At 68.3% G+C, this 226,094-nt stretch carries 212 protein-coding genes, 1 tRNA gene, 1 other RNA gene and 1 riboswitch (2 of these 215 running past the window's edge); of the genes, 112 read left to right on the forward strand and 102 right to left on the reverse strand.

Annotated elements, in window-relative coordinates; all coding sequences use genetic code 11:
- From CDO81_RS00510 to CDO81_RS00525, 4 genes are all read left to right on the forward strand, one after another.
- Positions 1-190: the 3' end of an NRDE family protein gene (locus tag CDO81_RS00510; protein WP_088481220.1), read on the forward strand. Its footprint begins 611 nt before the window's first position; 190 of the gene's 801 nt are visible here — the last part of the coding sequence; its start codon lies beyond the left edge, outside the window; its stop codon occupies positions 188-190.
- Positions 191-226: 36 nt separating this feature from the next.
- Positions 227-1,114 carry a polysaccharide deacetylase family protein gene (locus CDO81_RS00515; RefSeq protein WP_158218124.1) on the forward strand — a complete coding sequence of 296 codons (888 nt, stop codon included), beginning with the start codon at positions 227-229 and terminating at the stop codon, positions 1,112-1,114.
- Positions 1,115-1,195: 81 nt separating this feature from the next.
- Entirely contained in the window at positions 1,196-2,437 is a 1,242-nt protein-coding gene (locus CDO81_RS00520; protein ID WP_088481222.1) for a cyclic di-GMP phosphodiesterase, read from the forward strand.
- Between the two features lie 69 nt (positions 2,438-2,506).
- Positions 2,507-4,033: a hypothetical protein gene (locus tag CDO81_RS00525; protein ID WP_144397100.1), complete on the forward strand. Its 1,527-nt coding sequence runs from the start codon at positions 2,507-2,509 to the stop codon at positions 4,031-4,033.
- A gap of 22 nt (positions 4,034-4,055) precedes the next feature.
- On the opposite strand, the gene CDO81_RS00530 is transcribed toward CDO81_RS00525, so the two are convergent.
- Positions 4,056-4,847 carry a DeoR/GlpR family DNA-binding transcription regulator gene (locus CDO81_RS00530; RefSeq protein WP_088481224.1) on the reverse strand — a complete coding sequence of 264 codons (792 nt, stop codon included), beginning with the start codon at positions 4,845-4,847 and terminating at the stop codon, positions 4,056-4,058.
- 219 nt (positions 4,848-5,066) lie between these two features.
- Between CDO81_RS00530 and CDO81_RS00535 the strand changes: the two genes are divergently transcribed.
- The 7 genes from CDO81_RS00535 to CDO81_RS00565 are packed head-to-tail and all read left to right on the forward strand — an operon-like array spanning position 5,067 to position 12,904.
- Entirely contained in the window at positions 5,067-7,319 is a 2,253-nt protein-coding gene (locus CDO81_RS00535; RefSeq protein WP_088481225.1) for a TonB-dependent receptor, read from the forward strand.
- Complete coding sequence (locus tag CDO81_RS00540; protein ID WP_088481226.1) at positions 7,319-8,461, forward strand: alkaline phosphatase D family protein; 1,143 nt, start codon at positions 7,319-7,321, stop codon at positions 8,459-8,461. The genes CDO81_RS00535 and CDO81_RS00540 overlap by 1 nt, the downstream gene beginning before the upstream one ends.
- Before the next feature lie 7 nt (positions 8,462-8,468).
- On the forward strand, positions 8,469-9,512 hold the full coding sequence (locus tag CDO81_RS00545) for an ABC transporter substrate-binding protein (protein ID WP_088481227.1): 1,044 nt from the start codon (positions 8,469-8,471) through the stop codon (positions 9,510-9,512).
- Positions 9,509-10,297, forward strand: a complete 789-nt coding sequence (locus CDO81_RS00550) for an alkaline phosphatase family protein (RefSeq protein WP_088481228.1) — start codon at positions 9,509-9,511, stop codon at positions 10,295-10,297. The genes CDO81_RS00545 and CDO81_RS00550 overlap by 4 nt, the downstream gene beginning before the upstream one ends.
- Positions 10,288-11,115 (forward strand): ABC transporter permease, encoded by an 828-nt coding sequence (locus tag CDO81_RS00555; protein WP_088481229.1) that lies wholly within the window; start codon positions 10,288-10,290, stop codon positions 11,113-11,115. The genes CDO81_RS00550 and CDO81_RS00555 overlap by 10 nt, the downstream gene beginning before the upstream one ends.
- Positions 11,112-11,912, forward strand: coding sequence for an ABC transporter permease (locus CDO81_RS00560; RefSeq protein ID WP_088481230.1), 801 nt, complete (start codon positions 11,112-11,114; stop codon positions 11,910-11,912). Before CDO81_RS00555 ends, CDO81_RS00560 begins: the two co-directional genes overlap by 4 nt.
- Positions 11,891-12,904 carry an ABC transporter ATP-binding protein gene (locus CDO81_RS00565; protein ID WP_088481231.1) on the forward strand — a complete coding sequence of 338 codons (1,014 nt, stop codon included), beginning with the start codon at positions 11,891-11,893 and terminating at the stop codon, positions 12,902-12,904. The genes CDO81_RS00560 and CDO81_RS00565 overlap by 22 nt, the downstream gene beginning before the upstream one ends.
- A 6-nt stretch (positions 12,905-12,910) precedes the next feature.
- On the opposite strand, the gene CDO81_RS00570 is transcribed toward CDO81_RS00565, so the two are convergent.
- Entirely contained in the window at positions 12,911-13,924 is a 1,014-nt protein-coding gene (locus CDO81_RS00570; RefSeq protein WP_088482376.1) for a zinc-binding alcohol dehydrogenase family protein, read from the reverse strand.
- Between the two features lie 102 nt (positions 13,925-14,026).
- Between CDO81_RS00570 and CDO81_RS00575 the strand changes: the two genes are divergently transcribed.
- Complete coding sequence (locus tag CDO81_RS00575) at positions 14,027-14,950, forward strand: LysR family transcriptional regulator (protein ID WP_168928255.1); 924 nt, start codon at positions 14,027-14,029, stop codon at positions 14,948-14,950.
- 14 nt (positions 14,951-14,964) lie between these two features.
- On the opposite strand, the gene CDO81_RS00580 is transcribed toward CDO81_RS00575, so the two are convergent.
- The 6 genes from CDO81_RS00580 to CDO81_RS00605 all read right to left on the reverse strand — a co-directional run bounded on the left by CDO81_RS00580 (position 14,965) and on the right by CDO81_RS00605 (position 21,703).
- Positions 14,965-16,509: a bifunctional hydroxymethylpyrimidine kinase/phosphomethylpyrimidine kinase gene (locus tag CDO81_RS00580; protein ID WP_088481233.1), complete on the reverse strand. Its 1,545-nt coding sequence runs from the start codon at positions 16,507-16,509 to the stop codon at positions 14,965-14,967.
- Positions 16,506-17,294: a thiazole synthase gene (locus CDO81_RS00585; RefSeq protein ID WP_088481234.1), complete on the reverse strand. Its 789-nt coding sequence runs from the start codon at positions 17,292-17,294 to the stop codon at positions 16,506-16,508. The genes CDO81_RS00580 and CDO81_RS00585 overlap by 4 nt, the downstream gene beginning before the upstream one ends.
- Before the next feature lie 29 nt (positions 17,295-17,323).
- Positions 17,324-17,527, reverse strand: a complete 204-nt coding sequence (thiS, locus tag CDO81_RS00590; RefSeq protein WP_144397101.1) for a sulfur carrier protein ThiS — start codon at positions 17,525-17,527, stop codon at positions 17,324-17,326.
- Entirely contained in the window at positions 17,520-18,521 is a 1,002-nt protein-coding gene (locus CDO81_RS00595) for an FAD-dependent oxidoreductase (protein ID WP_088481236.1), read from the reverse strand. Before CDO81_RS00595 ends, thiS begins: the two co-directional genes overlap by 8 nt.
- A complete protein-coding gene (gene thiC / locus CDO81_RS00600) occupies positions 18,518-20,386 on the reverse strand; it encodes a phosphomethylpyrimidine synthase ThiC (RefSeq protein ID WP_277595998.1) in 1,869 nt (622 codons plus the stop codon). The genes CDO81_RS00595 and thiC overlap by 4 nt, the downstream gene beginning before the upstream one ends.
- Before the next feature lie 82 nt (positions 20,387-20,468).
- A riboswitch (TPP riboswitch) is annotated at positions 20,469-20,590 on the reverse strand.
- Positions 20,591-20,641: 51 nt separating this feature from the next.
- On the reverse strand, positions 20,642-21,703 hold the full coding sequence (locus CDO81_RS00605) for an ABC transporter ATP-binding protein (protein WP_088481238.1): 1,062 nt from the start codon (positions 21,701-21,703) through the stop codon (positions 20,642-20,644).
- 34 nt (positions 21,704-21,737) lie between these two features.
- Here CDO81_RS00605 and CDO81_RS00610 point away from each other — a divergent pair, with 34 nt between their 5' ends.
- A complete protein-coding gene (locus tag CDO81_RS00610; RefSeq protein WP_088481239.1) occupies positions 21,738-23,402 on the forward strand; it encodes an ABC transporter permease in 1,665 nt (554 codons plus the stop codon).
- Here CDO81_RS00610 and CDO81_RS00615 read toward each other — a convergent pair whose 3' ends face one another.
- The 5 genes from CDO81_RS00615 to CDO81_RS00635 all read right to left on the reverse strand — a co-directional run bounded on the left by CDO81_RS00615 (position 23,403) and on the right by CDO81_RS00635 (position 30,791).
- Positions 23,403-24,422: a Fe(3+) ABC transporter substrate-binding protein gene (locus CDO81_RS00615; protein WP_088482377.1), complete on the reverse strand. Its 1,020-nt coding sequence runs from the start codon at positions 24,420-24,422 to the stop codon at positions 23,403-23,405.
- A gap of 153 nt (positions 24,423-24,575) precedes the next feature.
- Entirely contained in the window at positions 24,576-27,818 is a 3,243-nt protein-coding gene (locus CDO81_RS00620; protein ID WP_088481240.1) for an efflux RND transporter permease subunit, read from the reverse strand.
- A gap of 10 nt (positions 27,819-27,828) precedes the next feature.
- Positions 27,829-29,001 carry an efflux RND transporter periplasmic adaptor subunit gene (locus tag CDO81_RS00625; RefSeq protein WP_088481241.1) on the reverse strand — a complete coding sequence of 391 codons (1,173 nt, stop codon included), beginning with the start codon at positions 28,999-29,001 and terminating at the stop codon, positions 27,829-27,831.
- Positions 29,002-29,149: 148 nt separating this feature from the next.
- Positions 29,150-30,253, reverse strand: a complete 1,104-nt coding sequence (gene aroC, locus CDO81_RS00630; protein ID WP_088481242.1) for a chorismate synthase — start codon at positions 30,251-30,253, stop codon at positions 29,150-29,152.
- A gap of 70 nt (positions 30,254-30,323) precedes the next feature.
- Positions 30,324-30,791: a CBS domain-containing protein gene (locus CDO81_RS00635; protein ID WP_088481243.1), complete on the reverse strand. Its 468-nt coding sequence runs from the start codon at positions 30,789-30,791 to the stop codon at positions 30,324-30,326.
- Between the two features lie 72 nt (positions 30,792-30,863).
- Here CDO81_RS00635 and CDO81_RS00640 point away from each other — a divergent pair, with 72 nt between their 5' ends.
- From CDO81_RS00640 to CDO81_RS00650, 3 genes are all read left to right on the forward strand, one after another.
- Complete coding sequence (locus CDO81_RS00640; protein WP_088481244.1) at positions 30,864-32,168, forward strand: O-acetylhomoserine aminocarboxypropyltransferase; 1,305 nt, start codon at positions 30,864-30,866, stop codon at positions 32,166-32,168.
- Positions 32,165-32,962, forward strand: a complete 798-nt coding sequence (locus tag CDO81_RS00645) for an alpha/beta fold hydrolase (RefSeq protein WP_088481245.1) — start codon at positions 32,165-32,167, stop codon at positions 32,960-32,962. Before CDO81_RS00640 ends, CDO81_RS00645 begins: the two co-directional genes overlap by 4 nt.
- A 157-nt stretch (positions 32,963-33,119) precedes the next feature.
- Positions 33,120-33,431 carry an Mpo1-like protein gene (locus CDO81_RS00650; RefSeq protein WP_088481246.1) on the forward strand — a complete coding sequence of 104 codons (312 nt, stop codon included), beginning with the start codon at positions 33,120-33,122 and terminating at the stop codon, positions 33,429-33,431.
- Between the two features lie 164 nt (positions 33,432-33,595).
- Here CDO81_RS00650 and CDO81_RS00655 read toward each other — a convergent pair whose 3' ends face one another.
- Together CDO81_RS00655 and CDO81_RS00660 are read right to left on the reverse strand one after the other, a co-directional pair.
- A complete protein-coding gene (locus CDO81_RS00655; protein ID WP_158218125.1) occupies positions 33,596-34,408 on the reverse strand; it encodes a MipA/OmpV family protein in 813 nt (270 codons plus the stop codon).
- A gap of 28 nt (positions 34,409-34,436) precedes the next feature.
- A complete protein-coding gene (locus CDO81_RS00660; RefSeq protein ID WP_088481248.1) occupies positions 34,437-34,922 on the reverse strand; it encodes a response regulator transcription factor in 486 nt (161 codons plus the stop codon).
- A 383-nt stretch (positions 34,923-35,305) separates the two neighbouring features.
- On the opposite strand from CDO81_RS00660, the gene CDO81_RS00665 reads away from it, so the two are divergent.
- Genes CDO81_RS00665 through CDO81_RS00705 form a run of 9 tightly spaced genes read left to right on the forward strand, consistent with a single transcriptional unit; the run spans position 35,306 to position 45,045 of the window.
- On the forward strand, positions 35,306-36,502 hold the full coding sequence (locus CDO81_RS00665; protein WP_088481249.1) for a hypothetical protein: 1,197 nt from the start codon (positions 35,306-35,308) through the stop codon (positions 36,500-36,502).
- A gap of 28 nt (positions 36,503-36,530) precedes the next feature.
- Positions 36,531-37,604 carry a hypothetical protein gene (locus CDO81_RS00670; RefSeq protein ID WP_088481250.1) on the forward strand — a complete coding sequence of 358 codons (1,074 nt, stop codon included), beginning with the start codon at positions 36,531-36,533 and terminating at the stop codon, positions 37,602-37,604.
- Positions 37,605-37,642: 38 nt separating this feature from the next.
- Positions 37,643-38,905 (forward strand): hypothetical protein, encoded by a 1,263-nt coding sequence (locus CDO81_RS00675; RefSeq protein WP_088481251.1) that lies wholly within the window; start codon positions 37,643-37,645, stop codon positions 38,903-38,905.
- A 27-nt stretch (positions 38,906-38,932) separates the two neighbouring features.
- On the forward strand, positions 38,933-40,903 hold the full coding sequence (locus CDO81_RS00680) for a hypothetical protein (protein WP_088481252.1): 1,971 nt from the start codon (positions 38,933-38,935) through the stop codon (positions 40,901-40,903).
- Between the two features lie 25 nt (positions 40,904-40,928).
- Positions 40,929-41,576, forward strand: a complete 648-nt coding sequence (locus CDO81_RS00685) for a hypothetical protein (RefSeq protein WP_088481253.1) — start codon at positions 40,929-40,931, stop codon at positions 41,574-41,576.
- Positions 41,577-41,619: 43 nt separating this feature from the next.
- Positions 41,620-42,708: a hypothetical protein gene (locus tag CDO81_RS00690; protein ID WP_088481254.1), complete on the forward strand. Its 1,089-nt coding sequence runs from the start codon at positions 41,620-41,622 to the stop codon at positions 42,706-42,708.
- A 12-nt stretch (positions 42,709-42,720) separates the two neighbouring features.
- Positions 42,721-43,221 (forward strand): hypothetical protein, encoded by a 501-nt coding sequence (locus tag CDO81_RS00695; protein WP_144397102.1) that lies wholly within the window; start codon positions 42,721-42,723, stop codon positions 43,219-43,221.
- A 2-nt stretch (positions 43,222-43,223) separates the two neighbouring features.
- Positions 43,224-43,988: a hypothetical protein gene (locus CDO81_RS00700; RefSeq protein ID WP_088481256.1), complete on the forward strand. Its 765-nt coding sequence runs from the start codon at positions 43,224-43,226 to the stop codon at positions 43,986-43,988.
- Positions 43,989-44,004: 16 nt separating this feature from the next.
- On the forward strand, positions 44,005-45,045 hold the full coding sequence (locus CDO81_RS00705; RefSeq protein ID WP_088481257.1) for a DUF4438 domain-containing protein: 1,041 nt from the start codon (positions 44,005-44,007) through the stop codon (positions 45,043-45,045).
- On the opposite strand, the gene CDO81_RS00710 is transcribed toward CDO81_RS00705, so the two are convergent.
- Both CDO81_RS00710 and kbl read right to left on the reverse strand, forming a co-directional pair.
- Positions 45,017-45,970 (reverse strand): NAD-dependent epimerase/dehydratase family protein, encoded by a 954-nt coding sequence (locus CDO81_RS00710; protein ID WP_088481258.1) that lies wholly within the window; start codon positions 45,968-45,970, stop codon positions 45,017-45,019. The two genes, CDO81_RS00705 and CDO81_RS00710, sit on opposite strands and share 29 nt — an antisense overlap.
- On the reverse strand, positions 45,967-47,163 hold the full coding sequence (gene kbl, locus CDO81_RS00715) for a glycine C-acetyltransferase (RefSeq protein ID WP_088481259.1): 1,197 nt from the start codon (positions 47,161-47,163) through the stop codon (positions 45,967-45,969). Before kbl ends, CDO81_RS00710 begins: the two co-directional genes overlap by 4 nt.
- 93 nt (positions 47,164-47,256) lie before the next feature.
- Here kbl and CDO81_RS00720 point away from each other — a divergent pair, with 93 nt between their 5' ends.
- Entirely contained in the window at positions 47,257-47,832 is a 576-nt protein-coding gene (locus tag CDO81_RS00720) for a helix-turn-helix domain-containing protein (protein WP_088481260.1), read from the forward strand.
- Positions 47,833-47,862: 30 nt separating this feature from the next.
- Entirely contained in the window at positions 47,863-48,828 is a 966-nt protein-coding gene (locus CDO81_RS00725; RefSeq protein ID WP_088481261.1) for a Bug family tripartite tricarboxylate transporter substrate binding protein, read from the forward strand.
- Here the strand turns inward: CDO81_RS00725 and CDO81_RS00730 are convergent.
- On the reverse strand, positions 48,800-50,101 hold the full coding sequence (locus CDO81_RS00730) for a YihY family inner membrane protein (protein ID WP_088481262.1): 1,302 nt from the start codon (positions 50,099-50,101) through the stop codon (positions 48,800-48,802). The genes CDO81_RS00725 and CDO81_RS00730 overlap by 29 nt on opposite strands.
- A 21-nt stretch (positions 50,102-50,122) precedes the next feature.
- Between CDO81_RS00730 and CDO81_RS00735 the strand changes: the two genes are divergently transcribed.
- Together CDO81_RS00735 and CDO81_RS00740 are read left to right on the forward strand one after the other, a co-directional pair.
- Entirely contained in the window at positions 50,123-50,503 is a 381-nt protein-coding gene (locus CDO81_RS00735) for a DUF2069 domain-containing protein (protein WP_088481263.1), read from the forward strand.
- Positions 50,500-51,903 carry an FAD-binding oxidoreductase gene (locus CDO81_RS00740; RefSeq protein ID WP_088481264.1) on the forward strand — a complete coding sequence of 468 codons (1,404 nt, stop codon included), beginning with the start codon at positions 50,500-50,502 and terminating at the stop codon, positions 51,901-51,903. Before CDO81_RS00735 ends, CDO81_RS00740 begins: the two co-directional genes overlap by 4 nt.
- Here CDO81_RS00740 and CDO81_RS00745 read toward each other — a convergent pair.
- From CDO81_RS00745 to rpsO, 24 genes are all read right to left on the reverse strand, one after another.
- The gene (locus CDO81_RS00745; protein WP_088481265.1) at positions 51,881-55,105 is read right to left on the reverse strand and encodes an efflux RND transporter permease subunit; all 3,225 of its coding nucleotides are present in this window, start codon (positions 55,103-55,105) and stop codon (positions 51,881-51,883) included. The genes CDO81_RS00740 and CDO81_RS00745 overlap by 23 nt on opposite strands.
- A gap of 14 nt (positions 55,106-55,119) precedes the next feature.
- Entirely contained in the window at positions 55,120-56,280 is a 1,161-nt protein-coding gene (locus tag CDO81_RS00750; protein WP_168928249.1) for an efflux RND transporter periplasmic adaptor subunit, read from the reverse strand.
- Between the two features lie 166 nt (positions 56,281-56,446).
- Entirely contained in the window at positions 56,447-57,028 is a 582-nt protein-coding gene (locus tag CDO81_RS00755; protein WP_241516795.1) for an NUDIX domain-containing protein, read from the reverse strand.
- The gene (locus tag CDO81_RS00760; protein WP_088481267.1) at positions 57,015-57,329 is read right to left on the reverse strand and encodes a DUF2818 family protein; all 315 of its coding nucleotides are present in this window, start codon (positions 57,327-57,329) and stop codon (positions 57,015-57,017) included. The genes CDO81_RS00755 and CDO81_RS00760 overlap by 14 nt, the downstream gene beginning before the upstream one ends.
- A complete protein-coding gene (nuoN, locus tag CDO81_RS00765; protein WP_088481268.1) occupies positions 57,329-58,810 on the reverse strand; it encodes an NADH-quinone oxidoreductase subunit NuoN in 1,482 nt (493 codons plus the stop codon). Before nuoN ends, CDO81_RS00760 begins: the two co-directional genes overlap by 1 nt.
- Before the next feature lie 20 nt (positions 58,811-58,830).
- Positions 58,831-60,306, reverse strand: a complete 1,476-nt coding sequence (locus CDO81_RS00770) for an NADH-quinone oxidoreductase subunit M (protein ID WP_088481269.1) — start codon at positions 60,304-60,306, stop codon at positions 58,831-58,833.
- A gap of 20 nt (positions 60,307-60,326) precedes the next feature.
- A complete protein-coding gene (gene nuoL, locus CDO81_RS00775; protein ID WP_088481270.1) occupies positions 60,327-62,366 on the reverse strand; it encodes an NADH-quinone oxidoreductase subunit L in 2,040 nt (679 codons plus the stop codon).
- Between the two features lie 25 nt (positions 62,367-62,391).
- The gene (gene nuoK / locus CDO81_RS00780) at positions 62,392-62,712 is read right to left on the reverse strand and encodes an NADH-quinone oxidoreductase subunit NuoK (protein ID WP_088481271.1); all 321 of its coding nucleotides are present in this window, start codon (positions 62,710-62,712) and stop codon (positions 62,392-62,394) included.
- Positions 62,709-63,350, reverse strand: a complete 642-nt coding sequence (locus CDO81_RS00785; RefSeq protein ID WP_088481272.1) for an NADH-quinone oxidoreductase subunit J — start codon at positions 63,348-63,350, stop codon at positions 62,709-62,711. The genes nuoK and CDO81_RS00785 overlap by 4 nt, the downstream gene beginning before the upstream one ends.
- Before the next feature lie 58 nt (positions 63,351-63,408).
- On the reverse strand, positions 63,409-63,894 hold the full coding sequence (gene nuoI, locus CDO81_RS00790; protein WP_088481273.1) for an NADH-quinone oxidoreductase subunit NuoI: 486 nt from the start codon (positions 63,892-63,894) through the stop codon (positions 63,409-63,411).
- 86 nt (positions 63,895-63,980) lie between these two features.
- Positions 63,981-65,078 carry an NADH-quinone oxidoreductase subunit NuoH gene (gene nuoH / locus CDO81_RS00795; RefSeq protein WP_088481274.1) on the reverse strand — a complete coding sequence of 366 codons (1,098 nt, stop codon included), beginning with the start codon at positions 65,076-65,078 and terminating at the stop codon, positions 63,981-63,983.
- Positions 65,079-65,092: 14 nt separating this feature from the next.
- Positions 65,093-67,399, reverse strand: coding sequence for an NADH-quinone oxidoreductase subunit NuoG (gene nuoG, locus CDO81_RS00800; protein WP_088481275.1), 2,307 nt, complete (start codon positions 67,397-67,399; stop codon positions 65,093-65,095).
- Positions 67,400-67,417: 18 nt separating this feature from the next.
- Positions 67,418-68,758, reverse strand: coding sequence for an NADH-quinone oxidoreductase subunit NuoF (nuoF, locus tag CDO81_RS00805; RefSeq protein WP_088481276.1), 1,341 nt, complete (start codon positions 68,756-68,758; stop codon positions 67,418-67,420).
- A gap of 8 nt (positions 68,759-68,766) precedes the next feature.
- Positions 68,767-69,279: an NADH-quinone oxidoreductase subunit NuoE family protein gene (locus tag CDO81_RS00810; protein ID WP_088481277.1), complete on the reverse strand. Its 513-nt coding sequence runs from the start codon at positions 69,277-69,279 to the stop codon at positions 68,767-68,769.
- A gap of 10 nt (positions 69,280-69,289) precedes the next feature.
- Positions 69,290-70,543: an NADH-quinone oxidoreductase subunit D gene (locus tag CDO81_RS00815; protein ID WP_088481278.1), complete on the reverse strand. Its 1,254-nt coding sequence runs from the start codon at positions 70,541-70,543 to the stop codon at positions 69,290-69,292.
- An 11-nt stretch (positions 70,544-70,554) separates the two neighbouring features.
- The gene (locus CDO81_RS00820) at positions 70,555-71,151 is read right to left on the reverse strand and encodes an NADH-quinone oxidoreductase subunit C (protein ID WP_088481279.1); all 597 of its coding nucleotides are present in this window, start codon (positions 71,149-71,151) and stop codon (positions 70,555-70,557) included.
- 8 nt (positions 71,152-71,159) lie between these two features.
- A complete protein-coding gene (locus CDO81_RS00825; protein WP_046113908.1) occupies positions 71,160-71,636 on the reverse strand; it encodes a NuoB/complex I 20 kDa subunit family protein in 477 nt (158 codons plus the stop codon).
- Positions 71,637-71,666: 30 nt separating this feature from the next.
- Positions 71,667-72,026, reverse strand: a complete 360-nt coding sequence (locus tag CDO81_RS00830) for an NADH-quinone oxidoreductase subunit A (protein WP_088481280.1) — start codon at positions 72,024-72,026, stop codon at positions 71,667-71,669.
- 185 nt (positions 72,027-72,211) lie between these two features.
- Positions 72,212-72,296 (reverse strand) — tRNA-Leu (locus tag CDO81_RS00835).
- A gap of 110 nt (positions 72,297-72,406) precedes the next feature.
- Positions 72,407-72,796, reverse strand: coding sequence for a preprotein translocase subunit SecG (secG, locus tag CDO81_RS00840; RefSeq protein WP_088481281.1), 390 nt, complete (start codon positions 72,794-72,796; stop codon positions 72,407-72,409).
- Positions 72,797-72,856: 60 nt separating this feature from the next.
- Positions 72,857-73,600, reverse strand: coding sequence for a triose-phosphate isomerase (gene tpiA / locus CDO81_RS00845; protein ID WP_088481282.1), 744 nt, complete (start codon positions 73,598-73,600; stop codon positions 72,857-72,859).
- A gap of 10 nt (positions 73,601-73,610) precedes the next feature.
- Positions 73,611-74,597 carry an NAD(P)H-quinone oxidoreductase gene (locus tag CDO81_RS00850; RefSeq protein ID WP_088481283.1) on the reverse strand — a complete coding sequence of 329 codons (987 nt, stop codon included), beginning with the start codon at positions 74,595-74,597 and terminating at the stop codon, positions 73,611-73,613.
- A 10-nt stretch (positions 74,598-74,607) separates the two neighbouring features.
- On the reverse strand, positions 74,608-76,758 hold the full coding sequence (gene pnp / locus CDO81_RS00855; protein ID WP_088482379.1) for a polyribonucleotide nucleotidyltransferase: 2,151 nt from the start codon (positions 76,756-76,758) through the stop codon (positions 74,608-74,610).
- 218 nt (positions 76,759-76,976) lie between these two features.
- Positions 76,977-77,246, reverse strand: a complete 270-nt coding sequence (gene rpsO / locus CDO81_RS00860; protein WP_088481284.1) for a 30S ribosomal protein S15 — start codon at positions 77,244-77,246, stop codon at positions 76,977-76,979.
- A gap of 406 nt (positions 77,247-77,652) precedes the next feature.
- On the opposite strand from rpsO, the gene CDO81_RS00865 reads away from it, so the two are divergent.
- On the forward strand, positions 77,653-78,087 hold the full coding sequence (locus tag CDO81_RS00865) for an Hsp20/alpha crystallin family protein (protein WP_088481285.1): 435 nt from the start codon (positions 77,653-77,655) through the stop codon (positions 78,085-78,087).
- On the opposite strand, the gene tsaD is transcribed toward CDO81_RS00865, so the two are convergent.
- The 9 genes from tsaD to uvrB form a co-directional block, all read right to left on the reverse strand.
- On the reverse strand, positions 78,084-79,127 hold the full coding sequence (gene tsaD / locus CDO81_RS00870) for a tRNA (adenosine(37)-N6)-threonylcarbamoyltransferase complex transferase subunit TsaD (RefSeq protein WP_241516796.1): 1,044 nt from the start codon (positions 79,125-79,127) through the stop codon (positions 78,084-78,086). The genes CDO81_RS00865 and tsaD overlap by 4 nt on opposite strands.
- On the reverse strand, positions 79,124-79,462 hold the full coding sequence (gene fdx / locus CDO81_RS00875) for an ISC system 2Fe-2S type ferredoxin (protein WP_088481286.1): 339 nt from the start codon (positions 79,460-79,462) through the stop codon (positions 79,124-79,126). Before fdx ends, tsaD begins: the two co-directional genes overlap by 4 nt.
- An 11-nt stretch (positions 79,463-79,473) precedes the next feature.
- On the reverse strand, positions 79,474-81,318 hold the full coding sequence (gene hscA, locus CDO81_RS00880) for a Fe-S protein assembly chaperone HscA (RefSeq protein WP_088481287.1): 1,845 nt from the start codon (positions 81,316-81,318) through the stop codon (positions 79,474-79,476).
- A 5-nt stretch (positions 81,319-81,323) separates the two neighbouring features.
- On the reverse strand, positions 81,324-81,842 hold the full coding sequence (gene hscB, locus CDO81_RS00885; RefSeq protein ID WP_088481288.1) for a Fe-S protein assembly co-chaperone HscB: 519 nt from the start codon (positions 81,840-81,842) through the stop codon (positions 81,324-81,326).
- 61 nt (positions 81,843-81,903) lie between these two features.
- On the reverse strand, positions 81,904-82,227 hold the full coding sequence (gene iscA, locus CDO81_RS00890; protein ID WP_088481289.1) for an iron-sulfur cluster assembly protein IscA: 324 nt from the start codon (positions 82,225-82,227) through the stop codon (positions 81,904-81,906).
- A gap of 4 nt (positions 82,228-82,231) precedes the next feature.
- Positions 82,232-82,621 carry a Fe-S cluster assembly scaffold IscU gene (gene iscU / locus CDO81_RS00895; RefSeq protein WP_088481290.1) on the reverse strand — a complete coding sequence of 130 codons (390 nt, stop codon included), beginning with the start codon at positions 82,619-82,621 and terminating at the stop codon, positions 82,232-82,234.
- Between the two features lie 18 nt (positions 82,622-82,639).
- Entirely contained in the window at positions 82,640-83,860 is a 1,221-nt protein-coding gene (locus CDO81_RS00900) for an IscS subfamily cysteine desulfurase (protein WP_088481291.1), read from the reverse strand.
- Positions 83,861-83,880: 20 nt separating this feature from the next.
- Entirely contained in the window at positions 83,881-84,414 is a 534-nt protein-coding gene (iscR, locus tag CDO81_RS00905; protein WP_025563988.1) for a Fe-S cluster assembly transcriptional regulator IscR, read from the reverse strand.
- A 186-nt stretch (positions 84,415-84,600) separates the two neighbouring features.
- The gene (gene uvrB, locus CDO81_RS00910; RefSeq protein ID WP_241516797.1) at positions 84,601-86,730 is read right to left on the reverse strand and encodes an excinuclease ABC subunit UvrB; all 2,130 of its coding nucleotides are present in this window, start codon (positions 86,728-86,730) and stop codon (positions 84,601-84,603) included.
- Between the two features lie 129 nt (positions 86,731-86,859).
- On the opposite strand from uvrB, the gene CDO81_RS00915 reads away from it, so the two are divergent.
- The 6 genes from CDO81_RS00915 to CDO81_RS00940 all read left to right on the forward strand — a co-directional run bounded on the left by CDO81_RS00915 (position 86,860) and on the right by CDO81_RS00940 (position 91,385).
- Positions 86,860-88,050, forward strand: a complete 1,191-nt coding sequence (locus CDO81_RS00915) for an amino acid aminotransferase (RefSeq protein ID WP_088481292.1) — start codon at positions 86,860-86,862, stop codon at positions 88,048-88,050.
- A 129-nt stretch (positions 88,051-88,179) separates the two neighbouring features.
- Positions 88,180-89,526, forward strand: coding sequence for a polyhydroxyalkanoate depolymerase (locus tag CDO81_RS00920; protein WP_088481293.1), 1,347 nt, complete (start codon positions 88,180-88,182; stop codon positions 89,524-89,526).
- A gap of 11 nt (positions 89,527-89,537) precedes the next feature.
- Complete coding sequence (rsxB, locus tag CDO81_RS00925) at positions 89,538-90,185, forward strand: electron transport complex subunit RsxB (RefSeq protein ID WP_088482382.1); 648 nt, start codon at positions 89,538-89,540, stop codon at positions 90,183-90,185.
- 21 nt (positions 90,186-90,206) lie between these two features.
- The gene (gene nth, locus CDO81_RS00930) at positions 90,207-90,851 is read left to right on the forward strand and encodes an endonuclease III (RefSeq protein ID WP_088481294.1); all 645 of its coding nucleotides are present in this window, start codon (positions 90,207-90,209) and stop codon (positions 90,849-90,851) included.
- 13 nt (positions 90,852-90,864) lie between these two features.
- Positions 90,865-91,077, forward strand: coding sequence for a DUF904 domain-containing protein (locus CDO81_RS00935; protein WP_088481295.1), 213 nt, complete (start codon positions 90,865-90,867; stop codon positions 91,075-91,077).
- The gene (locus CDO81_RS00940) at positions 91,074-91,385 is read left to right on the forward strand and encodes a cell division protein ZapA (protein ID WP_088481296.1); all 312 of its coding nucleotides are present in this window, start codon (positions 91,074-91,076) and stop codon (positions 91,383-91,385) included. Before CDO81_RS00935 ends, CDO81_RS00940 begins: the two co-directional genes overlap by 4 nt.
- Before the next feature lie 37 nt (positions 91,386-91,422).
- Here CDO81_RS00940 and CDO81_RS00945 read toward each other — a convergent pair whose 3' ends face one another.
- Positions 91,423-93,285 carry a M48 family metallopeptidase gene (locus CDO81_RS00945; RefSeq protein ID WP_088481297.1) on the reverse strand — a complete coding sequence of 621 codons (1,863 nt, stop codon included), beginning with the start codon at positions 93,283-93,285 and terminating at the stop codon, positions 91,423-91,425.
- Between the two features lie 313 nt (positions 93,286-93,598).
- On the opposite strand from CDO81_RS00945, the gene CDO81_RS00950 reads away from it, so the two are divergent.
- From CDO81_RS00950 to CDO81_RS00960, 3 genes are read left to right on the forward strand one after another with little or no spacing between them, the layout of a single operon-like run.
- Complete coding sequence (locus tag CDO81_RS00950) at positions 93,599-94,057, forward strand: EVE domain-containing protein (protein WP_088481298.1); 459 nt, start codon at positions 93,599-93,601, stop codon at positions 94,055-94,057.
- The gene (locus tag CDO81_RS00955) at positions 94,054-94,866 is read left to right on the forward strand and encodes a sulfite exporter TauE/SafE family protein (protein ID WP_088481299.1); all 813 of its coding nucleotides are present in this window, start codon (positions 94,054-94,056) and stop codon (positions 94,864-94,866) included. The genes CDO81_RS00950 and CDO81_RS00955 overlap by 4 nt, the downstream gene beginning before the upstream one ends.
- Positions 94,867-94,896: 30 nt before the next feature.
- On the forward strand, positions 94,897-95,847 hold the full coding sequence (locus CDO81_RS00960) for a peptidylprolyl isomerase (protein WP_088481300.1): 951 nt from the start codon (positions 94,897-94,899) through the stop codon (positions 95,845-95,847).
- Between the two features lie 3 nt (positions 95,848-95,850).
- Here CDO81_RS00960 and feoB read toward each other — a convergent pair whose 3' ends face one another.
- From feoB to CDO81_RS00985, 5 genes are all read right to left on the reverse strand, one after another.
- Positions 95,851-97,743 carry a ferrous iron transporter B gene (gene feoB, locus CDO81_RS00965; RefSeq protein ID WP_088481301.1) on the reverse strand — a complete coding sequence of 631 codons (1,893 nt, stop codon included), beginning with the start codon at positions 97,741-97,743 and terminating at the stop codon, positions 95,851-95,853.
- Positions 97,736-97,996: a FeoA family protein gene (locus CDO81_RS00970; RefSeq protein WP_088481302.1), complete on the reverse strand. Its 261-nt coding sequence runs from the start codon at positions 97,994-97,996 to the stop codon at positions 97,736-97,738. Before CDO81_RS00970 ends, feoB begins: the two co-directional genes overlap by 8 nt.
- 109 nt (positions 97,997-98,105) lie before the next feature.
- On the reverse strand, positions 98,106-101,903 hold the full coding sequence (locus CDO81_RS00975; RefSeq protein WP_088481303.1) for a response regulator: 3,798 nt from the start codon (positions 101,901-101,903) through the stop codon (positions 98,106-98,108).
- Positions 101,900-103,147: an urea ABC transporter substrate-binding protein gene (locus tag CDO81_RS00980; protein ID WP_088481304.1), complete on the reverse strand. Its 1,248-nt coding sequence runs from the start codon at positions 103,145-103,147 to the stop codon at positions 101,900-101,902. Before CDO81_RS00980 ends, CDO81_RS00975 begins: the two co-directional genes overlap by 4 nt.
- 4 nt (positions 103,148-103,151) lie before the next feature.
- Entirely contained in the window at positions 103,152-104,318 is a 1,167-nt protein-coding gene (locus CDO81_RS00985; protein ID WP_088481305.1) for an ATP-binding protein, read from the reverse strand.
- Positions 104,319-104,486: 168 nt separating this feature from the next.
- Between CDO81_RS00985 and CDO81_RS00990 the strand changes: the two genes are divergently transcribed.
- From CDO81_RS00990 to CDO81_RS01040, 11 genes are read left to right on the forward strand one after another with little or no spacing between them, the layout of a single operon-like run.
- Positions 104,487-106,769, forward strand: a complete 2,283-nt coding sequence (locus tag CDO81_RS00990) for a hybrid sensor histidine kinase/response regulator (RefSeq protein ID WP_158218126.1) — start codon at positions 104,487-104,489, stop codon at positions 106,767-106,769.
- A complete protein-coding gene (locus tag CDO81_RS00995) occupies positions 106,766-108,787 on the forward strand; it encodes an ATP-binding response regulator (protein ID WP_088481307.1) in 2,022 nt (673 codons plus the stop codon). Before CDO81_RS00990 ends, CDO81_RS00995 begins: the two co-directional genes overlap by 4 nt.
- On the forward strand, positions 108,784-109,902 hold the full coding sequence (locus CDO81_RS29045; RefSeq protein WP_088481308.1) for an HD-GYP domain-containing protein: 1,119 nt from the start codon (positions 108,784-108,786) through the stop codon (positions 109,900-109,902). Before CDO81_RS00995 ends, CDO81_RS29045 begins: the two co-directional genes overlap by 4 nt.
- 23 nt (positions 109,903-109,925) lie before the next feature.
- Positions 109,926-110,666, forward strand: coding sequence for a sulfurtransferase (locus CDO81_RS01005; protein ID WP_088481309.1), 741 nt, complete (start codon positions 109,926-109,928; stop codon positions 110,664-110,666).
- Positions 110,663-111,619: an alpha/beta fold hydrolase gene (locus tag CDO81_RS01010; protein WP_241516798.1), complete on the forward strand. Its 957-nt coding sequence runs from the start codon at positions 110,663-110,665 to the stop codon at positions 111,617-111,619. Before CDO81_RS01005 ends, CDO81_RS01010 begins: the two co-directional genes overlap by 4 nt.
- Positions 111,620-111,639: 20 nt before the next feature.
- On the forward strand, positions 111,640-112,425 hold the full coding sequence (locus CDO81_RS01015; protein WP_088481310.1) for an ABC transporter substrate-binding protein: 786 nt from the start codon (positions 111,640-111,642) through the stop codon (positions 112,423-112,425).
- Positions 112,426-112,476: 51 nt separating this feature from the next.
- A complete protein-coding gene (locus CDO81_RS01020; RefSeq protein ID WP_277595995.1) occupies positions 112,477-113,169 on the forward strand; it encodes an ABC transporter permease in 693 nt (230 codons plus the stop codon).
- Between the two features lie 31 nt (positions 113,170-113,200).
- Entirely contained in the window at positions 113,201-113,887 is a 687-nt protein-coding gene (locus tag CDO81_RS01025; protein WP_088481311.1) for an ABC transporter permease, read from the forward strand.
- A gap of 15 nt (positions 113,888-113,902) precedes the next feature.
- Positions 113,903-115,018 (forward strand): succinylglutamate desuccinylase/aspartoacylase family protein, encoded by a 1,116-nt coding sequence (locus CDO81_RS01030; RefSeq protein ID WP_088481312.1) that lies wholly within the window; start codon positions 113,903-113,905, stop codon positions 115,016-115,018.
- Position 115,019: 1 nt separating this feature from the next.
- Positions 115,020-115,787 (forward strand): ABC transporter ATP-binding protein, encoded by a 768-nt coding sequence (locus CDO81_RS01035; protein WP_088481313.1) that lies wholly within the window; start codon positions 115,020-115,022, stop codon positions 115,785-115,787.
- A 12-nt stretch (positions 115,788-115,799) separates the two neighbouring features.
- Positions 115,800-116,156, forward strand: coding sequence for a YbaN family protein (locus tag CDO81_RS01040; protein ID WP_088481314.1), 357 nt, complete (start codon positions 115,800-115,802; stop codon positions 116,154-116,156).
- 11 nt (positions 116,157-116,167) lie between these two features.
- Here CDO81_RS01040 and CDO81_RS01045 read toward each other — a convergent pair whose 3' ends face one another.
- On the reverse strand, positions 116,168-118,207 hold the full coding sequence (locus CDO81_RS01045; protein ID WP_088481315.1) for a M3 family metallopeptidase: 2,040 nt from the start codon (positions 118,205-118,207) through the stop codon (positions 116,168-116,170).
- Between the two features lie 86 nt (positions 118,208-118,293).
- Positions 118,294-118,959 carry a hypothetical protein gene (locus CDO81_RS01050; RefSeq protein ID WP_088481316.1) on the reverse strand — a complete coding sequence of 222 codons (666 nt, stop codon included), beginning with the start codon at positions 118,957-118,959 and terminating at the stop codon, positions 118,294-118,296.
- Between the two features lie 118 nt (positions 118,960-119,077).
- On the opposite strand from CDO81_RS01050, the gene CDO81_RS01055 reads away from it, so the two are divergent.
- Positions 119,078-119,638, forward strand: coding sequence for a YaeQ family protein (locus CDO81_RS01055; protein ID WP_088481317.1), 561 nt, complete (start codon positions 119,078-119,080; stop codon positions 119,636-119,638).
- Positions 119,639-119,663: 25 nt separating this feature from the next.
- On the forward strand, positions 119,664-120,980 hold the full coding sequence (gene argG, locus CDO81_RS01060) for an argininosuccinate synthase (RefSeq protein ID WP_088481318.1): 1,317 nt from the start codon (positions 119,664-119,666) through the stop codon (positions 120,978-120,980).
- A gap of 147 nt (positions 120,981-121,127) precedes the next feature.
- Here argG and CDO81_RS01065 read toward each other — a convergent pair whose 3' ends face one another.
- Complete coding sequence (locus tag CDO81_RS01065; RefSeq protein WP_241516799.1) at positions 121,128-121,883, reverse strand: DNA ligase; 756 nt, start codon at positions 121,881-121,883, stop codon at positions 121,128-121,130.
- A gap of 59 nt (positions 121,884-121,942) precedes the next feature.
- The gene (murB, locus tag CDO81_RS01070) at positions 121,943-123,022 is read right to left on the reverse strand and encodes a UDP-N-acetylmuramate dehydrogenase (RefSeq protein WP_241516800.1); all 1,080 of its coding nucleotides are present in this window, start codon (positions 123,020-123,022) and stop codon (positions 121,943-121,945) included.
- Between the two features lie 73 nt (positions 123,023-123,095).
- Here murB and CDO81_RS01075 point away from each other — a divergent pair, with 73 nt between their 5' ends.
- The 12 genes from CDO81_RS01075 (at position 123,096) to CDO81_RS01130 (ending at position 138,118) form a co-directional block, all read left to right on the forward strand.
- Positions 123,096-123,584: a YajQ family cyclic di-GMP-binding protein gene (locus CDO81_RS01075; RefSeq protein ID WP_088481319.1), complete on the forward strand. Its 489-nt coding sequence runs from the start codon at positions 123,096-123,098 to the stop codon at positions 123,582-123,584.
- Between the two features lie 2 nt (positions 123,585-123,586).
- Positions 123,587-124,234 (forward strand): retropepsin-like aspartic protease family protein, encoded by a 648-nt coding sequence (locus CDO81_RS01080; protein ID WP_241516801.1) that lies wholly within the window; start codon positions 123,587-123,589, stop codon positions 124,232-124,234.
- 63 nt (positions 124,235-124,297) lie between these two features.
- Positions 124,298-127,114, forward strand: a complete 2,817-nt coding sequence (prsT, locus tag CDO81_RS01085; protein ID WP_088481320.1) for an XrtA/PEP-CTERM system TPR-repeat protein PrsT — start codon at positions 124,298-124,300, stop codon at positions 127,112-127,114.
- A 191-nt stretch (positions 127,115-127,305) separates the two neighbouring features.
- Positions 127,306-128,100 (forward strand): exosortase-dependent surface protein XDP1, encoded by a 795-nt coding sequence (gene xdp1 / locus CDO81_RS01090; RefSeq protein ID WP_158218127.1) that lies wholly within the window; start codon positions 127,306-127,308, stop codon positions 128,098-128,100.
- A gap of 161 nt (positions 128,101-128,261) precedes the next feature.
- Positions 128,262-129,461 carry an acyl-CoA dehydrogenase family protein gene (locus CDO81_RS01095; RefSeq protein ID WP_088481322.1) on the forward strand — a complete coding sequence of 400 codons (1,200 nt, stop codon included), beginning with the start codon at positions 128,262-128,264 and terminating at the stop codon, positions 129,459-129,461.
- A gap of 18 nt (positions 129,462-129,479) precedes the next feature.
- Positions 129,480-130,607, forward strand: coding sequence for an acyl-CoA dehydrogenase family protein (locus CDO81_RS01100; RefSeq protein ID WP_088481323.1), 1,128 nt, complete (start codon positions 129,480-129,482; stop codon positions 130,605-130,607).
- A 32-nt stretch (positions 130,608-130,639) separates the two neighbouring features.
- Complete coding sequence (locus CDO81_RS01105; RefSeq protein WP_088481324.1) at positions 130,640-131,371, forward strand: pseudouridine synthase; 732 nt, start codon at positions 130,640-130,642, stop codon at positions 131,369-131,371.
- Between the two features lie 5 nt (positions 131,372-131,376).
- Positions 131,377-132,402, forward strand: coding sequence for a bifunctional riboflavin kinase/FAD synthetase (locus tag CDO81_RS01110; RefSeq protein ID WP_088481325.1), 1,026 nt, complete (start codon positions 131,377-131,379; stop codon positions 132,400-132,402).
- Positions 132,403-132,475: 73 nt separating this feature from the next.
- On the forward strand, positions 132,476-135,298 hold the full coding sequence (gene ileS, locus CDO81_RS01115; protein ID WP_088481326.1) for an isoleucine--tRNA ligase: 2,823 nt from the start codon (positions 132,476-132,478) through the stop codon (positions 135,296-135,298).
- Between the two features lie 2 nt (positions 135,299-135,300).
- Positions 135,301-135,792 carry a signal peptidase II gene (lspA, locus tag CDO81_RS01120; protein ID WP_088481327.1) on the forward strand — a complete coding sequence of 164 codons (492 nt, stop codon included), beginning with the start codon at positions 135,301-135,303 and terminating at the stop codon, positions 135,790-135,792.
- A complete protein-coding gene (locus CDO81_RS01125) occupies positions 135,776-136,588 on the forward strand; it encodes a DUF2189 domain-containing protein (RefSeq protein WP_241516802.1) in 813 nt (270 codons plus the stop codon). Before lspA ends, CDO81_RS01125 begins: the two co-directional genes overlap by 17 nt.
- A gap of 63 nt (positions 136,589-136,651) precedes the next feature.
- A complete protein-coding gene (locus CDO81_RS01130) occupies positions 136,652-138,118 on the forward strand; it encodes a hybrid sensor histidine kinase/response regulator (protein WP_088481329.1) in 1,467 nt (488 codons plus the stop codon).
- Positions 138,119-138,121: 3 nt separating this feature from the next.
- Here the strand turns inward: CDO81_RS01130 and CDO81_RS01135 are convergent, their stop codons facing one another.
- Positions 138,122-139,108 carry a quinone oxidoreductase family protein gene (locus CDO81_RS01135; RefSeq protein WP_088481330.1) on the reverse strand — a complete coding sequence of 329 codons (987 nt, stop codon included), beginning with the start codon at positions 139,106-139,108 and terminating at the stop codon, positions 138,122-138,124.
- 62 nt (positions 139,109-139,170) lie between these two features.
- On the opposite strand from CDO81_RS01135, the gene CDO81_RS01140 reads away from it, so the two are divergent.
- The 4 genes from CDO81_RS01140 to CDO81_RS01155 all read left to right on the forward strand — a co-directional run bounded on the left by CDO81_RS01140 (position 139,171) and on the right by CDO81_RS01155 (position 143,513).
- Positions 139,171-139,782 carry an RluA family pseudouridine synthase gene (locus tag CDO81_RS01140; RefSeq protein ID WP_088482388.1) on the forward strand — a complete coding sequence of 204 codons (612 nt, stop codon included), beginning with the start codon at positions 139,171-139,173 and terminating at the stop codon, positions 139,780-139,782.
- Positions 139,783-140,487, forward strand: a complete 705-nt coding sequence (locus tag CDO81_RS01145; protein ID WP_088481331.1) for an SDR family NAD(P)-dependent oxidoreductase — start codon at positions 139,783-139,785, stop codon at positions 140,485-140,487. It abuts the gene before it with no gap.
- A gap of 57 nt (positions 140,488-140,544) precedes the next feature.
- Positions 140,545-141,429, forward strand: a complete 885-nt coding sequence (locus CDO81_RS01150; RefSeq protein ID WP_241516803.1) for a Tim44 domain-containing protein — start codon at positions 140,545-140,547, stop codon at positions 141,427-141,429.
- 77 nt (positions 141,430-141,506) lie between these two features.
- Positions 141,507-143,513: a S9 family peptidase gene (locus tag CDO81_RS01155; protein ID WP_088481332.1), complete on the forward strand. Its 2,007-nt coding sequence runs from the start codon at positions 141,507-141,509 to the stop codon at positions 143,511-143,513.
- On the opposite strand, the gene CDO81_RS01160 is transcribed toward CDO81_RS01155, so the two are convergent.
- From CDO81_RS01160 to rpsP, 9 genes are all read right to left on the reverse strand, one after another.
- Entirely contained in the window at positions 143,488-144,027 is a 540-nt protein-coding gene (locus tag CDO81_RS01160; protein WP_088481333.1) for a histidine phosphatase family protein, read from the reverse strand. The genes CDO81_RS01155 and CDO81_RS01160 overlap by 26 nt on opposite strands.
- Complete coding sequence (gene cobS / locus CDO81_RS01165) at positions 144,027-144,788, reverse strand: adenosylcobinamide-GDP ribazoletransferase (RefSeq protein ID WP_088481334.1); 762 nt, start codon at positions 144,786-144,788, stop codon at positions 144,027-144,029. Before cobS ends, CDO81_RS01160 begins: the two co-directional genes overlap by 1 nt.
- Positions 144,789-144,792: 4 nt before the next feature.
- Positions 144,793-145,818 carry a nicotinate-nucleotide--dimethylbenzimidazole phosphoribosyltransferase gene (gene cobT / locus CDO81_RS01170; protein ID WP_088481335.1) on the reverse strand — a complete coding sequence of 342 codons (1,026 nt, stop codon included), beginning with the start codon at positions 145,816-145,818 and terminating at the stop codon, positions 144,793-144,795.
- 16 nt (positions 145,819-145,834) lie between these two features.
- On the reverse strand, positions 145,835-146,824 hold the full coding sequence (locus CDO81_RS01175; protein WP_088481336.1) for a CobD/CbiB family protein: 990 nt from the start codon (positions 146,822-146,824) through the stop codon (positions 145,835-145,837).
- Positions 146,825-146,846: 22 nt separating this feature from the next.
- Entirely contained in the window at positions 146,847-147,530 is a 684-nt protein-coding gene (locus tag CDO81_RS01180; RefSeq protein ID WP_088481337.1) for a CoA pyrophosphatase, read from the reverse strand.
- A 66-nt stretch (positions 147,531-147,596) separates the two neighbouring features.
- Positions 147,597-147,950, reverse strand: coding sequence for a 50S ribosomal protein L19 (gene rplS, locus CDO81_RS01185; protein ID WP_088481338.1), 354 nt, complete (start codon positions 147,948-147,950; stop codon positions 147,597-147,599).
- A 123-nt stretch (positions 147,951-148,073) separates the two neighbouring features.
- On the reverse strand, positions 148,074-148,823 hold the full coding sequence (gene trmD / locus CDO81_RS01190) for a tRNA (guanosine(37)-N1)-methyltransferase TrmD (protein ID WP_088481339.1): 750 nt from the start codon (positions 148,821-148,823) through the stop codon (positions 148,074-148,076).
- Position 148,824: 1 nt separating this feature from the next.
- Complete coding sequence (gene rimM, locus CDO81_RS01195) at positions 148,825-149,424, reverse strand: ribosome maturation factor RimM (RefSeq protein ID WP_088481340.1); 600 nt, start codon at positions 149,422-149,424, stop codon at positions 148,825-148,827.
- Positions 149,425-149,430: 6 nt separating this feature from the next.
- Positions 149,431-149,700: a 30S ribosomal protein S16 gene (gene rpsP, locus CDO81_RS01200; RefSeq protein WP_088481341.1), complete on the reverse strand. Its 270-nt coding sequence runs from the start codon at positions 149,698-149,700 to the stop codon at positions 149,431-149,433.
- Positions 149,701-149,882: 182 nt separating this feature from the next.
- Here rpsP and CDO81_RS01205 point away from each other — a divergent pair, with 182 nt between their 5' ends.
- Together CDO81_RS01205 and CDO81_RS01210 are read left to right on the forward strand one after the other, a co-directional pair.
- Positions 149,883-150,437 carry a GNAT family N-acetyltransferase gene (locus CDO81_RS01205; protein ID WP_088481342.1) on the forward strand — a complete coding sequence of 185 codons (555 nt, stop codon included), beginning with the start codon at positions 149,883-149,885 and terminating at the stop codon, positions 150,435-150,437.
- On the forward strand, positions 150,434-150,859 hold the full coding sequence (locus tag CDO81_RS01210) for a TM2 domain-containing protein (RefSeq protein ID WP_088481343.1): 426 nt from the start codon (positions 150,434-150,436) through the stop codon (positions 150,857-150,859). Before CDO81_RS01205 ends, CDO81_RS01210 begins: the two co-directional genes overlap by 4 nt.
- Here the strand turns inward: CDO81_RS01210 and CDO81_RS01215 are convergent.
- The 10 genes from CDO81_RS01215 to murJ form a co-directional block, all read right to left on the reverse strand.
- Positions 150,853-151,863 carry an inorganic phosphate transporter gene (locus tag CDO81_RS01215; protein ID WP_088481344.1) on the reverse strand — a complete coding sequence of 337 codons (1,011 nt, stop codon included), beginning with the start codon at positions 151,861-151,863 and terminating at the stop codon, positions 150,853-150,855. The genes CDO81_RS01210 and CDO81_RS01215 overlap by 7 nt on opposite strands.
- Positions 151,864-151,872: 9 nt before the next feature.
- Positions 151,873-152,520 (reverse strand): DUF47 domain-containing protein, encoded by a 648-nt coding sequence (locus tag CDO81_RS01220; RefSeq protein ID WP_088482390.1) that lies wholly within the window; start codon positions 152,518-152,520, stop codon positions 151,873-151,875.
- A gap of 86 nt (positions 152,521-152,606) precedes the next feature.
- Positions 152,607-153,728 carry an SLC13 family permease gene (locus tag CDO81_RS01225; RefSeq protein WP_088481345.1) on the reverse strand — a complete coding sequence of 374 codons (1,122 nt, stop codon included), beginning with the start codon at positions 153,726-153,728 and terminating at the stop codon, positions 152,607-152,609.
- 19 nt (positions 153,729-153,747) lie between these two features.
- Positions 153,748-154,224 (reverse strand): 2-amino-4-hydroxy-6-hydroxymethyldihydropteridine diphosphokinase, encoded by a 477-nt coding sequence (gene folK / locus CDO81_RS01230; RefSeq protein WP_088481346.1) that lies wholly within the window; start codon positions 154,222-154,224, stop codon positions 153,748-153,750.
- A complete protein-coding gene (gene pcnB, locus CDO81_RS01235; protein ID WP_088481347.1) occupies positions 154,221-155,807 on the reverse strand; it encodes a polynucleotide adenylyltransferase PcnB in 1,587 nt (528 codons plus the stop codon). The genes folK and pcnB overlap by 4 nt, the downstream gene beginning before the upstream one ends.
- The gene (locus tag CDO81_RS01240; protein WP_088481348.1) at positions 155,804-156,472 is read right to left on the reverse strand and encodes a histidinol-phosphatase; all 669 of its coding nucleotides are present in this window, start codon (positions 156,470-156,472) and stop codon (positions 155,804-155,806) included. The genes pcnB and CDO81_RS01240 overlap by 4 nt, the downstream gene beginning before the upstream one ends.
- A complete protein-coding gene (locus CDO81_RS01245) occupies positions 156,469-157,176 on the reverse strand; it encodes an HdaA/DnaA family protein (protein ID WP_088481349.1) in 708 nt (235 codons plus the stop codon). The genes CDO81_RS01240 and CDO81_RS01245 overlap by 4 nt, the downstream gene beginning before the upstream one ends.
- Complete coding sequence (locus CDO81_RS01250; RefSeq protein ID WP_088482391.1) at positions 157,176-158,234, reverse strand: AI-2E family transporter; 1,059 nt, start codon at positions 158,232-158,234, stop codon at positions 157,176-157,178. Before CDO81_RS01250 ends, CDO81_RS01245 begins: the two co-directional genes overlap by 1 nt.
- A gap of 34 nt (positions 158,235-158,268) precedes the next feature.
- Complete coding sequence (locus CDO81_RS01255; RefSeq protein WP_088481350.1) at positions 158,269-159,123, reverse strand: SirB1 family protein; 855 nt, start codon at positions 159,121-159,123, stop codon at positions 158,269-158,271.
- The gene (murJ, locus tag CDO81_RS01260) at positions 159,123-160,685 is read right to left on the reverse strand and encodes a murein biosynthesis integral membrane protein MurJ (RefSeq protein WP_088481351.1); all 1,563 of its coding nucleotides are present in this window, start codon (positions 160,683-160,685) and stop codon (positions 159,123-159,125) included. The genes CDO81_RS01255 and murJ overlap by 1 nt, the downstream gene beginning before the upstream one ends.
- Before the next feature lie 120 nt (positions 160,686-160,805).
- Between murJ and rpsT the strand changes: the two genes are divergently transcribed.
- Positions 160,806-161,102: a 30S ribosomal protein S20 gene (gene rpsT / locus CDO81_RS01265; protein ID WP_088481352.1), complete on the forward strand. Its 297-nt coding sequence runs from the start codon at positions 160,806-160,808 to the stop codon at positions 161,100-161,102.
- 83 nt (positions 161,103-161,185) lie between these two features.
- Here the strand turns inward: rpsT and CDO81_RS01270 are convergent, their stop codons facing one another.
- Both CDO81_RS01270 and CDO81_RS01275 read right to left on the reverse strand, forming a co-directional pair.
- Positions 161,186-162,052: an alpha/beta fold hydrolase gene (locus CDO81_RS01270; protein WP_158218128.1), complete on the reverse strand. Its 867-nt coding sequence runs from the start codon at positions 162,050-162,052 to the stop codon at positions 161,186-161,188.
- A gap of 74 nt (positions 162,053-162,126) precedes the next feature.
- Positions 162,127-162,465 (reverse strand): DUF3579 domain-containing protein, encoded by a 339-nt coding sequence (locus CDO81_RS01275; protein ID WP_088481354.1) that lies wholly within the window; start codon positions 162,463-162,465, stop codon positions 162,127-162,129.
- Between the two features lie 151 nt (positions 162,466-162,616).
- Here CDO81_RS01275 and CDO81_RS01280 point away from each other — a divergent pair, with 151 nt between their 5' ends.
- Both CDO81_RS01280 and argF read left to right on the forward strand, forming a co-directional pair.
- On the forward strand, positions 162,617-163,819 hold the full coding sequence (locus CDO81_RS01280; RefSeq protein ID WP_088481355.1) for an aspartate aminotransferase family protein: 1,203 nt from the start codon (positions 162,617-162,619) through the stop codon (positions 163,817-163,819).
- Positions 163,816-164,778, forward strand: coding sequence for an ornithine carbamoyltransferase (gene argF, locus CDO81_RS01285; protein ID WP_088481356.1), 963 nt, complete (start codon positions 163,816-163,818; stop codon positions 164,776-164,778). The genes CDO81_RS01280 and argF overlap by 4 nt, the downstream gene beginning before the upstream one ends.
- A 77-nt stretch (positions 164,779-164,855) precedes the next feature.
- Here argF and CDO81_RS01290 read toward each other — a convergent pair whose 3' ends face one another.
- Positions 164,856-165,455, reverse strand: a complete 600-nt coding sequence (locus CDO81_RS01290) for a PEP-CTERM sorting domain-containing protein (protein ID WP_158218129.1) — start codon at positions 165,453-165,455, stop codon at positions 164,856-164,858.
- 195 nt (positions 165,456-165,650) lie between these two features.
- Here CDO81_RS01290 and CDO81_RS01295 point away from each other — a divergent pair, with 195 nt between their 5' ends.
- The 8 genes from CDO81_RS01295 to CDO81_RS01330 all read left to right on the forward strand — a co-directional run bounded on the left by CDO81_RS01295 (position 165,651) and on the right by CDO81_RS01330 (position 175,783).
- Positions 165,651-166,094 carry a copper chaperone PCu(A)C gene (locus CDO81_RS01295; protein ID WP_088481358.1) on the forward strand — a complete coding sequence of 148 codons (444 nt, stop codon included), beginning with the start codon at positions 165,651-165,653 and terminating at the stop codon, positions 166,092-166,094.
- A gap of 107 nt (positions 166,095-166,201) precedes the next feature.
- Positions 166,202-168,472 carry a hypothetical protein gene (locus CDO81_RS01300; RefSeq protein ID WP_088481359.1) on the forward strand — a complete coding sequence of 757 codons (2,271 nt, stop codon included), beginning with the start codon at positions 166,202-166,204 and terminating at the stop codon, positions 168,470-168,472.
- Positions 168,473-168,617: 145 nt separating this feature from the next.
- A complete protein-coding gene (locus CDO81_RS01305; RefSeq protein WP_088481360.1) occupies positions 168,618-169,472 on the forward strand; it encodes a peptidyl-prolyl cis-trans isomerase in 855 nt (284 codons plus the stop codon).
- A complete protein-coding gene (locus CDO81_RS01310; RefSeq protein ID WP_088481361.1) occupies positions 169,469-170,431 on the forward strand; it encodes a HupE/UreJ family protein in 963 nt (320 codons plus the stop codon). The genes CDO81_RS01305 and CDO81_RS01310 overlap by 4 nt, the downstream gene beginning before the upstream one ends.
- Before the next feature lie 10 nt (positions 170,432-170,441).
- Positions 170,442-171,068: a putative 2OG-Fe(II) oxygenase gene (locus CDO81_RS01315; RefSeq protein ID WP_088482392.1), complete on the forward strand. Its 627-nt coding sequence runs from the start codon at positions 170,442-170,444 to the stop codon at positions 171,066-171,068.
- 1 nt (position 171,069) lies between these two features.
- Positions 171,070-173,520, forward strand: a complete 2,451-nt coding sequence (locus CDO81_RS01320) for a fused MFS/spermidine synthase (protein ID WP_241516805.1) — start codon at positions 171,070-171,072, stop codon at positions 173,518-173,520.
- 44 nt (positions 173,521-173,564) lie between these two features.
- Positions 173,565-174,341, forward strand: coding sequence for a metallophosphoesterase family protein (locus tag CDO81_RS01325; RefSeq protein WP_088481362.1), 777 nt, complete (start codon positions 173,565-173,567; stop codon positions 174,339-174,341).
- The gene (locus CDO81_RS01330; protein ID WP_338139973.1) at positions 174,338-175,783 is read left to right on the forward strand and encodes a protein kinase domain-containing protein; all 1,446 of its coding nucleotides are present in this window, start codon (positions 174,338-174,340) and stop codon (positions 175,781-175,783) included. The genes CDO81_RS01325 and CDO81_RS01330 overlap by 4 nt, the downstream gene beginning before the upstream one ends.
- Here the strand turns inward: CDO81_RS01330 and CDO81_RS01335 are convergent.
- Complete coding sequence (locus CDO81_RS01335) at positions 175,752-176,549, reverse strand: PEP-CTERM sorting domain-containing protein (protein WP_158218130.1); 798 nt, start codon at positions 176,547-176,549, stop codon at positions 175,752-175,754. The genes CDO81_RS01330 and CDO81_RS01335 overlap by 32 nt on opposite strands.
- 91 nt (positions 176,550-176,640) lie before the next feature.
- Between CDO81_RS01335 and CDO81_RS01340 the strand changes: the two genes are divergently transcribed.
- Genes CDO81_RS01340 through CDO81_RS01365 form a run of 6 tightly spaced genes read left to right on the forward strand, consistent with a single transcriptional unit; the run spans position 176,641 to position 183,958 of the window.
- Positions 176,641-177,963 (forward strand): tetratricopeptide repeat protein, encoded by a 1,323-nt coding sequence (locus CDO81_RS01340; protein WP_158218131.1) that lies wholly within the window; start codon positions 176,641-176,643, stop codon positions 177,961-177,963.
- Positions 177,960-179,165 (forward strand): succinyldiaminopimelate transaminase, encoded by a 1,206-nt coding sequence (dapC, locus tag CDO81_RS01345; RefSeq protein ID WP_088481365.1) that lies wholly within the window; start codon positions 177,960-177,962, stop codon positions 179,163-179,165. Before CDO81_RS01340 ends, dapC begins: the two co-directional genes overlap by 4 nt.
- Positions 179,162-179,986 carry a 2,3,4,5-tetrahydropyridine-2,6-dicarboxylate N-succinyltransferase gene (gene dapD, locus CDO81_RS01350; protein WP_088481366.1) on the forward strand — a complete coding sequence of 275 codons (825 nt, stop codon included), beginning with the start codon at positions 179,162-179,164 and terminating at the stop codon, positions 179,984-179,986. The genes dapC and dapD overlap by 4 nt, the downstream gene beginning before the upstream one ends.
- A gap of 2 nt (positions 179,987-179,988) precedes the next feature.
- The gene (locus CDO81_RS01355; RefSeq protein ID WP_088481367.1) at positions 179,989-181,152 is read left to right on the forward strand and encodes a PilT/PilU family type 4a pilus ATPase; all 1,164 of its coding nucleotides are present in this window, start codon (positions 179,989-179,991) and stop codon (positions 181,150-181,152) included.
- A complete protein-coding gene (prmB, locus tag CDO81_RS01360; RefSeq protein ID WP_088481368.1) occupies positions 181,149-182,021 on the forward strand; it encodes a 50S ribosomal protein L3 N(5)-glutamine methyltransferase in 873 nt (290 codons plus the stop codon). The genes CDO81_RS01355 and prmB overlap by 4 nt, the downstream gene beginning before the upstream one ends.
- The gene (locus CDO81_RS01365) at positions 182,018-183,958 is read left to right on the forward strand and encodes an ATP-binding cassette domain-containing protein (protein ID WP_088481369.1); all 1,941 of its coding nucleotides are present in this window, start codon (positions 182,018-182,020) and stop codon (positions 183,956-183,958) included. Before prmB ends, CDO81_RS01365 begins: the two co-directional genes overlap by 4 nt.
- A 30-nt stretch (positions 183,959-183,988) precedes the next feature.
- On the opposite strand, the gene CDO81_RS01370 is transcribed toward CDO81_RS01365, so the two are convergent.
- The gene (locus tag CDO81_RS01370; protein WP_088481370.1) at positions 183,989-184,348 is read right to left on the reverse strand and encodes a DUF1304 domain-containing protein; all 360 of its coding nucleotides are present in this window, start codon (positions 184,346-184,348) and stop codon (positions 183,989-183,991) included.
- A 118-nt stretch (positions 184,349-184,466) separates the two neighbouring features.
- Between CDO81_RS01370 and CDO81_RS01375 the strand changes: the two genes are divergently transcribed.
- The 3 genes from CDO81_RS01375 to CDO81_RS01385 all read left to right on the forward strand — a co-directional run bounded on the left by CDO81_RS01375 (position 184,467) and on the right by CDO81_RS01385 (position 187,055).
- The gene (locus CDO81_RS01375; protein ID WP_088481371.1) at positions 184,467-184,961 is read left to right on the forward strand and encodes a MarR family winged helix-turn-helix transcriptional regulator; all 495 of its coding nucleotides are present in this window, start codon (positions 184,467-184,469) and stop codon (positions 184,959-184,961) included.
- Between the two features lie 58 nt (positions 184,962-185,019).
- Entirely contained in the window at positions 185,020-185,454 is a 435-nt protein-coding gene (locus CDO81_RS01380) for an organic hydroperoxide resistance protein (RefSeq protein ID WP_088481372.1), read from the forward strand.
- Positions 185,455-185,591: 137 nt separating this feature from the next.
- Positions 185,592-187,055, forward strand: coding sequence for an esterase-like activity of phytase family protein (locus tag CDO81_RS01385; protein ID WP_088481373.1), 1,464 nt, complete (start codon positions 185,592-185,594; stop codon positions 187,053-187,055).
- Here the strand turns inward: CDO81_RS01385 and CDO81_RS01390 are convergent, their stop codons facing one another.
- Positions 187,056-187,991 (reverse strand): asparaginase, encoded by a 936-nt coding sequence (locus tag CDO81_RS01390; protein ID WP_241516806.1) that lies wholly within the window; start codon positions 187,989-187,991, stop codon positions 187,056-187,058.
- 67 nt (positions 187,992-188,058) lie between these two features.
- Here CDO81_RS01390 and lexA point away from each other — a divergent pair, with 67 nt between their 5' ends.
- Positions 188,059-188,730, forward strand: a complete 672-nt coding sequence (gene lexA / locus CDO81_RS01395) for a transcriptional repressor LexA (protein WP_088482395.1) — start codon at positions 188,059-188,061, stop codon at positions 188,728-188,730.
- A gap of 63 nt (positions 188,731-188,793) precedes the next feature.
- Here the strand turns inward: lexA and ssrA are convergent.
- The 4 genes from ssrA to ompA form a co-directional block, all read right to left on the reverse strand.
- Positions 188,794-189,166, reverse strand: a transfer-messenger RNA (tmRNA) gene (gene ssrA / locus CDO81_RS01400).
- A 13-nt stretch (positions 189,167-189,179) separates the two neighbouring features.
- Positions 189,180-189,854: a phosphoglycolate phosphatase gene (gph, locus tag CDO81_RS01405; protein WP_088481375.1), complete on the reverse strand. Its 675-nt coding sequence runs from the start codon at positions 189,852-189,854 to the stop codon at positions 189,180-189,182.
- Between the two features lie 5 nt (positions 189,855-189,859).
- Entirely contained in the window at positions 189,860-190,564 is a 705-nt protein-coding gene (gene ubiG, locus CDO81_RS01410) for a bifunctional 2-polyprenyl-6-hydroxyphenol methylase/3-demethylubiquinol 3-O-methyltransferase UbiG (protein ID WP_088481376.1), read from the reverse strand.
- Between the two features lie 78 nt (positions 190,565-190,642).
- Entirely contained in the window at positions 190,643-191,299 is a 657-nt protein-coding gene (ompA, locus tag CDO81_RS01415; protein WP_088481377.1) for an outer membrane protein OmpA, read from the reverse strand.
- A 266-nt stretch (positions 191,300-191,565) separates the two neighbouring features.
- Between ompA and gyrA the strand changes: the two genes are divergently transcribed.
- The 13 genes from gyrA (at position 191,566) to CDO81_RS01480 (ending at position 206,374) form a co-directional block, all read left to right on the forward strand.
- Positions 191,566-194,217, forward strand: a complete 2,652-nt coding sequence (gene gyrA / locus CDO81_RS01420; RefSeq protein ID WP_088481378.1) for a DNA gyrase subunit A — start codon at positions 191,566-191,568, stop codon at positions 194,215-194,217.
- Position 194,218: 1 nt separating this feature from the next.
- Positions 194,219-194,809, forward strand: coding sequence for a DUF2059 domain-containing protein (locus CDO81_RS01425; protein ID WP_144397105.1), 591 nt, complete (start codon positions 194,219-194,221; stop codon positions 194,807-194,809).
- 7 nt (positions 194,810-194,816) lie between these two features.
- Positions 194,817-195,905, forward strand: coding sequence for a 3-phosphoserine/phosphohydroxythreonine transaminase (gene serC / locus CDO81_RS01430; RefSeq protein ID WP_088481380.1), 1,089 nt, complete (start codon positions 194,817-194,819; stop codon positions 195,903-195,905).
- A complete protein-coding gene (gene pheA / locus CDO81_RS01435; RefSeq protein WP_088481381.1) occupies positions 195,898-196,995 on the forward strand; it encodes a prephenate dehydratase in 1,098 nt (365 codons plus the stop codon). Before serC ends, pheA begins: the two co-directional genes overlap by 8 nt.
- Positions 196,996-197,002: 7 nt before the next feature.
- Complete coding sequence (locus tag CDO81_RS01440) at positions 197,003-197,899, forward strand: prephenate dehydrogenase (RefSeq protein WP_088481382.1); 897 nt, start codon at positions 197,003-197,005, stop codon at positions 197,897-197,899.
- Positions 197,899-199,899, forward strand: a complete 2,001-nt coding sequence (locus CDO81_RS01445; protein ID WP_088481383.1) for a bifunctional 3-phosphoshikimate 1-carboxyvinyltransferase/cytidylate kinase — start codon at positions 197,899-197,901, stop codon at positions 199,897-199,899. Before CDO81_RS01440 ends, CDO81_RS01445 begins: the two co-directional genes overlap by 1 nt.
- Positions 199,900-200,076: 177 nt before the next feature.
- Positions 200,077-201,789 (forward strand): 30S ribosomal protein S1, encoded by a 1,713-nt coding sequence (gene rpsA, locus CDO81_RS01450; protein WP_088481384.1) that lies wholly within the window; start codon positions 200,077-200,079, stop codon positions 201,787-201,789.
- Between the two features lie 194 nt (positions 201,790-201,983).
- Positions 201,984-202,283 carry an integration host factor subunit beta gene (locus CDO81_RS01455; RefSeq protein WP_056202110.1) on the forward strand — a complete coding sequence of 100 codons (300 nt, stop codon included), beginning with the start codon at positions 201,984-201,986 and terminating at the stop codon, positions 202,281-202,283.
- A 16-nt stretch (positions 202,284-202,299) separates the two neighbouring features.
- The gene (locus tag CDO81_RS01460) at positions 202,300-202,599 is read left to right on the forward strand and encodes a LapA family protein (RefSeq protein ID WP_088481385.1); all 300 of its coding nucleotides are present in this window, start codon (positions 202,300-202,302) and stop codon (positions 202,597-202,599) included.
- Positions 202,589-203,731, forward strand: coding sequence for a lipopolysaccharide assembly protein LapB (lapB, locus tag CDO81_RS01465; protein ID WP_088481386.1), 1,143 nt, complete (start codon positions 202,589-202,591; stop codon positions 203,729-203,731). The genes CDO81_RS01460 and lapB overlap by 11 nt, the downstream gene beginning before the upstream one ends.
- A gap of 20 nt (positions 203,732-203,751) precedes the next feature.
- Positions 203,752-204,465 (forward strand): glycosyltransferase, encoded by a 714-nt coding sequence (locus tag CDO81_RS01470; protein ID WP_088481387.1) that lies wholly within the window; start codon positions 203,752-203,754, stop codon positions 204,463-204,465.
- On the forward strand, positions 204,462-205,418 hold the full coding sequence (locus CDO81_RS01475; RefSeq protein WP_088481388.1) for a glycosyltransferase family 32 protein: 957 nt from the start codon (positions 204,462-204,464) through the stop codon (positions 205,416-205,418). The genes CDO81_RS01470 and CDO81_RS01475 overlap by 4 nt, the downstream gene beginning before the upstream one ends.
- Positions 205,415-206,374: a glycosyltransferase family 2 protein gene (locus CDO81_RS01480; RefSeq protein WP_088481389.1), complete on the forward strand. Its 960-nt coding sequence runs from the start codon at positions 205,415-205,417 to the stop codon at positions 206,372-206,374. The genes CDO81_RS01475 and CDO81_RS01480 overlap by 4 nt, the downstream gene beginning before the upstream one ends.
- Here the strand turns inward: CDO81_RS01480 and CDO81_RS01485 are convergent.
- Positions 206,325-207,464: a glycosyltransferase gene (locus CDO81_RS01485; RefSeq protein WP_088481390.1), complete on the reverse strand. Its 1,140-nt coding sequence runs from the start codon at positions 207,462-207,464 to the stop codon at positions 206,325-206,327. The two genes, CDO81_RS01480 and CDO81_RS01485, sit on opposite strands and share 50 nt — an antisense overlap.
- Before the next feature lie 33 nt (positions 207,465-207,497).
- Here CDO81_RS01485 and CDO81_RS01490 point away from each other — a divergent pair, with 33 nt between their 5' ends.
- A complete protein-coding gene (locus CDO81_RS01490) occupies positions 207,498-209,246 on the forward strand; it encodes an ABC transporter transmembrane domain-containing protein (protein WP_088481391.1) in 1,749 nt (582 codons plus the stop codon).
- Positions 209,243-209,524, forward strand: a complete 282-nt coding sequence (locus CDO81_RS01495) for a ComEA family DNA-binding protein (protein ID WP_088481392.1) — start codon at positions 209,243-209,245, stop codon at positions 209,522-209,524. Before CDO81_RS01490 ends, CDO81_RS01495 begins: the two co-directional genes overlap by 4 nt.
- On the opposite strand, the gene CDO81_RS01500 is transcribed toward CDO81_RS01495, so the two are convergent.
- The 3 genes from CDO81_RS01500 to CDO81_RS01510 are packed head-to-tail and all read right to left on the reverse strand — an operon-like array spanning position 209,498 to position 215,422.
- Entirely contained in the window at positions 209,498-210,793 is a 1,296-nt protein-coding gene (locus CDO81_RS01500) for a patatin-like phospholipase family protein (protein ID WP_088481393.1), read from the reverse strand. The two genes, CDO81_RS01495 and CDO81_RS01500, sit on opposite strands and share 27 nt — an antisense overlap.
- 27 nt (positions 210,794-210,820) lie before the next feature.
- Positions 210,821-214,378 carry a DNA polymerase III subunit alpha gene (gene dnaE, locus CDO81_RS01505; RefSeq protein WP_088481394.1) on the reverse strand — a complete coding sequence of 1,186 codons (3,558 nt, stop codon included), beginning with the start codon at positions 214,376-214,378 and terminating at the stop codon, positions 210,821-210,823.
- Positions 214,379-214,414: 36 nt separating this feature from the next.
- Positions 214,415-215,422, reverse strand: a complete 1,008-nt coding sequence (locus CDO81_RS01510) for a GGDEF domain-containing protein (protein ID WP_241516807.1) — start codon at positions 215,420-215,422, stop codon at positions 214,415-214,417.
- A gap of 215 nt (positions 215,423-215,637) precedes the next feature.
- On the opposite strand from CDO81_RS01510, the gene CDO81_RS01515 reads away from it, so the two are divergent.
- The 4 genes from CDO81_RS01515 to CDO81_RS01530 all read left to right on the forward strand — a co-directional run bounded on the left by CDO81_RS01515 (position 215,638) and on the right by CDO81_RS01530 (position 218,163).
- Positions 215,638-216,858 (forward strand): BaiN/RdsA family NAD(P)/FAD-dependent oxidoreductase, encoded by a 1,221-nt coding sequence (locus CDO81_RS01515; RefSeq protein ID WP_088481395.1) that lies wholly within the window; start codon positions 215,638-215,640, stop codon positions 216,856-216,858.
- A 180-nt stretch (positions 216,859-217,038) separates the two neighbouring features.
- Complete coding sequence (rpsU, locus tag CDO81_RS01520; RefSeq protein WP_012346814.1) at positions 217,039-217,251, forward strand: 30S ribosomal protein S21; 213 nt, start codon at positions 217,039-217,041, stop codon at positions 217,249-217,251.
- A gap of 111 nt (positions 217,252-217,362) precedes the next feature.
- A complete protein-coding gene (locus CDO81_RS01525; protein WP_088481396.1) occupies positions 217,363-217,809 on the forward strand; it encodes a GatB/YqeY domain-containing protein in 447 nt (148 codons plus the stop codon).
- 9 nt (positions 217,810-217,818) lie between these two features.
- Positions 217,819-218,163, forward strand: a complete 345-nt coding sequence (locus CDO81_RS01530; protein WP_088481397.1) for a TIGR01244 family sulfur transferase — start codon at positions 217,819-217,821, stop codon at positions 218,161-218,163.
- A 33-nt stretch (positions 218,164-218,196) separates the two neighbouring features.
- On the opposite strand, the gene CDO81_RS01535 is transcribed toward CDO81_RS01530, so the two are convergent.
- The 6 genes from CDO81_RS01535 to pmbA all read right to left on the reverse strand — a co-directional run bounded on the left by CDO81_RS01535 (position 218,197) and on the right by pmbA (position 224,098).
- Positions 218,197-218,913: an ABC transporter ATP-binding protein gene (locus tag CDO81_RS01535; RefSeq protein WP_088481398.1), complete on the reverse strand. Its 717-nt coding sequence runs from the start codon at positions 218,911-218,913 to the stop codon at positions 218,197-218,199.
- Positions 218,910-219,680 carry an ABC transporter ATP-binding protein gene (locus tag CDO81_RS01540; protein WP_088482397.1) on the reverse strand — a complete coding sequence of 257 codons (771 nt, stop codon included), beginning with the start codon at positions 219,678-219,680 and terminating at the stop codon, positions 218,910-218,912. The genes CDO81_RS01535 and CDO81_RS01540 overlap by 4 nt, the downstream gene beginning before the upstream one ends.
- Before the next feature lie 2 nt (positions 219,681-219,682).
- The gene (locus CDO81_RS01545) at positions 219,683-220,540 is read right to left on the reverse strand and encodes a branched-chain amino acid ABC transporter permease (RefSeq protein ID WP_088482398.1); all 858 of its coding nucleotides are present in this window, start codon (positions 220,538-220,540) and stop codon (positions 219,683-219,685) included.
- 8 nt (positions 220,541-220,548) lie between these two features.
- A complete protein-coding gene (locus CDO81_RS01550; protein WP_088482399.1) occupies positions 220,549-221,430 on the reverse strand; it encodes a branched-chain amino acid ABC transporter permease in 882 nt (293 codons plus the stop codon).
- Between the two features lie 62 nt (positions 221,431-221,492).
- Positions 221,493-222,644 (reverse strand): ABC transporter substrate-binding protein, encoded by a 1,152-nt coding sequence (locus CDO81_RS01555; RefSeq protein WP_088481399.1) that lies wholly within the window; start codon positions 222,642-222,644, stop codon positions 221,493-221,495.
- A gap of 86 nt (positions 222,645-222,730) precedes the next feature.
- Entirely contained in the window at positions 222,731-224,098 is a 1,368-nt protein-coding gene (pmbA, locus tag CDO81_RS01560; RefSeq protein ID WP_088481400.1) for a metalloprotease PmbA, read from the reverse strand.
- Between the two features lie 80 nt (positions 224,099-224,178).
- On the opposite strand from pmbA, the gene yjgA reads away from it, so the two are divergent.
- Positions 224,179-224,712 carry a ribosome biogenesis factor YjgA gene (gene yjgA / locus CDO81_RS01565; protein WP_088481401.1) on the forward strand — a complete coding sequence of 178 codons (534 nt, stop codon included), beginning with the start codon at positions 224,179-224,181 and terminating at the stop codon, positions 224,710-224,712.
- Positions 224,705-225,271, forward strand: a complete 567-nt coding sequence (mog, locus tag CDO81_RS01570; protein WP_088481402.1) for a molybdopterin adenylyltransferase — start codon at positions 224,705-224,707, stop codon at positions 225,269-225,271. Before yjgA ends, mog begins: the two co-directional genes overlap by 8 nt.
- A 35-nt stretch (positions 225,272-225,306) precedes the next feature.
- Here the strand turns inward: mog and CDO81_RS01575 are convergent, their stop codons facing one another.
- Positions 225,307-226,094: the 3' end of a ligand-binding sensor domain-containing protein gene (locus CDO81_RS01575; RefSeq protein ID WP_144397106.1), read on the reverse strand. Its footprint extends 2,434 nt past the window's final position; the window shows 788 of its 3,222 coding nt (coding positions 2,435-3,222); the start codon falls outside the window, past its right edge; the stop codon is at positions 225,307-225,309.

Here is a 226,094-nt window from a genome sequence, read left to right on the forward strand (position 1 = left end):
ACGGCTGCTGTCCCCGCGCTTCGTGCGCATCCCCGACCCCGACGCACCCGGCCTGGCCCGCTATGGCACCCGCTGTTCCACGGTGCTGGTGCGGCACGCCGACGGCCGCGTGTTCGTGGCCGAGCGCAGCGTCACGGCCGACGGCAGCTGGCTGCCAGCTGTCGTGCACCGCTTGCCCCCGCAACGCTGACGCCTGGCCCCCGCGGTCATCGCCAGAATGCCGCCCGTGAACAAGAAGATGCACCTGCTCTGCACCGCGGCACTGGCCCTGATGCCCGGCTTGGCCCTGACCCAGTCGCTGCCCGCAGCCCCCGCAGCCCCCGCTACTCCGGCCTCGGCCGCCAGCGCGCCACATGCGCACAGCCATGCCATCGACACCCGAGCCGCCCGGGTCCGGGGCCTCGCCGAGCAAATGAACCGACCGCCGGACGAGCTGAAGCAGAGCTGCCGCTTCGAGAGCGACATCACCACGCCGCCGCCCCGCGGGCTGGTGGGCCTGAGCTTTGACGACGGCCCCGAGCCGGGCGCGACCGAGGCCATCCTCGCGTTGCTGGACAAGCACCAGGTCCCGGCGACCTTCTTCCTGATCGGGGCCAAGGCCGAGCGTCATCCCGAGCTGGCCGCCCGCATCCGGGCGCATCCGCTGGCCCTGGTGGGCAACCATTCCTGGTCTCACCCGAACTTCCATGACATCCCGGCGGCCCGGCAAGCCAGCGAGCTGAGCCGCAGTGACACCACGCTGGCGCCGCTGGAGGCGCCCAAGCTCTTCCGCTACCCCTATGGCAACGCCAGCTGCGAGAGCAACGCGCAGCTGCAGCAGCTGGGCTATCGCATCGTGGGTTGGCATGTGGACAGCTGCGACTGGGCCTTCGACAAGACCGGCAGCATCGACGCGCACGAAGCCAAGATCTGCGGCGTGGACAAGGCCAACCGTGAGCATTTCGTCGACCATGTCGTCTCGGCCGTGCAGGCGCGCCAGGGCGGCATCGTGCTGATGCACGAGATCCATCCCCACACGCTGGCCCAGCTCGACACGCTCATCACCCGGCTACAAGCGGCAGGCTTCGCATTCGCGCCACTGACCCATCCCGGCTTCCAGCCCTCGCTGCGCTGAAGCCGCAGGCCCGGCGCCAATTGCGTCACAGCCGGGCGGCCCCTGCGGGCAGATACTCGGGCCAGGCTTTCGTGACTCACCATGCTGAAGAAGATCTCGACCTCCGAGGTGACGCTCGGGATGTATCTGCAGTCGCTCGACGGGCCGTGGCTGTCCCATCCGTTCTGGAAGACCAAGTTCGTGCTCAACGACCCGGCCGACCTGGCGGCGCTGCAGGCCAGCAGCGTGCCGTCGGTCTGGATCGACGTCAGCAAGGGCAGCGATGTGGCCGTGCCCGCGGCCGCAGCCGAACCTCCGTCGGCGCCTGCATCCCTCGCGCCTGCTGAACCAACGCCCCCTGCGCCGCCCCGTATCGCGCCGGCTTCACCACCGCGCGAGAGCCTGGAATCGGAGATCGAGCGCGCCACCCAGGCGCTGAACCGCTCCAAACAGGCCGTCATGACCCTGTTCGCCGAAGCCCGGCTGGGCAAGACGGTGAACACCGACCTCTGCCACCCCGTGGTGGAAGAAGTCGCCGCATCGCTGGCCCGCAATCCTTCGGCCTTCGTGAGCCTGGCCCGGCTGAAGAGCCGCGACGACTACACCTACATGCACTCGGTGGCGGTGTGCGCACTGATGATCGGCCTGGCCCGGCAGCTCGGTCTGTCGGAGGACGAGGTGCGCGAGGCGGGCCTGGCCGGCCTGCTGCACGACATCGGCAAGATGCAAATGCCGCTGGAGGTGCTGAACAAGCCCGGCTCGCTCACCGACGACGAGTTCCGCGTGATGAAGACCCACCCGGAGCACGGCTACGAGTTGCTCAAGGGCGGTGCGCAGGTGCCTGCCTCGGCACTGGACGTCACGCTGCACCACCACGAGAAGTTCGACGGCACCGGCTACCCCCATCGCCTGGCCGGCGATCAGATCAGCCTGATGGCCCGCATGGGCGCCATCTGCGATGTCTATGACGCCATCACCTCCAGCCGCCCCTACCGCAACGCCTGGGACCCGGCCGGCTCGTTGCAGCGCATGGCCCAATGGAAGGGCCACTTCGACCCCGCCGTCTTCCAGGCCTTTCTGCGCAGCGTGGGCATCTACCCGACCGGCACACTGGTGCGGCTGCAATCGGGGCGGCTGGCCGTGGTGATCGAGCAGAACGAGGTCTCGCTCGTGAAGCCAAGGGTGAAGGTCTTCTATTCGACCAAGTCCAACCTGCCCATCCCGGTGCAGCTGCTGGACCTCGCCCACCCGGCCGAGAAGGACGTGATCATCGGCCGCGAACCGCCCGAGGATTGGGGCTTCACGCAGCTGGACGATCTCTGGAGCTCACCGACGCGCGGCTGACATCCCGCAGCCGCGTCCGGGGAGTCCAGTAACAGACCCGCCGCGGCGCCGGGACACAATCAGGCCGCCGTGCCTGCCGCCCTCGCCCTTCCACGTCGCCCGCCCCCCGACCCGCGTCAGATGCAGCGCGCCTTGCTGCTGGCCGTGCTGCTGCACGTGTGGCTGGTGCTGGTGTTCGGCAACGCCACCGGCACGGCGGCGCCGGGCGAAGGCGTGTGGGGCAGCCTGACCGTCAAGCTGACGGGCCGCAGCGGTGGCGAACCCGGCGCGCCGCCGGGCGAGCCCAACCGGGAATGGCGCGACAACGGCGCCCCCGGCAGCGGCGACCCGCAGCGCCAGGGCGGGCAGGTTCGACCGGAGTCGCCGGCCACGCAGGACACCGGTGCCGCCGCGCTGGGCCGCTGGAACCCGCGGGAAGTCGCGCCCGAGGCGGCCCGCACCGAAGACCTGTCCGACGCGCCCCCCAACACCGCCACGCTCCCGCTGCCGCCCGGCTTCAAGCCCGTCGAGCGTGAGAACCTCGCCACGCCGGCCTCACGCGCATCCCCACTCTCGACGCCCAGCGCTGATCTGCCCGCCGCGGTCGGCCGCCTGGAGTCGCGGCAGGACAGCCCGGCCGCCGCGTTGCCGACCCCGGACAGCCTGCGCCCCTCGGCGCCGCCGCTGCAGGTGCCCAGCTTGCAGGCCGAGCTGCCGGCGCCGGTCAGCCGCCTGGATGCCGCGCCTTCGCCCGAGCGCACGGCCACGCTGCCGCGCCCGAGCGATCTGCGCGCCTTGCCGGCCACGGCACCCGCCACCGCGCCCACCGCTGACCTGCCGGCGACCGTGCAACGCCTGGAGGCTCCCGCCACGCCCAATGCCGCAGCGGCCCTGCCCCGCCCCGCCGAACTGCGAGCCGCCCCCCGCCCGGCGGCCGAGGCCTTGCCGAGCAACACGCCGCTGCCGTCGGCCGTGCAGCGGCTGGACAACGCGGCGGCCCCGGGCGCCGTGACGCCACTGAACCGCGCCAGCGAACTGCGCGCCGCGCCCAACCCCTCATCGGCCACCCCGTCGGCCAGCGCCCTGGGCGGCAGCCAAGACCTGCCCGCGCCGGTGCGGCGCCTGGAGTCAGCCGACAACGCCGGCAGCGTGACCCCGCTGCAGCCAGCGGCCAGCCCGCGCGCCAACCTGGCAACGCCGGCCAGCACGACGCTGCCCGAGTTGTCGACCGCGCTGCCGGGACAGGTCAGCGCCCCCGCCGGGCCCGCGCGAGGTGACCCGACGGCCGATCCGTCGGCGGCCGCGAAGGCGTCGGCTGGATCTCCGGATGCGGGCTCGCGCCTGGGCGCCGATGTCGCGGTGCCGCCGTCCGCCTCAGCCAGCGCCCCGCGCGCGCCGCTGAACCTGTCCCTGCCCCGCAGTGGCGACATCGCCGCCCGCCGCGGCCCCGGCCTCGTCGAGTTGCTGCCCCAGCCCCCCGAGCGCAAGTCCAAGCTGGAGCAGTCTCTCGAAGACGCCGCGAACAAGGACTGCCGCAAGGCCTACGCCAATGCGGGCATCCTGGCGGCCATCCCGCTGGCCGTGGATGCAGCGCGCGGCAAGGGTTGCAAGTGGTGATCCCGGCGCGCCAACGCGACGTTCACGCCGCGGCGACTGCCACGGCCGTGGCCGGCTGAAGGCAGCGCCCCACGCCCGCCGTCTGCAGTGTCGCCAGCAGCGCGGCTGCAGCGCCGGTGTCGGTCACCAGCAGGTCCACCTCGGCGGGCGGGCAGATCTGGATGCGGCTGGCCTGGCCCAGCTTGCTGGCATCAGCCAGCACCACCCGCTGCCGCGCACGCCCAAGCATCGCGCGCGCGACCGTGGCCTCATGCCATTGGTAGTCCATCGCGCCGTTGACGGCATCAAAGCTGACGGGTGACACGAAGGCCCAGTCCACCTGCAGCCGGTTGATCTCGGTCAGCGTCTGCTCGCCGTAGGTGGCGGGCACATCGTCTTCGAGCCGCCCGCCCAGCAGCCGCACCTCGTGCTGGCGTTGGCTGGCCAGTACCCGGCCCGCCTCCAGCGAATTGGTGATGATGACCAGCCCCTCTCGCGCAGCCAGCTCCTTGGCAAGCGCCAGCGTGGTGGAGCCCGCGTCCATGAAGCAAACCTGCCCGGGCTGCATCAAGGCCGCGGCCAGCGTGGCGATCTGGCGCTTTTCGGCCTGGCGCAGTGCGGTGCGCTCGGCATACGCCGGCTCCGGCCCGCCGCCTACCGCGGCGACGGCGCCGCCATGCACGCGCGCCAATTGCCCGCCTCGCTCCAGTTCGATGAGGTCACGGCGCACCGTCTCCCGCGACACGCCGAGCATGTCGGCGAAGCGTTCTGTGGTCAGGCCCTGGTGCGAGCTGAGCAGTTCGAGGATGCGGCGATGGCGTTCAGCAACCCACATGGGCAGGACGGTCCGGCGTGAACAAACGGCGCCGAGTGGAGCAGGCGCTTGTGGCGTTTGTGTGAATGCGTGGACCGTTGTGGAAAGTTGTGGACATCAGGTCACAGACACCGTTGTGTCGTTGAACTGTCGTGGACTTTTGTGACATTGCGGCCCGTTCACCACGCCGCAGCCGATGCATCGCACGCGCTGCCCCGTCACTCCAAGCCTCCACACATCATGCGTACAGCCGTTCACGCCCTGACCCCCGTTGCCACCCTGCTCGCCCTGGCCTTCGCTGCCGCGCCGGCGCTGGCACAGACCACCGACACCCAGGAACTCGAACGCGTCACCGTCACCCTCGGGCGCGGCCAGATCCGCTCGGTGCAGGGTTTGACCAAGGCCGACTTCGAGGCCGCCGCTGCCGCCGGCCAGAGCCCGCTGGCCACGGTCTCGCGCCTGCCGGGCGTGAACTTCCAGTCGGCCGATCCGCTCGGCAACTACGAGTGGTCCACGCGCTTCACGGTGCGTGCCTTCTCGCAGAACCAGCTCGGCTTCACGCTCGACGGCGTGCCGCTTGGCGACATGAGCTACGGCAACCTCAACGGCCTGCACATCAGCCGCGCGATCTCCAGCGAGAACGTGGCCCGGGCCGAGCTGTCGCAGGGCACCGGCGCGCTCGATACGCCGTCCTCCAGCAACCTGGGCGGCACGCTGCAGTTCTTCTCGGCCGACCCCGCCAAGGCTTTCGGCCTGCAGGCTTCGCAGACCCTGGGCAGCGACAGCAACAGCCGCACCTTTCTGCGACTGGACAGCGGCAGCTCCGAGCTGGGCGCCGTCTACCTGAGCTACACCCGCCAGGTGGCCGACAAGTGGCGTGGTGAAGGCCAGCAGCGCCAGGAGCAGGTCAACCTGAAGTACGTGAAGGACTTCGGCGAGAACCGCCTGTCGGCCTTCCTGAACACCTCCAACCGCCGCGAGATCGACTACCAGGACATGTCGCTGGAGATGATCAACCGCCTCGGCTACAACTGGGACAACTTTTACCCGGATTTCGCCGCCGCCGTGAAAGCCGCCAACACGCTGTGCGGCAACAACGGCAGCACCTACGTCGCGCAGTGCGATGACGCCTATTACGCCGGCTCCGGCCTGCGCAAGGACACGCTGGCCGGCGTGACGCTCGACGCCAAGCTGGCCGACAACCTGCGCCTGAAGACCACCGTCTACCACCACAAGAACGACGGCCGCGGCCTGTGGTTCACGCCGTACACCGCCTCGCCTGATGGCACGCCGATCGCCTTGCGCACCACCGAGTACGCGATCAAGCGCAACGGCCTGAGCGCCACGCTCGACTACGACATCGCCGGCCACCAGCTGCGCGCCTCGGTCTGGCATGAGAACAACGACTTCGACCAGGCCCGCCGCTTCTACGCCACGTCGCCCAGCGCCGTGCCCAGCCCCTACGACTTCCCGAGCAACCCGTTCTTCACGCAGTGGCAGTACGCCTTCACGACCAAGACCGACCAGTTCTCGCTGTCGGACACGGTCGCGATTGCGCCTGACCTGACACTGGGGGCCGGCTTCAAGTCGCTGCGCGCCAAGATCGACGCCAACCGCCAGATCGGCACCGGCCCTGCCGGCAGCATCACGGCCAGCAAGGGCTTCCTGCCGCAGGTCGGCCTGAACTACCAGCTCAGCCGTACCGACGAGCTGTTCACCAGCGTCTCCAAGAACATGCGCGCCTACCAAGGTGCGGCCACGGGCACCACGCCATTCGCGACGACGCAGGCGGGCTTTGACGCCATCAAGGGCTCGCTGCGGCCCGAGACGTCCACCAACTTCGAGGCTGGCTGGCGCACCACGTCCAAGCTGTACGAGGCTGCCGTCACCGCCTACCTGGTCAACTTCAAGGACCGACTGCTGGGTGTCACCCAAGGCTCCGGCATCCAGGGCAACCCCACCGTGCTGAGCAACGTGGGCGGCGTGCGCACCAAGGGTCTGGAGGCCGCGCTGTCGCTGCGCCTGATGCCGGGGGTCAGCTGGTACAACAGCCTGAGCCTGAGCCGCTCGACCTACCAGGACAACGTCGTCACCAAGGACGCCAACAACCAGACCACCACCGTCGCCATCGCCGGCAAGCATGTGGTGGACGCGCCGGACCAGATGGTCAAGAGCATCCTCAGCTACGACGACGGCAGCTGGTTCGGCAACCTGGGTGCCGACTACATGTCCAAGCGCTACTACAGCTACCTCAACGACGCGTCGGTGGATGGCCGGGTGCTGTTCAACCTCAGCGGCGGCCTGCGCGCAAAGGGGCTGGGGTTCCTGTCCGAAGGCAGCGTGCAGGTCGGCGTGACCAACCTGACCAACAAGAAGTACATCTCCACGGTCGGCAGCAACGGCTTCATCAACAGCGACCCGACCGGCACCAACCAGACGCTGCTCACCGGCGCCCCGCGCCAGTACTTCATCACGTTCACGGGCAAGCTCTGATGAGCACGGCGCCTGTTCAGCTCGACCGGCGCCAGCTCGTGCTGGCCGCCGGGCTGGCCGCGGCGGGTGTGAATGCACAGGCGGGTTCGCGCCCGCTGTTGCTGACGCCCGCCGCCGACCGCGCGCAGGGCCCGCACCTGCGCATCGCGTTCGGCTCGTGTGCCAAGCAGTCCAAACCCCAGCCCATCTGGGCCACGGTGCGGGCCGCGCGGCCTGACCTCTTCCTCTTCCTCGGCGACAACCTCTACGCCGATGCGCGCGATGCAGACACCCTGCGCCGCCGCTACGAGGAATTCCGCCGGGTCGAGGCGCTGCAGGCCTTCCGCCGCGACGTGCCGCATCTCGCGATCTGGGACGACCATGACTTCGGCGATGACGACGTCGGCGGCGAATACCCGCTCAAGCGCCTGTCGCAGCAGCTGTTCTGCGATGAATGGGCCGAGCCAGCGGACTCTCCCCGGCGCAGCCGCCCCGGCATCTACGAGGCCTGGCGCATCGAGCGCGCGGGCCGCTCGGTGCAGGTGCTGATGCTCGACCTGCGCTTCAACCGCAGCGCGCTGGTGGCCGACCCCGAACTGCGCCAGGGCTATGCCACCATGGTCGCCAAGGCCAAGCTGGGCGGTGGGCCAATGAAGGGCTGGTATGTGCCCAACAACGACCCGGCTGCCACCCTGCTGGGCGAGGCCCAATGGGCGTGGCTGGCCGAGCGTCTGGCGGAGCCAGCCGATGTGCGCCTGCTCGTGTCCAGCGTGCAGCTCGCGGCGGAGGGCACCGGCTGGGAAGGCTGGAACAACTTCCCGCGCGAGCGCCAGCGCCTGCTGGACCTGATCCGCGAGAAGCGCGCCGAAGGGGTGGTCGTCATCAGCGGCGACATGCACTACGCCGACCTGTCACGCTGGGACGTTCCCGGCGGTTACCCGCTGTGGGATCTGACCTCCAGCGGCCTGACCGAGGTCTGGGACATCCCGACCCCGAATGCGCGGCGTATCGGCGCCGTCTATGCCGATGTCAACTTCGGCCTCGTCGACCTGGACTTCTCCCTGCCCGTGCCCAGCGTGCAGCTGAGCATCCGCGACCTGAAGGGCGACACACGGCTGCAGCACCGACTGACCCTCGACCAACTCCGCTTCCCGAAAGCCTGAGACCTGCATGAACCTCTGCCTGCCACGTCGCCGTCTGCTGCTGGCCCTGGGTGCCCTGTCGCCCCTCGCCCGGGCCCAGCCGGCGGGCCTCATCGAAGCAGCCCGTGCCGAAGGCCGCATCGCCAGCGTCGGCATGCCGGACGACTGGGCCAACTGGCGCGCCACCTGGGCCGACCTGCAGCGCCTGTACGGCCTGGCCCATGTCGACACCGACATGAGCAGCGCCGAGCAGATCGCCAAGATGGAAGCTGAGCGTGCGAATGCCAGCGTCGACATCGGTGACGTGGGCTTCGAGTTCGGCGCCATCGCCAAGGCCCGCGGCCTGACCCGGGCCTACAAGCCCAGCACCTGGGCCGAGGTGCCCGACTGGGCCAAGGACGCCGACGGCCACTGGGCGCTGGCCTACACCGGCACCATCGCCTTTGCGGTCAACAAGCGGCTGTTGAAAGACGTCCCCCGCAGCTGGAAGGCGCTCTTCGCCGCGCAGCCGCGCACCATGATCGGCGCGGTGGGTCGCGCGGCTCAGGCCAACGCCGCCGTGCTCGCGGCAGCCCATGCCCTCGGCGGCGGCGAGACGCAGCTCCAGCCCGCCCTGCAGGCCTTCTCGCGCCTGGCCAAGGCGCGCAAGCTGCTGACGACCGACCCCTCGCCCGCGCTGATGGAGCGAGGCGAGGCCGAGGTCTTCCTGCTGTGGGACTTCAATGCGCTGGGCTACCGCGACAAGCTGCCCAATGCCGCGGACTACGAGGTGCTCATCCCCAGCGACGGCTCCATCACCAGCGGCTACACCACGCTGCTCAATGTGCACTCGCGCCGGCCCAATGCCGGCAACCTGGCGCGCGAATACATCTTCAGCGACGCCGGCCAGATCAACCTCGCCCGCGGCAATGCCCGCCCCATCCGCGTCGAGCGCCTGAACCTGCCGGAGGAGGTCAAGCGCAAGCTGCTGCCCAGCGCCCAGTACCAGGCGGCCCGGGCCCTCAAGCCGCAACTCTGGACCGAAGAAGTCAAGAAGCTGCCGCGCGCCTGGCAGCGGGAGGTGCTGGGATGACACGCAAGCTCGTGCTGCTGCTCGTGGATGGCCTGCGGGCCGACACGGCGCGCGACTACCTCGGCTATGTGCAGGCGCTGGACGAGGCGGGGCGCGCTCACTGGCGCATGCTCCGCTGCGAACTGCCGAGCCTGTCCCGCCCGTTGTATGCCACCGTGCTCAACGGCCGCCCACCGCTCGACCACGGCATCCTGGGCAACGGCCAGGCCGGGCAGCGCTGCGGCGACACCTTGTTCGATGACCTCGCCGCGGCCGGCCGCAGCTCCGCCATCGCGGCCTACCACTGGGTCTACGAACTGCTGGCCGGCGAAGTGTTCGACCCCTTGCGTCACCGCGAAGCCGCCCTGCCCTCGCTCGGCGTGCAGGCCGCTCGCTGGTATTGGGAAGACGACTACCCCGACTCTCATCTGCTCGCCGACGCGGAAGCCCTGCGCCGGGCTCACGCGCCGGACTTCCTGCTGGTGCACCCCATGGGCATGGACCTCGCGGGTCATCGCCACGGGGGCGAGTCGACCGGCTACACCTTCGCCGCCCGCCGGCTGGACCAGCTCCTGGCGCAGGCGCTGCCACGCTGGCATGCCGCGGGCTACGACCTGCTCCTGACCAGCGACCATGGCATGCATGCCGACCACTGGCACGGCGGCCCGCTGGCCGTGGAGCGCGAGGTGCCGCTGATCTGGCTGCCGCATCAGGCCGGCGAGGCAGGATGCCCAGTGCCTGCTCACTGGCCCGAGACGCAGCTGGGCATCCGTCAATTCGTGGCGCGGCGACTCGCATGTCCCTGACACCCCGCCGCGCCTGGCTGATGGCCACGCCCATGCTGGCCCTGCTGGCGGCCGGCCTGCTGCTGCCGTTTGGCTGGCGCAGCCTGGACTTGTTGCGCCATTGCCTGGGTGGCGCGGGCTGTGGCCTGCAGGACCTCTGGGCTGATCGGTTCTACCTCGACGCGCTGCTGCGCACGGTGGCGCTGTCGGCGGCGTCCACACTGATCGGGCTGCTCCTGGGCCTGGGTGTGGCCCTGCACCTGGTGGCGCATCCGCGCTGGTCGCGTCTGACCGCCGTGCTGGCGGGCATGGGTGCCAACTTTGCCGGCGTCCCGCTCGCGCTGGCCTTGACGCTGTTGCTGGGCAGCCAGGGTGTGCTGACGCAACTGGCCCGCGGCGCCGGCTTCCTGCAGGACTGGGACCTCACCAGCGATGCCGGCCTGCTGCTGGCCTTCACCGCCTTTCAGGTACCGCTGGCCGTGGTGCTGTTGATGACGCCCGTGCGCCTGCTGGATCCGGCACTTGCCGAAGCCGCAGCCACGCTGGGTGCCTCGCCGGCCCGCTTCTGGCGCCGTGTCGGGCTGCCGATGCTGGCGCCCAGCCTGGTCGAGGCCGGCAGCCTGCTGTTTGCCAATGCAGCCGCCGCCTACGCCACGCCTTTTGCCCTGGCCGGCACCGCCAGCCCGGTGCTGGCGGTGCGCATTGCCGCCTCAGTCAGTGGCGACATCTTTTCGCAGCCCGAACTGGCTACCGCGCTGTCGCTGGTCATGACGGCCCTGCTGCTGGCGGTCATCCTCGGCGGACGGTGGCTGGCGTCACGCTGGCGAGTCGGCGCATGAGGTCCCCCAACCGCCCTTGGCGTCTGCCAGCCCTCGCCTTCTGGGCGGCAGCACTGCTGGTGCTCTTGCCGCCGCTGGCGGTGCTGGCTTATGCCTTCAGCGAGCGCTGGGACCGCCACCTGCTGCCGGAGGGCCCGACGCTCGCCTGGCTCGCCGACGTGGCGGGCGATGCGCGGGTGCGCAGCGCGGCATGGAATTCGGTCTGGGTGTCAGGCGCCGCCGCCGGGCTCGCGGTGCTGCTGGGGGGCGCGGCCAGCCTGGCCGGCCATCTCGGCCCGCGCCGACTGCAAAAGCTGCTCGATGCCCTGGCCCTGCTGCCCTACGCGCTGCCGCCGGTGGTGGTGGCCATCGGGGCGCTGGACGTCTTCGTCGGCCGCTGGGGCGATGTGCTGGACCTGCCGACCGTCTACATCGGCCTGCTGGCTGCCCTGCTCTTCCCACTGGTGCACCAGACGCTGTCGGCCGCCCTGCGGCAGCTGGACGCCCGCCCGCTGATCGATGCCAGCCGCACCCTCGGCGCCCCTGACAGCCTGCTGCTGCGGCGCGTGCTGCTGCCCATGCTGCTGCCCGCCTTCGTCGCGGCCGGCCTGCTGGCCTGGACCACGGCGGCGATGGAGTTCGTCATCGCCAACCTGCTGCTCGCGGGCTCGCTGGAGCTGCTGCAGCCTTTCATCAACGGCCTGCGGGGCGCCAACGGCCATCTGGCGGCGGCCCTCGTCCTCGTGAGCCTGGTGATCACCACCGGGCTGGGCCTGCTCGTGCACCTCATCTCCACATGGCGAATTCCCACGCGCTGAATGTCCACCAGGCCCGGCTCGACCTGGGCGGGCGGCCCATCCTGCAGGGCATCGATGTCGAGCTGGGGCCGGGTCAGGTGCTGGCACTGCTCGGCGCCTCCGGCTGCGGCAAGACGACGCTGTTGCGGGCGATTGCCGGCTTGCAGCCGCTGGACAGCGGTCGCATCGACGTGGCGGGCCGCGACGTCACGCGGCTGCCCACGGCGCAGCGCGGCATCGGCGTCGTGTTCCAGCACTACGCGCTCTTTCCCAACCTCAGCGTGGGCGAGAACATCGCCTTTGGCCTGCAGGCGCGGGGCGATGCGGCGCCCGCACAGCAAGCCCGGGTGCGGGAGCTGCTTGACCTGGTCGGTCTGGGCGAATTGGCGGCCCGGCGCCCGGGCGAGCTGTCAGGTGGCCAGCGGCAGCGCGTGGCCCTGGCTCGGGCACTGGCGCCTGAGCCGGCGCTGCTGCTGCTGGACGAGCCCTTTTCAGCGCTGGATGAATCCTTCCGCGTCCCGCTGCGGCGCGCCTTCCGGCGGCTGCAGCGCGGCCTGGACCAAAGCTGCGTGCTGGTCACGCATGACCGGGATGAAGCCTTTGAGCTGGCCGATCAGGTGGCGGTCATGTTCGACGGTCGCATCGCACAATGTTGCCCGCCAGCCGAGCTGTGGCAGCGGCCCGCCAGCTGGCGGGTGGCGGAGTTCCTGGGCGCCTTCAACCGTCTGGAAGCCCGCAGCGCGCCTGGAGCGTGGCGGCGTGACCGGGGTGGTTGGATCGCTCCGCTGGCCGCGCTGCAGGTGGATGACGGGCAAGCCGCCCGTGAGGACTGGCAACTCAGCGCCACCGTGGCCAGCCTGCATCCCGGGCGGCTCGGCGTGGCGGTCGAGCTGACGCTGACCGACGGCCAGGCCCTGACGCTGAACCTCCCGCCCGACGCACGGCTGCCCGAGCCGGGCTGCCCGATGGCGCTGCGTCTGCCGGCCACTGCCTTGCAATGGCTGCCGGACTGACGTCGCTCAGAACCCGCTCAGCACCAGCTTGCCGCGCATGCGGCCACTCTCCAGTAGGGCGTGCGCCTGGCGCAATTGGGCGGCGTTGATCGGGCTCAGGTGTTCGCTGACGGTGCTGCGCAGGCGCCCCTCGTCCACCAACGCCGCCACGCGGGCCAGCAGCCGGCCCTGCTCGGCCATGTCGGCGGTGCCGAAGAGCGAGCGCGTGAACATCAACTCCCAGTGCAGCGACAACGCCTTGCGCTTGAGTGCCATCACGTCCAGCGGCGTGGCGGGGTCGTCGATCAGGCCGATGCGGCCCTGCGGTGCTGCCACATCCACAAGGGCGGCCCAGTGCTGGTCGGTGTGCGTGAGGCTGGCGATCAGCTCGACTTCGGCAATGCCCGCCGCGGTGAGCTGGGCACGCAGGGGCTGGGTGTGGTCGACGACCGCATGCGCCCCGAGCTGCCGCACCCAGGCCTGGGTCTCGGGGCGGCTGGCCGTGCCCACCACGCGCAACTGCGTCAGCTGGCGCGCCAGCTGCACCAGCATCGAGCCGACGCCGCCCGCGGCGCCGACCACCAGCAGCGTCTGCCCCGCGCCGCCGCCTTCAAGCACGCCCAGGCGGTCGAACAGCAGCTCCCAGGCCGTGATGGCCGTCAGCGGCAGGCCCGCGGCGTCCGCGTCACCGAGGCTCTTCGGGGCGCGGGCGGCGATGCGGTAGTCCACCAGATGCAGCTCCGCATTCGAGCCCGGACGGTTGATGGCGCCGGCGTAGTAGACGCGGTCACCCACGGCGAAGCCCTGCACCTCGGCGCCCAGCGCCTCGACGCGGCCCACGGCGTCCCAGCCCAGCACCTCGGGCTGGCCGGGCTGAGGCGTGCGGCTGCGGCGGACCTTGGTGTCGACCGGGTTGACGGACACCGCCGCCACGCGCACCAGCAGGTCGCGTGGGCCGGGCACCGGCGCGGGCAGCTCCAGGTCGACCAGCGACTCGGGGTGGGTGATGGGCAGGGACTGGTGGTAGCCGACGGCTTTCATGGCGGTATTGGCAGGTGAAATCAGCGAAGCCGTCATGCTGCGCCGATTGATTCACCACATAAAGCCTAGGATTGGCGAATCACTTTCATCATCAACATGAAAATAGATCGTCTCTCCCCGCTTCAACTTTTTCTGGCAACGGCCGATGCCGGCAGTTTCTCGGCGGCCGCCCGCCGCCTGGACATCGGGCCGGTGCAGGCCAGCGCCACCATCGCGCGGCTGGAGCAGGAGCTGGGCGTGCGCCTGTTCGAGCGCTCGACGCGCCGCCTGCGCCTGACCGAAGCCGGCGAGCAGTGGCTGCCGCATGCCCGCCAGCTGGTGGACGCCTGGCTGGCCGGTCAGGCGGCACTGCGAAGCGCGGCCGGGCTGGACACGCCGCTGACCGGCCGCCTGCGGGTCAGCCTGCCCAGCGACCTGGGCCGCCAGCACCTGTGGCGCTGGCTGGAGGACGCCTGCGCCGAGGAAACCGCCAGTGGCCTGCAACTGGAGCTGCGCATGACCGACCGGCTGGCCGATCTTCTGAAGGAGCCGGTCGACCACGCGGTGCGCTATGGCGAGCCGCCCGACTCGTCACTGATCGCCCTGCCTCTGGCGCCGCACAACCGACGGGTGCTGTGCGCCAGCCCCGCCTACCTCGCCCGGCACGGCCACCCCGAGGCGCCTGACGATCTGGCGCGGCACGAGTGCCTGCGCTTCGTGCTCGGGGAGAGCGTGCATGGGCGCTGGCGCTTCACCGCGCCCGATGGCAGCACGCAGGCGGTGGAGGTGCAGGGCAGCCGCGTGGCCGATGACGGCGGGCAGGTGCGCGCCTGGGCGCTGGCCGGGTTTGGCCTGGCGTACAAGAGCCGGCTCGACGTGGCCGATGACCTGGCTGCCGGCCGCTTGGTGGCCGTGCTGCCCGGCTGGCTGGGCGAGCCCGCGCCCTTGCACTGGATGGTGGTGGGCCGGCACCAGCTGACACCGGCGTTGCGCCGGCTGGCCGAGCGCCTCAAGTCGCGCTGCGAAGCCCTTGCGGGCCTTGGCTGAGTGCGCCGGCGGTTTCAGAGACTGGGGCGGGGCCAGGCCGGTGCGCAGGTCGGCTCTGAGCGCGCGTGGCCACGGCGCCAGGCGCGGAGCCAGGTGTCAGCCCCGTGTGGCGAGCCAGGTGCCAGGCCGCGCACCACACAACCGGCCTGCGCTCCCGTGGCGGCCACCTCGGCCAGTTGGTCAGGCGCCAGCACGCCGCCGATGCCCACCACCGGCGCGGGCGCCATCGCCGACCACCAGCCCAGGTTGGCCAGACCTTGTGGCCGCCAGGGCATGACCTTGGTGAGGGTGGGCCAGACCGGGCCGCAGGCCACGTAGTCGGGCGCCCACGCGACGGCGCGGGCCAGCTCCCACAGGCTGTGGGTACTCAGACCCAGGCGCAGGCCCCGGCGGCGTGCCCGGGCCAGATCGGCGCGATCCTGGGGCGACAAGGCCAGCAGGTCCTCCTGGCCGAGGTGCACGACATCGACCGCCAAGGCCAGGGCCTCGCGCCAGTGATCATTGAGCACCAGCGTGGCGCCGGCTGGCCGCTGCGCCGCCAGCACCTGTTCTCGCAACCGTGCTTGCCAATGCGCCTCGGGCTCGGTGGCCTCACGCTTCAGGCGCAACTGAACCGTCGCGATGCCCGCTGCAAACAGCTGGGCCGCATGGCGGCCGTCGTCGGTGATGGCGTAGACACCCGTCACGGGTGGTGGGGCCTGGGGCGCAGGCGGCCACGCGTCGGGCGGCGCCTCGTCGTCGAACAGCGCCGGCAGCAGCGTGCGATCCCGCATGAACCCCAGCGTGGGCCGAACCGGCCCGGCGCCACCTCCGGCGAAGTCGCGCTCGGCGTCCAGGCCACCGGTGGTCAGCATCTTGGCGACGATGGCCGCGTCGGTCGCCACAAAGCCCCGCGCCAGCGCGCCCGCCAGCCCGGTGGCAAAGCAGCAGCCCGTGCCGTGGTTGTGGCCTGTCGGCCTCCGCGGCAGGGCGAGCCAGCCCGAGGCTTGCGGCGTCGCAAGCCAGTCCAGCGACAAGGGGCCGCCCTCATCGCCACCCGTGATGCAGACACTGCCGACACCCAGCGCCTGCAGCGCACGCGCTTGTTGCGGCACTGGCCCGGGCCCGACGAGCCGCTGCGCCTCCCGACGGTTCGGCGTGGCCACGGTCGCACGCGGCAGCAGCTCGTCGCGATAGGCCCGCAACAGGGCTTCATCGGCCAGCGAGGCCCCGGTCGAAGCGCGCAGCACCGGGTCCACCACCAAGGCCACCGGGCGATGCTCGCGCAGGCGGTCCACCACCCGCGTGACGACGGCCAACTGTGCCGCGCTGCCCAGCAGGCCGGTCTTGATGACGGCGGGCGGCAGGTCGGTCGCCAGCGCGTCCAACTGGGCTTGCAACTGCTCGACCGGCACCGGGAACACCGCCTCGACCGCGCGACTGTTCTGCGCCGTCAACGCGGCTGCGACGGGGCAGAGGTGCACGCCTGCCGCATCGGCGGCCCGCTGGTCGGCAGACAGGCCGGCACCGCCGCCACTGTCCAGCCCGGCGATGCTCCACACGACGGGTTCGGCGCTCATGGGATGAGAAAGGGCCGGCCGTCGACCGGCGTGCTGGCCACAGCCATGTCCTGCCGCGCCATCACGCCGGCCTCAAAGCCCAGCCGCCCGGCGGCGATCGCCTGCCCGAAGGCCGCCGCCATGCGCACCGGGTCGCCGGCCTGGGCCACGGCCGAGTTCAGCAGCACGCCGTCAAGGCCGAGCTCCATCGCCTGCGCCGCGTGCGACGGCGCCCCGATGCCGGCGTCCACGATCAAAGGCACGCCCGGCAGGCGCTCGCGCAGCGTGCGCAAGGCGAAGGGGTTGAGCAACCCCTGGCCAGAGCCGATGGGCGCGCCCCAGGGCATGAGCACCTGGCAGCCGGCATCCAGCAGGCGGCGGCAGGTCACGAGGTCGTCGGTGCAGTAGGGGAAGACCTCGAAGCCGTCCTTCACGAGCTGCTCCGCGGCCGCCACCAGTTCCCAGGGGTCGGGCTGCAGGGTGTAGTCGTCACCCACCACCTCGAGCTTGATCCAGCGCGTGTCGAACAGCTCGCGGGCCATGTGCGCCAGGATGATGGCCTCCATGGCCGTGCGACAGCCCGCGGTATTGGGCAGCAGATGCCCACCCGTGGCGGCGAGCGTCTCGCGCAACGCCGCCACGAAGCCGTTGTCGCCCGCGGCCGCATGGGTGCGCCGCAGCCCCACCGTCACCACCTGGGCGCCGCTGGCTTGGACTGCGGCTTGCAACACGGCCGGCGAGGGATAGCCAGCGGAGCCGAGCAGGAAGCGGCTCGTCAGCGTGCGGCCGTCAAGGGTCCAGGTCATGGGTCAACACTCCCGTGAGATCAGGCGGCTCAACCGCCGGCAATCGGTTGGATCAAGGTCAGCACATCTCCGGGTTGGAGCCGCGTCGTCTCGCGCTCGCTGCGCGGCAGGAACCGGCCGTTCAACGCGGTGGCCACCGCAGCAGGGTCATGCCCTTGCTCTGCCACCAGGGCCGACACGCTCAGCCCCTCGCGCCAGGGTTGTGGCTGCTGGTTGAGGAAGAACTCAGGCATGGCGCAGCGCTTCCTCCGCCAGAGCAGGCGCCAGCAGCCAGCCGTGCCGGAACAGCCCGTTGATGCGCAGCAGACCCGGCTCATGCACCCGCAGCGGCAAGTGATCAGGCAAGGCGGGGCGCAGGTTGGTTTCGAGGTGCAGGATGCGTGCCTCGGCCAGCGCTGGCAGCACGCTCTGGGCAGCAGCCATCAGCTCGACCGCCGTGCGTAGGCTCACGGGCGAGCGGTCCTCGGTCTCGATCTCCGAGGCCCCCACCACGATCTGGTCGCCGGGCCGTGGCACGAGGTAGACCCGGTGACGCGGATGCAGCAGCCGCACCGGTCGTCGCAGTTGCACACCGGGTGCATGCAGCCACAAGATCTCGCCACGCACCCCGCGCAGCGCGGGCACCTCCGGGCGTGCGCCGAGGCCGCGGGTGTCGATGACGAGATCGGCGTCCAGACGTTCGCCATCGTCGAGCATGACCGCATGCGGCTGCACATGCCGGGCCGCTCGCCCCCAACACCAGTCGACGTCTCGCGCCTGGGCGACCAGCGCCACGAGCAGCTCGCGCGGCAAGACCTGCCCCTCGCCCGGCAGCCACCAGGCCCGCAACTGGGGCGCCAGCATCGGCTCCAGCATCTGCAGGCATTCGCGGTTCAGGCGCTCGGGTCCCTCACCGAGCCGCGCCAGCACCCGTTCGGCCGCGCCGCGATCCGCCGCATGGGCCAGCAGCAGGCTGCCTTCCGTTCTCACCAGGTCGGGCCGACCCAGGGCTTCGGCAATCGCCGGCCAGAGCTGCAGGGACCGCCAGCCGAGCGCCGCCACCTCGTCGCCGGCCTGCTCGCGCTCGGCGAGCGGGCTGAGCATGCCGGCCGCCGTGAAGGCCGCTGCGCGTGGGTCCGCAGCATCAGCCGCCGGATCGATCACCCGCACCCGGTGCCCGTCGCGCGCCAGCTGCCAGGCCAGCAGTCGGCCCATGACGCCCGCGCCCGCGATGACGATGTCCTTCATGGCTGCGGCTGGATCGGCACATAGAACGCGCCGCCGGCCGCCTTGAACTCGGCTGACTTCTGCGCCATGCCGCGCTCGGCGTACTCGCGCACGTCCTGGGTGATCTTCATCGAGCAGAACTTCGGGCCGCACATCGAGCAGAAGTGAGCCGACTTGGCCGCGTCCTTCGGCAGGGTCTCATCGTGATAGTCGCGCGCGGTGTCGGGGTCCAGGCCGAGGGCGAACTGGTCGTTCCAGCGGAACTCGAAGCGCGCCTTGCTCATGGCGTCGTCCCGCGCGCGGGCGCCGGGGTGGCCTTTGGCGACGTCGGCGGCATGGGCTGCGATCTTGTAGGCCATCAGCCCCTGCTTCACGTCCTCGCGATCGGGCAGGCCGAGGTGCTCCTTGGGCGTGACGTAGCAGAGCATCGAGGTGCCCATCCAGCCGATCATGGCTGCGCCGATGGCGCTGGCGATGTGGTCGTAGCCGGGTGCGATGTCGATGGTGAGCGGGCCGAGCGTGTAGAACGGCGCCTCGTGGCAGTGCTTGAGCTGCTCGGCCATGTTGGCCGCGATGAGGTGCATGGGCACATGGCCCGGGCCTTCGATGAGCGTCTGCACGTCATGCCGCCAGGCAATCTGGGTCAGCTCGCCCAGGGTGCGCAACTCGGCGAACTGGGCCTCGTCATTCGCATCGGCCGCACTGCCGGGCCGCAGCCCGTCGCCCAGCGAGAAGGTCACGTCGTAGGCCTTCATGATGTCGCAGATCTCTTCGAAGTGCGTGTACAGGAAGTTCTCGCGGTGATGCGTGATGCACCACTTGGCCAGGATGGAGCCGCCGCGCGACACGATGCCGGTGCGCCGCCGGGTTGTCATCGGGATGAAGGGCAGACGCAGGCCGGCGTGGATGGTGAAGTAGTCCACCCCCTGCTCGGCTTGCTCGATGAGGGTGTCGCGGAAGAGGGCCCAGGTCAGGTCTTCGGCCACGCCGCCGACCTTCTCCAGCGCCTGGTAGATGGGCACGGTGCCGATGGGCACGGGTGAGTTGCGCAGGATCCAGTCGCGGGTGGTGTGGATGTTGCGCCCGGTGGAGAGGTCCATCACCGTGTCGGCCCCCCAGCGGATGCTCCACACCAGCTTCTCCACCTCCTCCTCGATGCTGGAGGTGACGGCCGAGTTGCCAATGTTGGCGTTGACCTTGACGCGGAAGTTGCGGCCGATGATGGTCGGCTCAAGCTCGGGGTGGTTGATATTGGCCGGGATGACGGCGCGCCCGCGGGCCACTTCCTGGCGCACGAATTCGGGCGTGATGACCTCGGGGATGCTCGCCCCGAGCGAATCGCCGCGCAGGCGCTGCTCACGCTCGGCGTCACCGATGTAGTCGCGCATCCATTCGCGACGGCCGTTCTCGCGCAGCGCGACGAACTCCATCTCGGGCGTGATGATGCCGCGTCGGGCGTAGTGCATCTGGCTGACGTTGGCCCCTGAGACCGCGCGGCGCGGCTGGCGCTGCAGGGCGGCTGCCTCGGTCCTCAAGCGGGCGATGCGCTCGTTGTCGTCTCGCCCGCCGTCGTCCTCCGCCTGGCGCAGGCGCCCGGCATAGGCTTCGGTGTCGGCACGGTCGGCCACCCAGCGGCTGCGCACGTCGGGCAGGCCCTGGCGCACGTCGAGGCTCACCGACGGGTCGGTATAGGGGCCGGAGGTGTCGTGCACGACGACGGTCTCGCCGTTGCTCAGTGCGATCTCGCGCACCGGCACCCGCAGGTCGGGTCGGCTGCCGGCGATGTAGGCCTTGCGCGAGGCGGCAAAGGGGGCGCGCGTCAGCGAGAGGCGCTCGTCGAGCGGCTGGGCTGGGAGATCGGAAAGATGCGTTTCGGGGGCATTCACGGGGCAGGCTCCTGGAGCAGTGACAACAGTGCTCCGTGGCCGCCGGTGGATGCCGGACGCGGGTAGGCCCGCGCCAGCATGCCTGCCTGGCATGCGCTCTCCTTACGCCGGTACTAGCCGGTTCAAGTTCACGGGTTCAGTCAACAGACTGTCTCAGCGTCTGGGCCCGGCTTTCGCCAGACCCGAGCACCCCGGAGCGGGGCGGATTGTGCGCAGGTTCGTGCGGCCGTGGCAAGCCCCGCAAAGGCGCAAGGGCTATCGCACGAACGTGACCACGTGGTCCAGCTCCAGCCGGATACCGATGCGCTCGCCAATGGCGTGGTTGTGATGCGAGGGCACGAGCGACAGCACTGTGGCCCCGCTGGCCAGACGCAGCGTGTAGAGGAACTCGGCGCCTCGGAAGGCCTTGGTGATGACCTCAGCCGTGATCGGGCTTGCGTCATCGTGCACGACGTCGTCTGGCCGCAGCAGCACATCGACCGGCCCCGTGGCCAGCGGCTCGGCGCTGTGCACCTGCCCCAGCTCCAGCTGCAATTCATGCGGCGCGCTGACATGTCCGGTGATGAAAGCGCCCTGCCCGACAAAGTCCGCCACGAAGCGGTTCGCCGGCCGGTGGTAGAGCTGGTAGGCGCTGTCCCATTGCTGAATGCGACCCTCGTGCATGACACCGATCTCGTCGGCGATCGCAAACGCCTCGTGCTGGTCGTGTGTCACCAGCAGCGCGGTCATGTCAGCGTCAGCGAGCAGACCACGCAACTCGGCACCCAGGCGCTCCCGCAACTCGACGTCGAGGTTGGCGAAGGGCTCGTCCAGCAGCAGCAAGCGCGGCTGCGGGGCCAGGGCGCGGGCCAGCGCCACGCGCTGCTGTTGGCCGCCCGACAACTCGTGCGGGTAGCGCGCGGCTGCATGGGCCAAGCCCACCGTCTCCAGCATGCGGTGGATGCGCGTGGAGGCATCGGCCACGCCACGAATCCCGAAGCCGACGTTCTGGGCCACCGTCAGGTGCGGGAAGAGCGCGTGATCCTGGAAGACCATGCCGATGCGGCGGCGCTCGGGAGGCACGCCCTGCCCTGGCTGGCTGACGATGTCGCCATCCAACCGGATCTCGCCGGCTCGCAATGGCTCGAAGCCGGCAACGGCCCGCAGCACCGTCGTCTTGCCACAACCCGAAGGACCCAGCAGACAGCCGATGCGGCCCCGCGGCAAGGCCAGGGACAGGTCTTGCACCACGGTGCGAGCGCCATAGGCGACGGCGATGCGGTCGAGCGTGAGCCAGGTCGTGGGCACAGCGATGGAGGGGGATGCGGAGGTGGTCATGTCGGGGCCGGCATTGTCACGATAATTCCGCGCGATGCAGCGGGCCCTTCCCTTTCTCTCCAACTTTCAGACCCGCCGGGGCGCGCCCCTGCGCACCTGGGCCCTGCTGGCGGCCGGGCTGATGACGGCGCCCTTGCTGGCCGTGGCGCTCAAGGTGCTGACACCGGGCACCGGCGACACCTGGGCACATCTGCTCGACACCGTGCTGCCCGACTACATCCGCACCACGCTGTGGCTGTGCCTGGGCGTGGGCCTGGGTGTCACGGCGCTCGGCGTGGGTGCCGCCTGGCTGGTCACCCGGCACGACTTTCCAGGCCGGTCCACGTTTGAATGGGCGCTGCTGCTGCCCCTGGCCATGCCCGCTTATGTGATGGCCTATGCCTACACCGACCTGCTGCAGTACGTCGGCCCGGTGCAAAGCTGGCTGCGCGAGGCCTTCGGCTGGCGCCGGGCGGACTACTGGTTCCCCGATGTGCGCTCCCTGGGCGGCGCCATCGTGATGTTCTCGCTGGTGCTCTACCCCTACGTCTACATGCTGGCGCGCACGGCCTTCCTGGAGCGCGGTGCCGGCATGATCGAAGCTGGGCGCGTGCTGGGCTTGTCGCCGCTGCAGGCGTTCTGGCGCCTCTCCCTGCCGCTGGCACGGCCGGCCATCGCGGGTGGCGTGGCCCTGGCCTTGATGGAGACCCTGGCGGACTACGGCACGGTGTCGTACTTTGCGGTACAGACCTTCACGACGGGCATCTACCGCGCCTGGTTCTCGCTGGGTGACCGCACCGCGGCGGCACAGTTGGCCATGGTGCTGCTGGCCTTCGTGGTGGTGGTGCTGGTGCTGGAGCGGGTGTCGCGCGGCGGCTCAAGGTTCCACGACAGCTCGCTGCGACGCAGCAGCTCGACGCGAGTTCGCCTGCCTGCGGTGCGCGGCCTGCTGGCCACCCTGGCCTGCCTGATGCCGCTGGTGGCGGGCTTCCTGCTGCCTGCGGGCGTCATGCTGCACATGGCCGTGACCGACGCCGAGTCGCCTTTGAGCCCGCGCTTCTTCACGCTGGCCGGCAACAGCATGCTCGTGGCCGGCTCCACGGCCCTGCTGGCCACAGGCCTGGCGCTGCTGATCGCCTACGCCGCACGGCTTCACCCCGGTGGGGCCATGCGCTGGGCGCACCGTGTAGCGGGCCTGGGCTATGCGCTGCCGGGCTCGGTGATCGCGGTGGGCGTGCTGATCCCGGTCACGCTGCTGGACCACGGCCTCGCGGCCGTGTTGCGCGACAGCTTCGGCTGGCAGGTGGGGCTGCTGCTGACGGGCAGCATCGCCGCCCTCGTGTACGCCTGCGTGGTGCGCTACCTGACCGCAGCACTGCAGGCGGTGGATTCGGGCCTGGCCCGCATCACCCCGCGCATGGAACAGGCCGCTCGCATGCTGGGCCACACGCCCACGCAGACCCTGCGCCGCGTGCACCTGCCGCTGCTGCGCGGTAGCGCCCTGACGGCGGCGCTGCTGGTCTTCATCGACGTCATGAAGGAGCTACCCGCCACGCTGGTGATGCGGCCCTTCAACTTCGACACGCTGGCGACCCAAGCCTACACCCTGGCCTCCGACGAGAGGCTGGCCGAGGCCTCGGCCCCGGCACTGGCCATCGTCGTGGCGGGCTTGCTGCCGTTGCTGGTGTTGAGCCGCCAGATCCTCAAGTCGGCGCGCTGATCACTTCCAGCCGGCGCGGTCGAACACCTTCTGCGCATTGGCCGTGGTCTTGGCCAGGTCGCCGATGGGCAGCGCATCGGGCTTGAAGCTGCCCAGGGCGTCGAGTGCCGGGTTGGCCGCCACGGCCGACTTGATCACCGGCCACTCGTTGTTGCCGTTGGCGAAATAGGCCTGGGCCTCGTCGCTGGCCAGGTACTCCAGGAACTTGACGGCAGCCTGCCGGTTGGGCGCATGCTTGAGCACGCCGGCGCCCGACACGTTGACATGCGTGCCCCAGGTCTTCTGGTTGGGCCAGACGACGCCGAGCGCCTTCACCACCTGCTGGTCTTCCGGTTTGGTCGAGCGCAGCAGGCGCGCGAGGTAGTAGGTGTTGGAGATGGTCACGCCGCATTCACCGGCGGCGACGGCGCGGAGCTGGTCGGTGTCGCCGCCCTTGGGCGCACGCGCGAAGTTGGCCACCAGGCCCTTGGCCCAGGCCTCGGTCTTGGCCTCGCCGTTGTGGGCGATGAGCGCCGCGCCCAGCGACAGGTTGTAGGGGTGCGCGCCGGAGCGCATGCAGACCTGGCCCTTCAGGCGCGGGTCGGCGAGGTCCTCGTAGGTCTGCACCCATTCGGCCTTCACGTCGGCCTTGTTGTGCACGATGACGCGGGCGCGGGTGGAGAAGGCAAACCAGGTCGGCGTGCGCAGGCCGGCAGGCACCCGCGCCTCCAGCACGGCCGACTTCACCGGCTGGAACAGGCCCAGGCTGTCCGCCACCTCCAGCCGGGCGGCGTCAACGGTGATCAGCAGGTCCGCCGGGCTGGCCTTGCCTTCGTTGCGGATGCGCTCCACCAGTTCGTCTTCCTTGCCGTCGAGCCGGTTGATCTTGATGCCCGTCTGCTTGGTGAAGTTGGCGTAGAGCGCCTCATCGGTCTGGTAATGGCGGGCCGAGTAGATGTTCAGCACGGCCTCATTGGCCGCGGCAGCGCCCGAGAGGCCAGCCAGCGTGAGGGAGATGCAGAGAAGTTGACGACGGTGCATGAAGAGGCTGTCTCGCAAAGTTGTATTGCCCAAATGCTAACAAGAGTGATTCTCATTTGTGCAGCAAGCCCTTCTGCGTCGACGGGAATGAAAAAGGGCCGACCGTTTGCACGGCCGGCCCAAGCGCGAACGCGCTCGAGGGGATCGGGGAGATCAGTCCTTGTCGGCCGGCATCAGGCCCGGCATGCCGTGGCTGGGCGCCAGGCCGCCACCGCCCTGCTCTGCCGGCCGGGCTGCCTTCTTCTTGTCGCGGCTCAGGTAGCTGTACAGCACCGGCACGACCACCAGGGTGAGCAAGGTCGAGGTGATGACGCCGCCGATGATGGCCCGGCCCATCGGCGCCTGGATCTCGCCGCCATCGTTCAGCGCAATCGCCATCGGCAGCATGCCGAAGACCATCGCGGCGGTCGTCATGATGATGGGGCGCATCCGAATGAGGCCGGCCTGAAGCAGCGCATCGGCAATCGTGGCGCCGGCCTTGCGCGCATGGTTGGCAAAGTCCACCAGCAGGATGGCGTTCTTGGTCACCAGGCCCATCAGCATCACCAGGCCAATCATCGAGAACACATTCAGCGTGGAGCGCCACAGCAGCAGCGCGAGCATCACGCCGATCAGCGCCAGCGGCAGGCTGGCCATGATGGCGATCGGCTGGATGAAGCTGCCGAACTGGCTGGCCAGCACGATGTAGATGAAGATCACGGCCAGGCCCATGGCCGCCAGCAGGCCATTGAAGGCCTCGGCCTGCTGCTTGCCGGCGCCGTCGACCTTGAAGCTGATGCCGGCGGGCAACTGCGTGCTCTTGATGAGCTTTTGCACCTCCGCGTTCACGTCGCCCGCCGGGCGGCCCTGCACGCCGGCAAACACCGCTTCGCGGCGCTGCAGGTTCTCGCGGCGGATCACCTCGGGGTTGAACACCGGCTCGACGGTGGCCACCTGGTCGAGCGTGATCGGCGCGCCCTCCTTGGAGAACGCCACGGGCAGCTTGCTCATCTGCTCGATGCGCTCGCGCTGTTCACGCGGCAGGCGCAGCAGCACTTCCACCTGGTTGCCGTCGGGCGTGGTCCAGTAGGTGGCGACCTCGCCGTTCACATAGGCCCGCAGCGAGGACGCGATTTGGGGCGCGGTGAGGCCAAGCTCGCGGATGGCCGAATCCTTCAGCCGCACGGCAAAGGCCGGCAGGCCGGGGCGCACGGTGGTGTCCACGTCGACGGCGCCTGGGATCTTCTTCAGCTTTTCGGCGAAGTCGCGCGTTACCTGGGTCAGCACCTCCGGGTCGGTGCCCAGGATGGTCACCCAGATCGGGCGATTGAAGCCCACGCTGACCTCCACGCCGGGGATCTTGGCGATGTCGGCGCGGATGGCGTCTTCGATCTGCTTCTGCGTGCGCTTGCGCTCGCTGCGGTCCACCAGCGAGATGTTCAGCGAAGCCTGGTTGCGGCCGGTGGCCATGCCCTCGCCAGTGCTGCCCACCACGGACGACACCGTCTTGATCTCAGGGTAGTCCTTCAGGATGGCCTCGACCTGCGCGACCTTGGCACTGCCCCGCTCCACGCTGCTGGCCACCGGCATGCGCAGGTTGACCTGGGTGAAGCCGTTGTCGGTCTCAGGCACGAACTCGCTGCCCACCAGCGGTGCCAGCATCAACGCGACGACGAAGCTGGCGAAGGCCCCCCACATCACGAGGCCGCGCGGCGTCAGCGTGGCCAGGCGCAGGCGGCGCTTGGCCGTCTTGATGCGCTGGCCCTCGGCGTCAAAGGGGCGGCCATAGACCGGCACGGGCGGCACCAACACGCGGTAACGGCGGCCCGAGAACGCCCAGCGGATCAGGCGCTCGTAGCCGTTGTGCAGGCGGTCCATGCTCCAGTCGGTCGCGCGGATGGCGTGCCCGATGACCGGCCAGTGGCGGATGCGCGGGTTCACCGGGTCATGCCACACCGAGGACAGCATCGGGTCCAACGTGAAGCTCACGAACAGGCTCACCAGCACCGCCACCGCGACGGTGATGCCGAAGGGGTAGAAGAACTTGCCGATGATGCCGCCCATGAAGGCCACCGGCACGAACACCGCGCAAATGGCAAAGGTGGTCGCCATGACGGCCAGGCCGATCTCGTTGGTGCCGTCGGCCGCCGCGGTGTGATGGTCCTTGCCCATGGCCACGTGGCGCACGATGTTCTCGCGCACGACGATGGCATCGTCAATCAGCAGGCCGATGCACAGCGACAGCGCCATCATCGTCATGAAGTTCAGCGTGAAGCCGAAAGCATGCACCGCGATGAAGCTGGAGATGACGGCGATGGGCAGCGTGAGGCCCGTGATGATGGTCGAGCGCCAGCTGTGCAAGAACAGGAACACGATGGCGACCGTCAGCAACGCGCCTTCGATGAGGGTGTGCTTGAGGCCGTCGAGCGAGCCCTTCACGAAGTCGGAGTTGGCGTAGATCAGGCGCAGTTCCACGTCCTTGGGCAGCACCTTGCGCAGCTCCTCCATCGCTTCCTTGATGGCGTCGCCAGTGGCGACGATGTTGGCATCCTGCTGCTTGAAGATGTTGAAGCTCACCGCCGGCTGGCCGTTGATGCGGGCGATGCTGTCGATCTCACGCTCCCGCTCCACCAAGGTGCCCAGGTCATTGAGCGTCAGCGCCAGGTTGCCGCGGCGCGCCACGACCATCTGCCCGAACTGCTTGGGGTCCTTCACGCGGCCTTCCACGCGCAGGATGGCGTCGGACTGCTGGTCAGACAGCAGGCCGACCGGCTGGTCGCTGTTGGCATCGGCCAGGGCCTTGGCGATCTCGGCCGGCGTGACGCCATAGGCGCGCAAGCGCATCGGGTCGAGGTCGATGCGCACCTCGCGGCTCACCAGCCCGCCCACGTCGACCTTGGCCACGCCTTCGACGCGGCCCAGGCGCTTGGAGACGATCAGGTCGGCCATCATCGACAGCTCGCGCGCGCCGCGGGTCTGGCTCAGCAGTGCCATCACGACCACCGGCTGCGCGTTGTCGTTCTGGAAGCGCGACACCACCGGCGGCTTCACGTCCTTCGGAAACGCGGCCTGCGCGGCGGCCACGCGGTCACGCAGGTCCTGCATGGCGCGGCTCATGTCGGTGTTCAGGCCGAACTCCACGCTCGCCTGCACACGCCCTTCGAAACTGCGCGACTGGATGCGCTCGACACCGGCCACGGAGTTCAGCGCCTCCTCCAGCGGCTTGGCCACTTCACGCTCCACCGCCTCGGGCGAGGCGCCGGGGTAGCGAATGTCGATGCCGGCCCCGGGGAAGTTGATGTCGGGCATCTGTTCGACGCCCAGCTTGCTGTAGGCGAACAGGCCGAGCACGCACAGGGCCACCATCACCATGGTCGCGAAGACCGGGTTCTGGATTGAAACGCGGGTCATCCACATGATGCGGCCCTCACTGCTGGACCGGCGCCGAGCCGGCGGCGGCCGCGCTCGCGACCTTGGACGACTTGCTCGACACGACCTGCGCCTTGTCCCCTTCGCGCAGGTTGTCGAAGCGCGCCGCCAGCACCTGGGCCTCGGGCTTCAACCCGCTGAGGATCTCGATGCGGCCTTCACGGGCGTCGCTGCGCCCGGTGGTGACGATGCGGCGGGCGAGCGCGCCGTTCTCGATCATCCAGACCTGCTCCTGGCCCGAGTTGCGGCTCACGGCCGCCATCGGCACGGTCAGGCGCTGCGTGTCGTCCGGCAGCACCACCTTGGCGGCGGCGTACTGGCCGGCGCGGTACAGCTCCTTGGGGTTGTCCAGCACCAACGTCACGCCGATGGACCGCGTGCCGGGCTCGGCCGCGGGCGCGATGCGGGCGATGCGCGCCTCGACGGGCTCGTCCACGCCTTCAACCTTTACCTGCACCGCCATGCCGGGCTTCAGGCGGCTGACCTCGTGCGTGCCCACCAGGCCGGCCAGTTCCAGCTTGGCCAGATCGACGATGGTCAGGATCTGCTGCTCGGCGGCGAGCTTTTCGCCGGGCACCGCATGGCGCTTGGCCACCACGCCGTTGATGGGTGAGACCAGCGCCGCCTGACGCAGTGTCACCTGGCTGGTGTCGAGCTGGGCCTTGGCCGCCAGCCAATTTGCGCGGGCGGATTCATAGGCGGCACGGGAGTTGTCGAGGGCCGTCTGGGCGATGAAGTTCTTGCTCGCCAGGCCCTCGTTGGCCTTGTGCGCGCGTTCGGCCTGCTCCATCTGGGCACGCATGGCCTCGACGCTGGCGTTGCGCTCGGCAATGCGGTAACGGAGTTCTTCGAGGTCGACCTGGCCCAGGGCCTGGCCCGCCTTCACGCGGCTGCCCTCGCCCACCGCCAGGTTGAGCAGGGTGCCGTTGGACTTGGCCCGCACGACCACCGTGCCCGGCGCCACCAGTGGGCCGCTGAACTCGATCTGGGCCGGCATGGCCACGAGCGTGGGCTTGACGACCTCGCTGGCCACGAACTCCAGCGCCGGCTTGGCCTTGTCCTCACCGGGCTTCTTCGGCGCGTCGCCCTTGCTGGCCATCACCGCCACCCCGGCACCGCCCACCACCACGACCACGGCCGCGATGACACCCATCCTGAAAGACTTCCGCATGGCTCCCCCAAACGCTCTCTGATACAGACCTTTGCAGTCTAGAAATCAGGGCTTGGCGGCGCAGCGCGCGTGAGACGAAACGCGGAAACGGTGGGCTGAGCTGCACCGGCCGGCGATCAGCCCGGCCGGGCGTGCGACGAACTGCAGCTCAGGCGGGACGGGCGCCTGGGATGGGGGCGATGGGCAGGGCCACGTCCCCGCACTGCGCCCTATGACGAAGGGCATGGTCCATCAGCACCAGGGCCAGCATGGCCTCGGCGATGGGTGTGGCGCGGATGCCCACGCAGGGGTCGTGGCGGCCGAAGGTCTCGACCGTGGACGGGTTGCCGGCGCGGTCGATGCTGGCCTTGGGGCTGCGGATGGAACTGGTGGGCTTGATCGCGATCTCGGCCACGATGTCCTGGCCGGTGGAGATGCCGCCGAGCACGCCGCCGGCGTTGTTGCTGGCAAAGCCGTCCGGGGTCAGCTCGTCGCCGTGCTGCGTGCCCTTCTGGGCGACCGACGCGAAGCCGGCGCCGATCTCCACGCCCTTGACGGCATTGATGCCCATCAGCGCGTAGGCAATGTCGGCGTCGAGCTTGTCGAACAGGGGCTCGCCCAGGCCCACCGGCACGCCGGTGGCCTCCACGCGGATGCGGGCGCCGACCGAGTCGCCGGCCTTGCGCAGTGCATCCATGTAGGCCTCGAGCTCGGCGATCTGGCTGGCGTTGGCGGCGAAGAAGGGGTTGTTGCCGACGTGCTGCCAGCCTTCGAACCCAATCGCAACCTCGCCCAACTGCGTCATGCAGCCGCGGAACTCGGTGCCATAGGCCTCGCGCAGCCACTTGCGGGCCACCGCACCGGCACCCACCATGGGCGCGGTCAACCGGGCCGAGGAGCGGCCACCGCCGCGCGGGTCGCGCACGCCGTACTTGCGCCAATAGGTGTAGTCGGCGTGACCCGGGCGGAAGGTGTCGAGGATATTGCCGTAGTCCTTGCTGCGCTGGTCGGTGTTTTCGATCAGCAGGCAGATCGGCGTGCCCGTGGTGACGCCTTCATAGACGCCCGACAGGATGCGCACCGCATCCGGCTCGTTGCGCTGCGTGACGTGCCGGCTGGTGCCGGGGCGGCGCCGGTCCAGTTCGGGCTGGATGTCGGCCTCGCTCAACGCCAGCCCGGGCGGGCAGCCGTCGATGACGCAGCCGATGGCCGGCCCGTGGCTTTCGCCGAAGTTGGTGACGCGGAAGAGTTCGCCGAAGGTGCTGCCTGACATAGGCCTCAAGTTTAGGCGGCCCGCCAATGCAAAAGCGGCCCCGCAAGGCCGCCTTATCAGCTTGCGAATCTCAGAGCTTGGGTTCGGCCTCGGCCGTGTTCTCCTCGACCGGCCAGTCGCGGATGTAGGCCTTGAGCATGCGGTTCTCGAAGTCCTGGCTGTCGACCACCGCCTTGGCGACGTCGTAGAACGAGATGACGCCCATCAGCGTGCGGCCGTTCATGACGGGCATGTAGCGCGCGTGGCGGCCGAGCATCATGCGGCGCACCTCGTCGATCTCGGTCTCGGGCGTGCAGGTCAGCGGCGCGTCGTCCATGACGGTGCGGACGATGGTGGTGCCCACCGCGCCGCCGTTCTTGACCACGGCCTGGATGACCTCGCGGAAGGTCAGCATGCCGACCAGATCGCCGTGCTCCATGACCACCAGGGAGCCGATGTCGCGCTCGGCCATGACGTCCAGGGCTTCCTTCAGTGCCTGGTCCGGCGAGACGGTGAACAGGGTGCCGCCTTTGACACGCAGGATATCGACGACTTTCATGGTTGTCTCCGGGACGAGTTGCCCGGGCAACATAGCACACAATGCCCGCGACTCCACCCCATAGAAAACACCATGCCAGGCTTCGACACCCTCGCCCTGCATGCCGGCGCCACGCCCGACCCGGGCACCGGCGCGCGGGCCACGCCGCTGCACCTCAGCACCTCCTTCGTCTTCGAGAACAGCGAGCATGCCGCGTCGCTGTTCAACATGGAGCGCTCCGGCCACGTCTACAGCCGGCTCTCCAATCCGACGACTGCGGTCTTCGAGGAACGCATGGCCGCGCTGGATGGCGGCATCGGGGCGATCGCCACCGCCTCCGGCCAGGCGGCGTTGCACCTGGCCATCTCCACGTTGATGGGGGCCGGCGGCCACATCGTCGCCAGCACCGCGTTGTACGGCGGCAGCCACAACCTGTTGCACTACACGCTGCGCCGTTTCGGCATCGAGACCACCTTCGTGAACCCGCGCGACCTCGACGCCTGGCGGGCTGCCATCCGGCCCGAAACCCGCCTGCTGTTCGGCGAGAGCTTGGGCAATCCGGGTCTGGACGTGCTGGACATCCCCGCCGTCAGCGCCCTGGCCCATGAAGCCGGCCTGCCACTGCTGGTGGATGCCACGTTCACGACACCCTATCTGCAGCGCCCGGCCGAGCTGGGTGCCGACCTGGTCTACCACTCCGCCACCAAGTTCCTCTGCGGCCACGGCACGGTGGTGGGCGGCGTGCTGGTGGATGCCGGCAGCTTCGACTGGGCTGCAGCGCACGAGCGCAACGGCCGCTTTGCCACGCTGTGCGAGCCCTACGAGGGCTTTCACGGCATGGTGTTTGCCGAAGAGAGCACCGTGGGCGCCTTCCTCCTGCGCGCCCGCCGCGAGGGCCTGCGGGACTTCGGCGCCTGCATGAGCCCGCACACCGCCTGGCTGATGCTGCAGGGGCTGGAGACCCTGCCGCTGCGCATGGCCCGGCACGTGGCCAACGCCCAGGCGGTGGCGGAGTTCCTGGCGGCGCAGCCGCTGGTGGCCAAGGTCAGCTACCCGGGGCTGGCCTCGCACCCCGATCACGCCCTGGCCCAGCGCCTGCTGCCGCGCGGGGCAGGCGCGGTGTTCTCCTTCGACCTCAAGGGCAGCCGCGAGCAAGGGCGTGCCTTCATCGAGTCGCTCAAGCTCTTCTCTCACCTGGCCAACGTGGGTGACGCCAAATCCCTGGTCATCCATCCGGCGAGCACCACCCACTTCCGGATGGACGACGACGCCCTGGCGCGGGCGGGCATCGGCCCGGGCACCATCCGGCTGTCCATCGGCCTGGAAGACCCGGCCGACCTGATCGACGACCTCAAGCGTGCCCTCAAGGTGGCGGCCAAGGCGGGAGGTGCCGCATGAAGCTCGTCGTCGACGGCCACGAGGCCTACGCCTACACCGGCGGCAAGCCCTTCGACCCCGCCCTGCCCTGCGTCGTGTTCATCCACGGCGCACTGAATGACCACAGTGTCTGGACCCTGCTGGCCCGCTGGTGCGCTCACCATGGCTACAGCGTGCTCGCGGTGGACCTGCCCGGCCACGGCCGCAGCGGCGGGCTGCCGCTGACCAGCGTCGAGGCCATCGCCGCCTGGCTGCATCGCCTGCTGGATGCGGCCGACGTGCAGCGCGCCGCGCTGGTGGGCCACAGCATGGGCTCGCTGATCGCGCTGGAGGCCGCGGGCCGCGCCAGCCACCTGGTTATGGTGGGCACGGCCTACCCGATGAAGGTGTCAGATGCCCTGCTGACCACCGCACGCGACCAACCCGAGGCCGCGATGGCCATGGTGACCGCGTTTTCGCATTCCGTGGCCAGCGCCAAGCCCGGCTACCCCGGGCCGGGCGCCTGGCTGCGCGGCGGGTCGATGGCGTTGATGCGCCGTCTGCAGCAGCGGCAGACGGCCGTGAACCTGTTCGAGAACGACTTCCAGGTGTGCGACCGCTACACCGGCGGCGAGGCGGCAGCCGCCCGCGTGACTTGCCCGGTGCATTTCATCCTCGGCGCGCTGGACCAGATGACCAGCCCACGCCAGAACGCCGTGCTCGGCGGCCTGCTCAAGCCGCGCATCCACACTGTGCCCGCGGGCCACGCGCTGATGGCTGAGGCACCGGATGCGGTGCTCGCTGCCCTGCGCGCCGCGCTTCAGGCCAGCACGTAGGCCGCCTCCTCAGGCCGGCTGGCAGCCAGCACCTGCTCCCGGGTGAAGCCTGGCCAGAGCGACCTCGGCAGGGATCGCGCCTGCCGCCTGCATCGGGCGATGGTTGCCAGGGCAAGCCCGCTTGCCGCCCGGGGCCAACCCGCGCTCGAATCGCGGCATGCCGACGACCGATCGCTTCACCAGCTTCGCCGAGTTCTACCCGTTCTACCTGAACGAACACCGCCACCCGGTCTGCCGCCGCCTGCACTTCGTGGGGTCGACGCTGGTGCTGGCCTGCACCTGGCAGCTGGTATGGACCGGTGCACTGGTCTGGGTGCTCTATGGCCTGCTGTGCGGCTACGGCTTTGCCTGGATCGGGCACTTCTTCTTCGAGAAGAACCGACCGGCCACTTTCAGGCATCCGCTCTACAGCTTCATCGGCGACTGGGCGATGTACCGGGACATCTGGCTGGGCCGCATCAAGCTCTGACCTGGTGTGGTGTCCCGCAAATACGTGCCCATGAAATCGCGGCTTCAACCCCACGGCGGCTTTGCAAAGCCTCGCGATACCGCCGGGTATCGCTGTGGTTTGGGCCTTGCCCTGGGCTCGAAGCCATCGATTTCATTTTGTGCACGTATCTGCCGGACACCACACTAGTTGCGCCAGGCCACGCCCACGTTGGCATAGGTGCCGTTGCGCTGCTGGGTCAGCGGGCTGTCGGCGGGCGGTCCGAGCAGTCGGCTGGCGCCGGCGCCGCCGAAGACGAACCAATGCTTGGACAAGGGCCGCGTGAAGCTGACGCCAGCATGCAGGTCGCGCAGGCCCGCACCCGGCTCGTAAGCCGGCTTGCCGGTGGCCGTGACCGCAGACGCCGGCACGCCGAAGTAGCTGCGCATGTTGGTCGCATCGGCGGCCGAAATGCCGATGCCGCTGGCCCACTCCAGGGTGGGACTTCTGTAGAAGCGCCAGCCCAGGTCCACGCCAGCGGTCAACCCGCCCTTGCGGCCCAGGATGTCTTGCGACAGGTTGGCTCCGAGGTTCACGTCCGGCGTCAGGCTGTAGTTGGCAAACAGGCGGGCGCGCAGGGTGCGCTTCACGTCGGGCAGCCCCTGCGTGGTGCTGGCATCGCCGCTGTTGCGACCGCTGTCCACGCGCAGGGCCACGCCCAGTCGCAGCCGGTTGCTGTTGACCAGCAGCGTGCTGGCGCCAGCCCCGGCGGAGTCACGGCCGAAGCCGAGGATGGCGCTGCCGCCCGAGGTGCTGATGCGCCAGCGCCCCCACTGGAAGGCCCACAGCGGTCGCAGCTTGGTCTGGCGCGTGCTCGCGCCGTCGTACTCGGGCCGGCTGGCGAGCGAGGCGCCAAGCAGATAGCGGGCCGGTTGGCTCTCGGGTTCCTGTTCCTGCTGCTGGGCCACGGCCAGGAGTGGCAGACACAGCAGCGCCAAGGGCAAGACGGTGATCCTCATGCAGCCAGCGTAGCAGCAAAGGCCGTGGCTAATGGGCGCCGACTTCGTCCTCCCGGGGCTTGCGTGACAAGGACTGCGCATAGGCATACACCATCGCACCGCGCGAACGCACACCGAGCTTGCAGTAGATGGTCTTGAGGTAGGAGCGCACCGTGAACTCGCTGATGTGCAGCCGCGCGCTCACCTGCTTGGTCTGCAGGCCGCTGCAGATGAGCTGCACGATCTGCAGCTCGCGATTGGTCAGCAGCCGGTGCAGCTCGGCACCCTCCGCAGAGGCGGCCTCGGCCGAGCGGTCCGGCACCAGCGCGTAGCGGTGACCGGCCCACTCGAAGTGCCCGATCTCGTCGGGCAGATAGCACTGACGCAGCCGCGCGCTGCCCGGGCGGCTGCGATGGTCCGGCAGTCGTTCATCCACACACACGACGCGCAAGAGATGACCACCGAGCTCCAGCGTGGTCACCGGCGCGCCAGCCGGCATCTCGGCGTCATCGGGTTCATCACGGGGTGCATTCATGCCATGCCTCCGTCCGCGGTTGGGGGCGCCATCGCTTGCTGGCCATGTCGTGTCTCCCTGTCCTCATCGCTCGGCGGCGGCCGCATCAGAGGCCGGCGCATTGTTTCGAAATCACGCGGCGCCGGCACCTGGGATCTTGGGGGTCTGCAGACGTGAAAAACCACTGGCAACGCGTGTCCGGGATCATGCGCCGGCGCTCGCGCATCGTCCGTCCCTCCTAGCGATGCCCACAAACGAGGGGGCACGGATGCAGGCCCCGCTTTGTGCTGGCGCCCTGCGGCGAGTGCCGATGGGCTCGGCGCAAATCACGTTTTGTCGAAGCCCATCGCGGTGCCTAGAGTGACCTCACCGGTGCAAGCCTGCTCCGGCCTGGAGGCCACGACATGGACCACAACCCCTTCGACAACGACCTGATGGACGAGGCCGACAGCCTCGATGGTGCCGATGCAGGCGACAGCGCCGGCGAGGGTTTCGATGAAGCCGACGGCAGCGACGGCATGGACCTGATGGCGGATGACGCCGACCTCTCCGACGCCGACGGCGCGGGCGATGGCTACGACGGCTTCGACGCTGCCGACTACGGCGACGAGGCCGCCGACGGCAGCGATGCGATGGCCCTGTGGGATGCCTTCGAGGACGAAGTCGCCGACGGCCTGGATGCCGCGGATGAAGACGAATTCCTCGGCCGCATCCTCGGCGGCCTGGGGCGTGCGGGCGGCCTGCTGCGCCGCGGCGTTGGTGGTGCGGCCGGGCTCGCGGGCCGCGTGCAAGGCGTCGCACGGCAGGCCCAGCGGGTGGCCGGCGGCATCGGCCGCGTGGCCGGCCAGGTCTCACCGGCCGCGCAAGCCGCAGCGCGCCTCGCGCAGATGCTCGGGGCCTCCGGCGTGGCCGGCGGGCTGGGCAGCCTCGCCAGTGGCGCCCAGCGCGTGCAAGGCTGGGCCGGCACCGCGGGGCGCCTGGCCGGCGGCGTGGCGCAGACCGCCGGCAGCGCCCAGGGCGTGCTCAGCCAATTGAGCCAGCTCATCGGCAGCGGCGGCAACGAGATGGACGACTTCGACGCGCTCGCCGACGCCTTCGAGGAAGGTGAAGACGAAGCGCTGCCCGCCGTGGTGGCCCTGGCGGCACGGGCTGCGGCGCGTGGCCTGGGCTTTCGCAACATGGCACATCTGGCGCAGGCCGGGCGCCGCGCGCTGGTGCGCGGCACGGCCTCGGCCGCGCGGGAGCTGGTGCGTCACCAGGGCCGTGGCGCCATCCGCGCCCTGCCCCGCCTGGCGGCCTCCGCCGCCCGCGTGGCCACCCGCCAGGCGCCCACGCCGCAACGTGCCGCCCAAGCCGTGCGCCGCGGCCTGCCCGCCACTGCACGACGTGTGGCCCAGCAGCCGCAGACCCTGCGCCGGCTGGCACGGCCGGTGGCGCCGCAAGCCGGCGCGCGCGCCGCTGAGCCGCCCGGCGCCGGGCCTGCCGCCGGCCCGCTCACCCGCGACAACCAGGTCGGCCGCGGCCAACCGAGCCGCCGCATCCGCGGCGCCCGCACCTTCTACATCGATGGCCCCGTCGCCCTGACGGTCACGCCGCGTTAACCCCGGAATCAACCGCAAGGAGATCACCATGGACCGATTCGAAGCCGACGTGATGGACGACCTGATGTCCGACGCCGCCGAGGGCCCTGCCGCACGGCACGGCAATGCCTATGACGAGTTCGACGAGTACGACGAGGGCGATGAATTCGACGGCGCCGACGAGGGCGACGATGAATTCCTCGGCCGACTGCTGGGCGGCATCGGTCGCGTGGCCGGGGGGCTCCTGGGCGGCGGCGGTGGCGATGGGTTTGACGAGGGCGACGAGTTCGACGGCTTCGATGAAGGCGACGAGTTCGATGGCTTCGACGCGGCCGACGAGGACGGCGGCGACGATGCCTTCGAAGCCGCCGTGGCCGATGCGATGGATGCGGGCGACGGCGACGAGTTCTTCCGCCGCCTGGGCCGCATCGCCCGCACGGTCGGCCGCGGCATTGGCAGCGTGGCCCGCGTCGTGGGGCCCATCGCCAGCATGATCCCGATCCCCCAGGCCCAGCTCATCGGCCGCCTGGCCAATGTGGCCGGCCGGCTGATGGCCGATGGTGCCGACGAGTTCGAGGCCTTCGACGAGTTCGTCGACGGGCTGGATGAGGACGGCATCGATGCCGCGGCGCCGGTGCTGGCCGGCATGGTCATCCGCCGCGCACTGCCGGGCGTGGCTCGCGCTGCCGCGCCGGTGCGGCGCGCGGCCGTGCGAGCTGTCAGCCAGGCGGTGCGCACCGCCGTGCGTCGTCAGGGCGCTCCGGCCGCCCGCGCGGTGGCCCGCGCCGTGACCGCCACGCGCCGCGTCGTGCAGCGCCGCAACCTGCCGCCGCGGCAGGCCGTGCAGGCGGTGCGCCGCGTGACCCGCCAGGTCGCCACGCGCCCGCAGGCCGTGCAGCGCCTGTCGCGCCCGCTCGTCGCGCCGGCACGCCGGGCCACACCCCGCGGCCAGGCCGCACAGGTGGTGGCGCGGCAGGTGGCCCCGATTGCGCGCCAGGTCGCTGTCACCACTGGTCGTCCGCTCACGGCGGGGCGCGCGGGCGGTCATGTCTGCACGCAATGCCGGCGCAACCGGCGGCTGCTCGCCCGCGGCCCCGTGGTCATCAACCTGCGCTGCCGCTGAACCCGCCGCACCAACCAGCCCACGAGGAGCACCGAGTCATGGATGTGCGCCGATTCCTGCAGGCCAAGATCACGGGCCTGTCTGCCCGCCTGTCGCGGCTGGCGCGCGTGGACAACGCCTTTGTCGGCCTGCGACCGCAGGACATGCCGTACGCGCCTTCGCCTGAGCACTTCCAGGCGGCCAATGCGCGGCTGTCGGCGGTGGAGCAACGCATCCATGACCGCTTCGAGCAGCTGCGCACCGATGCCGGACGCCGAGCCCCGCAGCGGGTGCTGGTGGACATTGCGCTCGTCGAGCGCGAGTTGGACCGTGCCCGGCGCCTGTTCGGCATGTTCTACGAAGTGTTCGCGCAGCGCGGCACGGCGTTTGGGCCGTCGCTCGCGGCGCATGACAGCATCGCGGCTGACTGCTACACCGCCATCCGCCAGGCCGCGCCGCGCCTGTTCGATGCGCCGCTGCTCAAGCCGGTGTCGTACATGGAGCATGGCTATTCGCCGGCCACCATGCGGCGCGGCGTGGCGCTGTCGCGGCTGCTGGGCGAGGCCAACCCCTTCCCGCTGATCCGCATTCCCTGGGACCGCGACCAACCCTGGCAGAGCGTCTTCCTGCACGAGGTGGCACACAACATCCAGGCCGATGCCGGCATCTGGCAGGAGAACCGCCAGGCCGTGCTGCGCCGCGTGATGGGCCGCGCCGGCAGCCCGATGCTGGCGTCCGTCTACGGGCGCTGGCACAAGGAGATCTTTGCCGACCTGGCCGCCATCCTGCTCGGCGGCCCCGCCGCAGCTTGGGGCATGGCCGACTTCCTGGCTCACCCGCAACCGCGCACCATGACCTTCCGCCCCGGCGGCGCGCACCCCACGGCCTATCTGCGGGTCTACCTGTTGGCCGAGATGCTGCGTCGCATGGGCTTCCAGGCCGATGCCACCCGGCTCCTGCGCGTCTGGCAAGCGCTGTACCGCGCCGATACCGGGCACCGCATCCCCGCCGGACTGATGAGCAGCGCGCCGCGGCTCATTCCGGAGGTGGTGGACGAGATCGCCTTCCAGACCCGGCGCAACCTGGCGCAGCAGGCGTTGGCCGACGTCATTCGCTTCGACGCCGGCGACCAGGACGCGATCCTCGCCGGCGCGCGCCGCCTGCAGGCTGGCAAGCCCGTGGACCTGCCGCCCCGCCATGTCGTCAGCGCGGCTCACTATGCGCTGGAGAGCGGGCGCATTGCGCCGCAGCGCCTGGCCCACGCCGTGACCGACCAGCTCAGCGGCAGCCGCACCCGTGCGCCGCTGCGGCTGGTGGCTTGAAACCGAACCCCACACCGAGGACTCCCCATGGCCCACTCCAACACCCTGCCCATCAGCACCGCGCAAGGCGGCCAGGACCGCCTGGTGCTCGACAACCTGATCCGCCGGGAGCTCAAGGTCGGCGACCCCAGCGACCCCGCGCAAGTGGCCCAGGCGCTGCTGACCCGCTACAGCGCCGACCCCCGCGCCCAGGCCATCGGCCAGGAGTCGCGTGGCCTGCCCTTCCTGCAGGCGGCCAGCTCGGCCCCGCCGGTCGTGCAGATGTTGACCGCTGCCGGCGGCGCCGAATGGCAGCAGGCCCTGGACGACATCAACCAGGACCTGCAGCACCTGAGCACCAGCGCCCTGGTGAAGGACGTGGCGCCCGAGATCCGCGGCTGGGGCCAGGCCATCCGCACGACGCTGTCCGAAGGCTATGACGCCGCCCGCTTTGGCCTGGACCCGCGCAACCGCGACAAGGGCTTCGCGATGCGACGCCAGCTCAACGACTATGCGCGCCTGGCCCGGCTGGTCGGCGCGCACACGCCGGCGATGCTGACGGACTTCCGCAAGCTCGCGCAGAGCCTGGACGAGGCGGCCAACCTGCTGCTGGTGATCATGGGCGAGGCGCTCGCCAATGTGGGTTTTGGCGGCGGCCGCTACATCCCGCAGGTGGCCTATGCCGATCTGCAGACCCGCCGCGACGCCGTCATCTACGCGCTGCGCAACCTGGTCGGCAGCACCCAGCAGGCCTACGGCCCCGACGAATGGCCGCGCGGGCTGGACGCCTACCGCCAGCTCAACGACCTGCTGGAGGCCCAGGGTCAGAACGACCTGCGTTCCCTGCTGATCGAGACCGAGCTGGCCCGCACCATGGACGAGCTGGTGCGCCGCGGCGGCGACAACACCGCCGACGGCCTGCGCTCGGTCGGCTCCACCTCGCTGCTGACGCTGGAGCGCTTCCGCCGACTGGTGGCCGTGAGCCGGCGCGGCATCAGCCCGGAGTCGCCTGCGCTGTACGCCTACCTGGAAGCGCTGCAGCTATTCGCTTCAGCCTTCGACTCCGCTGGCGGCTTCCGGCTGATGAAGATCGCCCGGCCGCCACTGCTGTTCTACGGCCTGTACGGCAGCACGGGGCTGGACGATGCCGACCGCCGCATCGTCGACCTGGCCACCCGGCGCGGCCTGGTGGCGGACGCCATCGACTGCTTTGCCAGCAGCTGCTGCCAGGGCAACCGGACCTGCCTCGTGCTGCTGGACAAGCTGCTGTATGACATCGACCGCGCCATCGACCTATACGGCCTGGGCTTTGCCAACTTCGGCAGCACCGAGCGGCGCGCGTCGGCCTACGCCTTCATGATCGACCAGGTGCTGCTGGCCGCGCCCTGCCGCGCGCCGGGCGCCAACCAGCCCAGCCTGTTGCCGGCCGAGCTGGTGACCCAGCTCAACGCCATCGCCGACGAGCTGCGCCCCGACCTCACGCTGGCCAACGACCCGGTCTTTGCGGATGCCGTGGCCCGTGCCCAGCGCCTGGCCGCGCAGCTCGGCACCCTCATGCAGGCGCGCGGCATCGCCGACCCGGACCAGCTGCGCCTGCGCGGCACCGCAGCGCCGCCGCAGGTCTGGGACATCGAGGACCTGGCCGAGCTGAACACCGCCATCTACCGCGGCAGCGCCGTCGTACCGCCCGGGCTGGTGCCCGACAGCGACCTGCAGCTGGACGCCTACCTCGGCGTCATCGAGCAGGAGCTCTGCCTGCAGCTCGACATGGAGCGCAACTGGAGCCAGCTGGTGCACAGCATGGTGGCCAACTGCGCACAGATCGATGTCTCGCTATCGCAGCTGCAGGCCGTGGTGCAGGCCGCGGTGCGCAGCGTGGCCGGCCATGACTGCCGCTCGGGCGCCGCCATCAACCTGCCGCCGACCCTCGAAACCTCGCTCGATTCGCTGGTGGACAGCGTGGAGCGCACGGGCCTGGGTCGACCGCATCGCACGCTGTCCTGGCAGCGCCGCACCTGAACCGCCACCGCAAGAGGAGCCCACCATGCCAGACGATTTCGATCTCCGGTACACGCCGAAGTTCTACGAGAGCTTCGGGAAAGTCATCCAGCTCGACCTGGGCAGCACGGCGCAGGACGTGGCCACGACACGCGAGCGCGTGACCGAGCTGCCGCAGGCCCTGGGCGACGTGCTCAAGCCCACGGCCGACAGCATTGCCGCGCTGCGCACCAGCTGGTCCCAGGACCTCGCCGCGGCCGTCACGCAGCTGAAGGCCAGCCACGCCGGCGACATCGGCACCGCACGCGACGCGCTGAAGCAGGACCTCCAGGCAGGGATCCAGCAGGTGCTGGCCGCCGTCCACACCACAACGCCGGCGCCGGTGCCCCAGGCGCTGCGGTTGAACGTGCGATCGGCCGACGTGATCCGGCCGCTGACGCAGGTGTTGACGCTGGGCGTGGATGCCGCCCCCGGCCAGCCCGACAAGCAAGCCAAGTCGGAGTGGGGCGAGAACGTCACGCTGAAGAAGCTGGCCGAATCCGTCGCCGCCGAGGCAGCCCTGCTCGACGGCGAGCTGCACAAGCGCTTCCTGGCGGCCTTTCGCGTCTTCAGCAGCAAGTCGACCGAAGAACGCCACCAGCGCTATGCCGAGGTGCATGCGCTGATCGAGGACATCGCAGCCCAGCTGAGCTAGTCCACCGCCTCCACCGAATGCAACGCCACGCCGGAGCGACACCATGAGCTTCCAGACCACCGAAACCATCCAGCGTCTGTGGGAGACCTTCCTGCGTGACCAGTTGGCGGCCATGCCGCCGGCCGAGCGGCAGAAGTTCGAGCAGCCGTTCGAGCAGCGCTTCAGCGAACTGCTCAAGGGCGCCGCCAACGGCGAGAACAGCCGCGACGGCTTTCTCGACCTGGTCGGCCTGGGCGACAACGGCCCGCCGGACTTCGACAAGATCGCCTACCCGCACATCACGCCTGACTTTGACGACGCCGTCGTGCCCAGCCAGCTGCATGCCGCTGCCGAGCTGTACTACATCTACCAACACGAACGCATGAAGATCTTCGAGGTGGTGGACACGCTGCTGCGGCTGTTCCGGCTGGGCAAGATGCGTATCCAGCGCGGCCCGGGGGCCCGAGGCTTGTATCTGCTCGAGAAGTGGCAGCCCCTGCGCTACAAGCGCGCCGACCGCATGGTGGCCTACCGCCGCGCCTTCAACTACGGCACGGCGCAGGCGCCGGCCGGTGCGGTGGTCAACCGCAACTTCCACCGGCAGATGGTGGGCTTCATGGTGTCGCTGGGCCAGTACTTCCGCGACCTGCTGATCGGCGAGGTCATCCGCGGCGGCCAGGTCATCGAGCAACGGCCCTTCGGCAGCGTGGCCACGGTGCAGCGCATCGGGCTGGACCTGCGCTATGCGCTGGACCGCTCCACCTACGGCAACATCTTCTCGCTGGCCATGGAGACGGGTCATCACCTCAAGACCGTGCTGCAACTGCTGGATGCGCCGGACATCAAGAAGGCCTTCGACGCCAACACCAAGTGGGACGTGGTGGAGATCGTCTCCAACCGCTACCTCGGCGGTGTGGCCGAGCCCAGCCAGCGCGCCAAGATGGCCGAGAGCGGGCGGCGCATCCTGCAGTTCGTGGCGGACAACGACTTCAAGACGGCCACCGACCCCATCCTGTTCCAGAGCGTCGTGCGCCCGATGGGCGCGCATGCCGAAGCCTGGGTGGCGGCCTACCGCATGACGCCCGAGGGCCGGGGCTTCCCCGGCGTGACCCCGGCGCTGCAGAGCGTGCTGGGCATCCGCCAGGCCGCCTGACGGGGGATGGCCATGGGCACGAGCTGGGATGCTGCGGTCATCGACGATGCGTTGGCCGGCACCGACGCCGGGATCGATGCGCTCACCCAGCTGCCTCGCCCGCAGCGGGGGTTGTCGCCCAACCTGGCGCACTGGCATGTCATCGGCAGCCTGGTGAACGACCTGCGCCGGTGGTTCCCGGGCACGCAGGTCCGGGTGGACAAGTCCCGTGGCGCGGGCCAGCCCGGCGCGCGCTTGCGGCCCGACGCCAACTTCAACAACCCGCGCCGGGGTGGCGCGCCGACCCACATCGAGGTCGACACCCAGCCGGCCCAGATGCGCCGTCATATCCATGCCCGCAACCGGGCCCTGCGCAATGTCTTTCTGCAGGTGGACCCCGCCAGCGGCGCGCTGCTGCGCAAGCTCGTCTACCCGCCAGGCGCCCCCCGCCCGCAGCTCGACCGGCGCGGCACGCAGACCGCCCCGGTGCGACTGCGGCCGACGGATGTCTTCGATGAATTCGACGGAGGTTGACCATGGGTGCAAGCGACCTGCGCGTGACCGTCGACGGCGTGAAGCTGCGCTGCGTGCTGGACCCGGCCCTGGTGCTGGGCCATGCCTGCGGTCGCCCACTGGCCCTTGGGCTCACCCGGGTGTTCGAGGCCTGGCTGCCTCGCTCCTTCTGGCGGGTGCTGGACGCCAGCGACTTGATCAGCCTCGACACCGAGGCGGCTCCCTGGCTGCATCCGCTCGCATTGAACGACTGGACGGCGCTGCGCGACGGCACCGACGCCGGCTCCTGGCCGCTGCGCTGGGTCGGCGACAACCTGCACGAGTCGCAGCTGCGCAGCAGCGTGGACGACTCGCTGCTGGAGCGCTTCGAGCGCCACGCGGAGGCTCTGCAGGCGCCGGAGCCCACTGACGCTGGCCTGGGCTGGCAGTGCAGCTTCGATGCGGTCAGCAGCGCGCACGATGCGCTGGCGCTGTCGGCGGCCCTGGATGGGGCCTTGCTGCTGTGCCAGGCCCCCGACGGTGAAACGCCCCCGGGGCCAGTGCTGGCCCTCGCTCGCCTGGGGCACCAGCCACTGGAGTTGTCACCGGACGAAAGCCGCAGCCTGATGGCCGCCGAACGGCTGTTCGTGCGGCAGGCCGTGGCGGCGGCCGGGCTCGCGGCTCAGCTGCAGTCGCTCGGCCACCTGTGCATCGTGCACGCCCTGACCTGGCCGGCTGCCAGCGAGGCGGCCAACGACGACGGCCATGACCCCTGGCATCACAGCCAGTCCTGGTGGTACCGCCTCTGAACGCCGGAGCCCGACGATGGATGCTGAGACTCGCTCGCCCCCCCCCGCCGCAGGCGGCCCCCGCGTGAACCGCGATGAACTCGTGGCCGTCACCGTGCAGGGCCAGATCGCTCATCCGGTCGGCCGCGCCACGCCCTACCGCATCGGCTACGACGGCGTGCCCCGCGTGCTGCCGGGCACCGGGGGTATCGTGCTGAACCGGCGCATCGGCGACCTCTGCGTGGGCCTGGCGGGCGACCACATCGAGCCGGGCGTGGCCCTGCACAACAACAGCCGCGAGGTCATCGGCCCGCGCGACGGCCCGAACAACGCGCTCATCACCTATGCCTGCGTGGGCAACCGCGCCACGGTGCTCAGCGGCCTGGCGCGCGGCCAGCAGGGCTGGGTGACCGGCAAGCACGGCGGCGTGAACCATGTGCTGGTGGACTTCCCAACCGCGGTGCTGCAGCGGCTGGCGATCGGCGACCGCATCGGCATCACCTCCATCGGCCAGGGGCTGCGGCTGCCGCAGCACCCGCGCATCGAGCTGATGAACTGCGCGCCAGGCCTGATCGCCCGCTGGGGCATCACCGCGCGCGATGGCCGCCTGTATGTGCCCGTCACCCATGAGGTGCCCGCACGGCTCATGGGCTCCGGCCTGGGCAAGAACACCGCCTGGCGTGGCGACTACGACATCCAGCTGGCCGACCGCGCCGCCCGGGAGCGCTACCGGCTGGGCAGCCTGCGCTTCGGCGACTTCGTGGCCATCACCGACGCCGACACCCGCCGCGGCCCCGTCATGCGCGAGGGCCGGGTGACCATCGGCGTCATCGTGCACGGCGACAGCACCGTGAGTGGCCACGGCCCGGGCGTGACGCCGCTGCTCACCGGGCCCGCCGAGTTGCTGCGTCCGCGGCATGACACGAATGCCAACCTGGCGGCGGTGCTGGGCGTGCGCCAACCGGTGCCGCCGCAGGAGCGCCTGACGCTCGCCGAGCGCGACCGGCGCCTGCGCTGCCGCGTGCGCGAGGCGCCGCCTCACCTGGCCTTCAGGACGTCAGCTGGCGTTGAAGGTTAGCCAGCATGTCATCGACCATGGCGTCCAGGTCGTAACGCAGCTGCCAGCCCCAGTCGGCCTGGGCGTCGCGGTCATCGATGCGCTGCGGCCAGCTCGCGGCGATCGCCTGGCGGAAGTCGGGCACGCAGTCCATCGTGAACGACGGCAGGCGGCGGCGGATGGACGCTGCGATCTGCTCGGGCGTGAAGCTCACGCCGGCGAGGTTGTAGCTGCCGCGCTGGCGGATGGCCTCGGCCGGCGCGTCCATCAGCTCCAGCGTCGCACGCAGCGCGTCGGGCATGTACATCATCGGCAAGGCCTGGCCGGCTTCCAGGAAGCAGGTGTAGCGGCCTTCCTTCAGCGCGGCATGGAAGATCTCGACGGCGTAGTCGGTCGTGCCACCGCCCGGCGGCGTCTTCCAGCTGATCAGGCCCGGGTAGCGCAGGCTGCGCACGTCCACGCCGTGCTTGGCGTGGTACCAGGCACACCAGCGCTCGCCAGCAAGCTTGGAGATGCCGTAGACGGTGGTCGGGTCCATCACCGTGGTCTGGGGTGTGTCCACGGCCGGCGTGTTCGGACCGAAGGCGGCAATGGAACTGGGCCAGAAGATCTTGTCGAGCTTCTCGTGGCGGGCCAGTTCCAGCACGTTGAGCAGCCCCTTCATGTTCAGGTCCCAGGCCCACATCGGGTGCTTCTCACCGTTGGCCGACAGCGCGGCGGCGAGGTGGTAGATCTGGGTGATCTTGTGGCGCTTGACCACCGTGGCCAGGGCGCCAGCGTCTGTCACGTCAAGCGCCTCGTGCTGCAGAGTGCGCACGCGGCCCTGCGGGCTCAGGTCGCTGGTGATGACGGCCTCGTTGCCGTGCCGCAGCGCGAGTTCTGCGGCCAGCTCGGTGCCAATCTGGCCGTTGGCGCCAATGATGAGGATGCGGGTGGGCCGGCTCATTTCACCAACCCCAGCTCGCGTCCTGCTTGCGTGAAGGCCGCGACGGCCTTCTCCAGGTGCTCGCGCTCATGCACCGCCGAGATCTGCACGCGGATGCGCGCCTGGCCCTTGGGCACGACCGGAAAGAAGAAGCCGACCGCGTAGATGCCCAGCTCCAGGATGCGAGCGCTGAGCTTTTGCGCCATGACCGCGTCGTACACCATGATGGGCACGATCGGGTGGGTGCCCGGCTTGATCTCGAAACCAGCGGCCTGGATGGCCTCGCGGAAGTAGGTGGTGTTGGCTTCGAGCTTGTCGCGCAGCGCGGTGGAGCCTTCCAGCAGGTCCAGCACGGCGAGCGACGCGCCCGCGATGCTCGGGGCCAGGGTGTTGCTGAACAGATAGGGGCGCGAACGCTGGCGCAGCAGTTCGACGACCTCCTTGCGGGCCGCCGTGAAGCCACCCGAGGCCCCGCCCAGGGCCTTGCCGAAGGTGCCGGTGATGATGTCGATCTTGCCGAACACGCCGCGGTACTCGGGTGTGCCGCGGCCCGTGGCGCCGAGGAAGCCGCTGGCGTGGCATTCGTCGATGCCGAGCAGCGCGTCGTAGCGGTCGCACAGCGCCCGGATCTTGTCGAGCTGGGCGATGGTGCCGTCCATCGAGAACACGCCGTCGGTGAACACCAGCTTGAAGCGGGCGCCCTTGTCGGTGGCTTCCTTCAGGCAGCGTTCGAGATCGGCCAGGTCGTTGTGCTCGTAGCGCCAGCGCTGGGCCTTGCACAAGCGGATGCCGTCGATGATGGAGGCGTGGTTGAGCGCGTCGCTGATGATGGCGTCCTGCTCGCCGAGCAGGGGCTCGAACAGGCCGCCATTGGCGTCGAAAGCCGCGGCGTACAGGATGGCGTCCTCGCAGCCGACGAAGCGGGCGATGCGCTGCTCCAGGGTCTTGTGCAGGTCCTGCGTGCCGCAGATGAAGCGCACCGACGACAGGCCGAAGCCATGCGTGCGCAGCGCCTCGTGTGCCGCTTCGATCACCTGGGGATGCGAGGACAGGCCCAGGTAGTTGTTGGCGCACAGGTTGATGACCTCGCGGCCATCCGTCGTCTGCACGACGGCACCTTGCGGCGTGGTGATGATGCGTTCGGCCTTGAAGAGGCCTGCCGCACGGATGCCGTCGAGTTCAGCTTGCAGGTGTTGATAGAAGGCTTGGCTCATGGGGCCGCTCCTGGTGCACAATTCGGTAAATTGAACGTGTTCGATATATCGAACGTTTGTGCAGTATCCGGAAATCGTCCATCCCCGTCAAGCATGAACAAGCCCGCCGTCGATCTCGAACCGCCCCGCGTGGGGGCCGCCCTGCAGGCCCTGCGCACCAGCCGCGGGCTGTCGCTGGACGATCTGTCCAAGCGGGCAGGCGTCAGCAAGTCGATGCTGTCGCAGATCGAGCGCAACCAGGCCAACCCGACGGTGGCCGTGGTCTGGCGCCTGGCCAATGCGCTGGGCGTAGAGATGGGCGAACTGCTCGGTGCCGAGCGTGCGGCCACGCCGGCCATCGAGACCGTGCCGGCGCATGCCACACCGGGCCTCACCAGCCCGGACGGCCTGTGCAAGCTGCGCATCCTCGGGCCCATCGAGCTGGCGGGTCAGTTCGAGTGGTACGAGCTGGGCGTGCAGCCGGGCGGCGTGCTCGACAGCCAGGCCCACGAACCCGGCTCGCGGGAGCACCTGAGCGTGCTCACCGGCAGCCTGGAAGTCACCGCGCAAGGTGTCACGAGCAAGCTCAAGCCCGGTGAAACCGCGCGCTATGCCGTGGATGGGCCGCACGCCATCCGCAACACCGGCAAGTCGGCAGCGACCGCCTTGCTGGTGGTACTGCACCCGTAGACTCGGCGGGGTCCCACCAGGAGCCCCGACATGATCCAACGCCGTTCCGCCCTGGCCGCGCTGGCCACCCTCCCCCTGGCTGCGCCCCGGCTCAGCCGCGCCGATGACAAGACCCTGCGGCTGCTGGTGGGCTTCCCGGCCGGCGGCGGGACGGATGCCATCGCGCGGCTGCTGGGCGAGGCCCTGCAGGCGGCCCTCGGCACGACGGTCCTCGTGGACAACCGGCCCGGGGCCGGCGGGCAGATCGCCGCGCAGGCCCTGAAGGCCGCGGCGCCAGACGGCAACACGCTGTTCGTCAGCCACGACCACACCATCTCGATCCTGCCGCTGGTGCTGAAGCACCCGGGCTTCGACCCCGCCAAGGATTTCGTGCCGGTGGCGGGTTTCGCCACCTTTGCCAATGCGCTGGCGCTGTCGGGCGGCACGCCTGCGGCCAGCCTGCCGGAGTACCTGGCCTGGGTGAAGAAGCAAGGCGGCCAGGGCAACGTGGGCGTGCCGGCGCCGGCCTCGGTGCCGGAGTTCCTCGTCAAGCTGCTGGGCGAGAAGCACGGGCTGAACCTGCTGGCCGTGCCCTACCGCGGCAGCGCGCCCATGATCAGCGACATGCTGGGCAACCAGGTCAGCGCCGGCGTGGGCTCGGTGCCCGATCTCATCGTCAACCACCAGCAGAAGAAGCTGCGCATCGTGGCGGTGATGGGTCAGCAGCGCCAGCCAGTGCTGCCGGAAGTGCCGACCTTTGCCGAACTCGGCATCGCGGGCTTCGAGGACCTGCCCTACTACGGCCTGTTCGCACCGGCCGGCACGCCAACCGCGACCCTGGAGCGCCTGTCACAGGCACTGGCGGGCGTCATCGCGCAACCGGCCGTGAAGGCCCGGCTGACCGAGCTGGGCCTCTCCGTCGGCCTGATGACCTCGGCCCAGCTGGCCAGCCGTGAGCGGGCCTATGCTGCGGCCTGGGCGCGGATCATCAAGGCCGGGGGCTTCCAGCCCCAGTGAGGAGCTGGCCTACCGTCAGGCTCGACCAGCCGCCCTGGGCCCACAGATTGGCCAGCAAGCCCTGGCGCTCCGCCAGGAAGGCGGCCAGCAGTGGCTCGGCCGAGGCCGTCTCGGGTGCGCACAGCAGCACGAAGCGCTGGGCGCCCTCTTCCTCCAGGCGGCCGATCCAGTCCAGCGCAAGCAGCTTGTCGACGATGGGGCTGAGCTGCAGCGGGTCCACGCGCAGCGCCACCGCCAACCCCAGGTGTGACAGCCCGCGCTGGCCAGCCTCGCGGGCCTGCCACAGCGCGCGGATGACCTCCAGCGCCAGGCCCAGCGGCTGGCCCGGGGCGTCAGCGCGCAGGTGCAGGCGACCTGTCAAGGCCGGTGTGTTGGCGGCCAGGATCGCCCCCAGCAGCACGATCACCCAGCCGAGGTAGACCCAGATCAGGAAGACCGGCACGGTCGCAAACGCGCCGTACAAGGTCGAATAGGTCGGCACCTGCTTCACATACCAGGCCAGCAGCGACTTGGCCAACGAAAAGCCCAGCGACACGAAGGCCCCGCCGAGCAGCGCATGGCGCCAGCGCACATGGGTGTTGGGCACGTAGTGGAAGAGCCCGGCCACGGCCAGGCCGAGCAGCAGGATGTCAGCCCCACCCAGCAGCGCGGCCAGGTCACCGGGCATCTTGGTGAAAAGCCCCTGGCCCACGCTGACCGCATAGCTCGTCAGCGTGAGGCTGCCGCCGAGCAGCAGCGGGCCGAGGGTGAGCGCCGCCCAATACACCAGCACCCGCTGCGCCATCGGCCGCGGCCGGCGCACGCGCCAGATGGCGTTGAGCGTGCGGTCGATGGTGAGCATCAGGGCCAGGGCCGTGATGCCGAGGAAGACCAGACCCACCGCACCCAGCTTGTTGGCCTTGGCCGCGAACTGGGTCAGCGAGGCCAGCACTGGCTTGGCGATGTTGGGTGGGATGAGGCTCTTCAGGAAGTACTGCTCCAGTGCCGACTGGAAGCTGGAGAACATCGGGAAGGCCGTGAAGATGGCCAGCATCACCGTCAACAGCGGCACCAGCGAGATCAGCGTGGTGAACGTGAGGCTGCCGGCGGTCAGGCCGAGCTTTTCTTCCCGAAATCGCTGGCGGAAGGTCTGCAGCGTCTGCAGCCAGGGCCAGGCCAGGAGCTCGGCGATGAAGCTGCGCACAAACGCCACCGGATTGCGTTCCAGCGGCGCGTCGGGATTGTCGGAGGGCGCCGCGGTGGTGCGCGGCGCGGCATGCGGGGACAGGGACATGGCTTCTATGATGCCGCAGCTATGCCTGCCCCCCTTGAAAGAACCGAACCGCGTCCGAATGAACGCCTGTCGCGCAACCTGGCGGTCGCCAGCACGCTGGCGCTGATCCTGCTGTGCCTGGCGTGGGAGCTGTGGCTCGCGCCCACCGGCCGCGGCACGCTCGCGCTGAAGGCCCTGCCCCTGCTGGCGGCGCCCTTCGGCCTGTGGCGCTACCGCATGTACACCTACCGCTGGCTGGCGCTCGTCATCTGGCTGTATGCACTGGAAGGCCTGGTGCGCGCCACGAGCGAGGGCGGCCTCGGCCAGGTGCTGGCAGGCCTGGAGGTGGTGCTGAGCCTGGTCGTCTTCACGGCCTGCACTGCGCACATCCGGCAGCGACTGGCGGCTGCGAAGGCGGCATGAGCGCATTTCTCGACGCGCTGCGCGCGAGGTTGGGCGAGCCGGGACTGCTGGTGGGCGGCGATCTGTCCGCCTTCGAGACCGACTGGCGCAAGCGCTACCCCGGCCGGGCCTTGGCGGTGGCGCGGCCGGCCACCACCGAGGAGGTGGCGGCGGTGCTGCAGCTCTGCCAGGCACATCGCGTGGCGGTCGTGCCGCAGGGCGGCAACACCGGGCTCGTGGGCGGCTCCACGCCGGACGACAGCGGGCAGCAGCTCGTGCTGAGCCTGAGCCGCATGAAGCGGCTGCGCGAGATCGACGTGGCCAATGCCAGCCTGACCGCCGAAGCCGGCTGCGTGCTGGCCGATGTGCAGGCGGCAGCCGCAGGCGCCGGCATGCTGTTCCCGTTGAGCCTGGCCGCCGAGGGCTCCTGCACCCTGGGCGGCAACCTCGCCACCAATGCAGGCGGCACGCAGGTGCTGCGTTATGGCAATGCCCGGGAGCTGTGCCTCGGCCTGGAGGTGGTGACGGCTGCCGGCGACGTCTGGCAGGGGCTGTCGGGCCTGCGCAAGGACAACACCGGCTACGACCTGCGCGACCTGTTCATCGGCAGCGAAGGCACGCTGGGCATCATCACCGCCGCCACGATGAAGCTCTACCCGGTGCCCAAGGAGCGACTCACCGCGCTGGCGGCCTGCAACTCCCCAGACGATGCCGTGAACCTGCTGCGGCTGGCGCGGGACCGTGCAGGCGACGCGCTGACTGGCTTTGAGGTGATGAACCGCGCCTCGCTCGCATTGGTCGCGCGGGAGCTGCCGCAGCTGGCGCAGCCGCTGGATGCTGCCGCCTGGACGGTGCTGCTGGAGCTGTCAGACGCTGAAAGTGCCGAGCACGCGCGCCAGGTGTTCGAGGGGCTGCTCGAAGCGGCCTTCGAGGCCGGCATCGTGCAGGACGCGGCCATGGCCCAGAGCCTGCAGCAGGCCCGGGACTTCTGGCATCTGCGCGAATCCATCCCGCTGGCCCAGGCCCAGGCGGGGCTGAACATCAAGCACGACATCGCCCTGCCGGTCTCGGCCATTCCGGGCTTCGTTGCCGAGATGGATGCCGCGCTGGCGCGCTACCTGCCCGGCATCGAGGTCATCGACTTCGGGCACCTGGGCGATGGCAACCTGCACTACAACGTGCAGGCCCCGGCAGGTGTGGCGCCTGCGGCCTTCCTGGCTGCGCACGAGGCACCGATCAATGCGATGGTGTACGACGCGGTGCAGCGCCGTGGGGGTTCGATCTCGGCCGAGCACGGCATCGGCCGGCTCAAGCGCGAGGAACTCGCCCAGCGCAAGGACCCCACGGCCCTGGCGCTGATGCAGTCGATCAAGCGGGCACTGGACCCGCTCGGCCTCCTCAACCCTGGACGGCTGGTTTGACCGCCGGGCGGCCGGTGACCAGCCGCACCAGGCGCATCACCATCCGGAACACGAAGCGAACCAGCAGCAGCGTCAACACCGCTTCGAGCAGCGTCAGCACAAACCCGCCGAACACCGTGAACCGCTCCGAGCGCCGATGGAACTTGGCCAGGGCATGGTCACGCGCGATCTCGATGCTGTCGTAGAAGGTCGGCACGATCAGCAGCGTGAGCAGGGTCGAGGTGATGGTGCCGCCGATGATGGCCACGGCCATCGGCCGGTAGAACTCGCCGCCCTCCCCCACGCCGATGGCCACCGGCAGCATGCCGGCGATCAGCGCAAGCGTGGTCATCAGGATGGGCCGGAAGCGCTTGCGGCCGGCGTGCATCAGTGCCTCTTCGCGGTCGATGCCGGCCGCCTCTTCCTGGCGCGTGGCGTCGAGCAGCAGGATGGCGTTCTTGGCCACCAAGCCCATCAGCATGATGACGCCGATCAGGCTCATCAGGTTGAGCGTGCCCCGGGTCAGCAGCAGCGCGACCACCACGCCGATCAGGCTCAGGGGCAGCGACATCATCACGCCAAGCGGTGCGGTGAAGCTGTTGAACTGGATGACGAGCACGAAGTACATCAACGCGATGCCCGACAGCAGCGCGGTGATCATGGCGGTGAACACCTCCTGCTGGTCACGCGCCGCGCCGGCCAGCTCGATGCCGAAGCCCGGCGGGAAGTCGATCTTTTCGGCGAGCTTCTTGGCCTCCGCCGTGATCTCACCCGGCGAGCGGCCCTGGGCGTTGGCGCTGACCGTGATGGTGCGCTTGCCGTCGCCGTGCTGGATCTGGCCCGGGCCCTTGCCCATGGTGACGGTGGCGATCTGGTCCAACGGCACCATGCGGTTCGTGCCTGAGACGGCGATGGGCAGGCGCTCGATGTTGGCGGCGTCCACGCGGTCGCTCGGGTGCAGGCGGATGGACACGTCGCGGGTCTCGCCGGTGGGGTCGACCCAGTCACCGGCTTCCACGCCAGCAAAGGCCACGCGCAGGGCCTGGGCTGCGTCATTCACCGAGATGCCCATCTGGTTGGCGAGGCCGCGGTCGAGTTCGATCTGCAGTTCGTTCTGCGGGTCCTGCTCGGAGTAGCCGATGTCCACGGCGCCCTTGATGCCGGCCATGGTCTTCTGGAAGTCCTGCGTGATCTGCTGGAGCTTGCGGGTATCGGTGCCGAAGAAGCGGATCTGCACCGGCTTCTGCGCGCCATTGTTCAGGTCGTCAAGCACCACGTACTCGGCACCGACGAGGCGCGACACCTTCTCGCGCAGTTCCTTGGCGACCTCGGCCGCGGAGCGCTGGCGCTCGGTGCTCTTGCCGATGTCCACGTAGATGCGGCCACCGCTGGCGTTGGGATAGGCGGTGGTGGCCTTGGTTTCCTTCATCGTCGAGGCCAGCGCAGCGGCGGCATCGAGCTTGAGCTTGGAGTAGTCCAGGCTGCTGGACGCCGGGCTGCGCACCTCGATCGCCAGGAAGCCGGCATCCGCCTGCGGCAGGAAGCTGGAGCCGCCGAACTTGGCCTGCAGGAAGATGGCGCCCACGAAGCTGAGCACGGCGAAGGCCGTCATCCAGCGGCGGTGGTGCAAGGCCCAGGCAATGACATGGCCGTAGCGATCGGCCACGCCATCGAACCAGTGGTTGAAGCGCTGGAACCACTTCTCAAGGCCCCGCTTGGGCTGCTCGTGGTAGCCCGGGGGGTCGCCCCAGTAGGCCGACAGCATCGGGTCGAGCGTGAAGCTGATCAGCAGCGACACGATGACCGAGGCCACGACCGTGAGCGCGAACGGCTTGAACCACTGGCCCGGGCCGTTGCCCATGAAGGCCACCGGCACGAACACCGCGACGATGGCGAAGGTGGTCGCCGCCACGGCCAGGCCGATCTCGGCCGTGCCCTCGCGGGCGGCGGTCACGCGGTCACTGCCGCGCTCCATGTGCCGCACGATGTTCTCCCGCACGACGATGGCGTCGTCGATCAGCACGCCGATGGCCAGGGACAGGCCCAGCAGGCTCATGAAGTTCAGCGAGAAGCCCATCAGCCACACCGCAATGAAGGCGGCCAGCACCGAGGTGGGCAGCGAGAGTGCGGTGATGAGGGTGGAGCGCCAGCTGTTCAGGAAGGCGTAGACCACGAAGATGGTCAGGCCGGCACCGAAGACCAGCGCGTGCGTCACGTTGTGCAGGCTGTTCTCGGCGTCCTTGCCGCCGTCCTGCGTGACCTCCAGCGTCGTGCCGCTGGGCAGCTCCTTCGCGATCTCGGCCACCAGCTTGCGCGCATCGTTGGCCACGCTGACGGTGGACGCGTCTCGCGAGCGGGTGATGGAAATGCCAACGTTCGGGCGGCCGTTGCGCAGGGAGTAGCCGGTCATCTCGGCAAAGCCGTCCTTGACTTCGGCCACCTGGCCCAGGCGCACCACCGTGCCCACGCCATTGACCGTGGTGCGCTTGATGATCATCTGCTCGAACTCGGCCGGCGACTCCAGCCGGCCCAGCAGACGGATGCTCTGGTCCTCCAGGGCGCCACGCACCTTGCCCACCGGCGCGGTGGTGTTCTGCGCCCGCACCGCGTTCAGCACCTCGGTGACCGAGACGCCGAATTCGCGCAGCTTCTCGGCCCGCAACAGGATGGACAGCTCCCGCTTGAGCGAACCGTTCACGTTGACGGTCGACACGCCGGCGATGCCGCGGAAACGCTCGGCCAGCTTGTCTTCGGCCAAGCGGCTGAGCTGGGCATGCGTGAGCGTGGTGCTGGACAGCGACAGCTGCAGGATGGGCTGCGCGCCAGGGTCGGCCCGGGTGATGATGGGCTCGCGCATCTCGATCGGCAGCTTGTAGCGCACCGAAGCGATCGCATTGCGTACTTCGTCCGCCGCCTCGATCATGTTCTTCGAGAAGTCGAAGATCAGCACGATCGTGGCGCCGCCTTCGCGGGACGTGGAGTTGGAGCGGTCGACGCCCGAGATGCTCTGCAGCGCCTTCTCGATGCGGTTGACCACCTCGCGTTCGGCTGTTTCGGGCGACGCGCCGGGATAGGTGATGTTGATGACGAGCACGGGCGGCTCGACCTCGGGGAACTGGTTGACCTTGAGCTTGGACAGGGCCAGCAGGCCGACCAGCATCAGGCCGATCACCATCACGACCGTCGCGACCGGACGGCTGATGCTGAAGTTGGAAAGGAACATCGCAGCGCTCCCGTTTACTTGCTCGCAGCCGCTGCCGCAGCCACCGCCGACGCGGCACCGGCGCCCGCGGCCACGCGCTGCACGGCCGCACCGTCCACCAGCGAGCTGGTGGGCGAGCGCAGCACCACATCGCCCAGAGCCAGGCCCGAGGCGATGACCACCTCACCCCGACGGTCGTCACGGTCACCCAGGGTGACGCTGACTTTCTTCAGCTGGTTGCCGGCCACCTTCCAGACGAAGGCCGCGTCGCCCTGCCGCTGCACCGAGCCTTCCGCCAGCACCAGCGCGCGGCGCTCGGCGCTCTCGACCCGGCCTTCGGCATACAGGCCGGCCACTTGCGGCGCCTTGGCGCGGTCGTCGAACTCGGCGATGACTTCGACCTGGCGGGTGGTGGCATTGGCGGAAGCGTCGATTCGCGCCAGCTTGCCGCGGAACTCGACATCGCCGAAACCATTGATGCGGAAGGCCACCGGCTGGCCCACCTTCAGCTCGCCCAGACGATCGGCCGAGATCTGCCCCTCGAAGCGCATCGAACCTGGGTCGATGACCTTGACCAACTCGCGACCGATCTGCACGGTGTCGCCGACCGAAATCTTGCGCTCGCTGACGACGCCATCGAACGGCGCCCGCACCTCGGTGCGTGTGACCTGCTGACGCGCCGTGACGGCCCGGGCCTTCGCTGCAGCCAGCTCGCTTTGGGCGGCGTTGCGGCGGACTTCGGCGTCTTCCAAGCCCTGCATGGAGATCATGCCTTGCTGGTTGAGCGTGCGCTGGCGGGCCAGCACGCGCTCGGTCTGCTCGAAGCTTTGCTGTGCGGCGCGCACGGCTTCTTCGGCCGAGGTGAGGCTGTCGCGGATGGCGGTCGGGTCCAAGCGGATGATGAGATCGCCGGCACGCACCCGCTCGCCGTTGTCCTTGGCCACCTGCAGGACCACGGCGGCCACTTCAGCGCGCAGGTCGGCCCGGCGGGCCGGCTGGATGGCGCCGGTGATCACCGGCGCGCCGATCAAGCCGCTCTGCCCCACCTGGCGCAGATCCTCCGGGGCCAGCAGCAGCGGCGCGGCAGGCTTGGCGGCGGCCTTGGCATCGTCGGGCTTGCCCCCCTTGCTGCAGGCGGCCAGGGTGAGAACCAGGGCCAGCGACAGGGTGGTGAGGAGCGGCGTTGCACGCATCATGGAGAGACCTTCTTCAGAGGACTGGGTTAGGTGCCTGGAAACGGCGTTTCAGGCGCGCGAGCTTAACGGCCTGGCAACACTTCGCCAGAGGTCATGCAAGATTTGAAACGCGCCGTTGACGCGATGCGAACAGCCCCCCAGCCGCGGATGGCACGCGACGGGCGGGTCAGGCCGGTTGCCAGTCCAGCGACCAGGCGCCCTGCTGCCAGCGCTGCAGCCACAGCAGACCGATCAGCGACTTGGCGTCGGTCAGCTCACCACGGGCTGCCAACTGGTCGAGCTCGGCCGAGGTGTGGGTGACGAGTTCGAGAAACTCGCCGTCATCAAGCTTTTGCGTGCCCTGCGAGAGGCCCCGCGCGAAGAAGATGTGGATGCCTTCGTCGGAATAGGCGATGGCGTTGTGCAGCACGCCGGCGTAGGCCCATTCGGCCGCGGTGTAGCCCGTCTCCTCCAGCAGCTCGCGCTGGCCGCACACGAGCGGTGCTTCGCCGGCATCGAGCTTGCCCGCCGGAAACTCCAGCATGACCCGCCCCATCGGGTACCGGTACTGGCGCTCCATCAGGAGTCGCCCGTCGTCCAGCAAGGGCACCACCATCACGGCGCCCGGGTGGCGGATGAACTCGCGGCTGGCGGTGCCACCATCGGGCAGCGCGACGCGGTCCTTGACGACGCGCAGGAAGTGGCCTTGGTAGACCTCGGCGCTGTCGAGCTGGCGCTCGACGAGGTGGGCGTCGTCAGTCTTCGACACGATGGGCGCCGCGGCGCAGATAGCGCCACACGAAGCCCGGGAAACCGAGCGTGGCGAACAGGCAGGCCGCTGCCGCGTAGAACTCCCACCCCTGTGCATGACGCTGGCCAATCTGGGCTTCGAGGGCCGTGCCGACACCGAAGGTCAGCGCGGCCATGAACACCAGTTCCAACAGGCGCCACCAGCCGCCTTTGGGCGCGCGGCGGGGGCCGACCAGCAGCAGTCGTTCGCTGAAGTAAGGCAGGTTGGCCGCCACGACGGCGAAGACCAGCACGCCCCAGACCGCCGTGGTCTGGTCCATCAGGTGGCGAGCGCCTTCACGATGGCCTGGGCGCACAGCGCCATGAGGCCACCCGGCAGCAAGCCGAACACCAGCACGGCAAGGCCGTTGAGCGACATCACCACGCGCACGTCGCCCGGCGTGGTCAGCGGTGTCTTGTCGGCCGGCTCGTCGAAGAACATGACCTTCACGACGCGCAGGTAGTAGAAGGCACCGATCAGCGACAGCACCACCGCGAAGATGGCCAGGTAGAGATAGGCGTCCACGTGCGTCGACACCAGCGCCTGCAGCACTGCGAGCTTGGCGTAGAAGCCCACCGTCGGCGGCACACCGGCCAGCGAGAACATGAACAGCGTCATGACCAGCGCGAACCACGGGCTGCGCTTGGCCAGGCCGGCGAAGTCCTTCAGTTCTTCTGCCTCATGGCCGGCGCGGGCCAGCAGGATGACCATGCCGAAGGTGCCGAGCGTCGTCAGCACGTAGGTCACCGCGTAGAACATGGCCGAGCTGTAGGCGTTGGCGGCCGACAGCGTGTTGTTGTTGACCACACCGCTGGCCATGGCCAGCAGCATGAAGCCCATGTTCGCGATGGTCGAGTAGGCCAACATGCGCTTGATGTTGGACTGCGCGATGGCGGCGAGGTTGCCCACCAGCAGCGACATCACCGACAGCACGATCAGCATCTGCTGCCAGTCCACCGCCAAACCGATCATGCCCTCCACCAGCAGGCGGATGGTGATGGCGAAGGCCGCCAGCTTGGGCGCACCGCCGATCAGCAGCGTGATGGCCGTGGGAGCACCTTGGTAGACGTCGGGCACCCACATGTGGAAGGGAGCGGCGCCCAGCTTGAAGGCGAGGCCGGCCACGACGAACACCACGCCGAACACCAACACGCCGCGGTTGGGCACGCCCTTGGCGATGACATCGAAGACTTCAGGGATGCTCAGCGAGCCGGTGGCGCCGTACATCATCGACAGGCCGTAGAGCAGGAAGCCGCTGGCCAGTGCGCCGAGCACGAAGTACTTCATCGCGGCTTCGGTCGACACGGCATGGTCACGGCGCAGGGCCACCAGCGCATACAGCGACAGGCTCATCAGCTCCAGGCCAAGGTAGATGACCAGGAAGTTGTTGGCCGACAGCATCACGCAGATGCCCAGCAGCGAGAACAGGCTGAGGATGAAGAGCTCACCTTTGAGCATCTCCCGCACGCCGGCGTAGGGCCGCGCATAGACCAGCGCGATCATCGTCGCCACACAGGCGAAGCCGGCCAGCAGGTGACCCATGGGGTCGGCGACGACCATGCCCTGCATGGCGTAGGTCGTGAAGCCCGCGTCGAAGTAGTAGAAGTGCATGCCGGCCACGATGGCCATTGACAGCTGCGTCAGCCAGTAGGTGGGGCGGCGCTGTTCATCGGTGACCCACAGGTCCACCAGGGCCACCACGCAGCCCATCACCAACAGCAGGATCTCGGGGTAGATCGCGAGCCAGTTCATGTCGTTCATTGTTCTTGCCTCTGCTCGGATCAGACCGGGAGCTTGCTGGTCGCCACGTGCTTGAGCAGCTCGGTGACCGAGTGGTGCATCACGTCGGTGAAGGGCTTCGGGTAGAGGCCCATGTACAGCGTCGCCACGGCCAGCAGGCCCAGCATGATGAATTCGCGGGCGTTGATATCGGTGAGCGCGCGGACGTCATCGTTGGCGATGTCGCCGAAGTAGACCCGCTTGACCATCCACAACGTGTAGGCCGCACCGAAGATCAGCGCGGTGGCGGCAATCAGGCCCAGCCAGAAGTTCGCGCCGACCGTGCCCAGGATGACCATCCATTCGCCCACGAAGCCGGCGGTCGCCGGCAGGCCGCAGTTGGCCATGCCGAAGAACACCGCGAAGGCCGCGAACCTGGGCATGGTGTTGACCACGCCGCCGTAGGAGGAAATCTCACGCGAGTGCACGCGGTCGTAGAGCACGCCGATGCACAGGAACATCGCGCCCGACACGAAGCCGTGCGAGATCATTTGCACGAGCCCGCCCGACACGCCCAGTTCATTGAAGATGAAGAAGCCCAGGGTCACAAAACCCATGTGCGCGATGGACGAGTAGGCCACCAGCTTCTTCATGTCCTTCTGCACCAGGGCCACCAGGCCGATGTAGACGACGGCAATCAGCGACATCGCGATGATGAGCCAGGCCCATTGGCGGGCGGCGTCCGGCGCGATGGGCAGCGAGAAGCGCAGGAAGCCATAGCAGCCGAGCTTCAGCATGATGGCAGCCAGCACGACCGAGCCACCCGTGGGCGCCTCGACGTGGGCGTCGGGCAGCCAGGTGTGCACCGGCCACATCGGCACCTTCACCGAGAAGGCGGCCAGGAAGGCGAAGAAGAGCCAGGTCTGGGCGCCACCCGCCAGCGGCAGCTTGTGCCAGGTCTGGATATCGAAGCTGCCGGCCGACTGGTAGTACAGGTACAGCAGCGCGATCAGCATCAGCAGCGAGCCGGCGAGCGTGTACAGGAAGAACTTGAAGGCCGCGTACACGCGGTTCGGGCCGCCCCACACGCCGATGATGATGTACATCGGGATGAGCGTGGCCTCGAAGAACACGTAGAACAGCATGCCATCCAGCGCGCTGAACACACCCACCATCAGACCCGACAGGATCAGGAACGCGCCCATGTACTGGTTCACTCGCGTCTCGATCACTTCCCAGGCGGAGATGACGACGATGACGGTGATGAAGGCCGTCAGCGGCACGAACCACATCGAGATGCCATCCACGCCAAGGTGGTAGCGGATGTTGAAGCGCTCGATCCAGGCCAGGTTCTCAACGAACTGCATGGCAGCCGTCGAGGTGTCGAAGCCGGTGATGAGCGGCAGCGTGACGAGGAAGCTCGCCACGGCAGCCGCCAGCGCCATCCAGCGCACAGCACCCGCCTGTTCATCGCGCCCCAGAGCCAGCAGCAAGGCGCCGCAGGCGATGGGCAGAAAAATCGCAAGACTCAGCAACATTCTTGTTCTCCGCCGCTCGATCAGGACCCGAACAGGGCGCTGAACTGGGGCTTGATGTAGGGCCAGAGCTGCCAGGTCATCAGACCGGTCACGCCGAGGATCATGACCAGCGCGTACCAATACAGGAAGCCGGTCTGCACGCGGCGCACCAGGCCCGCGATGCCGCCCACCGTCTTGGCCGAGCCGTTGATGACGAGGCCGTCGATCAGTGCCCCGTCACCGCCCTTCCACAGACCCACGCCGATCGCACGGGCCAGGCGGGCCAGCACGTTCTCGTTGAACCAGTCCATGAAGTACTTGTTCTCGAGGATGACGATCAGCGGACGCAGCACCTTGGCCAGGGTTGCCGGGATGCTGGGCGCAACCATGTAGAACACGTAGGCCGTGGCCACACCCGCGAACGCCAGCCAGAACGGCAGCGTCTTCAGGCCATGCACGGCCATGGCCACGGCACCGTGGAACTCGCTGGCCAGCTCTTCCATCGCCGGGTGGGCGTGGAGGTTGACGAAGATGGCGTCCTTGAAGAACTCGCCGTAGAGCATCGGCTGGATCGCCAGGAAACCGATGACCACCGACGGAATGGCCAGCAGCACCAGCGGCACCGTCACCACCCAAGGCGACTCGTGCGGAGTGTGGTCATGGCCATGACCGTGGTCGTCATGGTGATCGTGCTCACCGGGGAAAGGCTTGTGGTGGAAATGCTCCTTGCCGTGGAAGACCAGGAAGTACATCCGGAACGAATAGAAGGCCGTCACGAAGACGCCGGCAATCACCGCGAAGTAGGCGAAGCCTGAGGCTGGCAGATGGCTGGCATGCACCGCCTCGATGATCGAGTCCTTCGAATAGAAGCCCGAGAACAGCGGCGTGCCGATCAACGCCAGCGAGCCCAGCAGTGACGTGATCCAGGTGATCGGCATGTACTTGCGCAGGCCGCCCATGTTGCGGATGTCCTGGTCGTGGTGCATGCCCATGATCACCGAGCCCGCACCGAGGAACAGCAACGCCTTGAAGAACGCGTGCGTCATCAGGTGGAAGACGGCGACAGAGTAGGCCGAAGCCCCGAGCGCCACGGTCATGTAGCCGAGCTGTGACAGCGTCGAATACGCCACCACGCGCTTGATGTCGTTCTGGATGATGCCCAGGAAGCCCATGAACAGCGCCGTGATCGAACCGATCACCATGACGAAGTTCAGCGCGGTGTCGCTCAGCTCGAACAGCGGCGACATGCGCGCCACCATGAAGATGCCGGCCGTCACCATGGTGGCGGCGTGGATCAGGGCGGAGATGGGCGTCGGGCCTTCCATGGAGTCAGGCAGCCAGACGTGCAGCGGGAACTGCGCGCTCTTGCCCATGGCGCCGATGAACAGGCAGATGCAGGCCACGCTCAGCAGCGCCCAGTCCGTGCCCGGGAAGACCATCTTGGACAGCACGTCCGCCTTGGCGAAGGTCTCGGTGTAGTTGAGCGAGCCGCCGTAGGCCACCAGCAGGCCGATGCCCAGGATGAAGCCGAAGTCACCCACACGGTTGACCAGGAAGGCCTTCATGTTGGCGAAGATCGCGCTCTGCTTCTTGTACCAGAAGCCGATCAGCAGGTAGGACACCAGGCCCACGGCCTCCCAGCCGAAGAACAGCTGGAGCATGTTGTTGCTCATCACGAGCATCAGCATGCTGAACGTGAACAGCGAGATGTAGGAGAAGAAGCGCTGGTAGCCGTCATCTTCTTCCATGTAGCCGATGGTGTAGATGTGCACCATCAGCGACACGAAGGTCACCACGCACATCATCATGGCCGTCAGGCCGTCGACCAGGAAGCCGACTTCCATCTTCAGGGGCCCAAGCACCATCCATTCATAGATGGTGGCGTTGAAGCGCGCGCCGTCGACCGCGACGCTGTACAGCGTCATGGCCGAGAGGACGAACGCCACCAGCACGCCGAGGATGGTCACCATGTGCGAGGCACGGCGGCCGATGGTCTTGCCGAAGAAGCCGGCCAGGATCGCGCCCGCGAGCGGCGCCAGCGGCACCGTCAGCAGCAGGTTCTGGGAGAGTTGTGCAGACATCTTGTTCGCCTGTGTCCTTGTTCGATCAGCCCTTGAGCGCGTCGAGCTCTTCCACGTTGATGCTGGCGCGATTGCGGAACAGCACGACGAGGATGGCCAGGCCGATGGCCGATTCGGCCGCAGCAACGGTCAAGATGAAGAACACGAAGACCTGGCCGCCCATGTCGCCGAGGTAGTGCGAGAAGGCGACGAAGTTCAGGTTGACCGCCAGCAGCATCAGCTCAATGGCCATCAGCAGCACGATCAGGTTCTTGCGGTTCAGGAAGATGCCGATCACCGACAGCGCGAACAGCATCGCGCCGAGCGTCAGGAAATGGCCCAGGGTCAGTCCAGCGGCGCCGATCATGCCTGGCCTCCTTCGTTGGGGGCAGCGGCCGGCGCGGGAGCTGCGACGGTCGGTGCCATCTTGATGATCTTCAGGCGGTCAGCCTTGGTGACCTTGACCTGTTCGGACGCATCCATCGCGCGCGAATCCTTGCGACGACGCAGGGTCAGGGCAATGGCGGCCACGATGGCCACCAGCAGCAGCACGGCGGCGATTTGAAGCGGGTAGAGGTAGCTCGTGTAGATCTCGATGCCGAGCAGCTTGGTGTTGCCCTGCTGCAGCTGGGCAGCGGTCGCCACCGGCGCGTCGGAGAGCTGGAAGCCGCCCATCAGCACGATGCCCATCTCGAAGGCGATCAGCGCGCCGATGACGGCAGCCACGGGCAGATGCTTCCAGAAGCCCTCACGCATGCTGTCGGTATTCAGGTCGAGCATCATCACGACGAACAGGAACAGCACCATGACGGCACCGATGTAGACCAGCACCAGGGCGATCGCCAGGAACTCGGCCTTCAGCAGCATCCAGATGCAGGAGGCCGTGAAGAACGAGAGGATCAGGAAGAGCGCGGCATGCACAGTGCTTCGCGCCGTGATGACACGGAACGACGACACCAGCAGGATGCCGGAGAAGACGTAGAAGAGGATGGTCGTGATGTCCATACGTATCCAGGCCAGCTGAGCTGGACCACCGGCGGCAGGCTTGGCGCCCGCCGGGCGATCAGCGGTACTTGGCGTCCGCCTCCTTTTGCGCAGCGATTTGCGGCTCGTACTTGTCACCGACCGCCAGCAGCATGTCCTTGGTGAAGTACAGATCACCACGCTTCTCACCGTGGTACTCGAAGATGTTGGTCTCGACGATCGAGTCCACCGGGCAGCTTTCCTCGCAGAAGCCGCAGAAGATGCACTTGGTCAGATCGATGTCGTAGCGCGTGGTGCGGCGGCTGCCGTCGGCGCGCACATCGCTCTCGATGGTGATGGCCATCGCAGGGCAGACGGCCTCACAGAGCTTGCAGGCGATGCAACGCTCTTCACCGTTCTCGTAGCGGCGCAGCGCGTGCAGGCCACGGAAGCGAGGCGACAGCGGCGTCTTCTCTTCCGGGAACTGCACCGTGATGTTGCGCGACAGGAAATGCCGACCCGTCAGGGCCATGCCCTTGAAGAGCTCAGTGAGCAGGAAGCTCTTGGCAAAGTCTTTGATGGACATCTGATTACTGACTCCGCAGAGCCGCCTCAAGGAGGCAGTCGCCCCCTTGGGGGGCAGTGAACGAAGTGAACGTGGGGGTCGTCATGTCACTTCCAGATGTTGAACGGGGTCTGCATCCACAGGCCGACGACGACCAGCCAGACCAGGGTCACGGGGATGAAGATCTTCCAGCCCAGACGCATGATCTGGTCGTAGCGGAAGCGCGGGAACGTCGCCCGCACCCACAGGAACATCGTGACCACGAAGAAGGTCTTGGCGAACAGCCAGAACCAGTTCCAGAAGGCCATGGTGTTCTGGATGAACTGCGGCGTCTCCATGCCGAACAGGTGCCAGGAGATCGGTGCGCTCCAGCCGCCCAGGAACATGACGACAGCCAGGGCCGACACCAGGATCATGTTGGCGTACTCGGCGAGGAAGAACATCGCGAACGACATGCCCGAGTACTCGATCATGTGACCGGCCACGATCTCCGACTCACCTTCGACCACGTCGAACGGGTGGCGATTGGTTTCAGCGAGGCCGGAGATGAAGTAGACGATGAAGATCGGCAGCAGGGGCAGCCAATTCCAGGACAGGATGTTGAGCCCCATCGCGGCGAAGGTGCCCTTCTCCTGCACCTGCACGATGGTCGTCATGTTCAAGCTGCCGGTGACCATCAGCACGATGACCAGCGCGAAACCCATCGCGATCTCGTAGGACACCATCTGCGCCGAGGCGCGCAGCGCACCCAGGAAGGCGTACTTCGAGTTGGACGCCCAGCCCGCGATGATGACCCCGTACACCTCCAGCGAGGTGATGGCCATCAGGAAGAGCAGGCCGGCGTTCACGTTGGCCACCGCGGCATCCGGACCGAAAGGCACCACGGCCCAGGCGGCCAGCGCCGGCATGATGGTCATGACGGGGCCGAGGAAGAACAGGCCCTTGTTGGCCGCCGTCGGCTTGATGATCTCCTTGAAGATCAGCTTGACCGCGTCCGCGATGGGCGTGAGCAAGCCGTAGGGGCCGACACGGTTCGGGCCCGGGCGGATCTGCGACCAGCCAATCGCCTTGCGTTCCCAGAGCGTCAGGTAAGCCACGCAGATCATCAGCGGTGCGACCACCGCGATGATCTTCATCAGGCTCCATACCAGGGGCCACAGGCCGCCCAGCAGGGAAGCGCCGTTTTGGTAGAGGGTGTCGATCATGTTGTGAAGCTCCCTCAGACCTTGCTGATGCCCACGGTGCCGAAGACGGCACCGAGGCTGGCGGTTTGCGGCAGGCCGGCTGGCACGCGGGCGACGCCGTCGGGCAGGCCCGCTTCCAGTCGCGCCGGCAGTTGGGCGGCGCCGCCGTCTTGCACGACGCGCACCAGGTCGCCCTCGGCCAGGCCGAGCTGCTGCCACAGCGAGGTCGGCAGGCCGACGGTGGCGGCCTCGCGGCCGTCGCTGGTCAATTGCAGCGACGTCGAGTGGCGGACCAGGGCATCGGCGGCGTAGATGGGCAGGTTGCCGAAGCGCTCGACGCCCTCCCCTCGCGCACCCGCTTGCGGTGTGGCGCTGGTGGCGTTGCTGAGGCGAGCGGAGAAATCGCCGCCAAGCGCCTGCTCACGCACCTGCTCCGAGCTGTCCTGGTTGAAGCCTTCAAGGCCGAGCAGGTTGCCCAGCACGCGCAGCACCTTCCAGCCCGGGCGCGTCTCGGCCAGCGGGCGCACGACGCCCACGAAGCTCTGCAGGCGGCCTTCGGCGTTGACGAAGCTGCCTGAGGTCTCCGTGAAGGGGGCGATCGGCAGCAGCACGTCGGCGTACTCAATGCCGGTTTTGAAGGGACTCAGCACGACGACCATCTCGGCGGCCTCCAGCGCCTTGGCCGCAGCGGCGGCGTTGGCGGCGTCGAGCACCGGGTCGGTGTTGAGCAGCACGGCCGCCTTCAGTGCGGAGCCACTCAGCATCTGGGCGGCGTTCAGGCCGCCGGACACCGGTTGCGCCTTCACCAGCTGGGCGCCGACGGTGTTGGCCGCATCGGTCAGGTAGCCGACCGACGCACCCGTCTGCTGGCCAATCCACTGGGCCAGCGCCAGCAGGCTGGCTGCCTGCGGGTGTTCCGCAGCCGCGTTGCCGAGCAGCACCGCCTTGGCACTACCGGAGCTGAGGCTGGCGGCGATGGCCTTGGCCTCGTCGGTGGCCGTACCCGCCAGAGGTGCTCCGGAGCCAATCGCGGCGGCGACGTCCGCCAGGGCCTGCACCCAGCCGGACGGCGCGGCGGACACCGAGGTGCCCAGCGGCATCAGCCAGTCGTCCTGACCGAGACCGACGCGATGCACGGCGGCGCCGCGACGTGCGGCGTAGCGCAGGCGGGCCGCAAACAGCGGGTGATCCTTGCGCAGGTTGGAGCCGATGACCAGCGCGCGGTCCAGCTCGGACAGCTTGGCGATCGGCAAACCCAGCCAGCGGGCCTGGCCGGCGGGCGCGGCGTTGCCGAAATCGCTGTGCCGCAGGCGGTGGTCGATGTTGTCACTGCCCAGGCCACGCACGATGGCGCTCAGCAGGTGCAGTTCTTCCACCGTGCTGTGTGCCGAGGCCAGCGCACCGATGGCACCGGCGCCGTGGTCGCCCTTGATGGACTTCAAGCCATTTGCGACGTACTCGAGCGCCGTCGTCCAGTCGACCTGCTTCCAGGCGCCGCCCTGCTTGATCATGGGAGCGGTCAGGCGAGCGTCGCTGTTGAGGGCCTCGTAGCTGAAGCGGTCACGGTCGGCAATCCAGCACTCGTTGACCTCTTCGTTCTCGAGCGGCACGACACGCATCACCTGCTGGCCCTTGACCTGCACGATCAGGTTGGCACCGGTGGAATCGTGCGGGCTGACGCTCTTGCGGCGCGACAGTTCCCACGTACGGGCGCTGTAGCGGAAGGGCTTGCTCGTGAGCGCGCCGACCGGGCAGATGTCGATCATGTTGCCCGACAGCTCGGAGTCCACCGTGCGGCCGACGAAGGTCTGGATCTCGCTGTGCTCGCCTCGGTGGGCCATGCCCAGCTCCATCACGCCGGCAATCTCCTGGCCAAAGCGCACGCAGCGGGTGCAGTGGATGCAGCGGCTCATCTCTTCCATCGAGATCAGCGGGCCGACGTTCTTGTGGAAGACGACGCGCTTCTCTTCGGTGTAGCGGCTCTTGCTGCCGCCGTAGCCGACGGCCAGGTCCTGCAACTGGCACTCACCACCCTGGTCGCAGATCGGGCAATCCAGCGGGTGGTTGATCAGCAGGAATTCCATGACGCCCTGCTGGGCCTTGATCGCCTTGTCACTCTTGGTGCGGACGATCATGCCCTGCGTGACCGGGGTCGCGCAGGCGGGCATGGGCTTGGGCGCTTTCTCCACGTCCACGAGGCACATGCGGCAGTTGGCCGCGATGGAGAGCTTCTTGTGGTAGCAGAAGTGCGGGATGTAGGTGCCGGCCTTCTCGGCAGCATGCATCACCATGCTGCCTTCCTGGACCGAGACCTTCTGACCGTCGAGTTCGATTTCAACCATGGCTATTCCCGGGGGCGGTCAAGTCGGAGCCACCAGGGGCTTCTTGTGTTCAATCAGGTGCACGAACTCGTGCTTGAAGTGCTTGATCATGGCGCGCACAGGCATCGCGGCAGCGTCGCCCAGCGCACAGATCGTGCGACCCTGGATGTTGTCGGCCACCGAGTTCAGCAGATCGATGTCTTCGGGGCGGCCCTCACCCGCGTAGATGCGCTCCAGCACGCGGTGCATCCAGCCGGTGCCCTCGCGGCAGGGCGTGCACTGGCCGCAGGACTCGTGGCTGTAGAAGTACGACAGGCGCAGCAGGCTCTGCACCATGCAACGCGAGTCATCGATGACGATGACCGCACCCGAGCCCAGCATCGAGCCGGCCTTGGCGATGGAGTCATAGTCCATCGTGCACTGCATCATCACCTCGGCGGGCAGCACCGGGGCGGACGAGCCGCCCGGGATGACGGCCTTGAGCTTTCGGCCCTTGCGCACACCACCCGCGAGTTCAAGCAGCACCGAGAACGGCGTGCCCAGCGGAATCTCAAAGTTGCCGGGCTTCTCGACGTCGCCTGACACCGAGAACAGCTTGGTGCCGCCGTTGTTGGGCTTGCCGATCTCCAGGTAGGCCTGGCCGCCGTTGCGGATGATCCAGGGCACCGCCGCGAAGGTCTCGGTGTTGTTGATGGTGGTCGGCTTGCCGTACAGGCCGAAGCTGGCCGGGAACGGCGGCTTGAAGCGCGGTTGGCCCTTCTTGCCTTCGAGCGACTCCAGCAGCGCCGTTTCCTCACCACAGATGTAGGCGCCGAAACCATGGTGCGCATGCAGCTGGAAGCTGAAGGCGCTGCCCATGATGTTGTTGCCGAGGTAGCCAGCGGCCCGAGCTTCTTCGAGCGCGGCCTCGAAGCGTTCGTACACCTCGAAGATCTCGCCGTGGATGTAGTTGTAGCCGACCGTGATGCCCATGGCGTAGGCGGCGATCGCCATGCCTTCGATCACCTGGTGCGGGTTGTGCATCAGGATCTCGCGGTCCTTGCAGGTGCCGGGCTCGCCTTCGTCGGAGTTGCAGACGAGGTACTTCTGACCCGGGAACTGGCGGGGCATGAAGCTCCACTTCAGGCCGGTCGGGAAACCGGCGCCGCCGCGGCCGCGCAGCGCGGACGTCTTGACTTCGGCGATGACCTGGTCAGGCGTCAGGCCTTCGCCACCATCCTTGCCCAGGATCTTGCGCAGCGCGGCGTAGCCGCCGCGGGCTTCGTAGTCCTTGATCGACCAGTTCTTACCGTTCAGGTCTGCGTAGATCTGGGGGCTGATGTGGCGGCCGTGGAAGCAGGTCTCGGCGCCCGTGCTTTGAAACTTGGAGAGGTCCAGCATGGTTGTCCTCAGGCCTTGGCCGCTTCGGCGCGCAGCACGTCGATGAGGTCATCGAGGCGCTCGTTGGTCATGAAGCTGCACATCTGGCGGTCGTTGACCAGCATGACCGGCGAGTCGGCGCAGGCGCCCAGGCACTCGCTCTTCTGCACGGTGAACAGGCCGTCGGCCGTGGTGCCGCCCTGCTCGATGCCGAGCTTGCTGCACAGATGGTCGATGGCCTTTTGGCCGTCACGCAGCTGGCAAGGCAGGTTCGCGCACACATTGAGCTTGAACTTGCCCAGCGGCCGCTGGTTGTACATGTTGTAGAAGGTCGTCACCTCGTAGACCGCGATGGGCGGCATGCCGAGGTGGGCGGCGATGGCGTCCTCCGCCGCGCGGGAGACGTAGCCTTCCTCCTGCTGGACGATGGCCAGGCAGGCCATGACCGCAGACTGGCGCTGGTCGGCGGGGTACTTGGCGACCTCGCGGTCGAAGCGAGCGCGGGTCGCGTCGCTCAGGGTGTAGTCGGTGCTGCTCGTCATCGCTTGCCTGTCAACGATCGATTTCGCCGAACACGATGTCCATCGTGCCGATGATGGCCACCGCGTCCGCGATCATGTGGCCCTTGCCCATTTCGTCGAGGGCCGCGAGATGGGCGAAGCCCGGGGCGCGGATCTTGAGGCGATAGGGCTTGTTGGCGCCGTCGCTGACGAGGTAGATGCCGAACTCGCCCTTGGGATGTTCGACGGCGGCGTAGGCCTCGCCCTCGGGCACGTGGAAGCCTTCGGTGAAGAGCTTGAAGTGATGGATCAGCTCTTCCATGTTGGACTTCATGTCCACACGGGCCGGCGGCGCCACCTTGTGGTTGTCGGTGATGACCGGGCCCGAGTTGGCCTTGAGCCACTTCACGCACTGCTCGACGATGCGGCAGGACTGGCGCATCTCTTCAACGCGCACGACGTAGCGGTCGTAGGTATCGCCGTTGGTGCCGACCGGCACGTCGAAGTCCATCTTGGCGTAGACGTCGTAGGGCTGCGTCTTGCGCAGGTCCCAGGCGATGCCCGAGCCGCGCAGCATGGCGCCGGTGAAGCCCATGTTCAGCGCGCGCTCCGGCGTCACGACGCCGATGCCGACCGTGCGCTGCTTCCAGATGCGGTTGTCGGTCAACAGGGTTTCGTAGTCGTCGACGTTCTTGGGGAAGCGGCGGCAGAAGTCCTCGATGAAGTCCAGCAGCGAGCCCTGGCGGTTCTCGTTGAGCTGGGCAATCGTCTTGGCGTTCTTGATCTTGCTGACCTGGTACTGCGGCATGCTGTCCGGCAGGTCGCGGTAGACACCGCCCGGACGGAAGTAGGCCGCGTGCATCCGCGCGCCCGAGACCGCCTCGTACATGTCGAAGATGTCTTCGCGCTCGCGGAAGCAGTAGATGAGGATGTTCATCGCACCGCAGTCCAGGCCGTGGCACCCCAGCCAGAGCAGGTGGTTCAGGATGCGGGTCAGCTCGGCGAACATCACGCGGATGTATTGCGCGCGCTCCGGCACCTCGATGCCCATCAGCTTCTCGATGGCCAGGCAGTAGGCGTGCTCATTGGCCATCATCGACACGTAGTCGAGACGGTCCATGTAGGGCAGCGACTGGATGAATGTCTTCTGCTCGGCCAGCTTTTCAGTGGCGCGGTGCAGCAGCCCGATGTGCGGGTCGGCGCGCTGGATGACTTCGCCGTCGAGCTCCAGCACCAGGCGCAGCACGCCGTGCGCAGCGGGGTGCTGGGGGCCGAAGTTCAGGGTGTAGTTCTTGATTTCTGCCATGACTGTTCGGCTTACAGGCCGCCGTACTTGTCTTCGCGAATGATGCGCGGTGTGATCTCGCGCGGCTCGATCGTCACGGGCTGGTAGATCACTCGCTTCTGCTCGGCGTCGTAGCGCATCTCGACGTGCCCCGACACCGGGAAGTCCTTGCGCATCGGGTGGCCGATGAAGCCGTAGTCCGTCAGGATGCGGCGCAGGTCGTTGTGGCCGTCGAAGATGACGCCGTACATGTCGAACGCCTCGCGCTCGAACCAGTTGGCCGAGTTCCAGACGGGCGTGACCGAGGCCACCACCGGGAAATCATCATCGGCCGCGAAGACCTTCAGGCGCAGGCGCCAGTTCTTGCTGACCGACAGCAGATGGCTCACCACCGCGTAGCGCGCGCCTTCGTAGGTGCCGTCGCCATAGGTGCTGTAGTCAACGCCGCAGAGGTCGATCAGCTGCTCGAGCTTCAGCTCGGGGTGATCCCGCAGTGTGGTGGCGACGTCGAAGTAGTCTGACGCGCGCACGGTCAGCGTCAGTTCGCCGAGCGCGTGCTTCAGGTCGACGATGCGCTCGCCGAGGATGGCGCCCAGTTGCTGCGCCAGGGTGTCGAGGTGTTGGCTCATTCCGGGGCTCAGCGGGCGATGGTGTTTTCGCGGCGGATCTTGGCCTGCAACTGCAGGATGCCGTAGAGCAGCGCCTCAGCCGTCGGCGGGCAGCCCGGCACGTACACGTCGACCGGCACGATACGGTCGCAGCCGCGAACGACCGAGTAGCTGTAGTGGTAGTAGCCGCCGCCGTTGGCGCAGGAACCCATGGAGAGCACCCAGCGCGGCTCGGCCATCTGGTCATACACCTTGCGCAGGGCCGGCGCCATCTTGTTGCACAACGTGCCGGCCACGATCATCAGGTCGGACTGCCGCGGGCTCGGGCGGAACAGCATGCCGAAGCGGTCGATGTCGTAGCGCGCGGCACCCGCGTGCATCATCTCGACGGCGCAGCAGGCCAAGCCGAAGGTCATCGGCCACAGCGAGCCGGTCTTGGACCAGTTGATGAGCTTGTCGACCGAGGTCGTGACAAAGCCCTCTTTGAGGACGCCTTCAATACCCATTTGGAATTCCCAGCTTGTGTCGGCGAACGCTTATTCCCAGTCCAGGGCGCCCTTTTTCCACTCGTAGGCAAAGCCCACGACCAGAATGCCGAGGAAGATCATCATCGCCCAGAAGCCTGTCGCGCCGATTTCCTTCAGGGCAACAGCCCAGGGAAACAGGAAGGCAATTTCCAGGTCGAAGAGGATGAAGAGGATGGCGACGAGGTAGTAGCGCACATCGAATTTCATGCGCGCGTCTTCAAAGGCCTCGAAGCCGCATTCGTAAGGGGAATTCTTGGCCGCATCGGGCCGATTGGGGCCCAGCAGGGCACCAAGCACCTGGGGCGCAATCCCGACCACCGCGCCGACCAGGATGAAGAGGATGACGGGCAGGTACTGTTCGAGATTCATGGGCGCCTTCTCGGGTGTCGACTAAAACGTCTTCGTCAACGCAGCCGCCGAACAGGCCGGCCACAAAAGCAAACAGGCGCGCCACCAGCGAATCCAAGGATGTCGCTCGCGGATCGCGCCCGCCTGGAACCTTGCCGCATGCAACCCGAGTGGATCGCCTGCGGCGACAGGCCGCTTCAATGTTCTGGTGCCGTCGGCGAGACTCGAACTCGCACAGCTTTCGCCACTACCCCCTCAAGATAGCGTGTCTACCAATTTCACCACGACGGCTGGTACTGTTTTGCCTGGCAACCGGAGAGGGTTTTGTTTACCAGACAGCCTCGCATTCTATACCGAAATTTTCACCCTTCCGGGGAAGAAGCGAGGGTTTTAGTCAGGCTTCAGTTCGCGGCGGCCGAAGCTGCGGCAGAGGCTGCAGGCGCCGTCACGGCGGGAGCCACAGCTGCGCCGGGGATGGCAGCGGCGCCAGACGCTGCGGGTGCAACGACAGGGGCGCGGTCGAGCACAGTGTCAGCAGCCGGGGCACCCGTGCGGCCATTGGCGAGGAAGGCCAGGCCCAGCGTGCAGCCGAAGAACAGCGTGGCCGCGAAGGCCGTGCTGCGCGACAGGAAGTTGGCACTGCCCGTGGCGCCGAACAGGCTGCCGGAAGCGCCGCTGCCGAAGGAGGCACCCATGTCGGCGCCCTTGCCGTGCTGCACCAGCACGAGACCGATGATCGCGATCGCGGACAGCAATTGAACGATCAGCACCAGATTCGCAAAGAACTGCATTCCAAACACTCCATCAAAACTAGCAGGCGCCCTGCCCCATCGGCCTGGCGCCCATCAAACTCACTGAGCCGCAGCGCGGCAGATGGCGGAGAAGCCCCCCGCCTTCAAGGAAGCACCACCGATCAGGCCACCGTCGATGTCCGCCTGGGCGAACAACTCAGCCGCGTTGTCGGCCTTGACACTGCCGCCGTAAAGGATGCGCATGACACCGGACCGGTCAGTCGCGGCATGCAGCTGCGCACGCAGAACGGCATGCACGGCCTGGGCCTGCGCGGGCGTGGCCGTGAGGCCCGTGCCAATCGCCCACACCGGCTCGTACGCCACCACCATCTCGCCGCAGCAGTGCCCCAGCGTGTGGATGACTGCGGCCAGCTGCCGCTTGACGACGGACTCCGTCTGCCCGGCCTCACGCTCAGCGCGTGTCTCGCCCACGCAGACGATGGGTGTCACACCATGCGCCAAGGCCGCCTTGGCCTTGTCGGCCACCAGCTGATCGCTTTCAGCGTGATAGGAGCGGCGCTCCGAGTGACCGACGATGACGTAACGGCAGCCGATGTCCGACAGCATGGCGCTCGACACTTCGCCCGTGTAGGCGCCCTGCTCGTGCGCCGAGCAGTCTTGCGCGCCGTACGCAATGGCTGAACCCGTCAGGGCAAGCGCGGTCTCGGCGATGTAAGGAAAAGGTACGCAGACGGCGACGTCGGCGTTCCATGGTCCCGCCTCCTTGAGGCCGGCCAGCAGCTGGGCATTGGCTGCACGACTGCCATGCATTTTCCAGTTGCCGACGACGAGCTTTCTTCTCATCTCCAATCCTTCACCAGGTCAGCACGATCTTGCCGATGTGCTGGTTGGACTCCATCAGTGCATGCGCCTCGGCCGCCTGGGCAGCGGGCAGCTCACGGTAGATGACCGGCTTGATGTGGCCGGCCTCGATCAGCGGCCAGACCCGATCGCGCAGCGACCGCGCCAGCTCCGCCTTGAAGGCGGTCGAGCGAGGACGCAGCGTCGAGCCCGTGATCGTCAGCCGACGGCGCAGCAGAAGACCGGCATCGATCTCCGATTTCACGCCGCCCTGCACCGCGATCAGCGCCAGGCGCCCGTCTTCGGCCAGCGCCTGCACACCGCGGCCGATGTAGTCGCCTGCGACCATGTCGAGGATGACATCGACCCCCCGGCCGCCGGTGGCCGCCTTGGCTTCGACGACGAAATCCTGCTCACGGTAGTTGATGGCCACGTCGGCACCCAGCGCCCGGCAAGCCTCGGCCTTGTCGCCAGAGCCCACCGTCACCAGCACTCGGGCACCCAGGGCACGCGCCATCTGGATGGCCGTCACGCCGATGCCGCTGGAGCCGCCATGCACGAGCAAGGTTTCGCCCGCCTGCAGGCGCGCGCGGTCGAACACATTGGCCCAGACGGTGAAGCAGGTTTCGGGCAGGCTTGCCGCCTGAGCCAGCGTCCAACCAGCAGGCACTGGCAGGCACTGGCCGACTGGCACCACACACAACTCGGCATAGCCACCGCCATTGGCCAGTGCGCAGACCTGGTCGCCGACGGCAAGGCCATGCGCCGCCAAGGCAGCCGCATCACCGGCCACGATCTCGCCAGCCACTTCGAGGCCCGGGAGATCGCTTGCGCCCGGCGGGGGCGGATAGGCGCCCTTGCGCTGCAGCACGTCCGGCCGATTGATGCCGGACGCTGCCACGCGGATCAAGCACTCGCCCGGGCCCGCGACCGGGTCCGGCCTTTCGGCCAGTTCCAGCACTTCAGGCCCACCGGGGCGGGTGATCTCGATCGCACGCATGAGACGCGATTTACTCGGCAGCCGGCGGCGCGGCCTCAGCAGCCGGTGCCGGGGTGGCTTCACGCTCCGGGCGGTCGATCAGCGCCTTCATGGACAGCTTGATGCGGCCCTTCTCGTCGGTCTCCAGGACCTTGACCTTGACGACCTGGCCTTCTTGCAGGAAGTCGGTCACCTTCTCGACGCGCTGGTGGGCGATCTGGCTGATGTGCAGCAGGCCGTCCTTGCCCGGCAGCAGGTTCACGAGGGCGCCGAAGTCCAGGATCTTGGTGATGGGGCCTTCGTAGACCTTGCCCACTTCGACTTCAGCCGTGATCTCCTCGATGCGCTTCTTGGCGAGGGCCGCCTTCTCGGCGTCGGTCGAGGCAATGGTGATGGTGCCGTCTTCGCCGATGTCGATGGTCGTGCCGGTTTCTTCAGTCAGCGCGCGGATGGTGGCGCCGCCCTTGCCGATCACGTCACGGATCTTCTCCGGGTTGATCTTCATCGAGTACAGGCGCGGCGCGAACTGCGACACCTCGGTGTTGGCCGTGCCCATGGCTTCAACCATCTTGCCCAGGATGTGCAGGCGAGCCTCCTTGGCCTGAGCCAGGGCGACCTGCATGATTTCCTTGGTGATGCCCTGGATCTTGATGTCCATCTGCAGGGCGGTGATGCCCGTGGAGGTGCCGGCAACCTTGAAGTCCATGTCGCCGAGGTGATCCTCGTCACCCAGGATGTCGGTCAGCACGGCAAAGCGGTTGCCGTCCTTGATCAGGCCCATCGCGATGCCGGCGACGTGCGCCTTCAGCGGCACGCCGGCATCCATCAGCGACAGGCAGCCGCCGCAGACGGAGGCCATCGACGAGGAACCGTTGGACTCGGTGATTTCCGACACCACGCGCAACGAGTACGGGAACTCTTCCTTGCTAGGCAGCACGGCGACCAGCGCGCGCTTGGCCAGGCGGCCGTGGCCGATCTCGCGGCGCTTCGGGCTGCCCACGCGACCCGTTTCGCCGGTGGCGAACGGGGGCATGTTGTAGTGCAGCATGAAGCGGTCTTCGAACTCGCCGTCGAGTGCGTCGATGCGCTGGGCATCACGGTCGGTGCCGAGGGTGGCGATCACCAGGGCCTGGGTCTCACCGCGCGTGAACAGCGCCGAGCCGTGGGTGCGCGGCAGGATGCCGTTGCGGATCTCGATGGGGCGCACGGTGCGGGTGTCGCGGCCATCGATGCGCGGCTCGCCGGCCAGGATCTGGCTGCGCACGATGCGGGCTTCGATCTCGAACAGCAGGCCTTCCACCTCGACCTTGTCGAAGGCGACGCCTTCAGCGGTCAGCGCGGCGAAGACATTCGCGGCGGCGGTGCGGCAGGCTTGCGTGCGGGCCTGCTTGGAGCGGATCTGGTAGGCCTCGCGCAGCGGGCCTTCGGCCAGGGCCGTGACCTTGGCAATGAAGGCTTCGTCCTTGGCCGGGGCAGTCCAGTTCCAGGCCGGCTTGCCGGCTTCCTTGACGAGCTCGTTGATGGCGGCGATGGCGACGTTGCCTTGCTCATGGCCGAACACCACGGCGCCCAGCATGACTTCTTCCGACAGGCCCGAGGCTTCGGACTCGACCATCAGCACCGCAGCTTGCGTGCCGGCCACGACCAGGTCCATCTGGCTGTTGACCAGCTCGGTCTTGCTGGGGTTGAGCACGTACTCGCCGTTGACGTAGCCGACGCGGGCGGCGCCGATCGGGCCGTTGAACGGGATGCCCGAGATGGCCAGCGCGGCGGAGGTGCCGATCATGGCGGCGATGTCGGCCTGCACTTCAGGGTTCAGGCTGACGACGTGGATGACGACCTGGACTTCATTGAAGAAGCCTTCCGGGAACAGCGGGCGGATCGGGCGGTCGATCAGGCGGCTGGTCAGGGTCTCGTGCTCGGAGGGGCGGCCCTCACGCTTGAAGAAGCTGCCGGGGATCTTGCCGGCGGCGTACGTCTTCTCGAGGTAGTCGACGGTCAGCGGGAAGAAGTCCTGGCCGGCCTTGGCTTCGGTCTTGGCGACCACGGTGGCCAGCACGACCGTGCCTTCGATGTTGACGACGACGGCGCCGGTCGACTGGCGGGCGACTTCACCCGTTTCCAGCACGACGTTGTGACGGCCCCATTGGAAGGACTTGGTGACCTTGTTGAACATGGACATGCTCATCTCCTGGTTGTGGTGGGCGCCCGCCACAGCGGCGCAGCACCCGGGTTGAACCGGAAACGAGGCTGGGTTTGGTCCAGATGCCATTCCAGGGCGACTCGCCGGGGAGCCGTCTTGGAATGATCCGTGACCACGTCAGCTTGGTTCCGGCAGATGGACAAAGAGCCTGTACTGGGCTTGATGGACCAGACAGGCTCCTTGTCGGATGCGGCAGATTACTTGCGAAGGCCCAGCTTGGCGATCAGCGCGGTGTAGCGGGCGGCGTCGACACGCTTCAGGTAGGCCAGCAGGCTCTTGCGGGTGTTGACCATCTTCAGCAGACCGCGGCGGCCGTGGTGGTCCTTGGCGTGGGTCTTGAAGTGGGGGGTCAGCTCGTTGATGCGGGCGGTCAGCAGAGCAACTTGGACTTCCGGGCTACCGGTGTCGTTGGCGCTGCGGGCATTGGCCTTGACGATTTCGGCCTTGTTCAGATCGGCGACGGACATGGTGTTTTCCAAAGGGTTTCGGAAGTCCGGCCGGGCGAGCGCCATCAAGGCGCAGCCGCAGACGGTTTCCGGAGGTTGACTTGCGGACACGGGGGAAACCGCCCCGAGCCGTGCTGGTGATTCGCGCCCTCGGGCCAAGGCCTGACGACGCAAAACCGGCGGAGTATAGCTGAAGGCCGGCAGGCGCCCTGCTTCAAGTACCTGCCTGAGTCGGCACGAAGGGCGTGACTTGCTGCCCGTCGACGCGATTTCAAGGTGTCGCACGACCCCTGCCCACCATTCATGTGACTTCGATCAAGCCGGCGCGAACCGCCTCTTGAAGCCAGACCAGCCGCGCCTAGCTGGGGGTCATCGGGTGCTGCTCCCGACATCACCCGAGCAGCGTCAGCCTCTTCAGGAGACCTCCATGTTCCTCGTTCCCGTGAACCGCAATCTGTCCGAACTGTCCCGCTCGCTGGACCGCTTCTTCGACGACAACTTCTTCGCTGACAACCGTGACGCCGGCACCGCCGCGTTGCGCAGCCCGGCGCTGGACGTGATCGAGTCGGAGACCGCGTACACCGTCAAGCTGGACATGCCCGGCGTCGCCAAGGACGCCGTCAAGGTCAACATCGACGGCCGCCGCATCAGCGTGGACGCCGAGCAGCGCAAGGACGACGAGAAGAAGGACGGTGAACGCGTCATCTATCGCGAGCGCACCGTGAGCCGCTTCTCGCGCACCTTCTCGCTGCCGCAGGAGATCAGCCAGAGCGACTCCAGCGCCAGCCTCGAACATGGCGTGCTGACGCTGAAGCTCGCCAAGCGCGGCGCCACCAGCGGCAGCCAGTTGACCGTCAATTAAGCCGAGGCCAGGTCCCAGCGGGGCCGCACCTCGAAACCGCCATCGTCTCGCGGCCGGGCCATGCCGCGCTGCACCCGCAGCGCGGCGGCCATGGCGATCATGGCGCCGTTGTCGGTGCATAGCTGCAGCTCCGGGTAATGCACCCGCACGCCGCGGCGCGCACAAGCCGCGTTGAGTTGCTCCCTCAGCAGCGCATTGGCGCCTACGCCTCCCGCCACCACCAGGCGCTTCATGCCGGTGGTCTTCAAGGCCAACAGCGACTTCTTCACCAGCACCTCGACGATGGCCGCCTGCGTGGACGCTGCGAGATCCGCGCGCGTCTGCTCGCAGGGGCTGTCGCCGATCTTCTTGACCTGCGTGAGCACCGCGGTCTTCAAGCCGGCGAAACTGAAGTCCGGCTTGCCGCTGTGCAGCAGCGGGCGCGGCAGCTCGAAGGCCTGCGGGTTGCCGAAGGCCGCCAGCCGGGCCAGGTGCGGGCCGCCCGGGTAAGGCAGGCCGAGCAGCTTGGCGCTCTTGTCGAAGGCTTCGCCGGCGGCATCGTCGATGGTCTCGCCGAGGATGTCGTACCGACCGACGCCTTCGACTCGCATCAGCTGCGTGTGACCGCCGCTCACCAGCAGCGCCACGAAAGGGAACTCGGGCGGGTCCGCCGACAGGAAGGGCGACAACAAATGCCCCTCCAGATGGTGGATGGGCAGAGCCGGCACATCCAGCGCCGCAGACAGCGACACGGCCACACCCGCGCCCACCAGCAGCGCACCGGCCAAGCCTGGCCCTTGGGTGTAGGCGATGAGGTCCACGTCCTGCAGCGACAGCCCGGCCTGGCCGAGCACTTCACGCGTCAGCGGCAGCACGCGGCGGACGTGGTCGCGTGAGGCCAGTTCAGGCACGACGCCACCATAGGCCTGGTGCATCGCGATCTGGCTGTGCAGCGCCTGGGCGAGCAACCGGGGCGGCGCGTCACCCGACACCTCGACGAGCGCCACGCCCGTCTCGTCGCAGGACGACTCGAAGCCGAGGATGCGCTGGACGGGCTTCACTTGCCCTCTTTGGCGTGATTGATCGAGTACTTGGGAATCTCGACCGTGATGTCCTGCTGGCGCAGCAGCGCCTGGCAGGACAGGCGCGAGTCGGGTTCGAGCCCCCAGGCGCGGTCCAGCATGTCTTCCTCATTCTCCTCCATCTCACTCAGCGAGCGCCCCCCCTCACGCACGATGACGTGGCAGGTGGTGCAGGCACAGACCTGGTCGCAAGCGTGCTCGATGGGAATGTCGTGGTCCAGCAGCGCTTCGCAGATCGAGGTGCCGGGGGCGGCGGTGATGGTCGCACCCTCAGGGCAATACTCGGCGTGGGGCAGGATCTTGATGACGGGCATGACAGGGATTCTCAGAGCTGGCTGACATCGCGGCCCGTCAGGGCGCGCGCGATGGAGCGGTTCATGCGTTCGGCGGCGAAGCCTTCGGTCGCTTCGGCCAGCGCCTTGGTTGCCGCCTCGATGGCGTCGGCGTCGGTGGCCATGGCGGCCAGTGCCGTCATGCGCGCTTCCAGCGCCTCGCGTTCTGCAACGGGCAAGAGGTCACCATCGGCCGCCAGCGCGCTGCGGGTGGCGAGCACCATGCGCTCAGCCTCCACGCGCGCTTCGCGCAGCTTGCGGGCGGCCATGTCGACCTCGGCGCTGGCAAAGCCGTCCTTGAGCATGCCGGCGATCTGATCATCGGACAGGCCGTAGCTCGGCTTGACTGTGATAGCCGCCTGCACACCCGAGGTCAGCTCCTGGGCCGACACACTGAGCAGGCCGTCGGCATCGACCTGAAAGCTCACACGGATGCGCGCCGCGCCGGCCGCCATGGGCGGGATGCCACGCAGCTCGAAGCGGGCGAGCGAGCGGCATTCGCTCACCAGCTCGCGCTCGCCCTGCACCACATGCAGCGCCATCGCGGTCTGGCCGTCCTTGAAGGTGGTGAAGTCCTGCGCCTTGGCCACAGGGATCGTGGAGTTGCGCTCGATGACGCGCTCGACCAGCCCGCCCATGGTCTCAAGGCCCAGCGAGAGCGGGATGACATCGAGCAGCAGAATTTCCCCGTCCGCCGCGTTGCCGGCCAGCTGGTTGGCTTGGATGGCCGCACCCAGCGCAACGACTTCGTCCGGATTCAGGTTGGTCAGCACCTCGCGGCCGAACAACTCGCTGACCGCGCGGCGCACCACCGGCATGCGGGTGGAACCGCCCACCATGACGGCGCCTTGCACGTCGCCCGGCTTGACCTTGGCGTCGCGAAGCACACGCTTGACAGCTGACAGGGTTCGGGCGACGAGGGGCCGTGTCAGTTCTTCGAACTGCACCCGCGTGACACTGACCCGCAGTTCGCCCGCGTCCAGCGCCGCCACGAGCTCGGTCGATTCGGCGTCCGACAGGGCCTCCTTGGCCGCGCGCGCGGCCACCAGCACCGCCCGTTTGTCGTGGGCAGATTGGATGACGCGACCGTCCAGCGCCCACTCCGCCAGCGCGCGGTCGAAGTCGTCCCCACCGAGGGCCGCATCACCGCCGGTGGCCACGACCTCGAAGACGCCGCGGGTCAGGCGCAGCAGCGAGATGTCGAACGTGCCGCCACCCAGGTCGTAGACGGCGTAGAGGCCTTCACTGGCGTTGTCCAGGCCGTAGGCGATGGCTGCTGCCGTGGGCTCGTTGATGAGGCGCAGCACCTTCAGACCGGCCAGCTCGGCGGCATCCTTGGTGGCCTGGCGCTGGGCATCGTCGAAGTAGGCCGGCACCGTGATGACGGCGCCGAAGAGGTCGTCGAGGAAGCTGTCTTCCGCGCGGAAACGCAGGGTCGCCAGGATCTCGGCCGACACCTCCACCGGGCTCTTCACACCATCGCGGGTGGCCAGCCCCAGCATGCCGGGGCGGTCTTCGAACTGGTAGGGCAGATGCTCGCGGTTCGCCACATCGGCCACGCTGCGGCCCATGAAGCGCTTGACGGACACGATGGTGTTCTCGGGGTCCTCGGCCTGGGCGGCAAGCGCGTCAGCGCCGATCTGGCGCCGGCCTTCAGGAAGGTAGCGCACGGCCGAGGGCAGGATCACGCGTCCCTGCTCATCGGGCAGGCATTCGGCTACGCCGTGGCGCACGGCGGCCACCAAGGAGTGCGTCGTGCCGAGGTCAATGCCAACGGCAATGCGGCGCTGGTGCGGGTCTGGCGAGGCGCCGGGTTCGGAAATCTGGAGAAGAGCCATGGCAATCAGGCATCGAGCGCTGCGAGGCGCTGGTCAATGTCGGCGCGAAAGCGCTGGATGAACATCAGCGCCCTCACCTGCGCAGCCGCGGCCGGCGCGTCGTGGCGCTCGTCGAGCAACTGCGCGGCCTGCGCCAGGGCGGCGGCCTCCGCAGCGGCTGCATCGTCGTCGAGTGCTTCAAGCGCGGCTTCATGACGCGCTTCGTCCAGGGCCTCGCGCCATTCCATCTGCTGCATCAGAAAGGCGGCCGGCATCTGGGTGTTGTTCTCGGCCTGCACCGGTGCCCCGCGCAATTCGCACAGGTAGGCAGCTCGCTTGAGCGGGTCTTTCAGGCGCTGGTAGGCCTCATTGACGCGCATCGCCCACTGCATGGCCACGCGCTGGGCGGCCGCGCCTTCGGCGGCGAAACGGTCGGGGTGCACCTCAGCCTGCAAGGCTTTCCAGCGCGCATCGATGGCGGCGCGATCCTGGGCTTGCGTCTCGGGCAGGCCAAAGAGCTGGAAGTCGTTGTCGGTCAGGCGCATGGGCGAGCGGTGAAAACAAAAAGCGCGGACGGTGCCGCGCTCCGGGGAACGTCAGTGTCGGTCACACCCGGAAGGATTCGCCACAGCCGCAGCGGTCCTTCTCCCGCGGGTTGCGGAACTTGAAGCCTTCGTTGAGGCCCTCGCGGACGAAGTCCAGCTCGGTACCGTCCAGGTAAGGCAGGCTCTTCGGGTCGATCAGGATCTTGACCTCGTGACCCTCGAAGACGACGTCTTCCGGCGCCACTTCATCGGCGTACTCCAGCTTGTAGGCCAGGCCCGAACAACCGGTCGTCTTGACGCCCAGGCGCACGCCCACGCCTTTGCCGCGCTTGGCGATGTAGCGCTTGACGTGGCGGGCCGCGGCTTCAGTCAGGGTGACGGACATGGGCTCAGGCGTTGGCGTGCTTGGCGCGGTAGTCGTCCACGGCGGCCTTGATGGCGTCTTCAGCCAGGATGGAGCAGTGGATCTTGACCGGCGGCAGGGCCAGCTCTTCAGCGATCTGGGTGTTCTTGATCGTGAGCGCCTCATCCAGCGTCTTACCCTTGACCCATTCGGTCACGAGTGAGCTGGAGGCAATGGCCGAGCCGCAGCCATAGGTCTTGAACTTTGCGTCCTCGATCTTGCCGGTGGCCGGGTTCACCTTGATCTGCAACTTCATCACGTCGCCGCAGGCCGGCGCGCCGACCATGCCGGTGCCGACGTCTTCATCGCCCTTGTCGAAGTTGCCGACGTTGCGGGGGTTTTCGTAGTGGTCGACGACCTTGTCGCTGTATGCCATGTTGTTCTCCTGAGGGGCTCAATGAGCGGCCCACTGAATGGTGCTGAGGTCGATGCCGTCCTTGTACATGTCCCAGAGCGGCGACAGCTCGCGCAGTTTGGCCACGCGATCCGTCAGGACGCTGACGGCGTAGTCGATCTCTTCTTCGGTCGTGAAGCGGCCGATGGTCATGCGCAGCGAGCTGTGGGCGAGCTCGTCACTGCGACCCAGCGCGCGCAGCACATAGCTGGGCTCCAGGCTGGCCGAGGTGCAGGCCGAGCCCGACGACACGGCAATGCCCTTGACGCCCATGATCAGCGACTCGCCCTCGACATAGTTGAACGAGATGTTGAGGTTGTGCGGCACCCGGCGCTCCAGGTCGCCGTTGATGAAGGTCTGCTCAATGCCGGACAGCCCCTTGATCAGGCGCTGCTGCAGCGCACGGATGCGCTCCTGCTCGACGCCCATTTCCTCACGGGCGATGCGGAAGGCCTCACCCATGCCGACGATCTGGTGCGTGGGCAGCGTGCCCGAGCGCATGCCGCGCTCGTGGCCGCCGCCGTGCATCTGGGCCTCCAGGCGCACGCGCGGCTTGCGGCGCACGTACAGCGCACCCATGCCCTTGGGGCCGTAGGTCTTGTGGGCCGACATGCTCATCAGGTCGATGGGCAGCTCAGCCATGTTGATTGCGACCTTGCCGGTCGCCTGGGCCGCGTCGACGTGGAAGATGATCCCGCGCTCACGACACAGCTTGCCGATGGCCACCACGTCCTGGATGACGCCGATCTCGTTGTTCACGAACATGACCGACACCAGGATGGTGTCGGGGCGCAGCGCGGCTTGGAAAGCGTCCAGGTCGAGCAGACCGTTCGGCAGCACGTCGAGATAGGTGACCTCGAAGCCCTGGCGCTCCAGCTCGCGCATGGTGTCCAGCGTCGCCTTGTGCTCGGTCTTGACCGTGATCAGGTGCTTGCCGCGGGTCTTGTAGAACTGCGCGGCGCCCTTGAGCGCCAGATTGATGGCTTCGGTGGCGCCCGAGGTCCAGACGATCTCGCGCGGGTCGGCCCCGATCAGCTCGGCGACCTGGGTGCGCGCCTTTTCCACGGCCTCTTCCGCCTCCCAGCCCCAGGCGTGGCTGCGCGAGGCCGGATTGCCGAAATGCTCGCGCAGCCAGGGGATCATGGCGTCCACCACGCGGGGGTCGCACGGCGTGGTCGCGCCGTAGTCGAGGTAGATCGGGAAATGCGGGGTCATGTCCATGGGAAGACTGCTCGAAAGACTTACTTGCTGAAGGCGCCGCCCAGGGCGAAAACGGAGTTCGGGGCGGTCACGCGGATGGGCTTGAGCACCGGCTGGCTGGAGATGGCGCGCTTGACCGGCGCCGCCTCGACCTCGAAGCCCTTGGCAAGCTGCTCGTCGGCCAGCTTGCGCAGCGAGACGGAGTCGAGGTACTCGATCATCTTGGCGTTGAGGTTGGTCCAGAGCTCATGGGTGATGCAGCGGCCGCTGTCCTCGCCCATGCAGTTCTCCTTGCCGCCGCAGCCGGTGGCGTCCAGGGCTTCATCGACGGCCACGATGATGTCGGCGACCGTGATGTCCTCAGCCTTGCGGCCCAGCGAATAGCCGCCGCCCGGGCCGCGCGTGCTCTCGACGAGCTCGTGGCGGCGCAGCTTGCCGAACAGCTGCTCCAGGTAGGACAGGGAGATCTGCTGACGCTGGCTGATCGCGGCCAGGGCGACCGGCCCCGTGTTCTCGCGCAGCGCCAGATCCAACATCGCGGTGACTGCAAACCGGCCTTTGGTAGTGAGACGCATGAAAAACTCCTTTGCGAGATGACGAGACCAGGATTTGTCCTGGACAAATGAGTCGGGATAACCCGGGGAGGGCTGGACAATAGCCGACCGAATCATTTCCGATGATTTTACTCGACTAAACGACCCAAGGGGGGTCACCCCAGGTGGCCCCACGTAAAGACGGGTTAATGCTGCGCCGCAATAGCGTCAGCGGGTGCCGGCCCCTTTGCGGGCACTGTCCAGGGGCACGATGTTGTCATGCACCACGGCGCCGAAAGCCTGCTCGCGCAGCTGCGCCAGCTGGTCGCGCAGGCGGGCCGCCTTCTCGAATTCGAGGTTGCGCGCGTGCTCCAGCATCTGCTTCTCGAGCTGGGCGATGCGCTTGGCGAGGTCTTTCTCCGACAACTCCTCCACCTTGGCGGCCGCCAGCAGCTTGGCTTCGTCCCGGCCGGCCTCCTCGGAATAGACGCCGTCGATCAGATCCTTGATCCGCTTTTGCACGCTGCGCGGCGTGATGCCGTGCTCTTCGTTGAAGGCAATCTGCTTGGCCCTGCGCCGCTCCGTCTCGTCGATGGCCTTGCGCATCGAATCGGTGATGCGGTCCGCATACAGGATGGCCTTGCCGTTGAGGTTGCGCGCCGCGCGGCCGATGGTCTGGATGAGGCTGCGCTCGGCCCGCAGGAAGCCTTCCTTGTCGGCGTCCAGGATGGCCACCAGGGACACCTCGGGAATGTCCAAGCCCTCGCGCAGCAGGTTGATGCCCACCAGCACGTCAAAAGCGCCCAGACGCAGGTCCCGCAAGATCTCCACCCGCTCGACGGTGTCGACGTCCGAGTGCAGATAACGCACTTTCACGCCGTTGTCGCTGAGGTAGTCGGTCAACTGCTCGGCCATGCGCTTGGTCAGCGTCGTGATCAGCACGCGCTCGTTGGCCTCCACCCGCAGGCGGATCTCCTGCAGCACGTCGTCCACCTGATGCGTGGCCGGCCGCACCTCGACCTGCGGGTCCACCAGGCCGGTCGGGCGCACGACCTGCTCGACCACCTGGCCGGCGTTGTCCTGCTCGTACTGGCCTGGCGTGGCCGACACGAAGATGGCCTGGCGCATCTTGCGTTCGAACTCCGCAAACTTCAGCGGCCGGTTGTCCAGCGCCGAGGGCAGGCGGAAACCGTACTCGACCAGCGTCGTCTTGCGCGCCCGGTCGCCGTTGTACATGCCGCCGAACTGGCCGATCAGCACATGGCTTTCGTCCAGGAACATCACCGCATCCGGCGGCAAGTAGTCCACCAGCGTCGGCGGCGGGTCGCCCGGCGCCGCGCCCGACAGGTGGCGCGTGTAGTTCTCGATGCCCTTGCAGTGGCCGACCTCCTGCAGCATCTCCAGGTCGAATCGGGTGCGCTGTTCCAGCCGTTGGGCTTCCACCAGCTTGCCTTCCTTGACGAAGAAGTCCACGCGCTCGCGCAACTCCTGCTTAATGGCCTCGGCGGCGGCCAGCACGCGCTCCCGCGGCGTCACGTAGTGGCTGCTCGGGTAGACGGTGAAGCGCGGGATCTTCTGCCGTACCTGGCCGGTCAGCGGGTCGAACAGCGACAGGCCGTCGATCTCGTCGTCGAACAGCTCGATGCGAATGGCCAGCTCCGAGTGCTCGGCCGGGAACACGTCGATGGTGTCGCCGCGCACGCGAAAGTGGCCGCGGCTGAATTCCATCTCATTGCGGGTGTACTGCATGCGGATGAGATGCGCGATGACGTCGCGCTGGCCGAGCTTGTCGCCCACGCGCAGCGTCATCACCATCTGGTGGTAGTCCGCCGGCGAGCCGATGCCGTAGATGGCCGAGACGGAGGCCACGATGACCACGTCGCGCCGCTCCAGCAGGCTCTTGGTACAGCTCAGGCGCATCTGCTCGATGTGCTCATTGATGGCGCTGTCCTTCTCAATGAAGAGGTCGCGCTGCGGCACGTACGCCTCGGGCTGGTAGTAGTCGTAGTAGCTGACGAAGTACTCCACCGCGTTCTTCGGGAAGAAGTCCTTGAACTCGCTGTAGAGCTGGGCCGCCAGCGTCTTGTTGGGCGCAAAGACGATGGCCGGCCGGCCCAGTCGGGCGATGACGTTGGCCATCGTGTAGGTTTTGCCCGAGCCGGTCACGCCGAGCAGCGTCTGGAAGCTCAGGCCGTCTCCCACGCCCTCGACAAGCTGAGCGATGGCCGTCGGTTGATCCCCCGCCGGCGGGAAAGGCTGGAACAGTTGGAACGGGGAGCCTTCGAAGCTGACGAATTCGCCCTTGCGCTCCTCCGAGTCACTTTCGGGGCCGGACATGGCGTTCAAGGCTTCTTGCATGGGGGATTCCCTGGGTTCGGCGGCAAAATCGCCACGCTGCTGGGTCTGCACGGAGAAACCGGGCAGGTTAGCGCAGACCCCGATCTTTCAACCCTCCCCTGCTGCCAACGCCCTTTCAGGAATCCGCTCATGTCCTCCTTGTTTGCCGACGTCGCCCTTGCCCCCCGTGATCCCATCCTCGGCCTGAACGAGCAGTTCAATGCCGACACCCGCCCGGGCAAGGTCAACCTCGGCGTCGGCGTCTACTACGACGAAGCCGGCAAGCTGCCCCTGCTGAAGTGCGTGCGCGAGGCAGAGGCCGCCATGGCCGCCGCCCCCAAGCCGCGCGGCTATCTGCCCATCGACGGCATCGCCGCCTACGACAAGGCGGTGCAGAAGCTGGTCTTCGGCAGCGAGCTGAAGAACGTGGCCACCGTGCAGGCCCTCGGCGGCACGGGTGCGCTCAAGATCGGCGCCGACTTCCTGAAGCAGCTCAACCCGGGCGCCAAGGTACTCATCTCCGACCCCAGCTGGGAGAACCACCGCGCGCTGTTCACCCAGGCAGGCTTCAAGGTGGAGACCTACCCGTACTACGACGCCGCCAACAAGGGCATCAACTTCGCCGGCATGCTGGCCGCGCTGGACGCTGCGCCGGCTGGCACCATCGTCGTGCTGCACGCCTGCTGCCACAACCCGACCGGCTATGACATCACCGCCGCGCAGTGGGCCGAGGTGGTCGCCGTGGTCAAGGCCAAGGGCCTGACGCCCTTCCTCGACATGGCCTACCAAGGTTTCGGCTTTGGCCTCGAGGAAGACGGCGAGGCGGTGCGCCAGTTCCAGGCCTCGGGCGTGGGCTTCTTCGTGTCGACCAGCTTCTCCAAGAGCTTCTCGCTGTACGGCGAGCGCGTGGGCGCCTTGAGCGTGTTCTGCGCCAGCGACGACGAGGCCACGCGCGTGCTGTCGCAGCTGAAGATCATGATTCGCACGAACTACTCCAACCCGCCGACGCACGGCGCCCAGGTCGTGGCGGCCGTGTTGTCCGACGACAAGCTGCGCGCCCTGTGGGAGGAAGAGCTGGCCGGCATGCGCGTGCGCATCAAGGCGATGCGCTCCGCCCTCGTGGCAGCGCTGAAGGCGGCCGGCGTCACGCAGGACCTGTCCTTCGTGACCGAGCAGCTCGGCATGTTCAGCTACTCTGGGCTGAGCGCCACACAGATGCAGCGTCTGCGCAGCGAGTTCGGCGTCTACGGGGTCGACTCCGGCCGCATCTGCGTGGCGGCGCTGAACGAAGGCAACCTGCCGACCGTGGCAGCAGCGATGGCCGCCGTGCTGAAGGGCTGAGCCCCGCATGCACCGTTGAAGTGCGCAGGATTGGCGGTTTGGCCGCCGGTCCGATGTTGCACTGCACAAGGCCGCAAACGTTTTCTGGCACCATCAGCGCATTCCTGCGCCTCTCGTCCAAGGTTCGCCATGCTGTATCAGTTCTTCGAAACCCAGCGCGCCCTGCTGAGCCCCTTCTCGGAGTTCGCCGCCGCTTCGGCCAAGCTCTACAGCCATCCGCTGTCGCCGTTCGCACACACGCCGATGGCGCAGCGGCTGTCCGCCGGGCTGGACCTGATGCACCGGCTGGCCAAGGACTACGAGAAGCCTGAGTTCGACATCAAGACCGTCGAGGTCGACGGCGTGCAGGTGGCCGTGCAGGAGCTGGTGGCCCAGGAAAAGCCCTTCTGCCGGCTGCTGCGCTTCAAGCGCTACACCGATGACCCGGCAGTGCTCGCCAAGATGAAGGACCAGCCTACGGTGCTCGTGGTGGCACCGCTGTCGGGCCACCACAGCACGCTGCTGCGGGAGACGGTCAAGCAACTGCTCAAGGACCACAAGGTCTACATCACCGACTGGACGGACGCCCGCATGGTGCCTGTCGAGGTCGGCCCCTTCCACCTGGACGACTACATCCGCTACGTGCAGGAGTTCATCCGGCAGGTTGGGGGCGCTGACTGCCATGTGATGTCGGTCTGCCAGCCCACCGTGCCGGTGCTGGCCGCCATCTCGCTGATGGCCAGCGCCGGTGAGCCCACGCCCCGCAGCATGACCATGATGGGCGGCCCCATCGACGCCCGCAAGAGTCCGACGGCCGTCAACAACCTGGCCATGAACCGCAGCTACAGCTGGTTCGAGAACAACGTCATCTACCGCGTGCCGACCAACTTCCCCGGCGCGGGCCGCGCGGTCTACCCCGGCTTCCTGCAGCACACCGGTTTCGTGGCGATGAACCCTGATCGCCACCTGTCCTCGCATTACGACTACTTCCTGGACCTGGTGCGCGGCGACGACGACAGCGCGGAAGCCCACCGTCGCTTCTACGACGAATACAACGCCGTGCTCGACATGCCGGCCGAGTACTACCTGGACACCATCAAGACGGTCTTCCAGGACTTCGCGCTGGTCAATGGCACCTGGCAGGTCGACGGTGCGTTCGTTCGCCCCCAAGACATCACCACCACCGCGCTGCTGACCGTGGAAGGCGAGCTCGACGACATCTCCGGCGCCGGCCAGACCCGCGCGGCGCACGACCTGTGCGCCGGCGTGCCCAAGCAGCACCAGTACCACTACGACGCCATCGGCGCTGGCCACTACGGCATCTTCTCGGGCCGTCGGTGGCGCGAGAAGGTGTACCCGGAGGTGCGCGAGTTCATTGCGAAGTACGAGGCTGCGCCGCTGAAGAAAACCGCCAAGGCCACCCCAGCCAAGGCCGCCGTGAAGGCAGCGCCCCGCGCGGCAGCCAAGGCCGCGCCGGCCCGCAAGCGCAAAGCGTGAGCCTCGCGGGCGTGAACCTCGCGGCCCAGATCGACGCCGCGCTGCCGCAGACCCAATGCACCCGCTGCGGCTACCCGGATTGCCGCCGCTACGCCGAGGCCCTCGCGGCCGGTGAGGCCGAGATCAACCAGTGCCCGCCCGGCGGTGCCGAGGGCGTCGCGCGCCTGGCCGCCCTCACCGGCCGGCCGGTGCTGCCACTGAACCCCATTCATGGCATCGAAGCCACGCGCGGCGTGGCCGTCATCGACGAGGCCTGGTGCATCGGCTGCACCCTGTGCATCAAGGCCTGCCCAGCGGACTGCATCGTGGGTGCTCCCAAGGCCATGCATGTGGTGGTGGCGGCACAGTGCACCGGCTGCGAGCTGTGCGTGCCGGCCTGCCCGGTGGACTGCATCTCCATGCCGGAGGTCACCACGTCCACCGGCTGGTCCGCCTGGAGCCAAGCCCAGGCCGACGAGGCGCGGGACCGCTATGCCTTCAAGCAGTTCCGCCGCCACCGCGAGGCCGAGGAGAACGATGCGCGGCTGATGGCCAAGGCCGAGGCCAAGCTGGCCGACGTGGCTGCGGCCTCCGTCATCACCGACCCGGCCACGCTGGACCGCAAGCGTGCGGTCATCGAGGCCGCCCTGGCCCGGGCCCGCGCCAAGCGCGGCGCCTGAAGCGCACGACACAATCGCGCCATGAACGGTGCCCAAGTCGAACGCTTCTTTGCCACCCTGAAGGCCGCCAACCCCTCGCCGCAGACCGAGCTGCAGTACGCCAGCGTGTTCGAGTTGCTGACGGCGGTGCTGCTGTCAGCGCAAGCCACCGACGTCGGCGTCAACAAGGCCACGCGGCGCCTGTTCGCGGTGGCCAACACGCCCGCGCAGATCCTCGCGCTGGGCGTGGATGGGCTGGAGAGTTACATCAAGACCATCGGCCTGTACCGCAGCAAGGCCAAGCACTTGCTGCAAACCTGCCAGATCCTGATCGACCAGCACGGCGGAGAGGTGCCGCGCTCGCGCGAAGCGCTGGAGGCGCTGCCGGGCGTGGGTCGAAAAACCGCCAACGTCGTGCTCAACGTCGCCTTCGGCGAGCCGACGATGGCGGTCGACACCCACATCTTCCGCGTCAGCAACCGCACCGGCCTGGCGCCGGGCAAGACCCCGCTGGCGGTGGAGCTCGGCCTGATGAAGCGGGTGCCGACGGACTACCTTGTCGACGCGCATCACTGGCTGATCCTGCACGGCCGCTATGTGTGCCAGGCGCGCAAGCCCTTGTGCGAGGCCTGCGCCGTCGTGCGCGAGTGCGACTTCGGCCGACACCTAAAATCCAGCACCGCCTGACCCGAACCCATCCATGGCCAGCCTGACCGACCTGACCGACCGCGTGGAGCGACTGCTCCTTCGCCACGACGAAATCCTGCGCACCAACCTGCTGCTGCAGGTGCAACTGAATGCCATCACCCAGGAGCGCGACAGCCTGCGCTCCCGGCTGAACGCCGCGCGCGCCCGCGTCGACGCGCTGCTGGAGCGCCTGCCCGCTGAAGCGCCCAAGGAAGAACAGCCATGAAGCAGATGGAAGTGACCATCATGGGCCAGAGCTATCTGCTCGGCTGCCCGGAGGGCGGCGAGGCCGCCTTGAGCGCTGCCGTGGCGCAGGTGGACCGCGAGATGAGCGCCATCCGCGATGCCGGCAAGGTGAAGGCTCGCGAACGCATTGCCGTGCTCGCCGCCCTGAACCTGGCCTATCAACTGGCCGAGGCCCCGCGCGTCGCGGTGCCGGCACCCGCCCCGGCCGAACCGATGTCAACGCCCGAGATCGATGCCCTCGTCAAGCGCCTGGATGAAGCGCTGGAGCACGACGGGCAATTGCTCTAGGCGTTGACCGGGCTGGGCATGACGCCCGCGCCCACGTCTAGGTGCTGAGCGCCGGATACACCGGCTCAAAGGCCCCGCGGCGAATCTCCTCCAGCGTGGGCGACTCTCCCGCCCACAGCACCACGACCGGGCCGGGCAGGCTGAGGCTGCCCTCCAGCCAGCGGCAGAGCTGGAAGCGGGACTCGTCCTCCATGCCGGGCAGTTCCACAAACACGAGGTAGGCGCGGCGGCGAGGGAACTCACGCAGGCTCTTGCACACCAGCCAGGCCCGTGCCACGGGCTTGCACCGTGCGAGTTCGGCCTGCACCTCGGCAAGCTCGAACGTCGACAGGTCATGGCGGGCCACCCGGCTGAAGTAGGCGGGCTCCTGCAGCTCCTCCCAGGCCCGCTCCTCGCCCTCCTGCGCCTGCTTGCAGCGCTCGCGCCAGAGCTTGAGTGCCGCGGCATCGTGCATCAGCTCGGGTCGAGGCGTCTCCAGATCGTCGACGGCCTGCCGCGCCGCCCACCAGCGGTGATCGGTACTGGCGTCCCAGAGCTGCTGCAGCACCGCGAGCCGCGCGACACGGTCCTCGGGTGCCAGGCACTTTGCCAACCCCTGCAGCGCGGCCGGGTGCTGAGGACTGCGCTGCAGCGCCAGTTCATAGAGCGGACGCAAGTCATCACGTGGATCGAGTTGGCGGCGCAACGAAGCCTCCTCCACCAATTCGGCGGCATTGGCCGTGGCCCGTCGCGCCCCCAAAGCCTGCGCACGCTCGCGAACCCGGCCCAGTCGCGCATGGTGCAGCTTCCAGGTACTCGCGTTCTCCTGGCACCACTGCTTGTCAAAGTGCGCCAGCCAGCGATCGGCTTGCTCGCCCAGCAGCGCCAGGGCGCTTCGCTTGGACCATTCGGGCAGTGTCGCCTTGGCGCCCAGCGCCGCCACGCGATCGCGCAAGCTGGGGTGCGTGTCCGCCAGATCACTAACGCGCGTGAGGGCCTCGCGCAGCGCTTCCCTCGCGAAACCAGGCTCGGGAGGCTGACCGAGTTGCGCCCGCATCGCCTTGAACGGGCCACTCGGAAGGGCGGCTGCAGCGGCCAATCGCCAGTGGTCAGCCCAGAACCTCTGCGCCAGCCAGGCGCCCTTGACTTCGATCTCGATCAACGCTGCCGTCGCCACCTCGGCGCCCAGCAACCGGCCTGCGATCCGGTCGGCTTCGTACTCGTCCTGGCGAGCCAAGGCGAAGGTCTTGGCCGCAAAGCGCGGAAAGTACCAACGCAAAAACGCCTGCGTGGCGGCTGACGCGACGCTCTCGTCATTGCGCAGGTTGTCGTGCAGGCGCAGCCAGGACAGGCGGGTGCGGTAGATCCATGCCGCAAAGCGGCCATGATCGCCGCGCAGATGGCCGTACTCGTGCGTCAGCACCGCCAGCAGCCGCTGCCGGTCGAGCGCCATCAGCAGCGGCAGGCCGAGCGTGAGCGTGTTCACCGCACCGCCCAGCAGCCCCCAGCGCGGCGCCTGGCGAATGCTCGCGTTGAACTCACCGTCCAGATAGACCGCATGGATCGGCGGCCCGTGAATCTTCTTTCGGATGCGCTCCAGGGCCTCGAAAAGCGCGGGCGCCTCTTGCGCCGTGATGCGCAGGCCCTCAGGCGGCTCGAAGCGAACCCACAGCGCCCTCACGCTGGCCCACAACAAGGCCAAGGCTGCGGCCAGGCCCCACAGCAGGCCGAAGCGCAATCGCCCATGCAGCAGTTGCGGCACCAGCCACGCGATGAGGCCGATGGCGAGAGCCAGGCATCCGATCACCCAGCCATAGCCCAGGGCCGCGAACACGGCCACGCTGCGCCGGTACGCCTTGCTGTCTTGCGCACTGGCCTGTTCGCTGACTCGCACCATGTGCACGAAATCGGCGTGGTCCATGCAAACTCCCCCCTAGGTTCTGACGTCTCGGGCGCGCATCCTAGCGAGGGTTTCGTCGGTCAAACCTCACGGATGCAAGGACACGCCGTCGGTCTTAGAATTCCGACCGTCCATCGCAGTCCCCGGGGCTTTTATTTCCTTCATCCGATGCTCTTTGAGCAAGGGCTTGGAACATTCCGGACGGGCGTGATCGTCTCGCGTCAGATGAACCCGAAGTCCGGCTGACCTCGCCCACCTGTATACCCCAGGGTGTTCAGGATCTCGGCCCCCAGGACCCGCGATGGACACCTTTCTCCTCCCTTAGCATCAGCCCATGAACTACTGGCTGATGAAGTCCGAGCCCGACGAGGCCTCCATCCACGACCTCCAGCGCGCCGGCACCCTGCCCTGGACGGGCGTGCGCAACTACCAGGCCCGCAACTTCATGCGCGACGAGATGCAGCTCGGCGACGGTGTGCTGTTCTATCACTCGTCCTGCCCTGAGCCCGGCATCGCCGGCCTGGCCGAAGTCTGCAGTGCCGCCTACCCGGATGCGACGCAGTTCGACCCGGCCAGCCCCTACTACGACCCCAAGTCCAGCCGCGAGTCGCCGCGCTGGGTGCATGTGGACGTGCGATGGCGCGAAACCACGCCGCTGCTGAGCCTGAAGGCCATGCGTGAAGCACCGGAGCTGGCCACGATGGGCGTGCTGCAAAAGGGCAGCCGGCTGTCGATCACGCCCGTCACGCCGGCTGAATGGCAGGCCGTGCTGAAGCGATTGCGCGCGACATGACCGCGTCACTGGTTGTCGAGCTGTTGGCCCTGGGCCTGGCGGCGGGCTTCCTCGCCGGCTTGCTCGGCATCGGCGGCGGCATGCTGCTGGTGCCCTTCCTGACCTTCATCCTGGGCCAGCGGGGCGTACCGCCGGGGCTGGCCGTCAAGATGGCGATTGCCACGTCCATGGCCACCATCATGTTCACGTCGCTCTCCAGCGTGCGGGCCCACCACCGGCGCGGCGCCGTGCGCTGGGAGCTGGTGCGAGGTCTGGCGCCTGGCATCCTGCTCGGTGGGCTGCTGGCCGGCGCGGGGCTCTTCGCACTGCTCAAGGGGGCCTGGCTGGCGCTGGTGTTCGCGGCTTTCGTGAGCTTCTCGGGCTGGCAGATGCTGCGCAACAAGCGTCCGGCGCCGAGTCGCCAGATGCCAGGCACCGCCGGCCAGCTCGGTGCCGGCGCGGGCATCGGTTTGCTGTCCGGGCTCGTGGGTGCGGGCGGCGGCTTCGTCAGCGTGCCCTTCATGGTGTGGTGCAACGTGCCGGTGCATTTCGCGGTCGCCACGAGCGCTGCGCTGGGCTTTCCGATTGCGGTGGCCAACACCTTGGGCTACGTCATCGGCGGATGGGGGCTGGCGCCGGCCCTGCCCGGCGCCATGGGCTACCTCTATCTGCCGGCCTTGGGCGTGATCGCGCTGGCCAGCGTGACGATGGCGCCTCTGGGTGCGCGCGCTGCGCACGCCATGAACGTGGCCCAGTTGAAGAAGGCCTTCGCCAGCCTGCTCTTCTTGCTGGCCGGCTACATGCTCTGGAAGGGCTTGGCCGAGCTGTAGCCGCCATAAACGGCCTTAAGCTGCACAGCCATGAAACGCACCGCCCTTGCCCTGTCCATGGCCGGCCTGCTGGGGCTGGCCGTCGCCGCGCCGAAGCCGGCCGCCCGACCCGCCAAGCCCACGGCAGTCAACACGCCCAAGAAGACGGCCCAGGAGATCCTGGCCAGTTCGCCTGCCAGCGACTGGCGCGCCCTGAATCCCGAGAACACCCTGCTGATGGAGCTGGCGGCCGGCACCGTCATCATCGAGCTCGCGCCGCGCTTTGCGCCGGCCCACGTGGCCAACATCCGCGCGCTGGCCCGCGGCGGCTACTGGGACGGCCTGGCCATCCTGCGCGTGCAGGACAACTTCGTGACCCAATGGGGCGACCCCGACGGCGAGGATGCCGCCAAGGCGCGGCCCCTGCCCGCCGGCGCCAACGCGAAACTGCCGGCGGAGTTCTCGGTGCCCATCGACAGCATCGGCAAGAGCGCCGGCTTTGCCCGCCTTCCGGACGTCGACGGCTGGGCGCCACGCACCGGGTTCGCCGAGGGCTTCCCGGTGGCGGCCGACCCCGCTTCCGGCAAAGCCTGGCTGGCGCACTGCTACGGCATGGTGGGTGCCGGCCGCGGCGATGCGGTGGACTCCAGCAACGGCAGCGAGCTCTATGTCGTCATCGGTCAGGCCCCGCGCGGCCTGGATCTCAACATCACGGTCGTGGGCCGTGTGATCAAGGGCATGGAACTGCTGTCGGCCCTGCCCCGCGGGACGGCGGCCATGGGCTTCTACGACAAGCCCGAGCAGCGCACCGGCATCCAGCGCATCCGGCTGATGTCGGAAGTGCCCGCCGCCGAGCGCCCCTCACTGCAGGTGCTGCGCACCGACTCGACGACCTGGACCCAGCTGCTGGATGCGCGCCGCTACCGCGGCGGCTGGTTCGTGCACAGCCCGGGCCATATCGAGATCTGCAGCGCCAGCGTGCCGACGCGCCCGGCGCCCTGAACCTCAGCCGCCGCCGAGCAGCAACGCCACCCGGTAGGTGATGAAGGACGCCAGGTACGCCAGGCCGAACAGGTAGCCGGTCATGATCAGCGGCACCTTGTAGCCGCCGGTTTCGCGCTTGACCGCCGCCAGCGTGGCGATGCACTGGGGCGCGAACACATACCAGGCCAGCAGAGACAGCGCCGTGGCCAGGCTCCAGCTCTGCGAGATCAGTGGCGCCAGGGCCTGCGCGGCATCATCACCCGTGGCCGATAGCGCATACACCGTGCCCAGCGCACTGATGGCGACTTCACGCGCAGCCAGGCCAGGCACGAGCGCGAGGCTGATCTGCCAGTTGAAGCCGATGGGCTCGAAGATCTTGGCCAGGCCCGCGCCCAGCCAGCCCGCCACGCTGTACTGGATGGGCGCGCCGGTTGCGCCTTCCGGCGGCGCCGGGAAGCTGGCCAGCAGCCACAGCGCGATGGTGAGCACCATGATGATGCCGCCCACGCGCTTCACGAAGATCACGGCGCGCTGCCACAGCCCGATGGCGATGGAGCGCGGATGCGGCCAGTGATAGTTGGGCAGCTCCATCATCAGCGGTCGCACCAGGCGGCCGGAGTTGGTGAAGCGCTTGAGCAACCAGGCCACTGCCAGCGCGCCCAGGATGCCCGCCAGGTACAGGCCGAACAGCACCAGCCCCTGCAGCTCCAGCCCGGCCACCTGGCGCTGCGGCACGAAGGCGCCGATCAGCAGCGCGTACACCGGCAGCCGCGCCGAGCAGGTCATCAGCGGCGCGATCAGGATGGTGACGAGCCGGTCCCGCGGGTTGGAGATGGAGCGCGTGGCCATGATGCCGGGGATGGCACAGGCAAAGCTCGACAGCAGCGGGATGAAGCTGCGCCCGGACAGACCGACGCTGCCCATCAGCCGGTCCAGCAGCAGCGCCGCACGCGGCAGGTAGCCCGACTCCTCCAGCACGAGGATGAAGAAGAACAGGATCAGGATCTGCGGCAGGAAGGCCAGCACACCCCCCGCACCCGCGATGACGCCGTCGACGATGAGGCTGTGCAACCAGCCCTCGGGCACCCATTGCCCCACCTGCGCGCCCAGCCAGGCCATCCCGGATTCGATCAGGTCCTTGGGCGGCTCGGCCCAGGAGAACACGGCCTGGAAGAGCAGGAAGAGCAGCACCGCCAGGATGACCGAGCCCGCCACCGGATGCAGCAGCACGCGGTCCACGCGGTCGCTCGGCAGCGTGGGGAGGTCGTGGTCGAGCTGCAGCGCGCGCAGCATGGTCTTGACCGTCACATGGTCGTCCACCTGCTGCTCAGCCGCCTCAGGCAGCGGCGCTCCGGCCCAGACCTCGGGCTGGTCGAGCAGGCCGCGCAGCTCCTCCAGGCCTTCCTTGTGGATGGCCACGGTGCGCACCACCGGCAGACCCAGCTGCGCGCTCAAGGCAGCGGCGTCGATCTTCAAACCCCGGCGGGCCGCGAGGTCAGCCATGTTCAGCGCCACCACCACCGGCAAGCCCATGCGGCGCACGGCCAGCAACAGGCGCAGGTTGCGGCGCAGGTTGGTCGCGTCCAGCACGCAGACGACGAGGTCGGGGCGCTTCTCGCCCTTGGCCCGGCCGGCCAGCACGTCGCAGGTGACGCGCTCGTCGGGCGAGCGCGGATGCAGGCTGTAGGTGCCGGGCAGGTCCAGCAGGCGCAGGGCCTTGCCGGCGGCCGTGACGAGCCGGCCTTCCTTGCGCTCGACGGTGACGCCAGCGTAGTTGGCGACCTTCTGGTGACTGCCGGTCAGCCCGTTGAACAGCGCCGTCTTGCCGCAGTTCGGGTTGCCGACCAGCGCCACCAGCTTGCCGCCGCGGTGGACATGGACGACGGCGGCGTTGGCATGCCGGTTCTCAGACATGACGGGGCGTCACGGCAATGCATTCCGCCTCCGCGTGGCGCAGCGCGAACGTGGACTGCCCCACGCGCACGACCAGATTGCCCGTGCGCTGGGCGCCACGGCGCAGCACACGCACCGCCTCACCCGGCAGAAAGCCCAGGTCGGCCAGCCAACCCGCCCACTCCGGCGAATGCTGCGGGGCACTCACCTGCTCGACGGTCAACGCCAAGCCCGCGGGCGCGACGGCAAGACTGGAAGGCAGCGGCTCGGACATGGCGTGGCGACGGCAGTCGTTTGATGCGAATGATTCTCATTGTATGCGCGGCGAGTCATGTGCCGACCCGGGTATGGCCATTGCCGCACAACTTTTCGCTTGCGCTGCGTCAAGCCGCCGGCATCCGCGCCAGCAGTGCCTCACAGTGGGCAAGGGCAACGCTGAAATCCAGGCGCGCCACGGCGTCGGCCAGGCGCCCAAACTCCGGCTGCCAGGACGCCGGGGCCGAACGGGCCAACTGCTCGCAGGCACCGACCGAACGCATGTTGCGGTCCGCCAGCAATTGCCGCAGCTGCCCCAGGCTGTCCAGCGGGTCGGCAACGCGAGGCGGGGTCTGTGCTGGCGGTGCCTGCGGCGGCGCCAGGGCTCGCAGGGCCGCCAGGGTCTCGTCGAGCAAGGCCTGGAGGGACTTCAGGTCGACCGCCCCCAGGGGTGACGCCTGGCTGGCCTGCAGTGCCTGCTCCTGGGCGCCCGCCGCAGCGGCCAAGGCGCTGCCGCCCACCGCCCCGGCCAGGCCACGCAAGGTGTGCAAGCCCCGAACCACATCGGGACGCCGCCCGTCCTGAAGATGCCGGGCCAGGGCCGCCAGCTCCGCTGGGGCATCCTGACTGAAGGACTGCACCAGTCGGTCGTACAGGCTCTGGCGGCCTCCCAGGCGCTTCAAGGCCAAATCGGGCTCCAGCAACTGCGGGATCTCCAGGGGCGGAGGCTGTGTGGTGGGGCCAAAACGGCTGTCGTCTGGCTGGACATGCCGCCGCAGCGAAGCCACCAGTTGCTGCAGGTCGATGGGCTTGGCGACATGGTCGCGCATGCCCGCGGCCATGCAGGCCTGACGATCGGAGGCCATTGCATTGGCCGTCATCGCGATGATGAGGCTCTGCGGGCGCCGCGCGAGGATGCGCTGCGTGGCCTCGAAGCCATCGATGTCAGGCATCTGCAGGTCCATCAGGATGGCATCGAAGGGCGGCTCCGCCACCAGCGCCAGGTGGGCCCCTTCCACGCCACCGCCCGCGAGCGTGACGAGGGCGCCTTCCGCTTCGAGCAACTCCTGGGCGACCTGCTGGTTGAAGCCGTTGTCCTCGACCACCAGCAGCCGCATGCCGGCCAGACGCAGTTCACCCGCGCCGGCCCGCGGCATCGGCAGCGGCACGCCCCGGGTCGCCTCCGCCACGGCGTCATGCAGCATCGAGGCGGTCACGGGCTTCACGAGATAGCCCCCCAGGCTCTGGATGTCGAGCTCGCTGCGTTCGGCCAGCAATTCGCGGCCATGCGCGGTGACCATGATGATGACCGGCGCATCCGAGTCGTGGCTCTCGCGGATGCGGCGTGACGTCTCCCAGCCGTCCAGACCCGGCATGCGCCAGTCCATCAAGATGAGATCGAAGCGGGGCCCGCCCCGTGAGGCCACCTCGTGCAGCAGGGCCAGCGCCTGCTCGCCGCTGGCCGCCGTGCCGCAGTGCCAGCCCAGGCTCGCACCGATGCCCTGCAGCACCTCGCGCGCCATCGGGTTGTCGTCCACGATCAGCACGCGCAGCCCCCGCTGCCCCGTGTCGGCTTCAGCCACCTCCACGGCGGCGGCTTCCATCGTGAGGTCGAAATGGAAGCGGCTGCCCTCCCCCACCCGGCTGTCGACGCGGAGTTCCCCCCCCATCAGGGCCACCAGGCGGCGACTGATCGCCAGTCCGAGCCCGGTGCCGCCATAGCGGCGCGAGGTGCTCTGCTCCGCCTGGCTGAAGCCCACGAAGATGTCCTCAAGCTTGTCCGCCGGAATGCCGATGCCGGTGTCGCTGACCTCGAAATGCAGGCGCACCTTGGGCGTCGGCCCGCCGCGCTCCTCGCCCAACAGCGCAAGCGCCAGCACGACCTCGCCACGGTCGGTGAACTTGAGCGCGTTACCGGCCAGGTTGAGCAGCACCTGCCGCAGCCGCGTGGCATCGCCCACCAGTGCCGGCGGCAGTCGGGGGTCGAGCCGGAACAGCACCTCGACATCCTTGCTGCCGACATTGGCCGACAGGATCACGGCCAGCTCCCGCATGAAGTCGCTCAGCACGAAGCGATGCGGATCGAGCTCCATCTTGCCGGCCTCGACCTTGGAGAAGTCCAGCACGTCATTGATGACACCCAGCAGCGCCTGCGCCGCCGTGCGCGCCTTGCTGGCGTAGTCGAGCTGGCGCGACGTGAGCTGCGTGCGCAGCAGCAGGTTGAGCATGCCCAGGGCGCCGTTCATGGGCGTGCGGATCTCGTGGCTCATGTTGGCCAGGAAATCGCTCTTGGCCTGGCTGGCTGCTTCGGCCGCCACGCGCGCCCGCACCAGCTCTACCTCGGCGCGGTGGCGTTCGGTCACGTCGATCAGCATCTGCACGACGTTGACCAGCCGCCCACGGCGGTCGCGGATGGCGCTGGCGCTGCCGTCGACGAACAGTTCGCCGCCGCCGGGCAGCGCAAAACCCCGCTCAAAGCGGACATGGTCGACCCGCGGTGCCGCCAGCCGCGCGAGCTCCGTGCCGGGCACGCGGCCGGTACGGAAGTCGGGCAGGTCGGCCAGCTTGGCGCCGCGCAGCTCGGCGCCCTCGCGGCAAAGCATGGCTGTCAGGGCCTGGTTCACATCGATGATGACGCCCTGCGGGTCGCACAGCGCGATGCCCACCTGCGCCCGCTCGAACACGCCGCGGAAGCGCTGCTCGCTGTCGTTCAAGGCGCGGGTGCGCTGCTCAACCCGGGCCTCGAGCAACTGCCGCTCGACCACGAGTTGGTCCGTCATCTGGTTGAACCCGCGCGCGAGTTCGCGGAACTCCACAAAGCCGCAGACCGGCGCCCGCTCATCCAGCTTGCCGCCGGCGATGCGAGCCACCGCGGCGCTGAGCATGGTCACGGGCTCCACGATGCGCCGCGCCAGCACCCAACCCAGGCCCAGGGCCATGACCAGGGCCAGCCCCAAGGCACCCAGCAGCCGGTCCCGCAGGGAGCGGGCCGGCGCGAAGGCCTCGCGCGCATCGAGATTGACCGCCATGCCCCAGTCCAGCGCGGGCAGCGGGCGCCAGGACGAGATCACCTCGACCCCCGCGTAGTCACGGGTCAGGCCGCTGCCACTCTCGCCTCGCAGCGCGCGCGGGGCCGGCGGCAGATCGGGTGAATTCAGGTCGAGCCCGCCTGACAAGGTCTGGGTGGGCGCCCGCCGTAGATCGTTGAGAAAAATGGCCCGCCCGCCTTCCCGCCGCGCCAGCACGGTCTCGCCGGCCAGGGCCAGGCCCGAACGTTCGGTGGCCACGCGCAGCAAGCGGTCGATGTCGAGCTGCAGCACGACGCTGCCCAGCACCTGGTCGGCCGCCACCACGGGATGGACCAGGAACAGCGTCAGGCTGCCATCCATTGGCGACTTCTGCACCGTCGTGACCTGGGCATCCAGGTGACCGATCGCGCGCCGGTGGGCTTCCATCAACTCCGCGCCGGCGAACCACCCGGCATCGATGCGCCCCGGCAAAGGGGCGGCCGGCGGGGTGCGGGACGCGAAGCTCACGCGGCCATCCGGTTGAATCAGCAGCACGTTCAGGTATTTGCCACTGTCGTCCAGGCGCTCGAAGAACGCCCGGCTCGTGGCCGGCACGCGCGTGGCGGCCCGATCGGCCCGCTGCGAGAGCAGGCTGCTGGTGTCGCTCGCCTGGGCCAGCATGCGGCCATCCACCTCCACCTCGTTCAGATACTCGCTGACCTCCTGCACCTTCTTGCGCGCCAGCAGGATCAGCCCTTCCTGCACCGTCTCGTGCAGCCGCTGCTCGAAGCTCGAGAGCTGCCACCAGCCCATCAGGCCCAGAGGCAACATGGACAGCAGCAGGAGGCCCAGCAACAAGGCCGGCCCGGCGCGCCACGCAGGGCGGGTGGACTCGACCGTCGGCAGGGTGTCGTTCACGGCCGGGCCTCCGTGCGCAGCAGGACCGCGCCCCAGTGCTGGGTTGATCGAAACGTCGGCCAGGGTTCCGGGCGCACATCGCGGGGCAGCGCCAGCACTTCCTCCAGCGCACCATCCACCTTGACCCGCGCGATGCGCAGCGGACGCCACAGGTGCCGGGTCTGCGCGTCGACCGCCGCGAAGCCGTAGGGCGCCGCGAAGGTCTGGTGCACCACGGTGGCATTGACCGCGTCGGTGCGCTCGCTGCCCACCTCTCGCACGGCTTCCGCCCAGAGGTGCACGGCGGCATAGGTGGCCACACCCGCATCGCTTGCGCCCACGGCGGCCCCCTGACTGCGCCTCAGCCGCTCCAGGAAGCGCTGGTTGGCGGGGTCGGGCAACGACTGCAGATAGGCCACAGCCAGGAAGTGGCGCGACAACCGCCCGCCCTGCAGGGCCGCCATCTCAGGCTCCGATGCGCACAGCGACAGCACCGGAAGGTCGGCCAGGCCGTCGGTCACCAAGCCATCGAACAAGGCCCGATTGCCATCACCGCACACGCTGCTGACCACCAGGTCCGGCCGCACCCGGGCCAGGTCGGCCAGCACGCCGCCCACGTCGGCCGCGCCCATGGCCAGGGCGCGCTCCCCGAGCACCTGGCCGCCGCCCAGTATGATGAAGTCGCGCAGCACCACGGCCAGTCGGCGCGAGTACATGCCCTCGGTGCCCAGCACGTAAACCCGCCTGCCGAACTGCTGCATCGCCCAGTGCAGCGCCGGCAAGGCTTGCTGGTTGGGCGTCGGTCCGGTGTAGACGATGTGCGGCGAACTCTCGAAGCCCTCGGACACCGCCGCATGGAACAGCAGGTGACCGCGCGCCTCCACGACGGGCAACACAGCCTGCCGGCAGCCCCAGGCGCCACAGCCAAAGAGTGCGACGGCTCGGTCCGCGGTGATCAGGCGGTCAGCCGCCGCCGCCGCCACACGCGGGTCAGCGCGGGTGTCCTCGATCTTGAGTTCAACACGTCGGCCAAGCAGCCCCCCGGCCTCGTTGATCTCCTGCACCGCCAGACGGGCCGCCGCCACCTGGGGCGCCTCGTGGGCCGCCACGGGGCCACTCAGCGCCTGGAGCAGGCCAATGGTGATCGGGCCGGGTGTGGCCGCTGCGTGATGACGTTGCCACGCCAGAAGGCCGGCTCCGGCAAGCGCCAGCAGCGACAGCAGCAGGCCCAACCGCCGCCAGAGTCGTGCCCGCGCTGATGGCATGACGCTAGCCCGCGGCGCGCCGCGCCTCTGGCGAGATCAAGGGCAGCGTCAAGCGCACGGTCGTGCCGACGCCTGGTGTGGATTCGACCTGGATCTGCCCGCCAAGCGCGAAGGTCACCAGGTTGCGCACGATGTACAGCCCAGGCTCGCTGCGGTTCATGCCGAAGCGGGTGGAGAAGAAGGGGTCGAACACCCGCCCCAGCATGCCGGGCGGAATGCCCACGCCGTGGTCTTGCACCGTGACGACGAGCTGGTCGGTACCGAGCGGCCGCACGCGCAGGTGCACCTCGCCGCCGGCCTCGCGGTAGGCATGCTTCACGGCGTTCTGGATCAGGGTGGTCAGCACCTTGGCCAGCGCGCCGCGGAAGCTCAGCAGGTGCAGGTCGTCGCCAGCATCCAGCTCGCAGCGGACCTGGTGCGCCTCCAGGGCCGGCGCCAGGGAGGCCACCACCTCGTGGATCAGCTCCAGCAGCGAGAAGCTGCGGCGCTGATCGCCGAAGTTGTCGGCCGTGGACTGGAGGAAGGAATCGACGATGGACAGTGTGCGCTGCAGGTTGGACAACACCAGGCCGACGCTTTCCTCGCTGACGCGCAAGTGCTTTTCGAGGTCGCTGCGCTTGATGTTTCCGCCCTGCGAAATGACGCGCAGTTGGGCCAGGTCGTCCTGCAGCGTGCAGGCGGAAATGAGCGCGTTGCCCAGTGGCGAGCTGAGTTCCTGGGCGATGCCGGAAATGGTGCGACCGACCGAGGCCAGCTTGTCGCGCTGGAAGAGTTCGATCTGTGACCGGGCGAAGCTCTCCGAGGCGAGCTTCAGCGCCAGTTGCGTGCGCACCCGGGCCTTCACGACCACGTCGACGAAAGGCTTGGGGATGTAGTCGACCGCACCGTGAGCGAAGCCCTCGGCCTCGTCGCTGGCGCTGCCCTGCACCGTCACGAAGATGACCGGGATGCCACGGGTGCGCGGGTCGGCCTTGAGCCGGTCGCACACCTCGTAGCCGCTCATCTCGGGCATCAGCACGTCCAGCAGGATCAGGTCGGGCAGCTGCTGCGCGCAATAGGCCAACGCCTCAGCGCCGCTCGTCGCCATCGAGACCTCGCATTCGTCCACCAGCAGCTGGTAGAGCGCATGGATGTTGGTGGGCTGATCGTCGACGACAAGGATGAGTGGCATGGCTACTCAGGATAACCGCAGGGCCGCGGGCCTTGTAGGGCGGGCGCCCTGGGCTTTCCCCAGGGGGCGAAGGGCGCCGCGGTCGATGACGCAATCCCATAATCGGTATGACCTCCTGCACACCCTATGCCGTCACGCCCGATCCCGCCTGGTCTCCTCTGGCTCGCCATGGCGGGTTTGGCGGCGCTGCTGGTGCTGCAGGTGCTGACCGGCGCCGGTGGCGCGGCCTGGGTGGCTGGCATGGTGATTAATGCCTTTCTCTGCGGCTTGACCGCCTGGGCGCTCTGGTCGCGCCCCCGCCGGTCCGAAGACACGGCGGCCAGCGACGGACCGGCGCCTGTCGCCCGAAACCACCTGCTGTTCCAGGTCAGCCACGAGATCCGCACCCCGATGAATGCCGTGCTGGGCATGACCCAGCTGGCCCTGCAAACGTCGCTCACCCCCGAGCAGCGCCAACTGCTGACGCAGGCCGATGCCAGCGCGCGCGCCTTGTTGGCACTGGTCGACGATGCGCTGGACGTCGCGCGCATCGAGGCGGGCCAGGCCCGGCTGGAGCCGCACCCCTTCCGGCTGGAGGACGTGGTCGCCCAGGCGCTGGACCAGGTCCGCCCGCTGCATGCCAAGCCCGGCGTTGCCCTCATCTGCGACTGGGCCGACGGCAGCCTGCTGGCAGGCCGCGGGCAATTGGTTGGCGACGCGCCTCGGCTCCTGCAACTGCTGGCCACCTTGTTGGCGCAGGCGCTGCGTTGCACCGCTTCGGGCCAGGTGTTGCTTCGACTGGCGGCCGACCCGACCGATGCCCAGGAGCGCGTGCCGCTGCGCATCACCGTGCAGGACACCGGCCCCGGACTCAGCACGCGCCAGCTGCAACGGCTGCGCGAGGGCGACACGCGCACCATGCCAGCGCCGGACCTCGGCGAGGCGGGCATCGGCCTGACGCTGGCCCGCCAGCTCACCGGCTTGCTGGGCGGCCGCCTCGATGCCCAGAGCCAGCCGGGGCAAGGCAGCAGCTTCGAGGCACATGTCACGCTGGCCATCCAGCCCACGGGCGTCCCGCCGCCGCCATCGGCGGCCCAGCGCCTGCTGCTGGCCCAGCAGCCCGGTCCGGCGCGGGAAGCCACGCTGGCCACGCTGCGCCATCTGGGCCAGGGCGACGGTCTTGTCGCTTGCGTGCAGGCGCACGACGTGCTCGATGCTGTCGCAGACGCCCAGCGGCAGGCCCAGCCCTTCGACTGGCTGCTGCTCGACTGGCGCCTGCCGGGCCCCGGCCCGACGGGTGCCGATCTCCTGGCTCTGTTGCGGCGGGACCACCCGGCCCTGCGCATCGCGGTACTCAGCAGCCCCGGCGCCGAGGGCGACCCCGGCGATGCCCGGGCCTTCGGCGCACGCGCCGTGCTGTCTCAGCCGGTCACACCCGGCGAGTTGCGGCGCTTGCTGGACGCCGTCAGCGGTGAGACGGCGTTCGCCCGCGCCGCGGGGGGTGATGCGGCATCGCTGACGGGCTTGCGGGTGCTGCTGGTGGAAGACCATCCGATGAACCAGGAAATCGCCGTCCGCATGCTCAGCGGGCGCGGTGCGGTGGTGGACGTGGCGAGCAACGGCCAGGCCGGGCTGGACCGCCTGCAGGCGCGAGGCCCCGGCGCCTACGACCTGGTGCTGATGGACCTGGAGATGCCGGTGCTGGACGGGCTGTCGGCCACGCGCCAGCTGCGCTCGATGCCGGGCTTTGCCGACCTGCCGGTACTGGCGATGACCGCCCACGTGCTGCCCGAAGAAAAGGCGCAGTGCCTGGCCGCCGGCATGCAGGGCCATATCGCCAAGCCGCTGAACGTGCGCCGGCTGGTTCACGAGTTGCAGCGTTACCGCCCCTCCCCGGCTGCCGTGGACGAAGGCCCGGTGCTGGAGGTCGAGCGAGGCCTGCGCCAGTTCGACGGCCAGGTGGCCTTGTATCGCCGGACGCTGCAGGGCTTTGCCGACCAATACGCCCCAGGAACAGGCCACTGGGCGGACTGGCTGGCCGGGCATGACTGGGCCGCGCTGCGCCGTGCCGCCCATACGCTGCAAGGGCTGGCCGCGACGATCGGCGCGCGGCCGCTTCACGCCGCGGCGCTGGCGCTCGAGCAGGCAACGGCGGTGGCTGATCTCCCGCATGCCACCTCTCTGCTGGCGCGAACCCAGGCGGCGCTCGACCTGCTGCTGGCCGAAGTGCAGGCCGTGCTGTCGCGGGACCTCCCCGCGCCGGCCGCGCCCGTTGTCAGCGCCGGCGACGTGGCCGAGCTGCGCGACCTGCTGGCGCAAAGCGACAGCCGGGCGCTGGACTGGTGGCGGGCACACGGCGCGGGCAGTGGCCTGGCGCAGGAGGTGCAGCATCGGGTCTCGGCCGCCCTGGAGGCCCTCGACTTCGACGCCGCCGCCGCAGCCCTGGGCCCCGACCGGCAACCTGAACCATGAAGGGCCCCACCCTCGTCGTGCTGGGCCCCTTCGGCACGCGGTGGCTGTTCAAGGTCATCGTCGCGTCTGCCCTGATTGCCTGGGCCAGCGAAACGGCCCTCGGCGTCATCGAGCCGAGTGACCGCCTGGCCTATCCGCTGATTGCGGTGGCTTTCACGACCTTGGCGCTGCTGGTGTGGCGCCGGCCGCAGCAGCTCTTTCTCTGGCAACGCATCGGCGTAACGCTGGTGGGGCTGTACTTTGCGGTGAGCATGCTGGTGTTCACGATGAGACCGGACCCGGGGCCCGGCCCGTACACGCTGGCCAGCTTCGGCCCGTGGTCGATGGGGGGCACGCTGCTGCTGTTCACCACGTGGCGGGCGCGAGACGCGCTGTCGATCTCACTCGGGCTGCAATTCATCACCCTGGCGCCGCCCACCGGGCTGCGCTTCTCCGGCACGCCACCCCAATGGCTGCTGGACAGCTGGCCGCTGCTGGCCAACCTCGCGCTGTGCCAAGGCATGTTCTCGCTGGCGCTGTGGGGCTTGTCGCGTCAACTCGCGCGGCTCACCTCACTGGCGGCGGCGCCGCAGGGTCTCGCCACGGCAGACAGCCTCGTCGCGGCACGACTGGCGGAGCTGGAACGGTCGCGTGCGGCCGCCGAGGCTGCGTCCCGCGCCAAGTCCGACTTCCTTGCCAACATCGGCCATGAGATCCGCACACCGATGAACACGGTCCTGGGTGTGACGCGGCTGCTGTTGCAGGGCCGGGTGCAGAACGAGCAGCGAGCCCGGCTGCAGGAGGTGGCCAAGGCCGGTGAGTCGCTCGTGAAGATGATCGACGGCCTCCTCGACTTCGCCGACCTGGACGCCGGTCGGATGCAACTCAGCCAGGACCCCGTCCCCCTGGAGCCACTGCTGGCGCATGTGTTTGACGCCGTGCGCGCCGATGCCCAGGCCAAGCATCTGGCGCTGGACTTCGAACTCGGCTCGCCCGAGCTGCTCGGCCCGGCCGGCACGCGCCGGGGCGATGCGGTACGGCTCACGCAACTCGTGACGGAGCTGCTGACGAACGCCGTCAAGTTCACGCCGGCCGGCAGCGTGGTGCTGAACGCATCCATCGATGCCGCGGGCGGCTGGGTGCTGACGGTGCGAGACAGCGGCATGGGCCTGAGCCGGGAGCAACTGGCACGCCTGTTCACGCCGTTCGCGCAGGCCGATGCCGGCGCCACCCGCCGCTTCGGCGGCACCGGCCTCGGGCTGGCCATCTGCCGCGCGCTGGCCGAGCGCATGGGCGGCAGCCTCACGGCGCGCAGCGTACCGGGCACCGGCAGCGAATTCATCCTGAGCCTGCCGCCCGCGCCCTGCCCCGGCATCAAGGCGCCCAGCCCGCAGGCGCCGGCCCGGCTGATGCTGGTGCAAGCACCCCACGCCGATGGTCATCAGAGCCTGGTCACGCTGCTGAAGGCCATGGCCCCTGAGGCCCGGGTCGAGATCGTCAGCCAGGGCCGGCAGGCCTTCAACCGGCTCACGGCCGCCGCGCCGGCGCAGGCCTGCGACCTGCTCATCGTCGACTGGGTGCTGCCCGACATGGAGGGCGGCGAGCTGCTCGCTCAGCTGGCAGCGCAGGGCCCGGCGCCGGCCCGGCGCGTGGTCCTGCTGAGTGCCTTCGACACACAGGTGCTGCGAGACCGTGCCCTGCGCCAGGGTGCGCAGACCTTGTGTGCCAAGCCCCTGCTGCCCCACGCCCTGCGCCGCCTGCTCGACCTCGACCGCCCGCTGCCTGCGGACCTGACCGCCGGCACACCGCCCACCGCCCGCGCCGCCGCGAGCGGCGCCGTCGACACCGCCACGCTGATCCGCCAGCTCGACCACCTCCTTGGCGAGGCCGACAGCCACGCCTTGACGCTGTGGGAGCAGCACGAGGCAGCCCTCCTCGAAGCCTTGCCGTTGACCCAGGCCAGGGCCCTGGCGGGGGCCATGCAACGATTCGAGTTCGACGCAGCCCAGGCTGCGCTCCGGGGAGGAACCCCGCCATGAACACCCTGCCAGCCAGCCTCAACCCCATCCCCGGCGCCCATCTGGCCACTGTGCTGGTGGTGGACGACACGCCGGCCAACCTGACCCTGCTTGCCCAGGTGCTCAAGCCGGACTTCCGGGTGCAGCTCGCCGTCAGCGGCGCCAAGGCGCTGGAGCTGTGCCGCCGCCAGCCGCCGGACCTGATCGTGCTCGACGTGATGATGCCGGAGATGGATGGCTACGAAGTCTGCCGCCGCCTGAAAGCCGATCCGGCCACGCGCCGCGTGCCCGTCATCTTCCTGACCGCGCTGACCCGCCCCGAAGACGAAGGTGCCGGTTTCGAGGCCGGCGGCGCGGACTTCATCCACAAGCCCTTCCACCCGGCGACGGTGCGCGCCCGGGTGCGCACGCATCTGCAGCTCAAGCTTGCGGAAGACCAGCTGCTGCGCCACAACGCCGCGCTCAGCACCGAACTCGACGCACGCCGCCGCGAAGTGGAACGGCTGCGGGACACGACGCTGTTCGTCATGGTCGGCCTGGCCGAATTCCGGGATGCCGACACCGGCAACCACATCCAGCGCACCCAGGAATACGTGCGCACGCTGGCGCGCTGGATCGCGGCCCAGCCCGACGGGCCGGCTGACCTGACCGAGTACGCCATCGACGAGCTCGCCAAGGCAGCGCCGCTGCATGACATCGGCAAGGTCGCCATCCCCGACGGCATCCTCCTCAAGCCGGGCAAGCTCTCCGCCGACGAATGGCAGGTCATGAAGACCCACGCCGAGCATGGCGCCGACCTGCTGCAGCGCGCGGTCGACCGCCTGGGCGACGACGCCGGCCTGATGCTCACCTACGGCCGGCAAATTGCCCGCCATCACCACGAGAAATGGGACGGCAGCGGCTACCCGGATGGCCTCGCCGGCGAAGCCATCCCCCTGGCCGCACGCCTGATGGCCGTGGCCGACGTCTACGACGCCCTGATCAGCGCGCGGCCCTACAAGAAGGCGATGACGCACGAGGAGGCGCTGGCCTTCATCCGCGAGGGCTCGGGCAGCCATTTCGACCCGCATGTCGTGCAGGCCCTGGAGGCCTGCCTCGACGAGGTGCGTGCCATCGCCGCACGTTGGGCCGACTGAGCCCGCCGATAATCCCGGCCGCTATGCAGTCCGGCGCCATCCTCAACATCTCCTGCTACCTCTTCGTCTCGCTGGCCGACACCCATGCCCTGCGCGAGCGCCTTCACACCCGCGCCGAGGCCCTGGGGCTGAAAGGCACGGTGCTGCTGGCGGAGGAAGGCATCAACCTCTTCCTGGCCGGGCCCGCGCCCGCCGTGCGCACCTGGGTCGACGAACTCCGCGCCGACGCGCGCTTCGCCAGCCTCACTCCCAAGGAAAGCTGGAGCGACAGCCAGCCGTTCCAGCGCCTGAAGGTCAAGGTGAAGCACGAGATCATCCGCATGAACCGCCCCACCGTGCGGCCGGATCAGGCGCCCCGCGCCCCCGCGCTGCCGCCGGCCACGCTGGCCCGCTGGCTCGACCAGGGGCATGACGACGAAGGCCGCGAGGTAGTCATGCTCGACACCCGCAACGGCTTCGAGGTGGACCACGGCGCCTTCGATGGCGCGATCGACTGGCGGCTGCACAAGTTCAGTGATTTCCCCGAGGCGCTGGCCGCGCATCGCGAGGAACTCCTCGGCAAGACCGTCGTGAGCTACTGCACCGGCGGCATCCGCTGCGAAAAGGCCGCCATGGTGCTGGAGGCTGAGGGGCTGCACGCCTGGCAGCTGGATGGCGGCATCCTGAAGTACTTCGAGGACACCGGCGGCAAGCACTACCACGGCGGCTGCTTCGTCTTTGACGAGCGCGAGTCGCTCGCCCCCGACCTCCGCCCGGTCTCGTGAGAGAGCGTCTCGGCGAACTGCTGCTGAAGGCGGCCGGCATCCTGCTGATGCTGGCGGCGCTGGCCTTCGCCGTCGCGAAGGCGCCCGACCGTTCGCTGGAAAGCCTGGTGCCGCGCTGGGCCCTGCCGCCTTCGGACTTCGTCGAACTGGACGGTCAGCTGGTGCACTACCGCGACCAGGGCCCCAGCGGCGATCCGATTCCCCTCGTGCTGATCCATGGCACCAGCGCCAGCCTGCACACCTGGGAGGGCTGGGCCACCGAACTGAGTGCCACGCGCCGCGTCATCAGCTTCGACCTGCCGGGCTTCGGCTTGACCGGCCCCAACGCCGAGGGCGACTACCGCGCCACGCGCTACGTCGCCTTCGTGCGCCAATTGCTCGCACGGCTGGGCGTGGGCCGGGCCATCGTCGTGGGCAATTCCCTGGGTGGCGAGATCGCCTGGCAGCTGGCACTGGCGGACCCGGCCCATGTCGCCGGCCTGGTGTTGATCGACGCGGCCGGCTTCGATTTCGTGCCCGAGTCCGTGCCGCTGGGCTTTCGCGTGGCCCGCTGGCCCGTGGTGCGCGAGGCCATGCGTTGGGTGCTGCCCCGCCGCGCGATCGAGAACAGCGTGATCGACGTCTATGGCGACCCCAGCCGCGTGACCGCCGCGCTGGTCGATCGGTATTACGAACTGGCGTTGCGCGAAGGCAACCGGGTGGCCCTCATGCAGCGCATGGACCAGATGACGCCCGGGCCGGTCGAGCGACTGGCCGACATCAAGGTCCCGACGCTCATCCTCTGGGGCGGCCGGGACCGCCTCATCCCGCCGCGCTGGGGCCAGGCCTTCGAGAAAGGCATACCCGGCAGCCAATTGGTGGTTTTCCCCAAGCTCGGCCACGTGCCGCAGGAGGAAGACCCGGCTGCTACCCTTGCGGCCTTGCGCGACTGGCTACCTCGAGTCCAGCCCTGATCCCCACGAAGGACCTCTCCATGAAGACCCGTCTCCTTGCCCTGGCCCTGCTGGCCGCCGCGTCGCTGGCCCATGCCCAGGCCCCCGAATGGAAAAAGCTGCGCATCGGCGTCGAGGGCGCCTACCCGCCCTTCTCCGAAATCGGCCCGGACGGCAAGCTCAAGGGCTTCGAGATCGAACTGCTGCAGGCCTACTGTGCCGAGATGAAGGCGCAATGCACGTTGGTGCAGCAGGACTTCGACGGCCTCATCCCGGCGCTGCAATCGCGCAAGGTGGATGCCATCTTCGCGAGCGTGTCCATCACCGAGGAGCGCCAGAAGGTCATCGCCTTCTCCAAGCCCTACTACAACACGCCGGCCCGACTGATCGCCAAGGCGGGTGTCAAGCTGGAGCCCACGGCTGCCGGCTTGAAGGGCAAGAAGATCGGCGTGCAGCGCGGCACCACGCACGAGACCTACGCCACCAAGACCTTCACCCAGAGCGAGATCGTGCGCTACGCCAGCCAGGACCAGGTCTTCCTCGACCTGAAGAGTGGCCGCATCGACGCCACGCTGATGGACTCGCCCGCGGGTGACTTCGGCTTCCTGAAGAAGCCCGAGGGCAAGGGCTTTGCCTTCTCGGGCGCGGCCATCCTGGACGACAAGATCTTTGGCGTCGGCACCGGCGTGGGCATGCGCAAGGCCGATGAGGCCACGCTCGCCAAGAAGTTCAACGCGGCCATCGACGCGGTGCAGGCCAACGGCACCTTCAAGAAGCTGGCCGACAAGTACTTCGACTACGACATCGCCCCGCGCACCAAGCAGTGAGGCACCCCGGCGTGGGCTGCGTGAGCAGTCCGCGCCCCACTCGCGTTTTTCATGTTGCTGCACGGATTCCTCCCCAGCCTGCTCGAAGGCGCCGCCGTGACGCTCGGCGTGGCCCTGTCGTCGCTGCTCATCGCCGCACTGCTCGGACTGCTGGGTGCCCTGGCCAAGCTGTCACGCTCGCGCATCGCCCAGGCGATTGCGGGCCTGTACACCACGCTCATCCGCGGCGTGCCCGACCTCGTGCTGATGCTGCTGGTGTTCTACGGCGGGCAGATCGCCATCAACACGGTGGCGCCAATGCTCGGCCATGAGGACTACATCGACATCGACCCCTTTGTGGCCGGCTCGCTGACCATCGGCTTCATCTTCGGCGCCTACCTGACCGAGTCCTTCCGCGGCGCCTTTCTGGCGGTGCCAGCCGGGCAGCGCGAGGCGGGCCTGGCCTTCGGCATGAGCCCGGCCCGCGTGCTGTGGCGCATCACGCTGCCGCAGATGCTGCGCCATGCGCTGCCGGGCATCTCCAACAACTGGCTGGTGCTGATCAAGAGCACGGCCATCGTCTCCATCATCGGCCTGTCGGACCTGATGACGCGCGGCCAGCAGGCCGCCGGCACCACGCGCGAGCCCTTCAGCTTCTATCTGGCGGTGGCCGTCATCTACCTGGTCTTCACCAGCGTGTCGGAGCTGGCCTTCAGCTGGGCACAAAAGCGCCTGGCCATCGGCGTGAAGGAGGGGCGGCTGTGAGCCCCCATCGACAAGACACTGGGGCCGCGTGATGAACTTCGACACGATCCTGGAAAACCTGCCGCTGTATGTGAGCGGCCTGGGCGTCACGCTGAAGCTGCTGACGCTTTCGCTGGCCTGCGGTCTCCTGCTGGCGGTGCCGCTGGCCCTGGTGCGCACGGTGTCGCGCGGCTGGGCGTCGCGTGCCGTCTGGGTCTACACCTACGCTTTCCGTGGCACACCGATGCTGGTGCAGCTGTTCCTGTGCTACTACGGGCTGGCCCAGTTCGATGCGGTGCGCGAGAGCTGGGCCTGGCCCTGGCTGTCGTCGGCCACGTTCTGCGCCTGGCTCACGTTCACGTTGAACACCGCGGCCTACACCACCGAGATCATCGCGGGCAGCATCCGCGCGCTGCCGGCCGGCGAGATCGAGGCGGCCAAGGCGCTGGGCATGTCGCGCGGCCTGATGCTGCGGCGCATCGTGCTGCCCGCCGCCCTGCGCCGGGCACTGCCGGCCTACGGCAACGAAGCCATCTTCATGCTGCACGGCACGTCGCTGGCCAGCGTCGTGACCCTGCTCGACCTGACCGGCGCCGCCCGTCAGCTGTATTCCAAGTACTACCTGCCCTTCGAAGCCTTCATCATGGCCGGCGCCTTCTACTTCGTGCTCACGCTCAGCCTGGTCGGGCTGTTCCGCTGGGCCGAGAACCGCTGGCTCAAGCCCATGATGCGCCGCTGAAGCGCCACACCGCCCATGCCACTCGTTCGCCACCCTCTCCTGTCGCCCGCGCCGGGCACCCAGCGTGAGCTCGTCTCGCTGCACTACGGCCAGCCCGGCGGCCAGAAGGCCTACATCCAGGCCTCGCTGCATGCCGACGAGCTGCCCGGCATGCTGGTCGCGCATCACCTGCGCCGCCAGCTCGATGCACTGGACGCTGCCGGCCAGATCACCGGCGAGATCATCCTCGTGCCCATGGCCAACCCGATCGGCCTGAGCCAGTTCGTGCTGCATGGTCACCAGGGCCGCTTTGAGCTGACGACCGGCGAGAACTTCAACCGCCACTATCCCGACCAGATCGAGGCCGTCGCCCAGGCAGTCGAGCCGCATCTGACGGCAGACGCGGCCGCCAACGTCGCCCTGCTGCGCCGCGCGCTGAAGGACGCCGTGCTGGCCTCGCCGGTGGACACCGAACTGCAGTCACTGCGACGCACGCTGATGGGCCTGTCCTGCGATGCCGACATCGTGCTGGACCTGCACTGCGACGCGCAAGCGCTGATGCATCTCTACACCGAGACGCCCTGCTGGCCCGCGTGCGAGCCACTCGCCCGCTTCCTGCGCTCGCGCGTGGCGCTGCTGGCCCAGGATTCCGGCGACAGCCCTTTCGACGAAGCCTGCTCGCAGGTGTGGTGGAAGTGGGCCGCCCGCTTTGGCCAGCGCTTCCCCATCCCGCAGGCCTGCTTGTCCGTGACGGTCGAACTGCGCGGTGCAGCGGATGTCACGCACGAGCTCGCCGAGGCGGATGCCCGCCACATCATCGACTTCCTGCGCTGGCGTGGCCTGATCGCGGGCGACAAGCCCGCCCTTCCCGACGCCGTGGGCGATGCCCGCCCGCTGGCAGGCAGCATGCCGATCAAGTCGCCCACCGCCGGCGTGCTGACCTTCCTGAAGGACGTCGGCGCCGAGGTCAAGGCCGGCGAGGTGCTGGCCCATGTCATCGACCCCATCACAGCCCAGGTCACCGAGCTCACCAGCCCGGTGGATGGTCTCTTCTTCGCGCGGGATTTCGTGCGTTTCGCCACCGCCGGCATGCGCATTGCCAAGGTGGCGGGTCGCGAGGCCCTGCGCACCGGCAAGCTGCTCGGGGCTTGAGATGACGATCCAGCTTCAAGCCACGAACATCCACAAGCGCTTCGGCGACCGCGAGGTGCTCAAGGGCATCTCACTGTCAGCCAGCCGCGGCGACGTCGTCACGCTGATCGGCTCCTCCGGCTCGGGCAAGAGCACTTTTCTGCGCTGCCTGAACCTGCTGGAGCAACCCAATGAGGGCGAGCTCAGCCTGGGCGGCGAGGCCCTGAAGCTGGTGCGTGACCGCGACAGCAGCCTCAAGGCCGCCGACGCACCGCAGCTGCAGCGCTGGCGCGCCCGCCTGGCCATGGTGTTCCAGAACTTCAACCTCTGGTCGCACATGACGGTGCTGGAGAACGTCATCGAGGCGCCGATCCATGTGCTGGGCAAGCCCAAGGCCGAAGCGGTCGAACGCGCCCAGGCCTTGCTGGCGCGCGTGGGCGTCGCGCACCGCGCCGGTGTCTACCCGGCGCAGCTGTCCGGCGGCGAGCAGCAACGCGTGGCGATTGCCCGCGCGCTGGCGGTCGACCCCGAGGTGATGTTGTTCGACGAGCCGACGTCGGCGCTGGACCCGGAACTCGTCGGCGAAGTGCTCAAGGTGATGCGCGACCTGGCGGCCGAGGGCCGCACCATGATCGTGGTGACTCACGAGATGGGTTTCGCCCGTGAGGTCTCCAACCATTGCCTGTTTCTGCATCAGGGCAAGGTCGAAGAGGAAGGCAACCCCAAGGAGATGCTGCTGCGCCCGCAGTGCGAACGGCTGCAGCAGTTCCTGTCCGGCGGCCTCAAGTAGGCGCCGCGCGTCATGCGGACGCTGCTGTGGCGGGCGCTGGCGCTGCTGAGCGTGGCCCTGGGCCTGATCGGCATCGTGCTGCCCGGGCTGCCCACGGTGCCGTTTCTGCTCCTCGCCGCCTGGGCCGGCGGCAAGGGTTGGCCGGCGCTGGAGGCCTGGCTGCTCAACCATCCGCGCCACGGCCCCGCCATCCGGCGTTGGCGTGAGCGCGGCGCGGTGCCGCGCCGCGCCAAGTGGGCCGCCACCGGCATGATGGGCCTGAGTGCCACCGCCCTGGCCGTGTCACCGGCACCGCTGGCGGTGAAGCTGGCAGTGCCGGCGTTCATGGCCGCCGTGGCGCTGTGGTTGTGGACGCGGCCCGAAGCCTGATCGAGGCGCGTTCAGGCCGGCAGCAGACCGCGGTCCTTGAGCATGGGCTCGACGACCGGGTCACGCCCGCGGAAGGCGCGGAAGGCTTCGCCCGGTTCGCGGCTGTTGCCAGCCGACAGGATGCACTCCCTCAGGCGGGCGGCCACCGTCGGGTCGAACACATCGCCCGCCTCGACAAAGGCATCGAAGGCATCGCAGTCCAGCACCTCCGCCCACAGGTAGACGTAGTAGCCCGCCGCATAGCCCGCGCTGCTGAACAGATGCTGGAAGTGCGTGAGCCGGTGGTTGAGCCCCACCTCGCGGGGCAACTGCCATTGCGCCAGCGTATCGCGCTCGAAGGCCACGATGTCGTCAGGGGCCTGCGCCAGCGCATGCGCGGCCATGTCGACGATGGCGCTGGCGGTGTAGCGCAAGGTCTCGTAGCCCTGGCCGAACTGGCGCGCGGCCTGGAGCTTGGCCAGCAGCGCGTCTGGCAGCGGCTCATCGGTCTGCCAATGGCGGGCGAACTTCTTCAACACCGCCGGCTCCGCCATCCAGTGCTCGTACAGCTGCGACGGCAGTTCCACAAAATCCCGCAGCACCTGCGTGCCCGACAGGCGCTCGTAGGTCACATCGCTCAGCAGCCCATGCAGGCCGTGGCCGAACTCGTGGAAGAGCGTGCGCACGTCGTCGAAACTCAGCAGCGTCGGCTCGCCGGCCGCGCCACGGGCGAAGTTGTTGTTGTTCAGGATGACGGGGGTTGCCCCCAGAGCGCGGCTCTGGTTGCGCAGGGCGTTCATCCAGGCGCCACTGCGCTTGGTGGGTCGGGCGAAGTTGTCCTGCAGGAAGAGCCCGCGCAGCGAACCGTCGGCATTGAGCACCTCGTAGGCGCGCACATCGGGGTGGTAGCCGGCGATGTCGGGCCGTGCCTTGAACTGCAGGCCGAACAGGCGGCTCGCGCAGTCGAACATGGCCGCCACCATGCGGTCCAGCGCGAAATAGGGCTTGACCTCGGCCTCGTCGAGATCGAAGCGCGCGCGGCGCGCCTGCTCGGCGTAGTAGCGCCAGTCCCAGGCTTCGAGCGCATGGTCGGCGCCCGCCGCCGCCATCGCGCCCAGCACGGCCTCGCGCTCGCGGGCCTGGGCGGCAAGCGCCGGATGCCAGACTCGCTCCAGCAGGCCCATCACTGCACCCTGGTTGCGGGCCATCGTGTCTTCGAGCGCGTAGTCGGCATAGCAGACATGGCCGTGCAGGCGGGCCTGCTCCGCCCGCAGCGCCAGGATCTCGCGGCAGATCTCGCGGTTGTCCGTCGAGCCGGTGTCATCACCGCGCCCGACCCAGGCGCGCCAGGCCTGTTCGCGCAGGTCACGTCGCGCACTGAAGGTCAGGAAAGGCACGATCAGCGAACGCGACAGGGTGATCACATGCAGCCCATCGCCCAGGCCCCGGTCCAGCGCAGCCTGCCGAGCCGCGGCTCGCACGAAGTCCGGCAGGCCGGCGAGTTCAGCCTCGGTTGTCAGCCGCAGCTGGTAGTCGCTCTCGGAGGCCAGCACGTTCTGGGCGAACCGTGTGTTGAGTTCGGCCAGCCGGGTCATGACCGCGGCATAGCGGGCTCGGGCCTCGGGCTCAAGCCGGGCGCCGGCACGCAGAAAGTCCAGGTGCACGCGCTCCAGCAGGCGCCGCTGCTCGGCGCTCAGGCCCAGCTCGTCGCGTTCCCTGAACAAGGCATCGACGCGGGCGAACAAGCCCTGGTGCATGTAGACCGCGCTGCCATGTTCCGCCAGCGGGCCGGCCATGGCGCGCTGCACCGACTGCAACTCCGGCGAGGTCGCCGAGGCCGCCAGCGTATAGAACAAGTACTCCAGCCGGGTCAGCTGCCGGCCGCTGGCATCGAAAGCCGCCAGCGTATTGGCAAAACTCGGCGCCTCGGCCTGGCTGGCGATCGCGTCGATCTCGGCGCGGTGTTCGGCGAGTGCCGCCTCGAAGGCGGGCGGGAAGTGGGCGGGCTGGATGTCGGCAAACGGCGGCAGGCCGTGAACGCCCGGCCAGGCTTGCATCAGGGGGTTGCTCATCGAAAGGCTCGTTGGGGAGGCGCTAAAGCAAAACGGGCCGCTCCCGGTGGGGGCGGCCCGTGGACAGACTCAGTGGCCGGCGCGGATCACTTGCCCGCGGCGGCGGCCTTCTCCTTGCGGATGGCCTTCTCGTCGTTCTCGTCGTAGGGCTTGTTCTGGCACTCGGCCTTCCACTTGTCGCTGGCGTCGAAGTGCTTCTCGGTGCGGTCTTCAATGCCCTTGAACTGGGCGTCCAGGGCGTCGACCTTCTCCGAGAAGGCCTTGCGCTTGGTGGCCTGCTCGGCATCGGCGGCCTTGACGGCGTCGATCATGGTGCCAAAGGCCGTGGTGCGAGCGGTGTAGGCGTCGTTGCGGGCCTTCAGTTCGGCCTTGTCGAGCTTGGGCGCCTCGGCGGTCAGGGTCTCGTGGGCCTTCAGGATGGCTTCCTTCTCGGCCTTCACGTCGGCGACCTGCTTGGCCAGCGCGGCCTCGCCGGCCTCGATGGTGGCCTTCTCGGCCTTGAGCTTCTCGGCGTTGGCCTTGTAGGACGCCTGCTCGGCCTTGATGGCGTCGGCTTCCTTGGCGTTGGCTTCCTGCTGGTCGATGCAGGCGCGCAGCTCGTCGCGGCTCATCAGCTTGACCTTCGGCTTTTCAACCACCGGGTTGCTGACCTTGTTGTTCTTCGGGTCGACCTTGGCCTTGGGGTTGTTGGTCACTTGCGCCTGGGCGGCGACGGCGACGACGAGGGTCAGCGGGAGAAGGATGCGTTTCATGTCGATCAGGCAACGCTGGGTTGCGAAGGTTCAGCAGGCGAAGCCGGAATGATGCCACGAGGCTTCCCGCCGATAATGGCGGGCTGCCCTAAGTCAACACTCAGTCACGAACGGTTTCATGGCGCTCAAAGCCACCATCTACAAAGCCCAGCTGCAGATCGCCGACATGGACCGCCATGTCTATGGCGACCACAACCTCACCCTCGCCTGCCACCCGAGCGAGACCGAGGAGCGCCTGATGATCCGCGTGCTGGCCTTTGCGCTGAACGTGCCGGCCGACGACCTGCGCGGGCGCCTCGAGTTCACCAAAGGCCTGTCCGACGTGGATGAGCCCGACCTCTGGCAGCTCGACCTGACGGGCGACGTGGTCCACTGGATCGACCTCGGCCAGCCCGACGACCGGCGCCTGATGAAGGCCCACGGCCGCAGCGAGCGCGTCAGCGTCTACAGCTTCGCCAGCAGCACCGACGTCTGGTGGCGCAACCTGGAGAACAAGCTCACCCGCACGCCCAAGCTGGCCGTGTGGCAGATCCCAGCCGAGCAATCCCAGGCACTGGCCAAGCTGGCCGCGCGCAGCATGCAGCTGCAGATCAGCATCCAGGACGGCAGCGTCTATGTCTCCACGGCCGACGCGTCGGTCGAGATCCATCCTGTCGCCCTGAAGACGCCCGCCGAATAACCGACCTCTCGACGAAGACCTCACCATGTCCACCATCCTGCAATCCGTTCCCGTCGGCCAGAAGGTCGGCATCGCCTTCTCCGGCGGCCTCGACACCTCCGCCGCGCTGCACTGGATGAAGCTCAAGGGCGCCCTGCCCTACGCCTACACCGCCAACCTCGGCCAGCCCGACGAGCCGGACTACGACGAGATCCCGCGCAAGGCCATGCTCTACGGTGCCGAGAAGGCCGTGCTGGTGGACTGCCGCGCGCAGCTCGTGGCTGAAGGCATCGCCGCATTGCAGGCGGGCGCCTTCCACATCAGCACCGCGGGTGTCACCTACTTCAACACCACGCCCATCGGCCGCGCCGTGACCGGCACCATGCTGGTGGCCGCGATGCAGGCCGACGGCGTCAACATCTGGGGCGACGGCTCGACCTTCAAGGGCAACGACATCGAGCGCTTCTACCGCTACGGCCTGCTGACCAACCCGGCACTCAAGATCTACAAGCCCTGGCTGGACCAGACCTTCATCGACGAGCTGGGCGGCCGCGCCGAGATGTCGGCCTTCATGACCGCGCACGGCTTCGCCTACAAGATGAGCGCCGAGAAGGCCTACTCCACCGACTCCAACATGCTGGGTGCCACCCACGAGGCCAAGGACCTGGAGCACCTGAACAGCGGCATCCGCATCGTCAACCCGATCATGGGCGTGGCCTTCTGGCGTGAGGATGTGGCGATCAAGGCCGAAGAAGTCACCGTGCGCTTCGAGGAAGGCGTGCCGGTCGCGCTGAATGGCGTCGAGTACCGCGACCCGGTCGCCCTGCTGGCCGAAGCCAACAAGATCGGCGGCCGCCACGGTCTGGGCATGAGCGACCAGATCGAGAACCGCATCATCGAAGCCAAGAGCCGCGGCATCTATGAGGCCCCGGGCCTGGCGCTGCTGCACATCGCCTACGAGCGCCTCGTGACCGGCATCCACAACGAAGACACCATCGAGCAGTACCGCATCAACGGCATGAAGCTCGGCCGCCTGCTCTACCAGGGCCGCTGGTTCGACCCGCAAGCCATCATGCTGCGCGAAGCCGCCCAGCGCTGGGTCGCCCGTGCCGTGACGGGCGAGGTGGCCATCGAGCTGCGCCGGGGCAACGACTACTCGCTGCTCGACACTCGCAGCCCCAACCTCACCTACGCGCCCGAGCGCCTGAGCATGGAGAAGGTGGAAGACGCACCGTTCAGCCCGGCCGACCGCATCGGTCAGCTCACCATGCGCAACCTGGACATCAGCGACACCCGCGGCAAGCTGGGCGTCTATACCAGCGCCGGCCTGCTGTCGGGTGGTGGCCTCCCGCAACTGGAGTAAACCACTGGTCAGGCATCCAGTAGTGCTGTATAAACTTACAGCACATTTCGTGGAGCTTGACCATGTACCACCAGTACCGCCAAAACTACGTTCCGAGCCGCCCCCTGCCCCGTTGGGTTCAATTGCTGCTGCGCTGGCTCTGAGCGTTCAAAACTCGTCCGCCACCCGCAGTAAGCTCGCAAACCGAGGCTTGCCTGCGGGGGTGACGTCCCGGTAGCGGTAGGTCACGGTGGCGCCCACGGGCGGCGGATTGCGGCGCAACTCATCGCTGAAGCCCGTGCCCAGCTTGAACCGGATGCCGTCAGGCGTTTGCACTTCAAGCGCTCCCATCTGCCCTGCGTAGCGCCCCTTGCCCGGCTCGTGGCCGATGACCACCGCCTCGGCATCCGCCAGCGGCTTGAGCTTGAGCAGCAGGTCACTGCGCCCCGAAGCGACCGGCGCGTCCGCCCGGTGCAGCATCAGCCCCTCGCCGCCGGCTGCGACAACCTCCTTCAGCCGGGCTTGCAGCGCGGCATTGGACGACAGCCGCCATTGCGCCACCGGCACGATCACCGGGTTGGCGAGCGACTGCATCTGCTCGGCGCGCTCGGCAAACCGGCCGCCCGCGCCCGGCAGTTCGAACACGTGATAGCGCACCTGGCGCCATTCGGCATCTACCGGTTCGGTGCGGCGCACAGCGGCGGAGAGTTCGTCAAAGCGCCGCCGCCCCATCCATAACTCGCCGTCCAGCGGCTGCTTCGGCAGCTGCGCGAGAAACCAGGCGGGCGCTGCCACGGTGCGGCCACTGCGAAACCTCAGGGCCTGCCCGTCCCACAGCGCGCGCACGCCATCGAGCTTTTCGCTGACGAGGTAAGCCTGCGGATCGATGCCTGACGGCGCCGTGCGGGCCAGCAGGGGCTCCACCGCGCCCGCCGGCAGGCTGGCCGTGGCGAGCCACCCCAGCCAGACCCGGCGGCTGAGCGCTACACCACCACCGGCTCCGGCTCCAGGCGGATCCCGAAGCGGCCGTAGACGCTCTCCTGGATGGCACGCGCCAGGGTCACCACCTCGGCCCCCCGGGCATCGCCCTTGTTCACCAGCACCAGCGCCTGCTTGTCGTAGACCGCCGCGCCACCCACCGTTTTGCCTTTCCAGCCGCATGCGTCGATCATCCAGCCGGCAGCCAATTTCACACTGCCATCCCCCATGGGGTAGTGAACGATGCCCGGGTCGCGGCCGATGATGTCCCGGCACTGCTCGGCCGTCACCACCGGGTTCTTGAAGAAGCTGCCTGCGTTGCCGATCACCGCGGGGTCGGGCAGCTTGGCGCGGCGCACCGCGCAGATCCAGCCGTAGACCTGCCGCGCATCCGGCGCAGTGATGCCCGTCTCGGCCATCTTGCGCTCAATCTCCAGGTAACCGAGCACCGGCTGCCAGGGGCGCGGCAATCGAAAGCGCACACGGGTGATGACGCTCTTGCCCGCCAGCCCCCCAAAGTCGCTGTGCTTGAACACGCTGTCGCGGTAGCCGAAGCGGCAGACCTCTGCGGGCAACAGCGCAGGCCGCCCGGTGATGAGGTCCATCACCTCCACCGCCTCCAGGCGGTCTTTCACCTCGATGCCGTAGGCGCCGATGTTCTGCACTGGCGCTGCGCCCACGGTGCCGGGGATGAGCGCCATGTTCTCGAGGCCGGGGTAACCGTGATCCAGCGTCCAGCTCACGAGGTCGTGCCAGGCCACGCCCGCGCCGGCCTCGACGATCCAGGCATCGTCGCGCGCCTCCAACAGGCGGATGCCGGGAATTTCCACCTTCAGCACGACCGCGTCGACATCCCGGGTCAGCACCAGGTTGCTGCCACCGCCCAGCACGAACTTGGGCGCCAGGCCCAGGTCCGGGTGGTCCACGACGCGACGCACGTCGGCAGCCTCACGGATGCGCACCAGACGGCGCGCCACAGCCGGCAGGCCGAAGGTGTTGTAGGGCTTGAGGTTGACGTCCGTCTCAATCAGCAGCCCGGGGGCTTCATTCGAGGGGGTCAACGAGTTGGCGGGAGGCAGGGACATGGGAAACTTTGGGACGCGCAGCGCCGTGCATGAACGGCCAAATTTTCGCAGACGCACACCCGACGACATTCACATGCCCAGCTTCGACACCGTTCTCGAACCCGACCACGTCAAGATCCGCAATGGCGTGGACAACAGCATCAAGGAAATCGGCACCCGCTTTGACTTCAAGGGCACGGGCGCCAAGGTGGAACTCAAGGAGAAGGAAATCCACGCCACCGGTGACAGCGAGTTCCAGCTGGAGCAGATCGAAGCCGTGCTCTACGGCAAGCTGACCAAGCAGGACGTCGTCATCAGCTTCCTGGACAAGCAGGACAAGATCGAGAAGCTCGGCGGCGACAAGGTGCGCCAGGTCTACAAGATCAAGGAAGGCATCGAGGCCGCGCTCGCCAAGAAGATCGTGGCCTCGCTCAAGGACAGCAAGCTCAAGGTCCAGGCCAGCATCCAGGGCGACGCTGTGCGGGTCACCGGCAAGAACCGCGATGACCTGCAACTCGCCATCGCGCACCTGAAGAAGAGCTTCAGCGACACGCCGCTGACCTACAACAACTTCCGCGATTGATCATGCGCCGCTTGCTGCCTGCGTTGCTGCTGCTGACGTCGAGCCTGGCGTTGGCGCAGGACCAGCCGCCGACGCAGGTCGCGCTCAACGGCACGCTGGGCTCGCGGGCGGCGCTGCTCATCATTGACGGCGAACCCCTCACGGTGCGGGTCGGGGATGCCGTCAAGGGCGTGAAGCTGCTGTCGCTGGAAGACGGGCGCGCCGTCGTGGAATTCGGCGGCCGGCGCCAGACGCTGGAGCTCGGCGCCGCGCCGGGCCGCATCGCGCCCCAGGCCAGCGAGCCGCGCCAGATCGTGCTGCCCATGGGCCAGGGTGGGCACTTCACGAGCATCGGCACCATCAACGGCCAGGTCACGAGCTTCCTGGTGGACACCGGCGCCACCACCATCGCCATCAGCCAGGTCGAGGCCGAAAAGCTGGGCCTCAAGTACCTCTACGGCAAGCGGCTGGTCACGATGACGGCCAACGGCGTTGTGCCGGCCTACCAGCTCCGGCTCAACAGCGTGCGCATCGGCAGCATCGAGGTGCGTGACGTCGAAGCCATCGTCGTGCCCGGCACCATGCCGCATGTGCTGCTGGGCAACAGCTTCCTGAACCGCTTCCAGATGCGTCGTGAGAACGATGTCATGACCCTGGAGCTGCGGTACTGACCCTGGCCCGTGTCTCGGGCGGGCTTCTGCAAGAATCCGCCGGCCTTTCAGCCGGCCCATCCCATGTCTCGTCAGCACACCCTTCTCGCTTCTCTCCTGGCCGTGGCCTTGTCCGCCGGCGCAACGGGGGCCGCCCATGCGCAGACACCCAAGGAGAAGGCCGCGCGCTACTACGAGGATGCGCAGGCGCGCTTCGACCGCAAGGACATTCCAGGCACCATCATCCAGCTGAAGAACGCCCTTCAGGCGGACAAGACGCTGCTGCCGGTGCAACTGCTCCTGGGCCGCGCACTGCTGATGGACGGCCAGGCCGCGGCCGCCGAGGTGGCCATCACCGAAGCCCTGCGGCTCGGGGTGGATCGCGCCGAGGTGGCCCTGATCCTCGGGCAGGCCCTGCTGGCCCAGGGCAAGCACCAGCAGGTGCTCGACAACCCCGTGCTGGCGCCCGCGGGCCTGCCCGCCGACACCCGCATGAACCTGCTGCTGCTGCGCTCCAAGGCCTATGGCGAGCGGGGTGACTCCGCGAATGCGCTGCAGGCCATCGAAGAGGCGCGCAGCATCGACCGCAACGCGCCTGACACCTGGCTGGCCGAGGTGCCGGTACGCCTTCGTGCCGGTCAGTTCAAGGAGGCCACGGCCGCGGCCGACACGGCGCTGAAGCTCGCCCCCTCGTCCGCCGAGGCCGTCTACCAGCGCGGGACCATCGCGCACCTGCGCTCGGACGTTCCGGGCGCCCTCAAGCTGTACACCAGGGCGCTCGAGCTGGATCCGAGCCACATCGAGTCGCGCATCGCCCGCGCCGGGCTGTACATCGACACGCGACAGGACGCCGAAGCTGCGGCCGACATCGAAGAAGCCCGCAAGCGCTCGCCCCGTGAACCGCGCGCCGCCTACATGAAGGCGGTGCTGCTGGAGCGCGCAGGCGACCGGGTCAAGGCGAAGGCGGCACTCGGCGAGGTGGTGGGCTTTCTGGATGCGGTGCCGATCGAGTTCATCCGCTACCGCCCGCAGATGCTGCTGCTGGCGGGCCTCGCACATTTCGGGCTTGAGGAGTTCGGCAAGGCCAAGCCCTTCCTGGACCTGTTCTGCCGCGCCCAGCCCAGCACGCCGGCCAGCAAGGTGCTGGCGCGCATCTATGCGCAGGAGAACAACGTCGATCGGGCGATTGAGCTGCTCGAGGGCTATCGACGTGCCTACCCGAACGACGGCCAGGCGCTGATCCAGCTGTCGGCCGCCTACATGGCCAAGGGCCGCGCGAACAAGGCTACCGAGTTGCTCGAAGCGGCGCTGAAGACCCGCGACGCGCCGGAGTACCACACGGCGCTCGGCATCGCCCTCAGCCAGAGCGGCGACAGCAGCGCCGCCCAGGCCCAGCTCGAAGCCGCCATCAAGAAGGACCCACGCCAGATCCAGGCCGGCATGGCCCTCGTCCCATTGCTGCTGCGCGACAACCAGGCCGCCAAGGCGGCCCAGCTGGCCGACCAACTGCTGCGTCAGGAACCTGGCAATGCGACGCTGCTGAACCTGGCCGGCGTGGCCAAGGCCCAGGCGGGCGACTTTGGAGGCGCGCGACGCCACTTCGAGGCCGCCGCCATGATCGACAACAAGCAGGTGGCCCCGCAACTCGGGCTGGCACGCCTGGACATCGCGACGCGAGCCTACGACAGCGCCATTCGCCGCCTCAAGGCCATTCTCAAGGCCGACGAGCGCAACGCCGAAGCCACCTACGACATGGCTGTGGTGCTGCAGCGCACGGGCAAGCTGGACGAAGCCCAGCGCTACTTGGAGCGCGCGGCCGAGCTCAGCGGCAAAACCGACCTGCGCGCCGACTACGCCCTCGTCGACCTGCACCTGAAGACCAACCGCCCCGCGGTCGCCCTCGAAAGCGCCAAGGTGCTGCTGGGCAAGGCCCCCGAAGACGTGACGGCGCTGTGCACCTATGCGCGCGTGCAACTCGTCAACGGCGACAACGCCGGCGCGCGCCAGACCCTGATCGCCGCCTCACGCCGTGCCGGCTTCGACCCCGAGCTGCAAACCAGCGTAGCGGCCCTGCAGGTGGCCGCCGGTGACGACGCCTCGGCGGCCTACAGCCTCGACAAGGCGCTGAGCAACAACCCGGACTTTGTTCCGGCGATCGCCTTGCTGGCCGGGGTGGAGTTGCGTCGCAACGACCTCGCCAAGTCGGAAGCCCGGGCGCGGCGCATCATCCAGCTGCAACCCAAGCTCGCCATCGGGCATCAACTGCTGGGCGACGTGGCCCTGGCCCGCGGCCAGTCGCGCCCGGCCATCGATGCCTACCGCCAGGCCTTCAAGATCCAGGCCAGCTCGGCCACGGCGCTGCAACTCGTGCGCATGCTCAGCGCGCAGGGTGAAGCGGCCGAAGCGACCAGCACCGCCAGCCAATGGCTCAAGAGCAACCCGGGCGATGCCGCCATGCACAAGGCCTTGGGCGACCACCTGGCGCGCAACCGTGACTTCACGCGGGCTCGCAGCGAGTACGAAGCGGCCGTCAAGCTCGCACCCAACGACGCGCAGGCCCTGAACAACCTCGCCAATGTGCTGATCAAGCTGAAGGACTACAAGGCGGCCATCAGCACCGCGGAACTGGCGTTGAGCAAGGGCAACAACGAGCCCATCATCGTGGACACCCTGGGCTGGGCCCTCTTCCAGGATGGGCAGATCGACGCGGCACTGCTGCGCCTGCGTGACGCCCGGTTGCGTTCGCCGAGCAACCCGGAAGTCCGCTACCACCTGGCCGCGACCCTGGCCAAGGCAGGCAAGCGCGCCGAGGCCCGGGACGAATTGCAGGCCGCGCTGCGTGAAAACCTGCCGTTCGAGGGCAAGGCGGAGGCCAAGGCCCTGCTGGACACACTCAAGTAAGGGGGCCGCGGGCATCGCGCCGGCTGTCGGGCGCTTTTACACTGCGTCACATCCGACAACCCCCACCAGAGCTAAAGGGTTGATCCAGGAGGAAATTCCCGGCTTGGCACGAACCCTGCTTGGAAGCTGACAACGAAACAACGCTCGCGAAGAAAGCACACATGATGTTCAGCCAAAACAAAAAGCTTGTGATGCAGGGTCTCCTCGGCGCCGCGATGGCCCTCGCCTCGGCGTCCAGCATGGCCGCGTCCAGCTGGGGTCTGGACGGCTGCTCGACCAGCACGGGCGGGGTCAACTACGGCAACGTGTACACCTGCGGCTCCACGGGTGGCACGTCGGCGAACGTGACCGTCTCGGCGTTCGGCTCCAACGCTGGCGTGTATGACGTGGCCTACCTGAAGCAGAACGGCACGAGCTACGGCTTCGGCGTGGCCAGCAAAGACGAAAAGATCAACGTCTCCGCGCCTGACCACTCGATGGACAACAACCCGGGCTCCACGGTGCCGGATTTGATCCTCCTGAAGTTCGACACCAAGGTGGCCCTGAACGCCATCACGCTGGGCTGGTCCCAGAGCGATGCCGACATCACCGTCATGGCCTATGACGGCTCGAGCGCGCCGGTGATCACGGGCAAGACCGCCAGCAATCTGCGCGGCACGGCCGCCCAGGGTTGGACCATGGTCGCCAACTACGGCGATGCTGACCCCGCCGGCGCTACGGGCTACAGCTCCAGCGGCACTGACATCCGCTACGTGAACAGCAGCAACGTCACCGCCAGCTGGTGGCTGATCAGCGCCTACAACGCCGGCTTCGGTGGCGGCACGCTCGACAACCTGACCGACTACGTCAAGCTGCTGGGCGTCTCCACCAAGGACGTGACCAACAACAACAATGGTCGCGTGCCCGAGCCGGCCAGCCTGGCGCTGGTGGGCCTGGCCCTGGTCGGCGCCGCGAGCGCTCGCCGCAAGGCCAAGAAGTCGGCCTGATCGAACGCCGCTCAGCCCAAGACAAGGCGCTCCTCGGAGCGCCTTTTTTTCATGCCTTCGGACAGCCACTCGGCGCCGTGGGGGCTGTCCCTGGCCGGACAGCCAGGATGCGAACGACCGTGCTAAAACGCGGCGCATTCCCCACGACAACGAAGCGAGACATGGACCTCAACTTCACCGATGCGGAGCTCGCCTTCCGCGCCGAGGTGCGCGACTGGGTGCGTGCCAACCTGCCGGCAGACATCGCCCACAAGGTGCGCCATGCGCTGCGCCTGAGCAAGGACGACATGCAGCGCTGGGCGCGCATCCTCGGCACCAAGGGCTGGCACGGCTGGGCCTGGCCCAAGCAGTTCGGCGGCCCGGGCTGGAACGCCGTGCAGCGCCATCTGTTCGAAGAGGAATGCGCCCTCGCCTGCGCGCCGCGCATCGTGCCGTTCGGCCCGGTGATGGTGGCGCCGGTCATCATGGCCTTCGGCACGCCGGAGCAGCAGCAGCGCTTCCTGCCCGGCATCATGAGCGGTGAGGTGTGGTGGAGCCAGGGCTACAGCGAACCCGGCTCAGGCTCTGACCTGGCATCGCTGAAATGCCGCGCCGAGCGCCAGGGCAACAAATACATCGTCAACGGCCAGAAAACCTGGACGACCCTCGGCCAGTACGGCGACTGGATCTTCTGCCTGGTGCGCACCTCCAACGAGGGCAAGCCCCAGACCGGCATCAGCTTCCTGCTGATCGACATGAAGTCGCCCGGCGTCACGGTCAAGCCCATCATCATGCTCGACGGCGAGCACGAGGTGAACGAGGTCTGGTTCGACAACGTCGAAGTGCCGGTGGAGAACCTCATCGGCGAAGAGAACAAGGGCTGGACCTACGCCAAGCACCTGCTCTCGCACGAGCGCACCAACATCGCCGACGTGAACCGCGCCAAGCGCGAGCTGGAGCGCCTCAAGCGCATCGCCACCGCTGAGGGGCTGATGGAAGACTCGCGCTTCCGCGACCAGATCGCGCTGTGCGAAGTGGACGTGGTGGCGCTGGAGATGATGGTGCTGCGCGTGCTGTCGGGTGAACGCACCGGCAAGCAGCCGCTTGACGTCGCCGGCCTGCTGAAGATCCGCGGCAGTGAACTGCAGCAGCGCTACACCGAGCTGATGATGCTGGCTGGCGGTCCGCTTGCCCTGCCCCATGTGCTGGAGGCCATGGAGGCCGGCTGGCAGGGCGACCAATGGCTGGGCGGCGCCTGGATTGGCGGCGCCTCGCACGCCATCCCGCTGACGGGCAACTACCTGAACGTGCGCAAGACCACCATCTACGGCGGCTCGAACGAAGTGCAACGCAACATCGTCGCGCAGACGGTGCTCGGCTGACCGAGGGAGACAGACACCATGGATTTCGATTTCACGGAAGACCAGGAAGCCCTGCGCGACGCGGTGCGCCGCTTCGTCGACAAGGACTACGACTTTGAACGCCGCAAGGCCATCGTGCGCGCCGGCGGCTTCGACCGCGGCGTGTGGGACGGCCTGGCCGGGCTGGGCCTCACGGCGCTGGCCGTGCCCGAGAGCCATGGCGGCCTGGGCTTTGGCGCCGTCGAGGCGATGGTGGTCATGGAGGAACTGGGCCGCGGCCTGGTCATGGAGCCCATCGCCCAGGGCGCATTGATCGCGCCCGCCTTGCTGGCCCAAGCCCCGCAAGCGCTGCAAAGCGACTGGCTGCCGCGCATCGCCGGCGGCGAAGCCCTGGTCGTGCTGGCACACCAGGAGGCCAAGTCCCGCTACCACCTGAATCGCGTCGCCACCCGCGCGGTGGACGGCCGGCTGACCGGCGTCAAGAGCCTGGTGCCCGCCGGTGACGTGGCCGATGCCTTCATCGTGCCGGCGCGCGTGTCGGGCGCCGACGATGCCGCCGAGGGCGTCGCGCTTTACCTGGTGGAGCGCGCCTCGGCCGGCGTCCACACCCGGGCTTACTCGCTGCACGACGGCTCGCGTGCCGCGGAAGTGCACTTTGAGAACGCAGCGGGCCAGCTCATTGCCGGGCCCGACGCGGGACTGGCCTTGCTGGAGCTCGCGGCGGACATCGGCATTGCCGCGCAGGCTGCGGAAGCGGTCGGCGTGATGGAGAAGTTCCTGGCGCTGACGACCGAGTACATGAACACCCGCAAGCAGTTCGGCGTGGCCATCAGCAGCTTCCAGGCACTGCGCCACCGCGCGGCCGACGTGAAGATGCAGCTCGAACTGGCCCGCTCCATGAGCTACTACGCGACGCTGCGCCTGGGTGACGCGCCCGCGGTGCGCCGCCGCGCGCTGTCGCAGGCCAAGGTGCAACTCGGCCAGGCCATGCGCTTCGTCGGCCAGCAATGCACCCAGCTGCACGGCGGCATCGGCGTCACCGACGAATACATCGGCAGCCACTACTTCAAGCGCCTGACCGTCATGGAGATGCAGTGGGGCGACACCCTGCACCACCTCGGCGAAGTGAGCGCGCGGATGCAGGACACCGCGGGCGTCTTCGCCTGATGCGACCCCGGCATGGCCCGACAATCGCGGCCATGCCAAAACCGCAGCGTCTCGACCAGATCCTCTTCTCCCAAGGCTTCGGCACCCGGCGCCTGTGCGCCGGCCTGATCCTGAACGGAGAAGTGAGCGTGGGTGGCGAGGTCGTGGACGACCCCGACGCCGAATTCGACACCACCGGCTTCGCCTTCGAGATCGGTGGCGTCTCCTGGCCCTACTTCGACAAGGCCTTGATCCTGCTGAACAAGCCGGCGGGCTACGAGTGCTCTCAAAAGCCCAAGCATCACCCGAGCGTGATGAGCCTGCTGCCGGCGCCACTGCGCGAGCGCGGCGTCCAGCCCATCGGGCGGCTGGACGAAGACACCACCGGCCTGCTGCTGCTGACCGATGACGGCGCCCTCATCCACAAGCTCACCTCGCCCAAGCACCACGTGCCCAAGGTGTATGAGGCGCGCTGCAAGCATCCCCTCACCGATGGCATGGTCGAGCAGTTGCTCGCCGGCGTCGAGCTCAAGGAGCCCGAAGGCAAGTTCCAGCGCCCGCCGGAAATCACCCAGGCCGAAGGTGCCGAGATCGTCGACGAGACCTTGCTGCGCCTGACGCTCGTGGAGGGCAAGTACCACCAGGTCAAGCGCATGGTGGCGGCGGTGGGCAACCGGGTCGAAGCCTTGCACCGGCCGCAGTTCGGTGCACTGAGCTTGCCGGCCGACCTGGCGCCGGGGCAATGGCGCTGGGTCGGCAGCCCGGCCGAGGTCTGGGGACAATGACGGGCATGCGAGTTTTCAGAGGCTTTCACCACCCCGGCATCGCGCCCGCCTGTGCGCTGACCATTGGCAATTTCGACGGTGTGCACCGCGGTCACCAGGCGATGCTCGCGCTGCTGCAGTCCGAGGCCCGGCACCGGGGCCTGCCGACCTGCGTGATGACCTTCGAGCCCCATCCGCGTGACTTCTTCGCCGCGCGCCTGAACAAGCCCGAGATGGCACCGCGGCGCATTGCCACGCTGCGAGACAAGCTGGTCGAGCTGGAGCGCTGCGGCGTCGATCAGGTCGTCATCCTGCGCTTCGACGAGCGGCTGGCCAGCCTGGCGCCGCAGGATTTCATCCGTCAGGTGCTGATCGACGGGCTGGGGGCGCGCTATGTCCTGGTCGGCGATGACTTCCGATTCGGCGCCAAGCGGCTGGGGGACTATGCGACGCTCGACGCGGCCGGTCGTGCCCAGGGTTTCGACGTCGCCCGCATGATGAGCTACGAGGTCCATGGCCTGCGGGTCAGCAGTTCGGCCGTGCGTGATGCGCTGGCGGCAGGCGACATGGCCGCCGCTGCGGCCCTGCTGGGCCGGCCCTATGCCATCTCGGGCCACATCTCCCATGGCCGCAAGCTCGGCCGGCAACTCGGTGAAAGCGTTCCCGGGGCGGCCGACGGTTTCCGCACCCTGAACCTCCGCTTCCCGCACGACAAGCCCGCCGCGCACGGCATCTTCGCGGTACAGGTGCATGGCCTCACGCGCGAGCCGCTGCCCGGCGTGGCGGGCCTGGGCAACCGGCCCACCGTGGAAGACGCCGGTCGCGTGCTGCTCGAGGTTCACTGCCTGGACTGGCCTGCCGAACAGCTCGGGCCCGAAGGGGGCTACGGTAAACTGGCCCGCGTGGAACTGCTGCACAAACTCCGCGACGAAGCCAAGTACGACGGGCTGGACGCGCTCACGGCCGCCATCCGGGCGGACACCGAGTCGGCACGCGCCTTCCTGGCCACCCACGCCGCACAGCGTCGCCAGACCACGCGCGACCGAATTTGAAGCGGCGCCCCGCCGCTCTCATTCCACCCTCCTTCGCCTTCCGACCGCCAGGCTCGCCGCCTGGCCGCATGCCATGACCACCCCGGACTACCGCTCCACGCTCAACCTGCCTGACACGCCCTTCCCCATGCGCGGCGACCTGCCCAAGCGCGAGCCGGGCTGGGTCAAGGCCTGGGACGAGCAAGGCCTGTACAAGCGGTTGCGTGACGCCCGCTGCGGCGCGCCGAAGTTCGTGCTGCACGACGGCCCGCCCTATGCCAACGGCCAGATCCACATCGGCCACGCCGCCAACAAGATCCTGAAGGACATGATCGTCAAGGCCCGGCAGCTCGCCGGTTTTGATGCGGCCTACATCCCGGGCTGGGACTGCCATGGCCTGCCCATCGAGAACCAGATCGAGAAGACCTTCGGTCGCGGCCTGCCGCGCGACGAGGTGCAGGCCAAGAGCCGCGCCTACGCCACCGAGCAGATCGACGGCCAGCGGACCGACTTCAAGCGGCTGGGCGTGCTGGGCGAATGGGACAACCCGTACAAGACCATGAACTTCGCCAACGAGGCCGGCGAGATCCGGGTGCTCAAGCGCCTGTTCGAGCGTGGCTTCGTCTACCGTGGCCTCAAGCCCGTGTACTGGTGCTTCGACTGCGGCTCGTCGCTGGCTGAGTTCGAGATCGAATATGCCGACAAGCAGTCGCCCGCGGTGGATGTGGCCTTCTTGAGCGCCGAGCCGGAGAAGCTCGCCGCCGCCTTCGGCGTGGCGCCGCTCACCAAGGACGCCTTCACCGTCATCTGGACCACCACCCCCTGGACCATCCCGGCCAACCAGGCGCTCAACCTCAACCCCGAGCTGCCCTACGCGCTGGTGGACACGCCCAAGGGCTACTTTGTCGTGGCCGAAGCCCTGGTCGAGAAGTGCCTGGCCCGCTGGCAGCTCGAAGGGCAGGCGGTCGCCACCGTGCCGGGCCGCCAGCTGGAGCTGCTGAAATTCAAGCATCCCCTGGCGCATGTGCACCCGGGCTATGACCGCGAGAGCCCGGTCTATCTGGCCGACTACGCCACCGCCGATGACGGCACCGGTGTCGTCCACTCCGCGCCTGCCTACGGCCTGGACGACTTCCAGAGCTGCGTGGCCCACGGCCTGGCCTTCGACGACATCCTGAACCCGGTGCAGGGCAACGGAGCCTACGCGGCTGATTTGCCCCTGTTCGGCGGCCAGCACATCTGGAAGGCCAACCCGGTCATCGCCCAGGCGCTGAAGGACGCTGGCCGCCTGATGGCCGAGAGCAAGATCACCCACAGCTACCCGCACTGCTGGCGCCACAAGACGCCGGTCATCTACCGCGCCGCTGCGCAGTGGTTCGTCCGCATGGACGAAGGTGATGGTCTCTTCACGACCGACAAGGCGCCACAGAGCCTGCGCCAGACAGCCCTGGCTGCCATCGACGCGACGAGCTTCTACCCCGAGAACGGCCGGGCCCGACTGCACGACATGATCGCCGGGCGCCCCGACTGGTGCATCTCGCGCCAGCGCAGCTGGGGTGTGCCGCTGCCCATCTTCCTGCACAAGGACACGGGCGAGGCGCATCCGAACACGCTCGACTTCATCGAGCGCGCCGCGCAGTTGGTGGAGCAGCAGGGCATCGAGGCCTGGTCCAAGCTCGACCCCGCCGAGTGGCTGGGCGCCGAGGCGGCCCAGTACACCAAGGGCAATGACATCCTGGACGTGTGGTTCGACTCCGGCTCCACCTTCGAGCATGTGCTCAAGGGCAGCCACAAGGGTGCCGCGCACGACACCGGCCCCGAGGCCGACCTCTACCTCGAGGGCCACGACCAGCACCGCGGCTGGTTCCACTCCTCGCTGCTGATCGCCTGCGCGCTGTACGGCCGCGCGCCCTACAAGGGTCTGCTGACCCACGGCTTTGTCGTCGACGGCCAAGGCCGCAAGATGAGCAAGTCGCAGGGCAATGTCGTCGCGCCGCAAGCCGTGTCGGACAAGTACGGCGCCGAGATCCTGCGGCTGTGGACGGCTGCGACCGACTACTCCGGTGACCTTGGCCTGGACGACAAGATTCTCGCCCGCGTGGTGGACAGCTATCGCCGCGTGCGCAACACGCTGCGCTTCCTGTTGGCCAATGTCAGCGACTTCGATCACTCGACCGACACGGTCGTCCCCGATCAACTGCTTGAAGTCGACCGCTACGCGCTCGCCCGCGCGGCGGAACTGCAGGCGGACATCCTCGGGCACTTCGAGCGCTACGAGTTCCACCCGGTCGTGGCCAAGCTGCAGGTGTATTGCTCCGAAGACCTCGGCGCCTTCTACCTGGATGTGCTGAAGGACCGCCTCTACACCACCGCTCCCAAGAGCCTGGCCCGCCGCTCTGCGCAGACCGCGCTGTGGCAGATCACGCATGCGATGCTGCGCTGGATGGCGCCCTTCCTGAGCTTCACCGCCGAGGAAGCGTGGGCCGTCTTCGGCAAGGGGCCGTCCATCTTCACCGAGACCTACTGGAACTTCGGGACGACCGAATCGGCGCTCTTGGCCAAGTGGGCCCGCATCCACGACATCCGGGACGAGGTCAACAAGGCCATTGAGGCCGTGCGCACGACCGGTGCGGTCGGCGCCTCGCTGCAGGCCGAGCTCACGCTGCATGTGAACACTGAGGATGAAGCGCTGCTGCGCAGCCTGGGTGACGACCTGCGCTTCGTCTTCATCACGTCCGCCGTGACGCTGGTGCCGGCGGCCGAGTTCAGCGTCGTCGTCACGCCCAGCACGCATGCCAAGTGCGAGCGGTGCTGGCACTACCGTGCCGATGTGGGCAGCATCGCGGCGCACCCGACGATCTGCGGACGCTGCGACAGCAACTTGCATGGCGCGGGCGAAACCCGCAAGGTGGCCTGAGCATGGCGGGCAAACAAGGCACCAACGCCGGCCTGCTGCAGTGGCTGCTGATCGCGGCCCTCATCATCCTGGCCGACCAGTTCACCAAGATCCTCATCATCGGGTCCTTCCGCCTGGGTGATGTGCATCGGGTCACGGGCTTCTTCGACCTCGTGCGCGCCCACAACTACGGCGCGGCGTTCAGCTTCCTGCACGGGGCCTCGGGCTGGCAGCGCTGGTTCTTCCTGGGGCTGGGGGTGGCGGCGGCGGTCTTCATCACCTGGATGCTGCGCCGGCACGGCCACCAGCGGCTGTTTGCCTGGGCCCTGACGCTCATCCTCGGCGGCGCGCTGGGCAATGTGATCGACCGTGCCATCCACGGCTATGTGGTCGACTTCATCCAGGTGCATGCCGGCGGCTGGTATTTCCCCGCCTTCAACGTCGCCGACAGTGCGATCACCATCGGAGCCATCCTGCTGATCCTGGATGAGCTCCGACGTGTCCGACGCACCTGAGCAGTACCCGCCTGGCTATGTTCCCTACGTGCCCGAGCCTCCGGTGGAGCTTGGGCCGCGGCTGCAACGCCTGCGACTGACCGCGCCCTTGCGCTGGCTGCGCCTGGGTTGGGGTGACTTCCGCCGAGCGCCCGGCGTCGGCCTCTTCTTCGGGCTGTGCTTCGCACTCATGGGGCTGGCGGTGTTGATGGTGTTTCGCCATGCGCCGATCTACACCCTGGCCCTGTGCGCTGGCTTCGTGCTGCTCGGCCCGCTGTTATGCCTGGGCCTGTACCAGGTGAGCCTGCGGCTGGAGCGCGGCGAGACACCAACGCTGGACGACGCCATCGGCGCCTGGATGACCAACCTGAAGCAGATCGCGATCTTCGGCTTCGTGCTGCTGATCCTCGAAATGCTTTGGGGCCGCGCGGCCCTTGTCATCTTCGCGGTCAGCTTTGACGGCATGCCCGACTTCGCGGGCTCCATCCACAAGCTGCTGAGTGCCGACACGCTCGGCTTCGTGACGGCCTATCTGGCCGTGGGCGCGGTGTTCGCGGGCCTGATCTTCGGCATCAGCGTCATCGCCATGCCCCTGCTGCTGGACCGCGAGACGGATGCCGTGACCGCGGGGCTCGCCAGCCTGAAGCTGTGCCTCACGCAGCCACTGGTGATGGCGTTCTGGGGCTTCACGGTCACGGTGCTCGTGCTGCTGGCGATGCTGCCCTATTTCGCCGGGCTGCTGGTCATCGGCCCCTGGCTGGGCCATGCAAGCTGGCATCTTTACAGGGATGCCCTGGGTCAAGGTCCGGCCGAGTAGCCCATTAGTTCACGCAACAAGGTGTGACAAGCGGTGACAATCGCGCGCCGCTCGACACCTGACATGCTTCTCGATTTCGCCAGCCTGAGCCATTACGACTGGCTCGACGTGCCCTTGTGGGTCTTCGACCCCGAGCAACAACGCAACCTGTGGGCCAATGCCGCCGCGCTGCGCTTTTGGCATGCCGACAGCGCCGAGGAGTTCCTGTCACGTGACTTCTCCGAACACGGCGACGCCGTGCGCGAGCGCTTGGCCGTCACCGCCGCCGACCATGCCCAGGGCAAGATCGTGCGCGAGCAGTGGACGCTCTACCCCAAGGGCGAGCCGACGACCGTGATGTTGGTCTCCCGCGGCATGCGCACGCCCGACCGGCGACAGGTGATGCTCTTCGCCGCCGATTCGCTGGGCGGCGGTTCAGACCTCGCCATGCTGCGCGGCGTGGAAGCCCTGCAGCACACGTCCGTCCGCATCGCCGTGTTCGGCCTGGAGCAAGGCGAGCTGCTGATGCGCAACCCGGCCGCCGCCCTCACCTTCGGCGACACGCCGCCGCCCGCGGGCGGCACCGAATTCACACGGCTCTTCGCCCACCTTCACGACGCCGAGAACATCCTGGGTCGCGTGCTGCGCGGCGAGGCTTGTCGTCAGGATGTGGAACTGCAGACACTGGCCGGCATCAAGTGGCACGCACTGGACGCGCGGCCGATGCGAGACCCGGTCACAGGTCACACGGTCATGCTGCTGAACGCCCGTGACATCGCTGACCTCAAGGCCAGCCAGGCCGCGCTCGTGGCGGCACGCGAGGCTGCCGAGGCCGCCAGCCAGGCCAAGAGCGCCTTCCTGGCCAACATGAGCCATGAGATTCGCACGCCCATGAACGGCGTGCTGGGCCTGACCGAGCTCGTGCTGCAGACGGATCTCGATGACCGTCAGCGCCGCTTCATCAGCATGGCGCATCAGTCCGCCAAGGGCCTGATGACCATCATCAATGACCTGCTCGACGTCGCCAAGATCGAGGCCGGCCGCATCGTCATCGAGGAGGCGCCATTCAGCCTGCACGACTGTCTGGGCGAGGCCCTGCAGCCGCTGCTGCTGCAGGCGCATGACAAGGGCATTCAGCTGCACACCCGCGTGCAGCCAGGCGTGCCGTCGTGGCTGGTGGGCGACGCGCTGCGGCTGCGGCAGGTGCTGATCAACCTCGTCGGCAATGCGCTGAAGTTCACCGAGCACGGCGAAGTCCGCATCGAGATCGGCCTGGCCGATGGGCAAGAAGGCGATCCGCCAGCGCGCCTGCGCCTGCGCGGTGCGGTGACCGACACCGGCATCGGCATGACGCGCGACCAGATCGGCCAGATCTTCGATCCCTTCATCCAGGCCGACGGCAGCATCACGCGCCGCTATGGCGGCACCGGCCTGGGCCTGACCATCGTGCAGCGCCTGGTGACATTGATGGGCGGCAGCATCTCGGTGGAGAGCGAGCCGGGCGTCGGCTCCTGCTTCAGCTTCGAGATCTCGCTGCGCCGCATCCTTTGACCGTCAAGGCAGCAGCACCGCGCTGCCGGTGATCTGGCGCGCCTCCAGATCACGGTGGGCCTGCGCCACATCGGCCAGTGCGTAGCGGCGGTCGATGTGGATCTTGACCTGGCCGCTGGCCACCATCGCGAAGAGGTCCTCGCCCATGGCCTGTGTGGACTCGTGCGTGGCGATGTGGGTGAAGAGCGTCGGCCGGGTCACGTAGATGGAGCCCTTGGCGGCCAGTGTGCCGATCGCCACCGGCGGCACCGCGCCCGAGGCCGAGCCGAAGCTGGCCATCAGGCCGAAGGGTGCGAGGCAGTTCAGCGAGCCTTCCCAGGTATCGACGCCCACCGAGTCGTAGACCACCTTCACGCCACGGCCGCTGGTGATGTCTTTCACACGGGCAGCAAAGTCCTCGGTGCGGTAGTTGATGGCATGGGTGGCCCCGTTCTCCAGCGCCAGCCGGCACTTCTCGTCGCTGCCCGCGGTGGCGATCAGCTGCAGGCCGAGCGCACGGGCCCATTGGCAGGCGATCAGGCCCACACCGCCGGCTGCGGCATGGAAGAGCACGAAGTCGCCCGACTGCAAGCCGCCTTGGGGCAGCGTCTTGCGCAGCAGGTACTGCACGGTCAGCCCCTTGAGCATCATCGCGGCGCCGGTCTCGAAGCTGATCGCGTCAGGCAGCTTCAACACACACTTTGCGGGCATCACACGCGCCGTGGCATAGGCGCCCGGCGGCTGGCTGGCGTAGGCCGCGCGATCGCCCGGCTTCAGGTGCGTCACGCCTTCGCCCACGGCCTCCACCACACCAGCGCCTTCCATGCCCAGCGTGGCGGGCAGCGGCAAGGCATAGGTGCCGTTGCGCTGGTAAACGTCGATGAAGTTCAGGCCGCAGGCGGCATGGCGGATGCGGATCTCGCCCGGCCCCGGCTGGCCGACGTCCACCTCCACCAGCTGCAATTGCTCCGGCCCACCCTGGGCTTTGATCACCACGGCCTTGTCACTCATTCGGCGTCTCCTGTTGCAAGGTGGGCTATCGTGCCAGCCCTTCGCAACCGCTGCCGCTGGTGATGACGCTGACCCCACGCCCAGTCCGGATCGTCCATGTGGACGCGGGCCTGATCGTCATCGACAAGCCTGCGGGCCTGCTCAGCGTGCCGGGCCGTACCGAGCCCGACTGCGCCAGCGTCCGGGTGCAGGCCCTCTACCCCGATGCCCTCATCGTGCACCGGCTGGATCAGGCGACCTCAGGCCTGTTGCTGTTCGCGCGGGGTGTCGAGGCCCAACGCGCGCTGAGCGACGACTTCGCCGAACGCCGCGTCCACAAGGTCTATACGGCCATCGTCGGCGGCAGGCTCGAAGGCGAAGGCCTCATCGACCTGCCGCTGGCGGCGGACTGGCCCAACCGTCCGCGCCAGCAGGTCGATACCGTCCACGGCAAACCCTCGCAGACACGCTGGCGGCATCTCGCCAGCGAAGGCGCCCACAGCCGTGTCGCCCTGGAACCCATCACCGGCCGCAGCCATCAACTCCGCGTGCACCTCGCCGCCTTGGGTCACCCGATCGTCGGCGATGCGCTCTACGCGCCCCCTGCCCTCGCCCGGGCCAGCACCCGGCTGCTGCTGCACGCCAGCGAGCTGCGGGTGTCTGGCCATCACTTCATCAGTCCTCCGGAGTTCTGAATGCACCTCTTCATCATCACCGGCAGCTCACGCGGCTTGGGCGCGGCCCTCGCCCAACAGCTGTCCACCGCAGGCCATACCGTCATCGGCATCGCTCGCCGCCGCCACCCTGGCCTGGCGGCGGAACAATGGACGCTGGACCTCGCGGACCCGCTGCCGGCCGCCCAACGCCTGCAAGCCTGGCTGCAGGCGCACGGTAGCTGGCAAAGCGCCACCCTCATCAACAACGCCGCGCTGCTGAGCCAGCCGGGGCCGCTGGCAGACACCGATCCTGGCGAGCTGTCGGCCGCGCTGCGGGTCGGCCTCGAAGCCCCCGCGCTGCTCTGCCGCGCCTTCCTGGCCGGCACCCAAGGCGTGGCGACCCGGCGCATCCTGAACATCTCCTCGGGCCTGGGCCGCCGCCCCATGGCCGGCAGCGTGGCGTATTGCGCCGTGAAGGCTGGTATGGACCACCTCAGCCGCGCGCTGGCCCTGGAGGAACCTGACCTGGCCATCGAATCGCTCGCACCCGGCGTCATCGACACCGACATGCAAGTGCAGCTGCGTGGCGCCGACCCCAGCCGGTTCACGGAACAAGCCCGCTTCCAGGGGCTGAAAGACGGTGGCCAGCTCCAGACTGCGGACGACACCGCCGCGCGGATTGTTCGCTACCTCTTGGGCTCACACTTCGGAAAAACCGTCGTTTCTGACATTCGAGACGCTTGAGAATCCTGAGCCAAGTCCGCACCTGCGGGCTTGCCTCATCCCTGACTGGAGACTCACGTGAACCGCATCATTGCTGTGACCCTGGCCACCTTGCTGGCCGTCGGCCTGCCCGTGCAGGATGCCGAGGCCAAGCGCCTCTCGAATGGCGGCATGAAGCGCAGCACGCCCACGCAGCCCGCGCCGCAAACCCCACCCGCCCAACCTGCAGCACCGCAGCAGGCGGCCCCGGGCCAGCAAGCCGCTGCGGCGGCCGGCACGGCCGCCGCGGCCGCGCCCAAGCGCTCCTGGCTGGGCCCGGTCGCCGGCCTGGCCGCAGGTCTCGGCCTCGCCGCCCTCGCCAGCCACCTGGGCTTCGGCGCGGAGCTGGCCAACTTCATGACGATGCTGCTGCTCGGCATCGTGGCTTTCATCGCCATCCGCTTCCTGATGCGCCGCTTCGCCGGCCCCAAGCCGCAGCTCGCCGGCGCGAACGGTGTGAACTTCCAGGGCCAGCAACCCAATGCCTGGCAGCCGGCGGCGCCCGCGGGCGGCTTGGGTGGCGCAGCAACGCCGGCCGCGGCCGCAGCGGTTTCAACAGTGCCGGCCGACTTCGACACCGCCGGCTTCGAGAAGATCGCCAAACAGGTGTTCATCCGCCTGCAAGCGGCCAACGATGCCGGTGATCAGGCCGACCTGCGCCGCTTCACCACACCGCAGATGTACGCCAGCATCCAGCAGGAGCTGTTGGAGCGTGGCGGCCAGACGCAACGCACCGAAGTGCTGCAGCTGAACGCACAGGTCGTGGACGTGGCGACCGAGCATGGCGAGCAGATCGTGTCGGTGCGCTTCTGGGGCCTGATTCGCGAGCAGAGCGACCAGGCTGCCGCCGACTTCGATGAGGTGTGGCACCTGACCCAGTCGGGCGACGGCTGGCTGATCGCCGGCATTCAGACCACGGCATGACCTCCCTCACAGCGGGTTCGACCTGAGCCCGTGCCACATCAAAATGGGCGCCTCAAGCGCCCATTTGCTTTTTCATCATGCGTCCTTTCCATCATTCGCTCGCCGCCTGCGCGGTCGCGCTGCTCGCGGCCTGCTCGTCGACCCCGCCCGCGGCACCCACCGCCGTGGTCGCCCCCAACGCCAACCTCGTGGTGCAAAACATCCCGCCGGTGCCGCAGAGCCTGGCCGATGCCATTGGCCGCTACAACGACTTCCGCGGCCACACCTTCGCCGACTGGCACCCGACCCAACGCGAGATGCTGGTCAGCCACCGCAAGGCCGGCGCCAACACGGCGCAAATCTTCCGCGTGACCTCGCCCCTGGCCGAGGGCGAGCAACTGACCGACGGCGCCGACCCGGTGACGCGCGCGACCTACGAGCCGCGCACAGGCCAGTACATCGTGTTCGAGCGCGCCACCGGCGGCAACGAGGTGGGCCAGCTCTACCGGCTGGCGCTCAACCAGCCGGGCGCCCAGCCGGTGCTGCTCAGCAATCCGGACGAGCGCAATGCGATCAACAGCTGGCTGCGCAAGAGCGGCCAACTGATTTACTCGTCGGTGCCGATCGACCGCACCGCCCAGGGCGGCACGCGCAGCAAGATCATGACGACGCTGTGGCTGATGGACCCGCTTCAGCCCTCAGCGCGACGCAAGCTCGCCGAGCTGGAAGGCGGCGGCTGGGCCGCCGGCCGCGCGTCACCCGATGAGAAGACGGTCGCGCTCACCCGCTACCTGTCCGCCAATGAATCCCAGATCTGGACGCTGGACATCGCCAACGGCGCCGTCCGCCAGGTGGCACCCGCCGCCGGCAGCCAGGAGGCCAAGGCGACCTACTCACCGGCCGGCTGGGCGCCGGACGGCCGTTCGATGTGGATCGCGAGCGACCGCGCGGGCGAGTTCCGCGAGCTGATGAGGCTGGAGCTGGCCAGCGGCCGCATCGACCGCGTCAGCGCGCATATCCCGTGGGACGTCAACGGCGTGAGCTTCACCGAGGATGGCCGCAAGCTCGCGGCTCAGTTCAACATCGACGGCCGGGACGAACTCCGCTTCTTTGATGCCACCACCGCCCAGAAGCTGCCGGCGCCGGCCAAGCTGCCCAGCGGCAACGTGGGCACGGCGTCCTACCACCACGGTCGCGGTGACCTGGCCTTCTCGGTCAGCAATGCCCAAGGGCCAAGCCAGATCTACTCCCTTGGCAGTGATGGACAGGTCCAGCAGTGGACGCGCGCCGCGGCGGCCCCTGGCATGGACACCTCGGGCTTCAGCGAGCAGCAGATCATCCGCTGGAAGAGCTTCGACGGGCTGAGCATTTCCGGCCTGATGACCCGCCCGCCGAAGAAGTTCACCGGCAAGCGCCCGGTGCTGATCAGCATCCATGGCGGCCCCGAGTCGCAGGCCACGGTTGGCTTCCTGGGCCGCAGCGCCTACTTCGTGCAGGAACTGGGCATGGCGCTGATCCAGCCCAATGTGCGCGGCTCCAGCGGCTACGGCAAGAGCTTCCTGGCGATGGACAACGGCTTCAAGCGCGAGGACTCGGTCAAGGACATCGGCGCCCTGCTGGACTGGATCGCCACCCAGCCTGACCTCGACGCCTCACGCGTGCTGGTGACGGGCGGCAGCTATGGCGGCTACATGACGCTGGCCGTGTCGACGCACTACGCCGACCGCATCGCCGGCTCCATTGACGTGGTGGGCATCTCGCATTTCGTGACCTTCCTGAACAACACCGAGAGCTACCGCCGCGACCTGCGCCGCGTGGAGTACGGCGACGAGCGTGACCCGGCGATGAAGGCCTTCCTCGACAAGATCTCCCCGCTGACCAACGCGGCCCGGATCAAGAAGCCGCTGTTCGTCATCCAGGGCAAGAACGACCCGCGCGTCCCCTACACCGAGGCGGAGCAGATCGTGGCGACCGTGCGCCAGGGCGGCACGCCCGTGTGGTACCTGCGTGCCGAGAACGAGGGCCATGGGTTCCAGAAGAAGGACAACCAGGACTACCAGTTCTACGCCACGGTGCTGTTCATGCAGCAGACGGTATTGAAGTAGCCCGCCCATAGCCCGGCGGCGCAGGCCAGGTGCCCGGCAGCGGGGCCTGGCCTTTTTGCTGGGCGACCCAGAGCCGGGCCGTGATCCAGCCGCCGTGACCCACTGCCAGCGCACATGGCGGCTGCCAGGCAGCGGCCCGCGCCAGCAGATCAGCCAGAGGCTCACCGCCATCGAAATCAAAGCCGGTGAAGTCATTCATCCAGCGGTCGAATTCCTGGTGTGTGATCGTCGTCCAGGGCTTCCCGTCCCAGCGACCGAAGTTCATTTCGGCCAGCGCAGGATCGATGTGCCACGCAAAGCCCCAGCGTCGGAGCCAACGACCCACGTCCGCCGCACGCCTCAAGGGCGACGTCACGACGCAGCGGGCCAGGCCATGCCGCCGCGCATGAAGCCTGATGCGATGCGCCAGCCGCTTGGCCTTGCGAGGGTCCACCGGGAGATCCGTGAGGCCCCCAAGGCAGCGCCCCTGGGCACCGACCGGCGCCGGGTGTCGCCAGATCGTGCAGGCCTGCATCAGAGCGACGCCGTGAAAGCCAGCAGAACGGCCATCTCGGTCAGCTGCTCGGTGGCACCCAGGCCGTCCCCGGTGTAACCGCCAAGCCGACGGCGCAACCACTGCCGCATGACAAGCGCCACCGCCAGCGCGGCAACGGCCGCCAGCGCGAGCCGTGGCCACCAGACGCCCAGCGTGGCCAGGCCAAGCACCAGCAACGCGCACCAGCCCAGGCCGATCCACAGGTTGCGCATCGGCACGGCCAATGCGAGCGGTTTCGCCTTGGCGTGATCGGCATCGCCTCCGTACGGCAGGCTCACCATCACGCCGACAGCGGCCGTCCGCGCGAAGGCGTGGCTCACGAGCAAAGCCGCCACCGCGCCCAGCAGCGGCCGCGTGGCCAGCACCGCCACCAGCGCCGCGCGCAGCAGCAGGGACAGCACCAAGGCGAGCGCGCCGTAACTGCCGATGCGCGAGTCCTTCATGATGGCCAGCGCCTTGTCGCGCGGCACCACACCGCCCAGCGCGTCGAACGTGTCCGCGAGGCCATCTTCATGGAAGCCGCCGGTCAGGGCGACCGTCGCGATGAGCGCCAGCACCGCGGCCACCCAGGCGGGCCAGACCTGCAGCGCAGCGACCAGCACGGCCGCCCCGACGCCGCCCACCACCATGCCCACCAGGGGGAAATGGCGCACGCAGTCATTGAGCCACGCCGGGTCGAAACGGCTCAGCCGCACCGGCAGCCGGGTCAGGAACTGCAGCGCGACCAGGAACAGGCGCATCGACTCAGGCCCGATTGCTGACGCCGGCGCTCTCGAAGCTGGCCATGTCGGCCAGCACGGCACAGGCGGCCGGCAGCAAGGGCCAGGCCAATGCCGCACCGCTGCCCTCGCCCAGGCGCAGGTCCAGGTCGAGCAAGGCACGCACGCCCAGATGGCGCAGCCATAGCGCATGCGGCCCTTCAGCCGACTGATGCGCAAACACGCAGGCAGCCAGCACGCCCGGCCGCAAGGCCTCGGCCACGGCCACCGCGGCGGTCGTGATGAAGCCATCCACGAGCACGACGCGGCGCGTGGCTGCGGCGGCGATCACGCTGCCCGCCATCGTCAGGATCTCGAATCCGCCCAGCGCCGCCGCGACGTCCAAAGGAGACTGCGCGCCGGCATTCGCCGCCAGGGCCAGGCCCAGCACGTCGCGCTTGCGGTGCAGGCCGGCATCATCCACGCCCGTGCCGCGGCCAACGCAGTCCGCCAGCGGCAGCCCGGTGAGCCGCTGCATCAGCAAGCTGGCCGATGACGTGTTGCCGATGCCCATCTCGCCCAGCAGCAGCGCGTTGCCCGGCAGCCGCTCAACCAGGGCCATGCCATTGCGCAGAGCACGTTCGGCCTGGGCCGGGGTCATGGCGGGTCCAACGCTGGCGTCGGCCGTACCCGGTGCAATCCGCAGGTCCACGGCGCCGGGCGCCAGTGGTGCGTCCACGCCGCAGTCGGCAATCGTCAAGGCCAGCCCATGCTGTCGAGCCAGGACCGACACTGCCGCCCCACCGGCCAGCATGTTGGCCACCATTTGCGGCGTGACCTCGCGCGGGAAGGCCGACACCCCGCGACGCGACAGGCCATGGTCGGCCGCAAAGACCACCAACTGAGGTGACTGCAACGAAGGGCGCTCACGGCCCTGGATCAAGGCCAGCTGCAAGGCCAGCGCTTCAAGGCGGCCCAGGGCACCGAGCGGCTTGGTCTTGTGGTCCAGCGCGTACTGCACGCGCGCCGCGAGGTCAGGCGCGGCCAGGGCCGGCAGATCAGGAAAGTTCATGGAGAAGGTCAGCCGCTCAGCCGACGAGATTGGCAAGGGTCAGCAAGGCCAGCAGCAGCATCCACAGCACGACCGAACGCCAGACCAGGCCCACCACGCTTTGCAGATGGCCCAACTGCGGCAATGCGCCGGCTGTGGAGCCGGCCGCACCGGTGGAACCTGGCTCCGAGCCGGCGTCGAAGGTCTTGCTGCGATCAGGCGTGATGCCCGGCGCCGCGGCCCCGCCCAATTGCAGGCCGACGGCACCGGCGGCTGACGCGAGGATGATGCCCTCGTTGGCATGCAGCCAGAGGGAAGCATCACGACGCCAACCGTTCACCGCCTCCTCGAAATTGCCGACGATGGCAAAGCCCGTCGCCGTCAGGCGCGCGGGCAGATGGTCGATCCAGCTGAAAGCCTGGCGCGACAGCGCGAGCAGCCGCTCGTTGGTCGGTGCATCCAGCGTTCGGCTCTTGAAGGCCCAATAGCGGCCGGCGAACTCCGCCATGCGGTAGACCACCGCCCCCGCAGGGCCCAGTCCAATCGTGGAGCAGACGATGAACCAGAAGAACACACCGAAGACATGCCGGTGCGCCGCCAGCAGCGAGTGCTCGATCACATGACGGATCAGCTCGGTGCGGGGCAGCTCGCTGGCGTCGAGATGGCGCCACTCAGCAAGCAACTGGCGCGCCGTGGCGTCGTCGCCGCGCTCCAGGGCATCCCGGATGTCGGTGAAGTAGTGGCTGAACTGCCGGAAGCCCAGCGTCAGGTAGAGCACCAGCACATCCAGGCCGAGCGCCAGCAGCAGGCTGAAGTGCCGAAGCGCCAGATAGACGAGCGCGATCACCAGCCCCGGCACCAGCACCGTGATGCACCAGACGACAGCGGCATGATGCTCGTCACCGGCATCGAAGTTGCGCCCCGTCCAGCGCACCCATGCGATGACGGACTGGTGCACCCGGTTGCCATGTCTCAAGGGCTTGAGTTGCTCGCACAACAGGGCCAACAGCACCGCAAAGAAATTCATGGGCCGGGATGATAGTGGCGCCTCAGGCGCCGCTGAGCAGTCGGTAGAGGTTGCGCAACATGGCGGCGGTTGCGCCCCAGATGAAGTACTCGCGCTCCGGGCCCTGCCACGGCATGGAAAGGAAGCGTCGCTCGGCACCCGCGAACTCGAAACGGTGATGCCGGTGGTGGGCCGGGTTCATCAGGAAGGCCAACGGAACCTCGAACGCTTCGGCCACTTCGGCGGGATCGGGTGCGAGGGTGAAGCCAGGCTGCACGAGGCCCACCACCGGGGTCACCTGGAAGGCCGTGACCGTGGTGTAGACGGGCAGCTGGCCGAGGACTTCGATGTAGCGCCGGGGCAGCCCGATCTCTTCTTCCGTCTCGCGCAGTGCCGTGGCCACGGGTCCGTCGTCCTCGGGCTCGACGCGTCCGCCGGGAAAGCTGATCTGCCCCGCGTGGTCTCGCAGGTGGTCGGTGCGGCGGGTGAGCAGGAGATGCAACCCGCCTTCACGCGGCACGAGCGGGACCAGCACGGCCGCGCCAGCGGGCGCGCGATCCGCAAAGCGGCCACCGTCACCCGCAAACTCGGGTGTCCAGCCGGCAGCTTGCACCAGCCGTTCGCGGATCGCCGAGGGCGTCAAGGCTGGGGCCGGCACCGCAGGAAGGCCGGTGTCGATGCTCGTGACCGGAACGAGTTGTGGTTGGGTGATGACGGGACGAGTCATTCAGCAGCAAAACAAAAGCCGCCGAGAGCGTAGCTCTGGGCGGCTTGAGTGGCAGGGGCCGGCTGATTAAGCCAGCTTTTCCTTGATGCGGGCCGACTTGCCCGAACGCTCGCGGAGGTAGTACAGCTTGGCGCGGCGGACGTCACCACGGCGCTTCACTTCGATCGAGGCGATCAGGGGGCTGTACAGCTGGAACGTGCGCTCCACGCCTTCGCCGCTGGAGATCTTGCGGACGATGAAGCTGCTGTTCAGGCCGCGGTTGCGCTTGGCGATCACGACGCCTTCGTAGGCCTGCACGCGCTTGCGGGTGCCTTCAACGACGTTGACGCTGACGATCACGGTGTCGCCAGGGGCGAAGGCCGGGATGGTCTTGTTCAGGCGAGCAATTTCTTCTTGCTCAAGGGTTTGGATCAGGTCCATCTGTACTCCTATGGATCTTGGCGGACCGCTATTTATCGGTTGGGTTTGCAGCCGAGCATCCGTTGAATGCTCAGTCCACTCGACCCGCCAGAGGATCGGACAGCCTGCAAGTATAGCCCGCGATTACGGGTTTTGCCTAGACTTGGTCAGGAAGGCTTCATCGGCCTTGCTCAAGCGGCCAGCCGCGCGCGCGGCTTCGATCAAGTCCGGGCGACGCGCCGCCGTGATGGCCAGGGATTGCTCCCGCCGCCAGCGGCGGATGTCGGCGTGATGGCCCGACAGCAGCACCGGCGGCACCGCGCGGCCGTCCGGCAAGACCTCGGGCCGGCTGTAATGGGGGCAGTCCAGCAGGCCGTCGGAGAAGCTGTCCTGCTGGTGAGATTGGGCGTCCCCCAGCACGCCTTCCTGCAAGCGCGCCACGGCATCGAGCAACGCCAGCGCTGGAAGCTCCCCGCCCGACAGCACGAAGTCGCCCAAGCTGAGCTCCATCGTCACGTGCCGGTCCAACACGCGCTGGTCGATGCCCTCGTAGCGGCCGCACAGCAGCACGGCACCTGGCCCGGCGGCCAGTGCGGCAATTCGCGCTTGATCCATGCGCGCGCCGGTCGGCGTGAAATGGATGACCGCCGGCAGCTCGCCGCGGTCGGCCTGCACGGCGGCCAGGGCCCGCTCCAGCGGCTCGGCCAGCATCACCATGCCCGGGCCGCCGCCGTAGGTGCGGTCATCCACGCGCCGGTAGTTGTCGTCTGCGAAATCACGCAGAGGCCAAAGCCGCACGTCCACTTGACGACTCTCGAAGGCGCGCCGAGTGACGCCGTGCGTCAGGTGCGGCGCGAACAGCTCCGGGAAGATCGTCAGGACGTCGAAGCGCATCTCAGAAGTCCGCACCCCAGTCCACGCGGATCTGGCGCGACTCAAGGCTCACTTCGTCGACGAAGGCTTCCACGAAGGGAATGAGGCGCTCCTGATCGGGCTTCGCTGGCTCTTCGACGCCCGGCGGCAGCAGCCGCAGCACGGCATGCGGGCCGGTCTCGATCAGGCCGATGACCCGACCCAGCGCCTGACCCTCGCGGTTGATGACGTCCAGGCCGATGAGGTCGATCCAGTAGTACTCGTCATCGCCAGCACGGGGGAAGTCGGCACGCGAGACCCACAGCTCCCAGCCGCGCAGCGCCTCGGCACCATTGCGGTCGGTGATGCCGTCAGCGCTGGCGACGATGCCTTCGCCGTGCTCGCGCACCGACAGCATCTTCAAGGTCAGTCGACCGGGCTTGGGGCCGTCATTCTTCAGGAACCAATGCTTGGCGTTGAAGATCGCGTCCGGCTGGGTGGCGTAGGCCTGGACCTTGAACCAACCCTTGATGCCCCAGGCATCGAGGATGCGGCCGACCTGGACGGCGTCCTCGGGCCAGGCGACGTCAGAAGCAAAAGACGGCGCCGAAGCGCCGTCTTTCTGAGGCTTGTTGCCTGCCACGCCAGATTAGGCGGCAGCAGCGGGCGCCACGGCAGCAGCCTTGGCCTCACCCACCAGGCGGGCGACGGTCGGCGACAGCTGAGCGCCGACACCGATCCAGTAGCTCACGCGGTCTTGCTCGACGCGCAGCTTTTCAGCGGCGCCGGAGGCAACGGGGTTGTAGAAGCCGACGCGCTCGATGAAGCGGCCGTCACGGCGCTGGCGGCTGTTGGCCACGACGATGTTGTAGAAGGGGCGCTTCTTGGAGCCGCCGCGGGCCAGACGAATCACAACCATGATGTTTCCTAAAAATTGGGCGACCACCGCACGAGGAGACACTCAAGTGGCGAGCGAGTCGAAAGGCAGGAACCCCTGCCGGGGTCGGCACTGTAGATACGCCGCAGCCATCTGCGACCAGCGCCAAAACCCAGCATTATAAACTCGACTCAACTGCTCTCTGACAAGTGCCCGAACGACAGATGTCACAACCCGCCCCCGCCGTAGCGCAAGCGCCCCTCGTGATCCGGCCCAGCACCGACGCCGACCTTCCCGCCATCCAGGCCATCTACGCCCACGCTGTCGAGCATGGCACTGGCACCTTCGAAACCGAAGTCCCGAGTGTCGATGAAATGGCTCGCCGCCGTGCCGAGGTGCTGGGGCGCCAACTGCCCTGGCTGGTCGCCGAGCGCGACAGCGAGGTGCTGGGCTATGCCTACGCCAACTACTTCCGGCCTCGCCTGGCCTATCGTTTCTGCGTCGAAGATTCCATTTACCTGGCCCCTGCGGCCCAGGGGCAAGGTGTGGGTCGGCTGTTGCTGGCCGAACTGATCGCGCGCTGCGAGGCGGCGGGTTCGCGCCAGATGCTCGCCGTCATCGGTGATGCGAACAATGCCGGCTCCATCGGCGTGCACACGGCGCTGGGCTTTCAGCACACGGGCGTTCTGAAGAGCACCGGCTGGAAATTCGGTCGCTGGCTGGACGTGGTGCTGATGCAGCGCACACTCGGTCTCGGCGATAGCGCGGCAGCCGAATGAGCGCGGTCAAGCACAAGGCGCTGGCGACATGGCTGGCGTTGCTGGTGGGCGTCTTCGGCGTCCATCGCTTCTACCTGCACGGCTTGAAAGACCGCTGGGGCTGGGCCTTCCCCCTGCCGACGCTGCTGGGGCTCGCGGGCCTGCAGCGCATGGAGCACCTCGGTCAGGATGACCGCGTGGCCTGGGTGCTGATCCCGTTGCTGGGCATCAGCCTCGTGGCGGCCCTGCTCGGCGGCATCGTCTATGGGCTCACGCCCGATGAACGCTGGAACGAGCGCTTCAACGGGGGGCGTGCGGTGAGCATCGGCGGCTGGCCGGCCGTCATCGGCGTCGTGATCTGCCTGTTCATCGGCGGCACGGCGCTGATGGCGACCATCGCCTTCAGCGCCCAGCGGTACTTCGAGTCCCAGATCGATCAGTAGAGCGCGAAGCTGATCCAGTAGCAGACGCCGGCCATCAGTGCGGCGGCCGGGATTGTGAAGATCCATGCCCACACGATGCTGCCGGCTACGCCCCAGCGCACGGCCGACGGCCGCTGCACCGAGCCCACGCCGACGATGGCGCCGGTGATGGTGTGCGTGGTCGACACCGGCACGCCCAGCGCCGTCGCGAGGAACAGCGTGATCGCCCCGCCCGTCTCGGCGCAGAACCCGCCCACCGGCTTGAGCTTGGTGATGCGCTGACCCATGGTCTGCACGATGCGCCAGCCCCCGAACATCGTGCCCAGGCCGATGGCGATGTAGCAGGCCACGATGACCCAGTTCGGCGGCGCCTTGTCGCCGGCGCTGACCATGCCAGCCGCGATCAGCAGCATCCAGATGAGGCCGATGGTCTTTTGCGCGTCATTGCCACCGTGGCCCAGGCTGTACAGGCCGGCCGAGACCAGCTGCAGCCGCCTGAACCAGCGGTCGATGCGAAGCGGCGACTTGTACCGGCACACCCAGGCCACGATCACCATCATCAGCGAGCCGAGCAGGTAGCCCAGCAGCGGCGAGATGACGATGAAGGCCACCGTCTTCCAGATGCCCCCGGCCACCAGCGCCGAAGGCCCGGCCTTGGCGACCACAGCACCGGCGATGCCGCCGATCAGGGCGTGAGATGAGCTGGACGGAATGCCCCACCACCAGGTAATGGCGTTCCAGGCGATGGCACCGATCAGCGCGCCGAACACCACGTGGTGATCGACGATGCCCGGCTCGACGATGCCCTTGCCGATGGTAGCGGCCACCTTCAGCTGGAAGAAGGCGATGGCCAGCACGTTGAAGAAGGCGGCGAACAGCACGGCCTGCTGGGGCTTGAGCACCCCAGTGGACACGACGGTGGCGATGGAGTTGGCGGCGTCATGGAAGCCGTTCATGAAGTCGAACAGCAAGGCCAGCACGACGAGCAGGGCCACCACCCAGAAGGCGATCTCAGCGGATGCCATGGGGCTCGGTCAGGAGTTCTCGAGGACGATGCCCTCGATCAGGTTGGCCACGTCCTCGCAGCGGTCGGAGATGGACTCCAGTTGCTCGTAGATCGCCTTGAGCTTGATGAGCTCGCGCACATCCGCCTCTTCACGGAAGAGGCGCGACATCGCCGAGCGCATGACGCGGTCGGCATCGGATTCGAGCCGGTCGATCTCTTCGCAGGTCTTGAGCGCCGCTTCCGTGGTGGCAGGCTTGCTCAGGTTGGGCAGCAGCGTGACGGCGTGTTGCACACGCTCGCAGCAACGCACCGACAGCGTGGCCAGTTGCAGAACCTGCTCGGGCACGGCGCGCACGTCGTAGAGCGACAAGGTCTCGGAGGAATCCTGCAGCAGGTCCAGGATGTCGTCCATCGCGTTGATCAGGCCGTGGATCTGCTCGCGGTCGATGGGCGTGATGAAGGTGCGGTGCAGCAGGCGGTTGACCTCGGCCGTCACCCGGTCGGCGGCGTGCTCGGCCTTGTCGACCTCATCCGCGTACTGCTGGCGCAGCGTCGGGTCTGCGTAGTTTTCGATCATCTTCTGGAAGGCGCGCGCACCTTCCAGGATGAAGCCACCGTGCTCATTGAAGAGCTCAAAAAAATTGCCCTCACGGGGCAGCAGCTTGCCAAACAACATGGCCATCCTTGGATTTCTGGAAGGCGCGGAGTTTACCGGGCTCTGTCACATCTTCGTCACAGCTCCGTCACACATGCGCTCCGGCGCTACAGGCACCCCATGAAATGCAGGCCCGCCGCACCGAGCACCGCGCTCAGCAACAGTGCCGGCACCGCATAGGCGTGGAAGAGCCGCCAGGCTCGCGCGTCGCCCGACATGCGCAGAGCGATCAGGTTGGCCAGCGAGCCCACCATGAAGCCGAAGCCCCCGACATTGACGCCGTAAGCCAGCACCCGCCAGTCCGCGGTGTACTCCGACAGCGCGATCGCCGCCGGCACGTTGCTGATGAGCTGGCTCGCGCCGATGCTCACGAGGTACAGGTTCAGGGGTTGCTGCAGATCCAGCCCCGCCATGGCGTCCTTCACCGCCGGCAGCTGGGCCAGCAGGCGCAGGTCGATGAACATCAACGCGAACACCAGCAACAGCCCCCAGTCCAGGTCCAGCACCACCCGGCGATGCCCGACGAGGAAGAGCACCAGCAGTACGGCGACGGCCCACGAAGCGTGCCCGAAGTCAGCCGCCACCAGAAAGGGCGCATACAGGCAAGCCGACAGCCCCAGCAGCCGCCCGTCCAGCGGCGTCTCCGGCGCCGGCGTCAGATGAACCTCCCGGCGTCCGAATGCCACCCAGGTCAGGGCCGCCAGGCCCACCAACAACGCAGCCACCAGGGGCGCCTGGTGGCCCATGAACTCACCGAAGGACACCTTCGCAAGCTGCCACAGGAACAGGTTCTGCGGATTGCCGATGGGCGTGAGGGCGGAGCCCGCATTGACCGCCAGCGCCTCGAACACGATCAGGCGGGTCGACGGCAGGCTGGTCAGGCGACAGACGCCCAAGGTCAGCGGCACCACGACGAACAGGGCGACATCATTGGTCAAGACCATCGACAACACCGCCGCGGCGAGCACGAGGCTGAGCGCGATCGCACGCTCGCTGGGCATCGCGCGCACCAGCCGCAGGCCCAGGCGCTGCAAGACACCGCTGAGCTCCAGCCCCTTGGTCAGCAGCAACAGCCCGGTCAGTGCTGCGAGGGTGCCGCCGTCCACCAGGGAGGGGTAAGCGGCGATGGGCGTCGGCGACGCGCCAGCCAAGACCAGCAGGGCCGCCAGCAGGATCAGGAAGAAGCGATCCCCGGCCAGCCCCCGAAACACCCGCAGCAAGGCTTGCATCAGCACGCGAGCGAGCCCATCAAAGGGACAAGGGGCCCAGGCGCTCGATGCGCTGGCTGGCCCAGTCGTGGCAGCGTGCGAGGTGGGCCAACTCAGGCGCGATCTCCATCAGGGGCCGCAGCACGAACGCACGCTCACCCAGGCGAGGATGGGGCAGCGTCAGGCGCGCGGTATCCAGCACGACATCACCGTACAGCAGCAGGTCCAGGTCGAGGGTGCGCGGGGCGTGGCGGTACGGCCGCTCGCGCCCGTGGGCCAACTCGATCGCCTGCAGGGCATCGAGCAAGGCCATCGGCGCCAGTTCGGTGTCCAGCGCCGCGACCGCGTTGACGAAATCGGGCCCTTCGGCATCCACCGGGGCACTGCGCCAGAGGCTGGACAGGGCCACGACCTGCGTCTGCGGCAGCGCAGCGAGATGCAGTGCCGCCTGGGTCAGCGTGGCGCCGAGGTCAGCGCCCAGGTTGGCGCCAAGGCCGATGTAGGCGCGCGAGCTCACTCGGCAGCAGGCGTGGCAGGCGAGGAAGCGCCCTCCCCGCCGCCAGACGGCTTGCGACGACGCCGGCGGCGCTTGCGCGCGGGCGCACTGCCCTCGTCACCGGGCTCGACCGCCTCGCCAGACGACTCGGCGGCATCCGCAGCGGCGGCGGTGGGCGCCGGTCGGGGCGCGCGGACCACGCGCGGCTGCTTCTGCTGCGCGGCGCGCGCGTCGGCCAGCAAAGCCTGACGGTCGTCATCGCTTCCGAGCGCGAAGTCTTCCCACCAATCCGCCAAGGCCGGGTCAATCTCGCCGACGTCAGCGCGCAAGCGCAGGAAATCGAAGCCGGCCCGATAGCGGGGCTGCTCGATCAGGCTGAACACGCCCGAGCCGGTGCGGCGCTCAAAGCGCGTCTGCATCATCCAGATCTCGCGCATGTCGGCCGCCAGCTTGCCGCGACCGGAGATGTCGCCAATGCGGGCATCGAAGACCGCATCAATGGCCTGCGCCAGCGCCGGCACGGCGGCCTCGCCTCCAGCGCGGATCTTGTTCCAGCGATCCAGCACCTCGTGCCAGAGCATGCAAGCCAGCATGAAGCTGGGGCTGACGCCACGGCCATCCTGCACGCGGCGGTCGGTGTCCTCGAAGGCCTGCCGCACGAATCGGCCCCGCACGCCCTCTGGCAGCTCACCCGACTCGGTCAGCATGGCGTCGAGCACGGCAAAGACACCCTTGCCGCTGCGGCCAACCAGCCCCAATTTCTTGAGTTGCTCCAGGCTGGCCAGCGAATGGCCCGTCTGGAGCAGCTTGATCATTTCGTCGAACAACCGCGAGGCCGGCACGTTGGCCAGCAGCGGGATGCAGTCAGCCACCGGCGCGAGGGTCTTCTTCTCGAGATGGAAGCCCAGCTTGGCGGCGAAGCGCACCGCACGGATGATGCGGACCGGGTCTTCGCGGTAGCGCGTCTCGGGGTCGCCGATCATGCGCAGCACCTTGGCCTTGGCATCTGCCAGGCCGCCGTGATAGTCGACCACCAGCCGGCGCTGCGGGTCGTAGTACATCGCGTTGACGGTGTAGTCGCGCCGCGCCGCATCTTCGATCTGCGGGCCCCAGACGTTGTCACGCAGCACGCGGCCGCTGGCGTCCACGGCATGCGACTTGCCTTCGAGCTCGCCCTTGGAGGTCTTCTCGTTACCGCTGACCGCCTCGGACTCGGTCGGCAGCGCGCGGAAGGTCGACACCTCGATGACCTCGTGCTCGCGCCCACGGCCGTAGACCACATGAACGATGCGAAAGCGCCGGCCAATGATGAACGCACGGCGGAACAGGCCCTTGACCTGTTCGGGCGTGGCGTTGGTGGCGACGTCGAAATCCTTGGGTCGCATGCCCAGCAACAGGTCGCGCACCGCGCCGCCCACGATGTAGGCCTCGAATCCCGCGTCAGTCAGGGTCTTGACGACCTTCACGGCCCGCTCGTCGAGCAGGTCCGGGTCGATGCCATGAACCTCGGCAGGAACCTCCACCCGCTTGCCTAGCGGACTGGTCTTCTTGCCGCCCGCGGCAGCGGGCTTGCCGAGCAGCTTGTCGATGAATTTCTTGATCATGCAAAAAGGTGCAGCTGGGGCCAGCCGCGCTCGGTCGCCAGGGCCGCAAGGGACGGGCTTGGGTTGGTCGCCACCGGGTGGCTGACACGCTCGAGCAGCGGGAGATCGTTGGTCGAATCGCTGTAGAAGGTCACGCGCTCGAAATCGCGCCATTGTGCCCCGAGGCCCTGCAACCAGGCATTCACCCGCGCGATCTTGCCCTCGCGGAAGCTCGGAATGCCCTCGATCGCGCCGGTGTAACGCCCGTCGGCATCCCGCTGCAGGTCGACCGCAATCAAGTGCTCGACCCCGAAGGCCTGGGCGATCGGCGTCGTCACGAACACGTTCGTCGCCGTCACGATGGCGATCAAGTCTCCTGCAGCACGATGCCTCTCCACGAGGGCCAGCGCCTCGGGGCGCAGCGCCGGGCGCATCACCTCGGCCATGAAGCGTTCCCGCATCGCCAAGGCTTCTGCCAGGGGACGCGCGCGCCACGCCGATGTGGCGAAATCGATGTAGGCCGGCAGATCGAGCGTGCCGGCGTTGTACTGCGCAAAAAACTCGTCATTGCGCCGCCCCCACACCGACGCATCCACCCAGCCCACCTCCACCATGAAACCGCCGAAGGCATGGTCGGAATCGACAGGGATCAACGTCCCGTCCAGATCAAACAGGGTGAGATTCATAAATTGGGGTCAGAGTCCATTTTCTTTTCGCGGCCCTCGCCCGTCTCATCGGCCAGCATGGCCTTGAGCAACGGCAGCGTGATGGCCCGCTTGGTCGCGAGCGCGAACTCGTCCAGCCGCTCCAGCAGCGCCATCAGGCCCTTGAGATTGCGCTCGAAGCGCGTGAGCAGGTAGCCGAGCACGTCATCGCCCAGCAACAGGCCGCGGCGGTCCGCATCCCGACGCAGGGCAGCACGCATCTCGGGCTCGCTCAGGGGTGACAAGGCGAAGCTTGGGCCCCAGCCGAGGCGGGTGCGCAGATCCTCACGCAGCGGCAGGTCAACGGCCGGCGCGTCGGCCGTGGCCACGACGTTGTAGCCCTGCCCTGCCGATGCCACGAACAGCCCGAACGCCGCATGCTGCTGCCCCGCGTCGAAGCGCTGGCAGTCGTCGAGCAGCAGCAGGCTCTCGTGCGCCGGCAGCTCCCAGGGCAAGGGCGTGTCGGCGTCGTACCAGGCGACGCGCTGGCCTGCAGACTGCCAGCGCTCGGCCAAGCCCTGCAGCAGGTGCGTCTTGCCCGATCCCGTGGGCCCCCACAGCAGCACGGGGGGATCGCCCGGCATCAGTCCCATCAGGTAGGCCAAGGCCTCGGCATTCGCGCCGGGCAGGAAGTTGTCGAAGCTGTGCGCAGGCGGCGCCAGCAGGGCCAAAGGGATCTGTCTCATCAAGTGAACAGCGAACTCGCGAGATAGGCCTGATGCAAGCGCCGCGCCGCCACCGCAGCCACCGCCGACAGCGGCAAGGCGATCAACACCCCCACGAAACCCAGCAGGTGCCCGAAGGCCAGCAGCGCGAAGATGACCATCAGGGGACTCATGCCGATGCGCTCCCCGACGAAGCGCGGCGTCAGCACGAAGCTCTCCAGCAGTTGCCCGATGCCGAACACCACCGCCACTGCAAGCAGCCCGTAGAGGCTGGCGAACTGCAACACGCCGGCCAGCAGCGCCAGCAACAGGCCCAGACCGAACCCCACATAGGGAATGAACACCGCCAGGCCCGTGAAGACGCCGATCGGCAGCGCCAGGTCAAAGCCTGCCAGCGCAAGGCCCGCGCTGTAGAAAACTGCCAAGGCCCCCATCACCAGCAACTGGCCGCGCAGGTACTGACCCAGCGTGGCGTCGCACTCATCCAGGAAGCTGCCAACCGTCTCACGGGCCGATGGCGGCACCAGAGCCCGGCCGCGTGCCACGAGAGACGGCCAGTCCGACAGCAAATAGAACAGCACCACGGGCAACAGCACCGCATTGCCAATGAACGCCAGCAGGAAACTGCCGCCGATGCGGGCCGAGCTGAGCACGGTCGACAGCCAGTCTTCGAGGTTGGCATCCAGGTACTTGAGCACGAAGGCCTTGATGCTGGCTGGGTCGAGTTGCATGTGAATGCCGTACTGCGACAACCATGGCGCCAGCTTCTCGTTGGCCACCTTGGCCAGGCCGGGAATCTGCTCGCGCAGCGCCGGCAACTCCTTACTGAGGATGGGCAGCACGAGCAGCAGCAAGGCCAGCAGCGCCAGGATGAAAAGCAACTCGACGATGAAGACTGCCAGCGGGCGAGGCACGCGCCGATTCACCAGGCCCTGCACGGCCGGTGCCAGCGCGTAGGCCAGCACGAGTGCGGCGATGAACGGCGCCAGCACCGGCGCCAGCAGCCACAGCAACAGGCCGCTGCCAAGGGCGACCCCTGCCCAGGCCAGGGCCGTGCGTTGATGTTTGCTGAGGTTCATCATGGGTTGTCAGGCGATGTGCGGGCGCGGATTGTTACTGAAGCGGGGACCGACCTGCGAGCAGCCGCGCCCGTCGCGCCTGCACGGCCGACGCATCGGGTGCGTCCGGTTGCCGGGACAGGTAGAAGCCGAAGTCGTCAGCCGCGGCCACCGCGTTGCCGAGGGCTTCCTGCACCAGGCCGCGGTCGCGCCGCTCCGCCGCGTCGTCGGGCAGCAGCACCACGAGCCGATGGTGAACGGCGAGCTGCCGCGGCAGGTCGCGCGCGGCACGATGAACTTCCTTCAGATTGCGCAGCATGCGCGCCAGGATCTGCCGCTTGCTTGCCGCGCGCAGGAAGAACTCCAGCGGTAGCTCGAGATCGGAGGGTAGCTCACTGCCCTGCCGATAGACAGCCAGCAGCTCGTCCAGGCGCGTGGATGACATCGGCGAGCCGGTGAACGGGTCGATGACGATCTCGCCCAGGCCCATGCGGCACTTGACCAGGAAGTGGCCCGGGAATGCAACGCCGGACGCCCGCAAGCCCGCATGCTCGGCCAACTCCAGCAGCAGCACGGCCAGCGTGATCGGGATGCCGCGCCGCGTCTCCAGCACACGATGGATGTAGCTGTTTTCGGCGGCGTAGTAGTTGTTCAGGTTGCCCGCAAAGCCCAGTTCGCCATGGAAGAACCGGGTTAGCTGACGCAGCCGCTCGGCGGGAACCGTCTCTGCGGGCAGGCGCTCGCGCAGGCGGCGACCGAGTTCATCGACCCGCGCCAGCACCGCCTGGATGTCCAGATGCGGCTCCTCATCCTGGGCGAGGCTGGCCGCCGCTTCGAGCAGGTTCAACCCCTCGTCCTCCGCCACCAACGTGGCAAAGTGCTCCAGTGGCGTCGGCAGGGCGAACTTCATCAGCGTGGCCGCCCCATGGCCCGCGGGCGCATGCCCACGAGCGCCAATGCGCCGAAGTACACGGCGGCACTGGCCGCCAGGCTGGCCGCCATGATGAGGGCCCGCTGAACCTCATGCTGCCCCAGCGCGATCCAATCCAGACGGCTGGCGAGCTGCCACTGCAACAAGCCCATGGCCAGGCAGCCCACGCCCACGCGCAGCGAAAAACTGAACCATCCCGCCTCGGGCCGGTAACTGCCGAGCTTCTTCAACCCGAACAGCAGCCAGGTCGCATTGACCAACGCGCCCAGCCCGATGGACAGCGCCAGACCCGCCACGCCCACCCAGGGCACGAACACGAGGTTGAAGGCCTGGGTCAGGATGAGCACGGCGACTGCGATCTTGGCGGGTGTGCCGGTGTCCTGCCGGGCATAGAACCCGGGGGCCAGCACCTTCACCGCAATGAGGCCCAGCAGCCCGACGCCCCAACCCATCACCGATTGCGCCGTGTGCATCACGTCCAGCGCGGTGAAAGCCTTGCGGTGGTAGAGCACGGCCGTCAGTGGTTCGGCAAACACCAGCAGCGCCACGGCGCACGGCAGGGCCAGCAGCACCACCATGCGCAGCCCCCAGTCCAGCAGACGGCTGTAGCGCTCGGTATCGCCTGCGGCCTGGGCCGAGGACAACTGCGGCGTCAGCACCGCACTCAGGGCCACGCCCAGGAGACCGATCGGGAACTCCATCAGCCGGTCGGCGTAGTTGAGCCAGGAGGTGGCGCCCTCCCCCAGATGGCTGGAGATCTGCGTGTTGATCATCAGCGACAACTGCGACACGCCCACGCCCAACAGGGCCGGCCCCATGTTCACGAGCATGCGCTTGACGCCCGGATGCTGGCTCGACGACCGGAAGCCGCGCCAAGTCCAACGCATGCGGGGCCGCATGCCGATGCGGGACAGCGCCGGCCATTGCACCGCCAACTGCAGCACGCCGCCCAGCATCACGCCGACGGCAATGCCGTAGATGCCGGGCAGGCCGGCACGCTCCAGCGGCCCGATCAGCGCCCAACCACACAGGATCATGCTCAGGTTGAGCAGCACCGGCGACGCCGCCGGCACGACGAAGCGGCGCCAGGTGTTCAGGATGCCGGCGGACAGTGCCACGAGCGACATGCAGCCGATATACGGAAACATGAATCGCGTCATCACCACTGACGCATCAAAAGACTTCGGCGCCAGGCCTGAACCCAGCAGCCAGACCAGCACGGGCGCCGCCAGGATGCCCGTCACCGAGGTGGCGACGAGTGCCCACAAGAGCACGGTGGCGACGGCGTCCACCAGACCATGCGTGGCTTCATCGCCATCGGTGGTGCGACTCGCCGCCAGCAGCGGCACGAAGGCCTGGCTGAAAGCGCCCTCGGCAAACAGGCGGCGCAACAGGTTGGGAATGCGAAAGGCGACCAGAAAGGCGTCGGTCATGCCATTGGCGCCGAACAGGCCCGCCGTCATCTGTTCGCGGATGAGTCCGGTGATGCGCGAGGCCAGGGTCAGCAGGGAGATGGTCGACGCAGCGCGCAACAGATTCATGGCGCGGGATTATCTGTGTCGATACTGGCGGCCCGAGCGAAACTGCAAGACACGGCTTGGCTGATACTCAATTCACATGCTATACTCGCTGTCTTCGCACCAACTGGGTATAGATACAGCATGGCAACCAGCTCCAAAGCCAAGAAGAAGACGGTTCGCCTGGCGTCGGGTCGCAAGCGCGCCCGCCAGGACGTCAAGCTCAACGCCGCGAATACCGCGCTGCGTTCCAAATTCCGCACGGTCATCAAGAACGTGCAAAAGGCCGTGACGGCCGGCGACAAGTCCAAGGCCGCCGAACTGTTCAAGACCGCCCAGGCCGTCATCGACTCTGTCGCCGACAAGGGCATCTTCCACAAGAACAAGGCTGCTCGCCACAAGAGCCGCCTGTCCGCCAAGATCAAGGCGCTCGCCGCCTGATAACCAATCCAGCTCTGGTGCAAGCAACGAGGCCCGCGAAAGCGGGCCTTTTTGTTTGTGCACGGCGCCTTGCGCGACAGGCGTCAGTGCCACTCGCCAGGCTCGACCCCCTGGATGCTGCGATCCCGCAGCCATTCGGCCACGGCACGCGCCACCCACTGCGGGTCGTCCAGCGGCAGGTCGTGCCCCGCCTTGGTGTGCAGCCGCAGCGGCGCCCCCCAGGCACGGCTGATGGACTGCGAGCATCGCCAATCCACCAGCCCGTCCGCTTTGCTGCACAACAGCAGCATCGGTGCAGCAGGCCGCGTGCGGCTCGCACGGAAGCGCACGCTCGCCAGCAACTGCCGCGCCGTATTGCGCACGCCCAGCGGGTATTGGCGCTGCAACTCCACCCAGCGATCAATGACCGCCTGCGGCGGCGTCAGGCGGGTGGTGAGCCGCAAAACACGCTCCTCGCGCATGCGTGCGCTGAAGCGGCTCAATGACAGCAGGAGCAGCCCCAAGTAGTTGAGCGGCTTCGAACGCCGAAACAACTCGCTGAAGGGCCGCAGGCTGGGGTTGATGAGCACACCCGCCTCGACCTCGGTCGGGTATCGATTGGCCCAATCGGTGAGTACGGCCGCGCCCAGCGACATGCCGACCAGCGACACAGGCGCACCAATACCCAAGCGCTGCAACTCGGCTCGGCAGGCGTCGACGATGGCGGAGACTTGCGTCGGGCTGGCCTGCCGCCTCAGCACGCCGGTGCCGGGCAGGTCGAGCAACACGATGCGCGTTGCGGGATGCAAGGCGCGCAACTCACGCAGCAGGTGCTGCGGGAACACGCCCCAGTGGCCGCTGGCGCGGGACAGCCCACGCAGCAGGACCCAGGCAGGCCCTGCCGTCGACGCCGCCAGGGTGGCGCCCTGCGGCGGAGAACTTGTCGCTGATCGGGCTTCTGGAGCAGGCATCGCGCTGGAGCATACCGGCGCCAGCAGCGCCTCAAACTCAGGAGTCTCTCTAGGCGGCGCCACCGCGCCACGCATCACTTGGGCGACTTGCCGCCGGGCTCGTCGGGCAGCAAGCAGGCATCCGCCACCTGCAGGTTGTTGTCCCGCGCGAAGTTCATGACGAAGTCCCAGGCCATGGGCTCCAGGCGGCGGAGTTCTTCATTCACGATGACGCACTTCACGCCATTGATGACCGTGGGCACGCACAGCGGCGAGTAGCCGATATACGCACCGATCCCGCCACGCGCACCGCCGGGCCGGAAGCACGACATCGCACCCGCCAGACGCTCGGCCCAGTCGCTCGGGCGGAAGGTTTTGCCATCCAGGGTCACACCTTGGATGAAGACTTCGCGCGGCGGGGGGGCAACGGTCATGGACAGGGGGCTTCGCGGGTACAGCGGAGCTCCGCTGCCAAAACCGCTATTGTGCCTTGAGCGCGATCCATCTGCTGCGGCGCAGCATTGCGCAGGTCATCGACCCTAGAATCAAAAGCCCACTTTTTCTCACTCTTCATCCGGAGTCCCGATGAACGTCCCTTCCGCGTCCGAGCCCCATGTCATGCCGACCTACGGCCGCCTGCCCGTTGCGCTTTCGCACGGCCAGGGCTGCTGGGTCTGGGACACGGAAGGCCGACGACTGCTCGACGCGCTAGGCGGGATCGCGGTCAACACGCTCGGGCACAACCACCCTCGCCTCGTGCCCGCGCTGCAGGACCAGCTCACCAAGCTGATCCACACGAGCAACTACTACCGCATCCCGCTGCAGGAGCAGCTGGCCGCCAAGCTCTGCGAACTGTCCGGGCTGGCCAACGTCTTCTTCTGCAACAGCGGCCTGGAAGCCAACGAAGCGGCCCTCAAGATCGCACGCAAGTTCGGCCATGACCGCGGCAACACGTCGCCCGAAGTGATCGTCTTCGAAGGTGCTTTCCACGGCCGCTCCCTGGCCACGCTGTCGGCCACGGCCAACCCCAAGATCCAGGCCGGCTTCGCGCCCCTGGTGCCAGGCTTCGTGCGCTGCCCGCTGAACGACATCCCGGCCGTCGAGGCCGCCCTCGCCGCCCATCCCAACGTCACGGCCATCTTCCTGGAGACCATCCAGGGCGAAGGTGGCATCAACCCGGCGCGTGTCGAGTTCCTGCAGGCCCTGCGCCGGCTGTGTGACGAGCGCGACCTGCTGCTGATGTTGGACGAGGTGCAGTGCGGCATCGGCCGCACCGGCAAGTGGTTCGCCCACCAATGGGCCGGCATCCGCCCGGACGTGATGCCCCTGGCCAAGGGCCTGGGCTCGGGCGTGCCCATCGGTGCGGTCGTGTGCGGCCCGCGCGCTGCGGGTGTGCTGACGGCAGGCAACCACGGCACCACCTTCGGCGGCAACCCGCTGGCCATGCGGGCCGGTGTCGAAACGCTGAAGATCATGGAAGAAGACGGCCTGCTGGCCAATGCCGAAGCCGTGGGTGCCACGCTGCGTGGCGCGCTGGCCGAGGGCCTGGCGGGCGTGGCCGGCGTGGTGGAGATCCGCGGGCAAGGCCTGATGCTCGGCATCGAGCTCGACCGCCCCGCCGGCCCGCTGCTGGGCCAGGCCCTGGAAGCCGGCCTGCTGATCAGCGTGACCGCCGACCGTGTGGTGCGCCTGCTGCCGCCGCTCATCCTGACGCATGACGAAGCGCGGCAGATTGCCACGCTGCTGGTGCCTCTGATCAAGGCCTTGCTGGCCCAGCCCAAGCCATGAAGCCCGGGGACTCGCTGATGCGCCACTACCTCCAGTTCAAGGACCTGCGGGCCGAGGAATACGCCCATTTGTTCGACCGCGCCGCCATCATCAAGCGGCGCTTCAAGAACTACGAGAAGTACCAGCCGCTGCAGGACCGCACGCTGGCCATGATCTTCGAGAAGGCCAGCACGCGCACCCGCGTGAGCTTCGAGGCTGGCATGTATCAGATGGGCGGCTCGGTCGTTCACCTGACCACCGGCGACAGCCAGCTCGGCCGCGCCGAACCCATCGAAGACTCCGCCCGTGTGATCAGCCGCATGGTGGACATCGTGATGATCCGCACCTTTGAGCAAAGCAAGATCGAGCGCTTTGCCGCGCACTCGCGCGTGCCCGTCATCAACGGGCTGACCAACGAATACCACCCCTGCCAGATCCTGGCCGACCTGTTCACCTTCATCGAGAACCGCGGCATGGACCGGCGCGGTGCGATCGACATGGACTGCCTCAAGGGCCGCGTCGTGGCCTGGGTGGGTGACGGCAACAACATGGCCAACACCTGGCTGCAGGCGGCCGAGATCCTCGGCTTCAAGGTGCATGTGAGCACGCCCAGCGGCTATGGCGTCGACCCGGCCATCGCGGGCGTCAAGGACGCCAGCTGCTACCGCGTCTTCAAAGACCCGCGCGAAGCCTGCGAAGGTGCCGACCTCGTCACCACGGACGTCTGGACGAGCATGGGCTTCGAGGCCGAGAACGAGGCCCGCAAAGCCGCCTTTGCCGACTGGTGCGTGGACGCCGCCATGATGGCCCGCGCCAAGCCGGACGCCCTCTTCATGCACTGCCTGCCCGCCCACCGTGGTGAAGAGGTGAGCGCCGACGTGATCGACGGCCCGCAATCGGTCGTCTGGGACGAAGCCGAGAACCGCATGCACGTGCAAAAGGCGTTGATGGAATACCTGCTGCTGGGCCGCATCGGCTGACCCCGCACGCCGCGCCGACGCCAAGCAAAAAGCCGGCTGCCTGCAGCCGGCTCTTTTTTATCTGCGCTCGCGGCCGCTCAGTCCACGCGACGGCGGCGAGCCAGCAGCAGCGCCGCGCCGCCAACCATCAGCGCCAGACTGCTCGGCTCCGGCACGGCGCTGATGTTGTCCAGTGCGACGCCGGCGGCTGTGCCAGTCAGGTCAAAGGACAGCGCGGTGCCGCTGAAGCTGAGGCTGGTGGAGGTCCAGGTCGTGTAGTCCGTGCCATTGGCCGCCAGCGTGACCGACCCCAACAGGCTGCCCGTGCCGTTCAGGCCGGAGTAGGCCTTGATCTCGACCGACGCGCCGGTGGGGTTGGAGAAGTAGAAGTTCAGCAGGCCGTCCACGCCGCCGGCCACGTTCATGTAGGCCGCCGTGTTGGTCACGCCATCCAGCTGCGCGTAGGCCACGCCGAGCGGCGACGGGGCGCCCGCGTAGTAGTCGCCGCCCGCGAGGCCACCCAGGCCGTCGCCATTGGACAGACCCACCACATTGACGAAGCTGACGCCCTGGGCGGCGTAGAAGTTGTCGACCGTCTGGCCGTAGTCCCAGGTCTTCTCGAAGTCCACCAGGAAAGGGGACGCTGCAAAAGCCGGCGAGGCCAGGCCGAGTGCCAGTGCGAGGGTGGCGAGCTTCATCGAATGAACTCCAGAGCTTGAGGGTGGGGGCGGCAGGGCCGCTGCGTCTAAGTCGGCGCGAGTGTGGTGGGGGAAGACGACAGCCGCGTGACGCTGATCGCTAGCCAGCCGCGCCGGCTGACCCATGTCACCGGCCCGTCATCGGAGGCTGCGAACGTCAGGCGCCTTCTTCACGCACCACCGCCCGGGCCGCCCATGACCTCCCGCCGCCATCTGCTCCTTGCCGCCTGCAGCCTGCCGCTGGGTCTCTCCCGCCCCGTACAGGCCTGCGATTTCTTCAGCAGCCGTCTGCGCATCTGGCACCCCTGGACACGCGCGACGCGAGTCGATGCCGACAGCGCCAAGGTCTGCATGCGCTTTGATGAAGTGCGCGAGACCGACCGGCTGATCGGTGTCGAGACCCCCGTGGCTGGGGGGTGTCGACTGGCGGGGCCCGGCATCCCGCCGGACCGCGCCGGCCTGTCGCTGCTCATCAAACAGGGCGAGGAGATCACCCTCACCGAAGACGGCCTGCACATCGAACTGCTCGATCTCCAGCACCCGCTGCAAGTGGGGCGCTCCTTTGCGCTGCGCCTCATCTTCGAGTCGGCCGGTGCCGTCGAGACCGCGCTCAACGTCGACTACGCCGGCCCGCGATGAGCCTTCGGCAAGCGGCGCATGCGCCGTGATTCCGCGTCACGGCAAGGTCATGACCCGTCCCTAGCATCCGCCGCGTTCAAGCCCCCCTCACCTCTGGAGCTGCCTTCATGAAGACCGTGTTCACCAAGAGCCAGATCGCGCTGGCCGCCCTCGCTGCGATCAGCAGCGTGGCCGTCATCGCCCCGACCATCGCGACGGCCGGCAACAAGACGCCCGGCAAGTACGTCTCTGGCGACTTCCACAACCACACCACCTGCTCGGACGGTTCGATCTCCATGCAGAAGCTGGTCAAGAAGTCCACCGACAAGGCCGACACGCCCTGGGGGCTGGACTGGTTCGTGCAGGCTGGCCACGGCGGCACCGGCAACCGCAACTGCACGCTGGTGGAAGACGCTTCGCTGTCCACGCCGGCCTACCCCTTCGTCAGCGGCCAGGGCCCGACGACGACCTGGACCAACAGCATCGGTGCGGCCAACCTCAAGGGCAATGGCGGCGGCGTGGGTGGCAACGGCAACATGTGGCGCTGGCAATCCATCCAGGAGTACCAGTACCCGGTGATGGAGTACCTGAACGCACAGAAGAACCTGCCGCTGTTCATCGGCCTGGAGTCGGTGGTGGCCGGCCATGAGCACACCTCCATGTCCGTCATCACGGGCCAGATCCCGCAAGCCCTGGACAACGCCACGCTGCCCACCAGCGCCGGCTACGTGGCCCTGGGCAATGCCAACGCGCTGGCGCAGTGGTCCTACTGCTTCGATCGTGGCGACACCGACACCAGCCGCGGCAACACCACCGGCACGAGCACCGGCAACAACTGGAACTGCGCCGTGCCGGGCAGCGCCAACAGCGCCGACGTGAGCTGGAACAGCACCGCCCAGAAGCTGATGCCCAGCGGCAGCGGCGTGGGCTCGGGCGTGGGCACCAAGGGCCACCTGAAGACGCTGGAAGCGCTCAAGTGGATGAAGCAGTACCACCCCAATGGCAGCTACTACATCCCCGCCCACCTGGAGCGTGCCGGCCCCTTCAATCCCGACGGCAACAACGGCTTCAACGTCGAGCACCTGCGCAACTTCAACAACACCGCGCCGGACATCGCGTTCGGCTTCGAGACCCAGCCGGGCCACGGCGCCTCCGCCGAGCGCGGCGAGTACCGCCAACTGCGCAACGGCTTCACCGGCTCGGCCACCAATGTGGACTCGGTGGGCGGTACGACCTACGGCGGCACGGGCGTCTACGGCGCGCTCGTCGGCGGCGTGTGGGACGCGCTGCTGGGTGAAGGCCGCAACTGGTGGTTCTTCGCGAGCTCCGACTGGCACAACCGCGGCAGCTTCGGCCCCGATGACCGCCGCTCCACGCAAGACTTCTACCCGGGTGAATACCAGCGCACCCATGTGCTCGTTCGCAACGGCGGCGACAAGCTGCGCCCGCAGACCATCGTTGACGGCCTGCGCAGCGGCAACGCCTGGGCGGCCAGCGGCCAACTGATCGACCGCTTCGCCATGGTGGCCTGCGCCTCCTATGCCGGCCCGGCTGGGCGCAGCAATGCCGCCGTCGAAGCCCTGGCCGTGGCCGCCGCCTCGAACGCCACCGACGTGGATGCCACCGGCTGCGCCACCATGGGCCAGAAGCTCGTCGTGCGCCCGGGCGCCGAGATCGTGGTCAGCATCGCGCTGCGCGACCCGGCTGGCACCAACTACGCGCCCTACAGCTTCCCCAATCCCTCGCTGCTGCAGGTCGGCATCAACCGCCCGATCAACCAGCCCGTGCTGGACCACGTCGACCTGATCCGCGGCATGGTGTCGGGCTACCGCCAGCCCGGCGCACCTGACTACGCCGGTGAATGGCCGCGCAACACCGACTGGCTGAAGGCCGACGGCACGACTGCCGGCCTCTCGGCCGTGCCGGCTGCCGCCAAGAACACCACGGCCAGCGTCATCCGCACCTTCAGCGCCAATGGCAGCGCGCCGTGGGTGCAGGTGCAGTCGGGTGTGGACGGCACCGGGTTCCTGAAGATGACCTACCGCATCCCGGCCGTGCAGGCGTCGCAGTACGTCCGCGTGCGGGGCAGCAACCTGCCCGCCGCCGTGCCCTACGAGACCGATGCCAGCGGTAACCCGCTGTCCGATCTCTACACCAACGCCACCGTCACGGCCAACCTGCGCATTCCCTGCACGACCGTGGGCACCAACGTGCCGGCCACCGGCGTGACCTGGTCGCAGAGCAACGGGCCGATCGACGGCTGCCCCAGCCACCTGCCGGTGGTGAACGGCCAGAAGATGGTGGCCTACGACGTGGCGGCCTGGTCTGACCTCTGGTTCTACAGCAACCCGATCTACGTCGAGGTCAGCGGCTCCACGCTGGTCGCCGGCGTCAAGTAAGGCCAGCTTCGCGCGGCGCCACGCGCTGCGCGGGAGCCTCACCCGACGGGGTGCCGTGGCGACACGGCACCCCGTCGTCCTTGCTTGTCGTCGTTCTGTCTTGCAGCCTCACTAGCATCCGGCGCTTGCGCTTCGCCCTGCCGCCATGTCCACCCCGCTGCCCATCCGCCACGACCTCACCACGCCGACCTCCCGCCGCCTGCCTGGCTGGGCCCGCGAGCCGCTGTTGCATTTCCTGCTGATCGGTGCGGTGCTCTTTGGTGCAGACCACCTCATCAACGGCCGCCAAGGCGACAACCGCCTGATCGTCGTGGGCAACGATGTCACGCAGGAAGCCATCGCCACCTTCCAGGCCGCCCGCGGCCGGGCGCCTGATGCCAACGAGCTCAAGGCCCTGCAGCAGGTCTGGCTGGACAACGAGGTGCTCTACCGCGAGGGCCTGGCCCTGCAACTCGACAAAGGCGACAGCGCCATCCGCGAGCGGCTGATCTTCAAGGCGCTCAGCATGGTTGACAGCGGCGTGAAGCTGCCCCCCATCGACGACGCCGGCCTGCAGGCCTGGTTCGAGAAGAACCGCGTGAAGTACGACAGCCCTGCCCGCTACGACTTCCAGGAAGCCGTGCTCGACGGCGTGGCCGATGAAGCCGCCGTGCGCAGCTTCGTCAGCGCCCTGAACGGCGGCCTGCCGGGCGATGCCAAGGCCGGCCTGCGCGTGTTCAAGGGCCGCCCTCACCTCAATCTGGTGCAAAGCTATGGCGAAGATTTCGCCAAGGCCCTGGAGGCTGCCCCGCCGGGCCAGTGGCTGGCCCTGAAGAGCAAGGACGGCTGGCGCGCCGTGCGCATGGAGGCTGTCACGCCCGCCCAGCCGGCGCAGTTCGCCGCCGTGCGCAATGCGGTACAGCAGGACTGGACCGACGCGACGATGGCCGAACAACGCAGCGCCGCCGTGGCCGCCCTGGCGCGCAAGTACACCATCCAGGTCGAGGAAGCCAAGCCATGAGCCGCTGGATGCGCGGCTTGCGGCGGTGCTGGCTCGCCCTGCTGCTGGGCATGCTCACCGTGCCTGCCCTGGCGCATGAGATGAGCATGGCCGAGATGCAGCTGCGGGAAGTCGCCCCGGGCGATTTCCTGTGGCAGTGGGGCCCCAGCGAGAAGTACCCGCCGGGCCAGGTGCTGCGGCTGCAATGGCCCGAGGGCTGCACGGCCGATGCCACCCACGTGCGCTGCGGCGAACACGGCCTTGCCGGGCGTGTCAGCGTTGAGGGTGTCGGCGAGTTCTTCTCAGCCGTGCTCGTGAAGGTCAACTGGCGCGATGGCCAGACGCGCGTCTACACCCTCACCAAGGCGCAGCCGTCCGTGCAGCTCTACGGTGCCGCCAGCGACCCGCGCGGCATGGGCGAGATTGCTGCGGCCTACACCCTGCTGGGCGTCGAGCACATCCTGGGCGGCATCGACCACCTGCTGTTCGTCATCGGCCTGCTCTTCCTGGTGGGCTTCCAGCGCCGGCTGATCTGGACCATCACCGCCTTCACCGCCGCCCACAGCCTCACGCTGGCCAGCAGCGCGCTCGGCTGGCTCACGCTGCGCTCAGCGCCGGTGGAGGCCACCATCGCGCTGTCCATCGTGCTGGTCGCCGGCGAGGCGCTGCATCGCCGCCAGACGCTCGCGCGACGCTGGCCGGCGGTCGTGGCCTTCCTGTTCGGCCTGGTGCATGGCCTGGGCTTTGCGGGTGCGCTGCAGGAGATCGGGCTGCCCGAGAACCATCTGCTTGTCGCGCTGCTGACCTTCAACGTGGGCGTGGAGGTCGGCCAGCTCTGCACCGTCGGGCTCTGCTGGGCGCTGTGGCGGCTGACGAGCCGCTGGCCAGCGGTGCAGCAGCTGCGCACCGCACTGCTGTACGGGATTGGCGGCATCGCTGCGTACTGGTCGTGGCTGCGCATCGCGGCCGTGCTGGCTTGAGGAGGCGGTGGTGAAGGACGAAGTCTTCGGCCTCTTTCCCGTGCCGGTCATGCGCTGCCCGGGCGTGCTGCCGCCGCCGCTGGTGCAGGCCCTGGCCGAGCACTTCAGCCGCCAGGCGCAGCAGCCCAACAACAGCTCTGAGGGCCTGTCCCACACCCGCATGCTGACGCCCGCGGACAGCCCGCTGCTGGTAGATGCCGCGGCGCTGATCACGCCCAAGATCGCCGAGTTCGGCCAGCTGCTCTTTGGTGAAGCGCTGGGCTGGGCCATCAAGGAGATGTGGGTCAACGTGCTGGACACCGGCGGCCGCCAGGCCATGCACAACCACGCCAACAGCTTCGCGTCGGGCGTGGTCTACCTGACCGAGTCCGACGACTCGGCCCGCACCGTGTTCATGAAGTCGCCCGGCGGGCACGATTTCTCCCTCAAGAACGACCACGCCGGTGTCGTGACCGGCCCCTACAACGCCGAGAAGTGGATCAGCCCGTCGCCCAGCCCTGGCGACCTGGTGCTCTTCCCGAGCTATTTGATGCATGCCGTACCGCCCAATGCGGGTGGCCGTCGCATCACCATGGCCTTGAACGCCATCCCCACCCGACTGGAGAGCTGGGGTTACGCCCTGAGCTTCAACGGCTGAAGTGAAGCAGCCTCTGGCCCTGCTGCTGATGGCGGCCTCCGGGTTTGCCGGGCTGGGCTATCAGATCGTCTGGACACAGCAGTTCGGCCTCGCCCTCGGGCACGAAACGGCCGCGGTGCTGGCGGTGGTGGCGGCCTTCTTCGGCGGCCTCTCGCTGGGTGCGCTGGCTCTGGGGCGGCGCATCGAGGCCAGTGGCCGGCCGCTGGCCTGGTATGCGGGCTGCGAGGCAGTCATCGGTCTGTGGGGCGGCGTGCTGATGCTGAGCCTTCCGGCTGCCAGCCAGGCCGTGCTGGCGCTGATCGGGCCCGAGGCCTCCCCGGCCTGGCACTGGACCGTGGCCTTCGGCGCGAGCCTGTTGCTCCTGCTGCCGGCCACCGCTGCCATGGGCGCCACCCTGCCCGCCATGGCACGGCTGAGCACGGCCGGCCTGTCACCCCTGTATGCCGCCAACACCGCCGGGGCGGTCGCCGGCGTGCTGGTGACGGCACTGCTGCTGGTGCCCGCCTGGGGGCTGTCGCGCAGCACGGCGCTTTGCGTGGGGCTCAACCTGCTCTGCGCGCTCGGTGCGCCCGCTTTGCTGGCGGCGCGCCCTGCCGACACGGCGGCCACGCCGTCCTCAGGCCGTCCCCTCGTTCTGCTGGCTGTCACCGGCCTGCTGGGCATCGCCTACGAGGTGCTGTGCGTCCGCGTGCTCAGCCAGGTCCTGGAAGACACCGTCTACACCTTCGCCCTGCTGTTGGCCGTCTACCTCGCGGGCACCGCCGCGGGCGCCGCGGCCCATGCGCGCTCGCCTCGACTGCACCAGACACCCGCGCTGCTGCAGGCGCTTGCCACCAGCGTGCTGCTGGGCATGGGCGTGCTGTGGGGCGCCGACCTCCTGAAGCACAGCCTGCAACCGCTGCTGCCCGCCACGCTCGGCGGCGCGCTGGCCCTGGAGAGCCTGCTGGCACTGGCGGTGTTTGGTCTGCCGACCGCCTTGATGGGCGCCCTCTTCTGCCAGCTCAGTGCCGAAGCCCAGGCCGCGCGCCAGCCTTTCAGTCGTGCACTCGGCGTCAACACCCTCGGTGCCATGGCTGCCGCGCCGCTCTTTGGTGTGGCGTTGGCCGCCAGCCTCGGGCCCAAGGGCGCGCTGCTGATGGTCGCTGCCGGCTATCTGCTGCTGCAGCCATGCTGGCGGGACTGGCGCTGGCGGCTGCCCACCGTCGCCACCTTGGCCATTGCCGCATGGGCGCCGCCCATGGCCTTCGTCGAGGTCCCCGACGGTGGCCGGCTGCTGAGCTATCGCGATGGCGCCATGGCCGCCGTCAGCGTGGTGCAGGACGCCGACGGCGTCGCCCGGCTGCGCATCAACAACCGGCAGCAAGAAGGCAGCAGCGCCACCCAGCATGTCGACGGTCGCCAGGCCCTGCTGCCGCTGATGCTGCATGGCGAGCCACGGCGGGCCTTGTTCCTCGGCGTCGGCGCCGGCATCACCTCGGGCGTGGCGGCCCGCTGGCCCGGCGTGCAGGCCGACGCGGTGGAGCTGCTGCCTGAAGTCATCGAAGCCACCGCGCTCTTCCGGCCGGCCCTCGGCGCCGGCCCGGGCCCGCACGTCATCAACGCCGACGCCCGCCGCTTTGTGCGTACCGCGCCCACCCGCTACGACGTGATCGTGGCCGACAACTTTCACCCGGCCCGCAGCGGGTCGGCCGCGCTCTACACCGTCGAGCACTTCCGCGCCGTGCGGCAGCGGCTGAACCCGCAGGGCGTCTTCTGCCAGTGGCTGCCCCTGCACCAGCTGGATCTCGACACCCTGCGCGGCATCACGGCGAGCTTCCTCGCGGCCTACCCCGACGGCGTGGCCATCCTCGCGAGCCACAGCCTCGACACCCCCACCCTCGGCCTGGTCGGCCGCACTGGCCCGACGCAGTTCGCCATGCCCCCGCGGAGCGCGCTGGGCGCCCGCTTCGGCCTGGGCGAGCCCATGGCCGTGCTCGGCAGCCTGGTGGGCGACAACACGTCGCTGAGGCGCTTCGCTGCGGCCACGGCGCCCAACACCGACGACCGCCCTTGGGTCGCCTACCGCGCCCCACGGATCACGTATGTCCCTAACACGTCCCCCCGCGACCGGCTGATGGCGCTGCTCGGGCAGCTCAACCTGGACGACGGGCACTGGCTCGCGCCCGCCCATGCCGCCGATGCCGCCCTGGTCTCCCGCGTGCAGGCCTATGCCCGGGCGCGCCAGCACTACCTTGACCTGGGCCGCCGCACGGTGCCGAGCGCCGACCCGGCCGTGATGCTCGCACGCGTCGGCCCCGGGCTGCTCGCCGTGCTGCAGCAAAGCCCGGACTTCGAGCCGGCTGCCGAGCCGCTGCGGCGACTCGCGCAAGCCCTGGCCCCGGTCGACCCGGCAGCGGCCGAGCAGCTGCGGGCTGAGCTCGCGACCGTCCGTCCCCCGAAGGACGCCCGCTGATCGACTGTTGGGCCGGCGTCAGGCCTTCATGGCAAGCTGCGGGGATGCGCTGGGCTTTCATCACCGACATTCACGCCAACCGGCAGGCCTTCGAGGCCGTCCTCGCCGATGCCCGCACTCAGGGCGCCACCCACTTCGCGCTGCTGGGCGATTTCGTCGGCTACGGTGCTGACCCGGCCTGGGTGCTCGACCAGGTCATGGCGCTGGCCACCGAAGGCGCCATCGCCATCCAGGGCAACCATGACGAGGCGGTGGCCCATGGCAGCACGCCCGGCATGCACCCCGACGCGCGCGCCGTCATCGACTGGACACGCGCGCAGCTCGATGAAGACCACCTTCGTTTCCTGAGCCGGCTGCCGCTGCAGTCACTGGGCGAGCCGGGGCATTGCCTCTTCGTGCACGCCAACGCCTTCGACCCCAAGGGCTGGGAATACGTGCAGGGCCGCGCCGAAGCCGTCAAGAGCCTGCACGCGCATCCCGCACGCATCCAGGTGTGCGGGCATATGCACGACCCGATGCTGTTCCACCTGTCCGGCACCGGCAAGGCCGGCGATTTCCGGCCGGTGGCGGGCGTGCCGATGCCGCTGCCGACGCACCGGCAATGGCTGGTCATCCCCGGCTCCTGCGGCCAGCCGCGGGATGGCAATCCGGCGGCCTGCTATGCGCTGCTGGACCCGTCGCGCTCCGAGCTGGACGATGCCCGCATCACCTTCCAGCGCGTGGCCTACGACGTGGACGCCGCCTGCGCCGCCCTGCGGGCCAGCACGCTGCCCGGCGCCATCGCCGAGCGGCTGGCGCGCCGCCTGACCCTGGGCGAATGATGGGCGGCACGGCGCTGCCCACGCCGCCCGCGCCGCTGGAAGCGGGCCAGGTGCTGGACGGCTTCCGTTTGCAGGAGCGCCTGCACCAGGGCGGCATGGCCAACCTCTGGCGCGTCACACGCGTGGAGGGCGAGGACCCTGGCTTTGAGCTCCTGATGAAGGTGCCACGCATCAAGGGTGGCGAAGACCCGGCCACCATCGTCGGCTTCGAGGTGGAGCAGATGCTGATGCCGCAGCTCAGCGGCCCGCACGTCCCCCGCTTCGTGGCCCGCGGCGACTGGACGCGCCAGGCCTTCGTGGTCATGGAGCGCATCCCTGGCGACACGCTGCGCCCGCGGCTGGACGACGCGCCGCTCCCGCCCGAAGAGGTGGCCGACATCGGCGCCCGGGTGGCCACGGCCCTGGCCGCCCTGCACCGCCAGCATGTGGTGCACCTGGACATCAAGCCCAGCAACATCATGTTCCGGCCCGACGGCACCGCCGTGCTGGTCGACTTCGGCCTGAGCCGCCACGAGCACCTGCCGGACCTGCTTGAAGAAGAGTTCACGCTGCCGATGGGCACCGGCCCGTACATGAGCCCGGAGCAGGTGCAGTTCGTGCGCAACGACCCACGCAGCGACCTGTTCGCCCTGGGCGTGATGCTCTACCACCTCGCCACGGGCGAGCGCCCGTTTGGCCAGCCCAACTCGGTGCGCGGCCTGCGCCGCCGGCTGTTCGTCGAGCCCGTGCCGCCGCGCGCCATCCGGCCCGAACTGCCGGCCTGGCTGCAGGAAATCATCCTGCACTGCCTGGAGGTCAACCCGGAACGCCGCTACCAGAGCGCCGCGCAACTGGCGCTGGACCTGCGCGAGCCGGCCGGCGTGGCGCTGACGGCCCGCGCGGAGAAGCTGCGCGTGAGCAGCAGCATGCTCCGCCTCAAGCGCTGGTTCTTCGCTCTCGGGGCCGAGCCACCGCCGCCCGCGCCGGCCGGCCAGCAGCTGGCGCGCAGCCCCATCGTCATGGCGGCCGTCGATGTCGACAACGCCACGCCCGAGCTGCTGAGCCAGCTCTGCGAGACGGTGCGCCGCATCGTGCAGACCGAGGCCGGCGCGCGGCTGGCCTGCGTGAGCATCATGCGCGTGAACCGCATCGGCATCGACGAGCTGACCGACAAGCACGGCCAGAGCCTGCACGTGAAGCAGCTCATCGCGTTGAAGCACTGGGCGCGTCCGATCAGCAAGGCCCTGAACCTGGAGGACGGCCGGCTGACCTTCCACGTGCTCGAGGCGCCGGACCCAGCCGGCGCCATCATCGACTTCGCCCACCGCAATGGCGTGGACCACATCGTCATGGGCGCCCGCGGCTCGTCAGCGCTGAGGCGCTACCTGGGCAGCGTGTCGGGCCAGGTGGTGGCCGAGTCGGACTGCACGGTCACCGTCGTGCGCGAACCCGTCGGCGGCTGATCACGAGCATCGCCAGCAGCCCCGCCCCGAGCAGCGCCACGGGCTGGGGCTCGGGCACCGGCAACGCCTCGCCCAGCAGGCGGAACTGCAGGTCGGGGCCGAATGTCGCGCTGCCGTCCGACAGGGCACTGGCCGTGAAGATCGTGGCGTCGAGCGCCGCGTTGTAGGTGCTGAAGTTGTCGGTGACATTGAACGCGGGGTTGATGCCCAGCAGCTGCAGCTGCGAGGCGTTGGCACCCGTCCAGTCGCCCTGGGCGAACACCACCAGCACGAACAGGTTGCCGGCGTCCAGCAGGCCATTGCCACCCCCGCGGAAGTCCAGCACCCGGTGGCCCGACGCGGTGCCCGTCTGCAGGAAGCTGCTACCCAGGTCAGCTGCCGGCGTGTCGTAGCCGAAGTCGTAGGCGCCGCGCGTGCCACCACTGAGCGCCAGGTCGCCCACGGCCGCGCCGCTGCTGCCCGGGTCGACGAGGTGGCTCAGGGTCAGGAAGGCATCGCTGGTGCCGCTATACGTTCCCGGCGTCCAGCTGAACCCGACCTGGCCGGTGCGCACCGAGGGCCTGTAGCCGGTGAACTGGTCGCCATCCTGGCCGCTGACGTCGACATGCACGTCGTAGCGGGCATTGGCGTTGGAAAAGCTCAGGTCCGCGAAGCTCACCCAGTAGACCGACACGCGGTAGTCAAAGGTCAGCTCCGCGCGGGCGCAGAGGCTGGCGCTGAGCAGCAACGCCGCCAGCAGGCGAAGCGCGCATTGGATCCTGGTCATGATCATCCCCCGAAGTGATGCAGTGACTGTGCGCCGGCGACCGGCGTTCCGGGGGTGACGAGCAGGTGACGAGTCGGGCATGCTGCGGGTCATGGATGCCGCACTCGTCGATGCCGAGCTGGGCCGGCTGGCCGCCAGTGCGCCCTTCCGTCGGGCGCACCGGCACCTTCGCTTCCTGCGGCATCTGCTCGCCCTCGCCCGGGCGGGCGACAGCGCCGGTCTGCGGGAGATGGCCTTGGGCGTGGCGGTGTTCCACCGCCGGGCCGACCAGTTCGACCCCCGCAGCGACTCCATCGTGCGCGTGGAGGCGCGACGGCTGCGCCAGAAGCTCGCCGACTATTACGCGGGCGAAGGCCGCGAGGCCGCGATCGAATTCGCCTTGCCCATCGGCAGCTACCAGATCGAAGTACGGCCTCGACTGCGTCCGGTGCCAGAGGCCGTCCACCTGGGCCGTGCCGCGCTCGCATTGGGCACGCTGCCCGCGAGCCAGCGGGCCGTGTCGCTGGCCGAGCAGGCCCTGGGCGAAGCGCCCGACCTCGGCCTCGCCTGGTTGCTCAAATCGGCCGCCCTGGTCTCTGCGGTCGGCCTGACGACCCTGCCAGCACCCGGCGCCATGCCCGCGGCCCGCGAGGCTGCCCGGCGCGCGCTGGCTGATCCGCGGCTGCCCGACGTCGAGCGGGCCGAAGCCCACAGCTTGCTGGCCCTGGTGGCCTTCAGTCATGACCGCACCTGGCCTCAAGCGCTGCAGGAAGTCCGCCGAGCCCAGCTGCTCGCCCCCTCCGCCCCCTTGCATGCCCGCGAAGGCTGGATGCTGATGTACGCCCGGCGCTTCGACGCCGCACGGCGCGCCTATGCCGCCGCCCGGGCGCGGGACCCGCTGTCGCTGACCTACCGCGTGCATGAGTCCCTGATCGCGCTGTACGAGCGCAACTACGCCCAGGCCGCCGCCGGCTTCGAGGACGTGCTCAGCGTGGCGCCCGGCCATGTGGTGGCGCAGTCGCTGTCGGCAGCCCTGCACCTGTACGAGGGCCGGCATGCGGCCGGCGAGCGGGCCTACCGCCAATTGCAGGCGTCCCTGCCGAGCCTGAGCATCGGGCTGTGCGGCCTCGCTCAGGCGCTCGCGCTGCAGGGCGACGCGGCAGCAGCAGAAGCGACCTTCGGCGAGCTGACGCAGCGCTTCGAGGCTGGCGCGGCACCGCCCTACCAGCTCGCGATGGTGCGTGCGCGGCTGCAGGATGCCCCTGGCGCGCTGCACTGGCTGGACCGCGCCGCGGCGCTGCACGATTTCAACCTGGTCTGTGCCGCGGTGGATCCGGCCTTCGATTCGCTGCGGCCCCTGCCGGCATTTGGCGAACGGCTGGTCCACTGGGGCCTCGCCGCCGACCGGGACGGCACCCCTATCATTCCCGCATGAGCTTTCCCGCCAACCCGCGGCTCGAGCGGCTGCACCCCTACCCGTTCGAACGCCTGCGCCAGCTGACCGCCGGCATCACGCCCAACCCCGCGTTCACCCCGATCTCGCTCGGCATCGGCGAGCCCCGGCATGCCGCGCCCGCCTTGATTGCCGACGCCATCCAGGCATCCATGAAAAGCCTGGCCGCCTACCCCGCCACCGCCGGCACACCGGCCTTGCGCGAGGCCATCGCAGCATGGATCTCGCGCCGCTATGCCCTGGCGGTGGACCCGGCCACGCAGATCCTGCCGGTGAACGGCTCGCGCGAAGCCCTGTTCGCCATCGCCCAGACGGTGGTCGACGCGTCCCGCGCCGGGGCCACGGTCGTCTGCCCCAACCCGTTCTACCAAATCTACGAGGGGGCCGCGCTGCTGGCCGGCGCCGAGGTGGCCTACGCCAATGCCGACCCGGCCCGCAATTTCGCGGTCGACTGGTCGCAGATCGACGACGCCACCTGGGCGCGCACCCAGCTGCTTTATGTGTGCTCCCCCGGCAACCCGAGCGGCGCCGTGATGCCGCTGGCCGAATGGCAGCGCCTGTTCGAGTTGAGTGACCGCCACGGCTTCGTGATCGCCTCGGACGAGTGCTATTCGGAGATCTACTTCCGGGATGAGGCCCCGCTCGGCGGCCTGAAAGCCGCCGCCCGGCTGGGCCGCGCGGACTTCCGCAACCTGATCGCCTTCACCTCGCTGTCCAAGCGCTCCAACGTGCCCGGCCTGCGCTCGGGCTTCGTGGCCGGAGACGCGGCGCTGCTCAAGAAGTTCCTGCTCTACCGCACCTACCACGGCAGCGCCATGAGCCCGATCGTGCAGGCGGCCAGCATCGCCGCCTGGGGCGACGAGGCCCATGTGGTGGACAACCGCGCCCGCTATCGCGCCAAGTTCGCCGAGGTGACGCCCCTGCTCTCCGAGGTCCTGGACGTCGCCCTGCCGGACGCCGGCTTCTACCTCTGGGCCGCTGTTCCAGGCGGTAACGACGTCGCCTTCGCCCAGGGCCTGCTCGCTCAATACAATCTCGCGGTCCTGCCGGGCAGCCTGCTGGCTCGCGAGGCCCATGGCATCAACCCTGGCGCCGGTCGCATCCGCCTGGCCCTTGTGGCCGAAGAGGCCGAGTGCCTGGAAGCCGCGCACCGCATCGTCTCCTTCACGAAATCTCTCGCATGAACACCGCTGAACTGCAAAGCCTGATCGACCTCGCCTGGGACAACCGCGCCTCGCTGGACCCGACCAACGCGCCCGAGCTGCGTGAAGCGGTCGAGCACGTCATTGCCGAGCTCGACGCCGGCCGCCTGCGGGTGGCCACGCGCGAAGGCGTGGGCCAATGGACGGTGCACCAGTGGATCAAGAAGGCGGTGCTGCTGTCCTTCCGCCTGAACGACAACCGCCTGATGGGCGATAAGGACCTCACCTTCTTCGACAAGGTGCCCACCAAGTTCGCAGGCATGAGTGAAGCCCAGCTGCGTGCCACCGGCGTGCGCGTGGTGCCTCCGGCGGTGGCGCGTCGCGGCAGCTACCAGGCCAAGAACGTGGTGCTGATGCCCAGCTACGTGAACATCGGCGCCTATGTGGACGAAGGCGCCATGGTGGACACCTGGGCCACCGTCGGCTCCTGCGCCCAGATCGGCAAGAACGTGCACCTTTCGGGCGGCGTGGGCATCGGCGGCGTGCTGGAGCCGCTGCAGGCCAACCCGACCATCATCGAAGACAACTGCTTCATCGGCGCCCGCTCCGAGGTGGTGGAAGGCGTCATCGTTGAAGAGAACTCGGTCATCTCGATGGGCGTCTACATCGGTCAGAGCACGCCGATCTACGACCGCGCCACCGACACCGTCAGCTACGGCCGCATCCCGGCGGGCTCGGTCGTCATCTCGGGCAGCCTGCCCAAGGACGGCGGCCGCTACAGCCTGTACGCGGCCATCATCGTCAAGCGCGTGGACGCCCAGACCCGCTCCAAGACGAGCATCAACGAACTGCTGCGCAGCTGATCATGGCAACCGGCGGCAACATGGAGCGCATCCTGCGGCTGATGGCCGACAAGGGTGCATCGGACTGCTACCTGTCGGCCAACATGCCGGTGCTGATCCGCATCAACGGACAGACCGTGCAGCTGTCAGACCAGCTCCTGACGCCGCCTCAACCGCGGCAGCTGATCGCGGAGGTCATCGACCCGGCGTCGCTCGCCGAGCTCGACAATTCCGGCGAGCTCAACCTCGCGGTGTCGGTCAACGGCGTGGGGAGCTTTCGCCTGTCGGGCTTTCGCCAGCGCGGCTCCATTGCCGGGGTGTTCCGCCACATCCCGCACGACATCCCGACCATCGAGTCCCTGCGCCTGCCGCCCATCCTGGGCAACCTGATCAAGGAGAAGCGCGGCCTCATCCTGATGGTGGGCGCCACCGGCACCGGCAAGAGCACCACGCTCGCGTCCATGCTGGAGCTGCGCAACCAGACCATGACCGGGCACATCCTCACCATCGAGGACCCGATCGAATACCTCTTCAGCAACAAGCGCTCGGTGGTCAACCAGCGCGAGATCGGCCGTGACACCGCGTCGCTGCAGATCGCGCTGAAGAACGCGCTGCGCCAGGCGCCCGACTGCATCCTGATCGGCGAGATCCGCGACCGCGAGACCATGACCGCCGCCATCAGCTATGCGCTGTCAGGCCACCTGGTGGTGGCGACGCTGCACGGCAACAACACCTACCACGCGCTGAACCGCATCCTGTCGTTCTACACGCCGGAGTCCCGCCCGGCCCTGCTGAACGACCTGGCGGCCGGCCTCAAGGCGGTGGTCTCGCAGCGCCTGGTGCGCGCCACCGCGGGCGGCCGCGTGCCGGTGGTGGAGATCCTGCTGAACACCAAGCTGACCGCCGAGCTCATCGAGCAAGGCGACTTTGCCGGTGTGAAAGAGGCCATGGAGAAGTCCATCGCCGAAGGCTCGCAAACCTACGAAGAGCACTTCGCCAAGCTCATCGGCGAAGGCATCATCACCCGCGAAGAAGGCCTGGCCTTCGCCGATTCGCCGACCAACCTCTTGTGGCGGCTGCAGAACGAGACCGCTGGCGCGCGCCTGCCCAGTGCGCCGCGCAAGGAAGAGAAGGCTGGCGACGAAGCCAGCTTCACCGAAATCACCCTGGACGTCCGCGCCACTTGAAGCTGATCGACTGCATTGAAACCCAAGCCGCCCGCCTCGCCCAGGCGGGCTTGTTTTTTGGACATGGCACCACGAACGCGTTCGACGAGGCCATGTGGCTGACGCTGTGGCGCCTGGGTCTGCCCCTGGACGCGCTGGACGAGCACGAACAACGCGAACTGAACCCCGCCGAGCAGGCCGCCATCGCAGCGCTGGTGGACCAGCGCATCAGCACGCGCAAGCCGGCGGCCTACCTGACCGGCGAGGCCTGGCTGCAGGGCGTGCCCTTCACCATCGACGAGCGCGCCATCGTGCCGCGCAGCTTCATCGCTGAACTGATCGCCGACGCCAGCATCGACCCCTGGCTGCACCCCGACAGCCGCCGCGTGCTGGACCTGTGCACCGGCAACGGCAGCCTGGCCGTACTGGCCGCCATGGGGTGGCCGGAAGTCGAAGTCGATGCGCTGGATCTGAGCGCCGACGCACTGGCTGTGGCCCGCCTGAATGTCGAACGTCACGACTTGGCCAAGCGCATCCGGCTGCTGCAGGGTGACGGCCTGGCCGGTGCGCTGGCCCAGGGCGGCGGTGCCTACGACCTCATCCTGTGCAACCCGCCGTACGTCAACAGCGCCAGCATGGCCGCCCTGCCCGCCGAGTACCGCGCCGAGCCGGAACTGGCCCTGGCCGGCGGCAGCGACGGCATGGACTTCATCCGCCAGCTGCTGCGCGACGCTCCGGCAGCGCTGACCGACACCGGCGTGCTGGTGCTGGAGATCGGCAACGAACGGCCGTACTTCGAAGCCGCCTTCCCGGCGCTGGAAGTCGTCTGGATGGAAACCTCTTCCGGCGCCGACCAGGTGCTGCTCATCACCAAGGACCAGCTGCTGTGATTACGCTGCGCGACATCACGCTGCGCCGCGGCGTCAAGGTGGTGCTGGACGGCGCGTCCGCCACGCTGCAGCCCGGCGAGAAGATCGGCCTGGTGGGCCGCAACGGGGCGGGCAAGTCCAGCCTGTTTGCGCTGCTGACCGGGCGCCTGTCCAACGACCGAGGTGACGTGGAGGTGCCGCGGCACTGGCGCCGCTCCGAAGTGGCCCAGAACATGCCGGAGACCGAAGACGGCGCGACCGACTTCGTGCTCGAAGGCGACACCTCGCTGATGGCCGCCCGCGCCGCCCTGGCCGCCGCCGAGGCGGCCAACGATGGCCACGCCATGGCCGATGCCCATGCCGCCCTGGCCGATGCTGGCGCCTTCGATGCCCGCGCCCGCGCGCAGTCGCTGCTGATGGGCCTGGGCTTCCGCACCGAGCAGCTCGACGCGCCCGTCAACAGCTTCTCCGGTGGCTGGCGCATGCGGTTGCAACTCGCCCGCGCGCTGATGTGCCCGGCCGAGCTGATGCTGCTGGACGAGCCCACCAACCACCTGGACCTGGACGCCCTGGTCTGGCTGGAAGCCTGGCTGCAGCGCTACGAGGGCACGCTGATCATCATCAGCCACGACCGCGAGTTCCTGGACGCCATCACCAAGGTCACGCTGCACCTGGACGAAGGCAAGCTGGTGCGCTACGGCGGCAACTACACCAGCTTCGAAAGCCAGCGCGCCGAACGCATGGTGCTGCAGCAGGCGGCCTTCGAGCGCCAGCAGGAGAAGGTGGCGCACCTGCAGAAGTTCATCGACCGCTTCAAGGCCAAGGCCAGCAAGGCCAAGCAGGCGCAGAGCCGCGTGAAGGCGCTGGAGCGCATGGAAAAGCTCGCCCCGGTGCTGACGGCGGCGGACTTCAACTTCGAGTTCCGTGAGCCGCTGAGCCTGCCCAATCCGATGCTCATGTTCGACGAGCTGTCGGCAGGTTATCGGACCGAGGAAGGTGACAAGATCATCGTCCGCGGCGTGGACCGGTCCGTGCTGGCCGGTCAGCGCATCGGCATCCTCGGCGCCAATGGCCAGGGCAAGTCAACGCTGGTCAAGACCATCGCCCGCACGCAGGCGCCGATGAGCGGCAAGCTCACCGAGGGCAAGGGCCTGTCCATCGGCTACTTTGCCCAGCAGGAACTGGACGTGCTGCGCCTGGACGAGGGCCCGCTCGAGCACATGGTGCGCCTGGCGCGCGATGTCGGCCCGCCCGGGCGCGAGCAGGAGCTGCGCGACTTCCTCGGGCAGTTCCGCTTCACCGGTGACATGGTCAACCAGCAGGTCGGCAGCCTCTCAGGCGGCGAGAAGGCCCGCCTGGTGCTGGCGATGCTGGTGTGGCAGCGCCCCAACCTACTGCTGCTGGACGAACCCACCAACCACCTGGACCTGAACACCCGTGAGGCGCTGTCCATGGCGCTCAACGAGTTCGAGGGCACCGTCATGCTCGTGAGCCATGACCGGGCGCTGCTCCGGGAAGTCTGCGACGAGTTCTGGCTGGTGGCCGACGGCGTCGTCAAGCCCTTCGACGGTGACCTGGACGACTACCAGCGCTGGCTGCTCGACCAGAGCAAGGAAGCCTCGCGCGCCGCCAAGAAGGCCCCTTCCGCCGCGCCGGTGGCGGTGGCGGCGCCCGCGCCACCGCCGGCTTCGCGTGAAGACCGCAAGGCCTCGGGCCAGGCGCGCGCGAAGCTGGCCGAGCTCACCCGGCCGCTGCGCAAGGAAATGGAGGCGATCGACAAGCGCCTGCAGGCCCTCGCCGCGGAGCGTGCGGAGATCGAAGCGCAGCTGGCCGAAGGCGCAGCCGCCTCAGCCATCGCCGAGATGGGACGGCGCCTGAAGGCGATTGGCGACCAGCTCGAAGCCGATGAAATGCGCTGGCTCGAACTCGGCGAGCAGATCGAGGCGATGAGCGCCTGACGCGCCCAGCGGGCCTGGCTGCGTCGCCGCTCAGGCGGCCAGCGCCGCCGCCAGCGTCAAGGCGCCAGGCAGCGCCTGCACGAACAGGATCTTGCGCGAGGCCGTGGCTGCACCAAACACGCCCGCCACCACCACACAGCCCGCGAAGAAGATCAGCCAGGGCCTGCCAGCGGCGGCGCCCTGGATGACACCCCAGGCCAGCCCCGCAGCCAGGAAGCCGTTGTAGAGCCCCTGGTTGGCCGCCAGGGCCTTGCTCTGCTCGGCGAAGTCGGCCTTCAGCCCGAAGGCGCGGCGCCCGAGCGGCTTGGTCCAGAAAAACATCTCCAGCACCAGGATGTACACGTGCAGCAGCGCGAGCAGCGTCGCGAGCACCAAAGCCAGGGTCTGCATGGCCCTCTCCTCTTCAAAGTGATTTGACTCGCATGGTCGCAGACGGGCGCGGCGGCGGCTGTCACCCAAAAGACCATTTTGATTGTGTGCAATTGAATTGCGATCTACATTCTCGCCCATGCCACGCCACAAGGCCACTGCCGACACCGCCACCAGCCCCCCCGACGCCCGGGAGCAATGGTTGCGCCTGGACCAGCAGTTGTGCTTTGCGCTGTACAGCAGCTCGCTAGCGATGACCAAGCTCTACAAGCCGCTGCTGGCGCCGCTGGGCCTCACGTATCCGCAGTACCTCGTCATGCTCGTGCTGTGGGAGGCCGATGGCCTGGCCGTGGGCCAGCTCGGCCAACGGCTGTCCCTCGACTCCGGCACGCTCACGCCGCTGCTCAAGCGCCTGGAGGCACTCGGGCATCTCGAGCGCCGCCGCGCCCAGGACGACGAGCGCCGGGTCGACATCTTCCTGACGCCTGCTGGCCGCAAGCTGCGCCGCCAGGCACTGGACATCCCCGGCCAGCTCGCCTGCGCCAGCGCTTGTGACCTGACTGAACTCGCCGCCCTGACCCGGCGGCTGCACGAATTGCGCGGCCAGTTGGCCGCGGCATCCGAGGCTGCCTGACCCTCTTGAGGCAGCCGCCCACCCCCGTTTCACTTCACCCCACCCAAAGGAGCCCACCATGGCCATCGAGAAAGCCCTCTACACCGCCACCGCCACTGCCACCGGCGGCCGCGCCGGCACCGCCAAGTCGTCCGACGGCGCACTGGACGTAGTGCTGACCACGCCCAAGCAGCTGGGCGGCGACGGTGCCGCCGGCACCAACCCCGAGCAGCTGTTCGCCGCGGGCTACTCGGCCTGCTTCATCGGCGCCATGAAGGCCGTGTCGGCCCGCCAGAAGATCGCTCTGCCGGCCGAAGTCAGCATCACCAGCGACGTCGCCATCGGCCCGCATGCCAACAAGCCCGGCGCCTTCGGCATCCAGGTCGACATGAAGATCTCGGTGCCCGGCATGGACCGCGCCCAGCTGGAAGCCCTGGTGGCCACGGCCCACGAGGTCTGCCCCTACTCGAACGCCACCCGCGGCAACGTCGACGTCACGCTGACCATCGTCTGAGCCCGAGGCCCGGGGCAACCCGGGTTATCCGCCACCCTCAATCGGGGGTGGTGCAAGGGCGCCGTCACGGATGTGTCACGCCCGCTTTCTAGCCTCCGAGGTTGATTTGCCCGCGCATCAACCCGTCCGGAGGCTTCATGTTTTTTCGACCCGCCCTTTTTGCACTGACGGCACTGGCCAGCGCCTCGGCCATGGCCGCCACCTCGGTCAGCAACGTCAGCTTCGTCAACGGCATCGCCATCTCGGGCGCCCTGCTCGACCTGTCCACCGGCAGCGACTTCGATCGCCGCATCGGCTTTTTCTCGGACATCTACTACGACCGCACCCGCAATGAATGGTGGGGCCTGTCTGACCGCGGCCCGGGCGGCGGCGTGCTGCCTTACGAGACGCGCGTGCAGCGCTTCACGATCGACATCAACCCGGTGTCCGGCGCGATCTCCAACTTCCAGATCGTGCAGACCGTGAAGTTCACCGAAGCGGGTGTGGCGCTCAACGGCCAGGCCCCGGCCATCGCGAATGTGCTGGGCAAGTCTTTCGACCCCGAAGGCATCGTCGTCAACCCGGTGACCGGCAATCTGCTGGTCAGCGACGAGTACGGCCCCTCGGTCTACGAGTTCAACCGCAGCGGTGAGCTGCTGCGCAAGTTCACGACGCCGGCCAACCTCGTGCCGCACACCGCCTCGGGCACCGACTACAACGCGCTGGCACCCGCGGGAAGCTCGCCCCAACTCGTGGGCGGCCGCGAGGGCAACCGCGGCCTCGAAGCGCTGGCCATCACGCCGGACGGCCGTTACGCCTTCGCCGTGCTGCAAAACGGCACCGTCACCGACGGCTACAACGCCAGCAGCGGCACGCGCGGGCAGTACACACGCATCGTCAAGTACGACATCCAGACCGGCCAAGCCGTCGGCCAGTACGCCTATCAGCTCGCCAGCTCGGGCCAGGGGCGCGGCATTTCGGCGCTGGTCGCCATCGACGCGAACCGCTTCCTGATCCTGGAGCGCAACAACCGGGGCATCGGCGTCGGTGCCACCCTCAGTGGTGCTGACAAGAACGTCTTCGAAGTCGACCTCAGCAGCGCCAGCGACGTGAGCGGCCTCAACCTGCCGGCCAGCGGCGCCCTGCCGACCGGCATCAACGCGGCCGCCAAGAGCGCACAGATCATGGATCTGGACGCCAACACCTTGGCCGCACTGGGCAACAAGTCACCTGAGAAGTGGGAAGGGCTGGCCATCGGCCCGCAGCTCGCCAATGGCAAGTACGTCATCCTGGCCGGCACCGACAACGACTACAGCGTCACCCAGAACGGCTCGAACACACAGTTCGACGTCTACTTCCGCATGACCGACGGCGACCCTTACGCCTCGTCCATCCAGTGCCCGGTGGGCCTCACGACCGGCTGCTTCGCCACGGCCACCTCGGCCAGCGCGACGCTGACCTCGGACTATCAATTGCTGCCCGGCGTGCTGCACAGCTATACCGCAGACATCGCCGGTTATGTGTCGGCCGTGCCGGAGCCGCACACCTACGCGATGTTGCTGGCCGGGCTGGGCCTGGTCTCGGTCGCGCGTCGGTCGGCACGCCGCGGCGAGCGACGCTGATCAGCCCGCCAGCAGGCCCAGGATCATCTCGATCCGGGCCTTGACCGGGCTGAGCGCACCGGCACTCGGCAGCAGGCCCGGCAGATCCATCACCGGGCCCGCATCACAACGGGTGCTGCGCCAGACCTGGATGCCCGCTGCCTGCGCCTCGCGGAGGGCCGCATCCAGGGCAGCACTCAACGTGCCGTTCCCGGTGCCAGCCGCGATCAGCCCGTCCACGCCCATGGCGCGCAAGGCGCGAACCACAGCGCCATCGGCGCCAGCGTGGTTCATGACGATCTCCACCCGCGGCCAGCGCGCCACCTCGCGACTGATGCGAGACAACCCCAGCGCGCCCCCGGCCGGCCAGGCGCCGAGCACGCGCACGACGCCCTCTTCCACCCGGGCGACCAGAGCGCCGTCCGTTGATTCAAAGGCATCGACCCGGTAGCTGTGCGCCTTGCGCACCTGGCGCGCGTCATGCACCCGCCCCGCAAAGGCCAGCACCACGCCGGCCGCTCCCGGCGTCGCCGCGACCTGGACGGCGTCGAACAGGTTCTGCGGTCCGTCGGGCGCGAGCGCCGTGGCGGGCCGCATCGCGGCAGTCATCACCACGGGCTTGGCCGGCGCCAGCACGCGTTGAAGGAAATAGGCCGTCTCCTCCAGCGTGTCGGTGCCATGCGTGATGACGATGCCTGCCACCTCGGGCCGCGCCAGATGCGTGCTGACGGCCTGCGCCAGCCGCTGCCAGGTGGCGAAATCCATGTCCTTGCTGTCCAGTTGCGCCACCTGGTGCGCCTCCAAACGCCGTGACGACAGCGCCGGCACGGCCGCCAGCAGATCCTCCACGCGCAATTGCGCCGCGGTATAGCCGACGCCATCGCTGGCAGATTGCGCGGTGCCGGCAATCGTGCCGCCCGTGCCCAGAATGACGATCAGATCAGCGGGAGTTTGCAATTTCTTGGATTCCTGGATGAAAATACAGTTGCTGGACAGATTTCCAGCCACATTCAGAAGGCCGCCTGTGCAAGACCGTCCCAAGCTTACCGCCCGCCAGCAACAGATCTTCGACCTGGTCCGCAACGCCATCGAAAGCACCGGCGCCCCGCCAACCCGCGCCGAAATCGCCGCCGAGCTCGGTTTCAAATCCGCCAACGCGGCTGAAGAACATCTGCAGGCGCTGGCCCGCAAAGGCATGCTGGAACTCGTGGGCGGCACCTCCCGCGGGATTCGTCTCAAATCCGACCAGCTCGACGCCGTGAACCGCGCGCGCCAGTTCAGTCTGCCGCTGCCCGCCCTCGCCCAGTTGACCCTCCCCCTGATCGGCCGCGTGGCTGCCGGCGCCCCCATCCTGGCGCAGGAGCACGTGGAGCAAACCTACACGGTTGAACCCGGCCTCTTCTCCCGCCGGCCCGACTACCTGCTCAAGGTCAAGGGCATGAGCATGCGCGATATCGGCATCCTCGACGGCGACCTGCTCGCCGTGCAGTCCGCCAGCGAAGCGCGCAATGGCCAGATCGTCGTGGCGCGCGTCGGCGAAGAAGTGACGGTCAAGCGCTTCAAACGCAGCCCGGACGGCATCCAGCTGCTGCCCGAGAACCCCGATTTCCAGCCCATCGTCATCGATGAAAACAGCGAGAGTTTCAGCATCGAGGGCCTCGCCGTTGGCCTGATTCGCGGGCAGGGATTCAATTGAAGCCCTACCTCTGAAAAGAAAGGAAAAGGGCCCGTGTCACCGACACGGGCCCTTTTGGTTTGATGGTGGAGCCGGGGGGAATTGAACCCCCGTCCGCAAGCCATCACCGGGCAGATCTACATGCTTAGCCGGCTGATTTGAATCTCACGGTCAACTCGCGCAGTGGCACGCTAGCTTTCCCGCCAGTCACTTGATCTCACGCCATGCCGAGTGACCCGACACGACGCCAGCCGATGTGAGTGACTTCTCAGCCTTGCCCCTTGCGGAACTCAGCCCGGCCCATCGGCCTGCCGTTGAGAAGCTCAACCGCAATTAAGCGGCGAGTGCGAACGTAGAGTCGTTTGCAGTTACTTTGTTTCCAGTGGTTTTACGAGCGGACTGGTGCTCGGCATGCCCTACTCCGGATCCGCACCCACGTCGAAACCAGGTCGGCCCCAGAATCGAGTAGTTTAGGGCACACCCAGCCTGTTCAAGAGCTCGCCTGGCGCATTGAGGCAAAAGTCCGCGCCCCAGGCGCCGGGATCTGCGCCAACACCGAGATAGCCCCAGGCGGCCACGGCCGTGGACATGCCGGCCGCTCGGCCAGCGATCACGTCGCGCTCGTCATCACCCACATAAAGGCAGCGCGCCGGGTCGACGCCCAGACGCCGTGCCGCCTCCAGCAAAGGCGCCGGGTGCGGCTTGGCATGCGGGGTCGTGTCACCACCGACGAGCACGCCGCAGCGCAGGCCCAGCCGACGGACCAGGGGCGTGGCGAAACGCTCTGCCTTGTTGGTCACGATACCCCAGGGCAATTCGATGGCGTCCAGCGCTGCGAGTTGGTCCTCCACCCCGGCAAACGCGGCCGTTGTGTCGAACATCAAGGTCTCATAGCGATCGAGGAATTCGCGCTTCAGGTCGTCGTAGGCTGGCTCACCCGGGCTCGCCCCGAAGGCTCGCCCCAGCATGCCCCGGGCGCCGGATCCGCCGTGGGGACGGTATTCGTGCAAGGGCAGCGTCGGCCTGCCACGCGCGGCCAGCATCAAGTTGGCGGCACGGCCCAGGTCGCCGGCGCTGTCGATCAGCGTGCCATCGAGGTCGAACAGCACGGCCTGCCATGCGGTGGCTCGCAGCAAGGCGGCCATCTCAGTCAGCCCGGACGGCGGCAGGCCATCAGGTAGTTGACGTCGGTATCGCTGCCCAGGCTATAGCGCTGTGTCACCGGGTTGTAAGTCAAGCCACGGCTGGCTTGCAGGTCCAGGCCAGCATCGCGACAGAACTGAGCAAGCTCGGAAGGCTTGAGGAAGCGGGCGTACTCGTGCGTCCCCTTGGGCAGCATGTTCATCACATACTCCGCGCCCACGATCGCCAGCAGGAAGGCCTTGGCATTGCGGTTCAAGGTCGACAGGAAGACCCAGCCGCCCGGCTTGACCAGGGTTGCGCAGGCGCGCACGACGGAGGCCGGATCTGGCACGTGCTCCAGCATCTCCATGCAAGTCACCACGTCGAAGCTGCCGGGCTGTTCCGCGGCAAGGGCCTCCACCGCAACCTCACGGTATTCAACGCCCTCGGTGCCCGCCTCCATGGCATGGAGTTCAGCCACCCGCAACGGCTTGGTGGAGAGGTCGATGCCCAGCACCTGAGCGCCAGCGCGGGCCATGGAGTCACTCAGGATGCCACCGCCACAGCCGACATCGACGACTCGCTTGCCGGCCAATGGGCTGAGTTGCTGGATCCACGCCAGACGCAGCGGATTGATCTGGTGCAGCGGCTTGAAGTCACTCTCGGGGTCCCACCAGCGGTGAGCGAGTTCACCGAACTTGGCGAGTTCCTGCGGGTCGGCGTTGATCGTCATGACGGAATCTGAAAAAAAGAAAAGCCCCGACGGCGCGCCGTGCGGGGCTCTGCACCAAGCGCCCGAAGGCGCCTGAGCTTACTTGTTGCGCGTACCGACGACTTCGATCTCGGTGCGGCGGTTCTTGGCGCGGCCTTCGGCGGTCTTGTTGTCAGCGACGGGCTGCTTCTTGCCCTTGCCTTCGGTGTAGACGCGGTTCGGCTCGATGCCCTTGCTCACCAGGTAGGCCTTGACGGCTTCCGAGCGGCGGATCGACAGCTTCTGGTTGTACTCGTCGCTACCCACCGAGTCGGTGTGGCCCACGGCGATGATGACTTCCAGATTGATGCCCTTGGTCTTGCTGACCAGGTCGTCCAGCTTGGCGGTGGCTTCGGGCTTCAGCGTGGCCTTGTCGAAATCGAAGAAGGCATCAGCGGCGAAGGTCACCTTTTCGCTGACCGGCGCCGGCGGCGGGGTCACGGGCTTCGCGGGCTGGGGAGCGGGAGCGGGCGGCGGGGGGGCGACCGGCTTCGGCGGCTCGACCTTGGGGGCCGGCTTGATTTCGCCGTCGCAACCCTTGGCAGCCGTGGCCGGCGTCCAGAAGTTGTCGCGCCAGCAGTATTCGTTGGTGCCGTTCTTCCAGACGGTACCGTCGGTTGCGCGCCAGTTGTCGATGACCTGGGCCGATGCGCTCGAGGCAGCAACAGCAACAGCGGCCATCGCAAACAGCGACGCCACACGATTCAGTTTCTTCATGATTCTCCTCTCAAGGAATGCCGCAGTTGCCCTGCGAGAGTCAGTACTCGTACCTCTAACCTCAGGAGAGACTTTAGGGTTTCTCCTAGGGACTCGACGATTGTGCCATGAGGGCACCGAGACGATGGCATTGTGGCTGCCTACGTTCGAGGCCTCGGTGACGATGTTGCGCTGCTGCTACATGGTGCACGACGCTTAGAATTTGCGCCTTTCACCTACATCCTGACGACGTCGCGCCCGTGTAGCGCACGCGAGATCGAGCCCTCATGACCCAGTTCGCCAAGGAAACCCTGCCGATCAGCCTTGAGGAGGAGATGCGACGCTCCTACCTCGATTACGCGATGAGCGTGATCGTCGGCCGGGCGCTGCCTGATGCCCGGGACGGCCTGAAGCCCGTCCACCGTCGCGTGCTCTACGCGATGAACGAGATGGGCAACACCTACAACGCCAAGTACCGAAAGAGTGCGCAGGCCGTGGGTGAGACCATGGGTAAATACCACCCACACGGTGACTCGGCCATTTACGACACCATCGTCCGCATGGCGCAGCCGTTCAGCCTGCGCCACATGCTGATCGACGGCCAGGGGAATTTCGGTTCCATCGACGGCGATAACGCCGCGGCGATGCGGTACACCGAAATCCGCCTCGACAAGATCGCCCACGAAATGCTGGCCGATATCGACAAGGAAACCGTCGATTTCGGGCCCAACTACGACGGCAGCCACAAGGAGCCGCTCGTCCTGCCCACGCGCCTGCCGCAACTGCTGGTGAATGGCTCGGCGGGTATCGCCGTGGGTATGGCGACGAACATTCCGCCGCACAACCTCAACGAAGTCGTCGACGCCTGCCTGTTTGCGCTCAAGAACCCCGAGTGCACGGTAGACGAGCTGATGGAGATCATTCCGGCGCCGGACTTCCCCACCGCCGGCATCATCTACGGCCTGGCCGGCGTGCGCGATGGCTACCGCACGGGCCGAGGCCGCGTGGTCATGCGCGCCAAGGTGCACTTCGAGGACATCGACAAGGGCGCGCGCCAGGCGATCATCGTTGACGAGATCCCCTACCAGGTCAACAAGAAGAGCCTGCTGGAGCGCATCGCCGAGTTGGTGCACGAGAAGAAGATCGAAGGCATCAGCCACATCCAGGACGAGTCCGACAAGTCGGGCATGCGGGTGGTCATCGAGCTCAAGCGCGGCGAGGTGCCCGAGGTTGTGCTGAACAACCTCTACAAGCAGACCCAACTACAGGACAGCTTCGGCATGAACATGGTCGCCCTCGTGGATGGCCAGCCCAAGCTGTGCAACCTGCGGGACATGATCGTCGTCTTCCTGGAACACCGCCGCGAGGTGGTGACCCGCCGCACGATCTACGAGCTGCGCAAGGCCCGCGAACGCGGCCATGTGCTGGAAGGCCTGGCGGTGGCCCTGGCCAACATCGATGAGTTCATCGAGACCATCAAGAGCTCGCCCACGCCGCCGGTGGCCAAGGCGGCACTGATGTCCAAGAGCTGGGATTCCTCGCTGGTGCGCGAGATGCTGTCGCGCGCTGAAGGCGGCAGCCAGGCCTACCGCCCCGAGGGCCTGGAAGCCGAGTACGGCATGCAGCCCGACGGCCTGTACCGCCTCTCCGACGCGCAGGCCAGCGAAATCCTGCAGATGCGCCTGCAGCGCCTGACGGGCCTGGAGCAGGACAAGATCGTCGGCGAGTACAAGGACGTCATGGCCGAGATCGCCGATCTGCTGGACATCCTGGCGACGCCCTCGCGCGTGACCACCATCATTGCCGACGAACTCACCCAGCTCAAGACCGAATTCGGCCAGACCAAGCTGGGCGCACGCCGCAGTGTCATCGAGCACAACGCGCAGGAACTCGGCACCGAAGACCTGATCACGCCGACCGACATGGTCGTGACGCTCTCGCACACCGGCTACATCAAGAGCCAGGCCCTGAGCGAGTACCGCTCTCAGCGCCGCGGCGGCCGCGGCAAGCAGGCTGCGGCCACCAAGGACGACGACTGGATCGACCAGCTCTTCATCGCCAACACGCACGACTGGATCCTGTGCTTCTCCAACCGCGGCCGCGTCTACTGGCTGAAGGTCTGGGAGGTGCCGCAGGGCTCGCGCAATTCGCGCGGCAAGCCCATCGTCAACATGTTCCCGCTGCAGCAGGACGAGAAGATCACCGTCGTGCTGCCGCTGACCGGCGAATTCCGCACCTTCCCTGAAGATCACTTCATCTTCATGGCAACCGCCATGGGCACGGTCAAGAAGACCTCCCTGAAGGACTTCAGCAACCCGCGCAAGGCCGGCATCATCGCGGTCGACCTCGACGAAGGGGATCACCTGATCGGCGCCGCCCTCACCGATGGCCACCACGACGTGATGCTTTTCAGCGATGGCGGCAAGGCGGTGCGCTTCGACGAAGACGACGTGCGCCCGATGGGCCGCACTGCCCGCGGCGTGCGCGGCATGATGCTTGAACCCGACCAGCGGCTGATCGCCATGCTGGTGGCGGAGGACGAATCACAAAGCGTGCTGACCGCGACCGAGAACGGCTATGGCAAGCGCACCTCCATCGTCGAGTACACCCGCCACGGCCGCGGCACCAAGGGCATGATCGCCATCCAGCAGAGCGAGCGAAACGGTCGCGTCGTGGCGGCCACCTTGGTGCGCCCCGAAGACGAGATCATGCTGATCACCGACAAGGGCGTGCTGGTGCGCACCCGGGTCGCCGAGATCCGCGAGCTGGGCCGTGCCACGCAAGGCGTGACCCTGATCGCCCTGGACGACGGCGCCAAGCTGTCGGGCCTGCAACGCATCGTCGAGAACGACGCCAACGAAACCGATGGCGCCGCTGACGGTGCCGATTCCCCCGATGCTGGTGACGCCGGCGACACCCCTGAAGCTCCCAAGGACTGACATGACTTCTCGCAAGCTGGGCCTGGCCCTCGCTCTGGCCCTGGCCGCCGGCACTGCGCTGGCCGACCCCTCGCCGGCCAAGAAGGCCCTGATCGACCGCATCGTCGCGCTGCAGCAGCAAGGCATGGCGGAAAGCCTGGCGGCCAATATCGTCCAGGGCCCGATCTCCCAGGTCACGCAAGCCGGCCGATCGGCCCTGCAGCAATTGCCGGCCGACAAGCGCGAGGCCACGGCCAAGGCCATGGACGTCGAATTGAAGAAGTTCATCGAAGAGAACGTGCCCTACCTGAAGGACAAGATCTCCAAGGCCTTGCCGACGACCTCTTCGGCGCTGCTGGATGAACGCTTCAACGAGGACGAACTGAAGCAGATCCTGGCCTGGGCAGAATCTCCGGTCAGCCAGAAGTTCGGCATGATGACCGTGGAACTCCAGAAGGCCGTTGCCCAGAAGGTCATGGCCGAGGCCGGCCCGACGCTCGATGGCCGGTTCAAGACGCTCAACGCCAACCTCGCCAAGCAGCTCGGGCTGAATGCCCCGGCCGGAGCCTCGGCGCCGAAGGCGGCAACGCCCGCCCCGGCACCGAAGAAGTAAAGACCTGATGACCGCTCACCGCCCGTTCAACTTTTCCGCCGGCCCCGCCACCCTGCCTGAACCGGTCCTGCGCCAGGTGGCGGCCGAAATGCTGGACTGGGGCGGCAGCGGCATGAGCGTCATGGAGATGAGCCACCGCGGCAAGGAGTTCATCTCCATTGCCGAGGCGGCCGAGCGTGACCTGCGCGAACTGCTGTCGGTGCCACCTCACTTCCGCGTCCTGTTCATGCAGGGCGGCGGCCTGGGTGAGAACGCCATCGTCCCGATGAACCTGAGCCGCGGCGGCAAGGTGGACGTTGTCGTCACGGGTTCATGGTCGCGAAAGAGTGCCGCCGAGGCACGTCGTTATGCGGATGTGCACGTTGCCGCAGAAGGCAATGGCCGCGAAATCCCGCGCGACTGGCGCCTGCGCGACGATGCAGCTTATGTGCACGTGTGCACCAACGAGACCATCGATGGTGTCGAGTTCCACGACCTGCCTCTCGTCGACAACGGCGTGCCGCTCGTCATCGACTGCTCGTCCCACATGCTCTCGCGCCCGATCGATTGGTCGCGCGTCGGGCTCGCCTTCGGCGGGGCACAAAAGAACATCGGCCCGGCCGGCCTGACCCTGGTGTTCGTGCGCGAAGACCTGCTTGGCCACGCCATGAGCATCTGCCCTTCAGCGTTCAACTACGAGACGGTCGCCGCAGCGCAGTCCATGTACAACACGCCGCCCACGTTCGCGATCTACGTCGCCGGCCTCGTGTTCCAGTGGGCCAAGGCCTTCGAGTACGCGGGCAAGCAGGGCTTGGCCGCCATCGAGCAGCGCAATATCGACAAGGCCGCCCTGCTCTACCAGGCGCTGGACGGCGCCAGCCTCTACGAGAACCGCGTGCAAGCCAATTGCCGCTCGCGCATGAACGTGCCCTTCTACTTGAAGGACGAGCGCCTCAACGACGCCTTCCTGACTGAAGCCAAGGCAGCCGGCCTGCTGCAGCTCAAGGGCCACAAGACCGTGGGCGGCATGCGCGCTTCCATCTACAACGCGATGCCGCTGGAGGGCGTCCAGGCGCTCGTGGCCTTCTTGAAGGATTTCGAGGCCCGCCATGGCTGAACCCGTTGCTTCCCAGGCCCTGCTCGCCTTGCGGGACCAGATCGATGGCCTGGACCGGCAGTTGCTGGAGCTGCTCAATCAGCGCGCCCGCGTCGCCGAGCAGGTGGGCGAGATCAAGCGCGCAGAGGGCACGCCCTTCTTCCGGCCGGACCGCGTCGCACAGGTCATCGAGAAGATTCGCACCGCGAACCCGGGTCCACTGAAGGCAGAGCATGTGTCAGCCATCTGGCGCGAGATCATGTCGGCCTGCCTGGCGCTTGAATCGCCCCAACGGGTCGCGGTACTCGGCCCGGTCGGCACGTTCTGCGAGCAAGCGGCCATCGAGTACTTCGGCGGCGCGGCCGACATCATCTACTGCGCCAACTTCGACGAGGTCTTCCACGCGACCGCCAGCGGCAGCGCCCAGTTTGGCGTCGTTGGCGTCGAGAACATGACCGAAGGCGTCGTGACCCGCTCACTCGACCTGTTCCTGCACACGCCCTGCCACGTGGTCGGCGAGGTCAGCCTGCTGATCCGCCACAACCTCATGCGCAAGGAGCCGTCGATGCACGGCATCGAGGCGGTGCTGGCCCATCCGCAAGCGCTGGCCCAGTGCCAGAACTGGCTGAACAAGCACCTGCCTGACGTCGAGCGCCGCGCCGTGTCGAGCAACGCCGAGGGCTCACGACTGGCCGCCACCAACCCGGCCTGGGCGGCCCTGGGCAGTGAGCGCGCCTCCACGATGTTCGGCCTGCACATCACCGCGCACGCCATCCAGGACGAGGCCTACAACCGTACCCGCTTCGCCGTGATCTGCCTGCCGCAGACCATGGCCACGCCGCCGGCCACAGGCCGCGACTGCACCAGCCTGGTCGTGTCCGTGCCCAACCGGCCCGGCGCCATGCACGACCTGCTGGTGCCGCTCAAGACGCACGGCGTGTCCATGACACGGCTGGAGTCCCGCCCGGCTCGCACCGGCCAGTGGGACTACTACTTCTACATCGATCTCGATGGCCACCCGAACCAGCCGCATGTGGCGGCAGCCCTGGCGGAGTTGCGCGAGATCTGCGCCTTCTTCAAGATGCTGGGCGCCTACCCGGTGAAGAATTAGGCCCACCATGTTCAACCAGCTTGGCGTCATCGGCTGCGGCCTCATGGGCGGCAGCTTCGCGCTGGCCATGAAGCGGGCCGGCCTCGTCCGGCGCGTCATCGGCTACAGCAAATCGCCCTCGACCACGGAGCAGGCCAAGAAGCTCGGCGTCATCGACGTCGCGGCGGAATCGGCACTGCTGGCGGTGTCAGGCTCCGACATCGTGCTGATCGCCGTGCCGGTATCCGCCACCGAAAGCACGCTCAAGGCCATCCGCCACCTGGTCAACCCGGGCGTGCTGTTCATGGACGTCGGCTCCACCAAGTGCGACGTGATCGAGGCATCGCGCCGGGCGCTGGGCGAGCGGGCCGCGAGCTTCGTGCCCTGCCACCCGATCGCCGGCAAGGAGTCTGGCGGCGTGCAGCATGCCGAAGCCACGCTGTACGAAGGCCGACAGGTCATTCTCACGCCCCAGCCCTTCACAAACCCGGCCCTGGTGCAGCGCGCAACCGACGTCTGGTCGGCGCTCGGCGCCACGGTGCTAAAGATGCGGCCGCACAACCACGATGCCGCCTTCGCCGCTGTCAGCCACCTGCCGCACCTGCTGGCCTTCGCGTATTTCCAGGCCATCGCCGAACAGCCGGCCGCGCGTGATTACCTGAGCCTCGCTGGCCCGGGGTTCCGCGACTTCACCCGCATCGCGGGGGGCGAACCGGCGGTGTGGCGCGACATCCTGCTGGCCAACAAGCATGAAGTGCTGGCGCAGTCCAAGCGCTTTCGCACCACGCTCGATCAGCTCGAAGCGCTCATCGAAGCAGGCGATGCCGCCGCCCTGGAAGCCGCCCTGCGCCCGATTGCCGAAGGCCGCGAGGCCTGGAGCCTGCCCTCTCCCGCTGTTCCCCCCGGCCGCTCGACGGCTAAGTGATGTTCAAGATCCCCTTTCTCGACCTGCCGCCCCTGCGCAGTGCCGCGGGCACCGTGCGCCTGCCCGGCTCCAAGAGCATTTCCAACCGCGTTCTGCTGCTGGCGGCACTGAGCGAAGGCCGTACCGTGGTGCGCGACCTGCTGGCCTCTGACGATACGGCGGTCATGCTGGACGCGCTGCGAGCCCTTGGCTGTGGCGTGGCGCAAGACGGCGACACCGTCAGCATCGTGGGCCTGGGGGGCCAGTTGCTGGCCAAGCAGGCCCAGCTCTTCCTTGGCAATGCCGGCACTGCCATGCGACCGCTCACGGCCGCCCTGGCCGTGATGGCGGCCACGCAGGGCGGCAGCTTCGAGGTGTCGGGCGTGCCGCGCATGCACGAGCGCCCGATTGGCGACCTGGTCGATGCACTGCGTGGCCTGGGCTGCGCCATCGACGACCTCGGCAACCCGGGCTACCCGCCGCTGCGCTTGCGCGGGCCCGCATCGCTGGCGCTCGACACGCCGGTGCGCGTGCGGGGTGACGTCTCCAGCCAATTCCTCACAGCGCTGCTGCTGGCCTTGCCTCTGGTGGCCGAGCGCGACATCCGCATCGAGGTCATCGGCGAGTTGATCTCCAAGCCCTACATCGAGATCACGCTCGCGCTGCTGGCAAGGTTTGGCATCGATGTGAAGCGGGAGGGCTGGTCTGCCTTCGTGATCCCGGCCGGCAGCCGTTACCGCTCGCCCGGCGAGGTCTTCGTGGAGGGCGACGCCTCGTCGGCGAGCTATTTCGTTGGTCTGGGCGCCATCGCAGCCGCCGATGCGCCAATCCGCATCGAGGGCGTGGGCAGCGAATCCCTGCAGGGCGATGTGCGCTTCATCGAGGCAGCCGCGGCCATGGGCGCTGACGTGAAGGCCGGCCCGAACTGGCTGGAAGTCCGCCGTGGCGCCTGGCCGCTCAAGGGCATCACGCTCGATTGCAATCACATCCCCGACGCGGCGATGACGCTTACCGTCATGGCGCTCTACGCCGACGGCCCGACCACGCTGACCAACATCGCCAGCTGGCGCGTGAAGGAGACCGACCGCATCGCCGCCATGGCCACCGAACTGCGCAAGCTCGGCGCCGCGGTCGAGGAAGGCCCCGACTGGATCCGCGTGCAGCCGCTCCACGACTGGAAGGCGGCTGCCATCCACACCTACGACGACCATCGGGTCGCGATGTGCTTCTCCTTGGCGGCCTTCAACGGCTTGGTTACCGAGAAGGCACAGCCGGTACGCATCCTGGAGCCGCACTGCACGGCCAAGACCTTCCCTGACTATTTCGAGACCCTGTTCGGCGTCGTCACCGCGCGCCCCGACGACATCCCGGTCATCACCATCGACGGCCCGACCGCCTCCGGCAAGGGCACGCTGGCCGACGAGGTCGCGAAGGCGCTTGGCTTTGGCGTGCTCGACTCCGGCGCCCTCTACCGCGTGACCGGCCTGGCAGCGCGCCGCGCGGGGCTGGACCTGGACGACGGCACCGCCGTCGCGGCCATCGTGCCCACCCTGGACCTCCGTTTCGCCGACGGCCACGTCTTCCTGGGCCAGGAAGACGTCACCGCGCGCCTGCGGGCCGAAGCCACCGGCCTGCTGGCCTCCCAGGTGGCCGTTCACCCCGCCGTTCGCCAGGCCTTGCACCAATGGCAGCTCGACTTCCGCCGCCTGCCCGGGCTGGTCGCCGACGGGCGCGACATGGGCACCGCCCTCTTCCCCGGCGCGCCTCTCAAGGTCTTCCTGACCGCCAGTGCCGCCACGCGGGCGGAGCGGCGATATAAGCAATTGATTTCCAAGGGAATTCCGGCTAATATGGAGAGCTTGCGCGAAGATTTGGAGGCGCGGGACGAGCGGGACAAGAACCGCGCGAGCTCGCCTTTGACTCCCGCACAAGATGCGCAGCTGCTCGACAACTCGGCGCTTTCCATCGAAGCCTCGGTGGATCAGGTGTTGAATTGGTGGCAAAAGCGCCGGCCCTTCTGAGGCAACTCAGCCGGGCCCAGGCCTGAGAAGCCACCGGCCCGCCGGCCAGCGACCGAACGCCCGTTCGATCGTCAGGGCAGATGCAAATCTGCCGTGGTTGGCGATGTCAACAACCTAACCCCGCAGGCTTGCCTGCACCGCCGCGCCAATCTTCCGGCGCATCAGGATCAACTCAACATGTCCCAAACCCAAACCGCCGCTTCCGGCATGGAATCCTTTGCCGCAATGTTCGAGGAGTCGCTGCAGCGCTCCGACATGCGCGCTGGCGAAGTGATCTCGGCCGAAGTCGTTCGTGTCGAACACAACTTCGTCGTCGTCAACGCTGGCCTCAAGTCTGAAGCCTACGTGCCCATCGAAGAGTTCAAGAACGACCAAGGCGAACTGGAAGTCCAGGTCGGCGACTTCGTCTCCGTCGCCATCGACGCCATCGAAAACGGCTACGGCGACACCATCCTGTCGCGCGACAAGGCCAAGCGCCTGGCCTCGTGGCTGAGCCTGGAAACGGCCCTGGAGTCCGGCGACTTCGTGACCGGCACCGTCTCCGGCAAGGTCAAGGGCGGCCTGACCGTTCTGGTCAACGGCATCCGCGCCTTCCTGCCCGGCTCGCTGCTGGACACCCGCCCGGTGAAGGACATGAGCCCGTTCGAGGGCAAGACCATGGAATTCAAGGTCATCAAGCTCGACCGCAAGCGCAACAACGTTGTGCTGTCGCGTCGCGCCGTGGTGGAAGCCTCCATGGGTGAAGAGCGCGCCAAGCTGCTCGAGACGCTGTCCGAAGGCGCCATCGTCCAGGGCGTGGTCAAGAACATCACCGAATACGGTGCGTTCGTCGACCTGGGCGGCATCGACGGCCTGCTGCACATCACCGACATGGCCTGGCGCCGTGTCCGTCACCCGAGCGAAGTGGTGACGGTTGGCCAGGAACTGACGGCCAAGGTCCTGAAGTTCGACGCCGAGAAGAACCGCGTCTCCCTGGGCATCAAGCAGCTGGGCGACGACCCCTGGTTCGGCGTGGCCCGCCGCTACCCGACCGGCACGCGCCTGTTCGGCAAGGTCACGAACATCGCCGACTACGGCGCGTTCGTCGAGATCGAGCCGGGCATCGAAGGCCTGGTGCACGTCTCCGAGATGGACTGGACCAACAAGAACATCGCCCCCAGCAAGCTGGTTTCGCTGGGCGACGAAGTCGAAGTCATGGTCCTGGAAATCGACGAAGACAAGCGTCGCATCTCCCTGGGCATGAAGCAGTGCAAGGCCAACCCGTGGGAAGAGTTCGCCGAGAACGTCAAGCGCGGCGACAAGGTCAAGGGCCCGGTCAAGTCGATCACCGACTTCGGCGTGTTCGTGGGCCTGGCCCAGGGCATCGACGGCCTGGTGCACCTGTCCGACCTGTCGTGGGACGAGTCGGGTGAGACCGCCGTTCGCAACTTCAAGAAGGGCCAGGAAGTCGAAGCCGTCGTGCTGGCCGTGGACGTCGAGCGCGAGCGCATCTCCCTGGGCATCAAGCAGCTGGACAGCGACCCCTTCACCGCCTACACGACCATCAACGACCGCGGCGCCTCGGTGACCGGCAAGGTCAAGACGGTGGACCCGCGCGGCGCTGAAGTCGAGCTGGCTGACGGCGTGATGGCCTATCTGCGCGCTTCGGAAATCTCCCGCGACCGCGTGGAAGACGCCCGCAACGTGCTGAAGGAAGGCGACGAAGTCACCGCCATCATCGTCAACGTGGATCGCAAGACCCGCAACATCCAGCTGTCGATCAAGGCCAAGGACAACGCCGACAACCAGGAAGCCATGCAGCGCCTGAGCCAGTCCAACGAGCGTGAAAACGCCGGCACGACGAGCCTGGGCGCCCTGCTGCGCGCCAAGCTGGACAACCAGGGCAACTAAGCCCTCGTTGCAACACCCGGCCTGCAGTCATCAGCACTGAGGCCGGGTATGCTCCCGACAGGCTCGCCGGCCTTGCCAGCGGGCCTGTTTCAATTACAGACAGCAAATGCAACCACAGGGGCACAGCATCGGCCCTGGCCGCGGGGTCGCCCTTCGTGCCCCTGTGGTTGCCTTTTGACCTCGAGCCCTGCCCCATGACCCGTTCCGACCTCGTCGCCGTCCTTGCCGAACGCTTCGGCCAGCTGACCCAGCGCGACACCGAGTTCGCCGTCAAGACCATCCTCGACGCCATGAGCGACGCCCTCGCCCGCGGCCACCGCATCGAGATTCGCGGCTTCGGCAGCTTTTCCATCAGCCGGCGCCCGCCGCGCGTTGGCCGCAACCCGCGCAGCGGCGAGCAGGTCATGATCCCGGAAAAGCTCGCGCCGCACTTCAAGCCCGGCAAGGCGCTGCGCGAAGCGGTCGACAAGCACCTCCCAGTCACCGACGCCTGAGCCAGAATCCGGGGCCATGCGCACGCTTGTCTGGCTCCTGCGAGCCCTTGTCTTCTTCACGCTGTTCGCGTTCGCGCTGAACAATGGCCATGAGGCTGTCGTGCGCTGGTTCTTCGGCCACGAATGGCGCGCGCCCCAAGTGATCATCGTGCTGGTGGCGTTCGCCGCCGGCGCGGCTTTCGGCGTGCTGGCCATGGTGCCAGCCTGGTGGCGCCACCGCCGTGCCGCCCAGCGGGCCGAGCCCGCACAAGCCAGCCCCACCCCGGCGCCCGATACGCCTGCAACGCCTTACGCTGCCCACCAAGATGGAGTTTGATCCGCGCTGGCTGCTTTTCGTCCTGCCCGTCGTCTTCGTGCTCGGGTGGCTGGCCTCCAAGCTGGACTCCAAGCAATGGAAGCTCGAACAGCGTGAATCGCCCAAGGCCTACTTCAAAGGCCTGAACCTGCTGCTGAACGAACAGCAGGACAAGGCGATCGACGCCTTCATTGAAGCCGTTCAGAACGACCCCGACACCTCCGAACTGCACTTCGCCCTCGGCAGCCTCTTCCGACGCCGTGGCGAGACGGAGCGGGCCGTGCGCGTGCACGAGCACCTGCTGCGCCGCGGCGATCTACCCAAGGCCGAGCGCGACCGCGCCCAGCATGAACTCGCGCAGGACTTCTTCAAGGCGGGCCTCTTCGACCGCGCCGAGGCTGCCTACGCCGAGTTGCGCGGCACGGCCTTCGAGCGCGAAGCGCGGCTGGCGCTGCTGTCGCTGTACGAGCGCTCGCGCGACTGGGCCAAGGCGGCCGAGGTGGCGGCAGAGCTCGAAGCCGCCGGCACCGGCTCCTTCTCCAGCCGCATTGCCCACTACCTCTGCGAGCAGGCCCTCGTGGCACAGGCACAGGGTCATGGCGACCTCGTCCCGGCGCTGCTCGACCAGGCCCAGCGTCGATCACCCGAATCGGCCCGCGCCTACGTGCTGCAAGGCCAGATGCTGCTGAAGGCGAACCAGCCTGAAGCCGCGCTCGCGGCCTTCACCCACTTGCTGGCCGTGAATCCACCCGCTTTCAATCTGGTCGCGGCCGATTGCGCAGCGGCGGCGCAGGCCTTGGGCCGCCCGGAACGCGCCATTACGCTGTTGCTTGAGCAGTACCAGCGCGCGCCCAGCATGCATTTGCTGCGGGCCCTGGCGACCCTTCAGCCCGGGCCGCAGCGCGAGCGGCTTGCCGCGCATCTGCGCGAACAGCCGGCGCTTTCCGCCGCCACGGACCTCCTCAAGCTCAACGCCAGCGCCCTGCCCCCCGATGAGGCCGCGCCGCTGATCCAGACCCTGGAAAAGGCCACCAAGCCCCTGCAACGCTACCGCTGCGCGGCCTGCGGCTTCGAGGCGGCCCACTATTTCTGGCAATGCCCCGGCTGCCTGAACTGGGACACCTATCCCCCTCGCCACGTAGAAGAACTTTGAGCGCCCGTCACATCATCTGCATGAAGTGGGGCACGAAGTACGGCCCCGAGTACGTCAATCGCCTGTACGCGATGGTGCGCCGCCACCTGCAGGGCGACTTCCGCTTCGTTTGCCTCACCGACCGGACCGAGGGCATCCGCGACGAAGTGAAATGCTTCCCCATCCCCGAGCTCACGCTGCCCAACGGTGAGCCCGAACGCGGCTGGAAGAAGCTCACGACCTTCAGCCCCACGCTCGTCCATGACTACGGGCTCCAGGGCACGGCGCTCTTCCTGGACCTGGACGTGGTCATCGTCGACGACATCACGCCCTTCTTCGAGGTGCCAGGTCAGTTCCTCATCATTCACGATTGGAAGCGCCCCTGGCGGATCACCGGCAACTCGTCAGTCTACCGCTGGGAGCTGGGCGCCCACCAGGATGTGTTGACCGAGTTCGTCGCTGACCAGGCCAAGGCCAAGGCCGACTACCGCAACGAGCAGGCCTTCCTCTCGGCGGTGCTGCATCGGCAAGGCGTGCTGCAGTACTGGAACGCCGCTTGGTGCGCCAGCTACAAGTACCACTGCATTCCGGCCTGGCCGACCAGCTATTGGCGCGACCCCTTCGTGCCCGCCGGTGCCCGCATCCTGATCTTCCACGGCGTCATGAACCCGCCTGACGCGCTGGCCGGCCGCAGCAATGGCAACTGGCGCCATGCCCGCCCGGCGCGCTGGATCGCCGACCACTGGCGCGAATGAACCTCGTCATCCACGCGGTGCAGGCCCTGCTGGTCCTGCTGACCGGCCTGCTGGTGTGGGAGACGCTGACCGTTCTGCGCGCCCGCGTGCCCGCGCAGACCCGCGCCGTCACGGTGGGCGACGAAGCACCGGCCAGCACCGCCACACTGCCCCGCATCATCTGGACCTACTGGCAGACCGCGCCCGCGCCCGAGTTCATCCAGGCCTGCATCGCCAACTGGCGGCAGTTCGCGCCCAACCACGAGGTGCGCCTGCTGGACCGCAGCAGCATCGAATCCTGGCTGCCCAGCCTGCGAGCCGACTTCAACAGCCTGCCCGCCTACCGCCAGGCCGACTGGCTCCGCGTTCAACTGCTCGCGCGCCACGGCGGCATCTGGATGGATGCCTCCATGCTGCTCAGCCGCGACCTCGGCTGGCTGCACGACACCCAGCGCCGCCGAGGCGCCGACTATGTCGGCTTCTACATCGACCGCTACTCCACGCGTCCGACCCTACCCATCATCGAGAACTGGATGATGGCCTCGGTTCCGGGCGGCCGTTTCGTGAGCGCGCTCGCTGCGGCCTTCGACCTGGCCCTGGACGAAGGTGCCGAAGCCCTGCTGCAGCGCCTGCGCAGCGAAGGCCGGCACGCGCAGGTGGTGCAGGCGCTGACCGAGGATTTCCAGCGCTACCTGCTCATGCACGTCGCTGCCAGCGAGCTGTTGGACCGTTCCCCGCAACTCGCACGGCTCGTGCTGCTGCGCGCCGAGGACGGGCCGTTTGCCTGGCATGCGGGCGTGGGTTGGCGCAAGCGCCACCTGTTCGCCCGGCTGGCGCTGGCCCCCTGCCCGCGCATGCTGCCCGCCGTGCTGAAGCTGCGCGGCGGCGACCGCACCGTCGTCGAGCGCAACTGGCGCCGTGGCTGGGTCTCGCCGTTCAGCGCCCTGCGTCATCTGCTCGCACCGCCCCGGTGAACACGCCCTGGCTCAGCCTGCTGTTCCCGATGTACCGGGTGGAGCCCTGGCTGGGCGCCTGTCTGGCATCGCTGCAGGCCCAGGATCTGGCGGGTGTCGAGCTGGTGTTCGTCGACGACGCCTCGCCCGACAACGCCGCCGCGCTGGTGCAGCAAGCCTTGCCGCAGGCCCGTGTGATCCGCCAGCCGCACAACCGCGGCGTCAGCGCCGCCCGCAACCGCTTGCTGGAGGAGGCGCGGGGGGACTACCTCTGGTTCATCGACCCGGACGATCTCGTCGAACCCGGTGCGGTGCAGCGCCTGCGCGGCCTCATCCAGGCCCACCAGCCTGATCTGGTCAGCTGCGACTTCCGGGTCTTCGACGACGGCCCGTCCACCGCTTCCGTCAAGCCGCGCCACCGGCATCTGCCCAGCTTCGACGGCCCGGCCGGCGTGCTGATGGACGACATCGACCAGCGCCTGCGCGGCTACTTCGTGCACGGGCAGTTCCACCCCTGGAGCAAAGTCGTGCGACGCGCCTGCTGGCCGTCGACGCTGCGCTTTCCCGAGGGCCGGGTGTTCGAGGACATGGCGGTCTACCCGCGACTGCTCTTGCACACGCCCCGCCACCTGCATGTGGCTGAAGTCTGGATCGCGTACCGGCAACGCGGCGGCAGCCTGCTCAGCCAGCTGGACGCGCGGCGCCTGGACGACTGGACAGCGGCGATGGATGGCCTGGCCGCCGAGCTGCCGCCGCTCAAGGACGACACGCGCTTCGAGATTGCGCACTTCTGCGCCCGGACCCAGCTGCGCGCCCGCCGGCGCCGGCTGCAGCTCGGCGGCGAGGCCCTGGCTGGGCTGGTCACCGATGCCGAGCGCTTCGCGCGCAGCTCGCCGCTGTCGCGTCGCGCACTCCTCGCCGCCTACTTCAGGCGGGGGCGCTGGCTGCGTGGCCTGCAGTGGTGGCGCAGCGGGTGATCAGCCCTTCGTAGCGCGCCTGCATCAGCGCCAGGCCGTGCGCCGCCTGGGCGCGGTCGCGCGCCGCCTCGCCCAGCCGCGTCGCCAGGGCCGGGTCGCTCAGCAGCTGCGCCATGGCCGCGGCCAGCGCGGCGGCATCGCCCTCCGGCACCAGCAGGCCCGTCACGCCAGGCTCGATCACGCCGCGCACGCCGATGACGTCGGACGCGATGCAGGCACAACCCGCTGCCATCGCCTCGACCAGCGCCAGGGGCATTCCCTCAAAGTGCGTGGAGAGCACATAGACCCGCTGCGACCGCAGCAGGCCCGGCATGTCCCGGTGGTGCCCGAGGAACGCCACCTGCCCCCCTACGCCACGCCGCGCTGCGCGGGCCTGCAAGCGTGCGAGTAGCGGCCCGGTGCCGGCCACTTGCAGGCGGGGCGTCAAGCCGTGTGACGCAGCGAGCAGCGGCAGCGCGTCGATCAAGGTGGCATGGTCCTTCTGGCGCGCCAGTCGCGCAGACATCACCAGGCCTGCCTCTCGCTCGCCCGCAGGCGGCGCGGGCTCGGCGAACCGGGCCAGGTCGATCCCATTGGGGATGGCCCAGGTCTTGGCCCGGGGCAAGCCCTGAGCGAGCAGCGTCTGCCGCACCCCCTCGCTCACGCCCACAAACGCGGCCGTCCGCTCCGCCAGGCGCCGGCTGAGCCAGCGGCTCCAGGGCGTGTAGCGCTCGCGCGAGTTGTGTTCGACCTGAATCAGCACCGGCACCTCGGCACGCAGGCCGGCCTGGCGGCCGATGAGGTGCTCCGGAAATCCGTGCGCCAGCAGCGCCAGCGGCTGCAGGTCGCGCAGCAGTCGCGCCAAGGCCGCAATCGTCGGCAGGTGCGACCAGCCGCCCGGCACGAGATGCACCGTCAGTCCTTGGGCCCGCAGGGCATCCACCCGCGCCATCGGCGTGTGGCCCTTGCGCCGCAGCACCAGCACCGGGGCATAGGGCCCGGCGTGCAGCGCAGCCAGGCACAGATCCACCGCCACCTGGGTGGCACCCGAAAAGCCGCCTGTCACGAAGTGGACGACGGTCGGGCGGTCAGCGGACACAGGGTTCGGCATGGCGGCGCAGTGTAGGAGGGAGAATCGCGCCCCATGTCTCCTGACACCAACGCCTCCGCACCGCCGTCCGTCTTGCGCCGCCTGGGCCGGTTTGTCTTCCCGCACCGATGGGGTGCGCTGCTCACGGTGCTGGCCTACATCGGCGCCGCGGCCACCGAGCCGATGCTGCCCAAGCTCATCGGCTACGCCTTCGGCGAGGGCTTCGCCAAGGATGCCTTCCCGCTGTGGATGGTGCCGGTCACGCTGATCGGCCTGTACCTCGTGCGCGGCATCTTCAGCTTTGCCGGCCAGTACCTCTTCAACTGGACGGTCACACGCAGCGTCATGGACTTCCGCGCTGCCCTCGTGCAGGCCCTGATGCGGCTGGACGCACAGGTCTACACCCGCGTGCAGCCCGGCACGGCTGTCAGCAAGGTCGTCAACGACCCGCAGCAGATCCTTCAGCTCGTGGGCGATGTCGGCATGAGCGTGCTGCGCGACGGGCTGCCGGCTCTGGCCATCCTCCTCTATCTGTTCTTCCTGAACTGGAAGCTCACGCTGCTGGCCCTCGTGGTCACGCCGTTGATGGCCTTCGTGATGAAAAAGGTCAACCAGCGCGTACGGCTGATGGCCTCGCGGTCCTACGACTCTCAGCTGCTGCTGGTCAACAAGATCGACGACCTCGCCCGCGCCTGGCGGGTGGTGCGACAGTTCGGCGCCGAGGCGCACGAACGCGACCGCTTCCACGACCTGTCCGACCAGGTCCGCCGCAACACGATGAAGACCGTGACGGCGGGTGCCCTGTCGCAGCCACTGTCGCAGCTGGTGGCCAGCGTGGGCCTGTCCTTCATCATCTGCGTGGCGCTGTGGCAGGCGCGCGCCGAGGGCACCGGCGTGCAGGCCTTTGCCGAGTTCGTGGCGGCGCTGATCCTGCTGACCTCGCGCCTGCGTCACCTGTCCGACCTGGCGGCGCCCCTGACCCGCGCCACCGTCATCGCCAAGGGCTGCTTCGAGCTGATGGACGAGCCCAAGGAAGCCGACGGCGGCACGACGACGCTGCCCGGGCCGGCCCGCGGCGACCTCGCGATGCAGGACGTCAAGCTCACCTACCCCGGTGCCAGCCAGCCCGCACTCGATGGCCTGTCGCTGCACTTCCCCGCCGGCAAGACCACGGCGCTCGTGGGGGCCTCGGGCGCGGGCAAGAGTTCCATCATCCACCTGCTGCTGGGCTTTGGCCGGCCAGACGGCGGCCGCATCCTGCTGGACGGCACCGACATCGAGACGCTCACCCGCCTGAGCCTGCGCCGCCAGTTCGCCGTGGTGTCACAGGACATCGTGCTGTTCGACGACTCCGTCGCCAACAACATCGCCTACGCACAGCCGCGCGACGAGGGCCGACTGGAGGCCGCGCTGCGGACCGCCCACCTGTGGGAGTTCGTGCAGAGCCTGCCGGAAGGCGTCGAGACCTCGGTCGGCGCCAACGGCAGCAAGCTGTCCGGCGGTCAGCGCCAGCGGTTGGCCATCGCCCGCGCGCTCTACAAGGAAGCGCCGATCTGGATCTTCGATGAAGCCACCTCGGCGCTGGACACCGAAAGCGAGCGCGCCGTGCAGCAGGCCCTGGCGGCGTGGTCAGGCCGCAAGACCTTGATCGTCATCGCGCACCGGCTGTCCACCATCCGGGATGCGGATGCCATCCATGTGCTCGGCGCCGGCCAGCTCATCGAGACCGGCACGCATGCCGAGCTGATGGCTCGCGACGGCGCCTACGCCGCCATGGTTCGCGCCCAGGCGGGCGAGTCATGAGGCGCCGGGCGCTGCTGCTCTCGGGGCTGGCAGCGCCTGCGTTCGCCCTGACGGCGATCGAAGTGAACACGGCCAAGCGCGCCACGCTGGAGTCGGTGCCAGGCCTCGGTCCGGCGTTGGTCCAGCGGCTGCTGGCAGCGCGCCCGTTCACCGGCTGGCCTGATCTGATGCAGCGCGTGCCCGGCATCAAGGCCGCCACCGCCACACGGCTCTCGGCTGCCGGGCTGCGGGTGGCCGGCGAAGCGTTCGAGTCAGCAGCCGGCGGCAAAGCCGGCTGAGCGGCTTCGCCGCAGCGACGCCGGGTCGATCTGCGGCGCCCGCGCCGGCCAGCCGAAGAAGCGCTGCACCTCCGCCCGCTTGGCCAGGGTGTCGCTCATGCCGAGGTTGATCAGCTCGCCCACGAAGCTCGGCTCGAACAGCAGATAGCTCACCAGCGCCGACCCGCTCATCGCCTTGCCCTTGCCCGTCACACCGAAGGCCCGCAGCATGGCGCGCACCGATTGAGGCAGGCTCGCCTGGTGATCGCTGGCCAGGTCGTCCAGCCGGCGGCTGGGTGCGATGACGAGCAGGTCGATCGGCCGCAGCGCCGAGGCGGCCCGCGCGTCCCGCGGCAGCAGGGCCAGCGTGCGGTTGATGCGACGCAGCCGCTCCACATCCACCGACAGCGCGTCCAGGAAGATGTTGGACAGCGCATGGCCGGCAATCTGGGCCATGCTGGGGTGCTGGTCGGTCGCCGCCACGCGGCGGCCTTCGGGCTCCTTCATGCGGCCTGCGCCGATCACGAGGATGCGCTCCGAGCCCAGGTGTACCGCGGGCGAGATGGGTGCGCTCTGGCGCATGGAGCCGTCGCCAAACCACTCCGGCAGCCCTTCCAGGTCGATGCGCTCGGCCGGAAAGATGAACGGGATGGCCGACGAGGCCATCAGGTGGTTCAAGGTGAGCCGTGCCTGCACCGCCATGCGCTGCTCCCGCAGCCAGGGCACGACGTGGTGGTGGGTCTGGAAGAAGGTGACGTGCTGGCCCGAGGTGTAGCTCGAGCCCGTCAGGGCGAGCGCCCGCAGGTGGCCGGCTTCCAGCATGGGCTCCAGGCGGTCCATGTTCAGGTAGCGGCCGAGCAACTCGCGCAGTGGCTTGTTATCGAGCAGGCTGCGCGGGCGGCTGCGCGTCCAGCGGGCCAGCGCCCAGCCCAGGCTCAGCATCGACAGCCAGCGGGCACCGCTCTTCACGGCCTCGAAGGCATCGGCGCGGTAGATGTGCTCGACGTGCAAGCCCTGCCACAGATGCAGCAGCCCGTCGACCGCGGCGTCGAAGTCATCGGCATGGCAAGCCAGCGTGGCAGCATTGATGGCGCCGGCCGACGTGCCGCTGATGATCGGAAACGGGTTGCCGGCCACGCCGGCATCGCGCCGCAACTGCGCGATCGCGGCGAGCACGCCGACCTGGTAGGCCGCACGCGCGCCGCCCCCGGTCAGGATGAGCCCCGTGACCGCGGCTGGCCGAGCAAGGCCTGTCGACGGCGCGGCAGGCTTGGGGACGACGTGCAGCATCGGCGAAATCATCGCCGATACCGGCCGTCAGCTCACTTCGTAAATGACCTCAGCCGCAGTGCCCAGCTTGGCCAGCGCCTCGTCGGCCGGCCAGAAGCGGCTGGTCTCGCCGAGCTCCACGAGCCAGCGCGCACCCACCTGCCCGCCTTGGGGCTCGGCCTGCACCGACACCCGCACCGGCAAGCCCAGCTTGCGGGTGCCGCCCTCCTCCGTCTCCACCACGCGAGGCGGGAAGCGCTGCACCAGCTCGTGGATCAGGCCCGCCGTGCCGGCATCACTCAGCATCAGGTGGCGGCCGAAGCGAGCCCGCGCGGCGGCCAGGCTCCACACCGCCTGCACGTTCATCCGCAGGCCACCGGAGAAACGGTCGTTCTGCACCTTGCCCTGGGCGATGATGAGTTCGTCCTCGGCCAGCAGCTCCTTGTTGGCGTTGAGCAGTTCCTCGTTGGCCACGGCCTCGATGGCATCGCTCTTGTCGTCGAGCTTGAAGATGGCAACGCGGCCGCGCTGGCCGTTGATGACCCGCATGCCGCTGACGATGCCGGCCACCAGCACCGGGTCGCGGCTGTCTTGCAGGTCAGCGATCTGGCGTTTGACGATGCGGCGCACCTCCGTGCCGCTCTGGTCGAACAGGTGGCCCGAGAGGTAGAAGCCGATGGCCGTCTTCTCCAGCGACAGGCGCTCCTTGATGCTCCAGGGCGCTGCGTCCACCAGGTCGGGCTCGGCGGTGCTGGAGGCATGCGAGTCGCCGAAGTCGAACAGCCCGCCCTGGTCGGCGTTCGCCTCGGTCGTCTCCGCGTGGGTGTAGCCACGGCCGACGCTGGCCAGCAGCTTGGAGCGCTCGGGGTTGATGCTGTCGAAGGCACCGGCCTTGATCAGGGCCTCCACCACGCGCTTGTTTACCGCCTTGCGGTCCACCCGCAGGCAGAAGTCGTAGAAGCTCAGGAAGGGGCCGCCCGCCTCGCGCGCCGCGATGATGGCCTCGATGGCGCCACGCCCGGTGCCCTTGACGGCACCCAGGCCGTAGTTGACGAGTCGGTCGGACAGCGGCTCGAAGCGGTACTGCCCCTTGTTCACGCAAGGCGGCTGGAACTCGATGCCGAACAGCTTGGCATCGTTGAGCAACACCTTGAGCTTGTCGGTGTCGTCCATTTCGATGGTCATGTTCGCGGCGTAGAACTCGGCCGTGTAGTGCGTCTTCAGCCAGGCCGTGTGATAGCTCAGCAGCGCATACGCCGCAGCGTGCGACTTGTTGAAGCCGTAGCCGGCGAACTTCTCCATCAAGTCGAAGACCTCGTCGGCCTTGGCCTGGTCGATGCCTTTCTCCGCGGCGCCCTTGCGGAAGATCTCGCGGTGCATGGCCATCTCTTCGGCCTTCTTCTTGCCCATGGCACGGCGCAGCATGTCGGCGCCGCCGAGGCTGTAGCCGCCCAGCACCTGGGCCGCCTGCATCACCTGCTCCTGGTACACGAAGACGCCGTAGGTCTCTTCCAGCACCTGGCCCAGCAGCGGATGCGGGTACTCGATGGTCTCCTTGCCGTGCTTGCGCGCCACGAAAGACGGGATCAGGTCCATCGGACCCGGCCGGTACAGCGACACCAGGGCGATCAAGTCCTCGAAGCGGGAGGGCTTGGCATCTTTCAGCAAGCGCTGCATGCCGGGGGATTCAAACTGGAACACGCTTTCCGACAGCCCCTTGCCGAACAGGTCGAAGGTCTTGCGGTCGGTCAGCGGCACGTTGGCCCAGTCGAAGTCGTGGCGGTCAGCATGCCGCGCCACGATGAACTTCTTGGCCAGCTCCAGGATGGTCAGCGTCGCCAGGCCCAGGAAGTCGAACTTCACCAGGCCAATGGCCTCCACGTCGTCCTTGTCGTACTGGCTGACCGCGCTGGTGGAGCCCGGCTGCTGGTACTGCGGGCAGAAGTCGGTGATCTTGCCCGGCGCGATCAGCACGCCGCCCGCGTGCATGCCGATGGACCGCACCGTGCCTTCCACGCGCGCCGCCATCTCCAGCAGGCCGGCCACTTCTTCGTCAGATTTCTCGCGCTCCTCGATCTCCGGCGATTCATGCCGCGCGTAGACCATCTTGGCCTTCTCGGGGTCGAAGTTGGGCGGCAGCTTGGCCAGCGTCACCGTCTTGCCGGGCGGCGCCGGCACGAGCTTGGCGATCGAATCGACATGGCCGAAACCCATGCCCAGCACCCGCCCGATGTCGCGCAGCGCCCCCTTGGCGGCCATGGTGCCGAAGGTGGCAATCTGGCTGACGGCCGGGCGGCCGTACTTGTCCTTCACGTACTCGATGACCCGGTCGCGATTGCCCTGGCAGAAGTCGATGTCGAAGTCGGGCATCGACACCCGCTCCGGGTTCAGGAAGCGCTCGAACAGCAGGTTGTAGCGCAGCGGGTCCAGGTCCGTGATGAGCAGTGCATAGGCGACCAGCGAGCCCGCACCCGAACCCCGGCCGGGGCCCACCGGGCAGCCGTTTTCCTTCGCCCAGCGGATGAAGTCCGACACGATGAGGAAGTAGCCCGGGAAGCCCATCTTGATGATGGTGTTGAGCTCGAACTCCAGCCGCTCCACGTAACGCGGCCGCTCCTTCTCGCGCTCGGCCTCGTTGGGGAACAAGTGCACGAGCCGGTCCTTGAGGCCCGCATGGCTGAGCTCGCGGAAGTACTGCTCCATCGGCATGGGCGTGCCGTCTTCAAGCAGCGGGGTCGGGAAGTTGGGCAGCTGCGGCTTGCCCAGCACCAAGGTCAGCGAGCAGCGCCGCGCGATCTCGACCGTGTTCTCGATGGCGCTCGGGATGTCCTTGAACAGCGCCCGCATCTCGGCCTGGGTCTTGAAATACTGACTGGGCAGGAAGCGCTTGATGCGCTTGGGGTTGGCCAGGGTCTCGCCCTCGGCCACACAGACCCGGGCCTCATGGGCTTCGAAGTCGTCCTCGGTCAGGAACTGGATGGGGTGGGTCGCCACCACCGGAAGGCCGAGCTCCGCTGCCAGCGGCACGCTCGCCTGCACCAGCGCCTCCTGGCCCGGCAGGCCGGCGCGCTGCAGTTCGATATAGAAGCGCCCCGGAAAGGTCGCCGACAGCCGCTCCGCCCATTCACGCGCCCGCACCTTGTCGCCCTGCAACAGGGCCTGGCCCAGGCCGCCGTGCTGCGCGCCGGACAGGCAGATCAGCCCGCCGCCGAGTTCCTGCAGCCATTCCCACTTCAGGCAGGCCTGGTTGCGCTGCACGTTGTCGATCCAGGCGCGGGACAGCAACTCGCTCAGGTTCAGGTAGCCCTGCTTGTCCTGCACCAGCAGCAACAGCCGGCTCGGTGGCTTGTCGCCCGCCTCGGCCTCCAGCCAGCAGTCGGCGCCCAGGATGGGCTGCACGCCCTTCTTGCGCATGGCGGAGTAGAACTTGATGCCACCGAACAGGTTGGCCAGGTCGGTGATGGCCGCGGCGACCTGGCCATCCTTGGCCGCGGCGGCAGCGGCGTCATCCGTGCGAAGCGTGCCATCCACCACCGAGAACTCGGTGTGCATGCGCAGGTGGACGAAGGGAAGTTCTTGAGGAGTCGAAGCGTCGGTCTCGGGCATCACGGCATTGTAGGAATGCCGCCGAAGCCCGCCGCTTCAGCCGAAGGCGATCGAGGCCAGCACGACCTGGTTGCCACCGCGACGCTGCGCCTCATGCACCGCGGCTTCACTGGCCGTCATCAACTCGTCCTGGCGCGACGCGGTGTGCGGGAAGCTCGACACGCCCATGGAGATGGACAGGCCCAGGTCCTGCCCGTTCAACACGACGATCTGCGCGGCGCACTGGCGGCGCAGTTGCTCCATGCGGGCATGCGCCGTGGCCAGACCGACGCCCGACAGCAGCACCGCAAACCGCTGCGGGCCGATGCGGCAGGCCGAGTCCATGGCGCGGGTGTTGGCGCGCAGCATGCGGCCGATGCCCTCGAGCAGCCGCTGCTGAGCTTCCTCGCCAAGGCTCGCAATCTTGGGCGACGCGTCCAGTGCGATGACGACCAGCGCGAACTCCCGGTGCTCGCGGGAGGACAAGTCGATCTCGCGCAGCAACTGGTCGTCGAACTGGGCACGCATGTACAGGCCCGACACGTCGTCGCGGCCCGAGCCCTGCTGCAGCTCCCGACGGATCTGCTCGATCGCACTCTGCTGCTGCTCGATCTGGGCCAGGGCGCGTTGCAACTGGGCCTCGCGCTGGCGCTCTTCGGTGCGCTCATGCCACACCGCCAGCAGGAACTCCGACCCCAGCGCCAGGCGCGTGACGCTGAACTCGCGACGCCGTCCACCGATTTCGAGCTTGTGCTCGCTGACGACCGGAAAACGCTGAGCCATCACGGTCTGCTCGACACGGCGCAGGGCCGTGGTCTCGTCCGGCTTGAGCAGCTCGGCATCGGTATGGCCCACCACCGCCTCGCGCCCGAACATCTCCACCAGCCCGGTGGTGGCGAACACATAGCGGCCCGTGGCCACCGACTTGATCGCCGCCTGGTTGCCCAGGGGCTCGATCAATGCCACCAAGCCGGCCAAGGCCTCGCCACCCAGGTCAGCATGACTCGCCAGCCAATGCGCCAGGCTGCCGGGCTGCGGCTCCATCGCGGTCTGGTCGGCAGTCATGTCCATGAAATCGTCTGGGTGCGATCGAGCGCACGCGGCGAAGCGCCACAGTGCGCCGAAGGTGTCAGGGGAATGTAGTGGGCGGCGCGAAGGGCCAGCAAGGCCAGCCGCCCCCATGAATCAGGCCTCCCCCCTAGAAGGTCGTTCATGGCCTGGAATCGTAACGAGTTTCCTCGCGCTGACCCACGACAATGGACCGCATTCGAGGGAGGGGTATGCAGGGATTCGATGTGGTCGTGGTGGGCGCGGGTGCCGCCGGGCTGTTCTGCGCGGGGCGCGCCGGCCAGGCCGGCTTGCGCGTGTTGTTGATCGACCATGCCGCCAGGGTGGCTGAAAAGATCCGTATCTCGGGCGGCGGCCGTTGCAATTTCACGAATCGTGAGGCCGGCCCGGCAAACTTCCTGTCGGAGAACCCGGCCTTCTGCCGCTCGGCCCTGGCGCGCTACACGCCGCAAGACTTCATCAAGCTGGTGCAACAGCACGGCATCGCCTTCCACGAAAAGCACAAGGGCCAGCTGTTCTGCGACGACTCGGCCGAGCAGATCATCCAGATGCTGCTGCGCGAATGCGAGGCGGGCGGCGTGACGCGCTGGCAGCCCTGCACCGTGGCCGACGTGCGGCTGCGGGCCGAGGGCGGCTTCGAGCTCGACACATCTCAGGGCACGGTGCAGGCGCCGCGGCTGGTGGTGGCGACCGGAGGCCTTCCCGTACCCAAGATCGGCGCCAGCGACTGGGGGCTGCGCCTGGCCACGCGTCTGGGGCACGCCATCGTCGAGCCGCGCCCGGCACTGGTGCCACTCACCTTCGACGCCGAAGCCTGGGCGCCGTTTGCAGCCCTGGCGGGCCTCTCGCTGCCGGTCGAAGTGGCGTGCGGCAAAGGCAAGGCGCGGGGTCGCTTCCTGGAAGACCTGCTCTTCACGCATCGCGGCTTGAGCGGCCCGGCCATCCTGCAGATATCAAGCTACCGGACGGAAGACGACCAGCCCCTGCAGATCAACCTCGCACCCGAGATTCAGCTCGACCGCGACCTGGTCGAGGCCAAAAGCGGGTCCCGGCGCCAGCTGGGCAACGAACTCGCTGCGCGCCTGCCCCAGCGCCTGGCGGCCGCCTGGCTGGAGCGCGCCGCACTGGACCCCACCCGCCCCCTGCCCGAATGCCGCGACGCCGACTTGCAGCGCCTCGGCCGCAGCGTTCACGACTGGCAACTCATGCCCACGGGCGACGAAGGCTGGCGCAAGGCGGAGGTCATGCGGGGCGGCGTCAGCACGCGTGATCTCAGTTCCCAGACCCTGGAAAGCCGGCATGTTCCAGGCTTGCACTTCATCGGCGAGGTCGTGGATGTGACAGGCTGGCTGGGTGGCTACAACTTCCAATGGGCCTGGGCCAGCGCGGCTGCCTGCGCTGAGGCGATGGCAGCCGCCCGCACGGCCGCCTGAGATGGGGCCCGGGAACGCGCCGGAGACAATATTGGCAAGTGCTTGATTTCCCGGCTACAATCCTCGGCTTTGCTGGCAAACCCGCGCGTCGATTCGCTGCTAATCCCAAGTGATGCAGTAATCCGGAACCTGCTGCTGAAACAAAAGCCGCGAACACCGAGCGCAATCTGAAGGAATTACATGACCACCATCCGCGTCAAGGAAAACGAGCCGTTCGACGTCGCTCTGCGTCGCTTCAAGCGCACCATCGAAAAGCTGGGCCTGCTGACCGAACTCCGCGCCCGTGAGTTCTACGAAAAGCCGACCGCCGAGCGCAAGCGCAAGAAGGCCGCCGCCGTCAAGCGCCACTACAAGCGCGTGCGCAGCATGCAGCTGCCCAAGAAGCTGTACTGATCGTCTCTGACGCGACCCGGAACCCGCCTCGGCGCCGTTCCGGCTGAATCCAGAAAACCCGCCACAGGACGCTGTCGCGGGTTTTTGTCCTTTTTGAACCGGACCTGCCCCATGAGCCTGAAAGATCGCATCACCGAAGACATGAAGGCCGCGATGCGCGCCAAGGAAGCCGACCGCCTGCTGACCATCCGTGGCCTGCTCGCCGCGGTGAAGCAAAAGGAAGTGGACGAGCGTATCACTGTGGACGACGCCGCTCTCGTGGGCATCGTCGACAAGCTCGTGAAGCAGCGCAAGGATTCCATCAGCCAATTCGCCGCCGCCGGCCGCGACGACCTGGTCGCCAAGGAAACCGCCGAGCTCGCCGTGCTGCAAACCTACCTGCCCGAGCGCCTGTCGGCCGAAGCCGTGGCGGAGAAGGTGGCAGCCCTCGTGGCCGAGCTGGGTGCCAGCGGCCCCGGCGACATGGGCAAGGTCATGGCCGCCGCCAAGGCCGCCCTCGGCAACAGCGCCGAGATGAGCGTCGTGTCCGCGGCCGTCAAGGCCGCTCTGGCCAAGTAAGGAGGCCCCATGAGCCTGCCGCTGCAACCCGTTGCGCCCGACATCTGCGTCGCGCCGCAGTTGACGCCTGAAGCCATGGCCGAAGCCGCCGCGATGGGCTTCAAGAGCGTGGTCAACAACCGGCCCGATTTCGAGCACGGTCCCGACCAGCCGACCTCCGCCGAAATCGAAGCTGCGGCCAAGGCCGCCGGCCTGGAATACCGCCACCTGCCGGTGGCCGGGGGCTACCAGTCGCCCGAGGAGATCGCCGCGTTCGCCGAGCTGCTCGCCGCCCTGCCCCGCCCGTTGCTGGCGTTCTGCCGCTCGGGCGCGCGCTCGACGCGGCTGTTCATGCTGGCCCAGCAGCTGGACTGAAGCCGCCAGCGCCAGCGGGCCTGCCTGGCGCCTTCAATGACCGAGGTAGGCGGCCTGCACGCGCGGGTCGCCCAGCAGCTCGGCACCACTGCCCTGCAGCACGATGCGCCCGTTCTCCAGCACGTAGGCCCGCTGCGCAAGCTTCAGCGCCTGCTTCACGTTCTGCTCGACCAGGAAGATGGTCAGCCCCTCCTGGGCATTGATGCGCTGCAGCGTGCGAAAAATGTCCTGCACGATGAGGGGCGCCAAGCCCATGGACGGTTCGTCCAGCAGCAGCAGCCTGGGTTTGGCCATCAGCGCACGGCCGATGGCCAGCATCTGCTGCTCGCCGCCCGACAGGCTGCCAGCCAGCTGCCCCGATCGCTCCGCCAGGCGCGGGAAGAGGCTGAAGACATGGTCGATGTCGCGCGCCCGCGCGGCAGCCCCGTCGCGGCGCGTGAAGGCGCCCAGTTCCAGGTTCTCACGAACCGTCAGCGTCGTCAGCGTCGCCCGCCCCTCGGCCACCTGCACCAGCCCGCGCCCCACGATGCGATGAGGCGCAGTGGACGAGATCTCTTCTCCGTCGAACCGCACCTCGCCCGCGGCCTTCTTCACCAGCCCCGACAAGGCCATCAGCGTCGTCGATTTGCCCGCGCCGTTCGCGCCCACCAAGGTGGTGATCTGCCCGGCCACCAGCTCGAAGTCGATGCCCCGCACGGCCTCCACATGGCCGTAGTTCACCACCAGGCCGCGCACGCTCAGCAGGCTCATGCGGGCATCTCCTCGTCATCACGCCCCAGGTAGGCCTCGATGACCTGCGGATCGGTTCGCACGGCGTCCGGGCCGCCCTGGGCGATGATGCGCCCGAAGTTCAGCACCGCGATCTGGTCGCACAGTCCCATCACGAAACGCATGTCGTGCTCGATCATGAAGATCGTGTAGCCACGCGCCTGGATGTTGCGGATCTCGGCCATCAGTTCGGTCTTCTCAGCGCCATTCATGCCCGCCACCGGTTCGTCCAGCAGCAGCAGGCGCGGCTCGGTTGCCAAGGCGCGAGCCAGCTCCAGCTTGCGCTGCTCGCCATAGCTGAGGTTGTCGGCGATGTCGTCGGCCTTGTGGTCGAGCTTCATCCACGACAGCAGCTCGCGCGCCCGGTCGCGCGCCGCACGCTCCGCCGCGCGGTACGATGGCAGGCGCAGCAGCCAGCCTGCCGGGCCATAGGGCAGCCGACCATGCATGCCCACGATGACGTTCTCCAGCAGCGTCATCTCCTTGAACACCCGGATGTTCTGGAAGGTGCGCGCAATGCCACCTGCCGTGATCTGATGCGGCGGACGGCCGACGAGGCTGGCACCGTTGAAGAGGATGTCACCCGAGCTGGGCGGCAGCAGGCCGGTCACGAGATTGACCACCGTCGTCTTGCCCGCACCGTTGGGCCCGATCAGCCCGAAGATGCCGCCCGTCGGCACCTCGAAGCTCACGTCTTGCAACACCTGCAAGCCGCCAAAGTGGCGGGACACCGATTGCAGCGTCAGCACCGTCACGCCCTCCTGCCGCCGAGCAGTGTGCGCAGCCGTGCCGGATCCCACAGGCCGCGCGGCAGGAAGAGCACGATGACCACGAGGATCAGGCCGTTCACCACGTTGCGGAAGTCCGCCAGGCCGCGCAGCAGCTCAGGCAGCAGGGTCAGGATGACCGCGCCTGAAATAGGCCCCATCAGGCCGTGGATGCCGCCGAGGATGGTCATGGTCAGAATCTCCACGCCGCGGTCGAAGCCGTATTCGTTCGGGCCGATGAAGAAGGTCAGGTGGGCATTCAGCGCCCCGGCCAGCCCGGCCAGCATGGCGCCCGCCACGAAGGCGAGCATCTTGTGCGCCTTCACGTCGATGCCCATCAGGCCGGCTGCGGTCTCGTCGAGCTTGATCGCCTCGAAGGCCCGCCCGACCTTGGAGCGGCGCATCAGCGCCAGCACGGCAACCGCGACCGCCAGGGCGAGCGCCACGTGCCACCATTGCGTCAGCGGCGGGATGCCGTTCAAGCCGAGCGCGCCGCCCGTCCAGCTCTCGGTGTTCAGCACGACGATTCGCACCACCTCGCCGAAGGCCAGCGTGGCCATCGCCAGATAGACCCCCGACAGCCGCAGGGTAGGCCCACCCATCAGCAGGGCGACCACGGCCGGCGCCGCCATGCCGCCCGCCAGCGCGAGCGGAAACGGTGCGCCCGCGTTCATGGTCAGCAGCGAGGCGGCATAGGCGCCAATCCCCATGAAGGCCGCATTGGCCATCGCCAGCATGCCGCAGGACAAGGTGAGGTAGATGGACAGGGCCAGCAGCGAGTTCGTGCCCAGCGTCAGCACGAGGTTGCTGTAGACGGCCCAGAAGCTGTCGAAGCTCTCCAGCATGGCGATCAGACCTTGCGCTCGTTGACGGTGCCGAAGAGCCCCTTCGGGCGCAGCAGCAGCACCGCGAACAGCAACCCGAAGGCCACGGCATCACGCATCGTGGAGCCGATGTAGGCCACCGACAGCACCTCGGCAAACCCAAGGAAGAGCCCCGCGAGCATCGCGCCACGGATGTCGCCCATGCCGCCCAGGATGATCACGGCGATGCCCTTGTGCAGGATGGGCTGGCCCATCAACGGGAACAGCGCGTTGGCGTACAGCCCGATCAGCACGCCCGCCACACCACCCAGCCCGGCGGCAACAAAGCTCGTCAGCATGAAAAGCCCACCGACGTTGATGCCCAGCAGCGCCGCCGCCTTGGGGCTCTCGGCAATGGCCCGCAGCGCGCGGCCAAGCTGGGTGCCACGCAAGACGAGCAGCAGCACCGCCATCAGGCCGAACGACAGCGCGATGATGCCCAGCTCCAGCAGGGTCACATGCAGCCCGGCCACGTTCAGCGTGTCCTGGGGCAGCACCTCGGCGGGAAAGCGCAGGTTCTCTGCCCCGAAGATGCCCTGGGCCAGGCTGTTGAGCGCGATGGCCAGCCCAATGGTGGCGATCATCGGGATCAGGTGCGGCGCGTTGCGCGCCCGCAGCGGCCGCAGCACCAGCACGTCGATGACCAGGCCCAGCAGGCCCGACACCGCAAATGCCACCGCGAGTGCACCCGCCAGCGGCAGGTGCAGCCGGGTCACGGCTTGCAGCGCGGCATACGCCCCCACCATGAAGACGGCGCCATGCGACAGGTTGACCACCCCCAGCACGCCAAAGACCAGCGTAAAGCCGAGCGCGAACAGCGCATAGACGCTGCCGAGCGAGAGAGCGTTGAAGAGCTGCTGTTCAAGCACGATGGAAGAAGCGTTCAAGGCCGCCCAGCCACGGACGGCGAGCGGCCGGTTCTGGCCGGCAGTTACTTCTCGATGGCGTAGCGGCCGTTCTTGGTCACGCTGACGATGGCGGTCTGCGCGGCGTCGTAGCCGGCCGGGTTGCCGGCCTTGTCGGTGGCACGGCGGAAGGCGAACGCACCGGTGGCGCCGGTCCACTTCACATCCGGCAGGGCATTGCGCAGCGCGGCACGGTCCTTGGCAAGGTCGCCGGTCAGCTTGATCTTCTTGAGCGCCTGCGCGGTGATGTACATCGCGTCGTACGCCTGGGCGGCGAACTGGTCTGGCGCGGACTTGTACTTCTGCGTGTAGGCCACGATGAAGGCGCCGTTCTCCTTGGTCTGGTTCTCGATGGACCACGGGCTGCCGATCCACAGGCCGTCGGACGCCCCCTTGGCCAGCTCGAACACCTTCACCGAGTTCATGCCGTTGCCACCGATGACCGGCACGTTGAGGCCGAGCTGGCGGGCCTGCACCATGATCGGCGCGCCTTCGGCAATCAACGCCGACAGCACCAGCGCATCCGGGTTGCTGGCCTTGATCTTGGTGAGCTGCGCCTTGAAATCGACGTCACCCTTGGCGAAGGTCTCGGTCGTGGTGACGGCGATCTTCTGCGCGTCAAGCGCCTTCTTGAAGTTGTCGTAGCCGCTCTTGGTGAAGACGTCGTCGTTGCCATAGAGCACGGCCACCTTCTTGATGCCGAGCTTCTTGGCCGCGGTGGACAGGGTCACCGGCAGCACGTCGGCTTCGGTCACCGAGTTGCGGAAGATATGGTCGCCGATGGACGTGATGCCGTCCGCCGTGTTGGAGGTGCCGAAGACCACGACCTTGGCCGCCTGCGCGATCGGGTCGGCCGCCTGGGCCGAATTGGACAGCGTGGGGCCGAAGATCATCAGCACCTTGTCCTGGAAGATGAGCTTCTTGAAGGCGTTGATCGCCTCCTCCTTCTTGCCCTGCTCGTCCTCCACCACCAATACCAGCTTGCTGCCGTTGATGCCGCCGGCCGCGTTGATCTCGTCGGCCGCCAGCTGGAAGCCGGCGCGGATGCTTTGGCCGTACTGGGCCGCACCACCCGACAGCGCCTCGGCCACGCCGAGCTTGACGTCAGCGGCCTGGGCCAGGGCGGCCCAGCCGAACAGGACCGCGGTAACCAAGGGCTTGAAGGTGCGAGGGATCATCGGCAGGTCTCCAGGTGTGGGTGTTGTCTCGGTCGCCAAGGCGCGGCGCCGGCCATGGGGCGCCGCCGATGATAGGGCGCCAGGCTTCAGTTGCCGGCGAGCTTCATGCCGCTGACCAGCACCGAGCCCACGGTCTTGGTGCCCATGGTGTACGCGTCGGCCCCGATGCCAACGATGTTGCGCAGCATGTCCTTCAGGTTGCCGGCAATGGTCACTTCATGAACCGGGTAGGCAATCTCGCCGTTCTCGACCCAGTAGCCGCTGGCGCCGCGGGAGTAGTCGCCCGTCACGTAGTTGACGCCCTGCCCCATCAGCTCGGTCACCAGCAGACCGCGGCCGAGTCGGCGGATCATGGTGGCCAGGTCGTCGCCCGGTGCCGTGGCTCGGCTGGTCATGCGCAGGTTGTGCGAGCCGCCGGCATGGCCCGTGGTCTTCATGCCGAGCTTGCGTGCCGAATAGCTGGACAGGAAATAGCCCTGCAGCACGCCGCCGTCCACCACCGTTCGGGCGCGGGTGAGCACGCCCTCGTCGTCGAAGGGCGAGCTGCCCTTGCCCTTGGGCACGTGCGGGTCTTCGGTGATGTCGATGTGCGGCGCCATCACGGGCTGGCCCAGGCTGTCGAGCAGGAACGTCGTGCGCCGATACAGCGCGCCGCCGCTGACCGCCTGCACGAGCGCTCCCAGCAGGCCAATGGCCACGGTGCTCTCGAACAGCACGGGCACCTCGGCGGTGGCGGCCTTGCGTGCCTTCAGGCGCGACAGGGCGCGCTCGGCGGCGTAGCGGCCCACCGCCTCGGGCGACGCCAGCTCGGCCGCATCACGCATGGAGCTGTACCAGGCGTCGCGCTGCATGTCGTCGCCACGGCCGGCAATCGGCGCGACCGACAGTGAATGACGCGAGCTGGCATAGCCGCCGCGAAAGCCGCGCGTGTTGCCCATCCAGAAATGCGACTGCTGGGCCGACACCGCCGCGCCTTCACTGTTGGTGATGCGCTTGTCGACCGACAGGGCCGCGGCCTCGCAGCGCAGTGCGATGTCGGCGGCTTGCGCGGCGTCCACCGCCCACGGGTGGAAGAGATCGAGGTCGGGCCGCTGGGATGCGTCCAGCGCCAGATCAGCCTCGTCGGGCAGGCCGGCGAAATCGTCCTCGGCGGTGAAGCGGGCGATGTCGTAGGCCGCGCGCACGGTGTCGCGGATGGCCTGCGGCGAGAAGTCAGAGGTGCTGGCGTTGCCGCGGCGCTTGCCGAGGTAGACCGAGATGCCGAGCGACTTGTCACGGTTGCGCTCGACGTTCTCCAGCTTGCCGAGCCGCGCCGAGACCGACAGGCCGCAGCCTTCGGACACTTCGGCGCCGGCATCGCTGGCGCCCAGCTTCTTCGCCTCGGTCAAGGCGTCTTCGATCCACTGCTGGAACTGCTCGGGGCTGTAGGCAAAACCGTCTTGTGCTTGAGGCATGAACGAAGCGCCGGGCACGGCCGGCGCATGACGAAATCGAGTGGGCGACAATGATAGGCCCGCGCCCAAAGCCATTCCCGATGCAAGAAGACATCCCCGAACTCGAAGACGACGACGGTTTCGACCGCCCCAGCAAGTCGCAGATGAAGCGCGACATGACCGCGCTGCAAAAGCTCGGCGAAGAACTGCTCGCCCTACCCGAGAGCCGCTGGGAGCCGCTGGCGCTGCCCGAGATCCTGTCCGACGCGCTGAAGGCGGCCAAGAAGATCACCAACTTCGAGGGCCGCCGCCGCCAGATGCAGTACATCGGCAAGCTCATGCGCAAGATCGACCCCGAGCCGGTGCGAGAGGCCGTGGCGGCTTTCAAGCTGGGCCATGCCCAGGACAGCCTGCGGCTGCACCAGTCCGAGCGCTGGCGCGAACAGCTGCTGGCCAGCGACGACGCGCTGCAGGATTTCCTGGCGGCACACGTCGACGTGGACATCCAGCAGCTGCGCAGCCTCGTGCGCGCGGCCCGCAAGGACGCCGCCAATGTGCCTGAGAAGCGCAGCGGCCGCGCCTTCCGCGAACTGTTCCAGTTCATCAAGGCGGCTGAGGTGGCCACCGATGAGTGACCCGGTTCGCATCGGCATCGTCTCCATCAGCGACCGCGCGTCCACCGGCGTCTACGAAGATAAGGGCTTGCCAGCGCTCAAGGACTGGCTCACCGCCGCGCTGCGCAATCCGATCGAGTTCGTGCCTCGCCTGATCCCGGACGATCAGGCCGGCATCTCCGCCACGCTGGTTGAACTCGTCGACACCGAGCGCTGTCACCTCGTGCTGACCACCGGCGGCACGGGCCCGGCACCGCGCGACGTGACGCCCGAGGCCACCCTCGCCGTCGCAGACCGCGTGATGCCAGGCTTCGGCGAGCAGATGCGCCAGATCTCGCTGCACTTCGTACCCACCGCCATCCTGTCGCGCCAGGTGGCTGTCATCCGCGGCCAGGCCCTGATCATCAACCTGCCTGGCCAACCCAAGGCCATCGCCGAGACGCTGACCGGGCATGAGAAAGCCAGCGGGATCTTCGCGGCCGTGCCTTACTGCATCGACCTGATCGGTGGGCCCTACCTCGAAACGCGGGACGAGGTCTGCAAAACCTTCCGGCCCAAGAGCGCGCTGCGCCCTCAGTAGGCCCCGGCACCGCTGCGGCTGGCAAGGTCACCCGCTCAGGGCTGACCGACGATCTCGCTGGGCGGTGCCGTGGCGCTGAGCACCGCGGCCACTTCATCCAGCGACCGGCTGCTGCCCAAGCCGAAGCCGCCGATCACGCGGCGCCCCAGCGCGCCGCGCCCCTGGGCGGGATACACGCCGACCCAGGCGTCCCGGCCGGCATGCTTGGCGGCATACAGCCCCAAGTCCGCGAGGTTGACCACTTGTTGCCAGCCTCGGCCCTGGGGGCGTTCCGGCTCGAAGGGCATGCAGGCGAACCCGACCGAGCAGGTCACGACGATCTGGCTGCCGTCCGGCAGTTCAAAAGGGGTCGACGCCACGATCGCCCGCATGCGCTCCGCCAGCTCCTCGGCCCGGTGCCGGTCGGTGTCGCGAGCTACCGCGAGGAACTCCTCGCCGCCCCAGCGCACCAGGTAGTCCGATTCGCGCAGCACCGAGCGCAGCCGGGCGCCGAACTGCACCAGCACCGCGTCGCCCGCCGCATGGCCGTAGCGATCGTTGATGCGCTTGAACACGTCGATGTCCAGCAGCAGGAAGACGTTGTCGGTGTCCAGCGGTTGGCCACCAGCCGCCAGCGTCTCCTGCGAGCGGCGGGCGCTGGCCGCCAGATCCTGCTCGATGTGGTCGCTCAGGAAGCGTCGGTTGTGCAGGCCGGTCAGCGGGTCCGTGACGCTGCTCATCGCCAGCTGTTCGGACTTCTCTTCCAGCGCCTGGTGCAGGGCTCGCAGCTCGGCCGTGCGCTCGCGCACCTTGTGCTCCAGTTCCAGCTGGCGCTGGCGAAGCC

The organism is Roseateles puraquae, from assembly GCF_002205845.1.
GTDB classification, from domain to species: Bacteria; Pseudomonadota; Gammaproteobacteria; order Burkholderiales; family Burkholderiaceae_C; genus Pelomonas; species Pelomonas puraquae.

Bases quoted from the DNA above. Each gene is read 5' to 3' on its own strand.
- CDO81_RS00520 (WP_088481222.1), top strand. From the start codon at position 1,196: ATGCTGAAGAAGATCTCGACCTCCGAGGTGACGCTCGGGATGTATCTG.
- CDO81_RS00530 (WP_088481224.1), bottom strand. From the start codon at position 4,847: ATGTGGGTTGCTGAACGCCATCGCCGCATCCTCGAACTGCTCAGCTCG.
- CDO81_RS00535 (WP_088481225.1), top strand. From the start codon at position 5,067: ATGCGTACAGCCGTTCACGCCCTGACCCCCGTTGCCACCCTGCTCGCC.
- CDO81_RS00540 (WP_088481226.1), top strand. From the start codon at position 7,319: ATGAGCACGGCGCCTGTTCAGCTCGACCGGCGCCAGCTCGTGCTGGCC.
- CDO81_RS00545 (WP_088481227.1), top strand. From the start codon at position 8,469: ATGAACCTCTGCCTGCCACGTCGCCGTCTGCTGCTGGCCCTGGGTGCC.
- CDO81_RS00550 (WP_088481228.1), top strand. From the start codon at position 9,509: ATGACACGCAAGCTCGTGCTGCTGCTCGTGGATGGCCTGCGGGCCGAC.
- CDO81_RS00555 (WP_088481229.1), top strand. From the start codon at position 10,288: ATGTCCCTGACACCCCGCCGCGCCTGGCTGATGGCCACGCCCATGCTG.
- CDO81_RS00560 (WP_088481230.1), top strand. From the start codon at position 11,112: ATGAGGTCCCCCAACCGCCCTTGGCGTCTGCCAGCCCTCGCCTTCTGG.
- CDO81_RS00565 (WP_088481231.1), top strand. From the start codon at position 11,891: ATGGCGAATTCCCACGCGCTGAATGTCCACCAGGCCCGGCTCGACCTG.
- CDO81_RS00570 (WP_088482376.1), bottom strand. From the start codon at position 13,924: ATGAAAGCCGTCGGCTACCACCAGTCCCTGCCCATCACCCACCCCGAG.
- CDO81_RS00580 (WP_088481233.1), bottom strand. From the start codon at position 16,509: ATGAGCGCCGAACCCGTCGTGTGGAGCATCGCCGGGCTGGACAGTGGC.
- CDO81_RS00585 (WP_088481234.1), bottom strand. From the start codon at position 17,294: ATGACCTGGACCCTTGACGGCCGCACGCTGACGAGCCGCTTCCTGCTC.
- thiS (WP_144397101.1), bottom strand. From the start codon at position 17,527: ATGCCTGAGTTCTTCCTCAACCAGCAGCCACAACCCTGGCGCGAGGGG.
- CDO81_RS00595 (WP_088481236.1), bottom strand. From the start codon at position 18,521: ATGAAGGACATCGTCATCGCGGGCGCGGGCGTCATGGGCCGACTGCTG.
- CDO81_RS00605 (WP_088481238.1), bottom strand. From the start codon at position 21,703: ATGACCACCTCCGCATCCCCCTCCATCGCTGTGCCCACGACCTGGCTC.
- CDO81_RS00610 (WP_088481239.1), top strand. From the start codon at position 21,738: ATGCAGCGGGCCCTTCCCTTTCTCTCCAACTTTCAGACCCGCCGGGGC.
- CDO81_RS00615 (WP_088482377.1), bottom strand. From the start codon at position 24,422: ATGCACCGTCGTCAACTTCTCTGCATCTCCCTCACGCTGGCTGGCCTC.
- CDO81_RS00620 (WP_088481240.1), bottom strand. From the start codon at position 27,818: ATGTGGATGACCCGCGTTTCAATCCAGAACCCGGTCTTCGCGACCATG.
- CDO81_RS00625 (WP_088481241.1), bottom strand. From the start codon at position 29,001: ATGCGGAAGTCTTTCAGGATGGGTGTCATCGCGGCCGTGGTCGTGGTG.
- aroC (WP_088481242.1), bottom strand. From the start codon at position 30,253: ATGTCAGGCAGCACCTTCGGCGAACTCTTCCGCGTCACCAACTTCGGC.
- CDO81_RS00635 (WP_088481243.1), bottom strand. From the start codon at position 30,791: ATGAAAGTCGTCGATATCCTGCGTGTCAAAGGCGGCACCCTGTTCACC.
- CDO81_RS00640 (WP_088481244.1), top strand. From the start codon at position 30,864: ATGCCAGGCTTCGACACCCTCGCCCTGCATGCCGGCGCCACGCCCGAC.
- CDO81_RS00645 (WP_088481245.1), top strand. From the start codon at position 32,165: ATGAAGCTCGTCGTCGACGGCCACGAGGCCTACGCCTACACCGGCGGC.
- CDO81_RS00650 (WP_088481246.1), top strand. From the start codon at position 33,120: ATGCCGACGACCGATCGCTTCACCAGCTTCGCCGAGTTCTACCCGTTC.
- CDO81_RS00655 (WP_158218125.1), bottom strand. From the start codon at position 34,408: ATGAGGATCACCGTCTTGCCCTTGGCGCTGCTGTGTCTGCCACTCCTG.
- CDO81_RS00660 (WP_088481248.1), bottom strand. From the start codon at position 34,922: ATGAATGCACCCCGTGATGAACCCGATGACGCCGAGATGCCGGCTGGC.
- CDO81_RS00665 (WP_088481249.1), top strand. From the start codon at position 35,306: ATGGACCACAACCCCTTCGACAACGACCTGATGGACGAGGCCGACAGC.
- CDO81_RS00670 (WP_088481250.1), top strand. From the start codon at position 36,531: ATGGACCGATTCGAAGCCGACGTGATGGACGACCTGATGTCCGACGCC.
- CDO81_RS00675 (WP_088481251.1), top strand. From the start codon at position 37,643: ATGGATGTGCGCCGATTCCTGCAGGCCAAGATCACGGGCCTGTCTGCC.
- CDO81_RS00680 (WP_088481252.1), top strand. From the start codon at position 38,933: ATGGCCCACTCCAACACCCTGCCCATCAGCACCGCGCAAGGCGGCCAG.
- CDO81_RS00685 (WP_088481253.1), top strand. From the start codon at position 40,929: ATGCCAGACGATTTCGATCTCCGGTACACGCCGAAGTTCTACGAGAGC.
- CDO81_RS00690 (WP_088481254.1), top strand. From the start codon at position 41,620: ATGAGCTTCCAGACCACCGAAACCATCCAGCGTCTGTGGGAGACCTTC.
- CDO81_RS00695 (WP_144397102.1), top strand. From the start codon at position 42,721: ATGGGCACGAGCTGGGATGCTGCGGTCATCGACGATGCGTTGGCCGGC.
- CDO81_RS00700 (WP_088481256.1), top strand. From the start codon at position 43,224: ATGGGTGCAAGCGACCTGCGCGTGACCGTCGACGGCGTGAAGCTGCGC.
- CDO81_RS00705 (WP_088481257.1), top strand. From the start codon at position 44,005: ATGGATGCTGAGACTCGCTCGCCCCCCCCCGCCGCAGGCGGCCCCCGC.
- CDO81_RS00710 (WP_088481258.1), bottom strand. From the start codon at position 45,970: ATGAGCCGGCCCACCCGCATCCTCATCATTGGCGCCAACGGCCAGATT.
- kbl (WP_088481259.1), bottom strand. From the start codon at position 47,163: ATGAGCCAAGCCTTCTATCAACACCTGCAAGCTGAACTCGACGGCATC.
- CDO81_RS00720 (WP_088481260.1), top strand. From the start codon at position 47,257: ATGAACAAGCCCGCCGTCGATCTCGAACCGCCCCGCGTGGGGGCCGCC.
- CDO81_RS00725 (WP_088481261.1), top strand. From the start codon at position 47,863: ATGATCCAACGCCGTTCCGCCCTGGCCGCGCTGGCCACCCTCCCCCTG.
- CDO81_RS00730 (WP_088481262.1), bottom strand. From the start codon at position 50,101: ATGTCCCTGTCCCCGCATGCCGCGCCGCGCACCACCGCGGCGCCCTCC.
- CDO81_RS00735 (WP_088481263.1), top strand. From the start codon at position 50,123: ATGCCTGCCCCCCTTGAAAGAACCGAACCGCGTCCGAATGAACGCCTG.
- CDO81_RS00740 (WP_088481264.1), top strand. From the start codon at position 50,500: ATGAGCGCATTTCTCGACGCGCTGCGCGCGAGGTTGGGCGAGCCGGGA.
- CDO81_RS00745 (WP_088481265.1), bottom strand. From the start codon at position 55,105: ATGTTCCTTTCCAACTTCAGCATCAGCCGTCCGGTCGCGACGGTCGTG.
- CDO81_RS00750 (WP_168928249.1), bottom strand. From the start codon at position 56,280: ATGATGCGTGCAACGCCGCTCCTCACCACCCTGTCGCTGGCCCTGGTT.
- CDO81_RS00760 (WP_088481267.1), bottom strand. From the start codon at position 57,329: ATGGACCAGACCACGGCGGTCTGGGGCGTGCTGGTCTTCGCCGTCGTG.
- nuoN (WP_088481268.1), bottom strand. From the start codon at position 58,810: ATGAACGACATGAACTGGCTCGCGATCTACCCCGAGATCCTGCTGTTG.
- CDO81_RS00770 (WP_088481269.1), bottom strand. From the start codon at position 60,306: ATGTTGCTGAGTCTTGCGATTTTTCTGCCCATCGCCTGCGGCGCCTTG.
- nuoL (WP_088481270.1), bottom strand. From the start codon at position 62,366: ATGTCTGCACAACTCTCCCAGAACCTGCTGCTGACGGTGCCGCTGGCG.
- nuoK (WP_088481271.1), bottom strand. From the start codon at position 62,712: ATGATCGGCGCCGCTGGACTGACCCTGGGCCATTTCCTGACGCTCGGC.
- CDO81_RS00785 (WP_088481272.1), bottom strand. From the start codon at position 63,350: ATGGACATCACGACCATCCTCTTCTACGTCTTCTCCGGCATCCTGCTG.
- nuoI (WP_088481273.1), bottom strand. From the start codon at position 63,894: ATGTCCATCAAAGACTTTGCCAAGAGCTTCCTGCTCACTGAGCTCTTC.
- nuoH (WP_088481274.1), bottom strand. From the start codon at position 65,078: ATGATCGACACCCTCTACCAAAACGGCGCTTCCCTGCTGGGCGGCCTG.
- nuoG (WP_088481275.1), bottom strand. From the start codon at position 67,399: ATGGTTGAAATCGAACTCGACGGTCAGAAGGTCTCGGTCCAGGAAGGC.
- nuoF (WP_088481276.1), bottom strand. From the start codon at position 68,758: ATGCTGGACCTCTCCAAGTTTCAAAGCACGGGCGCCGAGACCTGCTTC.
- CDO81_RS00810 (WP_088481277.1), bottom strand. From the start codon at position 69,279: ATGACGAGCAGCACCGACTACACCCTGAGCGACGCGACCCGCGCTCGC.
- CDO81_RS00815 (WP_088481278.1), bottom strand. From the start codon at position 70,543: ATGGCAGAAATCAAGAACTACACCCTGAACTTCGGCCCCCAGCACCCC.
- CDO81_RS00820 (WP_088481279.1), bottom strand. From the start codon at position 71,151: ATGAGCCAACACCTCGACACCCTGGCGCAGCAACTGGGCGCCATCCTC.
- CDO81_RS00825 (WP_046113908.1), bottom strand. From the start codon at position 71,636: ATGGGTATTGAAGGCGTCCTCAAAGAGGGCTTTGTCACGACCTCGGTC.
- CDO81_RS00830 (WP_088481280.1), bottom strand. From the start codon at position 72,026: ATGAATCTCGAACAGTACCTGCCCGTCATCCTCTTCATCCTGGTCGGC.
- secG (WP_088481281.1), bottom strand. From the start codon at position 72,796: ATGCAGTTCTTTGCGAATCTGGTGCTGATCGTTCAATTGCTGTCCGCG.
- tpiA (WP_088481282.1), bottom strand. From the start codon at position 73,600: ATGAGAAGAAAGCTCGTCGTCGGCAACTGGAAAATGCATGGCAGTCGT.
- CDO81_RS00850 (WP_088481283.1), bottom strand. From the start codon at position 74,597: ATGCGTGCGATCGAGATCACCCGCCCCGGTGGGCCTGAAGTGCTGGAA.
- pnp (WP_088482379.1), bottom strand. From the start codon at position 76,758: ATGTCCATGTTCAACAAGGTCACCAAGTCCTTCCAATGGGGCCGTCAC.
- rpsO (WP_088481284.1), bottom strand. From the start codon at position 77,246: ATGTCCGTCGCCGATCTGAACAAGGCCGAAATCGTCAAGGCCAATGCC.
- CDO81_RS00865 (WP_088481285.1), top strand. From the start codon at position 77,653: ATGTTCCTCGTTCCCGTGAACCGCAATCTGTCCGAACTGTCCCGCTCG.
- fdx (WP_088481286.1), bottom strand. From the start codon at position 79,462: ATGCCCGTCATCAAGATCCTGCCCCACGCCGAGTATTGCCCTGAGGGT.
- hscA (WP_088481287.1), bottom strand. From the start codon at position 81,318: ATGGCTCTTCTCCAGATTTCCGAACCCGGCGCCTCGCCAGACCCGCAC.
- hscB (WP_088481288.1), bottom strand. From the start codon at position 81,842: ATGCGCCTGACCGACAACGACTTCCAGCTCTTTGGCCTGCCCGAGACG.
- iscA (WP_088481289.1), bottom strand. From the start codon at position 82,227: ATGTCCGTCACCCTGACTGAAGCCGCGGCCCGCCACGTCAAGCGCTAC.
- iscU (WP_088481290.1), bottom strand. From the start codon at position 82,621: ATGGCATACAGCGACAAGGTCGTCGACCACTACGAAAACCCCCGCAAC.
- CDO81_RS00900 (WP_088481291.1), bottom strand. From the start codon at position 83,860: ATGGACATGACCCCGCATTTCCCGATCTACCTCGACTACGGCGCGACC.
- iscR (WP_025563988.1), bottom strand. From the start codon at position 84,414: ATGCGTCTCACTACCAAAGGCCGGTTTGCAGTCACCGCGATGTTGGAT.
- uvrB (WP_241516797.1), bottom strand. From the start codon at position 86,730: ATGCAAGAAGCCTTGAACGCCATGTCCGGCCCCGAAAGTGACTCGGAG.
- CDO81_RS00915 (WP_088481292.1), top strand. From the start codon at position 86,860: ATGTCCTCCTTGTTTGCCGACGTCGCCCTTGCCCCCCGTGATCCCATC.
- CDO81_RS00920 (WP_088481293.1), top strand. From the start codon at position 88,180: ATGCTGTATCAGTTCTTCGAAACCCAGCGCGCCCTGCTGAGCCCCTTC.
- nth (WP_088481294.1), top strand. From the start codon at position 90,207: ATGAACGGTGCCCAAGTCGAACGCTTCTTTGCCACCCTGAAGGCCGCC.
- CDO81_RS00935 (WP_088481295.1), top strand. From the start codon at position 90,865: ATGGCCAGCCTGACCGACCTGACCGACCGCGTGGAGCGACTGCTCCTT.
- CDO81_RS00940 (WP_088481296.1), top strand. From the start codon at position 91,074: ATGAAGCAGATGGAAGTGACCATCATGGGCCAGAGCTATCTGCTCGGC.
- CDO81_RS00945 (WP_088481297.1), bottom strand. From the start codon at position 93,285: ATGGACCACGCCGATTTCGTGCACATGGTGCGAGTCAGCGAACAGGCC.
- CDO81_RS00950 (WP_088481298.1), top strand. From the start codon at position 93,599: ATGAACTACTGGCTGATGAAGTCCGAGCCCGACGAGGCCTCCATCCAC.
- CDO81_RS00955 (WP_088481299.1), top strand. From the start codon at position 94,054: ATGACCGCGTCACTGGTTGTCGAGCTGTTGGCCCTGGGCCTGGCGGCG.
- CDO81_RS00960 (WP_088481300.1), top strand. From the start codon at position 94,897: ATGAAACGCACCGCCCTTGCCCTGTCCATGGCCGGCCTGCTGGGGCTG.
- feoB (WP_088481301.1), bottom strand. From the start codon at position 97,743: ATGTCTGAGAACCGGCATGCCAACGCCGCCGTCGTCCATGTCCACCGC.
- CDO81_RS00970 (WP_088481302.1), bottom strand. From the start codon at position 97,996: ATGTCCGAGCCGCTGCCTTCCAGTCTTGCCGTCGCGCCCGCGGGCTTG.
- CDO81_RS00980 (WP_088481304.1), bottom strand. From the start codon at position 103,147: ATGCCATCAGCGCGGGCACGACTCTGGCGGCGGTTGGGCCTGCTGCTG.
- CDO81_RS00985 (WP_088481305.1), bottom strand. From the start codon at position 104,318: ATGCCACTCATCCTTGTCGTCGACGATCAGCCCACCAACATCCATGCG.
- CDO81_RS00990 (WP_158218126.1), top strand. From the start codon at position 104,487: ATGGCGGGTTTGGCGGCGCTGCTGGTGCTGCAGGTGCTGACCGGCGCC.
- CDO81_RS00995 (WP_088481307.1), top strand. From the start codon at position 106,766: ATGAAGGGCCCCACCCTCGTCGTGCTGGGCCCCTTCGGCACGCGGTGG.
- CDO81_RS29045 (WP_088481308.1), top strand. From the start codon at position 108,784: ATGAACACCCTGCCAGCCAGCCTCAACCCCATCCCCGGCGCCCATCTG.
- CDO81_RS01005 (WP_088481309.1), top strand. From the start codon at position 109,926: ATGCAGTCCGGCGCCATCCTCAACATCTCCTGCTACCTCTTCGTCTCG.
- CDO81_RS01015 (WP_088481310.1), top strand. From the start codon at position 111,640: ATGAAGACCCGTCTCCTTGCCCTGGCCCTGCTGGCCGCCGCGTCGCTG.
- CDO81_RS01020 (WP_277595995.1), top strand. From the start codon at position 112,477: ATGTTGCTGCACGGATTCCTCCCCAGCCTGCTCGAAGGCGCCGCCGTG.
- CDO81_RS01025 (WP_088481311.1), top strand. From the start codon at position 113,201: ATGAACTTCGACACGATCCTGGAAAACCTGCCGCTGTATGTGAGCGGC.
- CDO81_RS01030 (WP_088481312.1), top strand. From the start codon at position 113,903: ATGCCACTCGTTCGCCACCCTCTCCTGTCGCCCGCGCCGGGCACCCAG.
- CDO81_RS01035 (WP_088481313.1), top strand. From the start codon at position 115,020: ATGACGATCCAGCTTCAAGCCACGAACATCCACAAGCGCTTCGGCGAC.
- CDO81_RS01040 (WP_088481314.1), top strand. From the start codon at position 115,800: ATGCGGACGCTGCTGTGGCGGGCGCTGGCGCTGCTGAGCGTGGCCCTG.
- CDO81_RS01045 (WP_088481315.1), bottom strand. From the start codon at position 118,207: ATGAGCAACCCCCTGATGCAAGCCTGGCCGGGCGTTCACGGCCTGCCG.
- CDO81_RS01050 (WP_088481316.1), bottom strand. From the start codon at position 118,959: ATGAAACGCATCCTTCTCCCGCTGACCCTCGTCGTCGCCGTCGCCGCC.
- CDO81_RS01055 (WP_088481317.1), top strand. From the start codon at position 119,078: ATGGCGCTCAAAGCCACCATCTACAAAGCCCAGCTGCAGATCGCCGAC.
- argG (WP_088481318.1), top strand. From the start codon at position 119,664: ATGTCCACCATCCTGCAATCCGTTCCCGTCGGCCAGAAGGTCGGCATC.
- murB (WP_241516800.1), bottom strand. From the start codon at position 123,022: ATGTCCCTGCCTCCCGCCAACTCGTTGACCCCCTCGAATGAAGCCCCC.
- CDO81_RS01075 (WP_088481319.1), top strand. From the start codon at position 123,096: ATGCCCAGCTTCGACACCGTTCTCGAACCCGACCACGTCAAGATCCGC.
- CDO81_RS01080 (WP_241516801.1), top strand. From the start codon at position 123,587: ATGCGCCGCTTGCTGCCTGCGTTGCTGCTGCTGACGTCGAGCCTGGCG.
- prsT (WP_088481320.1), top strand. From the start codon at position 124,298: ATGTCTCGTCAGCACACCCTTCTCGCTTCTCTCCTGGCCGTGGCCTTG.
- xdp1 (WP_158218127.1), top strand. From the start codon at position 127,306: ATGCAGGGTCTCCTCGGCGCCGCGATGGCCCTCGCCTCGGCGTCCAGC.
- CDO81_RS01095 (WP_088481322.1), top strand. From the start codon at position 128,262: ATGGACCTCAACTTCACCGATGCGGAGCTCGCCTTCCGCGCCGAGGTG.
- CDO81_RS01100 (WP_088481323.1), top strand. From the start codon at position 129,480: ATGGATTTCGATTTCACGGAAGACCAGGAAGCCCTGCGCGACGCGGTG.
- CDO81_RS01105 (WP_088481324.1), top strand. From the start codon at position 130,640: ATGCCAAAACCGCAGCGTCTCGACCAGATCCTCTTCTCCCAAGGCTTC.
- CDO81_RS01110 (WP_088481325.1), top strand. From the start codon at position 131,377: ATGCGAGTTTTCAGAGGCTTTCACCACCCCGGCATCGCGCCCGCCTGT.
- ileS (WP_088481326.1), top strand. From the start codon at position 132,476: ATGACCACCCCGGACTACCGCTCCACGCTCAACCTGCCTGACACGCCC.
- lspA (WP_088481327.1), top strand. From the start codon at position 135,301: ATGGCGGGCAAACAAGGCACCAACGCCGGCCTGCTGCAGTGGCTGCTG.
- CDO81_RS01130 (WP_088481329.1), top strand. From the start codon at position 136,652: ATGCTTCTCGATTTCGCCAGCCTGAGCCATTACGACTGGCTCGACGTG.
- CDO81_RS01135 (WP_088481330.1), bottom strand. From the start codon at position 139,108: ATGAGTGACAAGGCCGTGGTGATCAAAGCCCAGGGTGGGCCGGAGCAA.
- CDO81_RS01140 (WP_088482388.1), top strand. From the start codon at position 139,171: ATGACGCTGACCCCACGCCCAGTCCGGATCGTCCATGTGGACGCGGGC.
- CDO81_RS01145 (WP_088481331.1), top strand. From the start codon at position 139,783: ATGCACCTCTTCATCATCACCGGCAGCTCACGCGGCTTGGGCGCGGCC.
- CDO81_RS01155 (WP_088481332.1), top strand. From the start codon at position 141,507: ATGCGTCCTTTCCATCATTCGCTCGCCGCCTGCGCGGTCGCGCTGCTC.
- CDO81_RS01160 (WP_088481333.1), bottom strand. From the start codon at position 144,027: ATGCAGGCCTGCACGATCTGGCGACACCCGGCGCCGGTCGGTGCCCAG.
- cobS (WP_088481334.1), bottom strand. From the start codon at position 144,788: ATGCGCCTGTTCCTGGTCGCGCTGCAGTTCCTGACCCGGCTGCCGGTG.
- cobT (WP_088481335.1), bottom strand. From the start codon at position 145,818: ATGAACTTTCCTGATCTGCCGGCCCTGGCCGCGCCTGACCTCGCGGCG.
- CDO81_RS01175 (WP_088481336.1), bottom strand. From the start codon at position 146,824: ATGAATTTCTTTGCGGTGCTGTTGGCCCTGTTGTGCGAGCAACTCAAG.
- CDO81_RS01180 (WP_088481337.1), bottom strand. From the start codon at position 147,530: ATGACTCGTCCCGTCATCACCCAACCACAACTCGTTCCGGTCACGAGC.
- rplS (WP_088481338.1), bottom strand. From the start codon at position 147,950: ATGGACCTGATCCAAACCCTTGAGCAAGAAGAAATTGCTCGCCTGAAC.
- trmD (WP_088481339.1), bottom strand. From the start codon at position 148,823: ATGCGCTTCGACGTCCTGACGATCTTCCCGGAGCTGTTCGCGCCGCAC.
- rpsP (WP_088481341.1), bottom strand. From the start codon at position 149,700: ATGGTTGTGATTCGTCTGGCCCGCGGCGGCTCCAAGAAGCGCCCCTTC.
- CDO81_RS01205 (WP_088481342.1), top strand. From the start codon at position 149,883: ATGTCACAACCCGCCCCCGCCGTAGCGCAAGCGCCCCTCGTGATCCGG.
- CDO81_RS01210 (WP_088481343.1), top strand. From the start codon at position 150,434: ATGAGCGCGGTCAAGCACAAGGCGCTGGCGACATGGCTGGCGTTGCTG.
- CDO81_RS01215 (WP_088481344.1), bottom strand. From the start codon at position 151,863: ATGGCATCCGCTGAGATCGCCTTCTGGGTGGTGGCCCTGCTCGTCGTG.
- CDO81_RS01220 (WP_088482390.1), bottom strand. From the start codon at position 152,520: ATGTTGTTTGGCAAGCTGCTGCCCCGTGAGGGCAATTTTTTTGAGCTC.
- CDO81_RS01225 (WP_088481345.1), bottom strand. From the start codon at position 153,728: ATGCAAGCCTTGCTGCGGGTGTTTCGGGGGCTGGCCGGGGATCGCTTC.
- pcnB (WP_088481347.1), bottom strand. From the start codon at position 155,807: ATGATCAAGAAATTCATCGACAAGCTGCTCGGCAAGCCCGCTGCCGCG.
- CDO81_RS01240 (WP_088481348.1), bottom strand. From the start codon at position 156,472: ATGAATCTCACCCTGTTTGATCTGGACGGGACGTTGATCCCTGTCGAT.
- CDO81_RS01245 (WP_088481349.1), bottom strand. From the start codon at position 157,176: ATGAGACAGATCCCTTTGGCCCTGCTGGCGCCGCCTGCGCACAGCTTC.
- CDO81_RS01250 (WP_088482391.1), bottom strand. From the start codon at position 158,234: ATGAACCTCAGCAAACATCAACGCACGGCCCTGGCCTGGGCAGGGGTC.
- CDO81_RS01255 (WP_088481350.1), bottom strand. From the start codon at position 159,123: ATGAAGTTCGCCCTGCCGACGCCACTGGAGCACTTTGCCACGTTGGTG.
- murJ (WP_088481351.1), bottom strand. From the start codon at position 160,685: ATGAATCTGTTGCGCGCTGCGTCGACCATCTCCCTGCTGACCCTGGCC.
- rpsT (WP_088481352.1), top strand. From the start codon at position 160,806: ATGGCAACCAGCTCCAAAGCCAAGAAGAAGACGGTTCGCCTGGCGTCG.
- CDO81_RS01270 (WP_158218128.1), bottom strand. From the start codon at position 162,052: ATGCCTGCTCCAGAAGCCCGATCAGCGACAAGTTCTCCGCCGCAGGGC.
- CDO81_RS01275 (WP_088481354.1), bottom strand. From the start codon at position 162,465: ATGACCGTTGCCCCCCCGCCGCGCGAAGTCTTCATCCAAGGTGTGACC.
- CDO81_RS01280 (WP_088481355.1), top strand. From the start codon at position 162,617: ATGAACGTCCCTTCCGCGTCCGAGCCCCATGTCATGCCGACCTACGGC.
- argF (WP_088481356.1), top strand. From the start codon at position 163,816: ATGAAGCCCGGGGACTCGCTGATGCGCCACTACCTCCAGTTCAAGGAC.
- CDO81_RS01290 (WP_158218129.1), bottom strand. From the start codon at position 165,455: ATGAAGCTCGCCACCCTCGCACTGGCACTCGGCCTGGCCTCGCCGGCT.
- CDO81_RS01295 (WP_088481358.1), top strand. From the start codon at position 165,651: ATGACCTCCCGCCGCCATCTGCTCCTTGCCGCCTGCAGCCTGCCGCTG.
- CDO81_RS01300 (WP_088481359.1), top strand. From the start codon at position 166,202: ATGAAGACCGTGTTCACCAAGAGCCAGATCGCGCTGGCCGCCCTCGCT.
- CDO81_RS01305 (WP_088481360.1), top strand. From the start codon at position 168,618: ATGTCCACCCCGCTGCCCATCCGCCACGACCTCACCACGCCGACCTCC.
- CDO81_RS01310 (WP_088481361.1), top strand. From the start codon at position 169,469: ATGAGCCGCTGGATGCGCGGCTTGCGGCGGTGCTGGCTCGCCCTGCTG.
- CDO81_RS01325 (WP_088481362.1), top strand. From the start codon at position 173,565: ATGCGCTGGGCTTTCATCACCGACATTCACGCCAACCGGCAGGCCTTC.
- CDO81_RS01330 (WP_338139973.1), top strand. From the start codon at position 174,338: ATGATGGGCGGCACGGCGCTGCCCACGCCGCCCGCGCCGCTGGAAGCG.
- CDO81_RS01335 (WP_158218130.1), bottom strand. From the start codon at position 176,549: ATGACCAGGATCCAATGCGCGCTTCGCCTGCTGGCGGCGTTGCTGCTC.
- CDO81_RS01340 (WP_158218131.1), top strand. From the start codon at position 176,641: ATGGATGCCGCACTCGTCGATGCCGAGCTGGGCCGGCTGGCCGCCAGT.
- dapC (WP_088481365.1), top strand. From the start codon at position 177,960: ATGAGCTTTCCCGCCAACCCGCGGCTCGAGCGGCTGCACCCCTACCCG.
- dapD (WP_088481366.1), top strand. From the start codon at position 179,162: ATGAACACCGCTGAACTGCAAAGCCTGATCGACCTCGCCTGGGACAAC.
- CDO81_RS01355 (WP_088481367.1), top strand. From the start codon at position 179,989: ATGGCAACCGGCGGCAACATGGAGCGCATCCTGCGGCTGATGGCCGAC.
- CDO81_RS01370 (WP_088481370.1), bottom strand. From the start codon at position 184,348: ATGCAGACCCTGGCTTTGGTGCTCGCGACGCTGCTCGCGCTGCTGCAC.
- CDO81_RS01375 (WP_088481371.1), top strand. From the start codon at position 184,467: ATGCCACGCCACAAGGCCACTGCCGACACCGCCACCAGCCCCCCCGAC.
- CDO81_RS01380 (WP_088481372.1), top strand. From the start codon at position 185,020: ATGGCCATCGAGAAAGCCCTCTACACCGCCACCGCCACTGCCACCGGC.
- CDO81_RS01385 (WP_088481373.1), top strand. From the start codon at position 185,592: ATGTTTTTTCGACCCGCCCTTTTTGCACTGACGGCACTGGCCAGCGCC.
- gph (WP_088481375.1), bottom strand. From the start codon at position 189,854: ATGGCCGCCTTGCTGCGAGCCACCGCATGGCAGGCCGTGCTGTTCGAC.
- ubiG (WP_088481376.1), bottom strand. From the start codon at position 190,564: ATGACGATCAACGCCGACCCGCAGGAACTCGCCAAGTTCGGTGAACTC.
- ompA (WP_088481377.1), bottom strand. From the start codon at position 191,299: ATGAAGAAACTGAATCGTGTGGCGTCGCTGTTTGCGATGGCCGCTGTT.
- gyrA (WP_088481378.1), top strand. From the start codon at position 191,566: ATGACCCAGTTCGCCAAGGAAACCCTGCCGATCAGCCTTGAGGAGGAG.
- CDO81_RS01425 (WP_144397105.1), top strand. From the start codon at position 194,219: ATGACTTCTCGCAAGCTGGGCCTGGCCCTCGCTCTGGCCCTGGCCGCC.
- serC (WP_088481380.1), top strand. From the start codon at position 194,817: ATGACCGCTCACCGCCCGTTCAACTTTTCCGCCGGCCCCGCCACCCTG.
- pheA (WP_088481381.1), top strand. From the start codon at position 195,898: ATGGCTGAACCCGTTGCTTCCCAGGCCCTGCTCGCCTTGCGGGACCAG.
- CDO81_RS01440 (WP_088481382.1), top strand. From the start codon at position 197,003: ATGTTCAACCAGCTTGGCGTCATCGGCTGCGGCCTCATGGGCGGCAGC.
- CDO81_RS01445 (WP_088481383.1), top strand. From the start codon at position 197,899: ATGTTCAAGATCCCCTTTCTCGACCTGCCGCCCCTGCGCAGTGCCGCG.
- rpsA (WP_088481384.1), top strand. From the start codon at position 200,077: ATGTCCCAAACCCAAACCGCCGCTTCCGGCATGGAATCCTTTGCCGCA.
- CDO81_RS01455 (WP_056202110.1), top strand. From the start codon at position 201,984: ATGACCCGTTCCGACCTCGTCGCCGTCCTTGCCGAACGCTTCGGCCAG.
- CDO81_RS01460 (WP_088481385.1), top strand. From the start codon at position 202,300: ATGCGCACGCTTGTCTGGCTCCTGCGAGCCCTTGTCTTCTTCACGCTG.
- lapB (WP_088481386.1), top strand. From the start codon at position 202,589: ATGGAGTTTGATCCGCGCTGGCTGCTTTTCGTCCTGCCCGTCGTCTTC.
- CDO81_RS01470 (WP_088481387.1), top strand. From the start codon at position 203,752: ATGAAGTGGGGCACGAAGTACGGCCCCGAGTACGTCAATCGCCTGTAC.
- CDO81_RS01475 (WP_088481388.1), top strand. From the start codon at position 204,462: ATGAACCTCGTCATCCACGCGGTGCAGGCCCTGCTGGTCCTGCTGACC.
- CDO81_RS01485 (WP_088481390.1), bottom strand. From the start codon at position 207,464: ATGCCGAACCCTGTGTCCGCTGACCGCCCGACCGTCGTCCACTTCGTG.
- CDO81_RS01490 (WP_088481391.1), top strand. From the start codon at position 207,498: ATGTCTCCTGACACCAACGCCTCCGCACCGCCGTCCGTCTTGCGCCGC.
- CDO81_RS01495 (WP_088481392.1), top strand. From the start codon at position 209,243: ATGAGGCGCCGGGCGCTGCTGCTCTCGGGGCTGGCAGCGCCTGCGTTC.
- CDO81_RS01500 (WP_088481393.1), bottom strand. From the start codon at position 210,793: ATGCTGCACGTCGTCCCCAAGCCTGCCGCGCCGTCGACAGGCCTTGCT.
- dnaE (WP_088481394.1), bottom strand. From the start codon at position 214,378: ATGCCCGAGACCGACGCTTCGACTCCTCAAGAACTTCCCTTCGTCCAC.
- CDO81_RS01510 (WP_241516807.1), bottom strand. From the start codon at position 215,422: ATGACTGCCGACCAGACCGCGATGGAGCCGCAGCCCGGCAGCCTGGCG.
- CDO81_RS01515 (WP_088481395.1), top strand. From the start codon at position 215,638: ATGCAGGGATTCGATGTGGTCGTGGTGGGCGCGGGTGCCGCCGGGCTG.
- rpsU (WP_012346814.1), top strand. From the start codon at position 217,039: ATGACCACCATCCGCGTCAAGGAAAACGAGCCGTTCGACGTCGCTCTG.
- CDO81_RS01525 (WP_088481396.1), top strand. From the start codon at position 217,363: ATGAGCCTGAAAGATCGCATCACCGAAGACATGAAGGCCGCGATGCGC.
- CDO81_RS01530 (WP_088481397.1), top strand. From the start codon at position 217,819: ATGAGCCTGCCGCTGCAACCCGTTGCGCCCGACATCTGCGTCGCGCCG.
- CDO81_RS01535 (WP_088481398.1), bottom strand. From the start codon at position 218,913: ATGAGCCTGCTGAGCGTGCGCGGCCTGGTGGTGAACTACGGCCATGTG.
- CDO81_RS01555 (WP_088481399.1), bottom strand. From the start codon at position 222,644: ATGATCCCTCGCACCTTCAAGCCCTTGGTTACCGCGGTCCTGTTCGGC.
- pmbA (WP_088481400.1), bottom strand. From the start codon at position 224,098: ATGCCTCAAGCACAAGACGGTTTTGCCTACAGCCCCGAGCAGTTCCAG.
- yjgA (WP_088481401.1), top strand. From the start codon at position 224,179: ATGCAAGAAGACATCCCCGAACTCGAAGACGACGACGGTTTCGACCGC.
- mog (WP_088481402.1), top strand. From the start codon at position 224,705: ATGAGTGACCCGGTTCGCATCGGCATCGTCTCCATCAGCGACCGCGCG.